At 48.9% G+C, this 230,686-nt stretch carries 208 protein-coding genes and 1 riboswitch (2 of these 209 cut by a window edge); of the genes, 82 read left to right on the top strand and 126 right to left on the bottom strand.

Annotated elements, in window-relative coordinates; translation table 11 throughout:
* The 10 genes from QL234_RS18880 to QL234_RS18835 all read right to left on the bottom strand — a co-directional run.
* Window positions 1-360: the 5' portion of an SRPBCC family protein gene (locus tag QL234_RS18880; RefSeq protein ID WP_281559346.1), read on the bottom strand. The gene continues 138 nt to the left of window position 1, outside the view; the window shows 360 of its 498 coding nt (coding positions 1-360); its start codon is at window positions 358-360; the stop codon falls past the left edge of the window.
* Between the two features lie 158 nt (window positions 361-518).
* Entirely contained in the window at window positions 519-1,364 is an 846-nt protein-coding gene (locus QL234_RS18875) for a MerR family transcriptional regulator (RefSeq protein WP_281559345.1), read from the bottom strand.
* Window positions 1,365-1,769: 405 nt separating this feature from the next.
* Window positions 1,770-3,116, bottom strand: coding sequence for a hypothetical protein (locus QL234_RS18870; RefSeq protein WP_281559344.1), 1,347 nt, complete (start codon window positions 3,114-3,116; stop codon window positions 1,770-1,772).
* A 1-nt stretch (window position 3,117) separates the two neighbouring features.
* The gene (locus tag QL234_RS18865; RefSeq protein WP_281559343.1) at window positions 3,118-4,050 is read right to left on the bottom strand and encodes an EamA family transporter; all 933 of its coding nucleotides are present in this window, start codon (window positions 4,048-4,050) and stop codon (window positions 3,118-3,120) included.
* Window positions 4,051-4,082: 32 nt separating this feature from the next.
* Window positions 4,083-5,897, bottom strand: a complete 1,815-nt coding sequence (locus tag QL234_RS18860; protein WP_281559342.1) for an alpha/beta fold hydrolase — start codon at window positions 5,895-5,897, stop codon at window positions 4,083-4,085.
* The gene (locus tag QL234_RS18855; protein WP_281559341.1) at window positions 5,881-7,179 is read right to left on the bottom strand and encodes a condensation domain-containing protein; all 1,299 of its coding nucleotides are present in this window, start codon (window positions 7,177-7,179) and stop codon (window positions 5,881-5,883) included. Before QL234_RS18855 ends, QL234_RS18860 begins: the two co-directional genes overlap by 17 nt.
* A complete protein-coding gene (locus tag QL234_RS18850) occupies window positions 7,176-8,693 on the bottom strand; it encodes an FAD-dependent monooxygenase (RefSeq protein ID WP_281559340.1) in 1,518 nt (505 codons plus the stop codon). Before QL234_RS18850 ends, QL234_RS18855 begins: the two co-directional genes overlap by 4 nt.
* An 84-nt stretch (window positions 8,694-8,777) precedes the next feature.
* Window positions 8,778-9,776: an aldo/keto reductase gene (locus QL234_RS18845; protein ID WP_281559339.1), complete on the bottom strand. Its 999-nt coding sequence runs from the start codon at window positions 9,774-9,776 to the stop codon at window positions 8,778-8,780.
* A 242-nt stretch (window positions 9,777-10,018) separates the two neighbouring features.
* A complete protein-coding gene (locus QL234_RS18840; protein ID WP_281559338.1) occupies window positions 10,019-10,717 on the bottom strand; it encodes an HAD-IB family hydrolase in 699 nt (232 codons plus the stop codon).
* On the bottom strand, window positions 10,704-11,453 hold the full coding sequence (locus tag QL234_RS18835) for an AfsA-related hotdog domain-containing protein (protein ID WP_281559337.1): 750 nt from the start codon (window positions 11,451-11,453) through the stop codon (window positions 10,704-10,706). The genes QL234_RS18840 and QL234_RS18835 overlap by 14 nt, the downstream gene beginning before the upstream one ends.
* Before the next feature lie 290 nt (window positions 11,454-11,743).
* Between QL234_RS18835 and QL234_RS18830 the strand changes: the two genes are divergently transcribed.
* Window positions 11,744-12,493 (top strand): hypothetical protein, encoded by a 750-nt coding sequence (locus tag QL234_RS18830; RefSeq protein ID WP_281559336.1) that lies wholly within the window; start codon window positions 11,744-11,746, stop codon window positions 12,491-12,493.
* 254 nt (window positions 12,494-12,747) lie between these two features.
* Here QL234_RS18830 and QL234_RS18825 read toward each other — a convergent pair whose 3' ends face one another.
* Entirely contained in the window at window positions 12,748-13,620 is an 873-nt protein-coding gene (locus QL234_RS18825; RefSeq protein WP_281559335.1) for an SDR family oxidoreductase, read from the bottom strand.
* A 481-nt stretch (window positions 13,621-14,101) separates the two neighbouring features.
* Here QL234_RS18825 and QL234_RS18820 point away from each other — a divergent pair, with 481 nt between their 5' ends.
* Both QL234_RS18820 and QL234_RS18815 read left to right on the top strand, forming a co-directional pair.
* Window positions 14,102-14,536 carry a hypothetical protein gene (locus QL234_RS18820; RefSeq protein WP_281559334.1) on the top strand — a complete coding sequence of 145 codons (435 nt, stop codon included), beginning with the start codon at window positions 14,102-14,104 and terminating at the stop codon, window positions 14,534-14,536.
* Window positions 14,537-14,594: 58 nt separating this feature from the next.
* Window positions 14,595-15,107 carry a hypothetical protein gene (locus tag QL234_RS18815; protein WP_281559333.1) on the top strand — a complete coding sequence of 171 codons (513 nt, stop codon included), beginning with the start codon at window positions 14,595-14,597 and terminating at the stop codon, window positions 15,105-15,107.
* 42 nt (window positions 15,108-15,149) lie between these two features.
* On the opposite strand, the gene QL234_RS18810 is transcribed toward QL234_RS18815, so the two are convergent.
* The gene (locus tag QL234_RS18810) at window positions 15,150-15,620 is read right to left on the bottom strand and encodes a hypothetical protein (protein WP_281559332.1); all 471 of its coding nucleotides are present in this window, start codon (window positions 15,618-15,620) and stop codon (window positions 15,150-15,152) included.
* A gap of 164 nt (window positions 15,621-15,784) precedes the next feature.
* Window positions 15,785-16,690: a LysR family transcriptional regulator gene (locus QL234_RS18805; protein WP_281559331.1), complete on the bottom strand. Its 906-nt coding sequence runs from the start codon at window positions 16,688-16,690 to the stop codon at window positions 15,785-15,787.
* 246 nt (window positions 16,691-16,936) lie between these two features.
* Between QL234_RS18805 and hppD the strand changes: the two genes are divergently transcribed.
* The 5 genes from hppD to QL234_RS18780 all read left to right on the top strand — a co-directional run bounded on the left by hppD (window position 16,937) and on the right by QL234_RS18780 (window position 23,292).
* A complete protein-coding gene (gene hppD / locus QL234_RS18800; RefSeq protein WP_281559330.1) occupies window positions 16,937-17,962 on the top strand; it encodes a 4-hydroxyphenylpyruvate dioxygenase in 1,026 nt (341 codons plus the stop codon).
* A gap of 25 nt (window positions 17,963-17,987) precedes the next feature.
* Complete coding sequence (locus QL234_RS18795) at window positions 17,988-19,619, top strand: FAD-dependent oxidoreductase (RefSeq protein ID WP_281559329.1); 1,632 nt, start codon at window positions 17,988-17,990, stop codon at window positions 19,617-19,619.
* A complete protein-coding gene (locus tag QL234_RS18790) occupies window positions 19,616-19,858 on the top strand; it encodes a DUF2783 domain-containing protein (protein WP_281559328.1) in 243 nt (80 codons plus the stop codon). The genes QL234_RS18795 and QL234_RS18790 overlap by 4 nt, the downstream gene beginning before the upstream one ends.
* 103 nt (window positions 19,859-19,961) lie before the next feature.
* On the top strand, window positions 19,962-21,917 hold the full coding sequence (locus tag QL234_RS18785) for a multicopper oxidase family protein (RefSeq protein WP_281559327.1): 1,956 nt from the start codon (window positions 19,962-19,964) through the stop codon (window positions 21,915-21,917).
* Between the two features lie 253 nt (window positions 21,918-22,170).
* Window positions 22,171-23,292 (top strand): alanine--glyoxylate aminotransferase family protein, encoded by a 1,122-nt coding sequence (locus QL234_RS18780; protein WP_281559326.1) that lies wholly within the window; start codon window positions 22,171-22,173, stop codon window positions 23,290-23,292.
* Window positions 23,293-23,349: 57 nt separating this feature from the next.
* On the opposite strand, the gene QL234_RS18775 is transcribed toward QL234_RS18780, so the two are convergent.
* From QL234_RS18775 to QL234_RS18765, 3 genes are all read right to left on the bottom strand, one after another.
* Window positions 23,350-24,348 carry a LysR family transcriptional regulator gene (locus tag QL234_RS18775; protein ID WP_281559325.1) on the bottom strand — a complete coding sequence of 333 codons (999 nt, stop codon included), beginning with the start codon at window positions 24,346-24,348 and terminating at the stop codon, window positions 23,350-23,352.
* Window positions 24,349-24,671: 323 nt separating this feature from the next.
* Entirely contained in the window at window positions 24,672-25,634 is a 963-nt protein-coding gene (locus tag QL234_RS18770) for a glutathione S-transferase family protein (RefSeq protein WP_281559324.1), read from the bottom strand.
* Between the two features lie 574 nt (window positions 25,635-26,208).
* A complete protein-coding gene (locus tag QL234_RS18765) occupies window positions 26,209-26,922 on the bottom strand; it encodes a pirin family protein (protein WP_281559323.1) in 714 nt (237 codons plus the stop codon).
* Window positions 26,923-27,301: 379 nt separating this feature from the next.
* Between QL234_RS18765 and QL234_RS18760 the strand changes: the two genes are divergently transcribed.
* From QL234_RS18760 to QL234_RS18735, 6 genes are all read left to right on the top strand, one after another.
* Window positions 27,302-27,733 (top strand): acetyltransferase, encoded by a 432-nt coding sequence (locus tag QL234_RS18760; protein ID WP_281559322.1) that lies wholly within the window; start codon window positions 27,302-27,304, stop codon window positions 27,731-27,733.
* Between the two features lie 104 nt (window positions 27,734-27,837).
* A complete protein-coding gene (locus tag QL234_RS18755; protein WP_281559321.1) occupies window positions 27,838-28,632 on the top strand; it encodes an alpha/beta hydrolase-fold protein in 795 nt (264 codons plus the stop codon).
* The gene (locus tag QL234_RS18750; RefSeq protein WP_281559320.1) at window positions 28,625-29,146 is read left to right on the top strand and encodes a GrpB family protein; all 522 of its coding nucleotides are present in this window, start codon (window positions 28,625-28,627) and stop codon (window positions 29,144-29,146) included. Before QL234_RS18755 ends, QL234_RS18750 begins: the two co-directional genes overlap by 8 nt.
* Window positions 29,136-29,561 carry an MAPEG family protein gene (locus QL234_RS18745; RefSeq protein ID WP_281559319.1) on the top strand — a complete coding sequence of 142 codons (426 nt, stop codon included), beginning with the start codon at window positions 29,136-29,138 and terminating at the stop codon, window positions 29,559-29,561. The genes QL234_RS18750 and QL234_RS18745 overlap by 11 nt, the downstream gene beginning before the upstream one ends.
* Before the next feature lie 12 nt (window positions 29,562-29,573).
* Window positions 29,574-29,951 (top strand): DUF1801 domain-containing protein, encoded by a 378-nt coding sequence (locus QL234_RS18740; protein WP_281559318.1) that lies wholly within the window; start codon window positions 29,574-29,576, stop codon window positions 29,949-29,951.
* 29 nt (window positions 29,952-29,980) lie between these two features.
* Window positions 29,981-30,943, top strand: a complete 963-nt coding sequence (locus QL234_RS18735; protein ID WP_281559317.1) for a GyrI-like domain-containing protein — start codon at window positions 29,981-29,983, stop codon at window positions 30,941-30,943.
* A gap of 103 nt (window positions 30,944-31,046) precedes the next feature.
* Here the strand turns inward: QL234_RS18735 and QL234_RS18730 are convergent, their stop codons facing one another.
* The 11 genes from QL234_RS18730 to QL234_RS18680 form a co-directional block, all read right to left on the bottom strand.
* Complete coding sequence (locus tag QL234_RS18730; RefSeq protein ID WP_281559316.1) at window positions 31,047-31,247, bottom strand: hypothetical protein; 201 nt, start codon at window positions 31,245-31,247, stop codon at window positions 31,047-31,049.
* A gap of 34 nt (window positions 31,248-31,281) precedes the next feature.
* Window positions 31,282-31,908, bottom strand: a complete 627-nt coding sequence (gene ureG, locus QL234_RS18725) for an urease accessory protein UreG (RefSeq protein WP_281559315.1) — start codon at window positions 31,906-31,908, stop codon at window positions 31,282-31,284.
* 56 nt (window positions 31,909-31,964) lie between these two features.
* Window positions 31,965-32,678, bottom strand: a complete 714-nt coding sequence (locus QL234_RS18720; protein ID WP_281559314.1) for an urease accessory protein UreF — start codon at window positions 32,676-32,678, stop codon at window positions 31,965-31,967.
* Complete coding sequence (gene ureE, locus QL234_RS18715; RefSeq protein ID WP_281559313.1) at window positions 32,665-33,156, bottom strand: urease accessory protein UreE; 492 nt, start codon at window positions 33,154-33,156, stop codon at window positions 32,665-32,667. Before ureE ends, QL234_RS18720 begins: the two co-directional genes overlap by 14 nt.
* Window positions 33,157-33,183: 27 nt before the next feature.
* Window positions 33,184-34,887 (bottom strand): urease subunit alpha, encoded by a 1,704-nt coding sequence (gene ureC / locus QL234_RS18710; RefSeq protein ID WP_281559312.1) that lies wholly within the window; start codon window positions 34,885-34,887, stop codon window positions 33,184-33,186.
* A 3-nt stretch (window positions 34,888-34,890) separates the two neighbouring features.
* Window positions 34,891-35,202 (bottom strand): urease subunit beta, encoded by a 312-nt coding sequence (locus QL234_RS18705; protein WP_044834234.1) that lies wholly within the window; start codon window positions 35,200-35,202, stop codon window positions 34,891-34,893.
* A 10-nt stretch (window positions 35,203-35,212) separates the two neighbouring features.
* Entirely contained in the window at window positions 35,213-35,515 is a 303-nt protein-coding gene (locus tag QL234_RS18700) for an urease subunit gamma (protein ID WP_281559311.1), read from the bottom strand.
* Between the two features lie 49 nt (window positions 35,516-35,564).
* Window positions 35,565-36,506 (bottom strand): urease accessory protein UreD, encoded by a 942-nt coding sequence (locus tag QL234_RS18695; RefSeq protein WP_281559310.1) that lies wholly within the window; start codon window positions 36,504-36,506, stop codon window positions 35,565-35,567.
* A gap of 411 nt (window positions 36,507-36,917) precedes the next feature.
* Window positions 36,918-38,942, bottom strand: coding sequence for a TonB-dependent receptor (locus QL234_RS18690; RefSeq protein ID WP_281559309.1), 2,025 nt, complete (start codon window positions 38,940-38,942; stop codon window positions 36,918-36,920).
* A gap of 165 nt (window positions 38,943-39,107) precedes the next feature.
* Window positions 39,108-40,277 (bottom strand): hypothetical protein, encoded by a 1,170-nt coding sequence (locus QL234_RS18685; protein ID WP_281559308.1) that lies wholly within the window; start codon window positions 40,275-40,277, stop codon window positions 39,108-39,110.
* A gap of 154 nt (window positions 40,278-40,431) precedes the next feature.
* Complete coding sequence (locus QL234_RS18680; RefSeq protein ID WP_281559307.1) at window positions 40,432-41,019, bottom strand: TetR/AcrR family transcriptional regulator; 588 nt, start codon at window positions 41,017-41,019, stop codon at window positions 40,432-40,434.
* Window positions 41,020-41,209: 190 nt separating this feature from the next.
* Between QL234_RS18680 and QL234_RS18675 the strand changes: the two genes are divergently transcribed.
* The 6 genes from QL234_RS18675 to QL234_RS18650 all read left to right on the top strand — a co-directional run bounded on the left by QL234_RS18675 (window position 41,210) and on the right by QL234_RS18650 (window position 48,957).
* Window positions 41,210-41,761 carry a carboxymuconolactone decarboxylase family protein gene (locus QL234_RS18675; RefSeq protein WP_281559306.1) on the top strand — a complete coding sequence of 184 codons (552 nt, stop codon included), beginning with the start codon at window positions 41,210-41,212 and terminating at the stop codon, window positions 41,759-41,761.
* 262 nt (window positions 41,762-42,023) lie between these two features.
* A complete protein-coding gene (locus QL234_RS18670; RefSeq protein WP_281559305.1) occupies window positions 42,024-43,757 on the top strand; it encodes a hypothetical protein in 1,734 nt (577 codons plus the stop codon).
* Window positions 43,758-44,126: 369 nt separating this feature from the next.
* Window positions 44,127-44,735 carry a hypothetical protein gene (locus QL234_RS18665; RefSeq protein ID WP_281559304.1) on the top strand — a complete coding sequence of 203 codons (609 nt, stop codon included), beginning with the start codon at window positions 44,127-44,129 and terminating at the stop codon, window positions 44,733-44,735.
* 23 nt (window positions 44,736-44,758) lie between these two features.
* Window positions 44,759-46,453, top strand: a complete 1,695-nt coding sequence (locus QL234_RS18660; protein WP_281559303.1) for a YHYH protein — start codon at window positions 44,759-44,761, stop codon at window positions 46,451-46,453.
* A gap of 107 nt (window positions 46,454-46,560) precedes the next feature.
* Window positions 46,561-48,255 carry an ATP-binding protein gene (locus QL234_RS18655; RefSeq protein ID WP_281559302.1) on the top strand — a complete coding sequence of 565 codons (1,695 nt, stop codon included), beginning with the start codon at window positions 46,561-46,563 and terminating at the stop codon, window positions 48,253-48,255.
* Window positions 48,256-48,276: 21 nt separating this feature from the next.
* On the top strand, window positions 48,277-48,957 hold the full coding sequence (locus QL234_RS18650) for a response regulator (protein ID WP_281559301.1): 681 nt from the start codon (window positions 48,277-48,279) through the stop codon (window positions 48,955-48,957).
* Here QL234_RS18650 and QL234_RS18645 read toward each other — a convergent pair.
* Both QL234_RS18645 and pepN read right to left on the bottom strand, forming a co-directional pair.
* Window positions 48,954-49,421 carry a nuclear transport factor 2 family protein gene (locus QL234_RS18645; protein ID WP_281559300.1) on the bottom strand — a complete coding sequence of 156 codons (468 nt, stop codon included), beginning with the start codon at window positions 49,419-49,421 and terminating at the stop codon, window positions 48,954-48,956. The genes QL234_RS18650 and QL234_RS18645 overlap by 4 nt on opposite strands.
* A 130-nt stretch (window positions 49,422-49,551) precedes the next feature.
* Window positions 49,552-52,200, bottom strand: a complete 2,649-nt coding sequence (gene pepN / locus QL234_RS18640) for an aminopeptidase N (RefSeq protein WP_281559299.1) — start codon at window positions 52,198-52,200, stop codon at window positions 49,552-49,554.
* A gap of 264 nt (window positions 52,201-52,464) precedes the next feature.
* Here pepN and QL234_RS18635 point away from each other — a divergent pair, with 264 nt between their 5' ends.
* The gene (locus tag QL234_RS18635; protein ID WP_281559298.1) at window positions 52,465-53,382 is read left to right on the top strand and encodes a S1/P1 nuclease; all 918 of its coding nucleotides are present in this window, start codon (window positions 52,465-52,467) and stop codon (window positions 53,380-53,382) included.
* A 10-nt stretch (window positions 53,383-53,392) separates the two neighbouring features.
* Here QL234_RS18635 and QL234_RS18630 read toward each other — a convergent pair whose 3' ends face one another.
* A complete protein-coding gene (locus QL234_RS18630; protein ID WP_281559297.1) occupies window positions 53,393-54,691 on the bottom strand; it encodes a glycosyltransferase in 1,299 nt (432 codons plus the stop codon).
* 351 nt (window positions 54,692-55,042) lie between these two features.
* Entirely contained in the window at window positions 55,043-55,804 is a 762-nt protein-coding gene (fkpA, locus tag QL234_RS18625; protein WP_281559296.1) for an FKBP-type peptidyl-prolyl cis-trans isomerase, read from the bottom strand.
* A gap of 123 nt (window positions 55,805-55,927) precedes the next feature.
* Here fkpA and QL234_RS18620 point away from each other — a divergent pair, with 123 nt between their 5' ends.
* A complete protein-coding gene (locus QL234_RS18620; RefSeq protein ID WP_281559295.1) occupies window positions 55,928-56,923 on the top strand; it encodes a hypothetical protein in 996 nt (331 codons plus the stop codon).
* A complete protein-coding gene (locus QL234_RS18615) occupies window positions 56,905-57,144 on the top strand; it encodes a SlyX family protein (protein ID WP_044834256.1) in 240 nt (79 codons plus the stop codon). The genes QL234_RS18620 and QL234_RS18615 overlap by 19 nt, the downstream gene beginning before the upstream one ends.
* Window positions 57,145-57,196: 52 nt before the next feature.
* Here QL234_RS18615 and QL234_RS18610 read toward each other — a convergent pair whose 3' ends face one another.
* Window positions 57,197-57,391 (bottom strand): YheV family putative zinc ribbon protein, encoded by a 195-nt coding sequence (locus QL234_RS18610; protein WP_281559294.1) that lies wholly within the window; start codon window positions 57,389-57,391, stop codon window positions 57,197-57,199.
* A gap of 168 nt (window positions 57,392-57,559) precedes the next feature.
* Between QL234_RS18610 and QL234_RS18605 the strand changes: the two genes are divergently transcribed.
* From QL234_RS18605 to QL234_RS18580, 6 genes are all read left to right on the top strand, one after another.
* Window positions 57,560-59,464, top strand: coding sequence for an ATP-binding cassette domain-containing protein (locus tag QL234_RS18605; protein ID WP_281559293.1), 1,905 nt, complete (start codon window positions 57,560-57,562; stop codon window positions 59,462-59,464).
* An 85-nt stretch (window positions 59,465-59,549) separates the two neighbouring features.
* A complete protein-coding gene (locus tag QL234_RS18600; protein WP_281559292.1) occupies window positions 59,550-60,284 on the top strand; it encodes a tetratricopeptide repeat protein in 735 nt (244 codons plus the stop codon).
* A gap of 92 nt (window positions 60,285-60,376) precedes the next feature.
* A complete protein-coding gene (locus QL234_RS18595; RefSeq protein WP_084692860.1) occupies window positions 60,377-60,505 on the top strand; it encodes a DUF3149 domain-containing protein in 129 nt (42 codons plus the stop codon).
* A 196-nt stretch (window positions 60,506-60,701) separates the two neighbouring features.
* A complete protein-coding gene (locus tag QL234_RS18590; protein WP_281559291.1) occupies window positions 60,702-61,391 on the top strand; it encodes a flagellin in 690 nt (229 codons plus the stop codon).
* An 86-nt stretch (window positions 61,392-61,477) separates the two neighbouring features.
* Window positions 61,478-62,455 (top strand): hydrolase, encoded by a 978-nt coding sequence (locus QL234_RS18585; RefSeq protein WP_281559290.1) that lies wholly within the window; start codon window positions 61,478-61,480, stop codon window positions 62,453-62,455.
* Window positions 62,452-62,682: a YheU family protein gene (locus QL234_RS18580; RefSeq protein ID WP_281559289.1), complete on the top strand. Its 231-nt coding sequence runs from the start codon at window positions 62,452-62,454 to the stop codon at window positions 62,680-62,682. The genes QL234_RS18585 and QL234_RS18580 overlap by 4 nt, the downstream gene beginning before the upstream one ends.
* A 71-nt stretch (window positions 62,683-62,753) precedes the next feature.
* Here QL234_RS18580 and QL234_RS18575 read toward each other — a convergent pair whose 3' ends face one another.
* The 3 genes from QL234_RS18575 to nudE all read right to left on the bottom strand — a co-directional run bounded on the left by QL234_RS18575 (window position 62,754) and on the right by nudE (window position 64,948).
* Window positions 62,754-63,338: a YceI family protein gene (locus QL234_RS18575; RefSeq protein WP_281559288.1), complete on the bottom strand. Its 585-nt coding sequence runs from the start codon at window positions 63,336-63,338 to the stop codon at window positions 62,754-62,756.
* A gap of 237 nt (window positions 63,339-63,575) precedes the next feature.
* Entirely contained in the window at window positions 63,576-64,394 is an 819-nt protein-coding gene (gene cysQ, locus QL234_RS18570) for a 3'(2'),5'-bisphosphate nucleotidase CysQ (RefSeq protein ID WP_281559287.1), read from the bottom strand.
* A gap of 2 nt (window positions 64,395-64,396) precedes the next feature.
* Complete coding sequence (gene nudE / locus QL234_RS18565; protein WP_281559286.1) at window positions 64,397-64,948, bottom strand: ADP compounds hydrolase NudE; 552 nt, start codon at window positions 64,946-64,948, stop codon at window positions 64,397-64,399.
* Between the two features lie 321 nt (window positions 64,949-65,269).
* On the opposite strand from nudE, the gene yrfG reads away from it, so the two are divergent.
* Entirely contained in the window at window positions 65,270-65,947 is a 678-nt protein-coding gene (gene yrfG, locus QL234_RS18560) for a GMP/IMP nucleotidase (protein WP_281559285.1), read from the top strand.
* Between the two features lie 23 nt (window positions 65,948-65,970).
* Here yrfG and QL234_RS18555 read toward each other — a convergent pair whose 3' ends face one another.
* The 12 genes from QL234_RS18555 to gspC are packed head-to-tail and all read right to left on the bottom strand — an operon-like array spanning window position 65,971 to window position 77,691.
* Complete coding sequence (locus QL234_RS18555; protein ID WP_281559284.1) at window positions 65,971-66,714, bottom strand: type II secretion system protein N; 744 nt, start codon at window positions 66,712-66,714, stop codon at window positions 65,971-65,973.
* A complete protein-coding gene (locus QL234_RS18550; protein WP_281559283.1) occupies window positions 66,714-67,181 on the bottom strand; it encodes a type II secretion system protein M in 468 nt (155 codons plus the stop codon). The genes QL234_RS18555 and QL234_RS18550 overlap by 1 nt, the downstream gene beginning before the upstream one ends.
* 2 nt (window positions 67,182-67,183) lie before the next feature.
* Window positions 67,184-68,473 carry a type II secretion system protein GspL gene (gene gspL / locus QL234_RS18545; RefSeq protein WP_281559282.1) on the bottom strand — a complete coding sequence of 430 codons (1,290 nt, stop codon included), beginning with the start codon at window positions 68,471-68,473 and terminating at the stop codon, window positions 67,184-67,186.
* On the bottom strand, window positions 68,473-69,477 hold the full coding sequence (gene gspK / locus QL234_RS18540; RefSeq protein ID WP_281559281.1) for a type II secretion system minor pseudopilin GspK: 1,005 nt from the start codon (window positions 69,475-69,477) through the stop codon (window positions 68,473-68,475). Before gspK ends, gspL begins: the two co-directional genes overlap by 1 nt.
* Complete coding sequence (gspJ, locus tag QL234_RS18535; RefSeq protein ID WP_281559280.1) at window positions 69,477-70,211, bottom strand: type II secretion system minor pseudopilin GspJ; 735 nt, start codon at window positions 70,209-70,211, stop codon at window positions 69,477-69,479. The genes gspK and gspJ overlap by 1 nt, the downstream gene beginning before the upstream one ends.
* Window positions 70,211-70,591, bottom strand: a complete 381-nt coding sequence (gspI, locus tag QL234_RS18530) for a type II secretion system minor pseudopilin GspI (RefSeq protein WP_281559279.1) — start codon at window positions 70,589-70,591, stop codon at window positions 70,211-70,213. The genes gspJ and gspI overlap by 1 nt, the downstream gene beginning before the upstream one ends.
* Window positions 70,584-71,249, bottom strand: coding sequence for a type II secretion system minor pseudopilin GspH (gene gspH / locus QL234_RS18525; RefSeq protein WP_281559278.1), 666 nt, complete (start codon window positions 71,247-71,249; stop codon window positions 70,584-70,586). The genes gspI and gspH overlap by 8 nt, the downstream gene beginning before the upstream one ends.
* A 2-nt stretch (window positions 71,250-71,251) precedes the next feature.
* A complete protein-coding gene (gene gspG, locus QL234_RS18520) occupies window positions 71,252-71,698 on the bottom strand; it encodes a type II secretion system major pseudopilin GspG (protein WP_281559277.1) in 447 nt (148 codons plus the stop codon).
* An 11-nt stretch (window positions 71,699-71,709) separates the two neighbouring features.
* The gene (gspF, locus tag QL234_RS18515; RefSeq protein ID WP_044834272.1) at window positions 71,710-72,927 is read right to left on the bottom strand and encodes a type II secretion system inner membrane protein GspF; all 1,218 of its coding nucleotides are present in this window, start codon (window positions 72,925-72,927) and stop codon (window positions 71,710-71,712) included.
* Window positions 72,928-72,935: 8 nt separating this feature from the next.
* Window positions 72,936-74,594 (bottom strand): type II secretion system ATPase GspE, encoded by a 1,659-nt coding sequence (gspE, locus tag QL234_RS18510; RefSeq protein ID WP_281559276.1) that lies wholly within the window; start codon window positions 74,592-74,594, stop codon window positions 72,936-72,938.
* A gap of 2 nt (window positions 74,595-74,596) precedes the next feature.
* Window positions 74,597-76,696: a type II secretion system secretin GspD gene (gene gspD, locus QL234_RS18505; RefSeq protein ID WP_281559275.1), complete on the bottom strand. Its 2,100-nt coding sequence runs from the start codon at window positions 76,694-76,696 to the stop codon at window positions 74,597-74,599.
* A 2-nt stretch (window positions 76,697-76,698) separates the two neighbouring features.
* A complete protein-coding gene (gene gspC, locus QL234_RS18500; RefSeq protein ID WP_281559274.1) occupies window positions 76,699-77,691 on the bottom strand; it encodes a type II secretion system protein GspC in 993 nt (330 codons plus the stop codon).
* 188 nt (window positions 77,692-77,879) lie between these two features.
* Here gspC and QL234_RS18495 point away from each other — a divergent pair, with 188 nt between their 5' ends.
* From QL234_RS18495 to pckA, 4 genes are all read left to right on the top strand, one after another.
* Window positions 77,880-78,293, top strand: coding sequence for a S4 domain-containing protein (locus tag QL234_RS18495; protein WP_044834463.1), 414 nt, complete (start codon window positions 77,880-77,882; stop codon window positions 78,291-78,293).
* 6 nt (window positions 78,294-78,299) lie between these two features.
* Window positions 78,300-79,187 (top strand): Hsp33 family molecular chaperone HslO, encoded by an 888-nt coding sequence (gene hslO / locus QL234_RS18490; protein ID WP_281559273.1) that lies wholly within the window; start codon window positions 78,300-78,302, stop codon window positions 79,185-79,187.
* 287 nt (window positions 79,188-79,474) lie between these two features.
* Complete coding sequence (locus QL234_RS18485) at window positions 79,475-82,891, top strand: S8 family serine peptidase (RefSeq protein ID WP_281559272.1); 3,417 nt, start codon at window positions 79,475-79,477, stop codon at window positions 82,889-82,891.
* A gap of 447 nt (window positions 82,892-83,338) precedes the next feature.
* On the top strand, window positions 83,339-84,949 hold the full coding sequence (gene pckA / locus QL234_RS18480) for a phosphoenolpyruvate carboxykinase (ATP) (protein ID WP_281559271.1): 1,611 nt from the start codon (window positions 83,339-83,341) through the stop codon (window positions 84,947-84,949).
* 125 nt (window positions 84,950-85,074) lie between these two features.
* Here the strand turns inward: pckA and envZ are convergent, their stop codons facing one another.
* A complete protein-coding gene (gene envZ / locus QL234_RS18475; RefSeq protein WP_281559270.1) occupies window positions 85,075-86,391 on the bottom strand; it encodes a two-component system sensor histidine kinase EnvZ in 1,317 nt (438 codons plus the stop codon).
* A gap of 17 nt (window positions 86,392-86,408) precedes the next feature.
* Entirely contained in the window at window positions 86,409-87,134 is a 726-nt protein-coding gene (gene ompR, locus QL234_RS18470) for a two-component system response regulator OmpR (RefSeq protein ID WP_044834278.1), read from the bottom strand.
* Window positions 87,135-87,354: 220 nt separating this feature from the next.
* On the opposite strand from ompR, the gene QL234_RS18465 reads away from it, so the two are divergent.
* Window positions 87,355-87,744 carry a hypothetical protein gene (locus QL234_RS18465; RefSeq protein ID WP_281559269.1) on the top strand — a complete coding sequence of 130 codons (390 nt, stop codon included), beginning with the start codon at window positions 87,355-87,357 and terminating at the stop codon, window positions 87,742-87,744.
* A gap of 4 nt (window positions 87,745-87,748) precedes the next feature.
* Here the strand turns inward: QL234_RS18465 and QL234_RS18460 are convergent, their stop codons facing one another.
* Window positions 87,749-88,240 (bottom strand): hypothetical protein, encoded by a 492-nt coding sequence (locus QL234_RS18460; protein WP_281559268.1) that lies wholly within the window; start codon window positions 88,238-88,240, stop codon window positions 87,749-87,751.
* 201 nt (window positions 88,241-88,441) lie between these two features.
* Between QL234_RS18460 and QL234_RS18455 the strand changes: the two genes are divergently transcribed.
* On the top strand, window positions 88,442-88,909 hold the full coding sequence (locus tag QL234_RS18455) for a TlpA disulfide reductase family protein (protein WP_281559267.1): 468 nt from the start codon (window positions 88,442-88,444) through the stop codon (window positions 88,907-88,909).
* Window positions 88,910-89,069: 160 nt separating this feature from the next.
* Here QL234_RS18455 and QL234_RS18450 read toward each other — a convergent pair whose 3' ends face one another.
* The 9 genes from QL234_RS18450 to QL234_RS18410 form a co-directional block, all read right to left on the bottom strand.
* Window positions 89,070-89,945, bottom strand: coding sequence for a PEP-CTERM sorting domain-containing protein (locus tag QL234_RS18450; RefSeq protein WP_281559266.1), 876 nt, complete (start codon window positions 89,943-89,945; stop codon window positions 89,070-89,072).
* Between the two features lie 346 nt (window positions 89,946-90,291).
* Entirely contained in the window at window positions 90,292-90,888 is a 597-nt protein-coding gene (locus tag QL234_RS18445) for a DUF938 domain-containing protein (protein WP_281559265.1), read from the bottom strand.
* Window positions 90,889-91,072: 184 nt separating this feature from the next.
* Window positions 91,073-93,298, bottom strand: a complete 2,226-nt coding sequence (locus tag QL234_RS18440; protein WP_281559264.1) for a TonB-dependent receptor — start codon at window positions 93,296-93,298, stop codon at window positions 91,073-91,075.
* Window positions 93,299-93,531: 233 nt separating this feature from the next.
* The gene (locus tag QL234_RS18435; protein ID WP_281559263.1) at window positions 93,532-94,668 is read right to left on the bottom strand and encodes an MltA domain-containing protein; all 1,137 of its coding nucleotides are present in this window, start codon (window positions 94,666-94,668) and stop codon (window positions 93,532-93,534) included.
* Window positions 94,669-94,724: 56 nt separating this feature from the next.
* Entirely contained in the window at window positions 94,725-95,429 is a 705-nt protein-coding gene (locus QL234_RS18430) for a pseudouridine synthase (protein ID WP_281559262.1), read from the bottom strand.
* A gap of 98 nt (window positions 95,430-95,527) precedes the next feature.
* Entirely contained in the window at window positions 95,528-96,391 is an 864-nt protein-coding gene (locus QL234_RS18425; RefSeq protein ID WP_281559261.1) for a YicC/YloC family endoribonuclease, read from the bottom strand.
* A 162-nt stretch (window positions 96,392-96,553) separates the two neighbouring features.
* Window positions 96,554-98,260 (bottom strand): GMC family oxidoreductase, encoded by a 1,707-nt coding sequence (locus tag QL234_RS18420; protein ID WP_281559260.1) that lies wholly within the window; start codon window positions 98,258-98,260, stop codon window positions 96,554-96,556.
* The gene (locus tag QL234_RS18415; protein WP_281559259.1) at window positions 98,257-98,928 is read right to left on the bottom strand and encodes a gluconate 2-dehydrogenase subunit 3 family protein; all 672 of its coding nucleotides are present in this window, start codon (window positions 98,926-98,928) and stop codon (window positions 98,257-98,259) included. The genes QL234_RS18420 and QL234_RS18415 overlap by 4 nt, the downstream gene beginning before the upstream one ends.
* A gap of 5 nt (window positions 98,929-98,933) precedes the next feature.
* Window positions 98,934-99,443, bottom strand: a complete 510-nt coding sequence (locus QL234_RS18410; protein ID WP_281559258.1) for a thioredoxin family protein — start codon at window positions 99,441-99,443, stop codon at window positions 98,934-98,936.
* Between the two features lie 139 nt (window positions 99,444-99,582).
* On the opposite strand from QL234_RS18410, the gene rph reads away from it, so the two are divergent.
* A complete protein-coding gene (gene rph, locus QL234_RS18405) occupies window positions 99,583-100,296 on the top strand; it encodes a ribonuclease PH (protein WP_044834288.1) in 714 nt (237 codons plus the stop codon).
* A 34-nt stretch (window positions 100,297-100,330) separates the two neighbouring features.
* Window positions 100,331-100,972 carry an orotate phosphoribosyltransferase gene (pyrE, locus tag QL234_RS18400; protein WP_281559257.1) on the top strand — a complete coding sequence of 214 codons (642 nt, stop codon included), beginning with the start codon at window positions 100,331-100,333 and terminating at the stop codon, window positions 100,970-100,972.
* Between the two features lie 69 nt (window positions 100,973-101,041).
* Here the strand turns inward: pyrE and QL234_RS18395 are convergent, their stop codons facing one another.
* The 3 genes from QL234_RS18395 to bioH form a co-directional block, all read right to left on the bottom strand.
* Window positions 101,042-102,070, bottom strand: a complete 1,029-nt coding sequence (locus tag QL234_RS18395; protein ID WP_281559256.1) for a putative metalloprotease CJM1_0395 family protein — start codon at window positions 102,068-102,070, stop codon at window positions 101,042-101,044.
* An 18-nt stretch (window positions 102,071-102,088) separates the two neighbouring features.
* Window positions 102,089-102,421, bottom strand: coding sequence for a hypothetical protein (locus QL234_RS18390; protein WP_281559255.1), 333 nt, complete (start codon window positions 102,419-102,421; stop codon window positions 102,089-102,091).
* Window positions 102,422-102,580: 159 nt separating this feature from the next.
* Entirely contained in the window at window positions 102,581-103,363 is a 783-nt protein-coding gene (gene bioH / locus QL234_RS18385) for a pimeloyl-ACP methyl ester esterase BioH (protein ID WP_281559254.1), read from the bottom strand.
* Between the two features lie 52 nt (window positions 103,364-103,415).
* Here bioH and QL234_RS18380 point away from each other — a divergent pair, with 52 nt between their 5' ends.
* Window positions 103,416-104,186, top strand: coding sequence for a ComF family protein (locus QL234_RS18380; RefSeq protein ID WP_281559253.1), 771 nt, complete (start codon window positions 103,416-103,418; stop codon window positions 104,184-104,186).
* 32 nt (window positions 104,187-104,218) lie between these two features.
* Here QL234_RS18380 and QL234_RS18375 read toward each other — a convergent pair whose 3' ends face one another.
* A complete protein-coding gene (locus tag QL234_RS18375; RefSeq protein WP_281559252.1) occupies window positions 104,219-106,807 on the bottom strand; it encodes a M14 family metallopeptidase in 2,589 nt (862 codons plus the stop codon).
* Window positions 106,808-107,003: 196 nt separating this feature from the next.
* Here QL234_RS18375 and nfuA point away from each other — a divergent pair, with 196 nt between their 5' ends.
* Both nfuA and QL234_RS18365 read left to right on the top strand, forming a co-directional pair.
* Window positions 107,004-107,582, top strand: a complete 579-nt coding sequence (gene nfuA / locus QL234_RS18370) for a Fe-S biogenesis protein NfuA (RefSeq protein ID WP_281559251.1) — start codon at window positions 107,004-107,006, stop codon at window positions 107,580-107,582.
* Window positions 107,583-107,651: 69 nt separating this feature from the next.
* A complete protein-coding gene (locus QL234_RS18365) occupies window positions 107,652-107,909 on the top strand; it encodes a hypothetical protein (RefSeq protein ID WP_281559250.1) in 258 nt (85 codons plus the stop codon).
* An 18-nt stretch (window positions 107,910-107,927) separates the two neighbouring features.
* Here QL234_RS18365 and QL234_RS18360 read toward each other — a convergent pair whose 3' ends face one another.
* Complete coding sequence (locus tag QL234_RS18360; protein WP_281559249.1) at window positions 107,928-109,250, bottom strand: MATE family efflux transporter; 1,323 nt, start codon at window positions 109,248-109,250, stop codon at window positions 107,928-107,930.
* Window positions 109,251-109,379: 129 nt separating this feature from the next.
* On the opposite strand from QL234_RS18360, the gene QL234_RS18355 reads away from it, so the two are divergent.
* Window positions 109,380-110,429 carry a polysaccharide deacetylase family protein gene (locus QL234_RS18355; protein WP_281559248.1) on the top strand — a complete coding sequence of 350 codons (1,050 nt, stop codon included), beginning with the start codon at window positions 109,380-109,382 and terminating at the stop codon, window positions 110,427-110,429.
* Window positions 110,430-110,574: 145 nt separating this feature from the next.
* Here the strand turns inward: QL234_RS18355 and QL234_RS18350 are convergent, their stop codons facing one another.
* Genes QL234_RS18350 through QL234_RS18330 form a run of 5 tightly spaced genes read right to left on the bottom strand, consistent with a single transcriptional unit; the run spans window position 110,575 to window position 114,525 of the window.
* On the bottom strand, window positions 110,575-111,222 hold the full coding sequence (locus QL234_RS18350) for an SCO family protein (protein ID WP_281559247.1): 648 nt from the start codon (window positions 111,220-111,222) through the stop codon (window positions 110,575-110,577).
* A gap of 38 nt (window positions 111,223-111,260) precedes the next feature.
* Window positions 111,261-112,175 carry a heme o synthase gene (gene cyoE / locus QL234_RS18345; protein ID WP_281559246.1) on the bottom strand — a complete coding sequence of 305 codons (915 nt, stop codon included), beginning with the start codon at window positions 112,173-112,175 and terminating at the stop codon, window positions 111,261-111,263.
* Between the two features lie 8 nt (window positions 112,176-112,183).
* Complete coding sequence (locus QL234_RS18340) at window positions 112,184-113,191, bottom strand: COX15/CtaA family protein (RefSeq protein ID WP_281559245.1); 1,008 nt, start codon at window positions 113,189-113,191, stop codon at window positions 112,184-112,186.
* Between the two features lies 1 nt (window position 113,192).
* On the bottom strand, window positions 113,193-113,753 hold the full coding sequence (locus QL234_RS18335) for a hypothetical protein (RefSeq protein ID WP_281559244.1): 561 nt from the start codon (window positions 113,751-113,753) through the stop codon (window positions 113,193-113,195).
* 13 nt (window positions 113,754-113,766) lie between these two features.
* Complete coding sequence (locus QL234_RS18330; RefSeq protein WP_281559243.1) at window positions 113,767-114,525, bottom strand: SURF1 family protein; 759 nt, start codon at window positions 114,523-114,525, stop codon at window positions 113,767-113,769.
* A 68-nt stretch (window positions 114,526-114,593) separates the two neighbouring features.
* On the opposite strand from QL234_RS18330, the gene QL234_RS18325 reads away from it, so the two are divergent.
* Window positions 114,594-114,803, top strand: a complete 210-nt coding sequence (locus tag QL234_RS18325; RefSeq protein WP_281559242.1) for a DUF2909 domain-containing protein — start codon at window positions 114,594-114,596, stop codon at window positions 114,801-114,803.
* A gap of 55 nt (window positions 114,804-114,858) precedes the next feature.
* Here QL234_RS18325 and QL234_RS18320 read toward each other — a convergent pair whose 3' ends face one another.
* From QL234_RS18320 to QL234_RS18295, 6 genes are all read right to left on the bottom strand, one after another.
* The gene (locus QL234_RS18320) at window positions 114,859-115,743 is read right to left on the bottom strand and encodes a cytochrome c oxidase subunit 3 (RefSeq protein ID WP_281559241.1); all 885 of its coding nucleotides are present in this window, start codon (window positions 115,741-115,743) and stop codon (window positions 114,859-114,861) included.
* A 41-nt stretch (window positions 115,744-115,784) separates the two neighbouring features.
* A complete protein-coding gene (locus QL234_RS18315) occupies window positions 115,785-116,342 on the bottom strand; it encodes a cytochrome c oxidase assembly protein (protein WP_281559240.1) in 558 nt (185 codons plus the stop codon).
* Between the two features lie 12 nt (window positions 116,343-116,354).
* Window positions 116,355-117,947: a cytochrome c oxidase subunit I gene (ctaD, locus tag QL234_RS18310; RefSeq protein WP_281559239.1), complete on the bottom strand. Its 1,593-nt coding sequence runs from the start codon at window positions 117,945-117,947 to the stop codon at window positions 116,355-116,357.
* 11 nt (window positions 117,948-117,958) lie between these two features.
* Window positions 117,959-119,521 (bottom strand): cytochrome c oxidase subunit II, encoded by a 1,563-nt coding sequence (gene coxB, locus QL234_RS18305; protein ID WP_281559238.1) that lies wholly within the window; start codon window positions 119,519-119,521, stop codon window positions 117,959-117,961.
* A gap of 690 nt (window positions 119,522-120,211) precedes the next feature.
* Window positions 120,212-120,826 carry a transcriptional repressor LexA gene (gene lexA / locus QL234_RS18300; protein WP_281559237.1) on the bottom strand — a complete coding sequence of 205 codons (615 nt, stop codon included), beginning with the start codon at window positions 120,824-120,826 and terminating at the stop codon, window positions 120,212-120,214.
* 112 nt (window positions 120,827-120,938) lie between these two features.
* Entirely contained in the window at window positions 120,939-121,412 is a 474-nt protein-coding gene (locus QL234_RS18295; protein ID WP_281559236.1) for an NYN domain-containing protein, read from the bottom strand.
* Window positions 121,413-121,578: 166 nt separating this feature from the next.
* On the opposite strand from QL234_RS18295, the gene plsB reads away from it, so the two are divergent.
* A complete protein-coding gene (gene plsB / locus QL234_RS18290) occupies window positions 121,579-124,020 on the top strand; it encodes a glycerol-3-phosphate 1-O-acyltransferase PlsB (RefSeq protein WP_281559235.1) in 2,442 nt (813 codons plus the stop codon).
* A 54-nt stretch (window positions 124,021-124,074) separates the two neighbouring features.
* On the opposite strand, the gene ubiA is transcribed toward plsB, so the two are convergent.
* Both ubiA and QL234_RS18280 read right to left on the bottom strand, forming a co-directional pair.
* Window positions 124,075-124,938, bottom strand: a complete 864-nt coding sequence (ubiA, locus tag QL234_RS18285; RefSeq protein WP_281559234.1) for a 4-hydroxybenzoate octaprenyltransferase — start codon at window positions 124,936-124,938, stop codon at window positions 124,075-124,077.
* A 57-nt stretch (window positions 124,939-124,995) separates the two neighbouring features.
* Entirely contained in the window at window positions 124,996-125,571 is a 576-nt protein-coding gene (locus QL234_RS18280) for a chorismate lyase (protein WP_281559233.1), read from the bottom strand.
* Between the two features lie 243 nt (window positions 125,572-125,814).
* Between QL234_RS18280 and QL234_RS18275 the strand changes: the two genes are divergently transcribed.
* Window positions 125,815-126,195, top strand: coding sequence for a flagellar basal body-associated protein FliL (locus QL234_RS18275; RefSeq protein WP_281559232.1), 381 nt, complete (start codon window positions 125,815-125,817; stop codon window positions 126,193-126,195).
* Window positions 126,196-126,257: 62 nt separating this feature from the next.
* On the opposite strand, the gene glpG is transcribed toward QL234_RS18275, so the two are convergent.
* The 5 genes from glpG to QL234_RS18250 all read right to left on the bottom strand — a co-directional run bounded on the left by glpG (window position 126,258) and on the right by QL234_RS18250 (window position 130,951).
* A complete protein-coding gene (glpG, locus tag QL234_RS18270; RefSeq protein WP_281559231.1) occupies window positions 126,258-127,118 on the bottom strand; it encodes a rhomboid family intramembrane serine protease GlpG in 861 nt (286 codons plus the stop codon).
* Window positions 127,115-127,450, bottom strand: coding sequence for a thiosulfate sulfurtransferase GlpE (gene glpE / locus QL234_RS18265; RefSeq protein ID WP_044834311.1), 336 nt, complete (start codon window positions 127,448-127,450; stop codon window positions 127,115-127,117). The genes glpG and glpE overlap by 4 nt, the downstream gene beginning before the upstream one ends.
* Entirely contained in the window at window positions 127,451-128,482 is a 1,032-nt protein-coding gene (gene tdh, locus QL234_RS18260; protein WP_281559230.1) for an L-threonine 3-dehydrogenase, read from the bottom strand.
* Window positions 128,483-128,653: 171 nt separating this feature from the next.
* Window positions 128,654-129,847 carry a glycine C-acetyltransferase gene (locus QL234_RS18255; protein WP_281559229.1) on the bottom strand — a complete coding sequence of 398 codons (1,194 nt, stop codon included), beginning with the start codon at window positions 129,845-129,847 and terminating at the stop codon, window positions 128,654-128,656.
* A gap of 258 nt (window positions 129,848-130,105) precedes the next feature.
* Complete coding sequence (locus QL234_RS18250) at window positions 130,106-130,951, bottom strand: alpha/beta hydrolase (RefSeq protein WP_281559228.1); 846 nt, start codon at window positions 130,949-130,951, stop codon at window positions 130,106-130,108.
* 137 nt (window positions 130,952-131,088) lie between these two features.
* Here QL234_RS18250 and waaA point away from each other — a divergent pair, with 137 nt between their 5' ends.
* A complete protein-coding gene (gene waaA / locus QL234_RS18245) occupies window positions 131,089-132,390 on the top strand; it encodes a lipid IV(A) 3-deoxy-D-manno-octulosonic acid transferase (RefSeq protein ID WP_281559227.1) in 1,302 nt (433 codons plus the stop codon).
* Between the two features lie 16 nt (window positions 132,391-132,406).
* On the opposite strand, the gene QL234_RS18240 is transcribed toward waaA, so the two are convergent.
* Window positions 132,407-133,474: a glycosyltransferase family 9 protein gene (locus QL234_RS18240; RefSeq protein WP_281559226.1), complete on the bottom strand. Its 1,068-nt coding sequence runs from the start codon at window positions 133,472-133,474 to the stop codon at window positions 132,407-132,409.
* A gap of 50 nt (window positions 133,475-133,524) precedes the next feature.
* Between QL234_RS18240 and QL234_RS18235 the strand changes: the two genes are divergently transcribed.
* A complete protein-coding gene (locus QL234_RS18235) occupies window positions 133,525-134,271 on the top strand; it encodes a 3-deoxy-D-manno-octulosonic acid kinase (protein WP_281559225.1) in 747 nt (248 codons plus the stop codon).
* A gap of 11 nt (window positions 134,272-134,282) precedes the next feature.
* Here QL234_RS18235 and QL234_RS18230 read toward each other — a convergent pair whose 3' ends face one another.
* Window positions 134,283-134,939, bottom strand: a complete 657-nt coding sequence (locus tag QL234_RS18230; RefSeq protein WP_044834316.1) for a TetR/AcrR family transcriptional regulator — start codon at window positions 134,937-134,939, stop codon at window positions 134,283-134,285.
* A gap of 168 nt (window positions 134,940-135,107) precedes the next feature.
* On the opposite strand from QL234_RS18230, the gene coaD reads away from it, so the two are divergent.
* Entirely contained in the window at window positions 135,108-135,590 is a 483-nt protein-coding gene (gene coaD / locus QL234_RS18225; protein ID WP_281559224.1) for a pantetheine-phosphate adenylyltransferase, read from the top strand.
* 48 nt (window positions 135,591-135,638) lie between these two features.
* Here the strand turns inward: coaD and mutM are convergent, their stop codons facing one another.
* The 8 genes from mutM to radC all read right to left on the bottom strand — a co-directional run bounded on the left by mutM (window position 135,639) and on the right by radC (window position 140,003).
* Window positions 135,639-136,454 carry a bifunctional DNA-formamidopyrimidine glycosylase/DNA-(apurinic or apyrimidinic site) lyase gene (gene mutM, locus QL234_RS18220; protein WP_281559223.1) on the bottom strand — a complete coding sequence of 272 codons (816 nt, stop codon included), beginning with the start codon at window positions 136,452-136,454 and terminating at the stop codon, window positions 135,639-135,641.
* Between the two features lie 9 nt (window positions 136,455-136,463).
* Window positions 136,464-136,943: a hypothetical protein gene (locus tag QL234_RS18215; protein ID WP_281559222.1), complete on the bottom strand. Its 480-nt coding sequence runs from the start codon at window positions 136,941-136,943 to the stop codon at window positions 136,464-136,466.
* 96 nt (window positions 136,944-137,039) lie between these two features.
* Window positions 137,040-137,195 carry a 50S ribosomal protein L33 gene (gene rpmG / locus QL234_RS18210; RefSeq protein WP_044834320.1) on the bottom strand — a complete coding sequence of 52 codons (156 nt, stop codon included), beginning with the start codon at window positions 137,193-137,195 and terminating at the stop codon, window positions 137,040-137,042.
* 9 nt (window positions 137,196-137,204) lie between these two features.
* Window positions 137,205-137,441, bottom strand: coding sequence for a 50S ribosomal protein L28 (rpmB, locus tag QL234_RS18205; protein ID WP_084692866.1), 237 nt, complete (start codon window positions 137,439-137,441; stop codon window positions 137,205-137,207).
* A gap of 311 nt (window positions 137,442-137,752) precedes the next feature.
* A complete protein-coding gene (locus tag QL234_RS18200) occupies window positions 137,753-138,145 on the bottom strand; it encodes a hypothetical protein (protein ID WP_281559221.1) in 393 nt (130 codons plus the stop codon).
* Window positions 138,132-138,800: an AAA family ATPase gene (locus QL234_RS18195; protein ID WP_044834322.1), complete on the bottom strand. Its 669-nt coding sequence runs from the start codon at window positions 138,798-138,800 to the stop codon at window positions 138,132-138,134. The genes QL234_RS18200 and QL234_RS18195 overlap by 14 nt, the downstream gene beginning before the upstream one ends.
* A gap of 57 nt (window positions 138,801-138,857) precedes the next feature.
* Window positions 138,858-139,163 (bottom strand): PilZ domain-containing protein, encoded by a 306-nt coding sequence (locus tag QL234_RS18190; RefSeq protein WP_281559220.1) that lies wholly within the window; start codon window positions 139,161-139,163, stop codon window positions 138,858-138,860.
* A gap of 165 nt (window positions 139,164-139,328) precedes the next feature.
* Window positions 139,329-140,003: a DNA repair protein RadC gene (gene radC, locus QL234_RS18185; protein WP_044834324.1), complete on the bottom strand. Its 675-nt coding sequence runs from the start codon at window positions 140,001-140,003 to the stop codon at window positions 139,329-139,331.
* A gap of 101 nt (window positions 140,004-140,104) precedes the next feature.
* Between radC and coaBC the strand changes: the two genes are divergently transcribed.
* From coaBC to QL234_RS18170, 3 genes are all read left to right on the top strand, one after another.
* Complete coding sequence (gene coaBC / locus QL234_RS18180) at window positions 140,105-141,319, top strand: bifunctional phosphopantothenoylcysteine decarboxylase/phosphopantothenate--cysteine ligase CoaBC (RefSeq protein ID WP_281559219.1); 1,215 nt, start codon at window positions 140,105-140,107, stop codon at window positions 141,317-141,319.
* A 125-nt stretch (window positions 141,320-141,444) separates the two neighbouring features.
* Window positions 141,445-142,029 (top strand): nucleoid occlusion factor SlmA, encoded by a 585-nt coding sequence (gene slmA, locus QL234_RS18175; protein WP_044834326.1) that lies wholly within the window; start codon window positions 141,445-141,447, stop codon window positions 142,027-142,029.
* 91 nt (window positions 142,030-142,120) lie between these two features.
* Window positions 142,121-143,578, top strand: a complete 1,458-nt coding sequence (locus tag QL234_RS18170; protein WP_281559218.1) for an aminoacyl-histidine dipeptidase — start codon at window positions 142,121-142,123, stop codon at window positions 143,576-143,578.
* A gap of 79 nt (window positions 143,579-143,657) precedes the next feature.
* Here the strand turns inward: QL234_RS18170 and QL234_RS18165 are convergent, their stop codons facing one another.
* The 3 genes from QL234_RS18165 to greB all read right to left on the bottom strand — a co-directional run bounded on the left by QL234_RS18165 (window position 143,658) and on the right by greB (window position 147,435).
* Complete coding sequence (locus tag QL234_RS18165; protein ID WP_281559217.1) at window positions 143,658-144,020, bottom strand: molecular chaperone DnaJ; 363 nt, start codon at window positions 144,018-144,020, stop codon at window positions 143,658-143,660.
* Between the two features lie 360 nt (window positions 144,021-144,380).
* Entirely contained in the window at window positions 144,381-146,738 is a 2,358-nt protein-coding gene (locus tag QL234_RS18160; protein ID WP_281559216.1) for a Tex family protein, read from the bottom strand.
* Between the two features lie 220 nt (window positions 146,739-146,958).
* Window positions 146,959-147,435: a transcription elongation factor GreB gene (gene greB / locus QL234_RS18155; protein ID WP_044834329.1), complete on the bottom strand. Its 477-nt coding sequence runs from the start codon at window positions 147,433-147,435 to the stop codon at window positions 146,959-146,961.
* Window positions 147,436-147,612: 177 nt separating this feature from the next.
* On the opposite strand from greB, the gene QL234_RS18150 reads away from it, so the two are divergent.
* Both QL234_RS18150 and QL234_RS18145 read left to right on the top strand, forming a co-directional pair.
* Window positions 147,613-148,323, top strand: coding sequence for a DUF445 domain-containing protein (locus QL234_RS18150; protein ID WP_281559215.1), 711 nt, complete (start codon window positions 147,613-147,615; stop codon window positions 148,321-148,323).
* A 293-nt stretch (window positions 148,324-148,616) separates the two neighbouring features.
* Window positions 148,617-149,804, top strand: coding sequence for an amino acid aminotransferase (locus QL234_RS18145; RefSeq protein WP_281559214.1), 1,188 nt, complete (start codon window positions 148,617-148,619; stop codon window positions 149,802-149,804).
* 82 nt (window positions 149,805-149,886) lie between these two features.
* On the opposite strand, the gene QL234_RS18140 is transcribed toward QL234_RS18145, so the two are convergent.
* Window positions 149,887-150,966 carry a hypothetical protein gene (locus QL234_RS18140; RefSeq protein WP_281559213.1) on the bottom strand — a complete coding sequence of 360 codons (1,080 nt, stop codon included), beginning with the start codon at window positions 150,964-150,966 and terminating at the stop codon, window positions 149,887-149,889.
* 742 nt (window positions 150,967-151,708) lie between these two features.
* Between QL234_RS18140 and QL234_RS18135 the strand changes: the two genes are divergently transcribed.
* On the top strand, window positions 151,709-151,972 hold the full coding sequence (locus QL234_RS18135; RefSeq protein WP_281559212.1) for a SymE family type I addiction module toxin: 264 nt from the start codon (window positions 151,709-151,711) through the stop codon (window positions 151,970-151,972).
* An 85-nt stretch (window positions 151,973-152,057) separates the two neighbouring features.
* Here QL234_RS18135 and QL234_RS18130 read toward each other — a convergent pair whose 3' ends face one another.
* The 3 genes from QL234_RS18130 to QL234_RS18120 all read right to left on the bottom strand — a co-directional run bounded on the left by QL234_RS18130 (window position 152,058) and on the right by QL234_RS18120 (window position 156,371).
* Window positions 152,058-153,020 (bottom strand): hypothetical protein, encoded by a 963-nt coding sequence (locus tag QL234_RS18130; protein ID WP_281559211.1) that lies wholly within the window; start codon window positions 153,018-153,020, stop codon window positions 152,058-152,060.
* Between the two features lie 295 nt (window positions 153,021-153,315).
* Window positions 153,316-154,461, bottom strand: coding sequence for a hypothetical protein (locus QL234_RS18125; RefSeq protein ID WP_281559210.1), 1,146 nt, complete (start codon window positions 154,459-154,461; stop codon window positions 153,316-153,318).
* Window positions 154,462-154,673: 212 nt separating this feature from the next.
* A complete protein-coding gene (locus QL234_RS18120; protein ID WP_281559375.1) occupies window positions 154,674-156,371 on the bottom strand; it encodes an alkaline phosphatase in 1,698 nt (565 codons plus the stop codon).
* A 288-nt stretch (window positions 156,372-156,659) separates the two neighbouring features.
* Here QL234_RS18120 and gmk point away from each other — a divergent pair, with 288 nt between their 5' ends.
* The 12 genes from gmk to ubiB all read left to right on the top strand — a co-directional run bounded on the left by gmk (window position 156,660) and on the right by ubiB (window position 175,110).
* A complete protein-coding gene (gene gmk / locus QL234_RS18115) occupies window positions 156,660-157,289 on the top strand; it encodes a guanylate kinase (RefSeq protein WP_044834336.1) in 630 nt (209 codons plus the stop codon).
* Window positions 157,290-157,342: 53 nt separating this feature from the next.
* Complete coding sequence (gene rpoZ, locus QL234_RS18110) at window positions 157,343-157,624, top strand: DNA-directed RNA polymerase subunit omega (protein ID WP_044834337.1); 282 nt, start codon at window positions 157,343-157,345, stop codon at window positions 157,622-157,624.
* A 207-nt stretch (window positions 157,625-157,831) separates the two neighbouring features.
* Window positions 157,832-159,940, top strand: a complete 2,109-nt coding sequence (gene spoT, locus QL234_RS18105; protein WP_281559209.1) for a bifunctional GTP diphosphokinase/guanosine-3',5'-bis pyrophosphate 3'-pyrophosphohydrolase — start codon at window positions 157,832-157,834, stop codon at window positions 159,938-159,940.
* A gap of 11 nt (window positions 159,941-159,951) precedes the next feature.
* Window positions 159,952-160,341 carry a RidA family protein gene (locus QL234_RS18100; RefSeq protein ID WP_281559208.1) on the top strand — a complete coding sequence of 130 codons (390 nt, stop codon included), beginning with the start codon at window positions 159,952-159,954 and terminating at the stop codon, window positions 160,339-160,341.
* A gap of 89 nt (window positions 160,342-160,430) precedes the next feature.
* On the top strand, window positions 160,431-161,138 hold the full coding sequence (gene trmH, locus QL234_RS18095) for a tRNA (guanosine(18)-2'-O)-methyltransferase TrmH (RefSeq protein ID WP_281559207.1): 708 nt from the start codon (window positions 160,431-160,433) through the stop codon (window positions 161,136-161,138).
* Window positions 161,139-161,140: 2 nt separating this feature from the next.
* On the top strand, window positions 161,141-163,249 hold the full coding sequence (gene recG / locus QL234_RS18090) for an ATP-dependent DNA helicase RecG (protein ID WP_281559374.1): 2,109 nt from the start codon (window positions 161,141-161,143) through the stop codon (window positions 163,247-163,249).
* 483 nt (window positions 163,250-163,732) lie between these two features.
* Window positions 163,733-166,021, top strand: a complete 2,289-nt coding sequence (locus QL234_RS18085) for a S8 family serine peptidase (protein WP_348650725.1) — start codon at window positions 163,733-163,735, stop codon at window positions 166,019-166,021.
* Window positions 166,022-166,645: 624 nt separating this feature from the next.
* Window positions 166,646-168,556: a S8 family serine peptidase gene (locus tag QL234_RS18075; RefSeq protein ID WP_281559206.1), complete on the top strand. Its 1,911-nt coding sequence runs from the start codon at window positions 166,646-166,648 to the stop codon at window positions 168,554-168,556.
* An 817-nt stretch (window positions 168,557-169,373) separates the two neighbouring features.
* Window positions 169,374-171,809, top strand: a complete 2,436-nt coding sequence (locus QL234_RS18070) for a S8 family serine peptidase (RefSeq protein WP_281559205.1) — start codon at window positions 169,374-169,376, stop codon at window positions 171,807-171,809.
* 194 nt (window positions 171,810-172,003) lie between these two features.
* Window positions 172,004-172,783 carry a bifunctional demethylmenaquinone methyltransferase/2-methoxy-6-polyprenyl-1,4-benzoquinol methylase UbiE gene (gene ubiE, locus QL234_RS18065; protein ID WP_281559204.1) on the top strand — a complete coding sequence of 260 codons (780 nt, stop codon included), beginning with the start codon at window positions 172,004-172,006 and terminating at the stop codon, window positions 172,781-172,783.
* A gap of 4 nt (window positions 172,784-172,787) precedes the next feature.
* The gene (locus QL234_RS18060) at window positions 172,788-173,432 is read left to right on the top strand and encodes an SCP2 sterol-binding domain-containing protein (protein ID WP_281559203.1); all 645 of its coding nucleotides are present in this window, start codon (window positions 172,788-172,790) and stop codon (window positions 173,430-173,432) included.
* A 16-nt stretch (window positions 173,433-173,448) separates the two neighbouring features.
* Window positions 173,449-175,110, top strand: coding sequence for a ubiquinone biosynthesis regulatory protein kinase UbiB (gene ubiB, locus QL234_RS18055; protein ID WP_281559202.1), 1,662 nt, complete (start codon window positions 173,449-173,451; stop codon window positions 175,108-175,110).
* A gap of 44 nt (window positions 175,111-175,154) precedes the next feature.
* Here ubiB and QL234_RS18050 read toward each other — a convergent pair whose 3' ends face one another.
* Entirely contained in the window at window positions 175,155-175,718 is a 564-nt protein-coding gene (locus QL234_RS18050) for a GNAT family N-acetyltransferase (protein WP_281559201.1), read from the bottom strand.
* Between the two features lie 28 nt (window positions 175,719-175,746).
* A complete protein-coding gene (rep, locus tag QL234_RS18045) occupies window positions 175,747-177,774 on the bottom strand; it encodes a DNA helicase Rep (RefSeq protein WP_281559200.1) in 2,028 nt (675 codons plus the stop codon).
* A 286-nt stretch (window positions 177,775-178,060) separates the two neighbouring features.
* Between rep and QL234_RS18040 the strand changes: the two genes are divergently transcribed.
* The gene (locus tag QL234_RS18040; protein ID WP_281559199.1) at window positions 178,061-178,342 is read left to right on the top strand and encodes an accessory factor UbiK family protein; all 282 of its coding nucleotides are present in this window, start codon (window positions 178,061-178,063) and stop codon (window positions 178,340-178,342) included.
* Window positions 178,343-178,421: 79 nt separating this feature from the next.
* On the opposite strand, the gene QL234_RS18035 is transcribed toward QL234_RS18040, so the two are convergent.
* The 3 genes from QL234_RS18035 to QL234_RS18025 form a co-directional block, all read right to left on the bottom strand.
* Window positions 178,422-179,147, bottom strand: a complete 726-nt coding sequence (locus tag QL234_RS18035; protein ID WP_281559198.1) for a helix-turn-helix transcriptional regulator — start codon at window positions 179,145-179,147, stop codon at window positions 178,422-178,424.
* A gap of 186 nt (window positions 179,148-179,333) precedes the next feature.
* Window positions 179,334-179,975: a LysE family transporter gene (locus QL234_RS18030; protein ID WP_281559197.1), complete on the bottom strand. Its 642-nt coding sequence runs from the start codon at window positions 179,973-179,975 to the stop codon at window positions 179,334-179,336.
* 105 nt (window positions 179,976-180,080) lie between these two features.
* The gene (locus tag QL234_RS18025; protein WP_281559196.1) at window positions 180,081-181,493 is read right to left on the bottom strand and encodes a hypothetical protein; all 1,413 of its coding nucleotides are present in this window, start codon (window positions 181,491-181,493) and stop codon (window positions 180,081-180,083) included.
* A gap of 301 nt (window positions 181,494-181,794) precedes the next feature.
* Here QL234_RS18025 and QL234_RS18020 point away from each other — a divergent pair, with 301 nt between their 5' ends.
* The gene (locus tag QL234_RS18020; RefSeq protein WP_281559195.1) at window positions 181,795-183,039 is read left to right on the top strand and encodes an HlyD family efflux transporter periplasmic adaptor subunit; all 1,245 of its coding nucleotides are present in this window, start codon (window positions 181,795-181,797) and stop codon (window positions 183,037-183,039) included.
* 81 nt (window positions 183,040-183,120) lie between these two features.
* Complete coding sequence (locus QL234_RS18015; RefSeq protein WP_281559194.1) at window positions 183,121-185,253, top strand: peptidase domain-containing ABC transporter; 2,133 nt, start codon at window positions 183,121-183,123, stop codon at window positions 185,251-185,253.
* A gap of 93 nt (window positions 185,254-185,346) precedes the next feature.
* Here QL234_RS18015 and QL234_RS18010 read toward each other — a convergent pair whose 3' ends face one another.
* From QL234_RS18010 to ilvG, 6 genes are all read right to left on the bottom strand, one after another.
* On the bottom strand, window positions 185,347-185,544 hold the full coding sequence (locus QL234_RS18010) for a hypothetical protein (RefSeq protein ID WP_281559193.1): 198 nt from the start codon (window positions 185,542-185,544) through the stop codon (window positions 185,347-185,349).
* A 231-nt stretch (window positions 185,545-185,775) separates the two neighbouring features.
* The gene (gene ilvA, locus QL234_RS18005; protein ID WP_281559192.1) at window positions 185,776-187,317 is read right to left on the bottom strand and encodes a threonine ammonia-lyase, biosynthetic; all 1,542 of its coding nucleotides are present in this window, start codon (window positions 187,315-187,317) and stop codon (window positions 185,776-185,778) included.
* Window positions 187,310-189,172 (bottom strand): dihydroxy-acid dehydratase, encoded by a 1,863-nt coding sequence (gene ilvD / locus QL234_RS18000; RefSeq protein WP_281559191.1) that lies wholly within the window; start codon window positions 189,170-189,172, stop codon window positions 187,310-187,312. Before ilvD ends, ilvA begins: the two co-directional genes overlap by 8 nt.
* Window positions 189,173-189,257: 85 nt before the next feature.
* Window positions 189,258-190,187, bottom strand: coding sequence for a branched-chain amino acid transaminase (locus QL234_RS17995; RefSeq protein ID WP_281559190.1), 930 nt, complete (start codon window positions 190,185-190,187; stop codon window positions 189,258-189,260).
* Between the two features lie 43 nt (window positions 190,188-190,230).
* Entirely contained in the window at window positions 190,231-190,491 is a 261-nt protein-coding gene (gene ilvM / locus QL234_RS17990; RefSeq protein WP_281559189.1) for an acetolactate synthase 2 small subunit, read from the bottom strand.
* An 82-nt stretch (window positions 190,492-190,573) separates the two neighbouring features.
* Window positions 190,574-192,256, bottom strand: coding sequence for an acetolactate synthase 2 catalytic subunit (gene ilvG, locus QL234_RS17985; protein ID WP_281559372.1), 1,683 nt, complete (start codon window positions 192,254-192,256; stop codon window positions 190,574-190,576).
* A gap of 560 nt (window positions 192,257-192,816) precedes the next feature.
* Between ilvG and QL234_RS17980 the strand changes: the two genes are divergently transcribed.
* The gene (locus tag QL234_RS17980) at window positions 192,817-194,340 is read left to right on the top strand and encodes a YifB family Mg chelatase-like AAA ATPase (protein WP_281559188.1); all 1,524 of its coding nucleotides are present in this window, start codon (window positions 192,817-192,819) and stop codon (window positions 194,338-194,340) included.
* Between the two features lie 157 nt (window positions 194,341-194,497).
* Here the strand turns inward: QL234_RS17980 and ilvY are convergent, their stop codons facing one another.
* Entirely contained in the window at window positions 194,498-195,376 is an 879-nt protein-coding gene (gene ilvY, locus QL234_RS17975) for an HTH-type transcriptional activator IlvY (protein ID WP_281559187.1), read from the bottom strand.
* Window positions 195,377-195,571: 195 nt separating this feature from the next.
* Between ilvY and ilvC the strand changes: the two genes are divergently transcribed.
* Window positions 195,572-197,053, top strand: coding sequence for a ketol-acid reductoisomerase (gene ilvC / locus QL234_RS17970; RefSeq protein WP_281559186.1), 1,482 nt, complete (start codon window positions 195,572-195,574; stop codon window positions 197,051-197,053).
* Between the two features lie 865 nt (window positions 197,054-197,918).
* Entirely contained in the window at window positions 197,919-202,838 is a 4,920-nt protein-coding gene (locus tag QL234_RS17965) for a DEAD/DEAH box helicase (protein ID WP_281559185.1), read from the top strand.
* Window positions 202,839-203,182: 344 nt separating this feature from the next.
* On the opposite strand, the gene QL234_RS17960 is transcribed toward QL234_RS17965, so the two are convergent.
* Together QL234_RS17960 and proB are read right to left on the bottom strand one after the other, a co-directional pair.
* On the bottom strand, window positions 203,183-204,445 hold the full coding sequence (locus tag QL234_RS17960) for a glutamate-5-semialdehyde dehydrogenase (RefSeq protein ID WP_281559184.1): 1,263 nt from the start codon (window positions 204,443-204,445) through the stop codon (window positions 203,183-203,185).
* 19 nt (window positions 204,446-204,464) lie between these two features.
* A complete protein-coding gene (gene proB / locus QL234_RS17955) occupies window positions 204,465-205,574 on the bottom strand; it encodes a glutamate 5-kinase (protein ID WP_281559183.1) in 1,110 nt (369 codons plus the stop codon).
* Window positions 205,575-206,116: 542 nt separating this feature from the next.
* On the opposite strand from proB, the gene QL234_RS17950 reads away from it, so the two are divergent.
* Both QL234_RS17950 and QL234_RS17945 read left to right on the top strand, forming a co-directional pair.
* Window positions 206,117-207,061 (top strand): acyltransferase, encoded by a 945-nt coding sequence (locus tag QL234_RS17950; protein ID WP_281559182.1) that lies wholly within the window; start codon window positions 206,117-206,119, stop codon window positions 207,059-207,061.
* Window positions 207,062-207,110: 49 nt separating this feature from the next.
* Window positions 207,111-208,367, top strand: a complete 1,257-nt coding sequence (locus QL234_RS17945) for a mechanosensitive ion channel family protein (RefSeq protein WP_281559181.1) — start codon at window positions 207,111-207,113, stop codon at window positions 208,365-208,367.
* A gap of 42 nt (window positions 208,368-208,409) precedes the next feature.
* On the opposite strand, the gene tesB is transcribed toward QL234_RS17945, so the two are convergent.
* Window positions 208,410-209,267, bottom strand: coding sequence for an acyl-CoA thioesterase II (gene tesB / locus QL234_RS17940; RefSeq protein WP_281559180.1), 858 nt, complete (start codon window positions 209,265-209,267; stop codon window positions 208,410-208,412).
* Between the two features lie 216 nt (window positions 209,268-209,483).
* Here tesB and QL234_RS17935 point away from each other — a divergent pair, with 216 nt between their 5' ends.
* Window positions 209,484-209,735 carry a hypothetical protein gene (locus QL234_RS17935; RefSeq protein ID WP_281559179.1) on the top strand — a complete coding sequence of 84 codons (252 nt, stop codon included), beginning with the start codon at window positions 209,484-209,486 and terminating at the stop codon, window positions 209,733-209,735.
* A 19-nt stretch (window positions 209,736-209,754) separates the two neighbouring features.
* On the opposite strand, the gene QL234_RS17930 is transcribed toward QL234_RS17935, so the two are convergent.
* Together QL234_RS17930 and QL234_RS17925 are read right to left on the bottom strand one after the other, a co-directional pair.
* Window positions 209,755-210,294 carry a hypothetical protein gene (locus tag QL234_RS17930; protein ID WP_281559178.1) on the bottom strand — a complete coding sequence of 180 codons (540 nt, stop codon included), beginning with the start codon at window positions 210,292-210,294 and terminating at the stop codon, window positions 209,755-209,757.
* A gap of 13 nt (window positions 210,295-210,307) precedes the next feature.
* Window positions 210,308-212,155 carry a hypothetical protein gene (locus QL234_RS17925; protein WP_281559177.1) on the bottom strand — a complete coding sequence of 616 codons (1,848 nt, stop codon included), beginning with the start codon at window positions 212,153-212,155 and terminating at the stop codon, window positions 210,308-210,310.
* A gap of 279 nt (window positions 212,156-212,434) precedes the next feature.
* Window positions 212,435-212,517, top strand: a riboswitch (cyclic di-GMP riboswitch).
* Between the two features lie 379 nt (window positions 212,518-212,896).
* On the opposite strand from QL234_RS17925, the gene QL234_RS17920 reads away from it, so the two are divergent.
* A complete protein-coding gene (locus tag QL234_RS17920; RefSeq protein ID WP_281559176.1) occupies window positions 212,897-213,916 on the top strand; it encodes a diguanylate cyclase in 1,020 nt (339 codons plus the stop codon).
* Between the two features lie 15 nt (window positions 213,917-213,931).
* Here QL234_RS17920 and QL234_RS17915 read toward each other — a convergent pair whose 3' ends face one another.
* Window positions 213,932-214,252 (bottom strand): DUF3630 family protein, encoded by a 321-nt coding sequence (locus QL234_RS17915; RefSeq protein WP_281559175.1) that lies wholly within the window; start codon window positions 214,250-214,252, stop codon window positions 213,932-213,934.
* A 145-nt stretch (window positions 214,253-214,397) separates the two neighbouring features.
* On the opposite strand from QL234_RS17915, the gene QL234_RS17910 reads away from it, so the two are divergent.
* Window positions 214,398-215,876, top strand: coding sequence for a protein adenylyltransferase SelO (locus QL234_RS17910; RefSeq protein WP_281559174.1), 1,479 nt, complete (start codon window positions 214,398-214,400; stop codon window positions 215,874-215,876).
* 193 nt (window positions 215,877-216,069) lie between these two features.
* On the top strand, window positions 216,070-216,372 hold the full coding sequence (locus QL234_RS17905) for a cytochrome c (RefSeq protein WP_281559173.1): 303 nt from the start codon (window positions 216,070-216,072) through the stop codon (window positions 216,370-216,372).
* 97 nt (window positions 216,373-216,469) lie between these two features.
* On the opposite strand, the gene recQ is transcribed toward QL234_RS17905, so the two are convergent.
* Window positions 216,470-218,281: a DNA helicase RecQ gene (gene recQ / locus QL234_RS17900; protein ID WP_281559172.1), complete on the bottom strand. Its 1,812-nt coding sequence runs from the start codon at window positions 218,279-218,281 to the stop codon at window positions 216,470-216,472.
* 145 nt (window positions 218,282-218,426) lie between these two features.
* On the opposite strand from recQ, the gene QL234_RS17895 reads away from it, so the two are divergent.
* Together QL234_RS17895 and rarD are read left to right on the top strand one after the other, a co-directional pair.
* Entirely contained in the window at window positions 218,427-218,882 is a 456-nt protein-coding gene (locus QL234_RS17895) for a thioesterase family protein (protein WP_044834369.1), read from the top strand.
* A 103-nt stretch (window positions 218,883-218,985) separates the two neighbouring features.
* The gene (gene rarD / locus QL234_RS17890) at window positions 218,986-219,888 is read left to right on the top strand and encodes an EamA family transporter RarD (protein WP_281559171.1); all 903 of its coding nucleotides are present in this window, start codon (window positions 218,986-218,988) and stop codon (window positions 219,886-219,888) included.
* 27 nt (window positions 219,889-219,915) lie between these two features.
* On the opposite strand, the gene QL234_RS17885 is transcribed toward rarD, so the two are convergent.
* From QL234_RS17885 to QL234_RS17850, 8 genes are all read right to left on the bottom strand, one after another.
* The gene (locus QL234_RS17885; RefSeq protein ID WP_281559170.1) at window positions 219,916-221,826 is read right to left on the bottom strand and encodes a YfiR/HmsC family protein; all 1,911 of its coding nucleotides are present in this window, start codon (window positions 221,824-221,826) and stop codon (window positions 219,916-219,918) included.
* A gap of 215 nt (window positions 221,827-222,041) precedes the next feature.
* Window positions 222,042-223,295: a diguanylate cyclase gene (locus QL234_RS17880; RefSeq protein ID WP_281559169.1), complete on the bottom strand. Its 1,254-nt coding sequence runs from the start codon at window positions 223,293-223,295 to the stop codon at window positions 222,042-222,044.
* 12 nt (window positions 223,296-223,307) lie between these two features.
* The gene (gene uvrD / locus QL234_RS17875; protein WP_281559168.1) at window positions 223,308-225,485 is read right to left on the bottom strand and encodes a DNA helicase II; all 2,178 of its coding nucleotides are present in this window, start codon (window positions 225,483-225,485) and stop codon (window positions 223,308-223,310) included.
* Between the two features lie 159 nt (window positions 225,486-225,644).
* Window positions 225,645-226,364: an HAD-IA family hydrolase gene (locus QL234_RS17870; RefSeq protein ID WP_281559167.1), complete on the bottom strand. Its 720-nt coding sequence runs from the start codon at window positions 226,362-226,364 to the stop codon at window positions 225,645-225,647.
* 7 nt (window positions 226,365-226,371) lie between these two features.
* Complete coding sequence (locus QL234_RS17865; protein ID WP_281559166.1) at window positions 226,372-227,058, bottom strand: DUF484 family protein; 687 nt, start codon at window positions 227,056-227,058, stop codon at window positions 226,372-226,374.
* Window positions 227,055-227,885, bottom strand: coding sequence for a diaminopimelate epimerase (dapF, locus tag QL234_RS17860; RefSeq protein ID WP_281559165.1), 831 nt, complete (start codon window positions 227,883-227,885; stop codon window positions 227,055-227,057). Before dapF ends, QL234_RS17865 begins: the two co-directional genes overlap by 4 nt.
* Before the next feature lie 77 nt (window positions 227,886-227,962).
* Window positions 227,963-229,210: a diaminopimelate decarboxylase gene (gene lysA / locus QL234_RS17855; RefSeq protein WP_281559164.1), complete on the bottom strand. Its 1,248-nt coding sequence runs from the start codon at window positions 229,208-229,210 to the stop codon at window positions 227,963-227,965.
* Window positions 229,211-229,212: 2 nt separating this feature from the next.
* Window positions 229,213-229,383 (bottom strand): lipoprotein, encoded by a 171-nt coding sequence (locus tag QL234_RS17850; protein WP_281559163.1) that lies wholly within the window; start codon window positions 229,381-229,383, stop codon window positions 229,213-229,215.
* Window positions 229,384-229,531: 148 nt separating this feature from the next.
* On the opposite strand from QL234_RS17850, the gene cyaY reads away from it, so the two are divergent.
* Together cyaY and hemC are read left to right on the top strand one after the other, a co-directional pair.
* Window positions 229,532-229,849, top strand: coding sequence for an iron donor protein CyaY (gene cyaY / locus QL234_RS17845; protein WP_281559162.1), 318 nt, complete (start codon window positions 229,532-229,534; stop codon window positions 229,847-229,849).
* 14 nt (window positions 229,850-229,863) lie between these two features.
* Window positions 229,864-230,686: the 5' portion of a hydroxymethylbilane synthase gene (gene hemC / locus QL234_RS17840; RefSeq protein WP_281559161.1), read on the top strand. It continues 110 nt past the right edge of the window; 823 of the gene's 933 nt are visible here — the first part of the coding sequence; its start codon is at window positions 229,864-229,866; its stop codon lies off the right edge, out of view.

Genomic DNA, 230,686 nt, shown 5'->3' with positions numbered 1-230,686 from the left:
CAGCTGAGCAAATACCGGCAATAAAGCCACATGAATTTCAAAGGTAACACGTGATTGATTTTGGCCGTATTTTTCAACACGCCAGGTATTTTCCATGCTTCTTACAAAAAACGGCATGCCGGACAACTCCACCTGATAGCTAAAGGTATGCTGTGCTTTATCCATTCTGGTCAAGGTCTCCTTTGCTACCGCACCGTCGGGTAGTTCACAGGCACGTCCTTCGCCGGGGGAAAGTTCTGGATTTTCAGTAGAGCTATTTACCACACTGGTCCACTGGCATATATCGTTATAATCATCGGCAAGGATTTTCCACAAAGTATCAACCGGGGCATTGATATTGATCTTGTTAATTATCTGCATTTTCTTTCTCCTCAAGTACGGGACATCATTTCACAACAATGTTGTGCATTGGCTTTCTCTGGATACAAGAATCCTTAGGCCTTGAAGATATGAACCTTTAAAGCTAAGACCTTGCGGTAAAATAAATGGGGAATTTTTTCGTTTATACGCTAATAACGTCAAACAAGGGCTGTCGACCGGGTGACCGGAAACTGGATCTCGCAAACACAGTCGTCGGGGTTACCCGGCGATGGCGGCTTGATAAACACCTCTCTTGCAGGGCCGGATATCCGGAAATCACTATTTTCAATCCACCTGCCTATTTGCGCATATTTTTCATAACCATTTTCAAACGAGCCGACTCGCATGGCGGAAATCACTTTTTCTTCCTGTTGAAGCATGCGTGCGCTAACTTCATCTCCACCAGGGAGAAGCAGGGGCGTTTCGGGCATTTTCTCCAGCGGAAAACCCACTTCAACATCCGTATTTTCAATGCTAAAAGCATCGCCATGTATAATGATGGTGAGATGACCAAGCTGCTCTTGTCCGAGCATAGCCGGCACATGCTCTCGCATTTCAGTCACCAGATAGATGGTATCGAACAGCTTGGCCATCACCTTACGGCTTGAATAAAATGGCTGGGCAGAAATACTTTTCAGGATAATGCCTTCACCGATAAGGTTTTCTGGCTGCTCAACTTCTTTCAACCGCGCTTCTATAATTTTTAGCCGGTTTATTTCTTCCTGAACAGTTTGTTCAACCTGGGCTTTTCGAAGCATTAGCATGCCACGGATTTCCTGCGCAGATACCGCTTCCAAAACCATCTTTTTGATCTGTTCCAGTGAAACTCCCAGCTCCTTTAGCGCTATGATACGGTTTAATTCAGGCAACTGTTTAGTGCTGTAATAACGATAGCCTGTCGACTCATCCGTATATGCCGGCTGAAAAAGACCGATTTGATCATAATAACGTAACTGTGAAATAGCCGTTTGAGCTATTTTCGAGAATTCACCGATCCGGAACATAGCGCCGCCTCTTTTGTATAATCTCTGCTTTGTGTTGCCAAGTATGGACTCTAAAGCCACTTGAGAGTCAACAGTCGATTTAAAAAAACATCTGCTTGGCTCACGCGCTCATATGCTGCATTGATAATATCCTCAGCCAATCGCTGAATTTTCCCATCAACGGATATAAGAATAGCGAATGAAGAAGCGTATCTCTGGTGTGAATGATGACCACGCATTTATTGTGGTGTGACGGTTTACAGCATGGTCCCGGGTTGGGGTTGGGGTTGGGGTTGGGATAAACACCCTGAGGGAAAAATAATGAACGAGCCTTCCGTAGCCCGATACAATATTTCAACTATCAACATTTGTGTTTTTCCATAGTAAGGAATAAATGGCTTATGGTTTTCCCTAAATCAGTCCATATTAAGCCTGTTTCAACTGAGGATACTCCTCGGCAAAATGCCAGTTCTCCATTTCAAATTCCACTTTTGATCCTTGTACCACAGTGACATTGCCGCAATTTAAACGCACCGCTCCCTGACGGGTCGATAACGGCTGATAGTCCATCACGCCAAGCGTTTCTGCAGCGGTCACTATATGCTTACGGGCACGGCATAATTTAACGTTAAACTGGGCCTCGTTATCCCCGATCATCTGGTGCAGGGCTTCCCGCTCTACCCAGCCCACCAATAAAGGATCAACCACACCGTCACGCGCCATCATCTGCTGATATTGCTGATAATATTCCCGGGCCAACAACAACATCACATAATGATGCACCCGCTCGCCGAGATCCTGCGCCTGTCCTTTGGCGAGCAGCTGGATACTGACATGCCAGTCATTGGCGCTGACATCAAAACGCAGGGCGATTTTATCCGTCAACTCTGCCGCCGCCAGCTCCTTGGCATTGCCGGAGTTGGCCGCCGTTTGCGTAACTTGCTCGCAGGTGACCGGCGCCAGGCCTGAGGTGATTGCCAAGGGGTTTTCCAGGCCCTGCTGATGGTACACCAGGATATACTGCTGCAGCGCTTCTTTGTTTAGAGCAAAATTATGGCTGCTAAATTCCTGCATCAACTGAATCACCGGCTGCGCCTGATCCGATTGCGCCAGATAGCTGGCGGTCACATGGATATAATTAATACCCGAAGTGATCGCCGTGATCGCATTCTCCTTGGCATGCTCGCCGCCGCCGGCAAAGGCACATTCAAAGGTTAAGGCATTGGCATGGCTGGTGGCGTTTAATGCCGCCAAAAAGCGCTTCACCCCGGCAGGTGAAAACTGCGAATGATCATCGGCGAAACAAATCCTTTGCACCCCGGACAATTCACACATCCTGACAATTTTCAGCAGCTGGCTGTGGCACAGCTCAAAGGTGTTTTTCAGCAGTAAGCGTATGCTGACTTCACCGGTACCGATAAAATGCTCCAATAATTCGGCGCAGCGGTTAATGGCTGCGGAATCCGACATTTCTTCGGGGTTAATCAGCACATATATCTGATGATGGCCAATCGGCTGCCCCTTATTGAAATACTGCCGTAATTGCTGATAGCAGATTTTTCCCCACACATGATCATTATGGCTTAAACCCTGCAATAACCTGGCGTCAATCAGCTTGCCGTCAAATTTTGCCTGCTGGCTTAAATCCGCCAGAGTGGTTACCCGGCTCTCGGTCAACGCATTTAACTCCGCGCCGTTATTTTGATGGCTGCTTGCGTCGATAAAACCAAGAAAAGTTTCCGGATAGATATATTTATTCCAGTCATTTTTCATCTCAACTCCTCCTTGCCGTTATGGTATTAACGACTCCGTATACTGAACAAATAGCGTAAACGAGTATGCCCGACCAGAGAATGAGGAAGCCCCCCAGCACGCTGTCTGACACCTTTTCACCAAAAATCCCGATTGCCACCAACAACATCAGCGTGGGATTTAAATATTGCAGCAAGCCAACCGTGGTTGCCGACAAATGCACTACGCTGCCGATATAAAGCAAAATCGGCAATGTGGTTACCGCCCCCAGCAGCAGCATCAAGCCCCACTGGCCGGCGGTAAAATCATAACTGTGCCCGGTAATGCCTAAACCACTATCACCTAAACCAAGAAGCCCTAAGGCGATAAACAGCAGCGCCGGTATCGCGGCAAAACCCGTTTCCACCGACAGGGTGACCAGCGGCGCTATCGGTCTGGTTTTTTTAAGCACACTGTACCAGGCAAAAGTGGCGGCAATGGTGATACCTATCCAGGGCAGCGAATTCAGATAACGCGCCTGAATCACCACCGCCGCTCCCAGCAAACACAAGCCAATGGCAATAAATTCTACCGCGGTCACCTTTTCTTTTTGCCGCCACTTCAGCAGGGCGACACTGAGGATAGGTGCAAGAAAATAACCTAAACTGGCAGAGCTGAGCTGGTTCAAGCTGATAGCGAAGATCACCAGGTACCAGTTGCTGGCAATCAACAGGCTGCTTAACAGCAATAACCGCCACTCCTGCCCCTTGAGCTGAACCACCGAGCGGCGCACCTGGGGGGTCAAGGCCAGCAAAACACCGCAGAACAACATGGAAAACAGGATGCGTAATGCCAGTACCTGCAAATTATCTATCCCAGACAAGGCATTAAATATCAGGGTCACCGCCGACCAGAGAAAAAATGCACAGATATTGGCAACCAGCGCCTGTGATGAATTTGAAATCGATAACGTCATGATTTGCTTCCTGCTGCTTTGTTATCCTGACCTTAGCCGTTGACTAAGGTCACTTTGCCCACTGCTTCCCCGGAAGCGGCAAATTCATGCGCGAGCCCCGCCTGCTCGAATAAAAAGCTTTGCGAGTCCAGTAAAGGCGTTAACTTGCCCGCTTCAACCAAAGGGGTCAGCTGCTTTAATATCTTGCCGTGCGCCTCGGTTTCCCTGCCGGATAACATAGGCCAGAGCATATTGATAAAATGCAGGTTTAACCGCCGCCCCGAGGCAATTTTTAAATCCACCTTATTGTTGGCCAGGGTCGTTACCACATGACCGCCGACCGTACAGGCCTGCATGGCAACAGGAATATTCTCATTGCCTACGGTATCAAACACCAGGTCAAAACCGCAGCCGCCGGTGATGCGGCTGACATATTCTTCGACATCTTCGGTGTGATAATGAATAATGCCGTCGGCCCCCATTTTCAGGGCCAACTTGCCTTTTTCCACCGAGCCCACGGTGGCATAGACCTCAGCCCCCATATGCTTTGCCAGCTGAACCGCCATATGGCCGACACCGCCGGTACCGCCGTGTACCAGTACCTTCATACCGGCTTGTAAACCGGCAGCTTCCAGGCCTTCCCAGGCGGTGATCGCCCCCATAGGCAAAGCCGCCGCCTGTTTAAAGCTCAGGTTTTTTGGCATCAAACCCAGCAATTGCTGATCCGCCAGCATCACATCCGTCAGGGCGCCCTGACGGCCTTTCACGCCGCCGGCGCAGCCAAAGACTTTGTCTCCCGGTTTAAATTCGCTGACCTGCTCCCCTACCCGGATCACCACACCGGCAACATCAGAATGCAGTACCGCGGGATGCTCAGGAGCCAAATGGGGTAACTCGCCGCGGCTGATCTTATAGTCGAAGGGGTTCACGCTGGTGGCCTTGACTTCTATCATCACCTCGCCAACGCCCGGCTCGGCTAACGGCATATAACGGTCAATAAAAATATCGCCGTCTTTGTGCTCGTTTAAGACCTGGGAGCGGGTGATTTTTTTCGGGAAACACTGTTTGATAAAACCTTCCAGGTAACCATTAAAAACCTCCGGTGCTTCAAGATGAGGACAGTGATGGCAGTCATCAATAAAGAAGGCATTGTCTCCAAAAATGGCTTTTAGCGGCTCACTATTGAAATAGTCATTATTGATAAAACCGTCCTGCTCGCCGACGATACTCATGGCGCAAACTCCGGATTGCTGCAAAATATTCACTTCATCCTGCAACTCGCCTTCGCTAAAGCCCGCCAGTATGCCCGGCCGTGCCGAGCTATGGGTATTGTCCACCGACTTAACCACACGGATCCAATCACTTAACTCCAGCTTATCTTCATTGGCAAACGCCTTTGCCACTTTGGTAAGCTCATCGCCGTCAAGTTCAGCGGCAAAAATTAACCCTTCTGACGGATCCGGTAAAAAGGCATCTCCGGCACTGTCGGCGTTAAAAGGCGGCGCCCCCACCAGCAATACCCCGGCAATGCCCTCAAGGCGGGGCAAAGCGTCTATGATGGCGTGCCCGCCCAGGCTGTGCCCCACTACGATAACGTTTTCCAGCTGCAGCTCATCGATAAATTCAATGATCTGCTCGCTGCAACCGGCAAAGCTGTAGGCACCGGCGTTGTTCGCCGGTGATGACTCGCCGTGGCCAAGAAAGTCCAGGGCAAGACAGCGATAACTGCTGCCTAAATGCTCCAGTTGATGGTGAAAAGCGTCGGCGCATGATGAGTTGCCGTGCACAAATAGTAATGTTGGTCCTGTCCCTGTGGTTTCCAGATAACTGACGTTACCTGAAGGCAATGTTTTAAATAGCCTTTTCATATTTCTCTCCCTGTTCTGATAACAGCATCCGTTGAATATTTTGCTCAAACAAAGCCTGAATTTCTTCGGCGGTGTGAGTACTTAACAACGGAGTACTATAACTAAACGCACAACTCATTTTTTGATCCAGACTGGCAATGTGTAAGGCAATGGCAAAAACGCCGCCATTACGGTTCGCCATATTGCGGTAGCCGACAATATTAAAGCCGTCATATTGCTGCGTTAAATTCAATTGGCCATGATTGGTCATGGCAACATCATGAGAAAACACGCTGATATCATTCAGGCCTTTCGCCCCCTGGCGCATTAACGCCAGGTTTAACTCGCCCAAATCCCTGGCCAGCAGCTTTATTCCTTTACTGAGCTGCTGACGATAGCCGGGGGCGAACTCGGCTAAAGAGGAAGCGACCGATATCTTATGGGGGTAAACCCGGATATAACAGCCAATCTCTTCTTCACTGATCGGCGCCTGCAAGCGACTGCGCATAGACACCGCACTTAAACAGGTAATTTCATTTTTTTGCTGCAAACCGGCCACCGACCGGCAAAAGGCGTAGGTGAGCAAGGTATTCAGGGTTGAATCTTGCTCTTTCGCCAGTTGCTTTAATGGCGCTAATACCTTTTGATCGAAGCAGGTTTCCAGGTAACCGGTTTGCCGGTTTGCTACCGGAGCCATCTCTTCTACCGGCCAACTTGGCGTTAACGACTCAGGTGGCTGTGCTTCTGGCTCAGAAACCTGGGTTAACGGCGATATAAACTGCTCCAGCTCGGGCCCCACCGGACGCTTATTCACTTGCAGCCGCCCCTGTCTGCGGGTCACCTGTACGTAATAGTTCAGTAACGACTCCACCAGGGTGGCAATAGATAAACCGTCAACAATAGAGTGATGAAAGGTCAGTGCCAGGTGGCTTTTTTGCCCGCTGCTGTCTTGCATCAATACCACAGAAAGCACAGTTTTTTCTGCCGCCAGCACGGTATTAAGGCAAAGGGTGGTCGCCTGCTGTAAATCATAATCCCGGGTTAATTCAAGCTGACGGCAAATGTCACCGGCAGCAAGCTGAGTACCATGTAATTCAAAGCCAGATCCGGTAGTCACCACCCGGGTAGACAAGATTTCATAGCTGTGCAACCAGAGTTCAACCGCCACTTTCAAATAATCGAAATCCAGTATGGCGTCGAAATCCACCACAGAAGTGGTTTGCGAGTTTCCCGAAAGCTCGTGCATTAATGCCATGCGGCTTTCAATATCTCCCAGGGGACGGATCAGGCTTGTAGTAGTCATGCGGCAACATCCATTTTTTGATAAAGGGCATTTAAAGCACAGTTAAAAGCGGCGCTGTCTTTGGTGGTGCCGACGTATTCGATAACATTATCGGGACGCACCAGGATAAACTGCCCTGCATCCAGCATATAGGCCTGCGGATCCCAGATAGTGTTGATCCGGAAGAAATCACCAAAAGCAGACTGCATAATGCCTTCTAACTCAGCCAGCTGCTCAGCCGGTATTTCGCTGCTGACGATCAAACTATGTTTGCCGTTGCCCAACGGGAACTCGTTGGCAAAAGGTAAAAACTGCGAACTTAACAGTAAGCCGCCGACATGATATTTTTCCTGCGGGTCCGGGGCCTGTTTGGCGTAATTGAGTTTATAACCGGCAGAAATTTGCGGGAAGGCCTTGATAAAGTCGCGGTTGGCAACCTTAGGCAAAAATTTCGCTTCATCCTGCTCGCCGTGACGGTCTAAACCGGCGATCATCGAAGTATTGAGATCTGTTAATTTCAACAACTGCTCGGCATTCCAGTGGCGTTCTTGTGCATAACTGTCGAGCAAGGCGTCAGAGCCGGCACCGCTCATCACATAACCTAATTTCCAGCCCAAGTTAAAAGCATCACCGATACCGGTATTCATACCAAAACCGCCGATAGGGCTGAACAAGTGTGCGGCATCTCCGGCGACAAAAACATTGCCGCGGCGGAAAGTCGAGGTAGCGCGGTTATAAAACGGCGCAGCCGACATCCAGGTGGGCTCGGAAATTTCTATATCCACATCCAGTGCGGCGATGGCGGCTTGAAAGTCTTCCAGGCCCGGTTGATAATTGTCGGGGATCTTGCCGTCGGCCTTGATCACTATCCTGTGATAACCTTCCATCAGCGGCAGCACGATAATAAAACCCTGCTCTTTGATGTAATAATAACTTTGCGTTAAATCCCGGTCCCACTTGACCTTCACATCCGCCAGGATAAAGTGCAGATCATAGTTATAGCCGTCAAAAGGCAAACCTACCTGTTGCCGGGTTTTACTGTTGGCGCCGTCGCAGCCGACGATATAACGGTATTGCCGGGTGTCTTCCCCGTTTACGCCTTTACAGGTCGCCTGTGCGCCGTGTTCATTTTGCTCTAAACTCACCAGTTCGGTGCCGCGCTCAATTTCATAACCCAGTTCATTTAAGCGATTTTCAATGGCCGCTTCGGTGACCGGCTGGGGTAGCATCAAAAAATAAGGATGCGTGGCGGATATCCGGTTAAAGTCCAGTTTAAACATGCGCTTGTCGTTATACATCAGGTTCACTATCTGGTTTTTTTGCCCCTGCGGCAATAAAGACTCGGTGATCCCTAAGTCCGCCAGCATATCTAATGCCGCCGGGTTAACACTCAGGGCTTTTGAACCCGAGCATTTTTCCGTGCGCACCTCTATGATACGAAACGGAATACCAAATCTGTGTAACTGTAATGCGGTGATCATGCCGGTTGGCCCGCCGCCCACGATAAGAACTTCCTGCTCTATTTCCTGCAACATAATGAATAGACCTTTTATCTGATCCGGCTCTTATGCTCCAAGAGCCGGCATGATTAAAAACGTGTTATCACCTTAAGATAACGATTAGAGGTTAGTGCCGTCTAAAATGGCTTGTGGGTAACGGGCGCCGTGAATATTTTCACTGGCAAAAATACCGCTCAGGTTCATCACGATATCCGGCGTCAGGTCGACATTGAGGGCGCCGAAGTTGTCCGCCAGGTATTTCACCCGTTTGGTACCCGGAATAACATGCAGGTTGTCGTATTGCTCCAGCAACCAGGCCAAGGCTAACTGGGCCGGAGTACAGTTCAGGCCTTTGCTGATTTCCTGTACTTTGGCCACCAGTTCCAGGTTTTTCTCGATGTTTTCGTCCTGGAAACGCGGCAGTTTGGCGCGGAAGTCTTTGTTCACGTCGGCTTTTTGGATATCTGCCTGGGTAATGCCACCGGTTAAGAAACCACGGCCTAACGGGCTGTAAGCAACAAACTTAGTGCCTAACTCTTTACAGGCCGGCAAGATGTTTTGCTCGATATCACGTGACCATAAAGAATATTCACTTTGCAGGGCTTCAACATGGTGAACTTTCTGGGCGCGTTTCAGGGTTTCTACCGAAACTTCCGACAGGCCGATAGCCTTGATTTTGCCTTCTTTAACCAATTCCGCCAAAGCTTCCATCGGCTCTTCGATAGGCGTATCCGCGTTACGTCTGTGCATGTAATAAATATCAATGGCTTCAACATTTAAGCGCTTTAAAGACGCTTCACAGGCAGCACGGACATAATCGCGGCTGTTATCTATGATCAGGTTGTATTTGTCATTAGGGTCGCGGCGGATACCGAACTTGGACGCAATCACTACGTCATCGCGTTTTGAACCCAGCTCTTTGGCGAACTGACCCACGAGTTCTTCGTTATGGCCCTGGCCGTACATGTCGGCAGTATCAAAATGGTTGTAACCCATTTCCAGCGCGGCATGTAACGTTTTCAGCGATTCGGTGTCGTTGCGGTCACCGTAAAATTCACTCATGCCCATACAACCTAAACCAACGGCTGCGACAGATTTATTTGCAATTACTCTACTCATAACAATTTCCTTGTTTAATTTAAAAAGTGATTTTCTCGTTATTTATGTTAAATCTTCCAAACTTACGTTTTCCTGCTCAGCAAGCTGATAACCTGACCTCTCATCTCAGGTCATTAGCTTGCCGAGCCGCCCCTGAACTCCTGCGTTGAGGGGTATATTACTCGGTTAAATTTATCGGCCTACTGACTAGTGGTACAGGGCGGTTAAATTTATGCTTCAAGCTCACTGCTCCAGCCCTTTATTTATGCCGCCTCCTGTTCAATATCCAAAATGATAAAATCTTGCTCCTGGTTCGCCGCCCGGGTTAATTCGCCCGGACTTACCAGGTATCCCCGGCCTACCGTGGCTAACATAGGGAAGTCGCTGATATCGTCGCCATAAGCCACCGAGCTGGCGGCAACATCGGTAAACAACCGCAAATAACGGCGGATATAATGGGCCTTGCCTTCACCGATACAGGGCTGGTCAACCAGCTTGCCGGTATAACGGCCTTCCATTTGCTCCTGGGGAGCGCATAACACGGTATTCACCCCCAAAGCCTCTGCCAACGGCTGCAGCATGGCCAGGCCGGAGCCGGACACAAACACCAGGTTGTATCCCTCCCTCTGGTGCTGCCTTAGCTTCGCCAGGGCATGGGGGTGGAAAAAGTCCGCCTTATCCGCCACCTGCCGGTACCATTTGCGTCCCAGCTCGGCGAGCTCAGTCACAGATACCCCGGCAAACACCCGGTAATAATGGGCATTGATGTTTTCCCGGCGCTCTTTGGCGGCAAACATCTGCTTAAGCTGCACCTGCATCTCGTCCATCACCTGCTGCGGGATCAGCTTGGTTTCCTGCTGCAGGTAATTTAAAAAACTGAACATGCTTTTAATGGAAATCAGGGTATTGTCGACATCAAAAAAAGCGCAGGGTTTGCTGGTATCCAGGTTATGCAGCCACATTCTGCTCGCCCTCATTGTTCAAGACATATTTAATGGCATCGCAGGCCATCGCGGCTTCTTTTTTCTCCAGCCACTCGGCGTTATAGGTACTGAAGCTGGTGGTGACCACAGAGCAGATAACACCGTTTTGCACCACATTCATCACCACATCAAAGGAGTGCGCACCGGCTTTTTTCTCTTTATGTTCAACAATTTCATATTCTATGGTTGCAGGCACCGGGAACATGAAACTGGTGTACTGGCTGTTTAAGGTGTTGATAACGAAATAACTGGAGAAGTCGTTGTCTTTAAGGAAAAACGCCTCGGTAATGGTCAGGAACGCCTGGCGCGCCGCTTCGGTGATCACCATGCCTTGTACGTGGTGTCCGGTAACGTGATCCCCCATCTCATCACAGGCATCGTCAAGCATGACATCCAGTTCAAATTTCTTTTCACAGATGCGGCGCGGCAAGCCCAACATAGAGTTACGCTGCTGATGTTTATGCACATAATTGCGGCCTGATTTAACGGTTTCATTAAACTCTAATAAATTGCTTAAACCGGCATCCTGGGCCGTTTTAACCAGCTGGGAGACCTGGGCTTCACTTAACCCCTGGCCTAATTTAAAACGGATTTTTTTATCGCTTAACAGCTGGTGCTTTAATATATGTAAAGCTTCACTTGCCGTTAATACCCCCTCGTTTTCTGCGAAACACTCGAACTTGTCGCCAACAATAATCATATTTTCTGTAGTCATGGTTTGCTCCTTGCAAATCTTTATAAGTAAAAAGTTAAAAAAGTTTTCGTTGTGAAAATTAGTTTTGAACACGGAGCCCAGATTAAGGCATGAACCGGGACAGGTTAATTACGCAAGCTATCGCAAGATTTCCGGTAAAAGGGCAATGGTGAAAGAAAGAGTGAAGGGTTGTGAAATAGTCTGAAATACCATTTCAGAGAAGGTCTTTTTATAGTTTGCTCATCGAACGACAACTCGAAAAATAAAAGCAAACTTTTTAAAACTTTATTAAAAACTAAGGAAACAAGACGATGAAAACTATAATGAAAAACAAAATCACTAAAGCGCTTACCTTATTAACAGGCTTTGCCTTAACCACTTCTGTTGCCATGGCAAACGATGATTATGATGATGACTATGGCTACCAGGACGAAATTAACGGCGCTTATGGCCTAGAAGAAACCGATGTCAGTAAAAAAATGCTGCGCCGTGCCCTGCGCAACAAAACTTTCCTCGCCAGCCTAAATAAGCAACACGCCTATTTTGAAGGCAGCCAGATTGTCAGACGCTTCTTTTTATGTATCCCGGAAGCCTCCAACCAGAAGTTTAATATGGAAAGAATGGCCGAAGTAAACCAGTGTTTCTACGACATTACCAGCCCGGATATTGAACTGGATTTAAACGGCGCCTTGTCCTACGGGGTTGAGTCTACCATCAGCATCGCCACCGACGGTTTGGCGCAGTTAAGACAGAACGCGATTTTCTCGCCGACTTCCTTCTATGTCAGCCACTACGAGCCAGGCGAAAAGCCAGGTACCGGCCGCATGGAGTTTAACTTTAACGTCTTAGTACACCAGGAAATTATCCAGTCAACAGATGTCGAATTGCCGTTCGAACCAACGCCGGGACCTCAGCTGTTTTTAAGTAACAATACTTTAGGCGTTATCGCCACAGAAACCGGCGAATGGATGATAGACAAGCTGGTCGTTAATTCTATGTTCACCGAGCAAAGACCGGACATTAACTACAACAACCCGTTCCCTAACTACCCGATCAACTAAGTTGGCTCTTGCGGTTAACAGCCAAGTTTAATCAATGAAGCAACAGCTATCCCTTAAGGGGGATAGCTGTTTTTTTATGTACAGAATGTATGGTATGCCGTGCTCGCAGGGATGCGAAGGTACGGCGATATACAATATGTATCTATGCCGTGATCGCAGGGATGCGAAGGAGCAGCGATATACAAGATGTATCTATGCCGTGCTCGCAAGGATGCAAAGAGGCGGCGATATACTTCCCTTATCTAAACCAAGGCTTAGCTAAAGCTGGCTTTATTCGCTTTAACAAAAGCTTTTAACGGTGTTAACGGACGTCCCAATAACTGTTCACCGTCAGGGCTTACCATGGCCGCCTGGTCATCGGCAAAGGCGTTAAATAATTCCACCATACCTTTCGCCTGCCATTCCGGCCAGCCGCTGTCGGTCAATGCGCTTAAGGTCGTGGCATTATCCGGTGAGATGTGGCTTACGGTTTTCCCCAGCTCATTAGCAAAGATTTCGGCAATCTCGCCCCCTGAAATCAGCTCAGGCCCGGTAATATTATAGGCTTTACCGGCATGCCCCTGGCTGGTCAGGATGTTGGCGGCAATTTCACCTATGTCTTGTACCAGTAAAGGAGCAAAACGGCCTTTGCCTGTACCTAAATGTAAGGTGCCGTTTTTCACGTCTTCCGCCCAGCCCAGCAGGTTATCCTGGAAGAAAATGGTTCTCAGGTGCGTCCAGTTCAAACGGCTATCTTCCAGATATTTCTCGCCGTAACGGAATTGACGGGCAAATAAGATCCCTTCATATTCAGCGCCGAATACCGAATAAAAGACAAAATCTTTGACACTTTCATGGGCCAGGGCGGCATCAATCACGGCCTTGGCATGCAGCTCCCGCGGCTCTATGTTGCCGGGAATATAGAAAACCTTATCCACTCCCTGCATTGCTGAATTCAGTTCATCGGCACGCTCAATATCAAATACCCGGGTTTCCAGCTGCGGATAAAGATTTTTCAGCGCCTTGGCTTTTTCTTCGCTGCGCACACCGGCGATAATATGATCGGTTAAATCCGCTTTAGCAAATAAAGCATTAAGTGTCGCCTGACCATTAGCTCCTGCTGCACCGATAATAAGAATATTGCTCATTTCATTTTCCCTGATTTGTGAGTATTTATCCGGGCAAAAAAGTAGCATTTGAAATCGGTGAAATCTATTAGAAAATATCGGATGACATAACCTGAAATATCGGACGGGATATTTCATCAAATGAACTTCCCTTGTTAGCCGATAAAGAATTTTTTCGCCTGCCATAAGCAATCACAGCAGATATCCGAGCCATTAAGCGGATGAAATTTTATATTTTTCCCTAAAGATTCAGCAGATTTTCCCATAGGAAAAGTTGAGCCGGTAACTTTTTATCTCCCCGAGTGAGACATTTCACCCTGTAGTAACACTAGAGTAAGTGAAGTCCTTATGCCGGGGCTAAAGACTTCACAGGTAATTTTTCAATCAGTATAAAGTTGCATATTCCCGTGCCCGGTTACGGCGGATATGGCGGTCAGCCCGGATGGAGTTGTGCGTAACCATTTGGTTTTATACATAATCAGCTCAGCTGAGGAGAGATCAAATGTTTAAGATTAAATTTAATAACAAAGCACTGCTGGCGGCAACCGTCGTCGCTTTAGGGGTAATGGCGTCTATGCCGTCACAGGCGGCTACCGCAACCTATAAGCTGGTAAAGACAAGTAATTTAACCAATGTCAACGACGCCGAAGGACGCTGGCAGTTTGACGGCGGTTATGTCTATATTGGCAATACCCATGTTGGTTATTATACCCGCAAAAAACGGGTCAGCTTTGGCATTCCGTCTTCGGTTAACAAGTCTTCGATGGAGATGACCATTATCTGGAAATGGGGTAATTACAACTTTACCGTGCAAGGCTCCCACTACTTTGGCAACGGCGCGGAAGTGGGCGGCGTCAGCGCCACCTCTGCCGGCTTTACCTATTTAGAAGGTGCCACCTTTGCCGGTAACCACAACGCTATCACCGTCACCTATTAACAAAGACAGCGGCCGGCTTCCGGGCTGGCCCCGCCAATACCGATGAAGGAGTAAGAAAATGACCGTAAACAAATATCTGTTAACCTTCATCTGCCTGCTTATGCTGGCCCACACCGTTATGATATATGACCTGCAATCAAGTGTCAGCCAGGACCACCAGCCATCGGTTGAAAGAGGGCAAATCACCAAAGATCATTCAATGGCACAGCAGGACAGGTTAACTCAGCTTGAATCCCAATTTGATGTTTTATCTGCCGAATTAGCCGGGATCAGCCAGAGCCTTAACAAACTTGCCGAAGCAAGCGCGCAAAACAGTAAAGCGTTGACCGATGCACAGCTTAGCAAACAAAGTAACCAGCTCCTCGCTGATTCAGAACCATTTAATCAACAGCAGGTTTTTGCCGATTCAATAGAAAAAGTAATCGAATTAGGAGTATTGGACGACAACGCCTGGCAGAGCATGGAGCAGGATATCGCCGCCATGAGTAAAGAAGAAAACAGAGCTTTTTGGACGACTATGATGACCAAAATAGCTCAAGATGAGTTTGTTGTCACAGATTATGAAAATTAACTTATCTTGAGTAATTCCGGCCTGGATAAGCCTGGCAGATGACTAATAACGTGCCGACTCTAAATCTTTTATTTTGAATTCCCACGAGCTGGCACCGGGCATAAAGGGCACTTTTGCCGTTAATAATGATTCAGAATGCGGTTGTACCACCCAGCCATAATCAATATCGGTATTGGCAGCAATCAGCTTCCCCTGATGCTTTCCGATAATTTCATAGCTGATATGCTTCCATTTATATTCGGTATTGTTTGCAACCCGATAAGTAATTAACCGGGTTCGGTTATTCGGCATCACCACGATATTCTCTTCACTGATCGAAAAATCGTCCCGGTACATTTGGTAATCTTTTTCGGTGAAAATCCCCGTACTCCAAGAAATAAAGCCTAAAAACGGCAGCAGAAAAATCCAATTGGAATAGTGAGGATTTTTATACCAGGTTTGATAACCCTGGCAATAAGGACACTTGCTTGCCTCTTCTGCGATGTCTTGTCTACAAGATGCGCACTGGATCAAACTGAAAAACTCCTTTTAGCTGATAGCGTTCAACGGACTCATTCCCGCAGCTTATTCCCACAGTAAATGCAAGATACTGCCCTGGTCCGTTTACCAAGTCGCATAGGCTAAACAGCTTTGATAAGATGAGCAATTACAAGCCATTACAGAGAAGCACTATGATTTCAGCCATCACTCCAGTCCGCCTGCTCCAGCAACTGGGTAAGCGCGCGTAATGCCTTGCCTTTATTACTGATTTTCCAGGCGAGGAAGCTTTCCAAATCATTGGCCGGATCCAGCTTTAATTCCAGCAAGGTACCCTTGGCCAGATCATCGACGATACGTTTACGCGGCAGGTGTCCGACCCCTAAGCCGGCGCGTAAGGCGGCCATTTTTTGATCCATATTCTGTACATAAAGCTTCTGGTAACCATTGGTCAGTCCAGCTGAACGAGTTACATTCAATTTTGAAGTGTCGGGGATCACGATACGCCTGATTTTTGATAATACCGCCAACATAGACTTACCGTCTTCGGCAAATTCGGCATATTCATGATGTGCTGCAATCACAGGTACCATTTCCGCTTTTGCCATAGGCACAGAGCGGAAACCTTTCAGCAGGGGAATAGGTCCGGGGGCACCGACCACCAGATCTATCTGGTTATGCTCCAGGGCGTCCCAACCGCCGCTGAGCACACATTCATTGACCTCAACTTCTATGCTCGGATGCTCCTTAAGGAAGTCCTGCAAGACAGTGAAAAAGACCTTATAGTTGCCGGTAGATTCAATGGCGATTTTAAGATGGGTTTCCCAGCCGGTAGAGGTTTCCCGGGCTTTTTCCACCAGCTGGCTGCTGGCCTGGAGGATCTGCCGTCCTTCTTCGAGTACCACTTTACCGGCGGCGGTAAGCACCGAGCGGCGCCCCTGGCGTTCAAACAAGGTAATACCAAGATTTTCTTCAAGTTTTTGCATGATATAGGATAAAGCCGACGTCGCCTTGTTCATTTCTTCCGCGGCTTTGGCAAAACTTTGTCGCCTGTCTATGGCATCTATCACAAGCAATGCTTCAATCGTGATGGGCATTTTGCTCATTTCAATTCCTTTTTTATATTCAATTTTTTAGAACATTTTAAACTAATTTACACTGTTTTTTAGAATCTTGATATTAATTAAAATTTTTATCGTGAATTTATTGGAGTGATGGTCTTTTCCACAGAGCTTGTGAAGTTTGCAGGTCGATTGTTTTTTCTAATGTTAACAACGATGTAACAAAACAGCTTCACTATCATCAATTCTGGCTCACTTCATCGAGAGTTATCATTACACAGGGAGTATTACGTGAAAAATCAAATTAAATTTATTGAGTTTTGTGCCGCAGAAGCAGGCGAATTATTACGTGCTTTTGGTCGCTTGGGGCTTAACTATTCCGGCAAGCATAAAACAAAAAACATCTTCTTATTCGAGCAAGGCGACATTACCTTTATCGCCAACTGTGAAAGAACAGGTTATGCAGCCGAGCATTGTGCCGAACACGGACCGTCAATCGTTTCTCTTGGCTTACAAATGCAAGACGATACCATCATGGACAAAGCGGCAGCCCTGGGTTACCAGACCTTTACCGCACGGGAAGCCAAAACCGGCATCACATTGCCTTCAATCATCGGACCCGGCAATGTCTTAGTGCGCACTTTCTCGGAAAACAGCTGGAATGAATTCAAAACCATTCATTTCGACATGCAGCCGTCTGAATTATTCCGCCCGGATTACTGCCTGCTCAACATTGACCACATCGCGGTAAACGCCCGCAAAGGTAATCTTGAAGCCTGGCGTGAGTTTTATTTCAACGTGTTTGATTTCGTTGAAACCTCTGACTTTATCATTCAGGGCAAGCAAACGTCTTTCCGTTGTAACCCGACCGCTTCTCAATGCGGCAATATCAAAATCGTGCTTAACGAAGACTTTGAAGACGGCTCGCAAATTTCAGAGTTTATCCAAGCCAATAACGGCGACGGTGTTCAGCATATCGCCTTCAAATCTTCCAGCATGCCTTACAGCGTAAGCCGCCTGGTGGATAATGAAATCAACTTTATGAAGACACCTGACAGCTATTATGACCTTATCGACGGCCGCATCCCGGGTCACGGTGAAAATGTTGAAGAATTAAGAAAGCACAACATCTTGATCGATAACGACAGATACGACAAAAACGCTATCTTGTTGCAGGTGTTTACCGAATCCTTAATCGGCCCTATTTTCTTCGAACTTATCCACCGTAAAGGTAATGAAGGATTTGGCGAAGGCAATGTTAAAGCCCTGTTCGAAGCGGTTGAACTCGACCAACGCAAGCGCGGTTTGCTTGCCTAAGTTTCATTAAAATGGAAGTAGTAAAATGAGAGAGTTTACCCAACGCGCTAAGAGTCAGCAAAGCAGCTACCCTGTGGTCGTTGTCGGTGCGGGTCCGATAGGACTCGCCCTGGCCGTCGACCTGGCTCAACGCGATATCAATGTGGTATTAATCGACCAGAAAACCAAGGTCGGCCGGGGCTCCCGGGCGGTGACCTTTTCCAAAAGATCTTTGGAAATCTTCGATAAGTTGGGGGTCGGCGATCAGATCACCGAACATGGCACCCAATGGTCTATCAGCCGCACTTACTTTGGCGGTGAAATGATCGACGCCAAAAACCTGCAACCGGAGCAGGGTCTGAAACGCCCCGCATACGTGAACCTGCAGCAATACCATGTTGAAGATTACCTGGTCAAAAGGGCGCAGCAGTTACCCTGCCTGGATATCCGCTGGGGCACCAAGCTGCTTTCCCACCAGCAGGATGAGCAAGGGGTAACACTTAACCTTGAAGATCCCGAAGGCGAGTACCAGTTAAATGCCCAATACATGGTGGCAGCAGACGGCGCCCACAGCCCGATCCGCAAAGCCATGAACCTGGACTTTGACGGTCGCGAATTTAAAGATCGCTTCCTGATCGTTGATGCGGTGATGGAAGCCGATTATGCCCCGGAAAGGCATTTCTGGTTTTCACCCAGCTTCCACGAAGGCCACTCGGTACTGCTGCACAAGCAACCGGATAATATCTGGCGTATTGATTTCCAGCTCGGCTGGGACAGCGATCCGGAAGTGGAAGTCGAAGAAGAAAGAGTCAAACAGCGTTTATATAAAATGCTCGGCGACGATGCCAAATTCGAACTTAAGTGGGTCAGTGTTTATACCTTTGAATGTCGCCAGATGAGCAAGTTCAAACATGGCCGCACCCTCTTTATCGGTGATGCCGCCCACAGGGTTTCTCCTTTTGGCGCCCGCGGCGCCAACAGCGGTTTCCAGGATACCGACAACCTCAGCTGGAAACTGGCCCGGGTCATTAACGGCCAGGCCACTGATGCCCTGCTGGAGAGCTACAGCGAAGAACGCCATACCGGCGCCATGAAAAACCTGCAGGAATCAAGCCGCAGCACCGACTTTATTACCCCTAAGTCAAAGCAAAGCTTCCGTTTTAGGGATGCGGTACTGACCCTGGCAAAAACCCATCACAGCGCCAAGCAGATGATCAACAGCGGCCGTTTATCTACCGCCACAGATCACCTGAATTCTTCGTTGAACGGCGACAGCGATACCATGACCGGCGGTATCTTACCCGGCCAGGTAGCACTTGATGCCGCCATCACCACAGCCACAGGCCCTGCCTGGCTGTTGGAACAATTGGCAGGCAACTTCGCCCTGATACACTTTGGCGAGCCAAGTGAGCAGCAGCTAAAAGACTTTGATTTATTAACCGAAATCGATCAAAGCCTGCGTTTGCTTATTGTTTCGAAACAAAAACAGCAAAGTGGTGACAAACGTATTCAGCACCTGCTTGACCAGGACGGTTTCATGGCTCAGCGTTACCTTGGCAATGAGAGCAGCGAACAGGGTACAACCTACCTGATCCGCCCCGATGACTTTATCGCCGGCCGCTGGCTCAGCTGGGATAAAGAGAAGATCCAATCAACATTTGCAGGATGCCTGAAATGAAGCACCAGGATGAAAATGTGATGAACAATGAAAACCCCGCCAATGAAGCAACACATGACTGGGACGAGGTTTATGCCCGCTTGATTGCCAGCCATGAAGGCTTAACCGAAGAGCAGTCGGCACGACTGAATTCCAGCCTGATATTGCTGATGCTTAAGCACGTTCCCGAGCTTGAGCAGATACAGGCATATCTGGACGAATCCAGGGCTTTTTCATTGGTAGCTCCACTAAAAGAATAACCCTAATAACAACAAGAGAATAACCGGGCTGGTGCTGATATTTATCATCACCGGCCTGTGTATAACTACGAAAACTACGGACCACCATAATTAAGGAAATAAGATGAGTAAGAAGTTATTTCTGAGTTCGTTGATCGCTACGGCGTTTATCGGCACTTCAGGCAGTACTTTGGCTTTTCATACTGAACACGGGCATAAAACCCAGCATAAAGTAGTAAAAAAAGCATTAACCACAGAACAGCAAAAACTCAATATCGAGTTAAAAGAGAAAGGTAACGGTGCTTACTACTTCCCGTATAACTTTTATAATCCACGCCATATCCGCAACAAAAACTCCCTGCAACAGGTAGGTAATGAAGTTGACGATCAGCTGCTGGATCAGTTAACCGCCGATATTTCAGAAAAAGATATCGCTGAGTTAAAAAACCATATCGACGCTGTCAATAAAAACAGCACCTTCGGTTACCCGACTAACTATGATCACCCGGCTTTTGCTAATCCAAAGGAAGTGACTTCCGATGAGTCAGGCGATTTAAAATATGATCTGAACGTACAATACGGCACTCATAAATTCCAAACCTTACAGCAAGGCAAACAGGTCACTAAAGACCTGCACTTGCGCGGTTACGGCGGAGAATTGGTGGGACCAACCTTTGTGGTTAAACCGGGCGATACCTTAAAAATCCGCTTGAACAATTTATTGCCGCCGGAAACCCACAGAATGGAATGTGATATGAGCGATCCTAACGCCCATTGCGATCACACCACACCACATGCCTTTAATACCACCAACTTGCACACCCACGGCTTACATGTTGACCCGAACGGGAAAAGTGACAATGTTTTCGTGAAACTTGAAGGCGGCGAGTCATTCGACTACGAAATCCATATTCCTGAAGATCATGCCGCCGGTACTTTCTGGTACCACGCCCATGTTCACGGTTCCACTACGGTACAGGTTGCCAGTGGTGTTCACGGCACCATTATCGTACGCGGCGACTACGATGAAGTACCGCAAATCGCTCAGGCAAAAGAGCGCATCATGATGCTGCAAACCATGGCCTTTGATGAAAAAGGTGAAATCGAAGACAACGAAAACTATTTCGTTGAAAAATGGCACCCGGAAGGCTGGGCTAACGGCTGGCATACTTCAATCAACGGCCAGGTGATGCCAGAGATCATCATGCAACCGGGCAGCACGGAATTATGGCGTTTTGTTCACGCCGGTATCCGTGAATATATGAACCTGCAGCTGGTTAATGCCTGTGACAGCCAATACAACGTGCCTTTAGTGCAGTTGGCGGCCGACGGTATTCCGTTCCGTAAAAAACGTTTATCCGACGACAAGGGTGCCTTTATTGCCCCGGGTTACCGCTCAGATGTAATGGTTAAACCCAGACGTCGTGGTGTTTATTACCTGATCGATGCCTCAGTTGAAGGCGCGACCGAATTACCGGCCAGCTACTGTCACAAAAACCGCGAAACCGAAGAGTTCACTTTAGACGAGTCCGCCCAGAATATCCTGGCCCGGGTAACGGTTACCGGCGAACGTCACCGCATGCGTCTGCCGCGCAATAAGCAGCTGAAACAACTGACCCGTCCAAGACAGATTGAAGACAGCGAATTAAGCGATGAAATTGAATACTCAGTATTTAATATCAACCCTAAAGAAGGTGTAGACCCGAGTGATGAAGCCCAGTTTGTCGGCGCCAACTTCGACTTCACCATCAACGGCAAAACCTTTGACCCTGCTGATGTACGCGAGTTGAAATATGGTACCGCACAAACCTGGAAGTTAAGCTCACTGTTTTATTTCCACCCGTACCACATCCATGTAAATCCGTTCGAAGTAATCACCCGGGATGACAGCGGCAATATCATCGACCGTTACTGGCGTGATACTATGCTGGTATGGCCTGCCGATGCCGGTCAGGATCCTGAAGACGCGGTTGTGGAAATCCGTACCCGCTATGAAGACTTCAAAGGTTCCTTCGTGATGCATTGCCACATTCTCGATCACGAAGATCGTGGTATGATGGAAAAAGTTGAAATTAAATAACCTGGTGCCAAGCACGTAAGGTTAACGAAAAAGGAGGGGTTTTCCCCTCCTTTTCTTTGAATTATACCAAACGTAATAAATAATTGATCTGGATTCAATGAGGATAAACATTCAAGTTCAAGGCGCGGGATTGAGCAATAGCCAGCTATTGGGATTGAGCGCAACGAAGAAGTTGAGTGTTTAGACCATTTAAGGTGGTCAATTAATTATTTCGTTTGGTATTAAATGAACCCTTTTATTAAAGAGAGTTGTTATGAATTTTACTTCCTTTCACCCGACACCGCGCACTTTGATGGGCCCGGGTCCAAGCGATGTTTCACCCCGGGTGTTATCTGCCCTGAGCCGCCCGACTATAGGGCATTTAGATCCCGAGTTCGTTGCTATGATGGACGAGCTTAAAGCCCTGTTAAAATACGCTTTCCAGACAGAAAATGAATTAACCATGCCGGTATCGGCCCCGGGCTCTGCCGGCATGGAAACCTGCTTTGTCAACCTGATTGAGCCGGGTGAAAAAGTTATCGTTTGTGTCAACGGCGTGTTCGGCACCCGTATGGTGGAAAATGTCGAGCGCATCGGCGCTACCGCCATTGTTGTCAATGACGACTGGGGCAAGCCGGTTGATATCGAGAAAGTGAAAAAAGCCTTCAGTGAGCACCCGGATGTCGCCTGCCTGGCTTTTGTCCATGCGGAAACCTCTACCGGCGTTTTATCCGATGCCAAAGCCTTATGTCAGATCGCCCGCGATAACGGTGCCTTATCTATTGTGGATGCGGTCACCTCCCTTGGCGGCGTCGAATTAAGAGTGGATGACTGGGGCATAGATGCCGTCTATTCCGGCAGCCAGAAATGTCTTTCCTGCGTTCCCGGTATCTCGCCGGTCAGCTTTAGCCCGAAAGCGGTAGAAAAGCTTAAGTCTCGTAAAACCAAAGTACCGAGCTGGTTCCTGGATCAGTCGCTGGTCATGAATTACTGGGGCGGCGAAGGTAAACGTACCTATCACCATACCGCACCGGTCAATGCCATGTATGCCCTGCACGAGTCTTTATTGTTGTTAAAACAGGAAGGCCTGGAAAATGCCTGGCAGCGCCATAAAGACCAGCATGAACTGCTGAAAAAAGGCTTAACCGAGTTAGGCATAGAGTTTATCGTTGATGAAGCCTACCGGTTGCCGCAGTTAAATACCGTAGTGATCCCGGCCGGTGTCGATGACGCCGAAGTCAGGGGTAAGTTGCTTAACGATTACAACCTGGAAATCGGTGCCGGTTTAGGTATTTTCGCCGGTAAAGCCTGGCGTATCGGCCTGATGGGTTATGCCGCCCGCGAAGAAAATGTTGCCTTGTGCCTGACGGCACTGAAAAGCGCTTTGGCCAAGTAATTTTCTGCCCGGCAAACATACTGATTGAGGCTCAAATGAGCCTCAATTAACCCCCCTTTAAACCAACGCCATTATCTCAGCTTCTTCCAGCAGTTCTACAGCCTTATGCTGCTGCACCAGCTTTTCTTCCCTCTCAGTGCCTGGAATAAACAACTGTCTGCCATTTTGCTGTGCCAGCTGCTTGCTATGATAGCGCACGGCACTGATAAAACTGCGCCCGGCAGGCCCCAGGATAGTGGCCTCATTTAATAATAAATACAGCTGGGCCAGACGGCTGGCACTCTGCCCTAAACGCAGGGGTTTTAGCAGCCCCTGGGTTAACTGTTCGCTGATTTCCGTCATTGGCAACCAGGCAAAACCAAAACCGTTACTGATCATATCGATAGAGGTACGCATATGGCTCACGGTCCAACGCTGCTCCGAGCCGAGCCAGCCGTCATTATAGTCGGCATGCTCCCCAGAATCCCTGACCACTATCTGGTGATGGTCTTTCAGGGTTTCAAAAGTCAACGGCTGCCCGCTTTGGTGCAGCACATGATCTTTATGGGCGACGGCAATAAACTCTATCATGCACAGCTGCTCGCTAAAGCCGTAATTGGGCGAGGTGGAAGAAATACAGATATCCACTTGCCCGCTTTCCAGCAACTCAAGCGAGCCGGTGAGCACGGTTTCCATCAGTTCAATGCGCAGCAGGGGAAATTGCGCCGATAAATCCTGGAGAATGTTATAGAGGACTTTCTGGGGAAAAACCTCATCCACGGCAATTTTAAGCTGCCGCTCGCTGTCCTGGGTTAAACTCTGCCCTATGGCCTCAAGTTTATGGGCTTCATCCAGCACATGGCTGGCCTGGCGCAGCAATAATTCACCGGCATTGGTTAACCGGGTTTTCCGGCCCACCACTTCAATCAGCTTAACATCCAATGACTTTTCCAGTTTCTGTACCGCATAGTGAATGGTGGACTGGCTTTTATTGATGGCATTACCCGCCTGATAAAAACCATGATTTTCCACCACCGCACGGAACATACGCCATTGTTCGAGTGTTGTTTTCAGCATACTAACCTAATTTACAAGGATTTCCCTGGTGCTTAAATTTCAGGGAAATAAAATTTAACCGGTATTTTCACTCGGGCACAAGATGGATAAACAAGAAACGGCAAGGCCTTAGCAGTCAGCTAATAGCAGTGAACTTCCTTGCCGGGAGCCGGGATAACTGATTTCGTTATCCGGCGATCATATCCATATGATTTCCGGGAAGCATAAGCACTGGAGTTTCCAGGCTAAGCCGGATACCGGCTTGATTAATTTTTTAAACTTTTACCGGGCGCGTTGTTACACCCGGTATTCGCCATTAATCCGTGATGATTTAAAGGCGACAGTTAAAAGGCGATTTTGTCGCGGCCGTGGGGCAGATTAAAGTCTTGCTCCGGTCCTAAAGGCACGACGCCGGTCGGGTTGATCATCAGGTGGCTGGCATAATAATGGGTTTTAATATGCTCAAAATTCACCGTCAGCTCGACACCCGGCCATTGGTATAACTCGCGGATATAACCGGTAATGGCAGGATATTCCGACAACTTTTTCTTGTTGCATTTAAAGTGGCCGTGATAAACCGCATCAAAACGGATCAGGGTCGTAAACAAGCGCCAGTCGGCCTCGGTCACTTTGTCACCGGTCAGATAACGCTGGCTGGATAAAATGCTTTCCACCCACTCAAGGGCATCTCCAAGCTGGTAATAAGCCGATTCATAGGCCTGTTGCGTGGTGGCAAAACCGGCACGGTAAACACCGTTATTGATTTCTTCATAAACACGGTCGTTAATCTGGTCGATTTTTTCCTGCAATGCTTGCGGATAATAATCGTCTTCATTGCCGGTCAGGTGGTTAAAGGCGCTGTTAAACATGCGGATGATATCTGACGATTCATTACTGACGATAGTGGCGTTTTTCTTATCCCACAGCACAGGCACAGTTACCCGGCCTTCGTAGTCGCCGGCGGCTTTTAAATATAACTGGTACATATAGCTGGCATCATAAAGGGGATCATTCACTTCCCAACCGTTCTCCAGCATCACCGCATCGACCACAGTAACATCGATATAATCTTCCAAGCCTTTAAGCTTAAGAAAAATCAAGGTCCGGTGCGCCCATGGACAGGCCAGGGAGATATATAAATGATAACGGCCTTTTTCTGCCTGGAATCCGCCGCTGCCGGTGGGGCCGGGAGCGCCATCTGCAGTCAGCCAATTGCGGAACATGCTGGCGCCGCGTTTAAATTCACCTGCATTGCTCTCGGTATCGTACCATTTATCCACCCACTTACCTTTGACCAATAATCCCATCGTATTTTCTCCCCGAATATAGTTTTTATATAAATGTCTTCGCTAATCAATTGTTCAAACAATTGGCTTTGCTTGCCGGAGCAAAACAAATCCGTCTTCAACAAACCTTTTCCACGGCTGTTGATGGACAATAAACCAGCCATAGCCTCACAGCAGCCGACACAAGCCCGGCGAGGCCACATCAAGCAGAATATCGCCAGCAAGGCAGTGAAAATCAGCACCGCCCGGCTATCGCTATTCCTGATTATCTTTTTAGTCAGATCACCATTCTAATGAGCAGGACAAAATGAAAACACCGCAAAAATCTGTTCGAAGTGTTCTGAATATCTGAATAATGCTTAATAACTGACACTTAAGATAAAACCACAATTAATTTATTGATATTAATGGATTTAAATAACAACAAACTATTCACGGCCAGCAGTAAATCAAGCTAACATAAATGTTTGTTAATTAATGTAATTGTTTTAAAACAGTATTGTTGAAAGATAACTCAGGCGGACAGGCAAACAGACAAAGACATAAAACCGGCCGGGCTGAACAACCGGTTCTCTGTTGTTAATACAAGAAGAGATTAATGCTCGGGTGCGTCAATCAGTACAACTTCACAATTACTCAGGGCGGTGATAGTCACGGTTTTACTTTTGCTTACTTCGGCGCCGTCACCCTTGTTCATGATGCTCTTTGAGGTGCTGTCCTGGATTTCAAAACTACCGTCAGAAGCCAGAATATATGCCTGGTGGTTGATGGTATGTTCAAACTTCACCCCTTTGGTCAGCTTGCCGCCAAAAATCCGCGCTTTTTGATGGATAAACAGGGCATCTCCCTTATCTTCCGGGTAGCCGGAAACCAGGAGCTGTAACTCGGTAGACACCGCCTTAGTTGGAAAGACTTTACTGTCCCACCTTGGCTGAACGTTGTAACTGTCGGTTTCTATCCAGATCTGATAGAAAGTCAGCGGCGTCTTGGTCAGGTTATATTCCGAATGCACTATGCCCCGTCCGGCACTCATCACCTGAATTTCACCGGCCTGTACCGTGCCCTTATTGCCTGTGCTGTCCTGGTGGCTGATGGCACCGGTGCGGATATAACTGATGATCTCCATATTTTTATGCGGATGCGAACCAAAGCCGGTTCCCGGTTGTACCCAGTCGTCATTCACTACACGTAAGGTGCCAAAGCCCATGCGTCTGGGATTATAATAATTGGCAAAGCTGAAATGATGGCTGGATTTAAGCCAGCCATGATTGGCTTTACCTAAACGGTTATAAGCATAATGCGTGATCATCTTTATTTCCTTGTGACTGGCGAGCAGTACCTGAATTGGCGCAACTGATTCGCTAAAATGTGTTTTTTGCTATTGCCCTTTGGTGAAATGAGCCCTGCAAAGGCCTGCACTTAACTGTGCTTAAGGGTTCCGCTCCAATAGCATTGTCGGGATCTGGCATTATTGTAGGGATTTGCCTGAGCGGAAAAACAGCGAATAACTGATTGAAGTGTTCTAATAATTTGAACAAATCCAGAGGACAAGGTTATTTACATTTAAAGATCATGAGCTTATCGACATTCAAATAGAGAAGCTGTTAACCTTACCATTGAAAAACAGCCACAACAAAACCTTCCCGTATAAACATCAGCATAAAGCAACAAGCTTTATTGGAGCCCTTATGAAAATACAAGCAGTAGCAAAAGAAGATCATCAGGAACTGGTGGACTTATGGGAGGCCTCGGTAAGAGCCACTCATGACTTTCTAAGCGAAGCCGATATTCAATTTTTAAAGCCGCTAATTTTAAATGACTACCTCGATGCGGTAACTTTGAGATGCATTAAAGACGGCAGCAATACTATCCTGGGTTTTCTCGGGGTTGCCGAGGGCAATATCGAAATGTTATTTGTGCTGCCCGCTAACCGGGGACAAGGGGTAGGCAAAACACTCACCCGTTATGCCATTGAAGAATTGGCTGCCACTAAGGTCGATGTCAACGAGCAGAACCCGCAGGCGCTGGCTTTCTATCAAAAGCTCGGCTTTAAAGTAACCGGCCGCTCCCCGCTGGACGGACAGGGAAAACCTTTCCCTTTATTGCACCTGTCGCTGTAGCGGTGATAATGTCAGTTAAGTGGAACAAGTTTTCCCGCCTGAAAACGGGGACTTGTGCTAAGTTATAGCCAATAAAAATGGCTGATAGATGCAAGAGCAAAGATATGAAAACAGGCGCCTTAACCCGGCAGACATTTTTAAGTGACATTTATGCCGGTACCACCCGGGATTACTGGCTCTATATCCCTGAGCAATATTCGTCTGAGTCTCCCGCCAACCTGATGGTATTCCAGGATGGCGAAAGTTATCTCGACAGCAAGAAGCCCATGCAGGTACCGGCGGTCATGGATGCAATGATCGCCGCCAACGAGATCCCTCCCACGGTTTGTATCTTCGTCAACCCCGGAGAAGTGATCGCACCAACCAAGGCGGAACACCATCCCGACAGCCAGCGCAGCTTCGAATATGATACCGTCAGCGACCAGTACAGCCGCTTCCTGATTAATGAACTACTGCCACAGGCGCTTGCCGGACTGAACATAACCAAAGATCCCGAAAACCGCGTGATTGCCGGTTTCAGCTCGGGCGGCATTTGCGCCTGGTCGGTGGCCTGGTTCCGCAGCGATACTTTTGGCAAGGTACTGAGCCATTGCGGCAGTTTTGTCGATATCCGCGGCGGCGGCAAATACCCCTATCTGATCAGGAATGAGGCACCGAAGCCGATCAAGATGTATTTCCAAAGCGGCAGCCATGATCTCGATACCCGTTACGGCAACTGGGCCCTGGGCAACAAACAAATGGCGGCGGCCCTGCACTTTAAGGATTATCACTATCACTTTGAATTTGGCAACCAGGCACACAACCTGATCCACGGCGCGCAATTATTAAAAGAATCCCTGCTGTGGTTATTTGCCGGGAATAAAGAAACCAGTGCAGTCCCCGGGGAAGACCATGAGTGAAGATGTCATCATCAGCGAATATAATCCCGACTGGCCCGCTATGTTCACGGCAGAAAAAAACTTTTTATCCGGGCTGTTGCCGCAGTTTATCACCGGCAGCATTGAGCATGTCGGCAGTACTTCGGTCCCGGGACTGGCGGCCAAGCCGGTAATAGATATTATGCTCGGAGTAAAAGGCCTGGCAGAGTCCCAAAGGGCAATAGAGATCTTATCCGCCAACGGTTATTGCTATTATCCTTACAAGAGCGACGTAATGCACTGGTTTTGCAAGCCGACACCGGAGATCCGCACCCACCATCTGCACCTGGTGCCTTTTAACAGCCCATTATGGCTTGAGCGCCTGGCATTTCGCGACCATTTACGTAATCGCCCGCAAGATGCAGAAGCATATTGCGAATTAAAAAGGAAACTCGCCCGGGAGCACAAGCAGGACCGCGAGCTATATACCCAAAACAAATGGCCTTTTATCCAGGCGTTGTTAACCAAGATTAAAGAGGGATCACATGCAAAATAATCTGATATTTTTACCTGTATTAGTCAATATCGCCATCGTGTTTGTCTTATATATCCGCCTTGCCAAAACCAAGGCGAAAGCGATACAGCAGGGTCAGGTCGACAAGGCAAGACGAGCCTTACATGACGATGCCTGGCCCGACAATGTCCGCCAGATCAATAACTGCATCCGCAACCAGTTCGAACTGCCGGTACTCTTCTATGTGCTGACATTTATCCTCTGGGCCATGGAATTCACTAACCTTTATGTCCAGCTGATTGCCTGGGCGTTTGTCTTTAGCCGCATCGCCCACGCCGTGATCCATACCGGCTCCAACTATGTGCCCCACAGGAAAAAGGTATTTACTTTTGGTTGCATCTTATTGATTTTGTTAACCTCCTTTATCGCCGGCAGCATTTTATTTCAAGCCTTTTAAACTGGAGCAGGTATGCAATACGATGTCACGACCCCCGAACAATATATCGCGGCCTTAGCCGACGACTGGCGCCGCGATACCCTGGAGCAGCTCAGGAAGCTGATTAAAACCTCGGCTCCTTTTTTAAACGAAGGCATAGCGTATAAAATGCTCAGTTACAGCGACCACAGCGGCAGCTTGTTTCACCTGAATGCACAAAAACATTATGTCAGCCTTTACGTCGGCAACATCAGCGCCATCGATGAGCAGGGAGAGTTATTGGCCGGTTTAGATCTCGGCAAAGGCTGTATCCGGTTCAAAAAGTCTGTACCTGTTGCAAGTACCCAGATTCAGGCTTTTATCAGTAAAGCAATAGCATTACACCAGGCAGGCAAAAATATCGGCTGTTAACCCCTGCCTGTACGTCAATAGATCAGATCATGGAAAGCAAAAACATCAAGCAAACTAATGAATATAAGCGCAGGATCAATACGGTATTGGATCATCTGGAGCGGCATTACGCCAGCGAACAAAACCTGGAAATCTTAGCCGGTATTGCCAATTTTTCTCCCTTTCATTTTCACCGTATTTTTAAAGCTATCGTCGGCGAGTCCCTGTATAAATATATCCAGCGCATCCGCATAGAAAAAGCTGCCCATCAGCTGAAATACCAAAAACAAAAATCCGTAACCGCCATCGCCCTGGACTGCGGTTTCAGCAACTCGGCTTCTTTCGCCCGCACCTTTAAAGAATATTTTGCCATCAGTGCCACCGCCTGGCGTAAAACACCGGAGCAGCGATTTAGCAAGAATTGCAAAGTACAAAGCAAACACTGGCAAAAGAACAGCATATCTTCCCTGTATATTGACCCTGAAACCAATCAAAAACAGTGGAATTTAGATATGTTAACAAGAAAAAATGTCACCATAGAAGTCAGTGACTTGCCTGAGGTTCAGCTGGCTTATCTGCGCCATATCGGGCCTTTTAAAGGCCAGCAGAAAAAATGGGCGCAGCTGTTTGAAAAATTAATGACCTGGGGGGCCGCCCGTGATCTGGTCAGCTGCCCCGGCACCCGGTTTTTTACCGTGTTTCGCGACGCCTTAAAGATCACGGATTTCGAAAAGTTTAAATCCGATGTCTGTATTTCTGTGCCTCCCGGCAGCAAATCCGACGGCGATATCGGCACCTCTGTCTTGCCCAGCGGTAAGTACGCCAGCGCCCACTTTGAAATTGACGCCGACGAATATCAGCAGGCCTGGGATATACTCTACAGTGACTGGCTGCCGGGCAGCGGTTATATGCCGGATGACAGGTGCGCCTTTGAGGAGTACCTGAACGACCCCAACCAGCACCCGCAAAACAAGCATGTTATCAAAATATATATTCCGGTAACTCCGATATAATTTAGGGTTTATAGATAAAAACCGCCATATCAAACAGAGAAACTTATGCCTGATATGGCACAAAATATCTGGGGAGTCTTGCAATCCCGTTAAGCCATATCCGTTATTTTTGTTTAAGGTATTTTTCCCGCCACCAGCCAATGACATTGGCCAACACCAACAAAACAATAACAGCTGAAACACCATGATAGAGATAGTGAGCCAAACCTTCTCCCAGCGCATGATCGGTATGGGCCAGCGCCTGGCCAGAGATCAGGCTGGCAATAAAAATGAAGGTTATTTTAATAACAGTGAATAGTCGCATCTTGCCCTCTTCTTTTTAAGGTGAATATTTATGATTAAGTTACAGCTAACGGCTGCAACATGCCTTCGCATTCGATAAAACCGATAATGTCACTCAGTCCCTGCTCGGTTTTCATATTGGCAAAAACAAAAGGCTTATCGCCGCGCATTTTTTTCGCATCCCGATCCATCACCTCCAGCGAGGCCCCCACCATATCCGCCAGGTCAATTTTATTGATGATCAATAAGTCCGACTTAGTGATCCCCGGACCGCCCTTGCGGGGAATTTTATCGCCGGCGGAAACATCGATCACATACAGGGTCAGATCCGAGAGTTCCGGGCTGAAAGTCGCGCTTAAGTTATCACCGCCGCTTTCCACCAGGACAAAGTCCAGATCGGGAAAGCTTTGCTGCAAATCATCGATAGCAGCAAGGTTCATGGAAGCATCCTCGCGGATCGCGGTATGGGGGCAACCGCCGGTTTCCACCCCGACAATACGCTCCGTCTCCAGGGCATCATGGCGGGTAAGAAATTCGGCATCTTCCCGGGTATAAATATCATTGGTCACCACCGCTATATCGTACTTATCCCGCAATGCCAGACACAGGCACCTTAACAGCGCGGTTTTTCCCGAGCCGACAGGTCCGCCGACCCCTATCCTTAATACTTGTTTTTTTCTCATCTCTTCTCCTAACCTTCTCCTAAAAACATGCAAAGTAAACTCCCTGCCAAACTCTTTTATGAACGAAAGAGGCGGCTGTACTGGCTTTCATGCCAGGCGCTAGCCATGGCTAATCCCGGCAGGCTGGCGCCGATATCTTCATCAACAAGCTGATCGGCCTTACTCACCGCCTGTGCCACTTCCCGGCTTAAACTAAACAGCAGGTTTTGTCCCTGGGTTTGTCCGAGCGGGATTAACTTAGTCGCCGCCGCCACCTGGTTATCGATAAAGGTCCAGCAATAACCGCTTAAGGTGCTGATAATATCTATGTCCCACAAATAAGCCGCCAGCGCAAAAGTGCAGACAAAGCTGATTTCAGCCCGATCTGTTAACGCCTGATACCGGCCAAGCGCTATATCATCCAACCCCGCCAGCAAACGCATCAGGGCCTTGCCCATGACCACATCCGCCAGCCGCAATTCCTTGCTTTCCCTGCAGGCTATCAAGTGTTGATTCCAATAAATGGCCTGCGCCATATCTTGCTGCTCAATCGCAAGATATAACCGCTTTAACAGCGCCAGGTCGGTATAAGTAATCCCCTGGGACAGGTTCAGGACAATCCAGCTGTGGGCACTGGCCTGGTCGTTTACCCAGTTTTTTTCTGTGGCGTATTCCAGTCCCTGGGAGAAGGAAAAACCGCCCACGGGTAAATTGGCGCTGCACAGTTGCAATAAACGGTTAAGTTGCAGCGGCGCCATAGCTTCCCGTCCTCCGGCACTATCCATGTTCATGGGCATGCTCATGAGTATGGTGATGACCCTGGCTGTGCCCCGCACCATAGGCACCACTTTCCGGTTCAAATATTTCAGGTTGATGATTTAAGGTTAAGCCAAACCTTAATACCAGCTCTTCCAGCACATGATCCGGTTGAAACCTCAGCCATAACTCCCCTACCTGAAGCCGGGTATGACGGTTGCCCAGGTGATAACACACCTTACTGAAAGTTAACCAGTCAGTAGCAAGGGCCGTGGTCACAGGCTCGGGAGAGCCCATAACTTCAATGAATTGCCCGCATTCGCTTTTTAGCAACTCGCCGATTTTTAACGGATGCCCACGTTCGACAAAAATGGCAACCGCCAGCCCTTTGTCTGTGGTGCCTTTAATACGCGCCTTTTGCCGGGTATCAAAGTCCAGGGTAATACTGTCATCAATAACCCGGTGCTTATGCGCCTGAGACTTCAGCCCCAGGCGCTCAAATACTTGTAACATCTATGTTTCCTTCTGTTTCCCATGGAACTAAAACAGGCAGTAACGCTGCGCAAGCGGTAGCTCTGTTGCCGGCTCGCAGGTTAACAACTCGCCGTTGGCCCGCACCTCATAAGTTTGCGCATCCACTTCTATTTTTGGCTGCCAGTCATTGTGCACCATGTCATTTTTACTGATATTGCGGGTATTGCGGCATTGCCCCACCATGCGGGTCATGCCGGCTTTTTCCGGTACCTGCGCCTCGATTGCCGCCCCGGATAAAAAAGTCATCGAGCTGGCAGCACTGGCCTGGCCAAACGAGGCAAACATAGGCCGGTAATAAACGGGCTGCGGCGTGGGAATAGAAGCATTGGCATCTCCCATGGGCGCAGCGGCAATAAAGCCGGATTTGATGATCAACGCAGGTTTAATGGCAAAAAATGCCGGTTTCCATAACACCAGATCCGCCAGTTTGCCCACTTCCACCGAGCCGACTTCATGACTGATACCATGGCTGATGGCGGGGTTGATGGTATATTTCGCCACATAACGCTTGGCGCGAAAATTATCATTAGCTTCCTTATCCGGCGACAGCGGCCCGCGCTGCTCCTTCATTTTATGGGCGGTTTGCCAGGTGCGGGTGATCATCTCCCCCACACGGCCCATGGCCTGTGAATCGGAAGAAATCATGCTGATGGCCCCGAGATCATGGAGGATATCTTCGGCGGCGATACTTTCTTTACGGATACGGGAGTCGGCAAAAGCGACATCTTCCGGTATCGCCGGATCCAGGTGATGGCACACCATCAACATATCCAGGTGTTCGTCTATGGTATTGACGGTAAACGGCCGGGTCGGGTTGGTGGAAGAAGGTAAAACATTTTCCTCGCCGCAGGCCTTGATGATATCCGGCGAATGGCCGCCGCCGGCCCCTTCGGTATGATAGGTATGGATAGTACGCCCCTTAAAGGCGGCAATGGTACTTTCCACAAAACCTGACTCATTTAAGGTATCGGTATGGATCGCCACCTGGACATCATAAATTTCCGCCACCGACAAGCAATTATCGATAGCCGCCGGGGTAGTGCCCCAGTCTTCATGGAGTTTCAAGCCGCACGCCCCCGCCTTGATCTGCTCCTCCAGCGCCTGTGGCAGGCTGGCATTGCCCTTACCGAGAAAACCAAAGTTCATCGGCATATCATTGGTGGCCTGCAACATCTTGGTGATATTCCACGGCCCCGGGGTACAGGTGGTGGCATTGGTGCCGGTCGCAGGTCCGGTGCCGCCGCCTATCATAGTGGTCACCCCCGACATCAGGGCTTCATCCACCTGCTGCGGGCAGATAAAGTGAATATGGGCGTCTATGCCCCCCGCCGTCACTATCTGGCCTTCACCGGCGATCACTTCCGTACCCGGACCGATTTCAATATCGACATTATCCTGAATATCCGGATTACCCGCCTTGCCTATCGCGGCAATACGCCCAGCTTTGATGCCGATATCTGCTTTGACTATGCCCCAGTGATCTAATATCAGGGCATTGGTGATCACCAGATCCGGACTTTCGACACTGGACACCTGGCTCTGTCCCATGCCGTCGCGGATCACCTTGCCGCCGCCGAACTTCACTTCTTCACCGTATTCGGTGTAGTCGTATTCCACTTCAATCCACAAATTCGTGTCCGCCAGCCTTACCTTATCGCCTGTGGTTGGCCCGAACATATGGGCATAGGCATCTTTATCTATATTTGCCATCTGTTAATCCTCCAGTTCGCCCATAACATCACCGCGAAAGCCATAGATATGCCGCCGTCCGCGGTAGGCCACTAAAGTAACCTCCCTTTCCTGCCCCGGCTCAAAGCGCACCGCCGTCCCCGAAGTGATATCCAGGCGGAAACCTTTGCTGGCCTCGCGGTCAAATTTAAGCGCCGGATTCACTTCGTAAAAATGATAATGGGAACCCACCTGGATCGGACGATCGCCGCTGTTGGCGACTTTGAGGGTAAGTTTCTCCTGACCGACATTAAGTTCGTGTACGCCGCCATCGGTCTTGATTTCACCTGGGATCATATTTCCTCCGTTAAACTATGGGTTCATGTACCGTCACCAGCTTAGTGCCGTCGGGAAAAGTGGCTTCAACCTGCACTTCCGCCACCATTTCCGGCACCCCTTCCATCACCTGCTCCCGCGTCAGTAAGCTACGGCCAAAATCCATCAGCTCGGCCACGGTTTTCCCGTCCCGCGCCCCTTCGATGACTTCCATCGAAATATAAGCCACCACTTCCGGGTAGTTGAGCTTTAATCCCCGGCCTAAACGCCGCTCTGCCAGTAGTGCCGCAGTAAACAGCAGCAACTTGTCTTTTTCTCTGGGTAATAGTTCCATAGGTTTCCACTCGTTTTATTTATTCGTTGTTCACACTTGCCCGGCAACATCAGGTAAACCAGATGCGCGGCTCGCTGATCTCCCGGTTCAGGCATAAAGGCCGCACCAGCTGCCAAATACCGGTAAAGAGCAAGCGGCACTGCTGTGCGCTATTGCCAAGATAACGGGCCACTAAAATGCCATTGATATCGCTGATGCTGATATGTTGCTGTGCCTGACCTTGCTCCAGATATGCCCGGATATTGTCAATCAGCGCCTGTCTTTGTTTGCCGTCACCAAATAAGGCACCGGCAGCAATGATGAAAGTGCCAAAGACACTGTTGCCGCCAAGCCCGGCGGGATGTGTTAATAAGCCATTTTCGGCGTTAATATGAATACGGTCGTGATAAGTTAATGCTTGTTCCAGGTAAATGCGGTTTACCTGGGTAAAACCACCGCTGTTAAAGGGCTGCTCCGATTTCGGCAGCCCCAGGCAAACGATATCCCAACCGAGATAACTGCTTTGACGGCTCAGATGAATATCCAGCGTACTGACGGCATCGGCGCCGTTATATACCAGGATTTCCAGGGGAAAGTTTTCCAAAACCGCCTGCTTGGCCAGCTTCAGGGTAACTTGCTGGCGCTGCTTGCTCTCCCCCAAGCGGGTATCGCAACGCGCCCGGTAAAAACGATTGGCCCCCGGGGTGGTCAGCAGGGCATGGGCTTTTTCATTAACCGAGGCAGAAATCGCCAGGCAGTCGCCGGAGACTATGCCGGCGGGAGGATGTAATAAATACAGATGGGCGCAATCGGCCCCCTCGGGATAAAAGGCTTTTTGCACCGACAGGGGCCCATGACGTTTAACCGAGCTTAGTTTAGTACCGTAAGCACCAAAGCTAAATTCCAATGCCAGCCTGGCAAACCAGGCTCTTTTACCCAAAGTTGCAGCGCTTATCTTAGGGATAACTTCTTTTTCCGGCGTGCTTGCTGCAATGCGCTCTTCGGTCAACATATGCAGCCCGCCAGTTTACTCCCCGGCAAATTGTTCTGACCCGCTTGTTTTTGTTGTAACCGGGTTATCATCATTTCTTCCTTTTCCTTCAGGCAAAGCTTTATTACTTTTATGGCTAAAGAGTAATCGCTCCTTTATTTTGCACCTTTTTAGTGCCTGGTGATCACCGGCGCACCAAATTAGAGCATAGACTATTTTCAAACATCCGCCCCTGTGTACAAATGAGCAAAGTAGCCGCGCTTGCTGCCTGCGGCCTTTAGCAGCCAGCCAACCGATGCTTAGCTAAATAAAGCATTAAAAACATGAGATTAACTCACGAATATTCATCTTCATCTGAGCAATTACTATGCCTGTAGCAGCTAAATAGCCGTGGCAGGCTGTTTGTACGGACTTGGCAGAAGGAAATAACGGCTAGAAGGTAAAGTTTGCCTGCAGGCTGAAACTGCGTCCCTGATCGAGAAACTTTATCGGGTCCGGTCCCCTGGGATTGGAATAAAAGTTTTTATGGTTAAAGGCATTTTTTATCGTTGCTGTCAGAGAAGCCAAGCCGGCATTACCGAAAGTGAATTCTTTACTTTTCAGAATAATATCTAAGGTGTGATAACTATCCACTTCGACAATTTCCCGATCGGCATTTTCATTAAAAGCCTCGGTATCGACTTCGCTGGTATATTTTGTTATCGCGCTGACTTGCCAGTGACTATCCAATATCCGGGTGATACCGGCTGCCATTTTTATCTCGGCAACATCCAGCTCTTCGGAAACATCAACACCGTTGAGCCAGAAGAACCCCTGATAGCGGCTTAATTGCCACTGCATGGATAATTCAAGCCCATCGGCTTCTTTTTTGCCGATATTGCGATCTATGCCATCGGTAGACTGGCGATCTTCGGCAATAATATTTTTAGCTTCACTGTGATAGAGACTGAGCTTATAGCTGACAGCATTATTCGGCCGATGATCATAAACAAATTCCGTAGTGGTGATATCCGAAGGGTTGAGATCTTTATTGGTACTTAATTCAAACAGGGTCGGCTCCCGAAAAGCTTCACCATAAAGCAGCTTCACCGACTGGTTTGCACTGATATTATATTGCACTGCCCCCCTGACAGTATTAACGCTGCCGTATAAATCACTGTCATCATGGCGGGCCCCCAATGTCAGCAAGAACTTACCCTGCCAGAAGCTTTGCTGATCCTGAACATACAGGGATTTTACCTTGTGTTCGAGAAACGGCTCGGTGGCATCAAAACTGCTGAGTTCGAATTGCGGTTTCGCCTGATCCAAATGTTTGTAATTCAACCCCAAAATCAGATAGTTATCCAATTCCTGATTGTTGATATCGTATTGCAGGGTATAGTTTTTCAGATGGGTCCATTCCTGGGCAAAGCTCAGCAGCGGCGGCGGGTTGCCGAGATCGAGATTACGCAGGTTAAAGTCATAAATGGTTCTTTCCCGCACAAATTGATAATCGAAGGATAACTTATCCCCGTTTTCCCGGGTTTGCTGATAACTCAGATAAGTACGCAGCTGATCTTTAGTTTCCTTGAAATTGCTATAAATCAGCTCGGGATTCTCTATGCCGCCGCCATCCCGGCTGTTGCGCACATCCACGCCGAGCTCCAACTGACTTGAGTCGCTTAACTCCCTTTGGTAATTAAGCAGCAGGTTCAGCCCTTCATTATCGTCTTTATAGGGGAAACCGGTGCGCATAAAACCGGCTCTGAGCTCCTGGTTCAAATAACTGTATTCATCTGTTAATACATAGTCAGAATAATCCGGGTCTTTAAGATCTAGGTAGCTGGCATGCAGGCTTAAGCCCCAAGGTTTTTCCCGGTGTATCCATGAGTAGTTGATTTGCGCACTTTCCAGCTCATCTTCCCCCCTGGCATAGACCATGGACATGTATTGTCCCGGTGCGGAATTGTCGCTGGTTTTGGTGACAATATTAATCAAGCCAACAAAAACATCGGCGCCATAAAGAGAGGAGGCTGGCCCCTGGATCACTTCCACCCGCTTAACATTATAAAGGGGATATTGATGGACGATATGCGCCTTGTTGCGACTGATTTCATCGGCATCCCGGCCATCAACCAGTATCCGGGTCTGCGCCCAGGTACCGGTAAAACCTCTCTGTCCTCCCTGCAGCCAGGAATGGGGATCACCATATTCCACCCCGCAGGTATATTTGAGTACATCTTTAAGGTCCCGAAAGCCATAACGGCTAAAGTCCTGTTCGGTAAAAATATAAACGGTTGCCGGGATTTGGTTTAACGGCTGCTTATGCTTAGTGGCAGAGGTCACTTTAAGCTCAGACAGCTGCGCCAGGGAGAGGCTAAAAAGCTTGTTGGCATCTTCTTCTGCACTGACAGCAAAACAGTTCAGGGCCAGGAGATAGCAAGCAGCAGATATGCCCGGGTGAGATAAGCATCGCATAAGGTATTGTCCAGACAGAAGCTGACAATAACTATTTTAGCTTACCCTTTATTTTATGCCTTGAAGTTGACGGCAGATAACAGCGGGAATTAAAAAGAGAACCGAGTGGAGCAGAACAGCGCTGCCGCATTAGCAGCGCTGAAAACAACAAGTTAAGAAAAAGGCTTAACCAAAAATCATGCGCATTAAATTCAGCACATCTTCCACTTTTTTACCCTTTTCCACTTCGGCAACAATAGAGTCGCGTTTTGCCAGGATATGCTCGGGAATATCTTCAGCGGCCAGGGCACGGTCTACCAGCATGGCGGCAGTATCTTTGCTGCGGCGGCCGCTTGTTCCTGCAGCCCGCTCAGCCTTCACTTTCACCGGCTTATTCAATAATTTCAGATAATTGGAGTTTTCAGCCGTTTGCTTGTCGGCATAAAACAACATATCGAGTAAGATCGCCCTGTGCTGCCACAGGAACAGTTCCTGTTCATCTTCCGGCGCATCTTGACGCCACCAGGCCATATTGCGTACGCTGCCGATCAGGGCAGTGAAATAATCGTCAAAACTCTGGTTGCCTAAACGCGGAATGCCCACCCCCTGGCAAATGCTGTCGATTTTGCCGCTGGTCAAGACCACAAACTGGTCCGGGCGGCGCATCGCCAATAAGCGGGTGGCGGGGGCCAAGGTGGCTTTTTCACCGATTTTATCGAAGGCAAGTTTAAAATCGCGGACAAACGCCTGATAATCGCTCTTGGTCACTTCCCCGGTTAACGGGATATGCGCCAGGGCAGTATCAAGCAGCTCAGGGTACTGGGCCAGGACATTGTGAAACGCTTTCGCGCCCTTAGTGCCGCCAAACCATTCGACATCAAAGTTATACACGGCGGTATCATGGCCGCTGGTGTGCTTGCCGGCAAAAGCCAGGCGGTCTTCATTGATCATTTCCGCCAGCGGCGTGGCTTTTATTTTCTCAATAAAAGTCAGCAAGCGGCTGCGTTCTTCCAGGGCATGGATCTCGGCCTGCTCCTGCAAAAAGCCGACATAAAACGGCCAAGGCGCAATACAGGACATACGTAGCTGGCTGACGCTGGCGCCAAGCTTCATCAGGTCGATCAGTTTATTTAACGGCTTAAACTGCGCTTCGTCCAGTAAGTCACGATTAACTTTGAATAAACAAATTTCCGCCAGCTCACGGCACCATAAATTAAATTCAGCGGGGTGATTTTCAACTTTCACCGCCATCAGGTTTAAACTGATGTCAGATACCTGTTTCAGGGCATTTTGATAAATAATGACTTCATTGTCGGATAAAGGCATTTTAGACGGGGAAGTTAATAGCTTTCTCACTGTGTACAAGCGCTCCGGAAATAAAAACCACTGGCTGAGTGGCAGAATTATTAAATTGGGTCGTGCATCATACGGATTTTTAGTTTGAAGACAATATTGACAAACAACTAATTTCTTATCAAATGAAGGGAATTTATCGATTTTTAATTAAATTTCAGCGACTTTTTAAACTGGTAAAAATATCGTCAATCATCATTTCCAGCTCGGCTTTACCTGCCTGGCTCTTGGCATATGCCCTGAGCCCCATAAGCTGCATTTGCAGCCATTTCGCCAGCCGCTGACAGTCGGCGCCGGACGACAACTCCTGCAGCTCCCTGGCCCGCAGCAATATCTGCTCAAACTTACCTTCCACCAGCAATAACGCCTGCTGGGCGGCGGCGATCAGCTCTTGTTGTTCTGCCGGCAGCTCACTTAAGGTTTTTGCCAGCAGGCATAAACGGCACTGGGCAGGCTCCTCCTCCCCTAAAGTGACATGATGAATAAAGTTTTTTAATCCCACCAGCGGGCCCGAAGCATCAAGCTGAAAGCGATCCAGAGCTTGCAGGCATTGCTCGCCGTAGCACTTGATCACTTCCTTAAATAAATTGTCTTTACTGCCGAAGCTGGCGTAAATGCTGCCCGGGCGCATATCCAGGTGCTGCTGTAAATCACGCATGCTGGTGCCGCCAAAACCCTGCTGCCAAAAGAGCAAGGTGGCTTTATCTATCACTTCATCCCGATCAAATTTTACTTTATTGGCCATAACAGCTTCACTTTCCTACTTTTCTACTTTCCTTTAGTTAAGGGTTAAATAACATCCAAAAAACAAAATTGAACACTTGTTCAAATATAACTTGAACGATCGTTCAATATCAACTAATGTTTATTAAAGCATGAATATAAACTTGAACATTTTCTTTATCCAAACACTGAAAAAATCGAGGTAAACAGCCATGAGCAGCTTTGAACTACATACATCAGCAACAGCGCCGCAAGCAGCAAAACCCCTGCTGGAACAGTCGGTGAAATCCTTTGGTATGATCCCCAACCTGCATGCGGTCATGGCAGAGTCTCCCCAGGCGCTCGAGGCATACCAGCAACTGCATGCCTTATTTATGCAATCGTCCTTTGATAAAGAGGAATTAACCGTAGTATGGCAAACCATCAATGTTGAGCATCAATGCCATTACTGTGTGCCCGCCCACACCGCCATCGCCCACAGCATGAAAATTGATGAGGGCATTATCACGGCATTGCGGGATGAAAGCCCTTTGCCCAGCGATAAACTGGAAACCTTACGGCAAACCACCTTACTGATGGTAAGAAACCGCGGCGTGATAGATGCCGCCGATATAGAAAAGTTTTATGCCGCCGGCTACCAGAAAAAACACCTGCTGGATATAGTGCTGGGCTTGTCCCAGAAAGTGATGAGCAATTATGTTAATCACCTGGCACAAACCCCGGTTGATGAACCGTTTCAAGCTTTTAGCTGGCAAAAGCAATAACCCCGCACTTTACGTACAACAGCACATATGCAAAAAACACCGGGGGACTCTCCCCCGGTGCAACCCCAAAGCCCAGACTTATATTTCTCCCTGCCCGTCTAAGGAAAATCCCGGACAATTTTCCGCCTAAAGTTCATTTTTACGCCATTTTTTATCCCTGCCTCTTGTTTACCTCAACAGATATGGCAGTTTTCCTGTCAAATTTTGTCATCGGACCTGTAAGGGGAAGGTATGCCCCATCAGAATAAATTAATGAAAATACATGAAATATCCGTTGTTAAAAGCTTCTCCCCTCAGCAATAGAGTAAGTGTTTTTATCTTGCTATTGCTGAGTTTTTTTATCACCGCCGCCAAGGCACAAACAACCGAGCAGGCCTTTAAGGAGCGCCAGCAGGCACATAACCAGATTGCCGCCGCCAGCCCCTCCACCAGCGCCATGCCGATACTGGCGGCCCTGGATATCAGCAACCCTTCAGTGGTGGATGATTTGCTCGACGACTACCGCAGCTCAGACAAGGCAGATTTCACCCTGATCAAGCTGATCCGTGTCCTCAACCTCAGTGACGAATACGACCAGCAAATCACCGACGGCATCCAAGACTCCGGTGTGCCCCTGTGGCTGGAGTCCGGCGAGAAAAGTTATATTTACTGGTCGGAAAACCATATGATCATGTGGCTCTCTTCCGCCTGGCTGCTGGATGAACATCACAACAAGGCTGCGGACAGCTTAATGCGCCAGCGTTTAGTGCATTTTCTAGAGCTGAAAAACAACTACGGTTTTTATGAGTTCCTGTCCCCCAACTACTTTCCCTATACCATGTCGGCGCTGCTGAATTTGGCCGACTTTTCCCGGGATCAAACCATTAAAACCCTGGCCACAGGGGCGGTGAAACGCCTGTTAACGGAAGTATTATGGGCCACCAATGATCGCGGGGTCTTTTTCCCGGCAGCTGGACGTTCCAATACCGGCAAATACCTCAACGCCTATACCGCCAACCACAGCAAGGTTATCTATGTGCTGACCGGCCTGGGCCAAGAGCCAACGAGTGCCAGCGCCGGCAGTGCGTTTATCAGCACCACAAACGTGGACATGACCTCAGTGATCGAAAGCTGGTCGGCGGTTGAGAATAAAACTGTTGCCAATGGCCACAGCACTACGGCCTCCGTCAACAGCAGTCTCTCCCGCCAGGACAGGGTATTGTTCCAGTGGAGCTTCGGCGGGTATTTCCATCCCGATACCTGGTCCGATACGTTCTGGGGCATAGACGATTATTACTCGCTGGAAGAGCACCAGTCGTTTAAAGATGTCGTCACGCCGCTGCGCCTGCTGGGCAAAAACCTGACACCGACTTTTACCCGCGGCTCCAACCTCTCAGGGCTGAATGTCGATATCTATAAAAACAACTCCGTGGTACTGAGCTCGCTTGGCAACCACTACGGCGGTTATATGGGTTATCAGACCTGGCCCTGGGTTGCCACGGTGGAAGATATTGCCGTCTGGAGCCAGTCCGGCGAAGTGAAAAGCTTTAACAGCCGGGGTAGCCAAACCAACAACACCCACCTGCCGAAAGTGATCCAACAGGATAACCTGCTGATGGCCATCTACTGGCCCAATTCTGAAATCAATGCCGGCGATCTCTTTGGCCCGCTCGATACCGATGTCAGTCTGCACTGGCCAAGCGAAGAGTTTGATGAAAGCCAGGAAAACGGCCGCTGGATTATCGGTCGCAAAAACGACTCTTATATTGCCGTCTTTCGGGGCTGCAGCAGCAAGATCAACGGCGAATATGGCTGCGAAGGTAACCGCGGGCGACAGCTTTGGGGAGCTTATGTCGGCAATAGCAGCACCCATGGCAATTACCAGAACTTCCTCAACAGCATAGATAATGCCTCTTATTACAACTCCCTGGATTTCCATTTCTCCTGTTTTTGCAACCGCTACCATGTGCGCATCACGGTAGACGGCAACAAGATTGACCATTACTGGAATGATTAATCCTTTATTGATGCATCAAATAAAAAATTAGCATCACTGCCCTTGCAAATTATTGCCCGGGCTTATCCCGGGCTGATAGCTAAGGCCCGGAGTTTTATCATACGCTCCAGCCAAGCCGGTACACATTTTCCACACATTTAACAAAAAATTTCACAGCAAATAAAAACAACTTTAAATATCAATAAATTAACATCACACCCATTTCCATTTTTACCCCATATTACCTCGATATACTGATCATTATTAACTCCTCATCCAGCAGAAACAGATGATCTTTATGCATAACAAACTGAAGTCATTTTACGCTTTCCTGATAATTTCCATCCTAAATGCCGGTAGCGACAGCAACTGCCGCCGGGGGAAGTCATCATGCTGAGCTTTATTAAAAAAGCCTATACCGGCTACCGCTATTACCTGGCTTATCTGTTACTGAGCACTATCTTTATTTGTTGCCTGATATTGTCCAGCAGCGCCCTGCTGAGCAATAAGGCCTATGGCCACGCCTTAAAGGAGAATACCGCCAAAATCACCCTCAGGGACGGCCAGGTGGAAATCTTGCTGCAACTGGATCTGGCACACTGGCAAGCCAGGTTGCAGGACAACCAGGCCTGGCTGACGGGACAGATATCGGAACTCATGCCCGTCACATTAACGCCGGAGCAGCAAAGCCAATTCCTGAAAAGCCTGCTGATCAAAAAAACCCGCTTAGCTATCAATGACGAAAAGCTGATATTGGAGCGGATAGCTTTTTTACCGCAGAACCATCATGGCTTTACCCCGGTCAAACTCGCCGGCAGCCACGGACAAACACAAGTTACCCACCTGGAGATGCACTTTCCGCCATCGCTGGGGGCGATTTATACCAGCATAGTCAAACCCCGATACCAGATGATCCCGGCAGGACAAAGCGCCCGGGTTGCCTTTGGTGCACAAACTCTTGCCAAAACACACCAACACCAGAATACGGATAAACACTAAGTCACATATTAAGGAGATATCTCATGAAGCTTAATTTAATCACCCCGGCCTGCCTGCTGGCATTAACCTCTATGGCCCAGGCCTTTATGCCTGAACCACCGCCAAGACCGCCAAGTCCCGGTGGCCAGCCCCCACCCCAGGCAATCACAAGTTGTCAGGATCAGGCTGAATTCAGCCAGTGCCAGGTAAGCCGGGGCAACCGGGTTGAAAACGGCTATTGTGAGTTTACCCCGGATCGGCAATATTTTGCCTGCAACCCGAGAAGCCCGGGACCCGGCTCAGAACCAGGGCAAGAGCAAGGGCAAGGACAGGAAGAAACCACCCCGGAGCCGGACCCGGCAGCGGCAAATTTCAGCTTAACCAGCCCGGTGATGACGGACGGCGGTAACATGCCAAAAGCTTATACCTGTGACGGCAACAGTATTTCTCCGCCGGTAAGCTGGCAGGGCACACCGGCACAAACCACAAATTTCGCCTTGTTAATGGACCACCAGGCCCCCGACGGGGGGAACCACTGGTACTGGATAGACTATGACATTCCCGCCGAAATCAATGCCATCGCCAGCGGAGAACTGATCGGCACCTTAGGCACCAACAGTGTCAACGGCCTTAATGAATATACGCCCCCCTGTTCCCAGGGCCCGGGAGATAAAACCTATACCTTCACCCTGTATGCCTTATCCGATAATGCCAACCTGGGCGATCCGGCCGCAGCGGACCGGGAAACCTTGCTGACGGCCATTGAAGATATCACCCTGGCCTCGGCAAGTTTAACCGTCAGCTATGCACGTGATCTTAATTCGGGTACAGAAAGCGGCGTCGAAGGCAACATCAGCCCGGGCGCCTGCCAGCGGATCTCAGATTCCGTCACCGCCGGCGGTTTTGATGATGTGGTGGTGAGCTGTGATGAAAATTATGCCTATATCACCTCAGATACCTATCCGGCTCACGATCTGATGAATGGCATTACCGGCACCAACGAGCAAATTCCGGTACCTGCCATCAACTATGCCGCCCCGATCAAACTGCTACCGCAACTGGCCAACAGCCCGACCACAATCGATGCCGCCGTCGGCGTCGCGGTGAACGGCGTACCGATTTACGATTATTCCGCCCAGGGAGAATTAGATATTTATAACTATGACCCCAACAGCGATACCCTGGTTTTGGGCCAGCTGGATAACTGCGGCGGCCATGCCGGTCGCGGCGATGATTATCATTACCACGCTTCTCCCAACTGTATGATTGATGCCATACCGGATAAAGCCGACGATACCATCATAGGTTGGGGTTACGACGGCTATCCCCTGTACGGCAATAACAACCCGGACGGCTCGGTGATTCAGGACGGTGCTTTAGATGTTTGTAACGGCCAGCCCGATACCAGTTATGGCTACCGCTACCATACCTCAGAGGCGCCCCCTTATATCATCCAGTGTCTGGTGGGTGAAGTGAATACCGCTATCCTGCCGCGTGTCAGCCCGTTAAGCGGCGACAGCACAGGCGCCCGCGCCAACCTGACTCCGCCGCAAGGAGATGTTGACAACCTCAGCCATGTCATTGCCCAGGACGGCAGCCGCACCATGAGCTATGACTACCGCGGCCAAAATTACTACGTGACCTACCGGCCATCGCCAAGCTCAGCCAACTGCTATGATTTCGAACAGAAAACCGTCAGCAGCGGCGGGAGAATGGAAACCGGCACTTATTGCCGCTAAGCCCAAAAAGCCGCTTAAGTGCACCTTTGCCCATGCGTTTAAGCGGCAGAAAAATCAGCTAAAAAACCAAAAAGAACGGTATTTTCTTTGCCAATGGGGTTATGCTAGTGAACAAATCCGATATCAACCCCAGTACCGCCAACACCGGATCTTATCCTTTGAAACTGCTACATAAATTTTCACTCGCCTTTTTAGTCAGCAATTTTATTGCCGTGTTGCTATTGCTGGGCCTGGTGATCTGGAGTTTAACCTCAGGTTTTAACGAGTTTGTCGATAGCAGCGACCAGCAATATTTTACCCGGGTGAAGCAGTCACTGACCCAAGTTTATCAGCAACACCAAAGCTGGCAGCCCCTGACGGAAAACCGGGAGTTATGGCGTGATGTTTTTAAACCCGACGCCGACAACACTGAGGCCAGTGAAGCTCCCCGCGCCTCTCCCCATGCTGAAAACCGATCCAGCCCCAGACCACCACCAAGAGAAGGGCGCGATGACTGGAACAACAGACCCCCGCCAAGAGAAAGGCGCGGAGACTGGAATAACAGGCCACCGCCAAGAGAAGAGCGCGGTGACAGGAATAACAGGCCACCGCCGAGAGAAGAGCGCGGAGACAAGAATAACAGGCCACCGCCAAGAGACGATCGCAGAGACGGGCATAACAGACCGCCAAAAAACCAACCAGCTAAAAACAGCAGCGACGACTTTATGAAAACCGAGCGCCGCATCAGTTTTTATGACGCCAACAAAGTACCTTTTGTCGGCCGGCAAGATATTGATGAAAATGAGTGGATCGAGGCCATCACCTTTAACGGCGATACCGTAGGCTACCTGGCGCTGGTGCCGGCCCATGCCCAGGAAAACAGCCCCGCCAGCATTTTCCTGAAACAGCAATACCAAATGTTTGCCCTGATCGCCCTGGCGGTAATTTTTCTCGCCGTGGTTATGGCACTGGGTTTATCCCGCCATCTGGTGGCGCCGATAAAAAGCCTGATAGCAGCCACCAACCGGTTGCGTAGCGGTGCCTACGACACCCGGGTGCCTTTGCTGACCCGGGATGAACTGGGGCTATTATCAGAAAACGTCAACGACCTCGCCCGGACCCTGGAGAAAAACCAGAGCAACCGCTACCAGTGGATGTCGGACACCTCCCATGAATTAAGAACCCCGCTCACAGTGATCAAGTCCCAGCTGATTGCCATACAGGACGGCATATTCCAGGCGGATGAAAAAAAAATCGCCCTGTTTATCGATGAAATCGAGAAATTAAACCGCCTGGTGGACGACCTCTACCAGCTTTCCAGCTCAGATATCGGCGGCCTGACCTATAAAAAAACCGAACAACAGCCTTTGGTGCTACTGTCGCAGGTAGTTGAGAACTACCGGGGGAAGTTTGAGCAGTGTAACCTCAGCGTCAGCCATAACCTGCATGCCGCCAACGCCGGAGCATTTAAAGCCGTTGTCGATAAGGACAGAATTCAGCAGCAGTTTTCCAATCTGCTGGAAAACTGCTGCCGCTATACCCACCCGGGGGGCAAGATTAACATCATCAGCTATAACACGGGACAAACGCTGGAAATTCAAATTCAGGACTCAGCCCCCGGCGTTGCCGCAGACAAGCAGCCCAAGCTGTTCGAGCACTTTTACCGGGTAGAAGCTTCACGCAGCCGAAAATATGGCGGCTCAGGCTTAGGGCTGGCACTGTGTAAACAGATTATCGAAGCGCACCAGGGCACCATCACCGCCATGTCTTCCCCGCTGGGGGGATTATGCATTAAACTGACCCTGCCCCTGTCAAAGTACTGATCATTTAAGGTGAATAACAAGATGCGCAAACAGCAAATCCTGATTGTTGAAGATGAAATGAATATCGCCGAAGTGCAAATCGCCTATTGTAAAAATGCCGGCTTTGCCGTGACCCACATGGACAGCGGTAAAGACGTGGTCAGTCATGTGAAAAACAATCAGGTAGACTTGATCTTGCTGGATTTAATGCTGCCGGACAGCGACGGTATTACCTTATGCAAAGAAATCAGAATGTTTTCCCAGGTGGCCATTATTATGGTGACCGCCAAAAATGAAGAGATAGATCGCTTGCTGGGACTGGAGCTGGGGGCGGATGATTATATCTGCAAACCGTTCAGCCCGAGGGAGATGATTGCCCGGGTCAAAGGGGTATTAAGGCGGGTGGGTGTTTCAGCGGAAAACCTGATCAAGCAATCGGGTTTTGCCCTTGAACCGGACAAATACCAGGTCAGTTTATTTGACCAGGCGCTGGAGTTGACCCCAATAGAATTCCGACTGCTGGAAAAACTGCTCACCAACAGTCACAGGGTCTACAGCCGCCAGGCACTGATCGACAGTGTTTATACTGCATCGGAAGAGGTCAGCGACCGCAATATCGATACCCATATCAAAAACATCCGCCGCAAAATCAGCAATATTAAAAGCGACTATAATCCTATTGTTTCGGTATACGGCGTCGGTTACCGCTTTGACGACGGCTAGCTTGCCTTAGCCTTATCACCGGTAACGGTTTTAACCTTGGTATTTTGATCATGGATCAGAAACCAGCTGTCACCCTGCTTTTTAAACACCAGATATAAATAGTGCTCCAGGTCATAAGGTTTACCGTTACGGTCATCTTCATGGTAAAGCACCTTCAACAATACTGTGCCCATTTCACTGGTTTCCTCCACCTGAAGCACCTCGGGGGTAAAGCTCCAGCCCCCTTCGGCGAACCAGCCCTTGAGTAACTTGCGGTAGCTGGCGCTGTCCTCAAAAAAGGTACCGTCGGGTAAGATAAAGGTGAGTTTGTCTCCGGGAGTAATGGTAGATTCGAACGAGGCTAGGTCTTTTTTCTCAATCGCGCTGATATGTTTTTTATAGGTGCATCTGAAATCACAGGCCGTTACCGAAGTGACATTAAGGCCGGCAATAACCAGCAAAAACATTATTAATTTAACAGGCATTTTATTTCCCTTTCGTGTCGCTTTCTGAATAAAAAAGTCTGAATTAAAAAAGCCCGGACAAAAGTCCAGGCTTTATTTAATAGCGAAAAACGCTCTTGAGTCAATGATTAACTTTTAACCAAAAAAAAAGTTACAACATCTTATTTTTAATGGTCAAACAGCGCTGATCTTCCTGATGGGCTTCCAATAACCGCCGCTGGGTACCGGCAGATAAAGCCGCTGAATTTTCAATGGCAGCATCAAGGCGCTTAACACTGGCTTCACTGCAGGTCGCCGGAATCAAGCGTCTGGCATAACTGCGCATAAACACAGGATTATTGTCTTTATCCATCTGCGCCAAAGTCGCCAGCCTTTGCTGCGCCGTCTGCTCTGCCAGGCGGTTCTGCTCCGCCGGATACAGGGCATTCATCGCCGTGCGTACTTTCGAAAACGGCAAGTCGCTGTTGCCGGATTGAATTGTTTCCAGCCAGGAGGCTTTGACCTTGGCATCCGGCACGATTACCCGGGCATAAAGCGCCGACTTCTGCCCGCTATCCGAATTATCCCGGGCCAGTTCCTGTTCGATCAACTCACCCGCTTGCGGATGTTGGAAGCGGCTTAACTGGCCGATGATCTGCCAGCGCTTATCCTGATCTATTTCCAGGTTGTCTACGGCGGTTTTCCCCTGCAACAGCTGTAACAGCTTATCCAGCGCCTGAGGCGAACTGGCAAAGGTGCGGTAATAGCTAAACCAGCGTCTGAGTTTATTGCGGTCTGCTTTATTGGCTAAAGTCGCACGCCAGCTCAGCTGTTCCAGTTGCTCACTGACGGCTTGCACCCGGCTGTGCTCAGGGCCGTAAATACGGTTGAGATAATTTTTCCCCTGGCTGATTTGCGACAATACCTGGCCTAAAATGGTGTAATCCTGCTCCTGCTCGATATTTAACAGGGCAATTTCCAGGTATTCGTTTAACGCTAACTGACCGTCACGCACGCTGTCCCACAGGCTTTGCCACAACATCGAGCGCAGCAGGGGATCGGCTACCCGGCTTAGCTGCTGTTTGGCGGTATTAAAAGATCGCTGATCCAGGTTCACCTTTACAAAACCCCAGTCCTGATAGTTCGGATATACCAACTCAGGGCACTGGCGGCCAATCAGTTCATCAACCTGGGTGACTGCTCCTTTATAGGTCACCGCCAGCTTGCCGGTAAGTTTTAACTGTTTGTTGTCGCTGTTAAACAAGCCCAACTGTACTTTTTGCTCTCTCAGGGTCGGTATACCTTCCTGGGTCGATTGCTTTAAGGCAAAGCGGCTGATTTTTCCCTGCTGACACTGATAATCGGCACGTATGGTATTGACCCCGGCATGATAGAGCCAGTCCTGCTTCCACTGATCAAGGTTCCTGTCCGCCGCCTTGGCTAAAGCATTGATAAAATCATCCAGTTCGGCATTTTGATAGGCATTTTTCGATAAATAGTTATGAATGCCGCGTCTGAAGGTTTCTTCGCCGAGCAAATGCCCCAGTTGCTTTAACGCTGAGGCCCCTTTCGAATAGGTAATGGCATCGATATTGTCAAAAGCGTTGTGACTGGTGGCTATCGGTACTTCTATCGGGTGTGTGGTTACCCTTTGGTCCTGGCGGTAGGCCGCCTGCTTGCCCCTGGCATAAAAGGTACGCCAGACATCGGTAAATTCTGTCGCTTCCGCCGTGGCCAGCGTGGCCATAAAGGCGGCAAAACTTTCATTTAACCACAGGCCGTTCCACCACTTCATGGTTACCAAGTTGCCAAACCACTGGTGCGCCATTTCATGCATGATTACCCGGGCCAGGTTTTCCCGCTGGCTGTGGCTCATCTCGCCATTGGTTAAAAAGCTGCCTTCGGAAAAGGTAATGGCGGCGGCATTTTCCATGGCGCCATAAAGGAAGTCAGGTACTAATACCTGATCATATTTGCGAAACGGATAATCGATACCGTAATAGTCTTCGAAGAAACCAATCCCCTGGTGGGTAAAAGTAAACCAGTCACTGGGGTTTACCTGCTTGGCCACCGACTGGCGGGCAAACAATCTGAGCGGATATTTGCCGCTGTTGTCCTGCCACTCCCGGTAAGGTCCGGCATGCAGGGAAAAGTTATACGGACTCAGGCGCAGGGAAGAGTCGAAATACCAGCGCTTTTTATCACCGACTTGCTCAATACGGCTTTCTCTCATGGCGGTGAAAACGTGCCAGTCGTTGGGTGCCAGCACCCGCATTTCAAAATTGGCTTTTAGGTCCGGCTGGTCAAACAGGGCAAACATTTGGTGGGCCGCCGCCGGTTCAAAATGGGAATAAAGATAGACCTTGCCGTCCACCGGGTCTTTAAACCTGTGCAGCCCTTCGCCATTGGTGCTGTGCTTGCGCTCGAAGCTGACACTCACGCTATTGCGGCCGAGCTTAAGGTTTTGCTCGCTCAAGGTGATAAACCACTGGTTATAATCGACACTGACTGCTTCGCCATTAACCACCACTTTCGTGACTTTGGCCTGATCCAAATCCAGGGTTAGCGGCGATGACACATCGCTTAAATCAAAGTCAACCCGGGAAATTGCAGAGAAGGTTTCCTCAGTGCCCAGGGTAAAGTCCAGCACATAATCAACATTCGAGACCCGCTCGGATCTCAACATTGCCTGCTGCTGCGTTAAATAACTTGCTTGCTCCCTTGGGGTGTAGGACAAATTTTTCCCGGCTGCATCATCCTTTGATGCACACGCCGTTAAGCCCAGGCTTAATGCTAATAATGTGGAAATGCCAAGTTTCAAAATATTTTCCTTATCTGACAGGTATTAACGACCTTAAAGTCGTACTCTCGGGCGAAATTATAAAGGCATATGACTTTTTGATATAGAGTAAGCCCCGGCTAAATCCCCCTTGGCGGCGAATTAATGGCATTACCCGAGTAAACTTTCTTTAACAAAACAACAGGCGCCAGCCCGGACCTTGCCCGGTGTTATCAGCTGGCGCCTTGTGGCCGTATCATTGGCACTTTATACTGTTTGCTAACTATCTCAAAGACATAGGCCTTTATGTTGACAAAAAAATCACTGAAAAAAATACTGATGTTACTGCTGCCGGCAATACTTTTAACCGGCACATTCAAGGCTTTTGCCCTGGGAAAAATGGGCCATCAACTGGTGTGCCAGCTCAGTTACGATCACCTTACCCCGGCCAGCCGCCAGAAAATAACCAAGTTATTAGCCGAGCTACCCAAGGAGCACAGGAAAAAAATCGCCGCTTATGCCGGAGGCACAGCAGGCAGTGACAATATCAGCTTCGCCGATAGCTGTTTATGGGCAGATGCCATTAAAAAAGATGAAGCTTTTGATGCCTTTAAACCCTGGCATTATCTGAATATCGAGCGGGATATTGAAGTGATCACCCCGGATACCTGCCAGGAGAATTGTGTAACCCGGGGGATCTTGTTCCACCAGCAGCAATTAGCCAGCGCAAATGATAACTGGCAAAAGCTGCAGGCACTGATGTTTTTGGGGCACTGGCTCGGCGACATCCACCAGCCGCTGCATATCAGCTATGCCAGCGATCTCGGTGGTAACCGCAGTGAAATAAAATCAAGCCTTGGAAAATGCAGCAGCATGCACTGGTTGTGGGATGACTGTTTACTCACTTATCCGGCAGAAAGCAAGGAGGCACTGGCGGCGCATCAACAAGCCTTGTTGGCGCAATTAAGCTCCCAATGGCAAAGCGCCCCGGTCGGCAACTGGCAAAAAACCGATGTCTGGCAATGGGCCACCGAGTCCCTGCAGATAACACGGCAGGAGGATGTTGGTTATTGCCGTTTAACCGAAGATAAGGAATGCAAAGCTTATGGCAGCTGCAAAGTCACTATCGGACAAGATTATCAAATGAAATTCGCCCCTGTGCTGCAACAACGTATATTGCAGGCTGCAGTGCGCCTGAACGCTTTGCTGGAGCAGGCTTTATAAGCCTGCCCGCTTAATCCTGCTCCTTTTCTTGTGAAAGGCCTTGTGAAGGAGTGAGTGACTGCTGTTGCTGCTCCTGCAAGTGCGCCAGCTTATTCTTCGATTCAATCCACTGGGACATGTATTGGGTGCTTCTGTGATGATGGAAATTAAGCATGGCGCCGATAAAGTTTTGCTGGCGGTGAGCAGCTAAATCCTCGGCCACTTGCGCTAACTTATCTGCCAGCGCACTAAAGTGCTGCTGTTGATGAAATAACTGCCGGGCATTTTCCTGGCCCCTGATACTGCTTTGCTGCCACAAGGCTTGTTGCTGGTATAACTCCACCGCAGCTTCGGCTATCGCCTCGGCGTCATTGGCAATGGCCCCGCCCCACGCCTGATCGGTTTGCATGCCTTCGGCGCCGATATCTGTAGTCACCGACGGGGTATTGCAAATCATGGCTTCCGCCAGCTTGCCTTTAAGGCCTGCGCCGAATCTCAGCGGCGCCAGACAAACCCTGGCGGACTGCATCGCCTCTATGGCATCGTCGACCCAACCTTTAACCAGGAAACCCGATTTCGTATCGTGCAATGCCGTCGCTTTCGGCGGCGGGTAAGCGCCATAAATATACAATTGCGCACCCGGCAAGGCTTTACGAATTAACGGCCATACCTGCTGCTTTAACCATAATACCGCATCCCAGTTGGGGGCATGGCGAAAATTACCGATAGAAATAAAACCCTGGCGCTGTTCATAATCCGGATTCTCCTGCGATAAGACTTGCTCTTCCAACATAAAAGGAGAGTAATGCAATAACTGTCGGTCTACCTTATGTAACCGGGTCAATAAGTTTATTTCTTCCTGGGAAATTATCAGGCTGAGATCACAGCGAAAAATTGCCGCCACTTCCCGTTTCGCAAGATCCGAGTGGTAATCTTGCGGCAAAACTTCACGCTGCCCCTTATGGGCCTGATGCCGGGCATGACGTAAAAATTGCAGATCTTCGGTATCAAGTATTGTCATCGCCTGCGGGCATTGCTGACGCACCCGCCAGCCAAACTGCTCTTCCATCATAAAGCGATCAAAAACCACCATATCCGGCTGTAGCTGTTCAATATAAGCATCAAAACTCTGACAATTTAAACTGATATCCTGGCTGTCGACACCAAAGGCGGCCAGATCCACCATGTGCTCGGTACGCTGCGCCGGGCTGGTAAAGGTCACCGACCAGGACTGAGCCTTGAAAAACTCGATTAATTGCATCATACGGCTGCCGGCGGCGGAAGAATTTGGCTCGGGCCAGACATAACCTATGATCAAAACATGCTTCATGAAAACTAACTTTATAACAGAAGGAAAAACAGGGAGGATTATACGGAAATAAGGCGCGGGGCACGAGATGTAATAACGCGGTTAAGTGAAATATTGCCGGATGCCACTCCTTCATGTCCCTATGATCGTGCCATTGCCTGCATGGATGCAGGTACTTAGTTTATGTCGGGAACAAATAAACTGACCATACATCCTGTATATAGCCACTCCTTCATGCCCCTATGATCGTGTCATACATCCTGTATATAAAAAAAGCCAAAGCGGATCGTCACCCGCTTTGGCTCTCATATTCTTCGCTTTATCAGCAAATAAACGGCCCGGTAATTATTCCGGTCCGTTATTCATCAGGCATTACTCTGATTTATCGCCAACTTCAGCCGGTTGCTCAGGCTTTTGAATTTTCAATAATTCAATTTCAAATTCCAATACCGAGTTGCCCGGGATGCGCGGCGGATTACCGACAGGACCATAGGCTAAATCAGATGGGATAGTGAATTTATATTTAGAACCGACAGACATCAGCTGAACACCTTCGGTCCAACCGCGGATCACGCGGTTTAACGGGAATACAGCCGGTTGACCACGGTCATAAGAGCTGTCGAAAGTCTCGCCGTTTAAGAAAGTACCTTTATAGTGAACTTCTACGGTATCGGTAGCACTTGGCTTCTCGCCGCTACCTTCGGTGATCACTGAATACTGGATACCAGATTCTGTGGTAGTAACACCTTCTTTCTTACCATTCTCTTCCAGGAATTTCTGCCCTTCGGCTAAACTGGCTTCGGCTTCTTGCTTGGCCATTTCCTGCTGTTTGGTTTTCATGGTTTGCTCAAGATTAGTTAGCAACGCCTGGATCTCTTCTTTTTCGATCTGGGACTTACCTTCAAGGCTGTCGACAAAACCTTTAACAATTAGCTCTTTATCAAGCGAAAGACCCATTTTGGTGTGCTCTTCCAGGTTACGCTCCATATACATACCGATAGACGCACCCAGGCCGTAAGCCTGCTTTTGAATTTCAGTGTCTAATACCGCGGCTTTTTCTTCTTGTTTTGCTTCCTGACATCCAAGTACAGAAACAAGTGCTATAGCCACCATAGTGGGTTTGAACAATTTCATTTATTTCTCCATTTTTTTCACAGTTGGAGAATCGCCCCCAAGCCGCAGTTGAAATATTGTAAACAATACGATAAAAACGCTTTATACTAACGAGAAATGCCGAGAGAAAAAAGTATTAATATCTTGTACAAATGTAATAAGACTTTAAAAGCAACGATTTTCTTAATTTTTTCGCTGTTACTCACTGCCTGCCAGCCTTCCGGCAGCCCCCCCAGCGAGCGCTGGCAACATGCGGTAGAAGGCGCCTATGCCGCCGATATTTCCAATGACGCCAGCTTAAGCGTGGTCTCTTCCATTCACCACGGCATCAGCTTATGGGACCTGGAAAAAAACGCCCTGAAATATACCTGGTTCCAGCAGCAGGACAGCGCAGACAACCTGGTGCTGGCAGCGGATATCAGTGATAACAACAGCCATGTGCTCACCGCCAGCAGCAGCAATTTTGCCTTATGGAACATTACTACCGGCGAGGCGCAGGGTTACTGGCAAGTCAGGGAATCCCGCATCCGAGATATCGCCCTGTCCAACAACGCCGGCCATATCCTGCTGGGTAAAGGTAATGGTACTGTGGTGCATGTCAGCTTAGCTTCCGGGCGAAGGCTGGAATTTCTCGGCCACCAGGAAAGGATCAACTCGGTGGATATGCTGCCCAACGGCCGCGTCGCCATTTCCGGCTCCAATGACTTTGTCGCCTATGTCTGGGATACCCGCTCGGGCCAGGTGATCTACCGCTTTAACCACCCCAGCCGGGTCACTAAGGTGGCGCTGGACCCCAAAGGGCGTTACGCCTTTAGCGCCGACAGCAAAAAAGCCGCCTATATCTGGGATTTAAAAACCGGCGAACGTATCGGCAATTTAAAATATACCAACCGCCAGGAAGTATTCAGCTCGGTACAGTTTTCCGAAGACGGCAAGCATTTGCTCACCGGCGCGCCGTCGAGAAAGGTCAGTTTGTGGGATATCAGCACGGGCAAACGCCTGAAAAGCTGGCGGGTCAGCCCCAGGGAAGATATCCGGCCGGCGGGTGCGGTTGTGTATAGCGTGGCTTTTCGCGATAATAACCACATATTAACCGAAAGCTCTTCCGGATATGCCGAATTATGGCCGATAACAAACTAGAAAATCCCCTGACCGCCCTGATAGAACGTATTGATGCCCTCGAAGCCCGCAATGTTTTTCAGGACGACGTCATCGAACAGCTCAGCCAGGAGCTGGCAGTACACCAGGCACAAATTGCCGATCTGAAATACCAGCTACAAGTCCTTGCCAGCCGCATCAAAGACAGTACTGCCGCACAGGGCATGAAAAATGAAGTCGAACCGCCCCCGCCCCATTACTAACAATAAAGGTGAAAGGGTAAAAACTGATCTGATAAGATAAAACCGGGCACTTTTATTCCGGCTTAAAAACCCCTATCACTTGCTCATTGGAGCGTACTTGTGTGGTCACATGCTCCTCGGGCTGGCTCATCTGTTCACCGCAACTGACACAGGTAACGGTTTCTACGCCCTGCTCTTTGGTCAGGGCCATGGTATCCATGGCCTTGCATTTAGGGCATATCGCCCCGGCAATAAATCGTTTTTTCACGTTTTAATTCACACTTCTGCTCGCCCCTATCTACTTTAAAAGCGCTTTATAGCGTTAAAGCAGCAAGGCTGATCACAACTAAAGTGTATATTTTACCTTGAATAAGCCCCTCAGGAAAAGCGACAATAGCCGCTGATAATATCCGCGACGTAAAAAGAGGAACAAAGATTGATCGTAGCCAACGAATTAAGCTTAGACAGGGGGGTTAAAAACCTGATTAAATCGTCTAGCTTCACCATACACCCCAATCATAAGGTCGGCCTGGTCGGTGCAAATGGCTGTGGTAAATCCTCTTTATTCGCCGCGCTGTTAGGACAACTACAGCCAGACAGCGGCAGCATCAGTATGCCCGGCAGCTGGAAAATTGCCACGGTAAAACAGGAGACCCCGGCGCTGGAAATGTCGGCATTGGATTATGTCATGGACGGCGATAAAGAATTTCGCCAGCTGGAACAGCACCTGGAAAAGGCCAGGGCCAACAACGACGGCAATGAAGAAGCGATATTAATCAATAAAATCGATGCGGTTAATGGTTACAGCCTGCCCGCCCGGGCCGGGGAATTGCTGCACGGCCTTGGATTTTTGCAACACGAGCTCAGTGCCCCGGTAAAAGATTTCTCCGGTGGCTGGCGCATGCGCCTAAACCTGGCCCAGGCGCTGATCAGCCGCGCCGACCTGCTGCTGCTGGATGAACCCACCAACCACCTGGATTTAGATGCGGTGATCTGGCTGCAACGCTGGCTGAAACGTTTTACCGGCACCCTGGTACTGATTTCCCATGACAGAGATTTTCTCGATGATGTTATCGGGCAAATTTTACATATCGAACAACAGCGGGCCAAATTATACTCGGGCAACTACACCGCCTTTGAACGCCAGCGCGCCGAACACCTGGCCCAGCAAGATGCGCAATATCAAAAACAACAGAAAGAAGTCGCCCACCTGACCTCTTTTGTTGACCGTTTCCGCGCCAAAGCCAGCAAGGCGAAACAGGCACAAAGCCGGTTAAAGCGCCTGCAAAAGCTGCCGGATTTAGCCCCCGCCCATGTCGATACCCAGTTTACCTTTACTTTCGAACAACCGGACAGTTTGCCTTATCCGCTGCTGTCATTAACCGACAGCCAGTGCGGTTACCATGAGAATGCCATTATTTTAAACCAGGTCAACCTCACCCTGGTGCCCGGCAGCCGTATCGGTTTACTGGGACGCAACGGCGCCGGTAAGTCCACCTTGATCAAATCCCTGGCGGGAGAGCTGGCACTGCAGGGCGGTGAACGCTATTGTGCCCAGGAATTAAAAATCGGTTATTTTTCCCAGCACCAGCTGGAGCAGTTACATGCCGATGCCAGCCCCATCAACCATATTTTAAAAGCCAAACCGGCCTTAACCGAGTTGCAGGCCCGCTCCTTTTTAGGCCGTTTCGGCTTTAGCGGCGATCAGGCCCTGGGCCAGGTCGGCACTATGTCCGGTGGCGAAAAAGCCCGCCTGGTACTGGCGCTGATCGTGCTTGAAAAACCCCAGCTGCTGCTGCTTGATGAACCCACCAACCACCTGGATCTGGAAATGCGTCAGGCACTGGTACTGGCACTGCAGGAATTTGCCGGGGCCATTATCCTGATCGCCCATGACAGGTTCTTACTGGAATCCTGTGTTGATGAGTTTTACCTGGTGGCCAACAACCAGGTCAGCGACTTCAGCGGTGATATTGATGACTACCAGCAATGGCTCAACGACGACAAAAAGCTCACCGGTCAGGGCAATAAAGTCACTAAAGAAAATGTTGTCGATAAAAAACAACAACGTAAAGAACAGGCAGAGTTACGCAAAAAAGCCGCGCCTTTGAAAAAACAGGCGGATAAATTCGAGAAAAATATTCACCAGTGGCAGCAAAGCCTGCAAGAAGTTGAAGCCGAACTTGCCGACAGTGAAATTTATCAAAGCGAACATAAAAAACGCCTGACGGAATTATTAAAGCAACAAGCCAGCCTGGTACAGGATATCGAAGCGGCAGAGATGGAGTGGATGGAGGTTGAAGAGCAGATAGAAGAGATCATGTCACAGGCTTCAGAATAACTGCGTATTGTTTTAACTCTATTTTTACGATAACTTGCTACAATAAAGGGTAGCAATTTCACCGGATTGACAGCAGAGAGTTCTTATGAAAAAAAGCGTATTAGCGTTACTGTTACTTTCACTGGGCACAGCCAGTTCGGCTTATGCCAATGATCTCGAACTAGGTATCTATCAGCTTAACCGGGGGGAATTTAAAGCGGCTATTCAGGAGTTCAAACCGTTAGTGGTTGAAGGTTATGCTCCGGCGCAATACCAGATGGGGCTGATTTACCTTAACGGCAACGGCGTCAGAAAAGATCCCGGCCAGGCCTTTGAGTTATTTTCCCTGGCGGCGGATCAAAACTACCCGGATGCCCAGTTTCAGCTGGCGGTAATGTACAGTGACGGCATAGGCGTCAAGAAAAATGCCAAAATGGCGTTTGAGCTTACGGAAAAAGCCGCGAAAAAAGGCCTGCCCAGCGCCCAGTTCAATTTAGGGGTGATGTTTTATAACGGCGAAGGAACTGTGAAGAATTATTTAACCGCTTCCCGCTGGTACGAAAAAGCCGCCAACCAAAACTATGCCCTGGCGCAGTTTAACCTCGCCTTGATGTACTACGAAGGAAAAGGGGTAGAGAAAGATATTGAAAAGTCTTATATCTGGAACATCATTTCCGCGAAAAACGGTTATGTCCAGGCACAAAAAAGCCGGGATATGGATGAACGGGATTTAAGCGTCGAGCAGATCGAAGAATCCCGCGCCAAAGCCGAAGACATGTACCGCAAAATCATGATGCAAGTCGACCTGAAAACCAAAGAAGCCTATAAGGGCTTGATCTGATCCCTTGAAACAGATCATTCGTTGATCTAAATCATAAGCCCATACCGGCTCTTTAATTACACTAAAACAGTAGATTAATTAAGGAGCCTGTAATGGATATTTTCGCAACATTATTAAAAGACCCGGTAATTTGGTTCTCATTTGGCGGACTGGCTATCGTACTTGGCATTTGTGCCTTTTATGTCTATTTCTTTATGAAAAACATCAAAGAAAATAACTAACAGCCAGGGAAAACCAGCACCTGTTATACTGCGGATTATCTTGCTTTGCTGTCTGCTGTGCTTTTCGCTATTTAACATCTGACATTTTTCCCATTGAACCTGAGTTAACCCTGTTCAAAAAACAAGCAGACTCTGGCTTGCCTGTGGTATAATTTCCAATAAGGACTCCCGCATATAGTCAATAGAGGGCCTTATTATGGATTTTTCCATCAAGCAAAGCTCAGCCAACCTCAGCTTTATTGAACGTATCAATAAAGAGCGTGAACAGGCTCAGGAACAACTCGCTTCCGGCAAACGTATCAACAGCGCCGCCGACGACGCCGCAGGCCTGCAGATCAGCAACCGTCTTACTTCCGGCATAAATGCCTTTGAACAGCTGGCAACCAATGCCAGGGATCAGGTCAATATCAACCAGGTACAGGATTCGCAACTCAGCGCCATTAATGACGGCCTGCAACGGGCCAATGTGCTGGCAATTCAATCCGGAAACCCCCTCTATCAGGGAGATGCCATTCAGGGTGAGTTAGATCAGATCACGCAAGAAATTAATGTCATAGCCGGAGAAGCCCTGGGGGAAGATGATTTTATCCAGCGCCTCGACGCCAGCGATCCCGCCACCACCCAGGCGGCATTAGAAACGGCCCGGGCCGATATCAACGACAGGGCATCGAGCCTGGGAGCTGAAAGTAATGCGTTAGCGAGCCAGGTGGCCACGTATGAGATTAGCAGGGTCAGCCTGAGTGACAGCCGCTCGCGAATAGAAGACACCGACTTTGCCCGGGTGACGGGAGAGAGAGACCAGGCGGAGACCCGCTTTCAAATCGCATTATTAAATAAACGCGACGAGGAAAGCCGTAAGGGGCTGCTGATTGACCAGCTGCTATAAAGCTTTTCTGGCATTAATTTAGGCTTTTTACCGTCTTTGCCTTACAATATCAGTCCAGTAAACAATTACAGGCCGTACCCGGTTTTATGTTTTATCAAAGTCAGTTTAAAGCCGCCTGGTGGTTAGCAAACCCTCACTTACAAACCATAGTCGCCAAGTATTTACGCCGAAAAGAAACGCTGGCGACGATCACGGAAACACTGGAACTGCCTGACGGCGACTTCATCGATCTTGCCTGGACCGAAATTCCACCGCCGGATAATACCCGGCCCTTGGTGGTGTTGCTGCACGGTTTGGAGGGTTCGGTCGAGAGCCATTATGCCCAAGGCATGCTCAAAGCCGTCAAACAAAGGGGCTGGATTGGAGTGTTAATGCATTTTCGCGGCTGTAGCGGTAAACCCAACCGCCAGGCCCGCTCTTATCATTCCGGCGATACCCGGGATATCAGCTATTTATCCGATTTACTCAGGCAACGCTATCCCGATTGTCCGCTTTCGGCGATAGGTTTTTCACTGGGGGGCAATGTCTTAGCCCGCTATCTGGCCCTGACCCCGGACAATCCGTATCAGGCGGCGGTGATCATCTGCGCCCCGCTGCACCTCTCCAGTTGCAGCGACCGTATCAACAGGGGCTTTTCTAAAATTTACCAGCAATATCTGGTGAAAATGCTCAAAGCCAGCACCCGTGAAAAAATCACCCGGCGGCAACTCACCCGGTTAGATACCAAAAGCCTGACCGACATTGCCACCATACGTGACTTTGACAACCAGGTAACTGCCCCCATCAATGGCTTTGCTGATGCCGAAGACTATTATCAGCAAATGAGCAGCCGGGACCTGTTGGCAGATATTCGCCAGCCCTGTTTAGTGATCCATGCCATGGACGATCCCTTTCTAAGCCACCGGCATATCACCTCCCAACTCAAGCTGTCGGCAAGCACAGTTTTTGAACTTTGCCGCCGCGGCGGCCATGTCGGCTTTATTGCCGGCAATAACCCGTTTAAACCGAAATTTTGGCTAGAGCACAGAGTGCCTGCCTACCTTAAGGAGCAGTTAAAAACATGATCATTCCGCCAGATAAACTTTCCCCCGAGGTACTTGCCGCGGTAATCGAAGAATTTGTATTAAGGGAAGGCACAGAATACGGCGCCGCCGATATCGATTTATCGACTAAAATAGCACAAGTTAAACGGCAGCTTGCCGACGGCAGCGCGTTACTGGTTTATTCTGAACTCTATGAAAGCGTCAACATCATGCCCGCAGATCAATTTAATGCCGACACGCACGAGTAACTGAAACGGAATTGAAACAAGAAAGACAGGGAGCAGATAAACTGCTCCCTGGTTTTTTCCTAACGGAAAAACTAACCGGTATGGGCCTGGTTAAAAGATAAAACAAAACTTACCGGCACGGCATTACTGATACTGGGCAAACCCGCCAGCTCACGTAACTTGGCAACACCGGCAACCAGATCATAATTTTTGGCATTGATCAGTACCGGCTGCATACTGGAGACAACAAACTTATCCTTAGTGAGTTTGGCCACCAATACCTGGGTGCTGACTTCCTGCTTTTGCCCGTGCAAACTGATGCTGCCAGTTAGCGGCATCAGCAGGGTTTTGCCGCTGGCAAGCTTGTCGATTTTCTGCATATCCAATTTGGCTTTAAAATTGGCTTTAGGGAATTTATCGGTATTAAACAAAAACTGTTTCATGCGGTCATCACGAATGGCAATCTTAGTATCGACACTGGTCAGATCTACGGTAAAGTCCACCTTACCTTCTTTATTGACTTTCCCCGCCAGACGGGCGAAATGATGATTTTCGGCAATATCGCCTTTTTTTATGGTCACAAAACTCAGTTTTGAAAACTGGTTATCCAGTAACCAGGCGCTAAATGCCGGGAAGGTCGTTAAACTCACCAATAATGATAATAATAATATACGCACGTATTTCTCCTTTTAAACCCGTCACCGTTTGTACGCCGCCGGTTCGGGTCAATTTATTTTTCTTTGGACACAAAAAGTTATCATAACAATTATAACCAAGCGCAAAAGATTAACTAGCGAAAACTCATCGCTAAATCACCAGATTGCAAGAAATAATCTTTATCTATAATAGCGTTAGCCAGTGATCGGCGAGAAACAGTACCCGGGCACCAGGCCCGGGATAGGGCGGAATAAGCTTTAACGTGCAGTTTTATGGGGATGTATGATTTGTTTCCAGGGAAAGTCACCGTTACCCATACTGATAAAGTCCGGGTTAATGAGCGTGTCCCTACGGTTATAGCTGAGGGGGTTAAACTCGCTGTCTAAAATGGCCCCCCCCGCCTGCTCTAAAATACACTGACTGGCGCCGGTATCCCACTCGCCGGTAGGGCCAATACGCAAATAACAATCGGCGCCGCCTTCGGCAATCAGGCAATTTTTTAACGAACAGCTGCCCAAGGCAACATACTCAAAGTCATAATCCTTGTTAAGGTATTGCGCCATCAAAGAGAGCTCTTGCCGGCGGCTGATGGCCACCTTGACTGCTTGCCCGGGTTTATAGGCTGCAACCCGGATCTGGTGGCTACCCTGGTCATTATCTTTAAAGGCACCGAGGTTCTTTTGTCCGTAATAGGTCAGGCAATGATCCGGTGCATGGATCACCCCGATACTGGGCCAACCGTCTTCAATTAAGGCAATGTTCACGGCAAAATCACCACTGCCGATAATAAATTCACCGGTGCCGTCTATCGGGTCGAGTAACCAGTATTTCGACCAGTGCTTACGCTGTTCAAGCCCCTCGATATCAAGTTCTTCCGAGATAACGGGAATATCCGGAGTCAGGGTTTTTAACCTGTCCATCAACACCCGGTTAGCGGCGAGATCGGCACTGGTTACCGGGCTTTCATCGCCTTTTATTTCGGTATCGAAATTACCCTGGCGATAATAACTCATCACCTCATCACCGGCTAACCTGGCGCTTTGCAGCGCGATATCCAACAGTCGGTCTTCGCCCATATCTAGCCTCTCAAGTGATTTACCACCAACAACAATGCAGCTATGCTGCGCGCTTCCGTAAAATTTGGATCCGTCAATAGTGCCTGAAAATCATCCAGCTGCCAGCTGACAACTTCTAACGGTTCAGGTTCATCCCCTTCAAGTGACTGGGGGTACAAGCCCCGGGCAAGAAAAATATCCATCCGGGCGTTAAAAAACGCCGGCGCCATGGCTACCTGATGGATAGGCTGTAAAATCTCGGCGCCAAAGCCGATTTCTTCCTGCAGTTCCCGGTTGGCCGCCACTTGTGCCGTTTCCCCGGGATCAATCAAGCCTTTAGGAAAGCCCAGCTCATAACTATGGGTGCCGGCGCAATATTCCCTGACCAGCAAAATAGAGCCGTCCTCTTGCAGCGGCACTATCATGACCGCTCCACGGCCCGAGCCCTGCATGCGTTCATATTCCCGTTGCACCCCGTTGCTAAAGGTCAGGTCGATTTGTTCAATGGCAAAAAATCGACTTTTGGCGACTTGCTTCCTTCGGGTGATTTTAGGTAACTGGGTCTTAGCTGTCATGTTTATCGGCGGCCTGATCTCTTGTTATAAATAGCGGCTAACGGGACGATAAACTTAAATAGATACCCGCGCTTTGATTACACAAGGCAGGCATTAGTCAGTGATTTATCGCTTTAATATAATTAAACACATTCATAAGCCAGGATGCAACCTACCAGGCCGGGATAATTACGCCCCTCAAGCAAAAGCGATAATATTTTCACGACCCCTTATCCGGCAAGCAAGCTGCACATCTCTTACCAGGCAGGTAATCTACTTAACTAAAAGCCGCGAATTGGCTATCATGACTCCACATCTAAGAGAAACAAAAAGCGATACCTTATGCTCAACTGGTCTGAAATCTCCACCGTTTTACTCGATATGGACGGCACTATCCTGGACTTACATTTTGATAATCAGTTCTGGCTGGTACATCTGCCCAAGCGTTACAGCGAATATGCCAACATCAGTTTCGAGCAGGCACAGGAAAAACTGCATAGCCATTATGAGCGGGTTGCCGGTACCATCGCCTGGTACTGCCTGGATTACTGGCAGGAACAAACCCAGTTGCCGATCACCACATTGAAACGGGAAATACAGCACTTAATTCGCCTGAGGGAAGATGCTGTAGACTTTCTTAACGCCTTACGTGAAACTGGCCGTGAAGTGGTGCTGGTGACCAATGCCCACCCGGACAGTTTGTCACTGAAAGTCGAGCGTACCCAGTTGGATCAATACTTTGACAGCCTATATTCCACCCATGAATTCGGCGCCACCAAAGAATCGCAGCTGTTATGGCAAAGGCTGCAACAAAAACACCCGTTTACACTGGAAAATACCCTGTTTGTTGATGACAGCCTGCCGGTGCTCAACTCGGCAAAAAAATACGGTATCAAACATCTGCTGGCCATTGCCAATCCGGACAGCCAGCAGGCAGAGCGTAACATCACGGAATATCAGTCAATTACCGACTACAGGGTATTATTGGAGGAGATCAGAAACACCCCGGTCAGCAAATAAACCGGCCGGGATGAAAAGAGGGATCAGAAACCCAGGCGGTATCGCCCCTGGGCGTCCTTTTTTCCTAAGAAAGGTAATGCCCCTTTAAGGGATTCGGGAAACTTGTCGCCGGGTTGCAAATAGCCCTGCCCGGAGAACTTGCCTCCCTGGCGCAAATAAGCGGAAAAGGTCAGCCCTAAATCATTTTTCGGCTGGATATTAAAAGCCAGTGCCCCTTGTTCACAACTGATATCGGCACTGAGCGGCCCCAAGGTCACACTTTGCTCCAATGCCGTCACTTTCGCCTTTTGCCAGGAAACCAGTCCCGCCGCCTGTGCGCAAAACGGCTTATCGAACACTAAAGTATCCAGTTTCACCGAGACATCGCCGGAAGCATTGACAGGTACAGGTAAATCCAGCTGCCGGGAAATGTCGTTGGCCGACAACAGGATATCGGCATCCGACAGGGTCAGATTGCCCAGTAAACCACTCACTTGAACTTCCCCCTGGGGGCCGGGCAATAAGTCATCGCCAAAGCTTAAGCTGACGGCAGGATCGAATACCAGCAAGGACCAGGGACTCAAACTGGCCGTGACCCGGTTGAGCTCAACATCTTGTGTCGCCAGGCGCTTTATTTCCGCCTGCCATACTGTACCAGAGAGGTTTTCAACAACAACCCCCTTAGGCAAAGAAACAAAGTTAAAAATTAATTTGGCCGGTATGGTGGCAATAACGAAAATCAAATAAACGCCAACAAATACGCCAGCGTAAACAGTACCCTGCTTCATTAACCTCTTCCTAACTGCAAGCGTCTCACACCGACAACCCCGGGTTGCTTGGCATTATTGAGATCTATGGATTTGACATTTAAACCTTCGTTATTGGACAGTTGCTCCAACCACTGCAGCAGCTGGCTGAAAGAAACTTCATCGATCCATATCTGAATATCATTGCCCTGGGGTTGCATCCGGGTAATGCCGATACCGTTACGTTTGGCGGTACGGTTAACTATGCTGGATAAGCTGCCGCCCCTGGATGATTGCTTGTTTTTACTGGCCTGCTGATAGCGGGCGGTATTATCGCTGACCCAGGCCAGCAGCTCTTGCTGACGTTTGAGCTTGGACTGGGTTTTCGCCAGGTTTTCATTAAGCGGCTGCCACACCAGGCTATATAAAAGAAACACCAGTACCACAGCGCTTAACGCCATAATCGACTTTTGCTCGCGAGCATTGAGTTGTTGCCATTTAGCCTTCATGATTATCCCTTAATACTAAATGAGCCGGAAATCTGCTCACCCTGGTTGCTCTGCGCCCCGAGGTTCACCGTTAACCTGGCTTTTTCCAACGCATTCTTAAATTTATCAAACTGCTGATAATCACTGGCAAGCGCCTGCAGGCGTAATTCCTGGCGTTTGCTGTCAAATTTAATTGATGCCGGTTTCAGTCCGGGCACAGTGGCAAAAGCAGGTTGTACTTTAGCCAGCATTTCCAGGAAACCACCGCTGCTACTGCCCGGCCCCAATTCATTAAGCTTTTGCTTTAACTGCGATTTGATCGTGGTTACCCGCACCCTTTTAGTGGCAGGAAATGCTTTTTTATAAGTGTCGATTATCTGCTGTTCAACCGCTGCCTGCTGATTAGATACCTGCATCAGTGACGCACCTTTAATGCCGACATTCATCACCAGGGCAAATACGGCAATACCTGCCGCCCACAGCCAGCTGGTGGTGGCTTTAGATCTCGGCTGCACCTGCTGGAATTCTCCCTGTAACAGGTTTACCAGAGAAGGGTCTACATGTTGTGCCAACAGAGCTAGCGGCAGCTCTTCCGGCTGTGCCCGGATAATAAGCTGATCGTCCCCCTCAAGCGCCGAATAGGCATCAATAACCAGCTCAGCCGAACTGTTTTCACTATCGGGGGCTTCATGATCTTCATCTGAAACTTCACCATCATCGCTTTCACTTGGTGTCTGCGTTGCCTGCTGCCATTTTTCACACATCAGCGGCCAAATACCGTTATCCAGGCATAGCCCTTGCCACTGGCCCTGGCGCACTAGCGTTTGTTGCCCTAAACCAACGGCTGACCAGCTATCATCATTTTCGGATAAAGGCATTGCCAGTACATCCGGGATGATATGCTTGGTACTAATGCCGGCATCCGCCAGCCAGCTTTGCCATAAGTGCATTTGCTCGCGATCAACTACCGCGGTAAAACAGTTATGCCCCTGCTCATCTTCTTTAATATTGCCGTAGGCAAAGAATAGCTGCTCGACATCCTGAGCCAGGTCATCTTCGAGCATATAGGGAACCGCAAGCCGGACAGCACGGCCGGATTTACCCGGCACTTTCAAGCGCCGCAATGAGACGTCACAACCGGGTACAAAAACCGTCACCTGGCGGTTTTCCGCCTTGTCACTCAGTTCGCCCAGTTGCCCGGTATGGTCCAATTCGCCGCTGGCAATAATTTCACGGTTAGCCCCGGACCAGATCAACCAATGAATACATTCCTGGCTCTGGCTGGGCAGTCTAATAAATAAAGTTTCAGCCATCAATCACGTCCTATAGTGCGGCTAATTACCTGTACCTGATTATTATTATCTACTTTCATAATCGAATTCAGTGCAAAATAACTATTGTTAAACTTGGTTGTTGTTCTTAGCTTAAAATATTCGCTGTCGACAACAAACTGCTTCTTCTTATCATCATCTAATTTCGCCTTGCTTATTTCAGGCAAATTAAAAAAATCGTCTACCGATTGAAAGCCTTCCTCATCGCGGGAAGACAATGCCTGCTGAACATCCGATAACGGGATATCCAATAACGCCTGCAACACCACCGCCTTCTCGGCATCCACGGTATTAATATTCAGCGCCAGGGTAGGCTCACCCGGGATCACACACACATGCTCCTTAAGGGCATTGATCACCGGCACGGTAAAGTGCTCGACAATACGCAACTCATTGACACTGCCAAGTAAGTTATTCGCCGGCAGATAGGGAAACTCTTTGGCGGCATAATCATTATCTTCGGCGCCGCCGGCACTGACAATGGAGCTGTTGTCATCAAGCCAGTCCGCTAAGGCATCCGCCATATATTCTGCTTCAAATTGCCCGACCCCTTCAACATTCAGGTCGGTGATCAATTTTTCAAAGGCTTGATGGGCAGGCGATTTATTATTGCCGCCATTGCCGCTGTTATTGGCATTTTGCGAACTCGCCGGAGCCCTTAAGGCATTTAAATTAAAACACGCCTGTAAATCAACCACCTCGGCTGTGATCTGGCCAAAATCCACCGGATAGCTGACTTCTCCCTGCGCCCAGGCCTGGCCCAGATGGGTGACATCCGGCTCATCCTCATTGATCAGCAAGATTGCCCTTTTACCATAGGCTTCGGCTGCCATGGCATACCAATAGGCCTGCTGGTTAAAGTTAACATTGGTGGTGCGCTGCATCTGCAATTGCAAACGGGCGGTCATCTGGGTTGCCAGTATCGATGCCAGGGCAACAACCAGCATCACAGTGATCAGCGCGACCCCTTTTTGCTGCCTGGCCATTATTTGCTCCCCTTAGAGGCACCGCCGGAGTTATTTCCGCCGCCTGCCGAGTTACCGCCATTATTATTCGAACCTTTGCCTTGTGAGGAGTTGCCGCGCGACGAAGCGCCGGGACCGCTGTCTTCAGGCATATCACCCGCCACTAAATACTGGCGGCGCACCAGGCCATAATCTTCCAGTTCAATTTCAATGGCAATGGCCAGCGGCAAAGTGCCCTTGGCCAGTTCTTCCTGCCACTCTTTACCGTCAAAAAAGTCAAATTTCAGCGAAGTTACCCCGGAGATCAAAGGCCGTACTTTAGGCTCTTCTCCCGGCACCGCATCGACAAAATTAAAATGCAAACGCTCCAGGGTTTCTTCGTTTAGCTGGTAAGCCACCGACTGCATGTCGCTGCGGGGCAATAACAAACCCGGGTTAGTCCAGCCATTGCGGACAAAACCTATGGCCTGGGTTTCAGAAAAAAAACTGCTCTCGTCGGTATGAATATAGCCGTCCAGGGGCTGTTCACCGTTCACCCGGATACTGCGACGGGCAATTTGCGTCAGATCCCTTTCAATCAATAAAAACGCCCGCTGCAACTCGTTCATGCGCTCGGTGCGGGTTTTAGAGGCTTCCTCACTGGAAAGCACGGTATCGAAAATAGTAAAACTTGACAGGCTGACCACGGAAAAAATGGCAATAGCAATCAGCACTTCCAGCAGGGTAAAACCCCGGTAATTAGCAAAGGGCTTCATTAGAGGCTGCCCTTGGCCAGGTAGGTGGTCAAACTGGTGAGCGGTTTTTCGGCTTTTTCTTCTAAACGGATTTCCATTACCACCTGTCTCATATTGGTATCGGCGGTTTTTACCACTTTTTGTTGCCAGAACCATTCGCGGCCAGCCATTTCTACCTTGCCTTTTTTATTATTTTTCGGCGGCCAGGTGGTCACCAGACTTGTCGCTACTAACTGATTGGCCGCCACCCAGTCGGCAAAGGTTTTCTGCTCCAGGTAACCCAGGTTGCGCGAGTTGGTATCGGCTGCCCCGAGTAAGGCAACACCGGCAATAGCAAACACCGCCATAGCTAACATGACTTCAATCAAAGTAAAACCGGCGGTTTTAACAAACTTATTCATCGGCTTCCGGTCCTGCGATAACTTTGCCGTCAATTAAAAACTCCATGGTCAAAGGCGTCGTAAACAAGCCTGTCACCCGGTAGGCAAATTCCTCATCCAGCACTAACTCCTCGATAAAACTAAAGGTCAGGCTAAAAGGCGTGATATCACCGCCTGAGAGGATATAGACCTGGGGAATAATTTTTTCTTCTTCCTCTTCGCTAAAACTATCTTCCTCTTCCACTTCAAAGATACTGCGGTCATATAAGGCAGGCTCTTCTATCGGCAGGTCATCAAGTTCCAGTGCTATAACCAGATCTTCCGGCACACTGTAGGAGGCAAATAAATCTTCATCCGGCAACGGACTCCAGCGGACTCCGTCATAACCGACAAACTGGTAGCTATTTTTATCTACCAGCAGGCCCAACTCGACATTGTTGAGCATGGAATATTCGGCGGCAATATCGAACACACCGGCAAACCTTTGGCTGGCTTGCCTGAGTTTTTCTTCCGGGCGGCTACCCGACGTTGAAAACTGTACCAGGGAGACCATGATGCCGATGACCACAATCACCACCATCACCTCGATCAGAGTAAAACCTTTGCTCCCACGTCCTGTCCGTAAACCTTTGCCCGATGCGTTAACAGCGGCAAAGGCCCCTTGCCTGCCCAAAGTCATGATTACTGATAATCACCCAGGTTCCAGTTACCGATATCGTCTTCGGTACCCACTTCACCGTCCGGTCCCATGGAGAAAACGTCCATCTTGCCCTGCTCGCCAGGATTTAATAACTGGTAGTCGTTGCCCCAAGGATCTTGAGGTAAACGTTTTACATAACCGTCCTCAGGGAAGCGGCGCGGCAGCGGCTCAATATCGGTTTCCGTCACTAAGGCTTCCAGCCCCTGATCTGTGCTCGGGTAGTTATAGTTATCCATCTTGTACATACTTAACGAGGTTTCCAGGGCATTGATATCAGAAACCGCTTTTTGGACATTGGCGCGCTCCTGGCTGCCCATCAGGTTAGGTACCACCATACTGGCGAGAATACCTAAAATCACGATCACTACCATTACTTCCAGTAGCGTAAAACCACGCGCTTTTTTCGCTTTGTGTAAATTTTTCATCATTAACTTCCTGCTTAAGTTCCCATTAAATTATTTAGTTGCATAATAGGTTGTAAAATTGCCATGACAATAAACAACACTACCCCGGCCATAGACACCATCAGTGCCGGCTCAAATGCCTTTAACGATATATTCATCAAGGCTTCAAATTCTCTGTCCTGGTTATCCGCCGCCCGCTCCAGCATGCCTTCGAGCTTACCGCTTTTTTCACCACTGGCGATCATATGCAGCATCATAGGCGGAAACAGTTTGGTTTGTTCCAGCGACACCCGCAAACTCGAGCCTTCGCGTACCTTGTCCGCCGATTCTTTGATCTTTTGCTTGATATAAAGGTTATCCAGTACCTCGCCGGAAATACGCATGCTTTCCAGTAGAGGCACGGCACTGGCAGTTAAGATACTTAAGGTACGGGCAAAACGGGCGGTATTAAGGCCGCGGGCGACTTTACCGATACCGGGCATGGCAATAAGCCGCTCGTGGTAAGCCAGGCGGAAGGCGGGCTTTTGCAATAACCGGGAAAAGCCCATCATCACCAGCATGATAAACAAGAGGATAAATAAACCATAGGCCTGTAAAAAGTCACTGGAGGAAATCAAAAACTGGGTGGTACCCGGCAGGTTTGCCCCCATATGCTCAAACTGACCGACAATTTTCGGCACAACCGCCACCAATAAGATTGCAATCACCCCGACCGCGACCAGGGTCATGATCACCGGGTAAACCAGCGCCTGGATCAAATCGGAGCGCATTTTTTGTCTTTGTTCGGTATAGTCCGCCAGACGGTTCAATACCTTGTCCAAATGACCGGATTTTTCCCCCGCAGCGACCATGGCCCGGTATAAATGACTGAATATTTGCGGAAACTCCGCCATACTCTCTGCCAGACCATAACCTTCGGTAACCTTGGTACGCACCGCCATCACCATACTTTTGATGCGGTTTTTTTCACATTGCTCCGCCACCGCCATCAGGGATTCTTCCAGCGGCAAACCTGATTCCACCAGGGTTGCCAGCTGACGGGTCATCAGTGCCAGCTCAGCGGCAGAGACCTTGCCCCTGCCGCCGGTTTTTTTGGTATTTTGCTTGGTTTTTTGCAGGCTGGGCACCACCTCGATCGGCATCAGTCCCTGCTCTTTGAGCTGGGTGCGCACCTGGCGCGGGGTATCTCCCTCGATCACCCCTTTTTTCGTTCTGCCGCGGTTGTCTACCGCCTGATAATCAAATGCTGCCATTTCACCCCCTAATCTTCACGCGTGACACGTAAAACTTCTTCCAGGGTGGTTAAACCGGCCATCACCTTATCGAAACCGTCGCGGCGGATACTCGGGGTGCTGCGGCGGACAAATTTCTCAATCGCCTGTTCGCCCTTGCCGTTATGGATCATTTCCCTGACCTTGTCATCCACGACTAACAATTCGTGGATACCCATACGTCCCTTATAACCTTTATGGTTACATTCGCTGCAACCCACGGCGCGGTATATCTGCTGGGTATTATCATCCCCCAGGCCTAACATATGAATTTCTTCTTCATCCGGATAATGGGCTTCGCGGCAATTCGGACATAAGGTCCTCACCAGTCGCTGTGCCAGCACCCCTAACAGGGATGAAGATAACAGGAAAGGTTCAACCCCCATGTCTTCCATCCGGGTAATGGCGCCGGCGGCGGTATTGGTATGCAAAGTCGATAATACCAGGTGACCGGTTAAACTCGCCTGCACACCGATTTGTGCGGTCTCCAGGTCACGTATTTCCCCCACCATCACCACATCGGGATCCTGACGCAAAATAGCGCGCAAGCCGCGGGCAAAGGTCATATCGACCTTGTTGTTTACCTGGGTCTGGCCTATGCCTTCGATGGCATATTCGATCGGATCTTCTACCGTCAGAATATTTCTTTCCCGGCTGTCTATCTGGGTTAAACCGGCATAAAGGGTGGTACTCTTACCGGAACCGGTAGGGCCGGTTACCAGGATAATACCATGGGGTTTATCGATTAAATCGCTGAAACGCTTACGGTTAGAATCTGTCATCCCCAGATCTTGTAAATCAAGGCGGGCCGCGTTTTTATCTAATAAACGCAATACCACCCGCTCGCCATGGCCGGTAGGCATAGTCGAGACCCGCACGTCCACCGCACGGCCGGCGATACGCAGGGAAATACGGCCATCCTGGGGAATACGCTTTTCCGCGATATCCAGCTTGGCCATAACCTTGATACGCGACACCAGCAAAGAGGCCAGTTTACGGTTGGGTTTTAACACTTCCCTGAGCACGCCGTCGATACGGAAACGTATCTGCAGCGCCTTTTCAAAAGTTTCGATATGGATATCCGAGGCATTTTCCTTGATCGCCTCACTTAACATGGCATTGATCAGCTTAATAATCGGCGCATCATCTTCATTTTCCAGCAGATCTTCCGATTCCACCATTTCATCCGCCAGCGAATACAGGTCGACTTCGTTACCTATGTCTTCCATCATTTGCTTGGCTTCGGAGGAATCCCGCTGGTATGCCAGGGTCAGCAACTGTTCAAATTCATTTTCACTATGAAATTCGACGCTAAAAGGCGCCCGCACCCGGCGACGCACTTCCATCAGGATGTCGGCATCAACGCTTTTCAGGCAGGCCAGTACCAGGCCGCTTTCTTCTTGGCTGATCAGCACACTGTGGCGCTTGGCAAAACCAAACGACAGGCTTAAGTCGGCCGCAGGACCTTGCTGCTCAAGCCCGTCGTCGAACCCGGCAGTGTCATCCTGCTCTGTCCCTGAAAATTGCTCAGTGGCGATTTGCTCAGCCGCCACCTGCGCAGCTTCTGCCTGCTCAGCCTTTACTTGTTCAGGCGCGGCTGAAAATGTTTCCGGCTCTGTCACCTCAGCCTCCCTATCCATAACTTTCATCACTAATGTTCTTGCTTATCGGATGAAGTATCATCCGATTCTTTCTGCTCAATATATTCATCAAACGTCGGCGGCAGCGCCAGCTCGTCACTCCACTCGGGGATCAACGGCAGTTCGGCATCGCCTAATAAAGATAACCCGCGTTGTTGTTTTTCTAATTCACCGGCGCGGATAAAGTTATATCTTTCTTTACTTATGGTGCGCATGGTTTCGCCGTCCCGGATAATGGTGGGACGCAGGAACACCATCAGGTTACGCTTACGCACGCTATTGCTGGTGGATTTAAACAGGTGCCCCAGCACCGGGATATCCCCAAGCAAAGGTACTTTCTGCAAACTTTCCTGGACATCGTCATCAATCAGGCCACCCAGCACTATGACCGCGCCGCTATCAGCCATCACAGTGGTTTTGATTTCACGTTTGTTGATGGAAATATCCACCCCGGTAGCACCGCTCACCGAAGAAACTTCCTGCTCTATGGTCAGCTGCACCCCAGAACCTTCATTGACCTGAGGCGTAACCTTAAGCTTAATCCCCACTTCCTGACGATCTACCGTCTGGAACGGGTTGGAGTTATTGTTGCCGGTGGCAGAGCCGGTAATGATCGGCACTTCCTGACCGACAATAAAGTAGGCTTCTTCGTTGTCTAATGTGGTAATACTCGGACGGGATAACAGGTTAGAGTTAGTATCGGTACTGACCGCCTGTAAAATCGCGCCCCAATCGTTATCGACAAAACCTAACATACCGCCGCTAACCGAACCTAAGGCGCTGGCCAGGACAGTAAAGTCACCGTCGGTATCCGGGTTCTTGGTTTCAACCCTATTATTATTTTCATCATAGGTAGTAATGGTAGTCCCTTCTTCACCTTCAGCCGCGGCAACCCCGGCCGCTACCGAACTGATAGTCGCAGGACCATTGGTAAACTGGGTAAAGCCGCCTTTCTCGTGGAACCACTGCACGCCGAGGTTGGCGCCGTCACCGTCGAATACTTCCACGATAATTGCTTCCACCAGTACCTGGGCACGGCGGATATCGAGCTGGCGAATAACCGCTTCAAGGGAACGTAACATATCCGGCTGTGCAGTAATTACCAAGGTATTGGTGTCTTCGTGAGCTTCGATACTGATATTGCGTTTTTTCGCACTCCGGGTTTTGGTTTTATTGGTTTGCCCTTCAGCTTCAATAGACTCGCTGACGCCGGTCAACACCTTCACCATATCTTCCGCTTTGGAATATTTCAGGTAATACACCCGGGTATTGCCGCTGGTTTGCAGCTCGCTGTCCAGGCGCTCAATCAAGTGGGTCACCCGCTCACGCGCCTGGCGCTCGCCGCTGACAATAACGCTGTTGGTTCTGTCGTCGGCAACAATTTTCGGGATCAGGAAAGTCGGGGTACCCGCTTTACCCTGGGTGGATTTATTCATGGCTTCGACGATACGCACCATTTCACCGGCTGAAGCATGCTTCAAACGGATGATCTGTACGTCTTTATCGCCGGCTTTATCCACCCGCTGGATGATTTTCACTAAACGGTTAACCACGGCCGCAGTACCGGTGAGCATGATAACGTTGGCGGGGTCATAGTTGACCACGTTACCGCCACCGGCCTGATCCGATAACTGGCGCAGTAAAGGCACCAACTCACGTACGGTCACATTTTTGACTTCGATTACCCGGGTGACCATTTCATCTCCCATGCCCGGGTCTTCATTGCTGACTACCGGGATAGAAGAGGTTTTCGCATCCTTGGAGCGGATGATTTTAATGACATTATTATCCATTTCCACGGCGGAGAAACCGTAAACTTCAAGCACATTGAGGAAAAACTGGTAATACTGCTCTTCCGTTAATAAGTCATAACTGCGAACATTAACCTTACCGCGCACGTTGGGGTCGGCGATCATGGTTTTCTTTAAATTTTTACCGACAATATTTACAAATTCGGTGATTTCCGTCCCTTTAAAATTAGGAGAATATTGCGCGGCATAAACCGGCTCCGGCACTGTTAAAGTACTAAAAGCAATGGCGGCTGATACGCCCAGTACCAGTTTTTTCAACTTAGGAGCACTTACTGTCTGGCTCATTAAAAAATTTCTCATAACTAATTATCTATCCTGAACAATATTTCTGTCATTTCGCCATTACGGTCTATCAGTAAAGCCACTTCTCGTTCTTGTTTTAAGGCTCTTAATGCCTGGGCCGCATCCGATGGCACGGTTAAATCGAAACCATTCATTTGCACCGCCACATCACCCGATTTTAACCCTGAGTTCTGGAAAAACTCGGGATTTTTACCCGGCATCAGGCGATAACCGGTGACACTACCATTTTCTCGCTTGGGGGAAATCTTCAGATAGTCTGTAATCTTCCCCGGATCCTTGGTGATATCATTACGCAAGCTGGTCACACTTTTACTTAACTGACGGTTATCACGCTGATCTACGCGCTTTGCCGACGTTTTGGCTCCCTTGCTTCTTTCCCTTGATTTTGTCCGCGATGACTTAGCCTTACTCTTGTTCTTATTAGTCACCGGCTTGGCACGGAAGGTTTGCGTTTTGCCTCCTTTACCCTGCTCATAGTCAAAACCATCGAGCATTAAGGTTTCCAAACGACCCGACTGTTTTATTAAGACCCTGTCATTGTGTACTTGTTCCAAGGTTGCCCGGGTACCTGTGATTAAATCGCCGATACCATAGGTTTCCTGGCTCGACTGATGCTCAATAATAGCAGCGGCATTGTCACTGTTACTACTGGCCACCACACCGGTCAGGGTAAGATTTAACCGGGTCTCCGGCGCATCTTCGATTTCAATCACTTCTTCCTCTACCGCCTGGCTATTATACTCTCCGAAAAGGTTTAATGCCTGTATCTTGGAGACACTGACGGTTTGTTTTTCCGCAGAAACCTTTTGGTTTCCGGGTAAGCTGGTTGCGGTATTGTTAGCGGCGGGGTCGGGCACTAACATCCATGTAATCTGTGCTCCCAGATATGCGATATAAGCCACCAATAAAAAAATGACAACTTGCGCAATTCTCTGTTGCGGGAGTTTGGCTATCGTTTCATTTAACGAGGCCATATTATTTGGCAATTCCATATAGTTCTATGTTTTTCTTTATTATTTACGTTAAGTGACGATATTAAGCTCAACCGATGATACTTGACCATTAGATAAGCAACAAGCACAGCGGCGACATTGTCACTAAAATTTACAATTTAAATCCTTATGGCGAAATGCGCAGGGTTATGTTAACTTTCGCCCAATTTTTAATCGGGGGAGCAGCTATGGCAACAAAACCAGTGGCATCGAGCACGGAAACTAACACGACTCGATTAGACAAATGGCTCTGGGCGGCACGTTTTTATAAAACCCGGGCCATTGCCAAGCAAATGATCGACGGCGGTAAAGTCTTTTACAACGGACAACGTACTAAATCAGGTAGAGCCGTGTCAATCGGTGATACAATAAAAGTTAGGCAAGGTTACGAAGAAAAAGAGGTCACTGTCATCGCACTTGCGGATAAACGCAGGGACGCCACCTTCGCACAAACCCTGTACCGGGAGCTGGAAAGCAGCCTGGAAACACGCGAAAAAAATGCCCTGGCCCGCAAACAGGGAATTTTATTAAGTCCCGCCGGTGACGCTAAACCGGACAAGAAACAACGCCGTAAAATCCGACAACTTAAAGAAAGGATATAACTGAATATGTCTCGTTCTGACGTTTTAAACCGCTACTTATTTGATGATCTGCATGCGCGTGGAGAATTAGTACAATTAAAACAAAGCTACCAAGAAATTTTAGGTGAGCACGACTACCCCGCCGGGGTACGCACCTTGCTGGGTGAATTACTCGCCGCCACCTGTTTACTGACCGCCACGATAAAGTTTGAAGGCGAAATCACGGTACAGCTCCAGGGAGACGGCCCCGTGGGTTATATCGCCGTCAACGGCAACCATAACCAGCAAATGCGCGGCATTGCCCGGTTAAAAGAAGCCACAGACGCACAAGGCCTGAAAGCCCTTATCGGCAAAGGCAATATGATCATCACCATACGTCCGAACCAGGGAGAAGCCTATCAGGGCGTGGTGGCCCTGGACCGGGACACCCTGGCGGATTGTCTCGCCCACTACTTTGAAGTATCGGAGCAAATCCCCACCCAAATATGGCTGTTTTGCGATGAGCAGGCACAGCAAACCGGCGGCGCCCTGGTGCAATTAATGCCCGATGGTGAAGATAAGGAAAAGCAGCAACAGGACTTTGACCACCTGTGCCAGCTGACCCAGACGATCAAGAGTGAAGAACTCTTTACCCTGGATGCCGAAACCTTGTTATACCGCTTATATCACCAGGAAGAAGTACGCCTGTTTGAGCCTCAAAATGTCAGTTACCAGTGCAGCTGCTCGACAGAAAAATGCCTGGCCGCCATTGCCCAGATTGAACCGACAGAGCTGAAATCGATTCTTGCTGAACAAGGCAACCTCAGCATGACCTGTGATTATTGCATGACCACCTATGCTTTTAACGAACAGGACTTAAGCGCTTACCTTGACGAAGGTAAAGACGCAGCAGGCGGTGCTGTCACTAAGCATTAGCCAATTCAAGCCAGGCGCCATTTCTGCAACAGCAATGGCGCTTGTCCCTGCCTTGCCTCACGACCCACCACCATTACATTCTGGTTACATTTTCAGAGACTTTTATTTACATCACTAGCTAAGCCGTGCTAAAACCTCTGGCCTTATTATTAAATTTAAGCTTAAATGCAGCTGTTCAATAATTAACCTAGCGTTGGAAGTTAACGTCTGCTCGGCCCCCTCACAAGCCAGACAGACGCGAAGTAAAACAATTATAAAATTTCACCTCTGTGAAACCTGGAGTATCCATGAGTAGTAAAGTAGCCATTGCCGTCTCCGCGGCTTTGATGTCAATGTCCCTGAATGCGGCCGCCGAAAGCCAGTTAACCCGGTTAGGGAAAAGCCAGCTGTCAGCAGACACACCAACCAAAACGTTAGCCAAAACTAATGCACCGGCAGTTTTTACCCCGGAAGCAAATCTGGGTCAGGGCACCTACCGTTATTTGATCCGCCTTAGCGAAGCTCCCGTAGCCTTATACCAGGGCAATATCGCCGGTTTTAAAGCTACCAGCCCGGCAGTCGCCACAAGTGCGGCAAAAACAGCGGACGGAAAACTCAATATCAAATCCGATGAAGTCAAGGCTTACCGCGGCTTACTGAACAAACGCCAGGATCAGGTAATTGCCAAGGCGGAAAAAGTCCTCAGCAAACTGGATATTAAACAACGCACCACATTGGCCTTTAACGGCATAGTGGTTGAAATGACCCAGGCGGAAGCTGAAAAGCTGGCCAAGGTAGAAGGTATCGCGCAAATCCAGCGCGAACAGCTACGCCACCTGACGACAGATGCCGGTCCTGCTTTTATCAAGGCACCAAGTATTTGGAACGGCAGCGCCAGCGGCACCGCCTATCAGGGTGAAGGTTTAATCGTCGGCGTACTTGATACCGGTATCAACAGCGATCACCCGTCTTTTGCCGATGTCGGCGCCGACGGCTACGACCACACTAACCCGGACGGCAGCGGCGTCTACAGCGGCGACTGCGCCACCGAAGAATGGGCCGGCCTGTGTAACGATAAACTGATCGGTGTCCACAGTTATCCCCTGATCACAGACGACTACCCTTTATTTGACGATACTGTACCCGCCAACGGCGTCGACCATAATGGCCACGGCTCCCACACCGCCAGTACCGCCGCAGGTAACGTCCTGAAAAACGTCACCCTGGATAATGGCCTTGAGATCGAAGAAATGTCGGGTGTCGCCCCGCATGCCAATATCATTTCCTACCAGGTATGTTTACCCGGGGATCCCGGCGATAATATTGAATTTGACGGTTGTTACCCTTCCCTGACCATTTTAGCGGTAGAGCATGCCATAGAAGCCGGGGTTGATGTCATCAACTATTCCGTTGGCGGCGGCAGCTCAGATCCCTGGCAGGACGGTGATTCTTTAGCCTTTTTATCTGCCCGTAAGGCAGGCATCCATGTGGCCACTTCCGCCGGCAACGATGGTCCGAATCCGTACACTTTAGGCTCTCCCAGTGAAGCCCCCTGGATCACCACCGTGGCCGCCGGTACCCATGATCGCCAGCTCATCGAAAACCAAATGACGGTCAATGGCCTTGACTATGATTATGCCGACAGCACAGGCCCGGAAGTTGATGCAGAGTTTACCGGCACCCTGTTATATGCCGGCAGCGTAGACGAAGCCAATATTGAGGGCTGTGAAGCTTATGCGGCAGACGCCTTTAAAGATAAAATCGCCCTGATCAGCCGCGGCAGCTGTAACTTCTCCGATAAAATTATCAATGCCGCTGACGCCGGCGCCAGTGCCGTGGTTGTCTACAACAACCAGGGTGGTGACGACTCCGCCCTGAGCATGAGCGGCCTGGCCGGCACTAGCATCCCTTCGCTCTTTATCTCGGAAAATTCAGGCAAAGCCATTATCGGCGCACTGGCTGAAGACCCGGCATTAAGCGCCTCCTTTGCGCCGTTCCAGATTGCAGAAGCCGACGGCGGTGAAATGGCAGATTTCAGCTCCCGCGGTCCTAACCTGTCGGTGGCAGATGTTTTATCTCCGTCGATTACCGCCCCGGGTGTCGGTATTTTAGCTGCTTATGCCGATGAAATGTCTGCCGGCATGATACAGTTCCCGGCTCCCAGCGATTACGGCTTCTCAAGCGGTACTTCCATGGCCAGCCCGCATATTGCCGGCTCCCTGGCCCTGCTGGCGGGATTACAACCCAACTGGACCCCGGCACAGGCACAATCGGCATTAATGCTGACCGCCAACCAGGAGGTATTAAAAGAAGACGGTGAAACTCCGGCAGATTTCTTCGATATGGGCTCAGGTTATGCCAACGTTGCTCTGGCTGCGGCCAGTGGTCTGGTGATGGATGAAAGCTATGACAATTATGTGGCTGCCAACCCGGCCACCGGCGGCAAACCGTCAGCCCTGAATTTACCCAGCATGGCAAATGCGACCTGTATCGACAGCTGCACCTGGATCCGCACAGTAACGGCAACTTCAGATGCCAGCTGGAGCGCCAGTGCCGAGTTACTTGATACCAACAGCGATTTTACCGTCACAGTCTCACCGGAAAGTTTTGAACTGGCTGCCGGTGAATCTCAGGAACTGACCATTACCGCAGACGTCAGCGCCAGTAAAAATGACTGGAATTTTGCCAATATCAAGCTAACAGCAGCAGGCTTTCCCGATGCCCGGTTGCCGCTTGCCGTGAAACCCGGCGAGAGCAACCTGCCGGAAACTTTGACCCTGCTTGCCGACAGCGCTCAAGGCTCAAAAACCTACAGCGGTTATCAGGATAAAAAACTATCGATTATCAGTGCCAGTCTTTACACCAAAAAAGACGTGATCAGCGAAGAAACAGATGAACTTCAGGAAAACTTTGCCCAGGAATGGCAGTTAGATCTGACAGAAGATGCCGCTTTGGTGTCTTTCTCCCTGGGTGAAACCACGGCACCGGATCTGGATTTATATGTTTATGATAGCGATCGCAATCAGTTGGGCTCATCAGCAACATCTTCTTCGGATGAAAGCATCACACTGACAGATGTCGCCGCCGGCATGTATATAGTGGAAGTGGTCAATTACCAGGCCTCAGTTGCCGGAGGCTCGGATGCCTATGAGTTAAATATTTCAGCCATCTATCAGGATGAGGCTTCACAAGACGACAATGTCGCGGTTGCTGTTGTTCAGGATGAGGGCAGTGACGAGTTTTCTCTGAAATTTGACTGGGACCTGAGCAACAGCTTAGATGAAAGCACCAACGGCTTGCTCTACCTGACCGCCGAAGACGGCAGCAACTACCCTATTAATTTCACCTTCGATATCACAGAAGTCACACCGACAGCGACGATTTCATCCTCTGCCGTCAATGTGATCGAAGAACAAAGGGTCACCCTAACCGGTTCCACGGCGTTTAATAAGAACGGCGCAGAAGTGAGCTATCGCTGGGAGCAGTTGTCAGGCCCTCAGGTATCCTTTGACGCCGACGCCCAGAGCATCAGCTTCTTGGCACCTAAAGTCAGCCAGGATGAAACATTATCATTCAGCCTGACGGTAACCGAAGCCAACGGCAACACCAGCACAGAAACCACCAGCGTTAACGTCATCAACAGACGCAACGGTGGCGGCGGGTCTTTTGGCTGGCTCACATTACTGGCAGCACCTTTATTGTTCCTTCGTCGCATGAAGAAATAATCACCAGGTGATATCAAAGGGCGCCCGGCGCCCTTTTTTTATGCCTGCAATATACCTGGTACCCTCTCCGCAGATTTAAAATTGCCAATTAAACATCTCTTTTTCAACTGACGAACCGACCTTTTTACCTGCCTGACAGTAAGGCTAACTGCCTAAAATACCCTGCCTGAAAGTCAATCACAGTCCAAGTTGGCAATAACGACAATAATCACTGTTAAAAATGGAAGAAATTCCCGGATCAAAATGCTAATAAAATTCCATAAAAACCGGGGTTTTCTTGAGTGAAAAAGCTATTTCTGATCAAAAGTGAAAACTATTATGAAAACTTTCAGACAAAACAAATTTAGTGCTTTTGTTTTAACCGCTATTGCCCTAGAATGAGCGCCCGGAACAAGTGCCCTATAGCTTAATTTTAAAACCTGTCATACCGTTAGGAGAGTGTTTACCATGACCGCAGTACACAGCTCAATTGATTTGTCTTTATACGGAATTAAAGACGTTGCTGAAATTGTATATAATCCATCTTATGAGTTGCTATTTGCCGAAGAAACCAAAGAAGGTCTCTCTGGCTATGACAAGGGTGTTGTCACTGAACTGGGCGCGGTTTCCGTTGACACCGGCATTTTTACCGGCCGTTCGCCAAAAGATAAATACATCGTCCGCGATGATGTGACCCGGGATACCGTGTGGTGGTCTGATCAAGGTAAAAACGACAACAAACCTATGACGCCTGAAACCTGGTCTGAATTAAAAGGCCTGGTTACCGAGCAGTTATCTGCCAAACGTTTATTTGTGGTTGATACCTTTTGCGGCGCCGACGAAGCGACCCGTTTAAAAGTTCGTTTTGTTACCGAAGTTGCCTGGCAGGCGCACTTTGTCAAAAACATGTTTATCCGTCCGACGGATGAAGAGCTGAAAAACTATGAACCGGATTTCGTGGTATTAAACGGTGCCAAAACCACTAACCCGAACTGGCAACAGCAGGGACTGAACTCCGAAAATTTCGTAGCCTTTAACCTGACAGAAAAAATGCAGCTGATCGGCGGCACCTGGTATGGCGGCGAAATGAAAAAAGGTATGTTCTCCATGATGAACTACCTGCTACCGTTAAAAGGCATCGCTTCCATGCATTGTAGCGCCAACGTCGGTAAAGACGACGACGTTGCCATTTTCTTTGGCTTATCCGGAACCGGTAAAACCACCTTGTCTACAGATCCTAAGCGTAAGCTGATCGGGGATGACGAGCATGGTTGGGATGATAACGGCGTATTCAACTTTGAAGGCGGCTGTTACGCGAAAACCATTAACCTGAGCAAAGAAAACGAACCGGACATTTACCAGGCCATCCGCCGCGATGCCCTGCTGGAAAATGTCACGGTAAATGAAGGTGGGTTAATTGATTTTGACGATAACTCAAAAACCGAAAATACCCGGGTTTCTTACCCTATCCATCACATTGACAATATCGTAAAACCGGTTTCACGTGCCGGCCATGCGAAAAAAGTCATTTTCTTAACCGCGGACGCCTTTGGTGTATTACCGCCGGTAGCCAAGTTAACCCCGGAACAGACGGAATATTACTTCTTGTCCGGCTTTACCGCCAAACTGGCCGGTACCGAGCGTGGCATTACCGAGCCGACCCCCACTTTCTCCAGCTGTTTCGGCGCGGCTTTCCTAAGCCTGCACCCGACACAATATGCTGAAGTATTGAATAAACGCATGCAAGCGGTTGGCGCAGAAGCCTACCTGGTTAATACCGGCTGGAACGGCACCGGCAAGCGTATCTCGATCAAGGCCACCCGGGCGATTATCGATGCCATTCTTGACGGTTCTATCGACAATGCAGAAACTCAGGTATTACCTTTGTTTAACCTGGAAATTCCAACTCAGGTTGCCGGTGTTGAAGGGAATATCCTGGATCCGCGTGATACTTATCAGGATAAAGCCGAGTGGCAAGGCAAAGCTGCCGATTTGGCCAAGCGTTTTGTCAATAACTTCGAGAAGTTTACCGATACCGAAAACGGCGCTTCCTTAGTGTCTGCCGGTCCTCAGTTATAATAACTGATCCTGTCCTGTTCATGTGAACTCGTGATATAGGACATAAAAAAAGCCGCAAATGCGGCTTTTTTTATGTCTGTTTTCCCCTTAGCTTCAACAAAAACATTTTTGAGCAAAGCAAAAACTTAATATGACAGAGGCAAATAAACCTTGGCCTGCAAGCCTCCCTGCTCACGGTTGGATAAGATCACCTTGCCGCCATGGGTATCGACGATACGTTTGATAATCGCCAGTCCCAGGCCGCTTCCTTCGGTACCGCGCGCCTTATCTCCCTGGGTAAAGGGCTGGAATAAACGGTCAATCTCGGCTTCAGGGATCCCTTCCCCTTCATCACAAACGCTGAAGTAGGCATATTTCACCGCCGGTCCGCTAGCCGCTACCCTGGCTTCAATACCAGTTTCAATAAAGATCCCGCCCTCGGTATAGCGCAGGGCATTTTGGATCAGGTTGGCCACCACCCGCTTAACCGCCACATAACGCAGTGGAATTTCCGGCAGGTCGCCGGCGCTAAACTGGATAACCCGGTCCGCCGGCGTTTCGGTATGCACCACTTCTTCAATCAGGTAATTAAGGTCGCCGGGCTCGGCTTTGTCTTTGGTATCATGGCGAATATAATCGATAAACTGATCGATGATGCTGTTCATATCATTGATATCGCTTTCGATACCTTCTTTAAAAAAGTCATCTTCCCCGGACATCATTTCCGTGGCCAGGCGGATCCGGGTCAGCGGAGTGCGTAAATCATGGGAAATACCCGCCATCAGCAAATTCCGGTCGTCTTCGAGCTGTTTGATGCCTTTGGACATATGGTTAAACGCCTGGGTGACCGCGGAAATCTCCGTGGTGCCCCGCTCTTTTAACGGCTCAGGAAAATCTCCCCGGCCCACTTCTTCCGCCGCCCGCTGCAGGGACTTCAGCGGCCGGTTGAGTTGCCGGACAAACAGCCAGCCGCCGGCGACACTGAGTACACCGATCAGGCTGAGGAAAAACAATAAGGGTAAGAAATTGGCTTCTTCCAGCCCGGTCAGGGGAATCTTGACCCATAAGCGCGGTGCCTGTGGCGGCCGGATCCAGAATAAATATTCGTCTCCCTGGGTGATACGCACTTCCGCCGGGCCGCCGAGCAACTTGCTCATTTCATCGGAGCGGTACGGATAATAAACCGCCTGCGCCAGCCCCAGCTGCAGGGCATCTTTCTCCCGGTAGAGACCGATACCGGTTTCGTGCTGGAACGCCTCTGCCATTGCCGGGCTAAGCTCGGAATGTTTGACGTCGATAAACACCACCCGGATTTGTTTGGCCAGCAGCTGATGGATTTGCTGAGAATTGGGCTGGATATAAAATATCGCCATGGACACCCAGGACACTACCTGGTTGATTAACAGCAAGATCCCGATCAATAAAACCGTCTGGCCAAACGCACTGCGTGGTAACAACTTCATATTAACTGGATTTCGCCCTATACCGCTTCTTTACCGTCGGGCACAAAAACATACCCTAAGCCCCAAACGGTCTGGATATATCTGGGTTTGGCGGGATCTTCTTCCAGCATACGGCGCAAGCGGGAAACCTGCACGTCTATGCTGCGCTCCAGCGCCGAGTAATCCCGTCCCCTGGCCAGGTTCATCAGCTTATCCCGGGATAAAGGCTCCCTCGGGTGGGTGATCAGGGCTTTAAGCACGGCAAATTCACCACTGGTCAGCGGCATGTTGACATCGCCTTTTTTCATTTCCCGGGTGGCAAGATTTAATTCATATTCGCCGAAACTGATAACGTTTTCTTCCAGCGAAGGCGCCCCCGGGGCTTCCTGAACCCGGCGTCTGAGTACCGCCTTAATACGCGCTAGTAATTCGCGCGGATTAAAAGGTTTCGGCATATAATCGTCGGCCCCCAGTTCCAGGCCGATAATGCGGTCAACTTCATCCCCTTTCGCCGTCAGCATAACAATAGGAATATTATTGGAATTTTGCCTCAGGCGGCGGCAAATAGATAAACCATCTTCACCCGGCAACATTAAATCCAGCACCAGCAGGTGAAAGTTTTCCCGCTCCAGCAAACGATCCATTTGATCGGCGCTGGCGGCGCTACGCACAGTAAATCCCTGCTCTACCAGATAACGCTCCAGTAAAGCCCGTAATCTCATATCATCATCAACAACTAAAATTTTCGGTGTTTCATGTCCCATAGCGCACTATTTTCATACCAGATTAACTTGCTGCCACTATAAGACATCTTCCCTTAGATTTGAAAGGGCTGAGGGGATAATTATTCAGGCATTTGTTACAAATTATGAAATGCTATTTCATTGCCTCCCGGCAAAGGAATAAAATCTCCCTTTAGAGATGGCGATAAAAAACAAACATTAAGCTAGATACAAATGCCGTTAAATATGGGACACTGAGCGGATGAAAGTATGGGTCCATTTTGTCAGAGCACCAATTCGCGTTGTGCAGATCAGCCGTAAAAGAAGTACGATTCGCCTCAAGCGCCAGATGGTCAGGGTTAAAATCGCCCTTGCCCAGGAAAAAACCGAAACCAAAGAAATGCTGGTGATATACCGCAAGTATACCCAGGGAAATGCCAGCGAGGCAGAAATGAAAATGGCCAACAAGCAATTTTTGGATGTGCTTAAAGGCCTGGGACTCGGGGTGTTTGTGGTGTTACCTTTTGCCCCTATTACCATTCCCGTGATGATCAAAGTCGGAAGATGGGTGGGAGTGGACATTATTCCCAGTTCATTTTCATCAGCCAAGCTGCCACGGCAACAACAGCAAAAGACGCAAGAAAAATCTTAGCCGATTATTTCAGGTAACGGATGGCTTGTTCGGTGACACACTTAGTAAGGCTTTTTTGCCTTTCTTCCCGGGATAAGGACGCAATGGCCTGGCGTACCAGCTTCATCTTCTGCTGCTTCTCCAGCTGAGACATCTCAGAAAATTGCTCGTTAAAACAGCCGATTAAACCGAAATTAAGGGCAACATCCGATTTTAAAGAATCGTCGGCAAGGCAAGTAGTGAGTTTGTCCGCCAACTGATCCCGATCCATCTTCAACACCAGTTCACTGATATGATAATTGATGGGATCGATTTTTCTTTCTTTATTACAACCGTAAAACATATCCGCTACCGTCACCACGGGAATGAGTTGTTGGTGTTGCTGGGAAAATTGTTTCTTCAGCCATAAATTATGGGCTTCTTGCTGTTTTGCCGCTTCATCAGCCAGAACAGGGTCAGCCGCTAAAAAATTAAAGCTGGTTAAGGCGATCAAAACAGCATTTTTAATAACCTTCATTTTCGCTTCCGGGTATTTTTATTCAAAGACATCGACAACAAGTTTACCCCGTTCGAGAAGACGAATACAAGTTACCGACAAGTGCTTAATTAAAACTTAATATCCTTATCCGGACAGTAAACTTTACCGCCGAAAAATCTGTTTGCACTCACGGAGCAAAAGCATTAGTGTTTAAAAGTCAACAACATCCATGGAAAGCTTATGTCTAAACTTTTTGCTGTCTGCTGTTATCTTTACCTGGCCATCTGGGCTGCTTCTGCTTACGCCGAAAAGGTAACCCCCGCTGACGAACTGGCCCGGCAACTGGAGCAACACAGGGGTAAAGTGGTTTACCTGGATTTTTGGGCATCCTGGTGCGGCCCGTGCCGCAAATCCTTTCCCTGGCTGTCAAAAATGCAGACACAATATCAGCAACAAGGCTTTGTCGTACTCAGCGTTAATCTCGATCATAACCAGCAGTTCGCCGACGAGTTTTTGCAGCAGGTACCCGCCGATTTTCCGGTGATTTACGATCCCCGGGGCGAACTAATGAAACAATATAAGATAAAAGGCATGCCCAGCAGTTTTTTGTTTGACCGCAGCGGCGGCATCATCAGCCATCACGCCGGCTTCAGCGAGAAAAAAATCCCTTTATATGAACAGGAAATAGCAAACGCCCTGGCCCGGTAAACGGATCGTAAAAAACACAAAAGAAACAAAGGGAGTATCGGCAAAGCGCCTTTCCGGGAAAAGGAACGGGGAAACTAATAAGTACTACTACGCTACCACTACCACCGCACTTATTAGCTAATCAAACAATGGTGTCGCGCTATATCAGCTTAGCGCAACTTTATTGGTTCAGCCACTGCCTTTGCCTGAGGGCGATCAACAAGATAAATAAACTAAACAAGGCTAAGGTCGAAGGCTCAGGAATATCCGTGGTTTCAATAGTAGGATCCCTGGCCCATAAGGTATAGTTTGACAGACCATGTTTCCCTAAGGTGTTACTCATGTCCCAGGTGCCGGTAAAGGCAAAATTAAAATCGCCGGCTAAGACAGGATCTAACCCCAGGTCGCCAATATCAAAATCATACATGGCAAATTGTTTGCCGCTTTTGAAAATAATGGCCACCTGATCAAAAAACAAACCACCGAGTAAATCCAGCAGCGCCTGCGGGTTAGTCGCCGGCGGCGTCCAGGCCCAATCGCCTTTAACGGCATCTCCGCCGACACAATTGGTACTGTTATCGTCTTTATCCAGGCAATTGCTCATGGTCAGCAAGTCATCGATAAAGGTATAGGAATCGACACCATCGGTACTGGTTTCGCCTTTAAAGCCAGCCCCTTCATCTTTTCCCAGATAAATCCAACCGGGATCATCGACATCCCCTTCGCCGTCTAAGTCGAGTAAATCAGCGTTTTCAATAAAAGCCCCGGGGCCCGACCAGAAAGGTGATTCGCTGTTTAACCAGCCATCATCATCATAGCCCAGGTTACCATTGCTGGGTTTAGTGAAAAGACTGTTATTGCCTCTGAAGGCGCCATAGCATTCACTGGAGTCGATCGGCGGAACATTTACCACCGGACTGCCATCGAGCAATTGGATACTATTCAGTTGGACATCTGCAACATTACAAGGAGCCGGGGGTAAATGCCCGGCAAAAGCAAAAGAAAGGTTTAACAAAAAAACAATAGCGGTTAGAAATATTGTTTTAAATATTTTCATTATTATCAGCCCTCAATGCACGATTAGCATCCTGACTGCTTACAACTCCAGCGTCCTCTTTGCGCTTTTACTGCTGTTCAGGTTTTAAGCATAAATCAGACCTTAATAAATATTGTTGAATATTCATAAAGTTAAATTAAAGGAGCTGTTATCACTGTAAAAAATACTGACATGAAATAACAAAATACAACCAAACTCACCACAAAAAGCATATAAGCAACTGTTTTATTAGTACCTTATTGATCATCGAAAGCTAATCCCAAAACTTTAGCCCAGCTGTGACAAGCAGTTGTAATTAATACTGACAACCGCCACCGAAAGGGCAGTATCAAATAAAAGCGCAATACTAGCCCTGCTTTCGCCAACTGATCAGCTGGTTATTGGCTGGCATCTGAATATCTGAAACCAGTTCAAAACCCTGCTGCCGGGCCAGCCGATCTACCTGTTCAAAGTCACGGATACCGCTTTGGGGATCCCTGTCTTGCAGCCACCGTTGGAAATTGGCGTTGCTGTCGCTGGTATATGCCCCTTGATACTTAAAGGGTCCGTAAATTGTGAGCAAGGTGCCTGGCCGGCAAACTTTTGGTAAATAGTCAAACATCTGCACCACAGATGGCCAGGACATGATATGTAAAGTATTGGCGGTAAAAATACCGTCGTATTGCTGCTTAGGCCAATCTCCGGCAAGCGTTACATCTAAAGCTATCGGCACCAGGCAATTGTCGATGGCACCGTGTCGGATATTTTCCGTTAATGCCGGCACATTTTCAGCCAAGTCTGAGGGTTGCCAGCTCAAATGCGGCAAACCTGAAGCGAAGTGCAAGGCGTGCTGCCCCGATAAGCTGCCCAGCTCAAGCACCCGGGTAACAGGCGCAAACAGCTGTTCCAACTCAGTTAAGATATAACCCTGATTACGCTCACATGAAGGTGAAAAATTTAACATGCCCATTTCATTCCGATAAATAAAATCCGATTATCACTATCATACCCTGCTACCCGGCTGAACTAAACATCAGGCTGACAACCGGACGCTATCAGACAATACACAAAACAGCAGGCATAAAAAAAGACGAACCAGGTTCGTCTTTTTTAGCCAATCAATAGATGATTAATTCATTTTTGCCCGGTTAGAAGCTGTATTTATAACCTATGGTCATGGTACGAGGTTTACCTGCCATTAAAGAGCCGTGGGTACGGGTTGTTGCATACTCTTTATCAAACAGGTTGTCGATATTCAGGGTCAGTTCCTGATTCTCGGCCAGGTTATAATGAGCCGCTAAGTCGACTACGGTACGGCTTTTAATCATTTCATCATTCGGAATATCGCCGCTGCCGGCAATAGTACGCATCTCATCCATATAGCGCACTAAGACATCGCCACGCCAGTTATCTCCCACCAGACCGGCAGCAAATTGCAGCTGATTATCCGGTACATATGGCAACTCTTCACCTTTAGTGACATCTCCCCAGGTATCGAGCTTAGATTCAAAACTGTTTAAGAACTCAGTGTCGGTAAAGGTATAGGTCAAATCTACCGGCACCAACAAGGTAGCCAGTTTAAATTCATAACCTGCTTTCACTTCCAGGCCTTTCACTTCTACTTCACCGGCATTGTATTGCTCACCGACATTTTCATCGGCGCAATTCTGGCTGACGGTACAATTACCGTGCATATTGTCATAGTCAGAGAAGAAGGCAATGGCTTCGGCATGTAAGCTTTCGTTGTTATAACGTAAACCTAACTCGTAGTTGATACTTTCTTCATCGTCTGCTTCTTCATTACCCGGTGCCGGTGGCGCGAAACCTTTTTGGATACCACCAAGCAGTACTAACTCTTCGTTGACTCTATAAGTTAGCGCCAGTGACGGCAACCAGACATCTACGGTATTCTTGGTGTGTTTTACCGGATCCTGGGTGCGGGCAAGATCATCTTTCCAGTCATGACGTTCTAAGGTGATGTCTTCATAACGTAACCCGGCATTGATGATAAAATTCCCCAGGGTATATTCATCATGAACAAATAACGCCAAAGCTTCTGCGCTGTCGATACGGTTAGAATCGGCACCGTGAACACCGGCAACATCCAGGGTCATCTGGTAATCCTGATCCAGGGTGTATTCATCAACCCACTGGAAACGGTCCATTTCATCTTCATGATAACGAACACCAAATTTCAGCTGATGATCGTCAAGGTCGATATCCAATACAGTTTGCAGACCCTTAGACAGGTAATCGCGACTGTTGGCTTTCACCTGGGCATAAATTTCACTCTCTGCGCCCCGATCATAATCTGAAGCGATTTCAGTACCGCCAGAACCCAGGCTGGAGAATTTCTTCACTTCAATAACGCTGCCGTCTTCCTGTACTTCCTCAACCATCTTGCCGACCTTGCTGGTTTTGTACCAGTTACGGCTAAAGTCATTGTAGTAGGCGGTAGTCATCAGGTTGAAACGGCCGTTGATTTTGATCAGGTGGTTAATCTGTACCTGCTTATGGGTAGTGTCCATATTATCCAGCTGAGAAGCTGAATAACGGGCATAAGGATCGGCGGCAAAGTCTGCGTCCGTCAAGCCCATATAAGTTTCATCGGAGTCTTCATCCGAGTATTTTAATTTCAACTCCAGCTCTTGATCGTAAGCGGCGTTTTTGTCGCTGTTAAAACGAACTTTCGCTAAAATATCATTTTTTACAAAACCGGTATCACGATCACTGTTGTTAATGTCTTTAAAACCATCCGCCTGATAACGGAACACCTCAAATACCGAAGAAACCTGCTCACCGGAACCGCCGGCGTAGGCATGCACTTTCGCGTAACCGTCTTCACCTGTGGTCAGGTTAAGCTGACCGGCAAGGGCTTCATCAGGGATCTGGCGGGATAACATGTTGATCACACCACCTGTGGTACGCGGACCATACATGGCGCTGGAAGTCCCCTTAAGCACTTCTACCTGCTGCATACGACCCGCGGTCGGGAAATAGTAAGCTGAAGGTGAAGCATAGGGCGCCGGAGCCGCTAAAACATTGTCTTCCATGATAGTAACTTTTTCACTGCGGTTCTGACCTGTACCGCGCATACCGATATTAGGACGTAAACCATAACCGTCTTCTTCCAGTACATAAACGCCGGGCACTGAGGTTAAGGTACGCATGATATCGGTAAAATCAAACTTGTTCAGCTCTTCTTCCGTGATCATATGGGCGCTTCCGGGCACATCATTTACTGCCTGAGCACTGCCAAAAATGGCCAGATGTTCGATATTATCATCTGTGTCTTTGGCAACAGCAGTGTGACTAATCGCAGCTAAAATTGCCGAGGCAATTAAAGCCGGTTGAAAAAACGATGAACTACGCATGGGAAACCTTATTGAGGTAATAACTTTGTAAGTATATATATTTAAGCATTATTACTAATACGAATCAATGTCATTTGTGTTTTATTGACACTAATCCGACTTCGTTTGATCGATATCAAACTCTCACAATTTCACCAGAATTCAACCTGTAAGTACGGCGGAAATTGCCCAAAAAAAAGGATAAAGACATCGCTGACTTTTATCCTCTTCTGGTTAAGCGCCTTAACTGACATTTACTTCAGTAAAAGTATCCAGGCCCTGGCGTAATCGGGTAAATGGCCGTTGTAACTGTGATAATCAGACCAGCCACGATAACTGTCCACCAACAGATCCAGTTGGAAAAGATTATTATCAAAAGCGCCTCCCTGATCTGCCAGGATCCCCAGCCGACTGACTTGCCCCTTGTTGTCCCGGTAACTGACCATGATCAACTTCCCCACGCCGAGCTCGGCAATATTGCCGGCAAAAGTCACTTGGGGCTTAATAGCAATTTTACTGGGCTGATCGTGGCCATAACCCATGATTTCCGGTGTTTCTACAAAGTACCAATACCTTGGTTGTTCTCGCTTTCCGATACTGTAGTCATAGGCAATACCGTTATTACGGTGGACATTAAAATAGCGGATCTTGCCATCGACCTTTAACACGCCGGTGCCCTGCAGCAACACATCATGTAGCGCCTCTTCTGTCAGCCACACCAAAGGTTTTGCCCGCTTGTCTTTCTCCAGGGCGCCGGCAATAATCTGCTGACGGGTAAAACGAAAGCGGGTTAACTGCGCTTTTTGCAGCTCAGCCTGCGCTAAACTAAGGCCTTGTTCATCTTCCGGCAGGGCGTAAAGCGCCTGATCATAGTGCTGGGTTTTTACCGGACTGCCATCCAATAGCTTGGTATAATATTTGGTGAGAAAAATTTCTTCATCAGGGATATTATTCAACATCCTTGCTTTGGTTTCATTGGTGCTTTTCCCGGCAATTTTAGTCGCCGTTTCTTTATCCGGCCGCCAGCGGACAAACTCAAAGTGCTGTTTTAAGAATGCTGTATCATGTAAACGGCTATGCCGTTTCGCCCGCACATCTTCCCGATAGGTTTGACAAATAAAAGCCAGGGTATCCTCTACCCTTTTCAGCGTGATCTTGTCATCGATTTGTTTACCCGGGTGTACGGCAAAAGTGTCTTGCCTTTGGCTCTGCAGGTAATGCTTGCTATTCTCTGCCACCTGGCAAAGTTCACTGCCCTTAAAGTCTCTCAACTGGCCTAGCTCCGGTTGAGGCTCAAGCGAAAAACTTAGCCCCAGGGCAGCCGGAATAAAAACATTAAGGCCCAATAACACCAAAATAACAGCATTAATTTTCACACCTGAAATCACCATAAACAAAGACCTTATTAAAAATATCTGACGCTCAAAAGTTGCCAGCTTAACTTTCCTCATAACGAAGGAGATGAAAAACACGATACTTCATCCGGGGTTAAATAACGCCATTGCCCGGGCTGCAATCCCGGCTCTAAAGCAATATCACCTATCTGCTGGCGGTGTAAACTCACGACTTTATTTCCTATCGCTGCAAACATACGTTTTACCTGGTGATATTTACCTTCCATGATGGACAGTAACACCTGCTGCGGCGTGATGATCTGCAATCTAGCCGGCAAGGTTAACTCTTTTTCTCCCTGCAGTTGAAGACCTGATGCAAACTGTTGCACAACACCGTCAGCAACCGGATTTCTCAGTCCGACAAGATAGGTTTTATAACATTGATTTTTGGGTGAAATAATCTGCTGTGACCAGCGCCCGTCATCGGTAATAAAGACCAACCCCGTGGTATCGACATCCAGCCGGCCCGCAAGATGTAAATCATCGACCCGGTCAAAACTCAATAAACTAAAAACCGACGGATAGTTTTCATCAACATTCGAGCAAATCGAACCTGCCGGTTTATGCAGCATAATATAACGGGAATCACGCGCTTTTAACCTGCTGCCTTTAAAGAGAATTTCATTATTTTCATGCACCTGTTTCGCCGGATCGGTCAGTATTTCACCATTGACCCGGATATTGCCGCCAAGGATTAATTCCCTGGCCTGTTCGCGGGAAAACTCGGTACTTTTACAAATAAATTTATCAAGGCGCATAGAAAATCAGTCATGGCTTTTACAGCAGAAAAACTGCAAAAAAGCCACTTTAATCAGTGGCTTTAAAAAGACGTTTTACCAGGAAAAAACAAACAAGATTATTCAATATTTTGGATCTGCTCGCGCATCTGCTCGATTAACACCTTCAATTCCACTGCACTGTTGGTGATATCGGCATTAATGGATTTAGAGCCTAAGGTATTGGCTTCGCGGTTGAACTCCTGCATCATAAAATCTAGGCGCCGTCCCTGCGGGCCGCCCTTTTTCAGGATGTTGCGGGTTTCTTTAACATGACTGAACAAACGGTCGATCTCTTCATCGACGTCCATTTTTTGCGCCAGCAACACCAGCTCCTGCTCCACCCGGGTAGAATCTAGCTCAAGGCTGGCTTCGGCAAATTTTTCGGTAATACGGTTACGCTGCCATAAAATCACTTCCGGCATCATGGCTTTGACTTTTTCCGCCTCTACCACTATCGCTTCAAGCCGTTGTTCAATCAGGGCTTTAAGATTGTCGCCTTCGTTGCCGCGGGCGGTAATAAATTCCTTGAGGGCCGCATCAAACCCCTCCAGGATATCCGCCTGAATGGCATTGATATCCGATTCTTCCGCTTCCATCACTCCGGGCCAGCGCATGATTTCCAGCGGATTAATCTGGCTGTTAAGGGTTTGTTCATTGACCCAATTAGCGTGTTGCAGCAGCTGCTCGGCTAAATTTTTATTGAGGGTTAAATTGCTTTTTGCGGCAGGGTTAGCAGTAAAGCGTAAATGGCATTCCACCTTACCACGGTTCAAGCGCTTGCGAAAACGCTCACGTAATACCGGCTCTATGCCTCGAAACTGTTCGGGTAAGCGGAAGTAGGTTTCCAGAAAACGCTGGTTTACCGAGCGAATTTCCCATACCGCGTTACCCCACTCACCTTTGACTTCATAACGGGCGAAGCCGGTCATGCTATGGATCATAATAAATACCTGCAACAAAAAGTATGCTAATTATGCCCCAGCAACAATAAAGGATCTACCTTAAGCAAATCCTTAAATCATTTTTCCCCGGCTATTTCACGGTTATTATTGCTGAACAGGCGCAAATACCTGCGTATAAGAAATTCCCGAACCAGGAAATACTTAACCCGGTTTTTCCTGCTGCTTTAACTGCCAACGCTGTTTAATATGATCCGCCACCCGAAAGGCATTGGCGTATATGGTAAAGGTGTAGGGCACACTGCCCCCGGTGGGCATAAAAGAGCCGTCGGTCACAAACAAACTATCCACTTCATGTGCCTGACAATATTTATTCAATACCGAAGTTTTTGGATCATTACCGAAACGGCAACCCCCTGCCATTAAATTGGTCGGCGGCGCGCCGCTGACAGACGAGCTGATATTCGTCGCTCCCATGGCCCTGAGCAGATTTTCACCTTTTTCCGCCAGGTATTCGCCGACCTTAAGATCATGCTCATGGAAACCTATCCTGACCTTGGCCACCGCATCTCCCCATTTGTCGGTGACATCGGGATCTAAAGTCACAAAACAGTCATCATTGGGTAGCCAGTCGTTAAAAACTTCAAAACGCAGGGTTTTATAAGTGGTAAATTCCTGCTTTAAATTCTGCTTTAATTGCTCCCCCCACACCAGGTTGTCGTTTTCATCCCACTGACTGCCCCGGGCACGGGCAATAGGGTTTTGATGGAAAAGAAAATCTATGGTACCGCCTTTAGCCGCCTTGCCAAAGGCTTTGTCCTCAATACGGTACCAGTCCTGCAAGGCCCGGTTAACAAAGGGCCCCACCTGCTTCATGGTATTCACCTGATCTTTGGTCAGATCCTGATAGAAAAAATCTCCGCGCCCGGTACCGCCGGCACTGAAGATTAAGTTTTTACCTACCTGCCCCTGGTTATTGGCCAAACCGTTGGGAAATTTTTCCCCTTTAGAAGCAAGCAATAACCGGGAGCTTTCGATCGCCTGGCAGGCCACTACATAAAAATCGGCGACCGCCTTATGTTTGCGCCCGGCTTTATCATAATAAAGCACACCGGTGATCTTGCCCTCGCTGTCGGTTTCAATTTTATAAACCTTAGACTCCGGCTTGATGGTACAGTTGCCGCTGGCGACCGCATGATTTAACAGCGCCGCCCGGCCACTGCCCTTGGCGCCGGAAGAGCAGCCATAACTGCTGCAATAACCGGAATATTCACACGAATTACGCCCCATATCCGGCCGGGATAAAATCGCCCTGGGCACCGGCATGGTATGGTAACCAATACTTTGTGCCGCCTCGTCTATCCAGGCAGACACCCCGTGCTCCGCCACCGGCGGATAGGGGAACGGCGTCGACCTCGGCTCCTGGTGGGGATGATCCACAACCCTGCCCGACACCCCGACTTCCTGTTCTACCCTGGCATAATAGGGCTCAAGGTCCTGATAACTGATCGGCCAGTCGGCGATATTAGCACCTTCAATATCGCCAAATTCAGACTTTAACCTGAAGTCATCGGGTTTAAGGCGGTGAAAATAACCACTCATAAAATTAGATGAGCCGCCGACAACCGTGCCGCTCCAGAAACTCCAGCCGGATTCGCTGGTGGGCTCTCCCTGCCAAAAGGTTTCACCGCTTTCTCTTTCGTACAGCTCTTCAATCACATGCTGCTCATCGGTGAGCTCAGGATTGTAGGCATCCCGTAAACTGATGGCCAGTTCGTCTTTATAAAATTCCTTTTCCGTCAGCCAGGGGCCTTTTTCCAATACCAGCACCTTGGCACCGGCCTTGGCCAGGGTATAAGCCACGGGTGAAGCCCCGGCGCCGCTGCCGATCACACAGATATCAAAACTCATGCTTTTTTACTTCCTTTAGCTGCTACAACCTTCACCGCAATACCTTTTTGACCCGGTAATTCATAATAACGTTTCCCCTTGTTAGGCAAAGGGAAGCCCGGTTTATGTTCCAGCCATTTCCAGCCGATACCGTCGGGATTACCGCCGTACACAGGAGGTGACAGCATGGCCTCAAAAATATAATTCAACAGGGTATTAAGCCAGTTTTCCCCCGCCCGGGAGTTGCTGATGGCCCGCAGCAGCTTTTCTTTTTCTGCTTGCTCCAACGTAACAAAAGGCTTACCGCTCTGGCTGTTACTAAAATCATTGAGCCAGCCAACTCCTTTAAAAATAAACTCTATTTCGTCCTGCTCCGTCGGCTGTTTAGTGACGACATTATATAAATAGTCCAGCGCCTGGATATCCCGGGCGCCGGGTCCGGAATCCGAGGCAGGTAGCAGATGATCCAACACCGCATTCAAGGTAAGCCAGGGATCGGTTTTAAGCGCCTGTATAAGTTCAGCTTCCGGTGCCGGGATCCAGCTTTTAGCAGGTAAAGCGGCAATCGCCGAGGCTCCCGCCGCCGACTTCAACAAAGCCCGACGGGAAATTTTTATCTGAGCGTGCTTTTCTTTAAACCAAAGAGGCGTTTGATAGTTAACATCAAAAAATGAGCGAATATTTACCACTTACGTTACCCCTGCTTACCGTTAGCCTGCCAGGTATTAATAAACTCCAGCCAGTGTTTTACCGAATACTTCCCGTTTTGCAGTAATTCCGCGGTGTCCTTGGATAAAATCATTTTGCCCGAAGCCGTCGAAACATACATATGGGGATAACCTAGCACCGGCGGTAGGGCACTCATAAAAGCTTCATTTTCATTGCTGTCGCTGACATTGATTTTTAACAGCACAAACTTATCGTGCAGCTGGCGATAAACTTCGGGATTCTGTTCTAAAAAGGCGTCCATCTTTTTACACCAGGTACACCAGTTACCGCCAATCTCGAGCAAAACATTACGCTGCGTACTCTTTGCCAGCTTGATCGCGGCTCTGGCATCTGCAAACGGATCTCTTTGATCGTCGTAACTGGTGCTGTAAACCGGTAAATTAAGGCCGGGCTCGGCAAAAGCCTGTGCTCCTGGCGGCAGCAAGACCAGGAATGAAAAAAATGCCGGCACAAACCGGGAAAAAAACTTTTGCATGAAACCCCCTTATAACTCGATATTCAAAGAGACCCAGGTTTAAATAACTATATTTCAAAATACTTGCATTCTCATTGTGTCAAATTATGAGCCGAAAGATTATAATGCGCAGCAATTAATTAACGACAGGAATTTCATCATGCGTCCAAGCGGAAGAACCCCGGGGCAAATTCGCCCTATTACTTTTACTCGTCAATTCACTACCCATGCCGAAGGCTCAGTGCTGATTGAATTTGGTGATACCAAAGTAATTTGCACCGCTTCGGTAGAAGAAGGGGTACCGCGTTTTCTTAAGGGCCAGGGCAAAGGCTGGGTAACCGCCGAATACGGCATGTTGCCACGCTCTACCCATACCCGTATGCGCCGTGAAGCCGCCAGCGGCAAACAAAGTGGACGCACCCTGGAAATCTCTCGTCTGATCGCCCGTTCATTACGTGCCGCGGTTGATTTAAGCGCTTTAGGCGAAAACACCATCAATGTTGACTGTGATGTCATTCAGGCCGACGGCGGCACCCGCACAGCTTCAATCACAGGTGCCTGCGTTGCCCTGGTCGACGCCTTAAATTACATGAGAAACAAAGGCATTATCAGCACCAACCCGTTAAAACACATGATAGCGGCGGTTTCTGTCGGTATTTATAAAGGCCAGCCGATTTCAGATTTGGAATACCTGGAAGACTCTGCTGCCGACACCGACATGAATGTGGTCATGACGGAAACCGGCAAACTGATCGAAGTTCAGGGCACCGCGGAAGAAGAGCCTTTCAGCTTCGAAGAAATGCAGGAAATGCTGCAACTGGCCAAGCAAGGCATCAATGAATTATTTGACGAGCAAAAAGCGGCCCTAAGCTAAACTTATCCGGCCCACTAACAGCGAGAACTATTTGATGAAAGACTATCAACGTGAATTTATTGAATTTGCTTTAGCTAAACAGGTATTACGCTTTGGCGAGTTCACTTTAAAATCAGGCCGTACCAGCCCCTACTTCTTCAATGCCGGTTTGTTCAATACCGGCGGCGATTTGGCCAAGCTGGGACGTTTTTATGCCTCGGCCCTGGTGGATTCAGGCATCGATTTTGAATTGCTGTTCGGTCCTGCCTACAAGGGCATTCCGATTGCCACCACGACCGCCGTCGCCCTTGCCGACCACCATGATATCGACATGCCTTATTGCTTTAACCGTAAAGAAGCCAAAAGCCATGGTGAAGGCGGCAACCTGGTAGGTTCAGCCCTTACCGGCAAGGTCATGCTGGTCGATGATGTCATCACCGCAGGCACGGCCATCCGCGAATCCATGGAAATCATCAAGGCCAATGGCGCCGAGCTTTCCGGAGTTTTAATTGCCCTGGATCGCCAGGAAAAAGGTCAGGGTGAACTTTCTGCCATCCAGGAAGTCGAGCGCGACTTTAATACCCGGGTTATTTCTATTGTTTCCCTGGGCGATTTGATCACTTATCTGGAAGATAAACCGGAGATGGAACAAAATCTGAAAAATATCAAACAATACCGCGAAGACTTTGGTATCTGATTGTTTTAATCCATCAAAAAATAAGCCCGCGGATGCGGGCTTATTTATATCTTAACTTTAATAGCCATATCAGGCTGTTAACTGAAAATTATGGCTGGGTGGTTTTTCATAGGCCTGATTAATGTTCAGATAAAAATTCTCAACCCGGTTCGCCCGGGCATCCACTTCTGCCGGCCGGGTCGGCACAACCTCTTCCTGAGCTTCCAGCGTCCTGTTGATCAGGGTATCAAAATCAGACTCTTCACCGCCGGATGACAAGCCGCTATTGGCTGTACCGGCAAAGTTTGCCCCCTGTTCCGCTGCCGGGCTATCCTCAGCTCTTCCTGCTCCCTCATTATCCGCACTCGCCGGAGTAGAAAAGCCGTTGTCCTCTGTTGGCTCGGCGCTGGCCAGTTCCGACTGGGCCTGAAGAATAATCCTGCCAGCAGTTGCAGCTACCTGCCTGTCCTGGCCGGAAGGCTCTACCGGCGCAAGCGCTGCTGCCTGCACTTTTTGCATTTTGGCAATCGTTGCCTGGGGATCGCCGCTCACAGGCGCCAAATCAACGGAAACTTCACCACCGATGGCATATCTTCTGCCGTCAGGGCCGACTTGAAAGGTATATGAAGGGCTGCCGGTTGCTGCCCCGCCAACATTGGCATGAGCAAGCTCATGGGTGCGGACTTCCTGATCCCTGGATTGTAATGCCTGAATTTCCTTCTCTTCGGCAAGTTGTTCGGCTTCGGCTAATTGCTCCTGACGCGAATCCTGGGCAGCTTCCTCGCCAGATTCCCGCCCCTGATCCTGACTGCCGCCCTGCGCCCCTTGATCCGGCGCCTGATCTGATGACTGGTTACGGTTTTGGGTGGAATCCCCTACCGTAGTTTCTTCCTGCTCCTGCTGGTCCTGTAAGCTAACGAAATCAATAAACTCGTTGTCCTGGACCGGGGTACGGGCCTTGTCTTTTTCGGAAGCAACCCCTTTTTCTGCTGCCGACTGGCTAAGTGCCGCCGGCTGGCTGATCACATCCCGCATGTGATTTTCCCGGCGCAGATGATCTGTCGGCGGGTTCACCGCCGTAGCCAGAGGAAGATAATTAAATTGCGGGGTAATGTTCATTGTCTTTAACTTTGTGCGTTACACGCGGACATCAATTAAGGTGCCTAAGGTTTCATCCGCGGTTTGTATCACTTCTGCAGATGATCTGGCCTGTACTTCCGCCACTTTTAAATTCACTATCGACTCTGTCAGCCCTGCTGGCGCCTGATTAGCGCTTACCGCATTAACGTTATTGGTTGCGGTATTTTCTGTTGTATTGGCGCTTTCAAGCCCTTGCTGACTTTGCAGCTCTTGCTCTGCATTCCGGTTTACCGCTGTATTTTGAGCGATATCCGACGCAGCTCTGTTTACATCTTCAGTAGCTCGCTGAAATCCCTGTACTCCGGCATTAAATGCTGATTGAATTTCCATGTGATCTGCTCCTATACCTTTGGTGAAACATAAGCATTACTCGTAAGCTAAATAGAGTAACCACATTACGCTTAAGTATACCTTGCTTAATTATTAACCAAATCGAGACAAATGTAAATAGGCAGGCTACAGCTCAACCGCGCATGCCGGGGAAACCTATCAACAAAAATGCTTTACCAGCCAGGTTTTCAACTGACGGCAAAATTCATCCTGGTGGGAAATAAACGGCGCATGTGAGGCTCCTTCAAAAACCATCACTTCACTTTGCGGGGCAAGTACTTCCATCAGCGGATAAATGCTTTTAGGCACCAAGACATCATTGCGGCCATACAAACGTATAAAAGGACAACGAATATCCGCCAATTGGTTACGCCTGTCGCTGCTTTCCAGTAATGACAGTGAATCATCCAGGGTTTTCCTGCCGGGCAGCGGATATTGCATCACCAGGCGATGGATCTCTTTTAAATCCTGACGCAGATGCGGGCTGCCCATTGCCTGGATTTTCAAAAAGCTCTCTATGGTATTTTCAATATTCTCGGATAACTGCTGATGAAATCCCGACAATAATTTTGGCTTGATACCCGGCCAGTCGTCTTTTTCAATAAAACAGGGGGAACTGGCTATGGTGACCAGGCCCAGCACCTGTTGTGGAAAATTCAGGGCAATATCCGTCGCCACCAGGCCGCCTAACGACCAGCCGGCATAGATAGCCGGCCGGCCAACCCCGGCTTGTACCAAGCGGGCAATTTCCTCCAGGTTGTAGTCATCCGGAATATTATCGGCATTATTGCCAAATCCGGGGAGATCGACTGTGATCACGGTAAAAACATCCGCCAACTGCTCCACCAGGGGTTGCCAGATACCGGAATTAAATCCCCAACCATGAATAAATACCAGGGGAATACCTGTTCCCCGGGAGGTGATAGCTAATCTTTCTGCCATGCTTACTACTTACGGTAAAAATTTGCGCTAGTTTACAAAAAGGAGGGGAGAAATGGAATTAAAGCCGCAGTTGTTAAAAAATGCCCGCCAGCTACTGGAGACCGGTCAAAGCAGCTACCTTAAAGGCCTTAGCCATCTTAAAAGCTTTTTAACCTCCCGGTTAAGCTGCTGCGACCTCTGTGGCAGCCCCTGTCAGCAATATGCCTTGCTTTGCCATACTTGTACCGGGGATCTACCGGTTTTTAAAACCGCAGATATCAGGGGAGATTTACTTAACTGGCCTGCGGTTCACCGGGCATTGCCTAAGGTCTGCTTTGATCACCTGGTGTCTTTGTCCCCTTACCAATGGCCGTTAAGCGTATGGCTGAAACAGTTAAAGTATCAGGGCAGGTTCGAACTGGCGACATTGCTCGGCCAGCTACTCGCCGATCACTGGCAAAAGCAGATAAAGCCCTACCTGGAGCAGGAGCCCGGATTAGTACTGTCAGTACCGCTGCATTTCAGCAAATGGCAGTTCAGAGGTTATAACCAGGCCCATTTAATAGCAAAAACCTTTGCCAAAAAAACAGGTTACAGCTATCAGGCAACGGCTTTAACTCGGGAAAGAAAAACCAGTGCCCAGGTCGGGCAAGGTGGCATTGCCCGCCGTAAAAATTTACGCCAGGCCTTTACCGTCAATGCAAAATTACTGCCTCAGCATATACTGTTAATGGATGATGTCATCACCACAGGCAGTACCGTCAATGAAATCAGCCGATTGCTAAAAAAACAGGGCGTAGTTAAAGTAACTGTGGTCAGTGCTTGCCTGACCCTGCCCGGCTGACAGATGAAGCCGGGCGAAGAAAAACAGAGCCGTTATTTTCTCACCGGCGCATGGAAGGCTTTGGCAAAAAACAAACTGTTGGCCAACAGCTTGGCACTGCCGTACCAGTAACCGCGAAAAACAAAGTTATCTGAGGTAGCGATAATCCTGCCCTTACCTAAATTATGCGCCACCAGGGCGCTGTTATTGGCAATGCGGTTGACTAGGTTACGGTCGGTATAACCGCTTAACAACGGCTCTTCGGTATAGCTGGCAACACTGATGAAAGGTTGTGTCGGGCGATCCATGATCAGGGTGCTGTTTCTGAACATGGGTAATTCGGCCTTATCATAACCATAGGCAAGGGGATGACTGGTATCCAAGCGGGTATTAAAAATCGCGCCGGCAATACGCTTACGCCCGGCAAGGGCTTCTTTATCGCCATAAATTAAGTTCTCGGTATCAAACAACTGATCTAACTGTTTATTGCTGACAAAGTCGGCTTTTAACAATTCTTTGTCCGCCAGCCATTTCGCCCCCCGCTTTTGTGCGAACAAGGTGCCCCCCTGTTTCACCCAGGCAGTCAGCTTAGTCACGGTAGCCTCCGGGAGCGAACTATAGTTGCCGTCAACAAAGATCACATGGCTATAGTCGGATAAGTTGATTTTAGCCAACCTTTGCTGCTCGACTACAGAAACCGGAACATTGAGCAGCTCATCGAGATAATAGCGGATCTCGCCGGCTTCATATTGGGAAACACCGACACCGCCCACCAGCAAGGTTTTCACCTGAGACAAAGGCCTTAACGAATTACTGCCGAAATCTATACCTTTCGGGGTAAAACCTGTGCTAAAGCTGATCATTTCGATGTTATTGCTTTGACTGGCCCGCGCGACCAGTTCACGCCAGTTCGCTTGCTTTTGCAGGCCGGCGGGGATCACTATAGTGCCGGGTTTAAAGCTGCGGTTACCCTTTGCCATCGCGGCGGTAAAAGCCTTAGTGGCGACCTTGGCTTTTATTCTCTGGGCCAGCAACTGATTGAGCATTTTAGGCGCCAGGAAATGGTGCCACTCAAAACCATAGGCATAGGCATTTTCATCTATCTCCTGTGGCTGGGACTCGCTGCGCTGCCAGGTATTTTTGGCTAATTCCAGTCCCCAGGTACGTTCGACTTTCTGAAATTCAATATTCATCGCCAGCGCCATGGTCCAGCCGGAAACATCATAGAAGGTATTGTCGCGGAAATTGGTTTCCTGATTGAACAGCGCCTGGATCACCCGGTATTGGGGCTGCTCCAGCGGCACAAAATAACTGTTTTCTTTACGGTATTGCTTACCGTTATGGCTGTAGTCTTCCGTTAACGGATAAACCTGGATTTGATGTTGTTTCAGCTTATCTAAAAAGGCAAATAGTCTGTGACTGTCCTTGCCCTCGTGCAGCAAATAACCGCTGAATTTTTCCTTACCCGCCAGTTTGAGTCCTTGCTGATAAAACTTTTTACGGTAGGCTGTTAGTTTGTCTTTATTTTTCCAGGCGCCTTCCACCGTCGACAGGGACGTTAACAAGTGGTTTTTAATACCAAAATCAAAGGTCAATAGCCCGTTGAGAGTATCCTGCTGCATACCCCGGCTACTGGCCTGTTCAAACAAGATACCGATACTGCCGTTGATATCCGGATAGGTAGAACCTTTGCCGTAATAAAAATCATCATAGTTTTCTTCACTGAAATATAAGCGCTGCTCCTGATCCAGTGCCCTGGCATGAAAACCTGCGATGGTTTGGGTGAGACGGGTATTTTCCTTGGGCGTCAGTGGATGGGTCCGGGTCGGTATGCCCGGCTGGAAAAAGTAACTGGAATTGGCCCCCATCTCATGATAATCACCCAGGACATTGGGTTGATAATAGTGAAAATATTTCAACCGGTTACGACTCTCTTTTTGCGAAAGCAATAACCAGTCACGGTTAAGATCAAACCAGAAATGGTTAGTGCGCCCACTCGGCCAGCCCTGATGGTGTTCGATATGGTTGGCATCGGCATTGGCAACGGTGCCGCGGAAGGTGGTAACCCAGTTGACAAACCTGTCCATGCCGTCGGGATTAATGCTCGGCTCCATCACAATAATGGTTTGCGCCAGCATTTCGGTCACTTCTTTATCCTGACTGGCGGCATAATGGTAGGCTGCCAGCATAGAGGCATTGGCGCCGCTGATCTCATCGCCATGGACACTATAACCGAGCCAAACCACCAAAGGTCCGTCACTTCCGCTGTCTTTTTTACCGGATTTCATCAGCGTACTGACACTTCTTTTTTCCAGCAGGCTATCCAGGTTGGCGAGGTTTTCTTCGCTGGAGATGGTCACCAGCAGTTGCTGCCGGTATTGACTGGTTTGCCCTATCGGGGTCAGTTTTACCCTGGGACTGGCTTGCCCCAGGGTTTGAAAATAATTCAGCAGTTGATCATGTCTTATCTGGCGGTCACCAACATCAAAGCCCAGCACAGCAGCGGGCTCCGGCACCCCCGGCATATAATTATTTTCTTTTGACAGGTACTCGGACAGGGGAGCGGCATAGGCCCCCTTTAAAACGAGGGAAAAAAAGAACCCGGCAAGCAGGGAACGAGAAAATAAACGCTGAAAAAACATGATGATTTCCTTTTGTAAGCAAGCATAAAAATAACAAACAAAAGCCATTGAAACCAGTAACAAAGCGATTATTTATTTATTATTATCCACAACTAGTGCTGGCACAGCTCATCAATGCAGAGTAAAATGGCCATACTTGAGTAAAATAGTCAGGTATAAATCCTTATTATACCTGTGTTGACAGTGAGTAGACACAATGATCAGTATTTCAGAATCAGCCCAAGCGCACTTTGTGAAGTTATTATCACAACAGGCGGAAGGTACAAGTATCCGGGTATTTGTTGTTAATCCCGGCACGGCAAACGCCGAATGTGGTGTCTCTTATTGCCCGCCGGAAGCGATAGAGCAGGACGATATCGAAATTCCTTTCAAGGATTTTTCCGCTTATATCGATCAGGACAGCAAACCATTTTTGGAAGAGGCCGAAATTGATTTCACCACAGATCAAATGGGCTCACAGCTGACGTTAAAAGCGCCTAATGCCAAATTACGCAAAGTGGCCGACGATGCCCCCTTATTTGACCGGGTAAATTACTTCCTGCAAACCGAAGTCAACCCGCAACTGGCCGGACACGGCGGCGAATGTACCCTGATGGAGATCACCGAAGACGGTTATGTTGTGCTGCAATTTGGCGGCGGCTGTAACGGCTGCAGCCAGATAGATGTCACCGTAAAAGACGGTATCGAAAAACAGTTGCTGGCCACTATGGGCAATGAGATCGTCGGTGTCCGTGATATGACCGAACACCAGCGCGGTGAGCACTCTTATTACTAAAACCTTGTTTACCACCAAGAGCACAGGTCCGGGGCAAAACCTCGACCTGCTCTTGAGATAAAAACGTAAATGAAAGCTGTTTTAGAAAGATTAGGCCAAAATCCCCAACAGAGTTTAAAGCTGTTTCTTCGGGGTTTTGGTCTTTTTATTGTCGGCGCCTTAGCCATTATGCTGGGTTATTTCACCGATCCCCTGTGGCAAATTCCCGGCTTGCTGTTACTGGTGCCGGGGGTTGTCATGGCCGCCATCGGCTACCTGGGTATTTTTGCCAATCGCCTGCTCAACATCTTTAACCGCACCCGGGTCAGGAAAGATCTGTTTAAATAAGCCGGTATAGTTTATCCGTTATTTTGCCGACACCACTTTGCCTGCAGCGCTAATATGAAAATGCCAGGCCAGGGTCAGGCCGCGCATCAGCATAAACACGGAAAACGCTGCCCATAAGCCGTGGTTGCCATAACCCTGCAATAGCCACCACATGGGAAAGAAACAAGCAAAGGTGGCAATCAGCATACTGTTACGCATCGCCCTGGCCTGCATTAAACCGATATAAACGCCGTCATATAGATAACACCAGCAACTGATCAGGGGCAGAAAAATAATCCAGCTAAAGTACAAGTTAGCTTCTGCCACCACGGAAGGAATATCCGAGATCAGGGTAATAAAATATTGTCCGCCAATAATAAATGCCAGGCTATAAGCCAAAGCGAATAAGGCACTCCACACCAAAGAAATATTGACCACCTGTTTAAGCTTTTTATTGTCACCGGCCCCCTTGGCTTTGCCCACCATAACTTCGGCGGCGTTGGCGATGCCGTCTAAGCCAAAAGAGATCAGCAACAAAAAGTTCATTAAAATGGCGTTGGCGGCGACAATATTATCCCCCAGGCGTGCTCCCTGGAAGGTGATAAAAATAAAGCAAATCTCCAGACACAGGGTACGGATCAAGATATCCCGGTTAAGCTTAAAATACTCCAGCAAAGCAGCACGGTTGGTTAACAGGCGAAACCAGTTTTTATCCTGCCACATCAGCTTTAATTCGCTGAACTTACTGCGTATGATCACCACCAGCCCTAAGGTTAACCCCGAATACTCCGCCACCAGTGTCGCCAGGGCAACCCCCCGCACCTGCCAGCCCAGCCCCAGGACAAAAACCAAATCCAGCACCAGGTTAATCAGGTTGGTGACAATCAAGAGTACCATCACGGTTTTCGCCTGATGGTTACCCAGGAGCCAGCCTAAAATCACCAGGTTAGCCAATGCCGCCGGCAGCCCCCAGATACGGATTTCACTATATTGCCGGGCATAAAACTGTACCTGCTCCGAGCCCCCCGCCAGGGAAAGGGCAATATCCAGATAAAATCCCTGACAAATAAGCACCACAGCAGCAATAAGCAAAGCCACCAGCACGCCGCGCATCAAGATGATCAAACCTTGCTGTTTATCAAAGGCCCCGTAGGCCTGGGCCGACAAACCTGTGGTCGACATACGCAAAAAGCCGCACAGCCAGGTAATGGCAGTGATCAGCATAGCGCCGACTGTGCTACCGCCGAGAAAATAAGCCTGCTCTAAATGGCCGATCACCGCAGTATCCACCAGCCCGAGCAGGGGTACGGTAATATTCGACAAGATCATAGGGATCGCCAGGGTAAACAGATGTTTATGCATATGTCTGTTTTTTATCGACAACAAAAATTTTTTCCTTAGACTTAGATCAAGAGATATCTCGGATAAACTGGGTATTTTTACTAAAAAGCGTTATTTTTAATACTTATCCCGAAGAAAAAGAACATGGCTATGAAATTTCTCCTGCTGGTATTACTTTGTGCCTTTAACCTGAAAAGCGCACAAAGCGCGGTGATCTTACAATATCATCATGTCGATGATAACACCCCCGCCAGCACCAGTATTTCCCCGGACCAGTTCGAAAAGCACCTGGCATTCCTGAAAGCGAACGACTTTAAGGTGGCGCCCTTATCCGATGTAATGAATTCCATCAAAAAACAACAACCTATCCCGGATAAAACCGTGGTTATCACCTTTGATGACGCTTATCTCGATATTTTCACCCGGGCAAGGCCGTTATTGCAGCAATATAACTATCCATACACCATATTTATCAACCCGCACCTGGTGGAAAAAGGTTACGCGGGCTTCTTAAACTGGCAGCAAATAAAGACCATGGCAGACACAGGGGCCATTATTGCCAACCACGGCTTAAAACATGACTCCGCCACCCGCAAAGCCGATAATATCACAGATAAAGAATGGCTGTTGCAATACAGTTACAACATTATTGAAGCCGAGCAGATCATCAAAGAAAAAACCGGCCAGAACTGGCAATACTTTTCTTATCCCTATGGCGAGTATTCCCCGGCCATTCAAAACTGGCTCAGGAAAAATGACTATATCGGTTTTTCCCAGCAATCCGGCGCCGTAGGTTTAGCCACGGATTTAACCAGCGTGCCCCGCTTTCCGGCTTCCCGTCCTTATGACAAACTGGTGAGTTTACGCGATAAGCTCTATGCCCTGCCCTTTAGCATCAGCCTGCCGGGCAAACAGGCCAGTACTATAGTTAATTTTCAGCAGGCGCCGGCATTGGGCTTTAAAGTGATAGTGAATGACTTTGTGCCGGAAAAACTCAGCTGTTATGTTTCCGGCTTGGGCCGCCAGCAGGTGATCTGGCAAGATGAAAGCTTTTTTACCATCAAACTGGATAAGCCCTTAACCCCGGGGCGTCAGCGCAGCAACTGCACTGCGCCGAGTATCAGTCAGCCCGGCAGGTTTTACTGGTATTCCAGGCCCTGGTTTATCCTGGATAAAAATAACCAGTGGTACCCGCTGTAAAGACTCTCCCGGGATGCCAGCGCAGTAACTGCTCTGTGGTGAGTATCAGTCAGGCCGGCAGGTTTTACCGCTATTCCAGGCCCAGCCCTTTCTCAAGTAAAGTGCTGGATAAACATAACCAGTGGTACCCGTTATAAACAAACAGCTAAAATAACTTCACTATCCTGGCAAAGTCTTCCACCAGCACCTCACCGTTAACACCAGGAGGCTGGCCAATTTCATGTTCGGGCTTAAAGATGGCGCTGATATTGCCTTCGGGATTAATCAACACCATAGAGGCGCTGTGATCCACCAGGTAATTTTCATTTTCCTCGTCTCCTTCATCTTCTTCTCCCATACCGCTGATGGCATACATCAGGCCTAAATTGCGGGCAAAAGGAAACAACATCGAATGACCGGCCCTTAACGCCTTAAACTCCGGATTAAAATACCCTATATATTGCGCCAGCTTTTCCTGACTGTCGCGGCCGGGATCCACAGACACCAACAGGATTTGGGTATTGTCTCTGATCCCTTTAAGGTCTTCATAAATAAAATTCAGCTCCTGCAAAGTCGTCGGACAAACATCCGGGCAGGAGGTATAGCCAAAAAAGACCCAGGACCACTTGCCGACCAGATCCTGATTATCAAATGTCTCCCCGGTATGGTCAGTAAGCTCAAAGGCATTAATCGTCCTCGGTTGCTGGTAATACAAGGCATGCTTGGGCGGCGCCGAATGCGCCACCTGATAGAAGAACAACACCCCGCCGACAAGGGCAAGCAAAGCAACCAGGCCATAAAGCACTTTATTCATAATAAAAAACTTTCCTCAGTTAAACCGTTTGTCAGTACTTACGCCACGGGTAATAAATAGTGATCGAGCAATAAGATCACAAACAACAACATCAAATGGATAATGGAAAATTTAAAGGTATCCATGGCGGTATTGGCATCGGCGTGAAACTTTAATTTCCAGGCGTAAATAAAGAAGATAAAGTTTAACACGATTGCCCCGATCAGATATAGCCAGTTGCTCATGCCCACCAGGTAGGGCAACAGGCCGACGACAAACAAGAGCACGGTATAGAGCAATATCTGCGTCTTGGTAAAACTGACCCCGTGGGTGACCGGCAGCATGGGAATATTAACTTTGGCATAGTCATTTTTCCTGTGGATAGCCAGCGCCCAGAAATGCGGCGGCGTCCAGGTAAAGATCAGCAGCACCAGCAATAAGGCATTGGGATGGATCTCATTGGTCATGGCGGTCCAGCCCAATAACGGCGGAATAGCCCCCGCCAGGCCACCGATGGTGATGTTTTGCGGCGTTGCCCGCTTTAAATACATGGTATAGACAAAGCCATAACCCACCAGACCGGCGGCGGTCAGATAAGCGGTTAACGGATTCACCAAAAAGTACAAGATCACAAAACCCGACACCGCCAGTACGGTAGCAAAAATAACGGCATTGCGCTGGCTGATACGGCCGTTGGGCATGGGCCGGTTATGGGTGCGCCCCATAATACTGTCAATTTTTTCATCGACAATATGGTTAATTGCCGCCGCTGCAGAAGAGAGCAAAGCGATGCCTGCCATCGCCGGCAGCAATAATTGCCAGGGGATGGCGCCGGGCACGGACAAACTCATGCCCACCAGGGCGGTAAGTACCAGCAGCGCCACCACCTTAGGTTTGGTTATTTCATAATAATCATGCCAGAGGGCTTTTTCAGCGATCGGCGCCTTGAGATCAATACTGGTGGTTTTAGCCATAAGGACCCTCATATTTTGCGTTTTAAACTGTAAGTTAAGGTGATCAGGATCAGCATCAGGCAGGCGGCCACCACGTTGTGGCTGACGGCAACGCTTAAAGGTAAAGAGAACCAGATATTACTCACCCCGAGTGCCAGCTGGCACAGCAGGATAGCTGCCAGGCCAAGGGCGGTTTTCTTAAAAAATTGCGACTGGGCTTTACGGTAAATCACCAGCGCCAGCCAGGCCAGGTAAAGGGCAGTGACAATAGCACCGAAACGGTGCATCACATGTATGGTCAGCCTCTCGTTATGGCCCAGATGGCCGAATTCATAACTTTCCCGCTTCGGCGGGATCAAGTCGAAAGACTCGCTAAACGTCAGTCGCTCCACCCAGCCGTCCTGGCAGATGGGCAATTCGGTACACACCAGGGCGGCATAGTTAGAGGAGGTCCAGCCGCCAAGACCTATCTGCGCCGTTAAGATCACCACCCCGAGCAGGCCATAAGACCAGTATTTCTTGATCGGCCAGTCGCCGCTGGGGATACGGTAAGGTTTAAGCCTCAAATATAACAAGAATAACAGACATAAGGTGCAGAACCCGCCAAGCAGATGCCCCATAACCACCACAGGCATCAGCTTCATGGTAACCGTCCACATGCCCAGCGCGGCCTGAAAGATCACTAACGCCAGCAGCGCCAGCGGCAGATAGACAGGAATACCCAATCGCCTGTGTTTAAAGGATAAAATACTGATCAGCAAAATAAGTAAACCTAAGCTGCCGGCAAAATAGCGGTGAATCATCTCATTCCAGGCTTTTTCCGGCTCCACCGGTCGCTCGGGGAAGGCCAGCTCTGCCTGGCGGATCTGCTCGCTGGTTTGTGGCACATCAATAAAGCCATAACAACCGGGCCAGTCGGGACACCCCAGTCCGGCATGGGTTAACCGGGTATAGGCCCCGAGGCTGACCACAACCAGCGCCAGTAGGATGCTGATCAGCACCAGGTTTCTGATATTCTTCACATCTTGATTGCCCATCTTATCCAATCCTCGAGTATTTCAGTAATTTTTGCAGATCGGCAAGAATACCTTTGCCAAACGCCGGCAAGTCTTTGCTTTCTTGCGGCGGCACATGGGATAACACCAGGTTACCTAAAGGATCGACGATATAAACCTGGGGCTCTTTGATAAGGTTGCGGGCTAAACTGGGAATAGGCTGAATATGCCAGCGTTTGGTCTGAATAGCCGCCAGCTGCTCTGCGGTTAACGCCTCGAAGATCAGCGCCACCGGCTTGACCCGGGGCATTTCCTTACCCAGGGCAATATAGGTGTTATTGACACTGGCCAGGGTCCGTTGGCACTGCAGGCGGCACTCTTGTGGCAAACGATATAAAATCAGCCAGCTTTGATCAAAATCCTGCTCCGACAATCCCAGCTGCTCCAGGGTTAAGCCGCTTTCCAGCAGCTGCCCCTGATTGGTCACCCCGTAGTTAAACCATTGTTGTTCCAGCGCCAATTTGGCCAGCACAATCGGGATGATGAAGGCGCAGCAAACATAGATAAAACTGCGGCGTGATTTCTTTTGCGCTATAGCACCCATACTAATATCCCTGTCATTTATTATTTTTGCTCTGTTTGTTATGGTGCAGACTTGCCCACACCATTAACACCAGAAAAGCGAAAGCCAGGCTGAACCACTGAAAAGCATAACCCCTGTGCTTTTGTGGCGACATAACAACCGCTTGCCAATTTTTTTTATATCCTATTGCTTCATTTTTATCTAAGTAAACAGCAAAGGGCAATAGCTGGTGAGCAATTAACGGTGAAAATTTCTCCGGCTCTATCTGCTGGACCCTGAGGGGCCATTCATCTGCTGCCAGCAATCTCGGCGGCAATTGCTGCTCCATCAGCATCACCCCACTTTCGAGCTTACGGACATTGCCCTTTAAGGTGAAAAGCCCGGATACAGGCTGGATCTGAGGCAGTAATTGACGGTCTAGCGAGCCCGGTACCCAACCCAGATTAACCAGCACAGCCGCTTGTCCCGACAAGAACACCTGATACACCCGATAACCCAAACGGCCATTGTCCATCTGGTTATCAAGAAAAAACAGCGCATTTGGCGCAAACTGCCCCTCAAGCAATACCGGCATATCATTGATGTCCAGCCCCTGCTGCTCAAGCGACAGCACTTGTGTTAATGGCCGGGCATCCTGCATCTGGTACTGGGAAATACGTGTTAATCTCTGCTCTTTTTCCTCTGCCCGCTGAGATTGCCATACGCCGAGCTTGATTAATGATGAAAATACCAGCAAGGTAAACAACAACCACAGCAAATGACCCGGTGATATTTTATGCAGAGCCTTATGCATACAAACTCAACAAAAAACACCGGCCAGCAAAGCTGTTTTTAGCACAGTACAGGGAAAAGGAGGTTTTTATGTATATCAAAATCATAGCGATAGCGTTACTTGCCTTTATGGTTTACAACTTATTCAGGGCCTTGTTTATCATGAATAAAAACGATCCTGAAAAACCTTCGATGACGAAATTTATCGGCCGGCGGCTGATGGCTTCCGTGGTACTGGTGATCTTGTTACTGCTGGGCATATTAACCGGTATTATTACCCCGAACCCGCGCCCCTTTTAGGCCGGGTTCGGTAAGCTTGCGACGCGCAGGGAAAAATCCCCTGCACGGGCGAACCTTATAAGATGTAAACAAAAACGAACAACATCACCCAGACAACATCAACAAAGTGCCAGTACCAGCTTGCCGCCTGGAAGGCAAAGAAGTTATCCGGGGTAAAGTGCCCTTTAAATACCCTTAGCAAGACCACAAACAACATTATGGTCCCAAGGGTAACGTGCATGCCGTGGAAACCGGTCAGCATATAAAAGGTGCTGCCATAGATGCCGCTGTCGAGATATAACTTCATTTCATCGGAATAACCATGGGCATATTCCATCACCTGGAAGAATAAAAAAACCACCCCAAGCAGCACGGTTAATCCGAGCCAGAATTTCACCATAGGGCGCTTGCCTTCTTCGAGAGCGACGTGGGCCAGGTGGGCGGTGATGGATGAAGTCAGCAGCAAAATGGTATTAAGCAAAGGCAAACCGTACCAGCCCATGGCGGTGGTTTCTGTGCCGTCCGGTGTTTTGATCAGCGGCCAGGTGGCGGTAAATTCCGGCCACAAGACTTCACCGGTCATAAAGTTATTGCCGGCGCCGTCAAGCCAGGGCACGGAAAATACCCGGGCATATAACAGGGCACCAAAGAAAGCGGCAAAAAACATCACCTCGGAAAAAATAAACCAGCTCATGCCCTGGCGGAAAGAACCGTCCATCTGGTGGCTGTACTTGCCGGACATGGACTCGGTGATCACATTGTTAAACCAGCCGAACATCATATAGATAACCAGGGCAATGCCCGCCAGCAGCACATAACCGCCAAAGCCCGCCTCTTCGCTTTTCAGGTTGGAGACATATTCCCCCGCCCCGACAGCAATTAAAAATAACGCTATCGCCCCGACAATCGGCCAGTGACTCTGGGCCGGGACATAATAAGTTTCATACTCTTTCGTTGTCATCACTATTCCCCTGTTTCACGCCTGTTTCGCGTTAAATAACGTTATGAATCAGATTTTTCCGTAACATCATATAAGGTATAGGAAAGGGTTAATGTTGATACGTCTTCCGGTAATTCTTCATCAACATAAAACTGCAACGCCATTTCCACCTCTTCGTTGGCCTTAAGCGGCTGGTGGTTAAAACAAAAACATTCTATTTTTTGAAAATAGTTGGCCGCCCTACCCGGCGACACCGAAGGCACCGCCTGACCGACGATGTCACGCATCGACTGGTTTTTTGCGTAAAACTTAACAAATTTCATTTCACCGGGATGTACTTTCACTTCATTTATCATAGGTTCGAACTGCCAGGGAATGCCCTGTGCGGTACGGCTGATAAATTGTACGGTCACGGTACGTTCACTATCGACACCCGCATCCTTAACACTGGCCGCCTCGGTCGAGGTCTTGCCGTTAAGGCCGGTAATATCACAAAACACATCGTATAAAGGCACCAGGGCAAAACCGAAACCGAACATGGCAAACACCAGCACCACCAACTTCTTAATGGTGTTATTGATCGCCTGCTTTTGCTTGTTTTTCCCAGGTGCGTTATCCATAGTGTTTACCCTTTATTTAATTTTCGGTGGTACTTCAAAGGTATGATAAGGCGCAGGACTGGCAACCGTCCATTCCAGACCATCAGCACCGTCCCAGGGCTTAGCCTCGGCTTTTTTGCCGCCTTTAATGCATTTCAGCAGCAAGGCCAGGAAGATCAGTTGCGACAAACCAAAGGCAAAACCGCCGATACTGACCCATTTATTGAAATCGGCAAACTGCAGGGCATAATCCGGGATCCGGCGCGGCATACCCGCCAGTCCCAAAAAGTGCATCGGGAAGAACAAAATATTTACCGAGATCAGCGAACACCAGAAGTGCCATTTACTCAAGGCGTCGCTGTACATATAACCCGTCCATTTCGGCAACCAGTAATAGACCCCTGCATAAATAGAGAACAGGGCGCCGGTCACCAGCACATAATGGAAATGGGCAACAACAAAGTAGGTATCATGATACTGGAAATCCACCGGCGTTAACGCCAGCATCAAACCGGAGAAACCACCGATGGTAAATAACACCACAAACGCCACGGAAAACAGCATAGGGGTTTCAAAGCTGATGGCGCCGCGCCACATGGTCGCGGCCCAATTAAAGACCTTAACCCCGGTAGGCACAGAAATCAGCATGGTACAATACATAAAGAACAGCTCGCCGAACAGCGGCATGCCTGTGGTAAACATATGGTGCGCCCAGACGATAAAGGACAAAAAGGCAATAGACGCGGTCGCGTATACCATAGAGCTGTAACCGAACAGTTGCTTGCGGGAAAAGGTCGGAATCGTAGTCGAGATAATACCGAACGCCGGCAAGATCATGATATACACTTCCGGATGCCCGAAGAACCAGAAAATATGCTGGAACATCACGGGATCGCCGCCGCCGGCAGCGTCAAAGAAGGTAGTGCCGAAATAGGTATCCGTCAACACCATAGTCACGGTGCCCGCCAGCACCGGCATCACCGCGATCAGCAGATAACCGGTAATAAAGAAGGTCCAGACAAACAGCGGCATCTTCATATAGGTCATACCCGGGGCACGCATATTCATGATGGTCACCACGATATTGATCGCCCCCATGATGGAAGAGATCCCCATGATATGCACGGCGAATACAAAAAATGCCGTACTGCCGTTGCTATAGGTGGTCGACAGCGGGGCATAAAAAGTCCAGCCAAAATTCGGCGCACCGCTTTCCATGAAAAACGATGCCAGCAAAATGCTAAAGGCAAAAGGCAAGATCCAGAAACTCCAGTTATTGAGTCTCGGCAGCGCCATATCCGGCGCCCCTATCATCATAGGCAGCATCCAGTTGGCCAGCCCGGTAAAGGCGGGCATGATGGCGCCAAAGACCATGATCAGGCCATGGACCGTGGTCATCTGGTTGAAAAAGTCCGGTTCTATGATCTGCAGTCCCGGCTGGAACAATTCCGCCCGGATCACCATGGCCATGGCACCGCCGATGAGCAACATGATAAACGAGAACCATAAATACATAGAGCCGATGTCTTTATGGTTGGTGGTATATAACCAGCGTTTAAACCCGGTCATTTTATGATCATGATGTTCATCACCTTGGTGCGAATCATGTATAACTTCTGTAGTCATTTCCTTTCCCCCTACTTCGCACTTGCAGCGTTTATGTCTGCCGGTTGAACCAGATCGCCGGTATTGTTGCCCCAGGCATTTCTTTCATAGGTCACCACGGCGGCAATTTGTGTTTTTGTTAACTGAGCTTTAAAGGCCTGCATCGCAGGGTTTTTGGCACTGCCGTTAAGCACCATGTCGATATGGCCCGCTTTATCTCCTGTGGTGATGGCGCCGCCTTTAAGGGCGGGAAATGCCGGCGGCAAACCTAATCCGGTGGGCTGGTGACAGGCGACACAGCTGGTGTTATAAACCTGCTCTCCCATAGTCATCAGCTCATCCATGCTATAAACCTTACTCAGGTCTTCTTCCGGTGCCGGTTCTGCAGCAGGTGTATCTGCCGCTGCTGCCGGCGCAGTTTCTGCTGCGGCCTTGGCCGGCTCGCTGTCGGCGCTGACATCGCCCGCGACCGCATTCACCTGTGACGCCTGCACCGCATCCCCGGTATTGTTGCCCCAGGCATTACGCTCATAAGTCACGACCGCGGCAATTTCTTTTAAGCTGAATTGTTTGCCATAGCCCTGCATGCCGGTGCCGGCCTTGCCGTTATAAACAATATCGATATGGGCATTAACATCCCCTAAAGCGATTGGACTATCTTTCAAGGCCGGGAAGGCCGGTGGTAAGCCTGCGCCGTTGATCTGGTGACAGGCGGCACAATTGGCAATGTAGAGCTGCTCACCAAGCTGCATCAGCTCATCCATAGACGCTTCGGCGCTCAAAGACGCCTTTTCCGCTGCCGCCGCCTGGGCGATCAGCATTTTCTGCTCATCCAGCCACAGGGCATAATCCGCTTCGGATCTGACATCGACCACAATCGGCATAAAACCGTGATCTTTACCGCATAACTCGGCGCACTGGCCGCGGTAGATCCCCGGCTCATCCACCTTAGTCCAGGCTTCGTTAATAAAACCCGGGTTGGCATCCTGTTTTACCGCAAAGGCAGGGATCCACCAGGAGTGGATAACATCATCGGAAGTAATTAAAAAACGGACTTTTTTATTGATGGGAATAACCAGCGGCTTATCCACTTCCAACAGATAGTGCTCCCCTTTGACGGCCGAGCTGCCGTCGAGATTTTCGTATTGCTCCCTGGGTGTGGATAATACCGAATAGAACTCTATATCCTGATCGAAATATTTATAATGCCATTTCCACTGAGATCCGGTGATCTGCACTGTGATATCGGCATCATCATTGTTTTCCATATCAATCAAAGTGCTGGTGGCGGGCACCGCCATGGAGATTAAGATAAGAATGGGAATTGCGGTCCAAAGCATCTCAACTTTGGTGCTTTCATGGAAAGTCGCCGGTTTGACCCCCTTGGAATGACGATGGAACGCCATGGACCAAAACATTGCCGCAAAGACTACAATGCCGATGGCAGTGCAGATGTAGAGCACCAGCATATGGAGATCATATACCTGCCTACTGATTTCTGTTACGCCTTGGGTCAGATTTAACTGCGAATCTGCCCATGCCGATCCGGAAAGTATACTTCCCGTGACCAGCGCCCCCAGGTTACGTCTGTTCACTCGACATCTCCTCTGTCCTGATAAAAATGCAAAAAACAGAAAACAAAAACACAGAGTACTACGCGGCTCGCCATTTCGAATTCTGTTATTTATTCTTGTTGTTATCCAAAGGGAATTTTGGCTAAACCAAACCCCTTTGCCTTTACTATTTTCTCGAATCATTCCCTGATTGAATTCTGTTCTAGAATTACTCAAAAATCGGTCAGCGTCTAGCCTTTTGTGATTTAGATCAAAAAAAAACCGAATAAATACAGTAGAGTTAGCACTCTAAGTCAGCGACATAGCAGAGAATAAAAATAACGCAAAAGCCGTTCAAAAAGCAGGCAAGACAAGCCTTGGAGAGCAGTTCAGAAAATTAGAAAAAGTCAAAAAATTTTTCTAAAAATTCCATCAAAAACAGGAAAATAAAAATAACGCAGGTCTCAGTTAAAAAATAATAAAAGTAAACATCTGTTTAAAAAACAGACTGACCGGAATGATTCCTATTTAGTAATAAGCAAGTGAAAAACCGTGGAACAGGCTAATAAAAGGTTAGGGTTAACGAAAATTTAGGTTAACAGGGAGTTTTCACCGGATAGCTTTAGCTGAGGCGCTCAAAATAGAGAGTCCAGCCCGGGGAACCAGGCTAAAAACCGCACCAGGAAGTGATCACAAAAGGTTGCGCCACTAGCTGGCGCAACCCGATATCATTTACATCCAGTCGGCTGAGCGGATCACCCCTACCGCTATGCCTTCGACATTAAAATGTCCGGCGCTCAAATCCACCTTAATCGGCGAAAATGCCTCATTTTCTGCGTGTAAATAGACAACATTGCCTTCACGCTTAAAGCGTTTCACCGTCACTTCATCTTCCACACGGGCCACCACCACCTGACCGTTATGGACATCCTGGGTCTGATGCACCGCCAATAAATCACCGTCCATAATACCGATATCTTTCATGCTTTCGCCGTTGACCCGCAGCAGATAATCCGCCGCCGGCTTAAACAAATTGGCATCGACCTGATATCTGTCTTCAATATGCTCCTGGGCCAGAATCGGCTCACCGGCGGCCACGCGTCCCACCAGGGGCAAACCGGTTTCTTCGACATATTCTTCCGCCAGGCGTATGCCGCGGGAGGTGCCCGGCAACATTTCAATAAAGCCTTTTTTCGCCAGCGCCTTTAAATGCTCTTCGGCGGCATTGGCGGATTTAAAACCAAAGAAATCGGCGATTTCGGCACGCGTCGGCGGCATACCGGTTTCAGAAATTTTTTCCTTAATCAAATCAAATATCTGTGATTGTCTTGGCGTTAACGGGCGCATAAGTATCCTGTTATTCTGTACAGTAATGTATACTGTCAGTATATACAGCCTTGGGATAAACGCAACTATTGTCTTAATATGATTGGTTTTTACTGCCAATAAAGCGCTTTAGCTACTGAAGCAGCGCCGGGGTAATGGCAACAAAGTCATCGGCGGCATTCACCAGGGAAGCAGCGGTCAACTGGGGCACGCCGTATACCTGGCAGCTGACCTGGTGATCCTGCCTGACTTTGGTTAACAGCAGATCAAAATCGCCGTCTCCCGACAGCAAGACTACCGTATCGACGCTTTTGGCAACATCCATCACATCCAAGGTGATGCCGACATCCCAGTCCCCTTTGGCGGAGCCGTCGCTGCGCTGAATATACGGTTTAAGCTTGACGTTAAAACCTATATGTTTCAACGCACTCTGAAATTTTTGTTGCTGCTCATCACCGCGGTTGATGGCATAGGCATTGGCAACCACTATCTCTCCCTGCTCACTTAACTGCTGCCAGAAGCGGCGGTAATTAAACTGCCGCCGGTACGCCTGGCGACAGGTATAATAAATATTTTGCACATCGACAAACACGGCGATTTTTTTCACTGAGAACATCCTGATATCAACCCGATCCGCCGCTAAGCTAACAGGAATGAAAACGAAACTAAAGCAAGTTCACCGATAAACGCCCAAGAATTAATCTATTTGCTTTAAGGACAAGTGAATTTAAGGGTGTTAAAATGTCGCCCTTGATAAAGCTGGTCGAAACAATATGTTAGCACTACGTTCATTATTTTATTTATTATTAAAACTGCCGGTACGCTTATTAGTCCGCTGTAAAATAGTTCCTGACAACCAGGATAAATCCGCCGCTGTAACGCCCGAAAAGCCGATTTTCTATATCGTGCGTTACCAGAGCGCCAGCGATCTGCTGGCGCTGCAAAGCGCCTGTAAGCAGCAAAAACTGCCGGATCCCCTGGGCCAGGTCAAGCTCGGGGACAAGTTATTCCCCCGCACCTTATGTCTGGAAAAACCTTCTTCGGTACTGCCCTGGGGTAAAGCCGGTAAAACCACCGCCACCAGCCAGGGGCTGGCGATACTGAACCAGCATCACCTGGACGAGACACTCGATGCCCGGCTGATCCCCGCCAACCTGATCTGGGGACGTACCCCGGCCAAGGAAAAAAACGATGCCAATGTCGGCACCTTGCTCGCGGATCAGGAATCTCCGAACTGGCTGCGCAAGTTTTTTATTGTCCTCTTCCTCGGACGCCATACTTTAGTGCGTTTTAGCGAAGCCCTGTCGTTCCGTTATATGGTGGACAAGCACGGTCATGACGAACGCACCGCCCATAAATTTATGCGTGTGGCCCGTTTCCATTTTTACCGCCAGACCATAGCCGCCACCGGCCCGCGCCTGATGCACAGGCAGCAGATGTTTACCGCCCTGTTTGCCAACCCGTCCATCAAGCGGCTGATCGCCGACGAGGTGAAAAATAAAGGGCTTGATGAAGCGAAAGTGAAAAAACAGGCACTGGCGATCATGGATGAAATTGCCGGTGATTACCGCGATTCCATGATACGTTTCGGCGAACGCATGCTCAGCTGGTTATGGAACCGCCTCTATGACGGCATCGAAGTCAAAAATGCCAAAGTCTTGCGCGAACTTGCCCAGGACGGCCATGAGATCATTTATGTGCCCTGCCACCGCAGCCATATGGATTACCTGTTGCTTACCTATGTTATCTACCATGAAGGCCTGGTCACGCCGCGTATCGCCGCCGGCATTAACCTGAATTTCTGGCCCGCCGGACCGATTTTCCGCAAAGCCGGGGCATTTTTCATTCGCCGCAGCTTCCGCGGCAACCGCCTTTATTCGACCATCTTCCGCGAATACCTGGGTTTATTGTTTGAACGCGGTTATTCGGTCAAATATTACTCCGAAGGCGGCCGCAGCCGCACCGGCCGTTTGCTGGCGCCGAAAACCGGCATGCTGGCCATGACCATCCAAAGCCTGCTCAGGGGCATAGACAGGCCGTTAACCCTGGTGCCTGTCTACATAGGTTATGAGCATGTGATGGAAGTGGGTACTTATCACAAGGAATTAAGCGGCAGCCAGAAGAAAAAAGAGTCCATCTTCGGCGTACTGAAGGCGATCAAAAACCTGCGCAATTACGGTAAAGGTTATGTCAATTTCGGCCAGCCGATGAATATCAACCAGTTCCTGAACCAGCAGGTGCCCGACTGGAAAGCCGCCATCGACCCTATCGACCCGCAAAAACCCAGCTGGTTAACCCCCAGTGTCAATGTGCTGGCCAACCAGGTGATGACCTCGGTCAACCGCTCTGCCGCCTTAAACGGTGTTGCCCTGACGGCGCTGATTTTACAGTCATCGGAAAACAAAGCCCTGTCCAAGGCACAACTGGAAGCCCAGCTCGACTTCTTCCTGGATATGCAGCGCCAGGCGCCCTACAGCGACTTGCTGACGGTGCCGGAAGAAAACGGCCGCGAGTTACTGGCCCATGTGATCAAGTTGGGCAAGGTCACCGTCAGCGAAGACAGCTTCGGCGCCATTGTTTCCCTGACCGGCTCTTCCGTATTGGAGATGCGTTATTACCGCAATAACATCTTGCATACCTATGCCTTGCCTTCCCTGGTATGTCGCATCCTGGAATTTACCCCGAAAATCAATCACAATGAGCTGGTTGAACAAATCCAGAAAATCATTGCCCTGAGCAAAAGCGATCTGTTTTTATGGCAGGATGAGCAAACGGTGGCTCAGCAGGTTGAGCAGGTGTTAGCTTTCCTTGGCCGGCAAGACATTGCCAAACAGAGCAAGGCCGGTTTCTGGTCCCTCACCGATGACACCCAGTTGCGTACCAAGGTGCGGTTAATGGGCGAATGTGTCGATGAAACCCTGCAAAGGTTTGCCATCATCACTTCCCTGGTGTGCCGTTTGGCGCCGGTAGGCAAAGGTGAACTGGAAGAAAAAGTCGTCGCCATTGCCAAACGCCTGTCGGTGCTCAGCAATATCAATGCCCCGGAATTTATCGATAAAAAAGCCCAGGGCACCCTGATCAACGCCATGAAAGAGCAAGGTTATATCGGTGTCGATGAACAGGGACGCTTAATCGAGAGTACAGGCTTGGCGGAGCTGAAAGCTATCGTCACCAACCTGGTGGATATTGAAGTGTTGCAAAGCATCGCCCGCTAACGGCTGATACCCGCCGGGCAGTTCACTGCCCGGCCATTTTAATCAACGCGAAAATTAAAGATATTCGATAAAGAAGCCGGTGAAAATCACTAACCCCACCAGGTGATTATTTAAAAAAGCCTGAAAACACAGCTCACGCTTACGGCCGCTGATCAGCATTTGCTGATAACAAAACAGGCCGCCGCAAATCACCAGGCTCAAATGATAAGGCCAACCCATGGCCAGCATCTCACCCACTTGTACCAGCAGTGCTAAGGTGCATACCTGCAGCAAGCCGATAATACGCTTGTCGAAGCGGCCAAATAATATCGCGGTAGATTTCACCCCGATCTTGATATCATCGTCCCGGTCCACCATGGCATACATAGTATCGTAGGCCACTGTCCATAACAAATTGGCGGCGAACAACAACCAGGCCACCGTCGGTACCCTGCCCTCAAGTTCGCCAAAGGCCATGATCATACCCCAGCTAAAGGCCGCCCCCAACACCACCTGGGGCAAATGGGTATAACGCTTCATAAAGGGATAGGCCGTTGCCAGGGCAAGGGCAATAAAAGAGAGTTGTATCGTGAACCAGCTCAGGGATAACACCAGTGCCAGGGCAATCCCCAGCAAAAAGCCGAATAACGCCAGGGCATCTTTTTCGCTGATCAAGCCGGTGATCAAAGGCCGCTCACTGGTACGCGCCACCTGACCGTCCACCTTGCGATCGGCAAAATCATTGATGACGCAACCGGCGCTGCGCATCACAAAAACCCCCAGGGTAAAGATCACCAGCAATTCCAGCCCGGGGAAACCGCCGGCCGCCACCCATAAGGCCCAGTAAGTCGGCCACAGCAAGAGATAACTGCCGATGGGTTTATTCAAGCGGGTGATCTCAACCACACCCCGCCACTTAGTGGCTATATCATTTACCAAAACAAAAACTCCTGCAGGCCATAGGCGCTAACCCGCCAATAGCCTAAATCTGATACATTAAACAACCACAGCTTCCTGATAGGCAAAGGCGCCGGGCAAAAAGACTTCCGCCACCATAATCGGCTTTTGCTGCAGGTAAAATAACGAACGGCGGCCCCAAAGCTCAGTGGCATCTTCAAGCGCCATCATCCGGGCCAACCCCGCCACCGGGCTTTGCCGGTCCAGGCAGGCAACTTCAATATCTTTACGCTCTAAATCGGGACTGTTGAACAGTACCTGTCCCAGGGGCTGCTCCCCCAGGTGGGCCAATTGCCGCTCGCTGCCGGTTAAGCTGGTTAACGGCAATAAACTTCTGGCAAAAACCTGCGGCACATCATCGCAATAGAGGATCACTTCCCGCACCAGCACCTGATCACCCGCTTTGATGTCGCCATGGGCTTCAGCCGCGCTGCACGGCAACATTTGCTGTCCCAGCACTTCAACCCGAAAGTGTGAGCATAACTGCTTTAATCTTGCGGTTAGGGAGCCCGGGGCAAGCAACCAGTCAGACAAACCGGCATTTAAAGCATAAGCCGCCGGCCTTTGCCAGCGCACGTCCAGGGTTACCGGAAATAAAATATGTTGTTCACTCATCGCCATTGATATTAGTAGACTGTTATCTTTAAACGCGCACATGATATCAGGGTTTTGAGCTTTCCCATAATGAATCCCTTAAGCGGTAAAGAATTTGCTGCCTGGCCCCTGTTAAGGGGTTATCTTGTTATCAGCACTAAATAAAAAACAGTTTTTTATGAAAATGCTAGACTATTTAACCAAAAATCAGGTTATTATAGCGCCAAGAACTTTTCTCTTATCACGAAACACATGTTGACCATTATGAAAAAATCTCTTTTGTTTTTTGTCTGTCTGTTAGCCTTACCGACAACCAAAGCAGCCGATTACGTTTATTATGGTTTTGAACCGGCGATCGTGACCAACTATGTCGCGGTCAAGAAAAAAATGGGTTATGTGCGCCTGACGGTAGAGTTGATGATCGAAGGCCCCAATAATTTTGAAGTGGTTGAGCACCACTCACCGCTGTTGCGCGATGCCATTATTACCATTATCGGCCAGCAGCCGGAAGAAAAAATAAAATCCATCCGCGGCCGCTCGGAAATCCAGCGCTTATGTGAGCTTAAAGTACAAAATTTACTGACCCAGGAAACCGGCAAACCTTTAGTGAAGAAGTTGCTCTTTACCCAGTGGCTGGATAACTAAAAGCTTAGAAAAGTGGAAAAACAAGCAGACACAGTTGCCTGCTTGTTTTTAGCAGGTGAAAATCAGGTATCTTTTTTCCACACCGCCTGCGCTACCGCCAGTAAACAGCCGCTGATAAGGCCAAGCAAGTGTGCGGTGTTGGCCATATTGATCGGTAAGACATCGGTATAACCGAGCAGTAACCAGAACAACAAAAAGCCCACCAAAGGCTTAGATAAAAACAGCCCTTTTTCCGGCGCCAGCCAGCCCATCCACCAGACAAAACCCACCAGACCATAAACTACGCCGGACAAGCCGCCGAAATTAGCCCCGGACACCAGGTATTGTCCGACATTAGAAGCAATCGCCGACAAGAGCAGCAAATGGACTAAAACCCCTTTACCCAGGATTTTTTCCACACTGCCCCCTAGCTGCCACCACCACATGGTATTAAAGACAATATGCAACCAGGAAAAGTGGAAAAACGCCGGTCCCAGTAACCTAAGCGGCTGATCGACAAACGCCTGCCAGGAAAATTGCGGATAAAACTGCAGATAGCTGAAAATAGTACGGGCGCCGCCGAATAAACTGGCAAAAAACACCAGCCAGCATAAGGCAAAAACCGTTAAGGTCACCACACCGGCATGGGCAAGAAAGTGCTCTTTGAAACTTGCCAGCAGCGACGGACCATTGGCCTGCACCTGCCCGGCATTGCCGTGCTGCCACGCCGCCTGCTGATATTTGGGGTGATAGGGCTGCTGGCTGAACTGCTCAAATTCCGCTTTCGCCTGGGAGATTTTATCCGGCGGGCAATAAACCACATAAACATCCTGCTCGCTCACCGCCTCAGCCCGGATCCCCAAACTGGTGAGGTGATTAACGAATAATAAGGCGATGGCCTGCTGGTTAATCTCAACCAGTGCCTGCAGCGGCTGCTCAGTCATGAGTGTTCAACATCATCGGGATAAACCTGCTGCCATTCGGTAAAACCGCCATCTAACGAATAGACATCGGTAAAATCCTGGCTGATCAGGTATTGCGCCGCCTGCTGGCTGGAAATGCCGTGGTAGCAACACACCACCACAGGGGCATCGGGATCGGCGCTGCGCAAAAAATCCGCCAGGGATTCATTGCTCAGGTGCACCGCCTTGGGAATATGACCGGCCTGGAACGAGGCCGGATCGCGGATATCAACCACGGTAAACTCACCACCGGCCAAAACCTGATGCAAGTCACTGGTTTTAAAATGCTTAAACCGGGTGTCATCCTGCGACATTTATTCATCCTCCCAGTTGAGAATGACCTTGCCCGACTGACCCGAACGCATCACATCAAAGCCTTGCTGAAAGTCATCAATATTAAAATGATGGGTAATAATCGGCGATAAATCCAATCCTGACTGGACTAAACTGGCCATCTTATACCAGGTTTCAAACATTTCCCGGCCGTAGATACCTTTGATGGTCAGGCCCTTAAAGATGACCTTGCTCCAGTCAATAGCCATATCCTTGCCGGGAATACCCAACATGGCAATCTTGCCGCCGTTATTCATGTTTTCCAGCATATCGGTAAAGGCCGCCGGTACGCCGGACATTTCCATGCCGACATCAAAACCTTCACTCATGCCCAGTTCAGACATAACCTCGGTTAAGTTTTGCTTGGCAACATTCACCGCCCGGGTCGCCCCCATTTTCATCGCCAGTTCCAGGCGATAGTCGTTCACATCCGTGATCACCACATGGCGCGCGCCGACGTGTTTGGCCACGGCTGCCGCCATGATGCCAATAGGACCGGCGCCGGTGATCAAGACGTCTTCACCGACCAAATCGAAAGATAAGGCGGTATGTACGGCATTGCCGAAGGGATCAAAAATCGCCGCCAGGTCATCGGAAATTTCATCCGGCAGTTTAAAGGCGTTATAGGCGGGGATCACCAGGTATTCGGCGAAAGCCCCGGCGCGATCCACGCCGACCCCTATGGTATTACGGCATAAATGAGTGCGGCCGCCGCGGCAGTTGCGGCAATGGCCACAGGTAATGTGCCCTTCGCCGGAGACCCGGTCACCAATTTCAAAACCTTTGACCTCCAGGCCGATACCGACCACTTCACCGGCATATTCATGCCCCACCACCATAGGCACGGGAATGGTTTTTTGCGACCATTCGTCCCAGTTGTAGATATGGATATCGGTACCGCAAATGGCGGTTTTCTTAATTTTGATCAGCAGATCATTATGGCCGAGCTTAGGTTTGACGCTTTTGGTCATCCAGATCCCGGGTTCTGCTTTGAGTTTTGCCAGTGATTTCATTACTTTTACCTGTGATAAGACCTTAACAGTCGGCCTTAAAATAATAGCCTGAATTATGCTCCAACATTCAGGCTATCCGTTAACCGGTGAGAATATTCCTTAGGGCCTGCCGCCACCGGGCAGCCCTGCTCACACTTTATTTTGCTTAATCAGCCCTTAACAGACTCGTTATCAGATAAGACCCATGTCTTTACCGATACGGGTAAAGGCTGCTATCGCCTGATCCAGCTGTGCTTTGCTGTGGGCGGCAGAGATCTGGGTACGGATACGTGCCTGGCCTTTTGGCACCACAGGGAAAGAGAAACCGATCACATAAATGCCTTCGTTTAATAAACGGTTGGCCATTTCACCGGCAACCTTGGCATCGCCGAGCATCACAGGGATAATGGCGTGATCGGCACCGGCACAGGTAAAGCCCGCCGCTTCCATCTGCTCACGGAAGTAGCTGGCATTGGTTTTTAATTGTTGTCTTAAATCATCGCCGTTGGCCAATAATTCCAGGGTTTTAATGGAGGCATTAACAATCGCCGGCGCCAGCGAGTTAGAGAATAAATACGGACGAGAGCGCTGGCGTAACCAGTCGATCACCTCTTTTTTACCGGAAGTATAACCGCCGGAGGCGCCGCCCATGGCCTTGCCTAAAGTACCGGTGATAATGTCCACCCGGCCCATGACTTCGCAATATTCATGGCTGCCCCGGCCCTGTTCGCCGACAAAACCTACCGCGTGGGAGTCATCCACCATCACCAGGGCGTTGTATTTATCCGCCAAGTCGCAGATGCCTTTTAAGTTGGCAATCACGCCGTCCATGGAAAAGACGCCGTCGGTGGCGATCAGTTTAAAACGCGCCCCGGCTTCATCCGCCTGCTGCAGGCATTTTTCTAGCTCAGCCAGATCGTTGTTGGCATAGCGGAAACGTTTGGCTTTACATAAACGGACGCCGTCGATAATTGAAGCATGGTTAAGGGCGTCGCTGATAATGGCATCTTCCGGCCCGAGCAAGGTTTCAAATAAACCGGCGTTGGCGTCAAAACAGGAAGAATATAAAATAGTATCTTCCATGCCGAGGAAATCACTGAGTTTCTGCTCCAGGGTTTTGTGAATATCCTGGGTACCGCAGATAAAACGCACCGAGGCCATACCAAAGCCGTGCTCATCCAGTCCCTGCTTGGCCGCGGCGATCAGATCCGGGTGGTTAGCCAGGCCCAAATAGTTATTGGCGCAAAAATTAATAACCTTTTCGCCGGTATTTACGGCAATTTGCGCTTGCTGAGCACTGGTGATCACCCGCTCATCCTTGTATAAACCGTCTTCTTTGACTTGTTGCAACTCTGTTTGCAGGTGACTATAAAAATTCGATGACATAAACGCCTCGGCAGTTAACTAATGATGATTCACCGTCCGTTAGCAAGACTTTCATAGCTAAACATGCTGTTACAGCACAGGCATGAAAAAAGAGACGCTAAACAAACGGTATCGACTAATAAATTGCCCGTATTGTACGATAATTTTTGCTCAGGTATAGTCCGATCTGTGTTACAAATCGATATTTTTGAAAACCGGCCATGAAAATATTCATGGCGGACAACAAAGACAGGGCTTGCCGGGGATAACCAACGCAGGTCACTGGTTCATTTTCAACCATAAAGTAATGTCTTCCACCAGGTAATGGTTGGCATTTAACAGCGCCTGCTCCACCCGGTTGCCTTTAAAAACCTGGCTTTTCGACTTGCGTGAGCCATTCCATTCAAACAACTCTTTGGCGGTTTTAAAGCTCTCCAGATGCTGGGCAGAATTAATAAAATAGCTGGGAATATCCATCAGCTCCTTATAACGCTCTTTATCGGCATAATCCATCATCGGGGTGATCAATACCATAGCATTGATATGCATTTTATCCGCCAGGCTCACCGCCTGAACCGAGGAACAGCCGCTGGCCACCACGGAAATTCCCTGGCTGCGCTCAATTTTTTTACGTAAATACAGATAAGCGGCCACCACATCGTCATGCCAGTAAGCCCTTAAGGCGGCAAGTTGTCCCTGGTAACTGGTAATATCCCGGGCGCGCAGATGAATTTTACGCTCGGAAAATTCCTCGGAAATACTGCGGCCAAAACCGCGCAAATCTATGGTTAAAGCATGTAAGCCGTTTGCCGACAGGGTTCTGCCCAGCTCGGCATAACGGCTGCTGTCCCGGTTACAATCGTGCAGGATCAGGGCCCCGGAGGCATCCTCTTCGCCGGAAAAATACCGGCCGTGGATCACAAACTTATCCTGAGTTTGGAAGCTGACGCTTTGCCCGGCGTTTTTATCGGGGGCAGCCGGTGAAAGCTGGCTCAACCTGTAGGTATCTTTTGCCTGGGAAACTGGGGTCATCAGCAGCACAGCAAAGAGCACAAGGTACAATAAAACGTGAAAACCACGTGGCATAACACAGGACACAACTACTTTCGATTTATCCGTTACCATAACTACTCCACCCCTATTGCTTAGCTGATACCCCTAAAACACGATAACAGCATATTTTTACTTTGGATATTACCTGATCTCAGCGATAATCCTGCCATCTCCCAGTTTATAAAGCTAAATTGCTTTGATAAGGCTAAATGTTGAAATATCACCTGGCATTGTTACTTTACCGCTTATTTTTCCTAATAAACCTGCCTGTTATCATTATAGTGCTGCTTATTCGTTCAACCAAGCATAAGGCATACCGGCAACGACTGGGCGAAAGGTTGGGCTTGCTGCCAAGAGGCATAAAACCCGGCGGTATAGTGATCCATGCCGCCAGTGTCGGCGAGGTCATGGCGTTAAAAGCCTTTGTTGAACAGGTGTTAGCGGCTTATCCCAACCTGCCGGTTACCCTCACCACCTTTACCCCTACCGGCTCAACGCAAGCAAAAAAACTTTTTACCGACCGGGTTCAGCATTGTTATTTACCTTTAGACATCTGGCCGTGCAGCGTACTGTTTCTCCACAAACTCGCCCCTAAAGCCATAGTGTTTATGGAAACCGAATTATGGCCTAATTTAATCAGCCAAAGCGCCGGCCAAAATATCCCCTTACTGCTTGTTAACGGCCGCTTGTCTGAAAACTCCATAAAAAGTTACCGGAAACTAAGCTGGTTAATCACCCCGGCATTACAACGTTTTGCCGCCATCTTGCCGCAAAGCCAAGCCCACAAAGATAATTTTCTCGCTTTAGGGGCCCAGCCGGACACCTGTATAGTCTCGGGAAATTTAAAATTTGATATCTCACAAACGGCTGAAATCAGTAATAAGCAACAAGAGTTATCCCGACTGCTGGCAAACAGGGGACCTGTTTGGATCGCCGCCAGCACCCATGAAGGAGACGAGCAGCTGATTGTTGAGGCTTATAAGAAAGTCAGTATTAACACACCGGAATTATTACTGGTGTTGGTGCCGCGCCATCCGGAGCGCTTCGAAAAAGTCCATCAGTTATGCCAGGATGCCGGGCTATCGGTCATCAAGCGCTCAGCCAACCAGCTTCTGGAAAACGATACCCAGGTATGGCTGTTAGATACCCTGGGAGAGTTGATGGCGGCTTACGCCCTGTCGGATATCGTTACTATCGGCGGCACCTTCAGTCATATCGGCGGCCATAACCCGCTGGAACCGGCCTTGTTTAAAAAACCTGTTATAGTCGGCGGCGATATGAGTAATTTTGCCGAAATCCATCAGCAGTTTACCCGGCAGCAGGCAGTGATACAGCTGGCTGCGACAGCAAATGTCAGCAACGAACTGGCACAGCAGGTGCAAAACCTGCTCGAATCGCCGCAGCAGGCACAAACCTTAGGGGAGAATGGCTATCACATTGTCCGGCAAAACCAGGGAGCAAGTGCTTTTAGCCTCAAGCAGTTAAGCCAGTTATTAGCGGGTAACGACTAAAGACCTTCATTGACGTTTACAACTGGCTCAATTGTGGATAATGATCGGCGATCAGCTGGCGAATTTTATCTTTCACCTGCTCTATGGTGATGTCATTCATCAAATCGCTGCCTTTGGCCCTGACACCCCAGGGAAGTTTGCTCAGGGGTTTACCATATTGTTTTTGCACCGCCTGCTGGTAACAGCTGACCACATATTGCTGAAACAAATAGGGACCGGTGCGGTGCGGGTTGCTGTGGGCGTATAAACCTATTACCGGGGTACCGACAGTGACTGCCATATGCGCCGGCCCGGTATCCGGGGCTATCACCAGGTGCGCCAGCTTAAGCACCGCCAGCAGCTGTTTTAAACTGGTTTTGCCCACCAGGTTTTCTACCCGGGTCTTGCTCAACTTACTGATTTCTGTGGCCAGTTGCTGCTCAAGTTCAGTAGGACCGCCGCAGATCACAGGTAAAAAACCCAGCTGCGCCAAATGATCCGCCGCCTGTGCATAACCCTTGGCATGCCAGTTACGCTCAGCCTTGCTGGCGGCAGGACATATCACCGCCAGCGGCCGCTCACCGCTAAATTGCTCACTGGCCCAGAGCATATCCTGATCTGTGATCGGCATCTGCCATTGCGGACGGGCCGGTTCCAAGCCAAGGGCCCGGGCAAAACCCATAAAGCCGTCCAGCACATGGGGATGCTCCTGGGCAGCAATGCGCTTGTTGGTAAACAGCCATTGTCCTTCGATGGCGCGCTTGCGGTCAAAACCGATTTTAACCTTGGCGGGGATACATAAACTGGCCAGACTGGCCCTTAAGGCGACCTGCATATGCAGTAACAAATCAAACTTGCGTTGTTTAAGCTGGGCACGCAGATCCCGGTAACCTTGCAGACCCGCTTTTTTATCAAAAATAACAAACTCTACGTTGTCCAGTCCCTGCAGCAAACTGGCTTCTATCTTACCTATTACCCAGGTAATTTTCGTCTCGGGCCAATGGCGCTGAATATGCTGCACCATAGCCACGGCATGACAAACATCACCAATAGCAGATAAACGTAATAAACATAAATTTTTTGGAGCAGTTATTTGACCCGGCATTAAGGAATCACCACAATAGGCAGCTGAATTGAAAAATTAGGGCTATTATCTTGAACCAGCCAGCAATTGTAAAACCTTGCCGGGAAAAAGTTTTACAGCAGGAAAATATCTACTGTGTCTTTGACGAAGCAAAAATCGCCGATTTTTCCCCGGAAATGCTCAGCGAAAATTACTGGCAACAACTTAATGCCGTCAGCGGCAGCGCCCAGGGCAGAGGCACCACCTGGTTCATCTCACACCAGGGACAACAATGGGTGCTCAGGCATTATTACCGCGGCGGCTTGATCGGCAAATTTAACAAAGACAGCTACTGGTTTAGCGGACAAAAAAATACCCGGGCGGCCCGGGAGTTTTCCTTACTGTTAATCTTAGAGCAACTGGGCTTACCGGCGCCCCAGCCCGTAGCCTACAGGGTGAAACGTCAGGGACTGTTTTACCGCGCCGATCTGCTGTCCACCCGCATTCAAGATGCCCGGGATTTGGTGGGTATATTAAGCGAGCAAAGTCTTGATGAAAGCATTTGGGCTGATATCGGCGCTACCATACGGCGCTTTCATGATCACGGCATCTACCACCACGATTTAAATAGCCACAATATTTTATTGGACCAGAGAAATAAGGTGTTCCTGATCGATTTTGACCGCGGCGAACAACGCACCGTCAAGCCAAGCTGGCAGCAGGCGAATATGGAGAGGTTACTGAGATCTTTTCGCAAAGAACAACATAAAATACCCGGTTTTCACTGGCAGGAACAACACTGGCACATGCTGATGCAGGGTTACCAACAAGGTCAATAGTGTTTTATGCCCTAAGCCGCATGCAGGGCATTCATATAACGTTGCTGATACATTTCTCTGGCTTTGAGAAATTCAGGCATGGCAGATTCTGTAATATAGGGACGGATGATCACCAGGATTTTTAGCACTCCCTGATAGAAGACCGCATCGTTGATCTCAACATCGATATTCTGGGTCTGGTAGAAGCTGATCCAAAAGGTATTCACCAGACGTAAGATACTGACAATGTCCGGCAGCTCTTCGACATCAAAGTCCATCATATCGGCATCGCGCAGGGACACCAGCAACTGACTGACCCGCTCGGCGATGGATTGCTGTACGCTGACATACTTATCGCGCAAACTCGGATTTTTCGCCAGCAGCACAGGTAAGTTACTGTAGAAAAATCGGAATTTCATCATCGCCTGGAACACGGCATCCATATAAAGAATGATGGCATCCAGGGGTTTTACGTCAGGAGAGACCTGAGGGAAAGTCTCTAATACCAGGTTGCGGGCATATTCTTCATAAATAGATAAGATGATGTCTTCTTTATTGCGAAAATGATAATAAAGGTTACCCGGACTGATACCGAGATGGGCAGCAATATGATTGGTCGTTACATTACGCTCCCCTTGCTCGTTAAATAATGCAATACTTGCTTGTATTATTTTATCACGCGTCTTCATATTATTATCTTCTTATAATGCCCACAGTAATTTTTCTATCATACTATCAAAAAATGCTTCACGGAAAGGCTTTCGAGTAAATACTTTAACAAAAGTCGCCGATCCCGGTTGTTATTAAGCCAGCCAGCCCTTTACAATATTAGCATCACCAAGCAATTAACCGCAGCTATGACAATAAAAGCAATTTACCCGGGTACCTTTGATCCGGTGACCAACGGCCACACCGATCTGATTGAGCGGGCCAGCCATTTATTCAGTGAAGTTATCGTCGGTGTGGCAGCCAGCCCGAGCAAAAAGCCCAGATTTGAGCTGGCGCAGCGGGTCGATATGATCCAGCAAGTCACCCAGCACCTGAGCAATGTCACTGTGGTCGGCTTCAGCGGCCTGTTGGTGGATTTTGCCAAAACTCACCAGGCTAAAGTATTGATCCGGGGTTTGCGGGCGGTATCGGATTTCGAATATGAATTCCAGCTGGCCAATATGAACCGGCGTTTATCCCCCGAGCTGGAAAGTGTGTTCCTGACACCGGCAGAAGAAAATTCCTTTATCTCTTCCACCCTGGTAAAAGAAGTCGCTTTGCACCAGGGGGACGTCAGTCAATTCGTTCACCCGGTCGTTAAAGCAGCCCTGACCCAGAGCGTTAAAGCTTAAAGAGACTTACCGTAAAGCAGTTAAACCGGTTGCCAAAAGTATTGGCCCTTAATCCTTTTGGCAGCTGGGACAATACACAGAACTGCGGTTACCCTGCCTTACTTCCAGCAACTCACTGCTGCACTGCAGGCAAGGCTCTCCGGCCCGGCCATAAACAAAAAGTGACTGGGCAAAATACCCCGGGCGCCCGTCCGCCTGGGTAAAGTCTTTTAAGGTGGTGCCCCCCTGCTTGATCGCCGCTTTCAGCACTTCCTTGATAATATCCGTTAATTTATCCAGGCGCTGCTCGCTCAGGGTATTGGCCGGTGTAGTCGGTAAAATGCCCGCCTGGAACAGGGCTTCATTGGCGTAGATATTACCGACCCCGACCACGATTTGGTTGTTCATCAGCAGGGTTTTAATGGCTACTTTGCGGTTTTTGGCCTTGCTGTAAAGATAACCATGAGCAAAATCGTCACTGAGCGGCTCCGGTCCCAACTTGCTTAACAGCCCCAAATCATCCTGATGCTGATCCAGCCATAATACCGCGCCGAATCGCCGGGGATCATTAAGGCGCAACGCACTGTTGTGGCCAAACACCAGGTCAAAATGATCATGTTTAGCCACCGGCGTATCTGCCCTGATCACCCGGATAGTACCCGACATGCCTAAATGTAACACTAAGGTGCCGGTTTCAAAGCGGATCAACAGATATTTGGAGCGGCGATCCACCGCCTGCACTTTATGGCCCACCAACAACTTGACCTCATCGGGGATCGGCCAGCGCAGCCTGGCATTGCGCACAATCACATCGGTGACTTGCTGATCGAGAATATGGGGACTGATCCCCAAACGGCACACTTCAACTTCGGGTAATTCGGGCATAAATACTCACTACAACAGGGACGGCGGTAATAACTGCCGGTAGATAGGTAAGGGTAAAGACAACCAGCTCTTATGGCTGTGATGATAAAGAAACAGCTGTTCAGACACGGGATAAAGGCTAAACACCTGAGGTTGCTCCTGTCCCGCCAGATGGACGGTTACCACCACGGCAGAGCTCTGTTCCAGCCCTGCCGGCGCCTCCACCACAGTGCCGCTGTTGTCCTGCCAGGCCAGCATCATCTGATCCAGTGCCTGGCCGGTTATTATCGCGGGGGTTGCACGCCAGGTACGGCCGATACGTTCAATCAGGAGCTGCTGGTTGACTTCCAGGGTTAAGATCGCACTGTGGCGGTCAATCATATAAACTTCCTGACCGCTGTCAGCTTCTCCCGGCTCCATCAGACCTTTGTTCATCTGGTTGATCAGTAAAATCATCCCCATAACAGAAAAAATAATGACATTATTCCAGCCGGCCCGTGATAACTTCATCCCTACACCTGTCTCGTTTACCAATAGCTTAATGATACTGAATTTCAGGCAATAAAAAACCCGGTAAAAACCGGGTTTTTGTCAAGAAAGCCAAAATTACTTGATTTTAGCTTCTTTGTACATCACGTGCTTACGTGCTTTTGGATCAAACTTTTTGATTTCCATTTTTTCAGGCATAGTCTTTTTATTCTTATCAGTAGTATAAAAATGACCTGTACCGGCGCTGGAAACTAAACGAATTTTATCACGCATAATAATTCCTTAAACTTTTTCGCCGCGAGCACGGATGTCTGCTAATACAGCATCGATGCCTTTTTTATCGATAATACGCATACCTTTAGGGGTTAAACGTAATTTAACGAAACGATTTTCACTTTCAACCCAAAAACGGTGAGATTGAAGGTTCGGTAAGAAACGACGACGAGTTGCGTTTCTTGCGTGAGAACGGTTGTTCCCTACGACTGGTTTTTTGCCTGTTACTTGGCAAACTTTAGACATGTGAGTCACTCCAAAATTAATTTCAGCTCGAGCTATCTTGCCCCACGGCCGTCGCCTTGGGATCCTGAAAAAGGTGGCATATTATAGAGAAACTAAATGATGAATGCCAGCTTTTCTCTGCCCACAAGTGAAAACTATATATTTAACTAATTATTTCAATAAATTACAAAAATAAAAGCCAAAGAAATCGCGAGTTTTTGCAACAAATATTGCTGTTTAATACGTCTATATGGACAAATTTACACCGGGATTTCTTGCCGGCTAGCATCAAAAAACTGAGGGTGACAGCAATGAAAACCGCCCCGGCGGCTTCAATTAGTATCAGATGACAGCAGCTTTTTCAATTGCTCATGCTGCTCCTGGCTGCATAACTCGGCAATCAGGATGCGGATAATATGGGATTTGGCCAGCTTACTTTCATTGGCCAACAGCTGTAACTGCGCTATCGCTTCTTCGCTTAAAGTAAAAGTCGCATGGCGAAAAGGTTTGGCGGGCTTTTGCTGCTCTTCTTTTTGGGCGAGATGTTTTTCGGCCACGGCAATGGCCTGGGACAGACTTAACGGCTCTTTCAGCTCGGCATCACTGCTTACTATCTCCGGCTGACCTTTGGCGTAATTTTCCGCATCAGAAATAAATTCATCCACGGTGAAGTTTTTCTTTTTCCCGGTCGGTTTTTTCGACTTTTTAAGATCAGTTAAACTCATGCGAGTTGTCCGGTTTCATCGCCAGTATCTCTTCGGCAATAGCAATGATTTCGCCGGCCGCTTTTCCCTCGGCATCGATTTCCAGTACCGAAGAACCTTTTTCTTCGCTGTCATCATAGACATTGCGGCTAAAGGTCACGGCATCGAGTACATTAATACCATAAGAGCTGCACACTTCTTTTGCTTCCAAAATACGGCTGGCCTGATTGGGTAAAGAAGGACACTGAGTAATGACAAAAGAGGCGAGCATTTTCGGGTTAACCATCTTACAGGTACTGAGCATATCTTCCATATGGGCCACGGTTTTCAAATCCCGGCGCTTGGGCCTTAAGGGAATGATCACATGATCTGCAACCGACATCGCGGCGCGCAATGCCAGGTTGTCCTGGCCGCCGCAATCGACAATCACATGATCGTAATGCTGATTCAGGCTCAGTAAATCATTGCGAATTTTACCGTAGAGTTGAATGCAGTTAATGGCGGGCAGGGTCGGATCGGTATTGCGCGCCTGGATCCAGTCTGAAGTGGTTCTTTGCGGATCACAGTCTACCATAAGCACAATGGCATCCTTTTCCCGGGCAAAGAATACCGCCAGATTTTGCGCCAGGCAGCTCTTGCCGCTACCACCTTTTTCACCACCCACTAATATCATCATATCGCCAGTCCTTTATGGTCACCTGCCGGGGATTTATTCGTTTAGTATAGCCAAAGACTAATCATCTAACTGTAATGCAATTTCAAACCAGCCATTGTCTTGCTTTTTACAGCGGACAACTTTCCCTGTCATAGATTTGCTCCCGGGACTCGCCGCTTTAAACAGGATATGGGTTTTTGTCTCCAGCGGAATAGGTTGATCACTATCGAGCCTGACGCCGGTACGGGAAAAGTCAACACAAGTGACTTTTTTCTGGTATTGCTGACCACCGCCATCGGTCCAGCCAACATCCACCATTTCTTTTTCCATATCCAGTCGAAAAGCCCCCCGGCGTTCGATATCTAAACTGCTACCATCTCTCATCAGGTTACCCTCTCGTCATTAACTCAATGCATTTAATTCATCTAACGCGCACAAAAATCAATCACATGTTAATTAGCCCTAACTATAAAGCTAATAGCCATATTCCCAGCTTGCAAATTTTCAGGCTTTTTAGTGGCTTTTTCGCTTATTTTCCCTTCAAAAGGGCTAACCCAGCTCACCGTGTTCGGCGAAGGAGTAGCAATGACCTCCGGCCACTATCATGTGATCCAGCACCCGGATATCCACTAAATTTAACGCCTGAATCAGTCTTTGAGTGATTTGTTTATCGGCAATACTGGCTTCGGCCAGGCCGGAGGGATGGTTATGGCTGAGGATCACCGCCGCGGCATGATGTTTTATCGCCTGCTCAACGACGATACGCGGATAAACCGCCGCCGCATCGACAGTGCCAAAAAACAAGCGTTCGAATTTCAATACCTGATGCTGATTGTTGAGATATAACACGGCAAAAATCTCCCGGGTTTCATGGCGTAATTCAGCAATTAAATAATCCCGGGTCGCCTGGGAGGAAAGCAGCTCCTGCCCGTTGTTCATTTGCTCCGCCAGATAACGCTTCGACATTTCCAGGCAAGCCTGCAACTGCACAAATTTGGCACTGCCCAAACCGTGTTGTTGGCAAAACTCATCGTGCTCCGCCCGGTATATCCCGGAAATACTGCCAAAATTCTTCAGCAGCTGCTGCGCCAGCTCCACCACATGGCAGCCTTTGACCCCGGTTCTTAAAAAAATCGCCAGCAGCTCGGCATCGGTTAAACTTTCCGCCCCTAAATGCAGTAACTTTTCTCTGGGGCGTTCGAGATCAGGCAAGTCCTTTAACATAAGTTATTCCGTAATCTTGCAGTGATAGAAAGCGATAGGTAAGAGATTTTTACCGTCAATAATGTTATCTTGTCAGCAAACATTTTTAAGATTAGCAGGTTATGCAAATTCTTCAGGACAAAAAAATTGTTCTTGGGATCACCGGCGGTATCGCAGCCTATAAAACCCCGGAACTCGTCAGGCGGCTCAAAGAGCAGGGGGCCGATGTCAGGGTGGTAATGACCCAGGGAGCGAAAGCCTTTATCACCCCGATGACCTTACAGGCAGTGTCAGCCAACCCGGTTGCCGACAGTTTATTGGATCCGCAGGCGGAACTGGCCATGGGCCATATTGAACTGGCCAAATGGGCGGATCTGATTTTAATCGCCCCGGCAAGTGCCAATACCCTGGCCCGGCTGGCAGCGGGCATGGCAGACGACCTGCTCAGCACCATCTGTTTAGCCAGCGCCGCACCTGTAGTACTGGCCCCGGCCATGAACCAGCAAATGTGGCATGCCGATGCCACCCAGGCCAATGTCGAGACATTGAAACAACGCCAGATAACCTTCTGGGGGCCGGGTGCAGGCGAACAGGCCTGTGGCGATGTCGGCCTGGGGCGTATGTTGGAACCGGAAGAATTAACCCGGCTTTGCTGCCAGCTGTATCAGGAAAAAACCCTGGCGGGCCAGCATTGGCTGCTCACAGCCGGTCCCACCCGGGAAGCCATAGATCCGGTGCGTTATATCTCCAACCACAGCTCAGGCAAAATGGGCTATGCCATTGCCCGCGCCGCGGCAAATGCCGGCGCCCGGGTAACCCTGATCTCAGGCCCGGTAAACTTAGCCCCCCCTCAGGGATGTGAAGTCATCCGGGTAAACAGCGCCCAGGAGATGCATCAACGGGCCATGGCTCTTGCCCCCGAAGCCAGCATTTTTGTCGCCTGCGCCGCGGTAGCCGATTATCGCCTGGCGGATGTTGCCACGCAAAAAATTAAAAAAACCGCCGATGACATGGTGCTCAAACTGGTTAAAAACCCGGATATTGTCGCCGATGTTGCCGCCCTGAACCAGCGTCCCTTTACCGTAGGTTTTGCCGCGGAAACCCAGGATGTTGAGCAATATGCCCGCGGCAAACTCAGCCGTAAGAAACTGGACCTGATCGCCGCCAACGACGTCGCCAGGGAAGGGCAGGGCTTTAACAGTGAAGACAACGCCCTGACGGTATTTAGCGCCGACTCTGCCACCGAGATTACTTTGGCGAATAAACAGCAAGTGGCCAGCCAGCTGGTAACGATAATCAATCAAGCCTACCAGGCAAAAAATTCATCCACAGAATAAAGATTAAAGTAAAATAACCCTAGTTTGACGTTGGATTGCTGCTAAAGAACATTATACAATCACGTCAAAAAATAAGGCGGGCTTGGCAAAGTCCGCCATAACAATAAATCAGAGAAATAAGTTGTATGTCGGCTAATCAGAAACCAAATCGTAAGCAACAAATTTTAGAATGCCTGGCGTTGATGTTACAAACCAGCCCGGGACAGCGTATTACTACGGCAAAACTCGCGGCCGAAGTAGGCGTATCTGAAGCGGCTTTATATCGCCACTTTCCTTCCAAGGCACGGATGTTCGAAGGTTTAATCGAATTTATTGAAGAGTCTATTTTTTCCCGTATCAATTTGATCTTGGGGGACCATAAAGAAGCCCTGATCCGCTGCCACCATATCCTGCATGTGATGCTGATTTTTGCCGAGCGCAACCCGGGCATGTGCCGCATTTTATCCGGCGATGCCATCATGGGAGAAAATGAACGTTTAGGCATCCGGGTAAACCAGTTTTTTGAAAAACTCGAATCCCAGTTCAAACAGGTATTGCGTGAACGCAAGTTACGCGAAGGCAAAGGTTTTGATATCCCGGAGCAGGCGCTGGCCAATATGCTGGTGTCTTACACCGAGGGTAAAATCAGCCAGTACGTGCGTTCGAGTTTCAGCAAAAAGCCCAGTGATGACTTTAATGAGCAATGGCAATTTTTAATGGCCAGTAAATAAGCTCTTATCACTTTACAAACGCTGGCTCCGCCGGCGTTTTATTTAAACAAAATCATAAAATTAAACACTATAAGCTTATTAGGGAATTCTTATGAGCGATATCGCAAAATTACAACCTCAGGGCCTGTGGCAAATCTTCGACAGCATTTGCGCCATTCCACGTCCGTCTAAACACGAAGAAAAAGTCTCCGCCTGGATCCAGAACTGGGCCAAAGAACTGGATCTAACGGTAAAAGAAGATAAAGTCGGCAACCTGATCATCAGCAAAGGTGCCACAGCCGGCATGGAAGACCGCAAAGGCGTGATCTTGCAAGCCCACATGGATATGGTGCCGCAAAAAAATGCCGACACCCAGCATGACTTCCTGACCGATCCCATCCGCCCTTATATTGACGGCGACTGGGTGACTGCAGAAGGCACCACCTTAGGCGCCGATAACGGTATCGGCCTGGCTTCCGCCCTGGCGGTTTTGGCCAGCAATGATATCCCCCACGGGCCGCTGGAAGTATTAGTCACTATCGATGAAGAAGCGGGCATGACCGGCGCCTTTGGCCTGGAAACGGGCTGGCTCGAAGGTGATATATTGATCAATACCGACTCCGAACAGGAAGGGGAAGTCTATATGGGTTGTGCCGGCGGCATCGACGGCTCAGTCACCTTTGATCTTGACTTTGATACTGTCCCTGCCGACAGCCAGGCCTTTAACTTATCCATTTCCGGCCTCAAAGGCGGCCATTCCGGTGTCGATATCCATACCGGCCGCGCCAATGCCAACAAACTGCTGGTACGCTTCTTATTGACAGCCAGCGACAGCTTCGGCATCCGTTTAACCGAATTAAACGGCGGCAGCCTGCGCAACGCCATCCCGCGTGAAGCCAATGCCAGTTTTATCGTGCCCAATGCACAAATCGAACCGTTAAAAGCGGCACTGGACGACTACCTGCAGACCATACGCCACAACCTGGCCGGGGTAGAAACCGATATCGACATGCTGTTGATTTCGCCGGAAACCTTCGAGACCTGCTGGAGCCAGGATAAGCAAAATACCATCTTAAGAGCCCTTAATGCCTGTCCTAACGGCGTCATCCGCATGAGTGACGATATCGAAGGCATAGTAGAAACTTCGTTAAACCTGGGGGTAATGCGTTGCAAAGGGCCTAAGTTTGTTGCCTTAACCCTGATCCGCAGCTTACATGACGACGGCAGACTGGAAGCCCAGCAAATGGTGCAATCAGTATTTGAACTGGCACAGGCAAAAATCGAATTTTCCGGCGCCTACCCGGGTTGGAAACCGGATACCAGCTCAGCCATCATGCAGGTGGTGCGGGATACCTATCAGGGATTATTTAACAAAATTCCTGAAATCATGGTGATCCATGCCGGCCTGGAATGCGGCCTGTTTAAAACCGCCTACCCGCATTGGGATATGGTGTCTTTCGGACCCACCATCAAGTTCCCGCATTCGCCGGATGAAAAGGTGGAAATCGCCACTGTCGGTCAATACTGGCAATTACTGGTAGCGGTACTGGCGGCTATCCCGGCGAAATAAGCCGGCAAGCACCATATTCCGACAAAAAGGCGCTGTCGAATAAATCGATAGCGCTTTTTTAATAGTTATCAATTAGCAGTCAAAAACGATTGTTTGCCGAAAAATAAAAACCAATCACAGTACCTATGATGGCGCTGGCAAATGCAAGCAGTTCACTGAAAAAGTCACTTTTCACCACCATTGCCCAGCACACCATAGCCAGCAAAGGTAAAACGATAACTATCGACAGTATCGGGGTAATACGTTTATTCATACGTTCGGTAACAGGCTCTGCCCGCCCCAGGCCTCCACATATGCCAAAAGCCAGACCGATATGCTCTTTACCCCTGAGCTCGTTATGTTTAATACAAAAATTACAGGAGTGTTCATTCTCGCCGTTACGGCAGGTACCGCTTTCCCGGCAATGGGCGCAGGGGTAGAGATTACTTTTGACATCAGTCATGCTTCATTATCCTTTGAAGAGCTAGCCACACTGCCTAAGTATATGCAGAAAAAGAAAACAGACTGCTGGTCTTCACCGGGTAACTCAAGCGCTTTCGGCACAAATTCAGGCAAAAAAAAACCGGCTGCATAACGCAACCGGTTTCCCGTCAAACTACAAATTTTAATGTGCGAGCAATTTACCGCCTTGCCATTGTGCGTCCTGGGTCACAAGGACTTGGCAGTAAACTATCTGGAGAGTCGCTATGAGGCATAAATCTTAACTCCTCACCAGTTAACGCAAATGATAATAGTTATCGTTTGCACTGTCAAACATTTATTTGGTTATTTTTTAACAAAAGTTTTTAACTGATTTTGTTTTTTACTTTTTCAGCTTGGCAAAAGCATCAGCAAAGGCATTGCCCATAGCGGCATTGGCCGGCTCTTTCGGCTTATGACTTTTACCTTTGCCCTGCTTAGCTCCGCCCTTGCCGCCAGCTTTCGCTCCCTTGCTTTGCTGATTACCGGCATCGACAGATTTGCCTTTCTTATGGGCAGGCTTTTCGCTGACTTTATCATCCAGGCGCATGGTTAAGCTGATACGTTTACGCTCAACATCTACTTCAACCACTTTCACTTTCACGATATCGCCGGCTTTAACCACTTCCCGGGGATCGCTGACAAACTTGTCGGTTAACGAGGAAATATGCACCAGGCCGTCCTGATGAACACCAACATCAACAAAAGCGCCAAAGTTAGCGACATTGGAAATCACCCCTTCGAGGATCATGCCCACTTTTAAATCGGCAATGGTATTTACCCCTTCCTGGAAGGTCGCAGTTTTAAATTCGGGACGGGGATCGCGGCCGGGTTTTTCCAGCTCTTTGATCACATCCTGCACCGTTAACTCACCGAATTTATCCGTAACCAGCTCTTGCGCCTTAAGTTGTTTCAACAGCTCGCCATTGCCTAACACGGCATCCAGCTCGCTGTTTAATACCCGGGTAATTTGCTCTACTACAGGATAGGTTTCCGGATGCACGCCGGATTTATCCAGCGGATTGTCGCCATTGGCAATACGCAGGAAACCCGCCGCCTGCTCAAAAGCCTTTGGCCCAAGGCGTGGCACCTTGATCAGTTCTTTACGGTTATTAAAGCGGCCGTTGGCATCACGAAACGCAACCACATTTTGCGCCATGGTTTTAGTCAAGCCGGAAACCCGGGTCAATAAAGGCACGGAAGCACTGTTAAGATCGACACCGACGGCGTTTACACAATCTTCAATAACATCATCCAAAGTTTTACTCAGCAGGCTCTGACTGACATCATGCTGGTATTGGCCAACCCCAATTGCTTTAGGATCAATTTTTACCAGCTCCGCCAGCGGATCCTGCAAGCGACGGGCAATAGATACCGCACCACGCAGGGAAACATCCAGCTCGGGGAATTCATTAGCGGCAAACTCGGAGGCGGAATACACCGAGGCCCCGGCTTCGCTGACCATAATTTTTCTCGGTTTAAGCGACTCCAGTGTCTGGATCGCTTCAGCCACCAATTTATCGCTTTCCCGTGAAGCAGTGCCGTTGCCAATGGCAATCAGTTCAATCTTATATTGCTGGCACAGATTCACTAACGTGCGTACCGATTTATCCCAATGATTTTGCGGCGCATGCGGGAAAATGGTGGTGGTATATAACAGCTTACCGGTACCGTCCACCACGGCAATCTTACAACCGGTACGCAGCCCGGGATCCAGTCCCAGGGTGGTTTTAGCCCCTGCCGGTGAAGCCATTAACAGATCATTTAAATTGCTGGAGAAAACTTTGATAGATTCCGCTTCCGCCTGTTCCCGCAACTGGCCTAACAGTTCATTTTCCAGGCTCAGGCTGAGTTTCACTTTCCAGCTCCAGCGCACCACTTTCGTTAAAAACTCCGCCGCGGCCTGCCCGGAAAGGCGCAGGTTAAAGTGTTCCATGATCAGCTGCTCGGCGCTGGAATAACTGCTGTCTTCCTGCCCCGGGTCAACATCGATATTAAGCTGAAGATAACCTTCGTTGCGGCCACGGAACATGGCCAGGGCACGGTGGGACGGCACATTTCTCAGCAATTCGCTATGTTCAAAATAATCCCGGTATTTCGCCGCCTCTTTTTCTTTACCCTTAACCAGGGTGCTGGTCAGGTGTGCCTGCTTTAATAAGTGGCGACGCATTTTTTGTAGTAAGTCAGCATCTTCGGCAAAACGTTCGATCAAGATATAACAAGCGCCGTCAAGTACCGCTTTTTCGTCTTTAAAACCGGCATCGGCATTGATAAAGTCTTTCGCCGCCTGCTCGGGGTTCACTTGCCAGTCTTGGTATAACTTGTCTGCCAAAGGTTCAATGCCCGCTTCAATGGCGATTTGCCCTTTGGTACGGCGCTTGGGGCGGTAAGGCAAATACAGATCTTCAAGACGGGTTTTATTGTCTGCCGCCAGGATTTCGCTTTTAAGCTCGGCTGATAAATTGCCCTGCTGCTCAATGTTAGTCAGGATCACCTGGCGGCGATCTTCCAGGTCGCGCAAATAATTCAGACGCTGATCAAGGTGGCGCAGGTGGTTGTCATCCAGGCCTTCGGTGGCTTCTTTACGGTAACGGGCAATAAAAGGTACCGTAGAACCTTCATCCAGCAAGGCGATTGCTGCACTAACTTGTGAAACTTTAACGGTTAATTCTTTGGCGATTTGCTCGGCAATTTGCGTCATGAATAATACATTCCGGCTGATTTTCGGCTAACGAAAATTAAGATAAAAAAAATTGCTTTTTATATACTCTTGATAGCGCCGATTTACCAGCATATTTTTCAATATTGCCGCTTATGGCGTAAAAAATATCGATAAAATTGATTTTCATCAGCCTGACACCGTCATTAACGGCTGAAATTTAGCGGCTGGCCGAAAATAATCAGCCAGGCGGGAAGTGCGGCTAATCCTTATTGTAGATGATCTTATTGATATACCAGGTTTTCTCCCCGCTCGGGGTATTGACCACGGCTTCATCATCCACCTGCTTTTTTAATAACGCCCGGGCCATGGGAGAGTCTATCGAGGTATAGTCAGTGCGGCCGTAAATTTCATCCGGACCGACGATGCGGAAACTTAAGGTTTCTCCCTGGTCGTTTTCAATTTCCACCCAGGCGCCAAAAAAGACCTTGCCTTCCTGCTGCGGGGAATAATCAACAATCTTAATGCTTTCCAGGCGCTTGGTCAGGTAACGCACCCGGCGGTCTATTTCCCTGAGGCGTTTTTTATTGTATTGGTAGTCGGCATTTTCCGATCTGTCTCCCAGGCTCGCCGCCCAGGACACTTTCTGGGTGGTTTCCGGCCGCTCCACTTTCCAGAGGTGGGTTAATTCCTGCTGCAGCTGTTCATAGCCGCCCCGGGTGATTAAATTCGTTTTCATTTACCAGTATTCTCAACAAGCCGGTGATTGCAATGGCTAATTATCATATCAGCAACCTGGCCAAGGCCAAGCTTTTTTGCCCCCCGGCCATGCAAAGCCATTGGATCTGCAAATCAAGATTGTTACTATGTGCGGCAAAAAGTATCGCCAAAAAACCACTAACTTTCGGAGTTTTAAGTGAATAAAAGTGTCATCACCAACCTGCTCGCTTTACTGTGTGCCCTGGGCGGGTATTTTCTTAGTCAGCCCATTTTATTTACCGTCGGCTTATTTGCCCTGTCGGGCGCTATTACCAACTGGCTGGCAGTGCATATGTTATTTGAAAAGGTGCCTGGCCTGTATGGCTCAGGGGTGATCCCCGCCCGGTTCGAAGATTTCAAAAAAGGCATACGCGACCTGATGATGGAGCAGTTTTTTACCGAAGATAATATCGACCGCTTTTTATCCGACAGTTCAGGCAAGGCCAATACCTTAGATTTAGCCCCGGTGATTGAAAAAGTCGATTTAACCCCGGCTTTTGACAACCTGGTGGCGGTGATCGAAAACTCCTCATTCGGCGGCATGCTGGCCATGGTAGGCGGCAGCGAAGCGATACAGCCGCTGAAGGAGCCCTTTATCGAAAAAATGAAAACCAGCATCGGCGAAATTTCCCAAAGCGATGAGTTCAACAGCCTGTTAAGGGATGAGTTGGAACAGCCGAGTGTTATCGCCGGTATGCGCGACAAGGTCAGCGATATTATCGAAAAGCGCCTTAACGAACTCACCCCGCAGCTGGTGAAAGAAATCATTCAAACCATGATCCGCAAACATTTGGGCTGGCTGGTGGTCTGGGGCGGTGTCTTCGGCGGTATTATCGGTTCGATCGCCGCCGTCACTAACACCTTTTAGGGCAGATTTACCACCGTTTATTAACGCATAAGTACACCCCGGGTAACTTGCCGAAATGACAAAGCTGTCACCCTGTAAGTTACCCGAAAATCTTTCCTGTAAAGTTACAGAAACTAACACGTTATTTTATCGTGCCAGCCAATGGCTTTTAGCTGCTATTTTTTTCCATATAAGGCTTTAATTTCGCCCCCAAACTAGGCTATGCTTGGCCCTCAAACTCTGGGGGTTGATATCCTGGCTGGCGATGGCGCCAACACAGAAAAAACCTCCGTTAATAAAAGGTAAATGGAGTCATGTTTGGTAGTTTAAAGGCTTTGCCGGCCGATCCGATTTTAGGCTTGTTGGCGAAATATAGAACAGATGAGAACCCGCAGAAAATTGACCTGGGTGTGGGCGTATACAAGGATGAATCTGGACATACCGCAATTTTAGATTGCGTCAAGGCTGCTGAACAGCATCGTTTTAACACCGAAGACACCAAAGTATACATAGGCCCTACCGGCTCACCTTTGTTTAATGACGAAATGAGCAAGCTGATTTTCGGCGACCATAAAGTATTATCCGAAAACCGTGCCCGCACCGTGTCTACCCCGGGCGGTACCGGCGCATTACGTGTTGCTGCCGAATTTATCAGTAGTTGTAAAACCGGCGCCACCATCTGGGTCAGCAACCCGACCTGGGCCAACCACACAGGTTTATTCCAGGCATCGGGCCTGAATGTTAAAACCTACCCTTATTACGACTACGAAAACAAAAACCTGGACTTTGACGGCATGTTAACGGCGTTAAAACAGGTAGGCAAAGACGATGCGGTATTATTGCACGCCTGTTGCCACAACCCGAGCGGCATGGATTTAAACCGCGAGCAATGGCAGCAAGTGGTTGAAGTAGCCAAAGAAAGAGGTTTCACGCCGTTAATCGACATGGCTTACCAGGGCTTTGGCGATGGTTTGGACGAAGATGCCTACGGCCTGCGCTTAATGGCGGATAACGTCAAACAGATGCTGGTCGCCAGCTCATGTTCGAAAAACTTCGGTTTATACCGCGAGCGTATCGGCGCCTGTACCATTATCGGTGAAAGTGCCGCCAGCACAGATATTGCCAACTCGGTCCTGCTGAGCGTGGTACGTTGTATTTACTCCATGCCACCGGCTCACGGCGCGGCTATCGTAGAAACCATTTTAAGCTCTGACGAATTACGTCAGCAATGGTACGGCGAATTAAAAGAAATGCGCGACCGCATCAACGGCAACCGCCAGCTGCTGGTAGATAAACTGGTAGAGCAGGGCATTACCCGCGACTTCAGCTTTATTACCCGTCAAAAAGGCATGTTCTCCTTCCTGGGTATTACTCCTGAGCAGGTACAACGCCTGCAGGATGAGTTCAGCATCTATATGGTGGATTCAAGCCGTGTGAGCATTGCCGGTATTGCCAACAAAAATGTCGATTACCTGGCACAGTCGATTGCCAAAGTACTGTAAAATTACCCCATAAAAAAAGCAGAATTTCCGTATGGGAAATTCTGCTTTTTTATATCCGGCAACTATCGCCGTGATGAAATAACTACTTGGTGAAGCTAAACTTCACCGATTTAATATCTACCCACATAGACTCCCCCTGGATGAGATCAGCCGCTGCATCATCAATTAACATGTCCGAATAAAAGTTTGGCTGGGTAAAACCAGAATCCGGAAGGGCATCTTGATGCAACTTGCTGCTCCAGTTCCAGGGGCCATCCGACCATTCACTGATCACTTCAGCCTCTGGTTCTGGATAATTCATAAAAGTACGAATTTGTACGGGTGTTTCCTCATTAATATGGGCCAATAGAGCATGCTGTCCCGGATCAACAGTAAAAGTTAACCTGTTGCCAGATTGCTCAACCTGAACACTATTCAGCTCGGTATTGGTATGCTCACTGGCGATAACATCCTGCTGATGTCTCGGCATATAAGACCAAATATCGCCTTCCAGCTCGGTAATGGCAAGGGAATGATTATTAGGATACTCGGCATCGGATTTAAAGTGCCTGATAATGAGGGCAACATCGCCGGCATCTAATGTACCGCTCTTATTGACATCAAATCTAATGGCATAGTCGTACTCAACCTTGCCTGTATCCTGTGCATCCCGGTTAATTACCACATAAGGAGGCAAAAACGACAAATCCAGCGCAACCTCAACCTCAGTAACGTCATGATAACTACCACAACTGGGGGTTGGGTCAAATAAACCTGCTTGCTGAAAATATAAGACTTCCCCTTCTTCCTCGATACTCAGATAGTCATCAACAAAAGCAAACTTGGATGTGGCCTGCTCCCCGGTTTCCACATCTGTTGACGTTAAAGATGTCTCGGTACTGGCATCAACAGTAAATAATCCGGAGTCATAACAATCCTTCTCCAGATCATGGGTAAATACCGTTACCGTATCCTTAGCCACAGCAACATAAGCTGCATCAGCATATGTCCATAAACCATAAAACTGGCTATCTAAAGGAATGGATACAGATTCTTGTCCACCTGAAGAGGAGGAATCCTGACCACCCGAAGATGTTTCATCCGACGAATTACCAGAGCTTGAACCGCCACATGCGGCCAGCAAAGTACAACATATCACCGATAAAAAAGTATGTCTGAACACCAAAAGTATCCTTATAGTTAATTTAAAATGCTTTACACCTAAAATTGAGAGAGAGTTTTTGAAGTGATTAAAGCTAGGTCTCCTAAAGCGGAGAAACTCACGAACAAACAGGTATGATGAAAAACTTGTGGCCGGTATTATACCTATTTTCAATAAATATTGTTAACCCCACATACCCAGATAATAAGAAAGCTTGAGCCTGTTTAAACACTGAATACATTGAAAAATACAGCTATGCCAGACAGATCAATATCCGCATAGTAAATTAAAACCCTATATAACGCCTGGACTCCTGATATTCGTCTTCCAGCGCTTCTTACTCCTGTACCGTTAACCTGAGCTGCTCGGGAATTTGAGCATTACAAAACTCACAATGCTCTAACCTGCGGTTAAAAATCGTTCTCTGACATTGGTTACATATAAACTTCACTGTCTAGGTTTTTTCCCGGTAAAAATACGTTTTAAAAATGCGCCGATAATACCGCTATTATCACTGCAAATTTTTCAAAAAGCTCAATACAGCGGCAAAAAAGCAGAGCTAATTCAACATGCTATTGCACTTTAAATACCAAGTAGCAATATAGCCTGATTACCTATCCAGTATTGTTGATTTATCCAGCTTTATAGGCTATGAATTAAGGGGATGTTTATCATCCAAGGAGGCAGTAAAACCAAGCGCTATCCCCGAGTGCACCAAACACACGGAGACAGCTAACCAAAACGAACTAAACTGGAGTCCGTCATGGCTGAATATCATCATACGCCAGAGCTCAGCTCGGCAAAAGTAAAATATCCCAGCTACCGCCAGCTTACCGTGCTGGAAACCACCTGCGAGTCGGCAACGAAAACCCGCGGCATCGGCATTAACTATGTACCGGTCAACCTTGAACCTTGTCTTGTACTCAGGGGAAAATGGCTGCACCGGGCCGGTTTTTCTATCGGACAAAAAGTCCGTGTTGTTATAAAGCCGGATGAAATTGTGCTCACCCGCGAGCAGGAGGCGTAACCCCGTCAATCGATAAATAAAGGATTAAGCCACTGCGCCAGTTTGCAGGTGCGGTGGCTTTATCAGCAAGTTAAGCATTATCCCTTTATTCGCAAGAGCCTGCGATCGTGGCAAACAGCGATCCCATACGATAATAACGATGATCACAGCTTTGGCCATCAGCTCCGCGGTCCCTGCTGGCAATGGGTATATTGCCAAACCTTGGCTGAGGCTCCCCGGGGGCAGTGCCTGAAGGGATTAGCATTTTAGGAAAAGTTTTATCAAAGGTCTTCCCTAAACAAACCGAGACCTTTGCCGCATCCGCTACACTTTTCTTCAGCTGTGAAAGATTATATCCGGCAAAATAGGTTAGCCCTTCAGATAAATCTAAAACCAACGCGCTATTGGACATGCTTAACCGGTAAACCACTTGATTGCGATTACTAAACGAATCATCAATTGGCACATCGCTTTCAAACTTGTCATAGATAAACAGACGTTTTGGCTCCACCAGCCAACTACCACCGATAGCGATTGTGCCAATACCGGCGTCAAAATCCCTCCAGTTTAGTGTCCGACTAGTAATCCCGCTTTTTACAGCGGGATGATTGGCAAATTTCTGCTGTGCTCGATATTGGACATTGCTTCGGCTTTTCAAAGAGAAGGCGGTATCAACCGCTTTTGCCACCCGGCTATTTTCACAGTCACTGCTGCTGCCGTCAGCCAAAGCTCTGCCTTGCCTTGATTGCAACAAATGACTATAGCTTTGCGGCACGGCATTGATTTCAGCCGTAAGTTCATTTGCCACCTGGTGTATGGCTTCATAGCTATTTAACACCCCATTTGCCAACGCTTTAATTGCTTCGGGTATAGCGCGGATATCCTGGACATAATTGACTAAATCACTATCCGACAACCCCTGATTGTCATGACCGTTCTCAAAGGCATACATAGCCCGGGTAACAGAGTTCACCACCAAGATTTTATTGCTAGTTGAATAACAACTTGGCAGGCCATTGTCGTCGTGAGAACAGTTCTTTTGCGGCTCCAGCGTTTTTGCTATTTCCAACGCCTGGCTATAATTGCAGTCACCGCAGATACGGGTTTCATAATAGATGTCATCGGCAGCAAAAGAGGGAGTGGCCCATATGGCCGAAGATAATAAGCCGACAAACGGCAAGATAATATTTCTGCACTTCATAAATTGCATTATGCCTAATATTGTTCAATTAATTGGAGGGGTTCAAAGATCTTATGAAAGCAAAAAACCGCCGGCCCGTGCACTCTTCCAGCTCAAATGAAAAAGAACAAGGACGGCGATTTCCTTTGCTAAGTCAGCTAATAATAACCAACCTTATACAGCTTTATGGGCAAGGACCCGCAATGGTCGCAATCAATTGCCCCTTATGGTAATAATGATGATCACAGGTGCCGCCACCTCCGCCGCCACCGAAACTACCACTGCCGCTAGTTACGGGAATATTACCGAACCTGGGATTAAGGCCACCGCCTGTTGATCCTGAACCAGAGCCGCCTCCGGAGCCACTGCTCGAAGGAGAGACTGTTTTCTTAAAAGCTTTATCTAAGGCTTCCCCTAAACAGAATGATATTTCAGAAGCTTTAGCGGGGACGTTTTTCATATCTTTGATATTAATGCCAGCAAAAAATGTCTGCACTTCGTTTAGTTCTATATCTAACCCATGTTTGTCCAAACTTAACGTGTACACTACTTGGGTAAATTCACTTTGTGAACCACCGTTTGGAACATCAGTTTCAAATCGGTTATAAATATACTGACTTTTGGGTTGAATAATCCAGGAGCCACCAAGAGTAAGTCCTCCACCACCAAAACCAAAATTTATCCCAGTTACGTCGCTGGATTTAAAATGCGTTGCTAAATTTGGGTTATTAGCCAGTTTCTGTTGAGCTCGCATCCTTAGATTAGATCTAGTAGAAAGGGAAAATGCAGCTTCCACTGCTTTTGCTTCTTTGCTGTCAGCACATTGATTGGTATTACTATCCGCCAAGATCCCTAGACGGTTTTTAGCTGGCTTAAATGAATTGCTATAGTTTCCGGGGACAGCGTTAATTTCTTCAGTAAGTTCAGCAGCCACCTGGTGCAAGGCTTCATATGTATCTAAAATACCGTTTGCTAAATAACGGGCTTGTTCAGGTATGGTGCCGATATCCCGAACAAAATTGACTAAATCCATATCCGACATACCCTGGTTGTCATGGCCGTTATAAAAACCATACATAGCCCGGGTAACCGAGTTCACCACCAAGACTTTATTGGTGATAGAATAACAACTTTGCTGCTCAGGACCGCCATTGCCGTCAAGGAAACAGTTTTTTTGTGGCTCCAGTGTTTTTGCTATGGCCAAGGCCTGGCTATAACTGCAGTCACCGCAAATACGGGTTTCATAATAAACGTCATCTGCAGCAGAAGAGGGAGAGGCCCACATGGCCGAGGATAATAAGCCGACAACCGGCAAGAGAATTTTCTTCATTGAAATGATACTTCCTTATAAATATATCTAATCGCTTTCCATAGCCCGCCATATTTGCATCGCGAATATGGATAAGCGGGTATATATTACCTCTCTTCGACTAAATAAAACAACGACTTAAACATTACATGCCATTACAGTAGAAAAAACCGAAATAAATTATTTCATTTCGGCTTTTTAATCGACTCTGATTACTACCTATAAAGGTAGCCTTACTCCTGAATCAGCGCCGCCATCATCTTATTGGCAATATCCACATGATGCTGCATGGTGGAAAATTGCTTGGTAATAGCCTCCGGGCCAAACACATATACCGGCACAGGCGCTGCGGTATGGGTACCTGTTCCCCAGACAATGTTTTGCTCTTTCGCCAGGGCGCGGCCGATTAAATCACCATGAATTTCATCGCCATAAACATAGAATTCTTTAAAGTCATTCACTTTCGGGAACTCTTCGGCGCTTAAGTAGCTGTGATCATGCACCAGGTATTCATTTACCTCGCGCTCACCAATAAACTCGGCTTCTTCGGCGGTCACTTTAAATTCACTATGGGTATTAATGGCATTCGCCCATTGCTCACCGGTGGTATTGGTGAAATCCCAGTCGGCACTAACAATATCCATCATGTCATAGAAGGTACCTGTTTGGGCATAAAGCATATCCAGTTTCGATAATGCGCCAAAGTTAAAGTTAGGCTTATATTCACGACCATTCATGCCGTCACCGTCAAGGATCTGTGCTTCGGGTAAATCGTTACGGGAATAGCTGAAACCGAAACTGCCGGTTTCATGGTCGGCGGTTACCACCACCAGAGTATCATTCCTGTCTTTGACCCATTCATATACCGCGGCTACAGCTTCATCAAACTTCAACAATTCGTGTAACATCCAACCGGCATCGTTAAGGTGACCGGCCCAGTCGATTTGGCCCCCTTCGATCATCAGGAAAAAGCCATCGGGATCTTTAGACAAGATATCCAAGGCTTTTAACGTCATTTCCCTTAATGAAGGCTGGGTACAGCTGTCATCTTTTTTACATTCGCTGTAGGCAATGCCGTCCGCCATACCTGAATTGGCAAACAAACCTAATATTTTCGTGCCTTCGTCGCTGGCTGTGCTGCTCAGCTGATCGCGGTCAAAAGCCAGGTTATATCCGTATTCATTTTTTGCTTCCAGCAGCAAGTTACGGTCATCGCTACGTTTCGACTTTTTGTAGACACTTTCCGGTGCGCCTAAATCCGCCATCAACTGACGATCTTCTTCATCGGTTTGAATATCCGACGGCAGGAACACCCGGGCGCCACCAGATAACATCAAATCAACACTGCCAGAGGAAATCAGCTCTTCGGCGATTTCAGCTTCCAGCGAACGATGCGGCTGGTGGGCGGCAAAAGATGCCGGCGTGGCATGAGTAATACGGGTATCGGAAACCAACCCGGTGGCTTTCCCCTGGGCCTTGGCTTTCTCTAAAATGGTTTTAACAACATTACCTTCGCTGTCCAAACCTATCATTTCCGAACCGGCGGCAATGCCTGTGGCCAACTGGGTAGCTGAACAGGCGGAGTCCACCACTAAGCTGCCGTTGGCACCAAAGGGAGCATTTAACGACAAGCCGAGCTGACCCGCCTGACCTAGCTTGGTCAATGCGGTTTCATTGCCCGACTCATTGTAGGTAGAGTTGGGGGCGCGGCGGGCATATTCTTCCAGCAGGCCAACCTGTTGCGGTCCCATGCCGTCACCTATCATCAAAATCACATTTTTAACTGTCGTGACTTCCTCTGAGGCTTCCCTGGGTACTTCAACTTCTTTAACAACTTCCACTGTTTTGACCACTTCATGCGTGTCATCGTCATTACAACCCGTTAAAAATACCCCGGAGACCACCATGGCCAGCATAGTTTTCTTGAACATCATTCAACCCTTATAAACGGTGCGATAAAATAGTTGCCGCTAAACTAGTGGTAAAAGATGACAAAAGAAAGACAGTTTCAAGACAGAATTATGACAACTCTGACCAGATGATGATAAATTAATCAACTGAATTTACAGATAAAAAAGTACAATAGTTCACCAAGACTTACTGATATATAGCTAAACTTATGGCCTGGAGGTAAAAATAAAAAACGTGGCAAAGGGGGTAAAATTAGGTATAGTGCGCGCCCCTGAATTTTCGAAATAAGCTTTTTAAAAGGAACGACAGTGGCAGCCAGTGGTAACTTATTCATTTTGTCGGCCCCCAGCGGAGCCGGTAAATCAAGCCTGATCACCGCATTACTGAAGCAGGCATCACCAAGACCTATGCAGGTTTCTGTTTCCCATACTACGCGCGCCCCCCGTCCGGGTGAAAACAATGGCGAGCATTATCACTTTGTCAGCGTGGATGAATTTAAAAAGCAAATCGACGAAAAAGCCTTTTACGAATATGCCGAAGTTTTCGGTAATTATTACGGCACCTCGGAAGCTGCTATCGATGCCCAGCTGGCACAAGGCATAGATGTTTTCCTGGATATCGACTGGCAGGGCGCCCAGCAGGTACGGATGAAAAAGCCGGAAGTGACCACTATCTTCATCAGCCCGCCGTCGAAGCAGGAGCTGGAAAACCGCCTGCGCAGCCGCGGCCAGGACAGCGACGAAGTGATCCGCGATCGCATGGCCCAGGCACAGGCAGAATGCTCCCATTATCAGGAATTTGATTACATTATCGTGAACGATGATTTCGACCAGGCACTGCTTGATCTGACCACCATCGTTAACAACCAGCGCTTAAAGCGTAGCCAACAGATAGAAAAACATCAGGATTTGTTTAATGATCTATTGGCTAACGATTAAGCATGAAGTAAACTACGCTACTATTTTATAAATTTTATTGTTGGAGTGACCTAATGGCTCGCGTAACTGTTGAAGATGCCGTAGAAAAAATCGGTAATCGTTTTGACCTGGTGCTGGTAGCATCTCGTCGTGCCCGCCAAATTGCAACCGGCGGAAAAGATCCTTTGGTTGAGCTTGAAAATGACAAACCAACAGTATTGGCGTTACGTGAAATCGAAGAAGGTTTAATCACCACAGATGTCATGAACAGCGCTGAGCGTCACGCACAAGTACAGCAGGAATCGGCCGAACTTGCTGCCGTTGCTGCTATTGTTGGTGGACAAAACGCAGAGTAATTTTTCTCTGGGTGAGTGTCTGAAAACGCGCAATAACTGACATCAGTTTTGCGCGTTTTTTATTTTTACGGCTTTTTTCTGAAAATCGAAACATTTCATCAATAGAAAAGGCTTATAGCCATTGGCTTTATTGGCAAATACACGTATCCTGTGATTTGTCCCCTAGATTAATATTCACTAAGCAGCAAAACATTAAGGGAGTTTTTGGTGTACCTTTTTGAACCATTAAAAGAACACGTTTCCAGTTACCTGTCCAAAGACCAGATAGAGCTGCTAAAACAAGCTTATATAGTGGCCAGAGATGCCCATGAAGGTCAGATGCGCTCAAGCGGTGAGCCTTATATTACCCACCCGGTAGCCGTGTCCCTTAACCTGGCAAAAATGCACCTGGATCATGAAACCTTAATGGCGGCGCTGCTCCATGACGTGATTGAAGATACCAGCACCACCAAAGACGAACTGGCGGAGCTGTTCGGCCATACCGTCGCCGAGCTGGTGGAAGGGGTCAGTAAACTCGACAAACTCAAGTTCGACAATAAAGAAGAAATGCAGGCGGAAAACTTCCGTAAAATGGTGCTGGCCATGGTGCAGGATATCAGGGTGATCCTGATCAAACTCGCCGACCGTACCCATAACATGCGCACCCTGGAGTCCCTCAGACCCGACAAACGCCGCCGCATCGCCCGCGAAACCCTGGATATTTACGCTCCCATCGCCAACCGTCTCGGCATCCATGATATTAAGAACGAATTGGAAATCCTCGGCTTTGAGGCCCTGTATCCAATGCGCAGCCGGGCATTAAAGTCAGCAGTCAAACAGGCCCGAGGCAACCGTAAAGAAATCATCAATAATATCCAGGAAGAAATTACCGCCCGTTTAGAAGAAAGCGGAATTCCGGCGACCATAGTCGGCCGTGAAAAACACCTTTATTCCATCTACCGCAAAATGTTGAACAAAGAACTGATGTTTAACGAGGTGATGGATATTTATGCCTTTAGGGTCATAGTCGACAATAAATTTGACGACTGTTACCGTGCCCTGGGGGCGGTACACAACCTGTTTAAACCGATCGAAACCCGGTTTAAAGATTATATTGCCATTCCCAAAACCAACGGCTACCAATCGCTGCATACCTCATTGATCGGCCCGCACGGTATTCCGGTAGAAATTCAGATCCGTACCAAAGACATGGATCAAATGGCGGATAAAGGGGTCGCGGCCCACTGGTTATATAAACAAGACGGCGACGACAGCGGCACCACGGCGCAAATGAAAGCCCGCCGCTGGATGCAGAGCCTGCTGGAGTTACAGCAAAGCGCCGGTAGCTCGTTTGAATTTATCGAAAACGTTAAATCGGATCTGTTCCCGGAAGAAATTTATGTCTTTACCCCGGACGGCCGTATTATCGAACTGCCGATGGGCGCCACCGCGGTAGACTTTGCCTACGCGGTACACACGGATGTCGGCAACTCCTGCGTCGGCGCCAAGGTCGACCGCAAGCCTTATCCGTTAAGCCAGCCAATCGACTCGGGACAAACCATAGAAGTGATCACTTCCTCGGCGGCGCGTCCCAATGCCACCTGGCTTAACTTCGTGGTGACCGCCAAGGCCAGATTGCAGATCCGTACCTATTTGCGCTCCCAGGAAAAAACCGAGTCCCAGGCACTCGGCTTACGTCTGCTCAGCCATGCCTTAGGCAAAACCGCACTGGAAGATATCCCCCAGGAAAAAATCGACTCTGTGGTTAAAGAAACCGGCAATGCTACCTTTGACAACCTGCTGATCAACATAGGCTTAGGTAATGCCCTCAGTATCGGTATTGCCCGCCGTTTAACCGATGAATTTACCGAAGACAGCGAGCTGGAACCGACCACCAGCAAAACCAAGATGCCGATCAAAGGCACCGAAGGCATGCTGGTCAACTACGGTAAATGCTGCCGTCCGATTCCCGGCGACAGTATTCTGGCCTACCTCAGTCCGGGTAAGGGCTTGATGGTGCACCAGCAGGGTTGCCGTAATATCAAAGGCCATGAGCAGGGCAGCTTGTTCCCGGTAAAATGGGACAGCGATATCGACCGCGACTTTATCGCCCGCCTGCGCATTGAAATAATCAACCACCAGGGGGCGCTTGCCGCCCTCACCAATGTCATCGCCAAGTGTGAGTCCAACGTACACTCCCTCAATACCGATGAAAAAGACTCCGGCTTATACACCATAGATCTGGAGATCACCTGTCACAACCGCGTACATTTAGCCGATATTATTCGAAAAATTAAGGTTATGGTGGATGTACAGCGGGTGATCCGTAACAAATAAAAGAGAGCTTTATGAAAACCATTATTAAAACAGAAAGTGCCCCAGGCGCTATCGGCACTTACAGCCAGGCAGTAAAAGTAAAAAATACCGTTTACCTTTCCGGCCAGATCCCTTTAGATCCAAACACCATGGAAGTGGTAGGCGGCAGCTTCGAAGAACAGGCCGAGCAGGTATTTAAAAACCTGGTAGCCGTATGTGAAGCCGCCGACGGCAGCATCAACGATATGGTAAAAGTGAATATTTTCATGACCGACCTGGCCAATTTCGGCACGGTAAATGAAGTAATGAGCCGCTACTTCAAAGAACCTTACCCGGCCCGTGCCGCCATAGGTGTTGCCCAGTTGCCTAAAAATGTCGATATCGAAATAGACGGCATCATGGAATTGCCCAGCGTCGACTAGCATTGCCCTGACAGCATAGCTGCGACACCTAAATCCCCCGATCGCCGGTAAGCGGTCGGGCAGAGCTAAAACCTTAAGTAGTTACCTTTATGACACCAGAAAGACATGAACGCATCAAACAGATGCTGGATAAACGCCAACCCGATCTCACCGTTTGCATGGAAGGGGTACACAAAAACCACAACCTGGCCGCCGTGGTACGTACCTGTGACGCCATAGGTGTCAGCGACGTGCACGCGGTATGGAAAAGCGAGCAGATGCGGGTTTCCGGGGGCAGTGCCGCCGGCAGTCAAAACTGGATTGACGTACATAACTACACTACTACAGAAGATGCTATCGCCGAGCTGAAAAAGCAAAATATGCAGGTACTGGTGACAAACCTGTCACCGACTGCGGTAGATTTTCGCGAAGTCGATTATACCAAACCGACCGCAATCATCCTCGGCCAGGAAAAATTCGGCGCATCTCAAACCGCGTTGGATTTGGCGGATCAGGATATCATTATTCCTATGGTGGGCATGGTGCAGTCACTTAATGTTTCCGTCGCCTGCTCGGTTGTCTTATACGAAGCCCAACGCCAGCGCCAACTTGCCGGACTTTATGACAACCCTCGTTTGAGTGAAGAGCGCCGCCAGCGCATCCTGTTCGAAGGAGGTCACCCGATTTTTGCCAAGGCCTGCAACCGCAAAGGTTTGCCTTATCCGCAAATCGACGATGAAGGGCAGATAGTTGCCAGCGATGACTGGTGGCAAAAAATGCAGATGACCAAAGAAACCTGGCAGGACATCGACGACTAGCCATGGCAACACAGGCAGCAGCCGGGCAGGGCTTAGACAACCTGGCGATCACCCCGGTGACCGTACTCAAAGGTGTCGGCCCCGGCATGGCAAAAAAACTGGAAAAGGTCGGCTTGCTGACCATCCAGGATCTGCTGTTTCACCTGCCGCTGCGTTACGAAGACCGCACCCGCATCCTCTCCATCGGCGAGCTGGTGCCGGGCATACACACCAATGTCATCGGCGAAGTGGTCAACAACCAGATAGTGCAGGGCAAGCGCCGTATGCTGCTGGTCACCTTAAGCGACGATACCGGCACCATCAATTTACGATTTTTCCATTTCTCCGCCAGTTTGATCAAAACCCTGGCGGTAGGCACCAGCATCCGCTGCTACGGCGAAATCAGCCGCGGCGGACGCGGTTTTGAAATCGTACATCCGGAATACAAACCCCTGGATCAGGATAAACCACTTGCTGCCGGTGAAGAAACCCTGACCCCTGTCTATCCCACCACCGACGGCCTGAGACAAATTTCCCTGCGCAACCTGACCGAACAGGCACTGGTGCGCCTGAAACGGGGCCAGGTACAAGAACTGGTACCGCCGGAGTTTCTGCAACACCCTTTGTCTCTGGCCCAGGCACTGGCGATCATCCACCGGCCGCCACCGGATACCAATATCAGCGCCATGGAGAACGGTAAACACCCGGCGCAAATCAGATTGATCAAGGAAGAGCTGCTGGCCCATAATCTCAGCATGCTCAAACTCAGGGCATCGAGCGATAAACACAAAGCTATTTCCCTGGATATCGATGACAAACTCAACAAGCAGTTTCTCGATTCCCTGCCTTTTTCCCCTACCGGCGCCCAGGCACGAGTGGTAGATGAGATCCGCACCGATCTAGCCAAACCTGTGCCTATGATGCGCCTGGTGCAGGGAGATGTTGGCTCGGGCAAAACCCTGGTGGCGGCACTGGCAGCCATTACCGCCATAGGGCGGGGCTATCAGGTGGCGCTGATGGCACCAACCGAAATCCTGGCAGAGCAGCACGCCATTAATTTTCAAAAATGGTTTGAGCCGCTGGGTATCAATGTCGGCTGGCTCGCCGGCAAAACCAAGTCCAAGGCCAGAAATCTAGCTTTGGCGGCAATAGCAGACGGCAGCATGCAGCTGGTGATCGGTACCCATGCCCTGTTCCAGGAGCAGGTGGTCTTTCAAAAAATGGTGTTAGTGATCATCGATGAGCAGCATAAATTCGGGGTACACCAGAGATTATCCCTGCGGGAAAAGGGCGCTTTCGACGGCACTTATCCCCACCAGCTGATCATGACCGCGACCCCGATCCCCAGAACCCTGTCCATGACCGCCTATGCCGATCTTGATACCTCAGTGATCGATGAGTTGCCGCCGGGACGCACCCCCATTACCACAGTGGCCCTGCCCGACAGCCGTCGCGACGATGTCGTTGAACGCATCCGCCAGGCATGCGAACAGGATAACCGCCAGGCCTACTGGGTCTGCACCCTGATTGATGAGTCGGAAGTGTTGCAATGCCAGGCGGCAGAAGATACCGCCAACTATTTACAGCAGCAATTACCCAGCTTGAAAATCGGCCTGGTACACGGCCGGATGAAAGCGGCTGAAAAACAGGAAGTCATGGACCAGTTCAAGGAAGGCAATTTACACTTGCTGGTGGCGACCACAGTAATCGAAGTAGGCGTCGACGTGCCTAACTCCAGTTTGATGGTGATCGAAAACCCGGAACGTTTAGGGCTGGCCCAGTTACACCAGCTGCGCGGCCGGGTAGGGCGTGGCGCCATCGCTTCACATTGCGTACTCATGTACAAGAGTCCGCTGTCAAAAACCGCCGTTAAACGCCTGGGCGTATTACGGGAAAGCAACGACGGTTTTGTCATCGCCCAGCGGGATCTGGAAATACGCGGCCCGGGGGAATTGCTCGGTACCCGGCAAACCGGTTTGGCGGAATTGAAAATTGCCGATTTATTGCGGGATGCCGAATTAATCCCGGAAGTAAAACGCGATGCCTACCTGTTATGGAAAAAACATCCGGAGAAAGGCCTGGCATTGATCAATCGCTGGATGGCGAATAAAGAACAATATTCCAACGCCTGATAACACCCTTTACTAATTCCGCAACAGCGTTTAGCCATTTTTAACCGCAGTAAAAATCGAGAATCAGCCTCTTGCCGATTATATCTCACCGCTTACCCTCTAGCTTTTTATTAACAAACACCTTACCAGCCCTCTTTTTCCGGTGGTTATTTATCCGAAAAACAACAAATCGTACCAGATGCAGTTAACAGCTCTATTATTTTTAATTAACATCGAAAATAAGCACCTGAATATAAAGCATTAATTTTTCGATGTCGGAAATTCGCGAAAACCCGTCGTAAATTTACTAGAGGCAAGCCGTGCAGTTGTTAGTATCGAATAACGCTCAGGGCAGGATAGCTTTGACACATTTAGCCTGAACCAAACGGATGTCTTCCGTTCATCTAAATCACATAATTAAAAAATCAAATCGTGCATCAATAATAAAAATAACCGCACTTAAACCATAAAAACATTTCGATAGAATTCCCCGATGGAGTAAACATGAAAGTGTCAAAATTTACCGCATCCGTTATTGCTTTAGCGGTATCAAGTGCTTTTGCCGTACAGGCAGCAGACGAAAGATATATCATCAATGTAGATAACAACAATAAAGCTGCGGTTAAAGCATTAGCGAAAAAACTTGGTGGTGAAATCAAAGTAGATGCCGACGGCTTTATCTCGGCCACCTTTAAAGGCAAGAGCTTAAACTCTGTTAAAAAAATGATGAGCAACCCGGTTGAGGCGTTAGCAGCTAAAGGCTTAAAAGCTACTGCGGACATCAACAATGCCGTTTTTAATGCCATAGAAATCGATCACCCTCGCTACCTGATGGCCACTTACGATGATGATGCCGGCGATCCGCGCACCCAGCAAATCACGCCTTATTCTATCAAGCAGTCACAAGCCGACCAGGTGACTTTTAATGCCAATGCCGGCATGAAGGTTTGTGTGGTCGATTCAGGTCTTGACCAGCATCACCAGGATTTCGACTGGAACAATATCACCGGCGACAACGACTCAGGCACAGGCAACTGGAATGACGGCGGCTCACACGGTACTCACGTAGCCGGTACTATCGGTGCATTAGACAATGACATCGGCGTTGTTGGTATGGCGCCGGGCGTAGATATGCATATTATCAAGGTGTTCCGTGATACCGACGGTAAATGGGGTTATTCTTCCGATCTGGCCCATGCCGCGCAAAAATGTACCGATGCCGGTGCCAACATTATCAGCATGAGTTTAGGCGGCGGCGGAGCCAATGCCACTGAAGAAAATGCCTTTGACGCCTTTACCGCCGCCGGTGGTTTAGTGGTCGCGGCAGCAGGTAACGACGGCGACAATACCCGTTCATACCCTGCCGGTTATGAGTCGGTAATGATGATCGGCGGTAACAGCAAGGACAATGGCCGCTATGAATCTTCCCAGTTCCCTAGCTGTCAAGCTACCCGTGACGACTGTGTTGAAGTCACGGCCGGTGGTTTAGATGTATTGTCTACCTACCCTATGGATACGCCGACCCTGGCAGAAATCAACATCGGCGGACAAACTTACGCTGCGTCTATTGCCTCTGACTCAAACACACCACCAGGGACTTTCTCCGGCAACACTTATTATATGGGTACAGCCGAATCAACTGATGCCGGCGCCAACGGCAATATCTGTGTGATTGACCGCGGTAATATTTCTTTCCATGATAAAGTGCAAAACTGTGAAAACTCAGGCGGTACCGGCGCTATCATCATCAATAACGAAGCCGGTACTTTAGGCGCTACTTTAGGCGAAAACAACAGTTTAACTATCCCAACGGTAACAGCTTTACTTGCCGACAAAGCAGCCCTGACGGCTGGCGGTTTCATGAGCGTAGATGTTACGGCCACCGGTTACAACATCATCAGCGGTACTTCCATGGCGACGCCTGGCGTTTCCGGTGTTGCTGCCCTGGTTTGGTCAAACCATACTCAATGTACCGGTACCCAGATCCGTGAAGTATTAAAAGCAACGGCTGAAGATTTAGGCGAGGCCGGTCACGATGTTTACTACGGTTACGGTGTGGTTAAGGCCAAAGCTGCCAGCGATTACATCACAGAGCACGGTTGTAGCGGCCCGGTTAGCAGCAATGAATTAACCAACGGCGTAGCAAAAACCGGTCTTGCAGCCAGTAGAGGACAAGACCTGACCTATACCTTCCAGGTACCGGCAGGCGCTACCAACCTGAGCTTTAACACCAGCGGCGGCAACGGCGGCGATGCAGATTTATACGTTAAATTCGGCTCAGCAGCCAGCTCCAGCAGCAATGACTGTAAATCTGAATCCGGCAGCAGCACCGAAAGCTGTGCCATCGCTTCCGCACAGGAAGGTACTTACCACGTTACGGTTTCTGCTTACAGCACCTTCAGCGATGTCAGCCTGGTAGCAAGCTACACCGAAGGCGGATCTACTCCGGTGACCAATACTTACAGCAATACCACAAGCGCCAGCATCACTGACAATAACACCACCAGCAGCAGCATCACGGTTAACGACAGCGGCTCAAGTGCTATCGCCACGGTTGATGTAGACATCACCCACACTTATAGCGGTGACTTACTGTTGACCTTAGTATCGCCTAGCGGTGCCGAGCAGGTACTGCGCAGCTACACCGGCAGAAGCACCGACGATATTAAAGAAAGCTATAATGTTGAAGGTTTTGCCAGCAGCGAGCGCAACGGTAACTGGACACTGAAAGTTCATGACAATGCCGGTGGCGACACAGGTACCTTGAATTCATGGACCATCAACTTCAAATAAAAAGCCGATAACTCTCAAGTGATTTGAGATTTATCCAGCAAAAGCCATTATCGGGACTTGCTCCTGATAATGGCTTTTTTACTTTGGGAGTAAAAATAGCCATCACACCATCATCACCGGCAAAAAATATTCGTTAACAAACCCGCCCGATGAGAAGAAAACCTTACGGTTAATCACAACTTTCCCTTCCCGCACTGCTTATCGTAACCCCAAGCGGGTGAGAAAGCCGCACTTTATGCTTATTCCGCCAACACCCTTATTCCCCATTTTGGTGAATCTGCGCCAAATCATCGACAAAAAACGCACAGTCACTTTTATTGAACTAGCAAGCATATGTTTTTAAAGGCTTATTTTCACCCTGTCGGAATTAAGCGAAAAGCTGTCGCGAATTTACTAGATGAGAACTAACCAGTTGTTAGTATCGAATAGTGCTCGGAGCAAGGAAGCTCAGGCACCTTTTAGGTTGAGAAGTATTGCCGTTCATCTAAAAAATAAATGCCGCCGTAACAATAATAACAAAACGGCCGCGCTAATAACCGAACATAAGCAAGTAAAAGCAACTGCAGCAAATAACAATAACACCGGCAGTTGAAACAATAATAAATATCTTCCAGAGAGAATAATATGAAAATGTCAAAGTTCACTACATCAGTTATCGCATTAGCCATCTCCAGTGCTTTTGCAGCCCAGGCAGAAGACAACAGGTATATCATCCATGTAGAAGACAGCAACAAGCAAGCGGTTAAAGCCATGGCGAAAAAGCTTGGCGCAAATATCCATGTTGATGCCAACGGTTTTATCTCGGCGACTTTTGAAGGCAAAAGCTTAAACAGCGTTAAGAAGATGATGAGCAACCCGGTTAAAGCCCTGCAGGACAGAGGTTTGAACACGGCTTCTGACCAGATCAATCAGGCGGCATTTGCTTCTCTTGAAATCCAGGAAGATGCACGTCGTTACCCTATGGCTGCCTTCAATGATGATATCGGCGATCCCCGTACCGAGCAATTAACACCTTATTCTGTTTATCAGTCAGAAGCCAACCAGGTAACCTTTAATGCCAACGCCGGTATGAAAGTCTGTGTTATCGACTCGGGTCTGGACAGAACTAACCCTGACTTTAACTGGGCCGGCATCACAGGCGATAACGACTCAGGCACAGGCAACTGGGATGAACACGGCGGACCACACGGTACCCACGTAGCCGGTACTATCGGTGCAGCAGATAACAATATCGGTGTTATCGGTATGGCACCGGGTGTTGATATGCACATCATCAAGGTATTTAATGCCAGTGGTTGGGGTTACTCTTCTGATTTGGCCTATGCTGCACAAAAATGTACCGATGCCGGTGCTAACATCATTAACATGAGTTTAGGTGGTGGTGCTTCTAACCGTGCCGAAGAAAATGCCTTTGACGCCTTTACCGCAGCCGGAGGCCTGGTAGTTGCAGCAGCCGGTAACGACGGTAACAGTGTTCGTTCTTACCCTGCCGGATATGAGTCGGTCATGATGATCGGCGGTAACGATGCCGACAACGGCCGTTATGACTCTTCTCAATACCCTAGCTGTTCATCAACCAAAGATGACTGTGTTGAAGTCACTGCCGGTGGTGTAAACGTATTATCCACTTACCCGCAAGATATGGCGAGCTTATCGGTAACTACTGCAGGCGGTCAAAGCTATGCATCAACAGCAATGGAAAATACCGGTTCTGTTTCCGGCAGCACTTACTACATGGGTACGGCTGAAGCAACAGACAGCGCGGCTAACGGTAAAGTTTGTGTGATTGACCGTGGTAATATCTCTTTCCATGATAAAGTACAAAACTGTGAAAACTCTGGCGGTATCGGCGCTATCATCATCAATAATGTTTCCGGCGTTTTATCCGGTACTTTAGGTGAAACCAACGCAACAACAATCCCAGCGGTAGGTACTGCACTGGAAGACAAAGCAGCCTTAGTTGCCGCTTCAACTGCCAGCATCGACATTTCTGCCAGCAGCTACGGCTACATGACAGGCACTTCTATGGCGACTCCTGCAGTAGCAGGTATTGCCGCCCTGGTATGGTCTAACCATACTGAGTGTACCGGTACAGACATCCGTAACGTGTTAAAAGCCACGGCAGCTGATTTAGGCGATGCCGGTCACGATGTTTACTTCGGTCACGGTGTAGTTAAAGCCAAAGCAGCTCACGATTACTTAACTGCCAACGGTTGTGGCGGTACAACTGAGCCACCGGCAAACGGCAACAGCATGGAAGAGACAGGCATTTCTATCAGCAGAAGAAACTCTGAGTACTTCAACGTTGATATCCCTGCCGGTACAACCAGCTTCACTATCAACACTTCTGGTGGCAGCGGCGATGCAGATCTTTATATCTACCAGCCGGGTTCTTCAACAGCAGTATGTGAGTCAACTTCAAACAACAATGTAGAAAGCTGTACTATCAGCAACCCTACAGCCGGTAGCTGGCAAATCGAAGTTTACGCCTACCGCAGAGTAAGCAACCTGACATTAACTGCCCAGTGGAATTAATCCAGGCAGTAACTAGCTAAGCTCAACAAGCATTATGTTCCCACAGTAAAATCTCCGCCTTATGGCGGAGATTTTTTTTATACGTCATTTGTGCGGCCATGCAAATGCCGCCTTATACCATTAACCAGCAGCAGCCAGGAAACACATCCAATCAATGTCGGCAACATCTAAAGACAAAGCCATACATTGCTTCCCCTCACTGTTTCAACCCACAAGCAAGCCCCGCTCGGGTAACAACAAACAGGGAAGGCCTCTGGCTGCCGCAGACCTTATCGCTCAGTTGGCACTGAACCGGCACATGTTCGTTAAACCCGACAGATGCCAGGCATCGGCAATCAGGCTAAAGCAAATCGAAATAAGTTAGTTATTCATCGGGAATAAATAATTATTAAACCCTGCTGATAATGTCCCGGCCTGACCTATCGCAGTATTTTCTATTTTCCTTTGCTTAAATCTGCGCAGCAGGAAAACAAACTGACGGTTTTTCAATCCGGCCCAGGTGTTTTTTCAACCACACAGATGAACACAAAAATAAAACACTTGTTTTAATTCAAAGTTAAGCCAATAACAACTTGATTTTAAACAATAAAAAAATCGAGGTCGTGAATATGCGAAAAGCTGGCGGGAATTTGCTAGATGGCTGGATATCACTTGCTACTATCAATTTTCCCCTCAACGAAGGGGTGGTTGAGCAGGCATTTAATAACGCATAAATACTTACTGGCTGCTTAAACCGAAAATGATAAAAAAAGAATAAGTAAGACTAATAACAATAATAACAGTCGCCATAAAAAATATAATTAGAGATGGAAGTAGCATGAAAAAGATCCAGACAAATAAAAGAGCTTTATCTAAGCTCGTTATCGGTGTTTGTGCCGCGTTAGGCGCACAACAAACCATCGCAGCAAACGGTACCCTGCAAAGCTTTGAAGCCGCCAACAATAACGGTAAAGCTTTTGCCTCCTGGTTAGCCAGCGAAAAACAAGCCAAAAGAGATGCGATGAATGAACGCATCATAGTGAAATACAAAGATTCCGCTAACCTGCGCCAAATCATGTTCGCCGGTAAGTCGGTTGCCGAACTGAACAACATCAGTGCAGACAGCCTGCACCAGGCAATGGCGACGAAATTAAGCAAAACCACAGGCGCCGGCCTTACCCACGTTAAGGCGATGAAAAACAATGTCCATGTTTTCGCTGTCGATAAAGCGGCTAAAAAACAAAATATCAAGGCAATGCTTAACAGCATTAACAGCGACAAGAATGTTGAATATTCAGAGAAAGATGAATTGCGCTACCTTGCCTCACAAATGCAGCCTTGGGGTATAGGCAATGTCCAGGCGGATCAACTAAGCGACAGCGCCGCCGGTAACATGACGGTTTGTATTATCGATTCAGGTTACGAGCGTTCTAACCCTGATTTAAATGCCAACAACCACTCAGGCACCAATGACTCAGGTACAGGTAACTGGTACCAAAACGGCGGTTCTCACGGTACCCATGTTGCCGGTACTATTGCCGCAGTAAACAATAGCGAAGGTGTGGTCGGGGTATTGCCTAACACTAACGTTAACCTGCACATAGTGAAAGTATTTAACGAAAGCGGCTGGGGTTACAGCTCAGAATTGGTTGACGCGGTTGATACCTGTGTTAACAACGGCGCCAAAGTGGTTAACATGAGTTTAGGTGGCCCAAGTGCTACGACCACAGAAAGAAATGGCTTAGAAGCCGCAACAAATGCCGGTGTTTTACTGATTGCCGCTTCAGGTAACGACGGCGACTCCAGCCTGTCATACCCGGCCTCTTACGATACCGTAATGGCGGTAGGTGCAGTCGATGCCAGCGGCCGTCACGCAGAGTTTTCTCAATATACCGCCCAGGTTGAAGTTGCCGGTCCGGGTGAAGCGATTTTATCTACCGTTGCCGGTGATGGCCGTTTAGGTTCAATCACTATCGGCGGCACAACTTATGCCAACGACATGGTGGTACCACAAACCCGTTTCACGCCAAGCGGCAGCAGCTACGCGGTTGATAACTTCAACGGCTCAGCCAGCGGTATTCTAGGTCAATGTACCGTATCAGGCTCAAGCTACAGCTGTAGCAATGTTTCCGGCAACATTTGTCTTGCCGAACGTAACGACAACCAGATTGGCAGCAACTACCCTGAAATCAATCCGGCTAAAGCCTGTACCGATGCAGGTGCCACAGGTGTGATTGTTTTCAGTGACAGCGACCGCACGGCACTGCAAAGCCCGTTCCTGGTTGATGCCGGCAGCGATATCACAGTACCTACCGTATCGGTAGACCGCGCTTTAGGCCAAACATTACAAGGCATGGTCGGTCAGTCGGTTAGCTTAAGCGTTGTTGGCAACCAGGATTATGCCTATTACAACGGTACTTCCATGGCAACACCGCATGTAGCAGCCGTTGCAGCATTGGCCTGGAGTAACAACATCTCCTGTACAGCCGATGAAGTACGTACTGCCCTTAAAAATACTGCCCTTGACCTGGAAACTGCCGGTCGCGACGACAAAACCGGTTACGGTTTAGTACAGGCAAAAGACGCTTCCGACTACATGGCGGCTAACTGTGGCAGCGTAGTTGTTGAACCGCCGGTAACCGGCACTGAGCTGACTAACGGTGTTGCCAAAACATCATTGTCCGGCGCCAAAGACGAAACTCAGGTATTCACCCTGGAAGTTCCGGCCGGCGCAACTGGCTTAAGCTTTAACACGACCGGCGGCTCAGGCGATGCCGATATGTATGTGAAGTTTGGCTCGGCACCGACAACCAGCACAGGCGGTTTTGACTGTCGTTCATGGAACAGCAACAGCACTGAATCTTGTGATATTGCCACTGCTCAGGCAGGTACTTACTACGTAATGCTGAACGGTTACAGCGCCTATAGCGGTGTCAGCCTGACCGGTAGCTTTACCGAAAGTAGCAGCAACCCGGGTGGCAGCATGCAGGAAACCGGCGTTTCAGCTTCTTCAGGTTACGCCAAGTTCTTCACCATTGAAGTTCCTGCGGGCATGACCAGCCTGGACATCACCACCACAGGTGGTACCGGTGATGCAGATCTGTATGTACGTTTCGGCAGCCAGCCAACATCTTCAACTTACGACTGCTTATCTGAAAGCGCCAGTAATGAAGAAACCTGTAGCTTCACTTCACCAAGTGCAGGTATCTGGCATATTGCGGTAAATGCCTACAGCACTTTCTCCGGCGTAACCCTAGACGCCGTATGGAAGTAAACATTTAACTGTCCTTAGTTTCTCCCAAGTTAAAATCCCCGCTCCCGCGGGGATTTTTTTTATGCAAATGCCCATTTCCCCGACCTGCTGCTATTGATTTATCTCAGTAAATGCCATTATTCCCGTTAAGCCAATTGTTGATTGCCCGGGCATGCAGTAAACTATCGGCAATTTTAGTGATAAGTGAATTGCCCATGTCATCATCAAACCCAGATCATCAGGAAAATAAGCAGGACAGCACCACACATTTTGGTTATAAAACCGTCGAGAAAAACGACAAGGCCTCCATGGTGGCCGGGGTTTTTCATTCGGTCGCCAAACAATACGATGTGATGAATGATCTTATGTCATTTGGCGTTCACCGCTTATGGAAACGTTTTACCATAGATGCCAGCGGCGTACGCCCGGGGAACAAAGTGCTGGATTTGGCCGGCGGCACCGGCGACTTAACCGCCAAGTTCTCACAACTGGTGGGCAAGGAAGGTAAAGTGATCTTAGCCGACATCAACAGCTCTATGCTTAATGTCGGCCGCGACAAATTACGCGACCGCGGTTTGGTACAAAATATCGAATACGTCCAGGCCAATGCAGAAGCCCTGCCGTTTGAAGAAAATACCTTTGATGTCGTCACTATCGCCTTTGGCCTGCGCAATGTCACCGATAAAGACAAGGCGCTGCGCTCTATCTATTCGGTATTAAAACCCGGCGGCCGTTTGCTGGTGCTGGAGTTCTCCAAGCCTGAGCACGAACTGCTGAACAAGGCTTATGATTTCTATTCTTTTAATATCCTGCCGAAAATGGGCGAGCTGGTGGCCAAAGACGGCGACAGTTACCAGTACCTGGCGGAATCCATCCGTATGCACCCGGATCAGGACACCCTTAAAGGCATGATGGAAAATGCAGGTTTTGAACAAGCCGGCTATAAAAACCTCACCGGCGGCATAGTGGCCCTGCATAAAGGTTATAAGTTCTGATCTTATGAGTATGTTGATGCCGGCACAAACCTTAAGCGCCACACTTGAACTTGTGATCAATAAAGCACTGGCGCTTAATATTCATGGCAACAGCCAGCTGGATAAGTTAGCCGGTTTGACCTTAACGGTTAACTTAAGCGAGCTGGCCTTCCCGCTCAGCTTTACCGTCACCGGCGGACAAATCATGGTTACCGGTATCGAAGAACGGGCAGATTGCGAAATCAATACCGGTATCAAAACCTTGTTGCGGCTGAAGAAAGAGCAGGCTGTAACCCAACTCATTAAAGAAGATTTACTCGATATTCAGGGAGATTTAAAGGTCGCCCAGGGCTTTGCTGCTGTCGCGGATAACCTGGAAATAGACTGGCAAAGTGAACTGGCCCGCTATATCGGCGATATCGCCACCCATAAGCTGGTCCAAACTGGCCAGGCCCTTAAGAAAAAGTTCGCCTTTGCCGCCCGGCAAATCCAGTCGGATGCCGGTGAATACCTGGTACATGAGCAGAAGTTGGCGGTAACCAACAGCCAGCTTAGTTATTTCAATGAGCAGGTAAGCACCTTAGCCGCACAAACCCAGGCCCTGGCCACGCGCCTGCAGCGCATGGATGAGCAGCTGAAAACCAGCCCAGCCACCGACACCAACAAATAATATTACAAGGGTACATGTGAACAGCCATCGTCTTTATCAGATACTGAAAACCTTTTTACAATACGGCTTAGACGAACTGTTGCCGAAACAGGCTCTGCCCTGGTATGTGCGCCTGTTCCGCCACTCCCTGTTCTGGTTAAGGAACAAGCATAAAGACAAACCGCTGGCGCTGAGATTCCGCCTGGCCATCGAATCCTTAGGTCCGGTATTTATCAAGTTCGGCCAGATGTTATCCACCCGCCGCGATTTATTGCCACCGGACTTTGCCGATGAACTGGCGGCGCTGCAAGACCAGGTCTTGCCTTTTGACGGCGAGCAGGCCAGGCAAATCATTATCAAGGCCATGGGGGAAGAGGCTTTTAACCTGCATTTTGGCGACTTTGACATGACGCCGCTGGCATCCGCCTCTATCGCCCAGGTACATACCGCCAGCTTTTATCCCGACGGCAAAGCCGGCCAGGGGCGGGATGTGGTGCTTAAGGTGTTGCGTCCGGGGATCAGTAAGATCATTCTCGCCGATATCAAGGTAATGGCCATGTTTGCCGCCATTGTCGCCCGCTGGTTGCCGGACGGCAAACGCCTGCGCCCGAAAGAGGTGGTGGCGGAATATCGTAAAACCATATTGGATGAACTGGATTTAATGCGCGAAGCCGCCAATGCCATCCAGCTCAAGCGTAATTTCGAACAGGGCAGATCAAGCGATAAAGTCTTGTATGTGCCTGATATTTACAGCGAATACTGCCATAAAAACGTCCTGGTGATGGAGCGTATCTATGGCATAGGGGTTGGCGAAATAGAAACCCTGCATCAGCAACAGGTCAATATGAAGCTGCTGGCGGAGCGCGGTGTCGAAGTATTCTTTACCCAGGTGTTTCGCGACAGCTTTTTTCATGCGGATATGCATCCGGGTAATGTCTTTGTCGATGCCAGCAACCCGGAAGATCCCACCTGGATCGCCATCGACTGCGGTATCGTCGGCACCCTGAACCGCGAAGATAAACGTTATCTGGCGGAAAACTTCGTCGCCTTTTTTAACCGGGATTACCGTAAGGTCGCCCAGTTGCACGTGGACTCCGGCTGGGTGCCCTATGAAACCAGCGTCGACGAATTTGAATTTGCCATCCGCACTGTCTGTGAGCCGATCTTCAACAAACCGCTGGCGGAGATCTCCTTCGGCCAGGTATTGGTCAACCTGTTTAATACCGCCCGGCGCTTTAATATGGAAGTACAACCCCAGCTGGTGCTATTGCAAAAAACCTTGCTTTATATCGAAGGTTTGGGCCGCCAGCTCTATCCGCAACTAGATTTATGGCAAACCGCTAAACCTTTCCTGGAAAGCTGGGTGAAACAGCAAATGGGGCCGAAGGCCATCCTGACCAAGGTCAGGGAAAACCTGCCGTTCTGGAATGAGAAGCTGCCGGAAATGCCGGATCTGGTCTATGACTATTTAAAAGCCGGTAAAGATAACCAAATCCAACAGGCCCAGCTGATCAGCCAACTTAACCGGCAACAAGAACAAAACAGCCAAAAGCTGCTGTACGCGGTTTTTTCCGGCGCTCTGCTCATCAGTGCCACCTTATTATTTATTGAGCACAATAACCTGGCGGCGCTGATACTTGGCGGTGCCGGTGCGGTGATGGCCTTATTGGCGTTAAAAAAGAAACCAGCCAATGATTAATGGCTAAAAGCACCAACAACCCGGATGCTGAAGTGATTTGATGCTTAATCGATTTCCGCCGGGTTGATTTTCGCCGTTAAAATATGATCCCGCCACTGACCGGCAATCTTGAGATAAGACTTGGCCAGCCCTTCTTTTTCAAAGCCCAGGCGTTGTAGTAAGCGTTCACTGCGGATATTTTCCGGCATATAATTGGCCATGATCCTGTGCATGCCCAGCTGCTCAAAAACAAAAGCATTGGTGGCGATCAGCATTTCCGCCATCAGCCCCCGTCCCTGATATTTTCCGGCAATAGAGTAGCCGAGATAGCAGGCCTGAAACGGCCCGTGGATGAGATTGCTATAGGTGGCCAGGGCGACAATTTCATTTTCCCCCGGAAAATACGCGGCAAAATGCAGCTCCCGGCCCTTGTTAAAGCCGGTAAGCGCCCGGGTCAGCCTTTTCTGTACTTCCGCCTCCTGATGATAATCCGTTTCCCTGAGCGGCTCCCAGGGCGCCAGATGCTGCTCGTTTTCCCGGTAATAGTGTTGCAGCAGGGCATAATCTCCCGGCTGCAGTACAGAAATCTCCAAATGCTCTGTGGTCAGGCTGGGCAAGACCTGCATCATAAAGCTGTGCCTCCTTTCTGGCAGTAAACTATTTTTTCTCGCTTTTAGCTTTAAGCATAGCCCGTAAATTGGCGACCCCGGCTTTACCTTTTTCCTGTTTTTGCTCTGCGGTGGGCTGGGCCCTGCCGCTTTCCCAGATAAGATCATTCTGCGGCAACTCATATAAGAAACGGCTCGGCTCGGTACGGGCCACTTCACCGAATTGCCGGCGCTCCCGGGCATAGGTAAAAATCAGCTCACGCTGCGCCCGGGTGATACCTACATAGGCCAGGCGGCGCTCTTCTTCAACATTGCCTTCATCAACACTGGTTTGGTGGGGCAGCAGGCCTTCTTCCATGCCGATCAAAAAGACATAGGGGAATTCCAGCCCTTTGGAGGCATGCAGGGTCATCAGCTGTACCTGATCCGCCATATCTTCCTCTTCATTGCGCTCCATCATGTCGCGCAAGGTCAAACGGGTAACAATTTGCGGCAAGGTCATGGGCTCGTCCAGCTCACCCCCTTCCAGCATTTCCGTGACCCAGCTGAATAACTGGGTGACGTTTTTCATGCGCATTTCCGCCGCCTTGGCACTGGGGGAGGTATCGTATAGCCAGTCTTCGTAATTGATTTCCCGGATCATCGAGCGCAATACCGCGGCGGTATCACCACGTTCGGCATTGTCGGCGGTTTCCACGATCCAGCGGGTAAAGCGCTGCACGCTGGCCAGACCACGCCCGGTCAGGTGTTGCTCTAACCCCAACTCAAAACTGGCGGCAAACATACTGATCTGACGCATATTGGCGTAGCTGCCCAGTTTTTCCAGGGTAGTCGGGCCTATTTCACGGCGCGGCACGTTAACGATACGTAAAAAAGCATTATCATCATCGGGGTTCACCAGCACCCTTAAATAGGCCATGATATCTTTGATTTCGCTGCGGGAGAAAAAGGAGGTGCCGCCGCTGATCTTATAGGGAATACGGTTGGTCATCATCGCCTTTTCCAGCAAACGCGACTGGTGATTACCCCGGTACAAGACCGCATAATCCTTAAACTGGCTTTTATTCTGGAACCTGTGACCAATCAGCTCACCCACCAGGCGCTCTACTTCATTTTCTTCATTTTTTGTCTGTACCACCCGCAATTCCAGCCCGTAAGCAAGCTCACTGAACAGCGCCTTGTCATAAACATGGGGGTTATTGGCAATGAGTATATTGGCACATTTAAGGATACGGCCGCTGGAGCGGTAGTTTTGCTCGAGCTTGATCAGCTTCAGGGTAGGGAAGTCTTTGCCGAGCAACACCAGGTTTTCCGGTTTGGCCCCGCGCCAGGAATAAATCGACTGGTCATCGTCTCCTACCACAGTTAAACGGCCGCGTTCGCCGGTGATCAGTTTAACAAATTCATACTGGCTGGCATTGGTATCCTGGTATTCGTCCACCAGCATATAACGGATTTTATTTTGCCAGCGCTGGCGTACTTCCGGATAGTTACGCAGCAATAAAGTCGGGATAAGGATCAGATCATCAAAGTCCAGGGCATTGTAGGCCTTCATATGTTTCTGGTAGCGGGCGTAAAACTCGGCATATAAGGCGGCATCGGCATCACCGGCGGTTTTCAGCGCCCCGTCCGGCAGCAGCAGGTCGTTTTTCCAGTTGGAAATCATACCCTGTAATTTATTCAGCAGATCCTTATCGCCGTCGAGCTCCTGTTCGGTCAGCTCCTTTAACAGCGCCAGGGTATCCTGATCGTCAAACAGGGTAAAACCCGGCTTATAACCTAAGGTTTTGATTTCCCGGCGCACGATATCCAGCCCCAGGGAGTGGAAAGTCGATACCGTCAAGCCCCGGGTCAGCTCGCGGCCAAGCATTTTACTGACCCGCTCTTTCATTTCCCGGGCGGCTTTATTGGTAAAGGTTACCGCGGCAATGTTTCTCGCCTTGTAGTCACACTTTTGGATCAGGTAGGCTATTTTCTGACAAATAACCCCGGTTTTACCACTGCCGGCACCCGCCAGTACCAGGCAGGGGCCGCTTACATATTTTACCGCTTCATTTTGTCCGGGATTAAGTTTCATATTGGATCAGTTTTCTAAAAAATTTACAGGTTATCAAATACTTTTCAGGGAAAAGGCTCTCCGCCGCATTTTATGCCTAAACTTTTTACCTAAAGTAAGGCGGCTCAAGCAGAATAGCCGGGTTCAAGATCCCGGCGATTATGAAAGCGCAGATTTTACCCTTTTTTTTCCCGGACAACATCTGTCTTTTAACTTTGGCGCAAGAAATTTAGCCAATAACTTTATACTCGCGCCTTAAAAGTGTTTACAATAGGCGCAAGTACAGTAGATAAAGCAGCTTAGCCCTATGTTAAACGCTAAAAAAATTGAAGAAATTGCCCGTCAGGTCACGGATTCCATCCCGCCGGGATTAAAAACCATAGCGACCGATCTTGAAGATAAGACCAAAACGGTATTACAACGTAAATTGTCTCAGTTAGATGTGGTCACCCGCGAAGAATTTGATGTGCAAACCCAGGTATTGATCAAAACCCGCGCCCAGTTAAGCATGCTGGAAAACAAAATTACCGAGCTTGAAGGACGTTTGCAGGAAAAACAGCTGACAGTAAAAGAGACAAGCGAAGACTAACACTTTGCCCTTTTCCCGCTGTTAACCGGCCGCCTCAAAGGTAATTAAAGGCGGCCGGAAAGTAAGCGGAACAGGTCCATTACCGGTTAAAGAGTTTCCTTTCCAAAACAAAACCCATAATACCGGCAGAAAACAACAGTACCCCTAAAATTTGCAGCAAGGCATTGATAAGTCTCGGCTCCTGCTCCTGCTCATGCTTATCTAGCTTATAAAGGCGTAATCCCCCGCTGACCTGCTCAGTGAAATACGGACCTAAGTTCTGCCAAAGCAACTGGTATTTGGCGTCTTTGCGTTTCTCCATCTCCATTTTTTTCTTGATATGCAGCTGGCGATGCTCTTCACCGTTCCCCGTTATCAGCCTTGACCAGCTGCTAAAGATATCTTTAGGCTCACCGGGCAGTACCACCCCCAGAGATTCATACTGATAACGGGTTTCGCCAAACAAAAGCGTACTGAAACCGCTATAAAACAAAGTGACCGCTATCACGATCAGGGCGCTGCAGCCGTATAAATAACGTCTTTGTGTTGTGCTTTGCTGTTGCTGTTGTTGTTTCAGCCAGTGCTCGATATCCGGGATCTGGCTTAATTGCCCCCGGCTGGCGTTTACATCAAAACGTGTCAGGAACTGATTCAGCTCCAGGTTAAAGGCCTTAAGTAAACTTCTGAAAATTTCATTGGACGGTACCGACTTATCATTTTCCAGCTTGGATAAATAAGACTGCTCTATCCCCGCCAGCTGTGCTAATTCCGGTTGGCTTAATCCCAGCTCATGCCTGAGTTGCTTAAATTGTTCACCAAGTGTCATAGTGATCCCTTATATAAAATATTTGCCTGTAAATTAGATGAATAGCGCCGGCTGCTGAAGGGTATTCTTAGGTATTCCTGCCGGGATAAAAAGCAGAATATTGAGGAATAACCGGGAATTAGGGTAAAAAAGGCAAAAATACCCGCCAGGAGACAAGTACAAGCGGGCAAGATCTTACTTTACGAATTAATTAATTTTTGAGGTCAGGAGTTTTACCCCCAGGACGATCATGGCGCCGCCTAAAATCCTGTCTATCCAGTGGCCAAAACGCTGAAAGCCGGCATTGACCTTAGGTCTTGAAAGCAACATCACCACACTGGAGAACCAGGCAAGCTGGATCACCATCATCCAGACGCCATATACCGCAATTTGATATAAGGGCATATCCGGCGATAACACTAAAGTAAAAAGAGAAACAAAATACACCGGCGCCTTGGGATTAAGGGCATTGCATAAAAAACCTAAACCTATGCTTTTTGCCGATCCCGGACGAGTGATTGGCGCCGCATCAGCTTGGGTATCCAGAGTAGTTTGTACTTGGGCTTTCGACCTCAACCCCTGGTAACCCAGATATAACAAATAGCCGCCGCCAAAAAGCTTAATTGCCCACAGGGCCATGGAGGAGTTGGCAATTACCGCCGCCAGGCCAAAGGCGGAATAAAGGATATGGATAGACAAACCTAAGGTGATGCCGAGACTGATCAACAGGCCGGTTTTTTTGCCGTTACGCAGGGTTTGCTGGGAAACCAACACAAAATCGGGCCCGGGAGAGGCCGCCGCCAACAGGTGTATTGAAGTGATCAGTAATAATCCGGTAAATAAATCCATAAGACCTCCCGACGCTAATAAGCTGTAGTTATTTCAAAAACTGTGTCCCGGTTACCGGCTGCCCGGCATTCTCAGAGCAGCCAAGAGGGACACAGTTTTATACCATTAATACTGGTAAAAAGCACTCATGGCCCGGTACAGGGAGTAGATATCCACTTTTGAACTCAGGGCATAAGGAGAGTGAATAGATAGTACCGGCACGCCGAAATCGATCACTTCCATATTATCTTTAGACAAGCTGCTGCCGATAGTACCGCCGGAAGCCTTACCTTTATAAGTGCTGGTTTGCCATAAGATATCCGCTTTGTCTAAATAGCTGCGGGTCCAGGCAATATATTCGGAATTGGCATTAAAGCCGCCGCCATAAAGCTTAAGGTTAACCCCTTGGCCTAAGCGTGGCGCATTGCCCAGATCCCAGACACCCGGCCAGTTGGGGTTAACCCCAGGATTGACATCGGTAGAGATCACCTTAGTATTTTTCAGCGCCAGGCGTAAGAAGTGATCGTTATAATCGCCGCCTTTATTGAGGTAAAGCATTTGAGAAATCAAGTCCACCAGATAGGTAGACTTGGCACCGGTATTATTAATATTGCCGACTTCTTCGTTATCCACCAGGAACGCCATCGCGGTATATTCCGGGGTTTTCTGCTCCAATATGGCTTTAACCGAGGCATAGGCCGCCAGCTTATCATCCTGGCCATAGGCAGCAATCAAAGCACGGTCGATGCCGACATCCCGCGGTTTCATCGCCGGCACCAGTGCCAGCTCGGCAGAAACCAGATCGGCAAGGGAAACCCCATATTCACTCTTCAGATAGGCAATCACTTGCTGTTTGACTTTCGATTTTTTGCCCGGTTTAGAGGCAATAATGGCATCGAGCTCTTCTTTTTTGATCACCTCGCGGTTTGCTCGCTTACGGTACTCCTGATCCACATGCGGAGCCAGGTCCGGCACCATAAACACAGGGTCGTCGGCGTCGAGACCGATGGAAATCTTCACCCGGCTGCCGTCTTTTTTATCGACATGCCCCACCAGCGCCAGCGGTATATTCACCCACTGGTAATTTTTGATGCCGCCGTGAATATAGGTTTGCACCAGGGCAAAACCTTCTTTTTCATATAAAGGACGGCCTTTTAATTCAATTCTCGGCGAGTCGATATGGGAGCCGACAATACGTACCCCTTCGGTTAACGGCTTTTCACCGATCACAATCAAGTTCATCGCCCGACCGCGGTTTACATCATAAAAACGCGCGCCCGGCGTTAATACGCTGTCGCTTTTCAGCGGTTTAAAACCTTGGGCTTCCACCAGCTTCACGGTTTCATCAACAAAAGTGATTTCCGTTCTGGCCTTGTGGATAAAATCCTTATACCCGGTGGCATAACTTTCCACCTGTCTAAGTTCTTTCTTGGACAATGCCAACCAGGAGGAATTTTCTTCCGCCGCCTGTGAAAATTGTGCGGTTAACGTCAAACCGGTCGCCAGCATAAGGCCGGCCGCTTTAAATACCTTGTTCATATACATACTACCTGAAGAAATATCTGCTTATAGTAAGCTAAGTGAAGGGGGAATCAAATGCCAACAAATCATTTTGTTAGCAAAAATTCCGCGATAAATAACGGCTTTTTGCCGGTAAAAACAGCCGGACACAGGGATAATTTCCAGCCAAAAACACATAAAAAAAGCTTAAGGAAATTGAACAACTTATCAACACCTTTTTGTGTAACCAGCTATTTTATATAGAAAAAACAATTTATTAACATAGTTTATCAGCTATGCTATCATGATTTTGATTTAGTAAGAGCCCGTAGTAACTGTTATGGATAACCTTTTCCGTCCCGAAGTATTAGAAAAAAAACGCCACAGATTGGACGGAGCCGTCAGCTTAGTTCAGCCGCCGCTATTTAAATCCTTTGCCCTGCTCATGGTGATTATCGTGCTCATTAGCCTGGTTTACCTCTCCATCGGCAGCTATACCCGTAAAGAAAGGGTCAGCGGCATGCTGCAACCGGACAGCGGCCTGGTAAAATTAACCGCGCCGCAATCGGGCATTATCACCCAGTTACTGGTACAGGAAGGCCAGGCGGTGCAAAAAGATCAGCCGCTGCTGCGCATCACCTCGGAAAAACATGGCGCCGAGGGTTTTGAGCTCAACCAGTCGCTGATCAACCAGTACCAGTTCCAAATCACCACGTTAGAGCAGCAAAAAAGCAAACAGCAAACCCAACACCAGCTGCAGATCACTGAACTGGAAAATAAACTCAGCAATTTCAAAAAACGCCTGCAACAGCTGGATCTGCAAAAGGATATTTTTGACAAACGTATCGCCATCAACAAAGAAATCGTGCTGCAGGTCTCTACTTTGGCGGGTACCGGCTATATTTCCGATCTTGAACTGAAAAAGCAGAAGGATTCGCTGTTATCCCTGGATCAGCAGGCTTCCGGCATCCGCTCGGAGCGGTTGAGCATTAACGATCAAATTGAACAGATAGAAAACCAGCTGGCACAATTACCGATAGAGCAGGCCAAGCTCAACAACCAAATCAATACCCAGCTGGCGGAAACCAGGGTGCAGCTGGCCACCATCAAACAACAGCGCCTCGGTGAATTAAGGGCGCCGTCAGACGGCATAGTCTCGGGTTTGCTGGCCAAAACGGGAAAATCGGTACTGACCAACCAAAGCCTGCTTAATATCTTACCCGACGGCAGCGCCATGCAGGCGGTGATTTATGTACCCACCTCGGCCTTTGGTTTTATCAACAGCGGCCAGAAAACCCGGCTAAGATATCATGCCTTTCCCTATGAGAAGTTCGGCATTTATGACGGCACCATTTCAGAAATCAGCACCAGTGTGATTTTACCGGATGAGCTTGATACCCCGGGATTGATCAACCAGCCCTCCTACCGGGTGGTGGTGGACCTGGCGCAACAGAATATCAATGCCTACGGTAAAGAAATTTCCCTGCGCTCCGGCATGATGCTCGACGCCGACATTATTATCGAAGAGCGCTCATTATTACACTGGTTGTTTGACCCTGTTCTCAGTATTAAAGGCCAGTTATAAATGTTCTCACTATCAATAGGCTTGTTCACAAGCCCGTTAACACCTATGTATAAATTTTCAGCCAAGGACTGTAACTAGATTATGGATACTTCTTCTCCCGGCGCAAAATTACAGTTTTGGCATCGTAAAACCCTGCCGTTATTGCTGCAATCGGAAGCAACCGAATGCGGCCTGGCTTCGCTGGCGATGGTAGCGGCCTACCACGGCCATAAATCAGATCTGCTGACAATGCGGCAAAAGTTCAGCCTCTCCCTTGAAGGGGCGACCTTGCTCGATATCATGCATTTTGCCGAAAAGCTGGAGCTCACCTCCCGGCCGCTGCGCATCGAACTCGATGATATGCAGCATCTGCAAACCCCCTGTATTCTGCACTGGGATCTCAACCATTTTGTGGTATTAAAATCAGCCAACGCCAAAGGCATCGTCATTCATGATCCGGCCTCCGGCGTCAGAAAATTAAAATATGAAGAAGTCTCAGGTCATTTTACCGGCATAGCACTGGAGCTGAGCCCGACCCAGGCTTTTGAACAAAAAGAGCCGCCGCCGTCGCTGAAATTCAGTGATTTTTGGAGCAAGATCACAGGATTAACTAAGTCACTGACCCTGATTTTTACCCTGTCGCTGCTGATCCAGGTATTCGCCCTGGCCAGCCCCTATTATATCCAGCTGGTGGTGGATGACGTCATCCTCACCGGAGATACCTCTTTGCTGACTGTGCTGGCAATAGGTTTTTTCCTGTTGCTGCTGTTTGAAACCGTCACCAATGCTATCCGGCGCTTATCCCTGATGCATTTTGCCAACTTAATGAGTATCCAGCTCGGGGCCAATTTATTCCATCACCTGATCCGCTTGCCGCTGCAGTATTTTGAAAAGCGTCATATGGGGGACGTGGTCTCCCGCTTTGGCTCTTTGCAGGAAGTCAAACGCCTGCTGACCACAGGGGTAATAGAAACCATCATCGACGGCCTGATGGCATTGATCACCCTGGGCATGATCTTCTTTTACAGTCCGGCGCTATCGGCAGTGGTATTAGCTGCGGTCTGCCTCTATGCCCTGGTGCGTTTTCTCAGTTATAAACCGTACCGGGCCATCAGCGAGCAGGAAATCATTGCCCGCGCCGAAGAAAACAGTAACTTTATGGAAACCGTACGCGGCATCCAGACCATCAAGCTGTTCGGCTCGGAAGTGAAAAGGGAAGGCCAGTGGCAAAACCGTTTTGCCGCCGCCATCAACCAGAATATCCGTTTCGGCAATTTTGTCATTTCCTACGATGCCATCAACCGCTTCCTGTTTGGCGTCGAAAATATCGCGGTAATTTATCTTGCCGCCCACCTGGTGATCGACGGCGGTTTCAGTACCGGTATGCTGTTTGCCTTTATGGCCTATAAACGGCAATTTATCGACAAGATGGCGGCGCTGATCGAAAAAGTCATCGAATTTAAAATGCTGGGCTTACATTTCGAGCGTTTGGCGGATATCGCCCTGACGGAAAAAGAAGTACTGCAGGAAGAGGATGCCAAACCCCATACGCTCCAGGGAAAAATTACCCTGGAAAATGTTTCCTTCAGCTACAGCGATGCCGGGCAAGATGTTGTTCACGGCGTCAATATGAATATCAATGCCGGTGAATCCGTGGCCATTACCGGACCTTCCGGCAGCGGCAAGTCGACTTTGCTGAAAATCATGCTCGGCTTAAACCTGCCGCAGCAGGGTCAGGTACTGATAGACGATATCCCGCTGCAACAGCTAGGACATAAACAATACCGCCAGCAAATTGCCGCAGTGATGCAGGATGATGAACTGTTATCCGGCTCGGTGGCGGACAATATCGCCTTCTTTGATACCCCGATAGATATGGAACACCTGGTGTACTGCGCCGAACTGGCGGCGATCCATGACGATATCAGCAATATGCCCATGGGGTATAACAGCCTCATCGGCGATATGGGCTCAAGTTTATCCGGCGGACAAAAACAACGTATTATCCTGGCACGGGCCTTATATAAGAAACCTAAGATCCTGTTTATGGATGAAGCCACCAGCCATCTCGATACCCAACTGGAATCGGATATTAATGACGCGGTTAAACGCCTGGATATCACCCGGGTGATCATCGCACACCGCAAGGAAACCATAGCCTCGGCAGACCGGGAAATAAAGATCAGCGAACAAGAAAGTAATGAAGCCCAGGCCAGTGAAAAGGCGGAGAGTTAATCAGGTTAAACGGGAAAAATGAAAAACGGTCTTTACCACACTTAACAAGACCGTTGCCTTAATTGCAAATTCAAGCGACTGACAACCATAACATTAAAATATGATTTGGTATTCAGTGGGTTTTTTCTTGGTCAATAACCTGACATGCCTTCCCTGCATTTCAGGTACTTCAGGGGTTTCAGAGATTTCCGGCAAGGTGCCGCCGGCAATTTTTGCGGTAAGCGCCATTGGCATGGTGTTCAAATCCCTTGATAAATTCGCTAATTTCTTCTTATTAACTTTCAGTTCCATAACTCAATCCTTTTGATTTATTTTCATTCCTGTGCACCCGAAAGCGCCCCCATAAAATAGCAATTAATCCCCCTGAGTCAAGTCAGGGGCATAACATTTTGTTTACTATTTATACAAGTTTCTGGCAGCTTTACTTGCCAGAACAGAAAACGGAAAGGGGTAAAAGAAATCACCGGCAGGTAAAATTTCCTGCCGGATTAATAAGTTAATAAAACTGGTCAGGCAAATAACTTAACGGGTTAAAAACGCCTGATAGGCAGGATTATTGGTTTCTTCCTGCCAGTTGTAACCCAGGGCCTTAAGGTGTTCAAAAAAGTCCTGCTCTTCTTCTGCTTTGACTTCAAAACCCGCCAACACCTGGCCAAAGGCGGCGCCATGGTTACGGTAGTGGAACAGGGTAATATTCCACAGCTCTCCCAGGGTATCGAGAAACTGCTCCAACGCTCCCGGATATTCAGGAAACTGGAAACGGAAAATACGTTCATTCACCGGCATCGGGTTTTGTCCGCCGATCATGTAACGTACATGCAACTTGGCCAATTCGTTGTCGCTGAAATCGCGCACCTTGTATCCGGCCTGCTCCAGGATATTCGCCAGCTGTTGCCGCTCCTGCGAGCCGCTTAAGCGAATACCGACAAAGATATGGGCTTTATCGCTGCCGACATAGCGGTAATTAAATTCGGTGATCACCCGCCCTGCCAGCGCCTGACAGAAACGGCGGAAGCTGCCTTTTTGCTCCGGAATCGTCACCGCAAAAACCGCTTCTTTTTGCTCCCCCAATTCACAACGCTCAGACACATAACGTAAACTGTGAAAATTCATATTGGCGCCGGATAACACCGCCACCAGCAACTCATCGCCGGGGCTTGTCTGACAATACTTGTTTACCGCCGCCAGCGACAGCGCACCTGCCGGCTCGGCAATCACCCGGGTTTGTTCAAAAATATCTTTTATCGCCGCACAGATCTCATCGCTGTTGACTGTGATCACCTGATCGCAATAACGCCGGATCAGATCAAAGGTATGCTTGCCGATGCGCTTCACCGCAACTCCGTCGGCAAACAAGCCCACATGATCGAGATCCACCGGGCTGCCCGCAGCCAATGCCGCCTGTAAACAGGCTGAGTCTTCCGCTTCAACACCGATAATTTTGATGTCCGGGCGCAACTGTTTAAGGTAAACCGCCATACCCGCCAGCAAACCGCCGCCGCCCACCGGCACAAACACCACATCGGCGTTGGGCTGCTGCTGCAATAACTCTTTGGCCACGGTCCCCTGACCGGCAATAACATCGATATCATCAAAAGGATGGATCAGGGTTTTCTGCTCTTCCCGGGCAAACTTCTGTGATGCCGCCTGGGCTTCATTAAAACTGCGGCCGATCAAACGCACCTCGGCGCCGAAACGCCGGACATTGTCGACCTTGATTTCCGGGGTAGTGATCGGCATCACAATTGTCGCCTTGATACCCAGCTTGCTCGCAGACAATGCCAGTCCCTGGGCATGGTTACCGGCAGAAGCCGCCACCACGCCGTGGATACACTCCTGCTCCGACAGGTTGCTTAACTTGTTATAAGCACCGCGTAATTTAAAAGAATGTACCGGCTGCTGATCTTCCCGTTTGAGAAATATCTGGTTATTCAACCGTGACGATAACTTGGTTAATGGCGTCAGCTCGGTTTCAACGGCAATATCATAAACCGGCGCCAGCAAAATACGGCGCAGGTAATCCATATCCCCATTGTGATCAGAGACATGCTCGACTTTAGTCATCTGTATCTCCGTCGAGCAGTTTGCGGTTACGCACCGCCCCTTTATCGGCACTGGTGGCCAGCATGGCATAATTTTTCAGGGCATAACTGATGGGACGCACCCGCGCTTTCGGCTGCCAGGCTTTTTTGCCTTTCGCCTGCATCTGGGCTCTGCGCTGCGCCAGCTCTTCATCAGAAAGCTGCAATTTAATCAACCGCTTGGGAATATCGATGTGAATAATATCTCCCTGCTCAACCAAACCGATGGCACCACCATCCGCCGCTTCAGGTGAAATATGGCCGATGGACAAGCCGGAAGTGCCGCCGGAAAAACGGCCGTCGGTGATCAGGGCACAGGCCTTGCCCAGGCCCATGGATTTCAGATAAGTGGTCGGATACAGCATTTCCTGCATGCCCGGGCCGCCTTTAGGCCCTTCATAGCGGATCACCACTACTTCACCGGCAACAACTTTACCGGCCAGGATACCTTCCACAGCATCTTCCTGGCTCTCAAATACATGGGCGGGGCCGGTAAAGGTTAAATTATCCTCCGCCACCCCGGCGGTTTTCACGATACAACCGTCCAGGGCAATATTGCCCGACAATACCGCCAATCCGCCTTCCTGAGAAAACGCATGCTCCCGGGTACGGATACACCCTTGCACACGGTCGACATCCAGGCTGTCATAACGGCAGTCCTGGCTAAAGGCCTGAGTGGTACGGATACCGGCGGGACCGGCACGGTAGAAGTCTTTGATTTGCTCGTCTTGAGTTACGGCAACATCATATTTTTCCAACAACTCCGCCAGGCTGATACCCAGGACATTTTTTACCCCGGTATCGAGTAAACCGGCCCGCGCCAGCTCGCCTAAGATGGCAACCACGCCGCCTGCACGGTGTACGTCTTCCATATGGTATTCCTGGGTGGAAGGAGCCACCTTACATAAATGCGGCACCTGGCGCGATAAACGGTCGATATCCGCCATGGTAAAGTCAATTTCCGCCTCATTGGCCGCCGCCAGTAAATGCAATACGGTATTACTGGAGCCGCCCATGGCGATATCCAGGCACATGGCATTTTCAAAAGCGATTTTATTGGCGATATTGCGGGGCAGGGCAGACTCGTCATCCTGCTGGTAATAACGTTTGGTTAAATTAACGATTTCTCGTCCCGCCTGTAAAAACAACTGTTTCCGGTCGGCATGGGTTGCCAGCATAGAGCCGTTGCCTGGCAGTGCCAGCCCGAGGGCTTCCGCCAGACAATTCATGGAGTTGGCGGTAAACATACCTGAGCAGGAGCCGCAGGTAGGACAGGCGGATCTTTCCACCTGCTCGCTTTGTTCATCGGACACCGAGGGATCTGCCCCCTGGATCATGGCATCCACCAGATCTAACTTGATGATCTGATCCGATAACTTGGTTTTTCCCGCTTCCATCGGACCACCGGAAACAAAGATCACCGGGATATTCAGACGCATTGCCGCCATCATCATGCCCGGGGTGATCTTATCGCAGTTGGAGATACACACCATGGCATCGGCGCAATGGGCATTAACCATATACTCCACCGAGTCGGCGATAAGGTCCCTTGAAGGCAAACTATAAAGCATACCGCTGTGACCCATGGCGATACCGTCATCCACGGCGATGGTATTAAATTCTTTGGCGACACCGCCTGCCTCACTAATGGCACCCGCCACCAGTTGTCCCATATCTTTTAAATGCACATGCCCGGGCACAAACTGGGTGAAAGAGTTCACCACGGCAATAATAGGTTTGCCAAAGTCGTTGTCCGTCATACCGGTTGCACGCCAGAGAGCTCGGGCACCCGCCATATTGCGGCCCTGGGTAGAAGTTGCAGATCTTAATTTTGGCATAGCTTTACATGTCCATTTAAAAAATATTGGTTACATTAATGGGAAACTTCACCGGTATTTAACCGGAAAAGTTTCCCGCTTTTCTTTATTCGCTGACCGGCTCTAACCAGCCCCATTTGTCTTCTGTAGTGCCGTCGAAGATGCCGAAGAAGGCTTCTTGTAAGGCTTTGGTCACAGGACCGCGGCTGCCGTTACCCACAGGTAAGCCGTCTACGGTTTTCACCGGGACGATTTCCGTGGCGGTACCTGTCATAAAGAACTCATCTGCCAGGTAAAGGGCTTCACGGGAGATAGTTTCTTCACGCACTTCATAACCCAGCTCTTTTGCCAGCACGAATACCGCATCCCGGGTTAAGCCCTGAAGGATAGACGCCGTACCCGGCGGGGTATAAATGATGCCCTTGCGTACCAGGAATAAGTTTTGTCCCGCCCCTTCACTGATCTGGTTATTGACGTCCATGGCGATACCTTCGGTATAACCGTGACGGCCGGCTTCCATAGAAATAAGCTGAGATGACAAGTAGTTACCACCGGCTTTTGCCGCTGTCGGCATAGTATTCGGCGCTAAACGGTTCCAGCTCGATACCCCGACTTCAACACCGTTTTCGATGGCATCGGCGCCTAAATATGCTTCCCAACTAAAGGCAGCGATCATTAAGTCTGCCTTGACATCGGCAGGCGGACGTAAGCCCATGCCGACATCCCCTAAAAAGGCCAGCGGGCGCAGGTAGGCCGCTTCAAGTTTATTTTTGGTGACGGCATCTTTACAGGCCTGCATCACCTCTTCCACGGTATAAGGGATATCCATACGGTAGATTTTTGCAGAATCGAATAAACGTTCGATATGCTCTTTCAAACGAAAAATACAGGTACCCTTATGGGTGTTATAGGCCCGGATCCCTTCAAACACGGATGAACCATAATGTAATGCGTGGCTCATCACATGCACAGTAGCGTTCTGCCATGGAATGAGTTCACCATTAAACCAAATGAGTTCAGCACTTACTTTAGCCATTTTCTTTTCCTAACGTTAAATTACAACACAACTGTTGTTTTTATTATGCGCGACATTGCAGCGATGTGGTATTGTCAACCCTGATATCCCTGATGTCGAATAATTTATCCAATTGATGGTATAAATTGTCGATGGAGTTGTCGCTGCGTACCGATATTTCAATCGCCAGCTCGTCTCCGGCCTCCTGGGGAAACATGGTCATGCCGGTGACGACAAAACCGCGGTAGCGGGTGACCTGCAACAACCTTTCCAGCACTGTGGGCTGATCCGATGCGGTGATCTTCAATGTATGTTGGTTCATCATGTTAGCTCCTGGCCTGGCTTAAAAGGTATTAGCAAAGGTGTTAAGGCCACTGAGGCCGGTTTAGTTAAAAAGTGACTGTTCATCAATGACTCTCCATCATGTCGTCATTGGCGGTCTCCGGCGGCACCAGCGGCCAGACATTGTCGCTGGCGGAAATTTTCACCTGCAGCAAATAAGCACCGTCATGGTTAAGCATTTCTTCGATGGCGCCGGATATTTCGCTTTTTTTGCTGATCGCCCTGGCCTTGATATCAAAGGCGCTTGCCAGGGTGACAAAATCCGGATTATCCGATAAGTCGGTTTCACTGTATCTCTGTTCAAAAAACAGCTGCTGCCACTGGCGCACCATGCCCAGTTTGGCATTGTCGATCAGCACAATTTTCACCGGCAAACCATAACGCTTGATGGTGGAAAGCTCCTGGACATTCATCATAAAAGAGCCGTCGCCGGAAACGGCAATCACAGTATCCTGTGCCCGGCTGACCTGAGCGCCGATTGCCGCCGGTATGCCAAAGCCCATGGCTCCCTGACCGCCGCTGGTTAAAAAGTTACTCGGCCGGGAAAAGGCCATATGCTGCGCACTCCACATCTGGTGCTGGCCGACATCTGTGGTCACCACAGCATTTTCCGGCATAACCCGGGATACCTGGTTTAAAAAGGCCGGGGCAAAGATGCCCTCGCCGGGATGATCATAATTCCAGCCAAAACTGTCCTTCATATGCAGGCATTTAGTGCGCCATAACTCGATTTCCAGCGGCAGGCAACAGGCGGGTAAATTCACCTTTAAATCCCCCAGCACCACGGCATCGGCGACACGACGCTTGCTGATTTCCGCCGGGTCGATATCAAAATGTATCACCTTGGCATCCGGGGCAAATTCCGCCAGCTTACCGGTCACCCGGTCATCAAATCTTGCGCCTACCGCTACCAGCAAATCACATTGCTGTACCGCCAAATTGGCGGCCTTGGTACCATGCATGCCCAGCATACCCAGGTAGGTATCGGTTTTCGGGTCAACCGCGCCCAAGCCCTTTAAAGTAGAGACACTGGGCATGCCGCTAACTTCAATAAATTCACGTAATTGTGCAACCGCATCCGCCATACCGACACCGCCGCCGACATACAGCACCGGCTTTTTCGCCAGGCTCAACAACGCCAGGGCAGCACCGACATTGGCAGGTGCCTGGCTGGTCTTATCCGCCTGTTGGCTACTCATATCCAACGCAGCAAGATTGCCAGCTTTCCGACTCACCGCCGCCAGTTGGATATCCTTGGGAATATCCACCAACACGGGTCCCTGACGACCCGACAGTGCCATGTCAAAGGCCTGGTGCAACACATCTTCCAATTCGTTAACATCTTTCACCTGGAAACAGTGTTTGGTGCAGGCCAGCGACAGACCGATAATATCCACTTCCTGAAAAGCATCCGAACCCATGGCCTTGGTAGACACCTGGCCGGTAATGGCAACCACAGGAATGGAGTCTGACATGGCATCGGCAAGACCTGTGATCAGGTTAGTCGCCCCCGGCCCCGAAGTGGCAAAACATACCCCAACCTTACCGGCAGCGCGGGCATAACCTACGGCAGAAAACGCCGCCCCCTGCTCATGGCGGCAAAGATAGTGTTTCACTTCACTGTCGTACAGGGCATCATAAATCGGCATAATCGCGCCCCCCGGGTAGCCGAAAACGTCTTCGACCCCGTGTTGCTGCAGTACCTGAAATAATAAGGATGCGCCGGTGAGCTGTTGTTCGTTTACCATTTTGCTTGCCATGTCAGTTGCCATAATATGCTTAAACTATTCACTTGTTATTCATCAACTTTTAATGACCAAGTGTCCGTTGTTCACTCCAAAAAATAATCTTCATCTGCGTGTTATTGAATATTCAATTTACGCCGCGAATTTTGCCGTTTAACTTAAAACCTGTTTCACCCTGTCACCTCAATCGGGGTGAACATCCCGTCCCTTGTGATTTTCTCAGGCCCTGAAAGCAAAAAACCCCCGCTTCTCTCGAAACGGGGGTTTGGAATTCTGTATTTTGCTTTTCTTTAGCTCAACGAACACCCCCGCGACGATTTAATAATCACCACGACGAGAATGTTAATAATCACTAAGCTAAGGTTTTGCATGTTTATTTAATTTTTCCGAAAATTTATTTGCATCAATTGCATCTATTTAAATTAGTATCACAGCTTTACGGCACCTAGCAAGCTTTTTTATTGCTCATTTTTAATTCGCTTCAAAATCAAGCACCCGCATTCGCGAAAAAACACACAAGGGCTACACTTGAATTTTAAGCTTGTGGGTAAAAATGGATTTTTATGGCATTAGCATGTGTTTACAGCAGAGCGCGGCTGGGTCTTGAGTCACCCCAGGTGGCGGTTGAAGTCCATCTAGCCAACGGTTTGCCGGCCTTTAATATCGTCGGTTTGCCGGAAACCTCGGTCAAGGAAGCCAAAGACAGGGTACGCAGTGCGCTGATCAATTGCGGTTATGAATTTCCCGCCAAACGCATCACCATCAACCTCGCCCCGGCAGATTTACCCAAGGAAGGCGGCCGTTTTGATTTACCCATAGCTGTCGGTATCCTTGTGGCCTCAGAACAGTTGCCGATACCGGATTTACACCAGTATGAATTTGCCGGAGAGCTGGCACTTTCCGGTGAAATCAGGGAAATCATCGGCGAAATCCCCCTGGCCATCGCGACAAAAAACCAGGACAGGACCCTGTTTCTGCCCCGGGCAAATGCCCCCCAGGCAAGCTGGGTCAGGGACGTAAAAATTCATGCCCTGGATCATCTCACCCAGCTCTATCCCCACTTTCTGCGCCAGAGCCAGTTACCCCTGGTAGAAGCTAAAAAAGAGATCGCGGCAGCAGAAATTATCACGGAAGATATGGCGGATGTGATCGGTCAACCGCTGGCAAAAAGGGCGCTGGAAATTGCTGCCAGCGGCGCTCATAACCTGCTGTTTATCGGTCCGCCGGGCACAGGAAAAACCATGCTCGCCAGCCGTTTACCCGGTATTTTACCGTTAATGAACGAAGAAGAGGCCCTGGCCGCCGCGGCAATCCAGTCCATCAGCCACCAGCGCATAGATGAGACTTCCTGGTTCAGACGGCCGTTTCGCGCTCCCCATCATACGGCTTCATCCGCAGCCCTGGTCGGCGGCGGCAGCCAGCCCAAACCCGGGGAAATTTCCCTGGCCCATAACGGAGTATTATTCCTGGATGAATTGCCCGAATTTGACCGTAAAGTGCTGGACGTCTTGCGCGAACCCATGGAGTCCGGCGAAGTCACCATCTCCCGGGCCCTGACCAAACAAACCTTTCCCGCCCGCTTTCAGCTGGTGGCAGCCATGAATCCCAGCCCGACGGGGTTTTACAATGATAACCGCAGCACCCCGGAGCAGGTATTGCGCTATCTGAACCGCTTATCCGGACCGTTTCTAGACCGTATCGATATTCAGATCGAAGTAGCACGCCTGCCGCGGGGTATCTGGTCTGCAGACAAGCAAAACAATGAAAGCAGCCAGGTAATCCAGCAACGGGTACAGACTTGCCGCCAACAGCAAATTCAACGCCAGGGAGTCGCCAACGCTCACTTAACCAGCCCCCAGGTGCGCCGCTACTGTCCGCTGAGCAAAGAGGATCATGATTTCCTCGAACTGGCGGTGGAGAAATTAGGCCTCTCCACCCGGGCGCATCATAAGATTTTAAAAATTGCCCGCACCCTGGCGGATATGGAAGGATGTGAGAACATCAAACATGAACATCTGATCGAAGCCCTGTCGTACCGGGCCATGGACAGGTTACTGCGCCACCTCACCGATGCCGTTTCCGTGTAAAAATCATTACAAATCGCCCCCTCATGCCTGGCTGGCGGATATGGAAGCAAGTGAGAACATCAAACATGAGCATCTGATCGAAGCCCTGTCATATCGCGCCATGGACAGGTTATTGCGCCACCTCACCGATGCCGTTTCAGTTTAACAACTGAGCAGGTTAACTGATGGCGTCAAAAAATGCCTTAATCAGCGGCTGCTGCCGTCTCTGGGTTAAACAGCAAACGCCCAGCTCAAACGGTTCAATGACACCCGCCTGAGGCAGGTATTGCACCCTGTCTTTCACCGGACTGTTATCCACCACCACTTCCGGGGTTATGCCGACACCACAGCCCAGCGCCACCATACTCACCAGCGCCTCATGCCCGGAAACCGTGGCATAGATATTAGGTTTACCCTGTTGCTTTTTCCGGTACCAGGACTCAAACCGCGACCGTGCCGGGCCGTGCTCGGGCAGAATAATCGGGATCTGCGACCAGTTTAATACTTGCTGCTGCAACATCTGCTGCACACTGCAGGCTATGGTCGGGGCAATGACCACCAGCGGAATTTGCGCCAGGTGGTGGAAATAAAAACGGCCGGCCAATTTATCCGGCCGGGCGGCAATGGCAAAGTCCACCGCCTGCTGCTGTACCTGCTCCAGGGCATCTGAGGCATCCCCTGTGGTCAGCATGATTTCCACCAGCGGATGTTGCTGGCGGAAGCGGTCCAGCAGCGGGGGCAAATGGCTGTAGGCGGCGGTTACCGAGCAGTAAATATGTAGCTTGCCCTTAAGCTCCGCCTGCTTTTGGTTCAGGGTCAGCTTAAGCAATTGCCACTGCTCCAGCTGCTGGTCGACATAGATTTTAAATTGCTCTCCGGCCTCGGTCAGGGCCACGGTCCTGTTATCCCGGTGCAGCAAACTACTCCCCAATGATTCTTCCTGGCGCTGTATCGTCCGGCTCAGGGTTGACGGGCTGACATGAAAAGCCTGGGCCGTTTGCGCAAAGTGCAGACTGTTGGCCAGGTGCTGAAACATTTGTAATGATTTTATATCCATAAGCCCTCACATTTTTGGTAAAAAATAAGGCTGCACTCTTCATTGCAAAAAACGCAACACTAAAGTGCAAATATATCATTTTAAGCAACGAGAAGACTAGGTTATTATTTCTTTATCGTCAGCATACTGACCTATACTTTTTTGATTCAATTTGATGCTTTTCCAGGGAAACAGCATCAAGCAGCGGAGACAAGCATGGCCAATTACTTTAATACTTTAAGTTTACGAGAAAAATTAGCTCAGCTGGGCAAATGTCGTTTTATGAAACGCGAAGAGTTTGCTGACGGCTGTAACTTTATCAAAGACTGGAACATAGTAATTGTCGGTTGCGGCGCCCAGGGCTTAAACCAGGGCCTGAACATGCGCGACTCCGGATTGAATATTTCCTACGCCCTGCGTGAAGCCGCCATCGCCGAGAAACGCCAATCCTGGCAGTGGGCGACAGAAAACGGCTTTACCGTCGGTACCTATGAAGAGCTGATCCCGCAGGCAGACCTGGTATTAAACCTGACCCCGGACAAGCAACATACCTCTGCCGTCAGCGCAGTGATGCCGCTGATGAAGCAGGGTGCCACCTTGTCCTATTCCCACGGTTTTAACATCGTTGAAGAGGGTATGCAGATCCGTAAGGACATCACAGTAGTGATGGTGGCACCTAAGTGTCCGGGTACCGAGGTACGAGAAGAATACAAACGCGGTTTTGGCGTACCGACCCTGATCGCGGTACACCCGGAAAACGACCCGCGCGGTGACGGCCTGGCCATTGCCAAGGCTTATGCCAGCGCTACCGGCGGCGACCGTGCCGGGGTATTGGAGTCTTCCTTTATCGCCGAAGTAAAGTCCGACCTGATGGGCGAACAAACCATTTTATGCGGCATGTTACAAACCGCCGCTATCTTGGGCCACAAGCAATTAGTAGCCAACGGTGTCGATGCCGGTTATGCCCGTAAATTACTGCAATACGGCCTGGAAACCACCACCGAAGGCCTGAAGCACGGCGGTATCACCAATATGATGGACCGCTTGTCCAACCCGGCAAAAATCAAAGCCTTTGATATGTCGGAAGAATTAAAAGTTATTTTACGCCCGTTATTTGAAAAACACATGGACGACATCATCGAAGGCGAGTTTTCCAAAACCATGATGCAAGACTGGGCTAACGATGATGCCAACTTATTGAAATGGCGCGCAGAAACGGCAGAAACCTCTTTTGAGCAGGCGCCTGACTGCGATACCGAGATCAGCGAGCAGGAATACTACGATAAAGGCATTTTCGTGATTGCCATGATCAAGGCGGGTGTTGAACTTGCTTTCGAAGCTATGGTTGCCGCCGGCATCATAGACGAATCGGCTTATTACGAGTCTTTACATGAAACGCCGTTGATCGCCAACTGTATTGCCCGTAACAAGTTGTACGAAATGAATGTTGTGATCTCGGATACCGCAGAATATGGTAACTACCTGTTCAGCCATGCGGCGGTACCTTTGCTGGAAGAGTTTGCCGGCAAGCTAACCTTGGAAGACTTAGGACAAGGCATCAGCGGCTCCAACGGCGTTGATAATGTCCGCCTGATCGAAGTCAACGAAGCCATCCGCAGCCACGGCGTAGAAACCATAGGCAAAGAATTGCGCGGTTATATGACGGATATGAAACGTATCGTCGAAAGCGCCCAGTAAATTTAGATGCCTAAAAGATAGATTATCACAATAACATCTATCTTCATCCAAAGTAAAAATTAAAGGTAGGCTGTCATTAATGGCGGCCTATAATTATTCACCTTTTATGAATCTTTCATTTTTATAAATAAACAGAACACCACTAGCCAATTGACATAAAATTGTTATGAGTCCTTAGCTTGAAGCTAAAGAGGTTTTTAGCTTATAGCTACAGTCATTAAAAAATTAGCAATACTATAAAGAGCATCATTTTTCACAAAGCCCCCTCTTTGTGTACTGTACCCGCTTGATAAAAAAGCTTAATTCCAATAATTAAGTCTTCTCTATATTTAACTTACCGCAACAGTCTATTCATCTATACCGGTGTAAAAGCCCAGAATTTCAACAAGCCTGACCAGACTTGACGAGACTAAAAAATATGTATAATTTGATATTATTGCCTACTCTAGCTCTAAAGCTATAGTGAACCACATACATTTATTGTTTACATACTTAATCTTCATAGAACGTCTATTTTTATAGCCGTCACGTCGCTTTGATATTAAGACTTTAGAGCCGTACGTAATTGAATCAAAATAGAAATTAAATAATCACTTTATAGAAAAAATTAAGAAAACTGCGATTAATACGTTCAGGGGAACCGCTGTTCGCACTTTGCAGGAAGCTAAAAAGCCTAATCAACTTAATTTCTATGTCATAACTTAAGAAACAAAATTTGTTTTACGTGTTTTTATACAGCAAAACTGCACTTAAATTTGAATTATCACTACCCGGTGAAATATGAAGTATTAAAGAATTTATTGTAAGTGGTATACATTTTATCCGGGATAATATCGGCAAATAAAATTCTAATAAGGATAATAGAATGAAAATCGCGACATTTGCTTCAGTTTGGGGGTCCATCACAGGCGGTATAGATGTATTCAATAAAGAACTTGTCAAAGGGTTCGCTTCAATAGGTGAGGGAATTGAAATATGCGCCTGTCTACAGGTAAACACCTCTGAGTTACAAAAAGACTGTAAAGACATCGGGTTTAAAGCGATCACACCTGGAAGTAAAGAAATAAAACACCCCTCAGCAAACGATATCTCCTCATGGTCCGAAACGGAATTTAATGCTGTCAACGGACAAATGACAAAACAAAATTTTGAACCTGATATTATTCTACTACACGATATTTTCTGCAAAGAGTTATTATCGCTTGTCCGAGAGAATTACCCCGATGCTAAGGTTGTGACTTTTTTTCACAGTGCTTATGGACGTAGTGAAAAACGCAAAGGGAAAGCCGATACTGAAATAGACAGAAAAGAAAACTACCAACGAGAAATGTTGCAGGAATCTGATTTGGCGATCAGTGTTGGTTCTTTTTCTAAAAACTACCTCCAGTCCCTAGATAGCGACAATGACGCAAATATTGATTATATCCTTCCAGGACTGCCAGTAATCAAATCACAGGCAAAGAAGTCCAAATATTTTAATGCCATGTCTTTTGGCCGCCTTGATCCGATCAGTGACTCTATCAAGCAGATCTCCTTATCGGCAAAAGCCTGGAATGCAGCGCGAGCTTCGGAAAGTATCGACAAACTCATCACAACTGACGTTAAGTTTTTTGCCATCGGATCCAGCGGTGATAAAAACGTCTTGGAAGAAGAACAAGAAAAACTAAGAGACAGTTCTCAAGCTGCAATTAGAGTAATTCCTTTTGAAGATATTCAGAGTTTTGATTCATCAGATCTAAAAGTTAAAATGGAGTCCTGTGCATTTATCCTACTCACCTCCTGGTACGAGAACTTCGGTCTAACTTATTTGGAAGCCTGCAGCTTTGGCACCCCCGCTATCATTTCAGAGAACTCAGGCTTTTTCCACGACCTAAAACAGGTCATCGGTGAAGAAACAACAGAATCACTTCTAATCACTGTGCCAACCAACGGCATCAGTGAAAAAGATCTATTGGAAAAAATAAAAACCAAACTCATCGGAAATGCGCAAAACTATGACGAGGTTTTCAACAACGCACAAAAACTAAGATCGAACATTCTAAAAAAGTGGCCGACTTGGGAAAAAGTCGCCAGCCAGTTGTTTGACAAATTTTCCACCCTAAAACCTGAAACGCATCCAGCCACGGTAGTGGAATCCATAGAAAGCTCCATTCAGGATCAGGTGGAGACTCCGCCTTATGAAGAAACCATCAAAGACCTATCCACTTGGTGCTGGAGTAAGAATATCTCCTACCATAAGCGCATGATTAATGAGTCTGGAATCGACACCACATTTCACTACCCGTTAACCCATTTACAAAAAGCATTTTGGGAGAGACGAGAGGAACTGACAAAGCACCGTTTTAAAGATTTAATCTTATCTGGTGGCACCTCATCAGGGAAGACAACTCTCGCCGAACACCTGTTCGGAATCAGCAGGCCACACGAATTTGCAAGAGCCAGGATACTCTATATAGCACCAACAAAAGCTCTGGCTCAAGAGAGAGCAAAAGCCTGGAAAAAAATTTTTCCTTCTCCAAACCTGAAAAACTCGGAGTACGATCCCGTCATTGTTTCTACCGGAGATAACAATGCCTCTGACGGAGCTTTAATGCGTGGTGACTTCAATATTGCCTCTACCGTGTATGAAAAAGCTAACGTCATCCTCAGCGCCTCTCAGGATCTCTTCAAAAAATTAAATATGGTGGTGATAGACGAATTCCACATGATTGAAGACCTGCACAGAGGTAGTATTCTTGAATGCTTGTTAGCAAAAATAAAATTAGAAAAAGAACGCCGCATAGACAGCACCGACGAAGATGACCAACTACGGATGGTGATCATAACCACAGAAAAGCCAGGAAACGCACTAAAAAACTTCATGACGTTCTATGATTATGACCTTTCTGAAGATATATCCCCATTAGTCCTGGCTGACTCTTCCAGGGCCAAACCTGTCACGCACAGTTGTATTGTCCCTGGCCGGGCAGAAATAAATAACTCCAGCGACCATCTCCCAGCCATATTTGATATCAAAACTTTCAACAACAAAGATCCCTTATTGCTAACAACCGAGGAGTCGCAAAATGTGTGTGACACATTTGAAACTTTTCGCACTTCTCTTACCCAGATTCCTGAAAAACACGGGTTTGATGCTAGGCGAACCCGGCGAGAATACTATAAAGAATTTATTGACCAATGGATGCGCAATAACCTATACGGGCAACGGTTGTTGGTGTTCATGAGCTCTAAATTCGAAGTACTTGAGGTGGCCAAATTCATCAAGAATTTTGTTCGTATCCACTTTGAGTACGATTGCTCAGCAGCAAAACCCATTACACCGAACGAGTCAGGTATCGCCACTGCACTCAAGGCTATTTCTGAAATTGAAACCACGGATTTTGCCTCAGACCTGAAAAACTGCGCAGAAGAAGGTATCTTTATCCACAATGCAGACGTACCACAAAAAGTAAGAGAGAACTTTGAAGATTATCTGGGAAAATCCTTACCCGGTGACTGTCGTTCCGAAATCGTCTTTGCTACAGAAACTCTAAGTTTCGGTGTTAACCTAAAGGTAACTGATGTTGTGCTCTTCAATGTCCTATTTCCAGAGGGAGAACGGGTTCAAACAGCAAAGCCAAAATCAATTCTCCTGTCACGTTGCGATTTTGCCAACATGGCAGGTCGAGCAGGGCGTCTCGGCCAGTCCAACCTGAAACGAAATCCACATGTTTACTGGTATTTGGATCCTGAGGAAGAAAAATCATTTGAAAGAGTATTGGAATCTTTCTACATCAATCCTCCAGAAATACGCAGTCAGCTGTTTTACCGCAGTGATGCCCGAACCCTAGCAGAGCTAGAAAAATATGATCATCAATATCAAGCCCTGAACGAAGGAACACACCAACCCTCCGAAAGACAACAGGACGACGACAACCTCCTTTTGGGAAATAGAGCCATTGAAAAATTCAGCTATCCGTTTTCAAGGAGTGTACTGGACGGCATACGTTTTCTCGGAGGAACAGAAAGAGAAAACGATCACGGCTTCGAGAATCATGGTCAGTGTACCGTTGACGAGGTCATCAGGAAGATCTTCTATAGGACCCTCTACTACAGCCAAAACTGCGATTCCAGTCAAGAGCTAGATGAGCCACACACACAAATCCGTTGTGCCAAAAAGAAAAAAGAACTGATATCTGCGGTCAGTAAAGTCATTGAGAGTGCAGCCACCTATAATTTAATACGCAAGCCAGCAACTGGCGGCTACCAGATTACACCACTCGGTTGCTCAACCATTGATACAGGTACAGAAATAGCTACTGTAACTAAACTACGCAGTTCCCTGTTGGCCTTAAACGGATTCTGGAACACTGCCCGTGATACCCACCTACCTTTCGAACTGGCTATTCTACCGGTATTTTTTCAGCCAGAGGTACACCGACAGTATCTAGCCCGCTTACCCGAGTTTCGCCTTGCTATGGAGTGGAATGCTGCAGAGAACCGTAATGACCTAATTTCTAGGGCAACTCAATTACTGGCAAGTATGCAGGTAATCAAGGAAGAAGATGAAGCACCTGTCCAGCAAATCCTACACAAATTCATGCGATGGATATTAAAAAACCACCCCGTGGTAAACGCACAGGGCCGTTACGAAGAAGCCCCACAAGACAGTTGCTTCCGGTTATTTGTTGCTTTCTTAACTTGGATATCAGGAGCTTCTCTTCGTAATGTCATCGGGGAAATTCAGCGCCTCTACCCAAGTAGCGGACAAACAACTTCATCATCTGTATTCAACTTTGAATCTTTTGCTGAAAACCTAACCTGGAAAGTACTGTTCTTAGTATCCCTTATCCGGGCATCGGAAGACCAAATTCTTCCTGCAAGTTCTACCTTCAATGCGGTTCGGTTCGTGCACCGCTCTCGATTTGGCTGTACTGAAAAAGCCATCCCTTTGCTATTTAAAAACAAACATACCTTTCCTCCGTTTAACCGAGTAAAAGTCCATGCCTTGCTGGGCAGCGGCTATTCCAGTGCAGACATTGCCATGGGTAATTTGAATGAACTTTCTGATATGGATGCACCACACAAAAGAAAAATAGTTAAGCATGTCAGAACATTTATAATCGAGAGCTTTCAGGAGGTCTCTAAACAATTCAGTTATCTGGCATCTGGAGGCAATTCCGTGACCAAAGCAAATGAGGAAGTATCCAAAGAGTACTGGGCTTTTGCCAATGAGCAGGTCCATAATATGTTGCATAACGCCACCCCGAAAAAGGGACTCTGGTCTATGTCTGATTCAGAGGAAAATAATAACCTCTCAGCATTAATACTGTCTGATGAAAAAGAAGGGCAACTCTTGGTTTCACGCTCAGATAACGGCGTTGAGTTGCAGACATACTCTCCTGGATTCGACAGCGACGGTTCTGATCGGATCAGCGTTCGCAAAGCCAACCATTATCGAGCCTACTTTTCATTTGGCGATCAAACCAATTTAACCATTACCGAACATGAGAATATCAAACATATCATAGTTGTAGATTTTCCCTGGACAGCTGGGGCTACAGGCGAATTCGGCAAGCATTGTCGATTATCGCCTGCAGCCTTTGGAATTCTCTTGAGTCTCTGCGCCAGAAACTTCGTGATCGATATTGACCATTATCTGAAATCCATAATTTCCGGCGCATCTGAAGGCTCAATAGGAACAAGGAAACTTTATGCCTTGTCAGAACCACATTTGCAACGAGGAAGTTTTCCTGAATCTTTGTTTGAGGCTTGGGCTAAATACATAGAGGTCGGGGAGTTTTAACCCGACAACAGCATATTACGTCATTAGGATATGCAAAACTTTAACTTAGGTACTAAAAGGGGAGAAGCCAATTAGCATACAAATGAACTAATGGTAAAAAGTTACACTGTAATATGATAGATATTATCGATAACTTTCCGTAAAATTTTAACTTTAAAACTCTTAGCGACTATATAAATAAAAGGCCAATTGACTTAGGTTAACTGGCTTTTATTTATTTGTTTCCAATAAGTCTTCCTTTACTATTAATCTCAGATTTATCCATACCAAAACAACAACCTTTCCTTGAGATAAAGAGCCAGTGGCAGTACTTAAAGACCTTCAAACATCATGTAAACTTTCTTTTATTCTCTGATCTGCCCATCACCAAAAACAACAAATTTTTCAGTAGTTAACGCTTCTAATCCCATAGGACCGTATGCATGCAACTTACTGGTAGAGATGCCGATCTCGGAGCCCAGTCCCAGCTGACCGCCGTCTGAAAAACGTGATGACGCATTGATCATCACCACGGAAGAATTAATACGTTTAATAAACTGCTGTGCCCGGCTATAGTCCTGGCTGACAATGACTTCGGTATGATCTGAAGTAAATTCATTGATATGGCCGATGGCCGTATCAAAGCTGTCCACCACTTTAACCGCAATTTCCTGTGCCAGGTATTCGGCATGATAATCGTCATCTGTCGCCAATTCGGCATCATCAAAATAAGCACGGCTAAGTTCACAGGCATGGATTTTCACCCCGGCAGGGGACAGCGCCCTGGCCGCCTCAGGCAAAAATGTTCCGGCAATATCCCGGTGCACCAACAAGGTTTCCAGGGCATTGCAGGCGCTGGGTTTCTGGGTTTTCCCGTTAACGAGAATAGCTAAGCCTTTATTAATATCGGCATATTTATCAATAAATAAGTGACATATCCCTTTAAAGTGCTGGATCACCGGGATGCGGCTGTTTTCGGTGACATAGCGGATCAGGCCTTCACCGCCGCGGGGGATCACCAGGTCGATACTTTGCGACTGTTTCAGTAAGGTTTCGATCACGCTGCGGCTGGTATCCGGGATCACGGTCACGATATCTTTATGTATGCCCCGTTGCATCAGCACCTTGTGCAGGCACTGAGCCAGGGCCAGATTACTGTGGATGGCTTCCGAGCCGCCGCGTAAAATCACGGCATTACCGGATTTGATACACAAGGCCGCCGCTTCTGCGGTCACATTGGGTCGCGCTTCATAAATCATGGCAATAACCCCAAGCGGGATTGCCATCTTACCCACCTGCATGCCGTTGGGACGCAAGGCCAGGTTGCGGATATCCCCGACGGGATCGGTTAAGGTAACAATTTCCCGGATAGCCTCGGCAATATCCGCCACCCTTTGCTCCGTCAGCAATAACCGGTCAAGCATGGCTGAACTTAAGCCTTTCTCTTTCCCGGCACTGATGTCTTTTTCATTTTCCTTTAGAATAGCAGGAGTATCGGCGACAATAGCCGCGGCAATATCCGTTAACAGGGCATTTTTTTCGGCGGTTGTTAACTGGGCCACCACCCGGCTCGCGGCTTTTGCCTGCCCGGCCGCCACAGCAATATCAAAATTTTTATTTTCAGTCATCTTCTCTACCCGTAATTAATTAGCCGTTTTTTGTCAGCACAACCATATCGTCCCTGTGGATCACCACCTTGCTCGGGCAAAAGCCCAGCAACTGATAAATTTGATCGCTTTTTTGCCCCTTAATCTGTTGCAGATCCCTGTGGCCATACTGACAAATCCCTTTGGCGATCACTTCACCGCTATCGGCATTGACGATTTCCAGCGATGCGCCGGCGACAAACTCTCCGTGCACATCCAGAATGCCGGAAGGCAATAGTGATGCACCTTTCTCAGCGACCGCGTTCACTGCCCCCAAATCCACCAACACCTGGCCGTCACTTTTCAAGGTATGCTTGAGCCAGTGTTTCCTGGCTTTGGTTAGCCCCTGACTGGCAATAAAGTGCGTACCGGGGTTTTCCCCTTTGAGCAGCTGCTCAAAGACGTCACTTTTGGTGCCGTTGATAATATAAGTGTCGATACCATTTTCCACGGCTTTTTCCGCCGCCTGAATTTTAGTTTGCATACCGCCGGTGGCCAGGTGGTTTTTTGTCCCCCCGGCCATGGCATAAATTTGCGCCGTGATTTTCGTGATTTCCGGCAACATTTTCGCATCATCATGGCTGCGGGGATCTTTATCGAACACCCCGTCGACATCGCTTAAAATCAGCAGGCGATCCGCTTCACTGACCAGGGCCACCAGCGCCGCCAGGTTATCGTTATCCCCGACCTTAAGTTCATCCGTGGCCACGGTATCATTTTCATTGACCACGGGAATGACATGGTTTTCCAGTAAAATACGCAGGGTATTTTTGATATTGATATATCTTTGCCTGTCCTTTAAATCACCGTGGGTGATCAGCAGCTGGCTGCAGGGTACATCGAAAAACCTTTGCCAGTTGGCCATCATCTGCATCTGGCCGACGGCCGCCATGGCCTGCTTGGTGGGAATAGAGGGAACGGGGGAGCCGTGCTGGATCAACTTACGCCCGGCGGCAACACTGCCGGACGAGACTAAAATCACTTCTTTACCAGCCTGGTGGCACTGGGTAATAAACCGGGCAATTGCCAGTAAATATTTACCGCTACACCCTTTGGCATCCGGCGCAACCAGGGCACTGCCGACTTTAATCACCACACGGTTAAAATTCATTACTTCCCCCTCAAATCAGTTACCCTAAGAATGACCTGAAAACAGGGTGATTTGCAATCAACTTTTCACGGTTTTTTCAACAAAAAGTCGATTTTTGCACCTTTGAGCGTATTTTGACTAAATCAGCGCTTTTTTAACCGCTTGCCGGTAAAAATAACCCGGTGCAAAACTCAGTTAACCACAAAATAGCTGTTATTTTACCCGGGGCAGACAGCGGGCATTTTCGGGAAAAGTCAAAAAACAACAGTTCATTTCTAGATATTAACAAGATGTTTACCAGGTTTTGTGCCCAAGCGGGCATTATTGACAAAAGCAATAAACACTCAGAGAGAAAACAACTTGATCCGGTTAAAGAAAATCGCTGAGAAAATAATTTATTTGGCGGTAGACACCCGGAATATGATAAATTAGCCTTTTAACAACTACTCAATATTCAGTGACGGCCTTGTTGAAAACCGCTGTCGCCGGATAGACGGTAACTGTCGCACCTTTATGTGCGAACCCTTAACTTTTTAACAGCTGACAACTAAGCCTGAATTGATATGTTAAATTTTCTTCCCGGCCCGCTCAAAGCAACTTTTGCCTTTCTGCTTTATGTAGTAAACACCTTATTCTGGTTATGCCCGATCATTGTTTTTTCATTTCTCAAGGCACTGATCCCGCTGCCGTTATGGCAGAAAATTTTCAGCTATTTACTCGATCAGATGGCCAGTAACTGGGTCGCGGTCAATACCCTTAACCAAAAGCTGTTCAGCAAAACCGAGTTTGTCGTCACCGGCAGTGAAAGCCTGACCATGCAGGACTGGTACCTGGTGCTGAGCAACCACCAAAGCTGGGTAGATATCCTGGTATTACAACGCCTGTTACACGGCAAGATCCCTTTCCTGAAATTTTTCCTGAAAAAAGAACTTATCTATGTCCCCTTTTTAGGCCTGGCCTGGTGGGCACTGGATTTTCCTTTTATGAAGCGCTACAGCCAGAGCTTTTTAAAAAAGCACCCCGAGCTGAAGGGCAAAGACATAGAAACCACCCGCAAGGCCTGTGAAAAATTCAAACACAAACCGGTCAGCGTGATGAACTTTATCGAAGGCACCCGCTACACCCCGGCCAAACACAGCAAGCAGCAATCTAAGTTTCAGCACCTGCTAAGGCCTAAAGCCGGCGGCATCGCTTTTGTGCTCGAAGCCATGGGGCAGCATCTGACCAAAGTCGTCAATGTGACGATTCATTACCCCGAGGGGATCCCCAGCTTTTTGGACTTTATCTCCGGCCGGGTCAATAAAATTGTCGTCGCCATAGACATCATCCCGATAGAAAGCTCAATGATCGGCGATTACTTTAATGACAGACAATTTAAAATCAGTTTCCAGCAATGGGTCAATCAGCTATGGCTGGAAAAAGATGAGACCTTAAAGGGGATGACTGAGCAGCACAGGGAGAAGTGCTCATCACAAGAGACAATTTCCAAGGAAAATCCTGTAAGTTAAACTGGTATCAAGCCACCGGGAAAATGCCCGGACCTGGGGAAGCAAGTACATGCATGAAGTATTAACAATGTGGCTGGCGGACAAAGGCGTCAGCCATGCCTACCTGCCCCTTACCGTCCTGCTTGGCGGCACCGGGCTTATCCTGCTGATCTCCGCCATCGGCTACTACCTGGCCAGACACCAGGTACTGGTACTGGTGCACAAACTGGTGATCGGTACCCGCAACAGCTGGGATGATCTGCTGATCGAACATCAGGTTTTCTCCCGTATCGCTCTATTGGTGCCCTTTTTGTTATTGCTGTTCCTGACCCCGGTTTTCTTACCGCCGGATGAGCTCTACAGCCGATTTTTACAGGTAGCGGCCAAATGTGCCATCAGTTTCCAGGTCGCCTTCTGTATCAGCGCCTTGCTTAATGTCATCAAAACCTTGTACCTGCGCAGCTCGCGGGAACGCTATCTGCCGTTTAATGCCACCATACAGGTGCTTAAACTTATCGTGTACCTGGTGGCCACCATACTGGCCATTTCCTTTATTCTCGAGCGCTCCCCCCTTTACCTGCTCAGCGGCCTGGGGGCGTTAACCGCGGTATTGCTGCTGATTTTCCAGGATACCATTAAAGGCCTGGTGGCAAGCATACAAATATCGGCAAACCGTATGGTGGCTCCCGGCGACTGGATCGAAGTGCCGCAATACGGCGCCGACGGCGATGTGCTGGAGATTGGCCTGATCACGGTCAAGGTTCAAAATTTTGATAAGACCATCACCACCATACCCACCTATGCCTTAACCAGCGGTTCCTTTAAAAACTGGCGCGATATGTACCATTCCGGCGGGCGACGCATCAAGCGCGCCATCTGGATTGATATTTCCAGCATAGATTTTTGCAGGGAGCAGCAAATCGACGGTTTCAGTGATATTGTACTGCTTAAAGATTATTTGGCCGAAAAACGTCAGCAGCTATCCCTTAGCAACCAGGCGGCCGGGGTAACTCAAGAGGATAAGGTCAACAGCCGGCAACTCACCAATATCGGCACCTTTCGCGCCTATATCCAGGCTTATCTGAAACAACATAGCCAGGTACACCCGCAGATGACCTGCATGGTGCGTCAGCTGCCTGCCGAAGGCACGGGATTACCGCTGGAATTATATTTTTTCAGCAAAGAACAGGCCTGGGTCAACTACGAGGGCATCCAGGCCGATATCTTTGATCATCTATACGCTATGGCGCCCCACTTTGGCTTGCGTATCTTCCAGCACCCAACCGGCTTTGACTGGCAGCAAGGCAAAGCACGTTTTCCCGAATAAAAGTCTCCCGGATAAGAAATCTCCGGGAAAACAAAGCAGCCGTTAACGCTGGCGGATCACCCCTTCCTGCATGGTAGACGCCACCAGTTCACCCTGACGGTTAAAGATCTGTCCTTTCACTAAACCCCGGCCGTTGCTGGCGGACGGACTTTGCATGTCATAAAGCAGCCAGTCATCAAACCGGAACGGGCGATGGAACCACATAGCGTGATCTATGGTGGCAATCTGAAAATTAGGCTGCCAATGGCTGACGCCGTGGGGAAACAAGGCAGTAGGTAAAAAATGAAAATCCGACGCATAAGCCAGCATATAGGTATGTATGCGCAAGTCGTCCGGCATCGGACCGCTGGTTTTAATCCATACCGGGGAGCTGCTGTCGGTTTTTTCCGGCTTCAGCCAGTTATAGGGATGTACCGGCCTGATCTCTATCGGTTTCTCTGCCAGGAACAGTCCGCGGATAGGCTCAGGGATCGCCAGCTGATGCTGGTGAATAAAATCACCGTAAGAAGCAAGCCCTTCCGGGCCCGGCACCTGGGGCATCACATCCTGATGGTCAAAACCGTTTTCACTTAACTGGAAGGAAGCCGTCATATAAAAAATGGCTTTACCGTTTTGAATCGCCTTAACCCGGCGGGTGCTGAAACTGGCGCCGTCGCGGATATTTTCAACCTCATACAGCACCGGCTTTTTTGCATCACCCGGACGCAGGAAATACGAATGCAGGGAATGCACAAAACGATCTGCCGCCACCGTTTCCTGTGCCGCCGACAGTGCCTGCCCCATAACCTGGCCGCCAAACAGGGCGCGAAACCCCAGATCCTGGCTTTGACCGCGATACCATCCCTGCTCTATGACTTCCAACTTTAACAATGCCAGTAAATCATCTAATACCTGACTCATATCAGCTCACATAGTTGTTTAAACGATACGTTATTATACGTAGCGACATAACAGATACCAAATAGATTCCTGTGCCCGCTATCGGCGAGCGGCTTGGCTAAGATTGCCGGCTTGTAGAATTATCAGACAGTTTGTTATACTGGGCTTATCTTCGGACTAATTTTACTCATTGTCTGATATAAAATAACTAAGCGTTAAACATCAATGGAGAAGTACGTGCAGGAATTCGCAAGGGATACATTATTAGAAAGAAGACACCACTCCCCCGATAAATCAATGCTGTGGGACAAGCTGACTTTAGCGCAAAAGTTTGCCGCCAGCAGCCTGACCCAGTTCGGCTATGATCTGGCTTTTATCCGCTGCAGCCGTGCCGGTAACCTGGCGGTGCTGATGTGTAACCGGGAGGCTGCCACCATCACCGCCGACGGCGATATCGATACCCAGCCAAAGATCACTATCCGGGCTTAACCAAGCCCCCGAAAAGACCTTACCTTTCCTGCGCCTCTGGCTCTGCCGTTTTCTCGCTGATGCGGTCAAGCAACTGATTGTTTTGTTCATATAACAACGCCTCTACCAGAGAGATAAAGCCATTAAGGTTATTGCCGGACCACATACGTTTGACATGAGACTCACAGCCGGCAATAAAAGTGGTAAATTCCTTATAAGAATGCTTTTTCTGGCTTTCATAACATTTCTGGGTAATGGCTTTCAATTGCGCCTTACCTTTCATAGATTCCCGGAAAATAAGCGAATAATTTTTAATTAACGGACTAATAATCTGCAGTTGCCTGTCTTCCCCCTCCAACTGAGCCACCCGGTCTTTAATGGTTTGCAGCCTGTGCTGGGAAAATTCTTCATACCGGGTCGACACCTGCAATAAAACTTCCACCAGGGATTTATTTTCTTTTTGGGCATTGGTGGCATCTCGCTTGGCCAGCCGCAGTTCCTGTTGCAATTTCTCAGCACGGAAGAAAAAATAAACACTTACCAAAACAAAGATAAGCAATAAAGACAGAACAAAAATCATATTTTACAACCTGTTACGATAAAGACTTATTTCCCATAGAGTCAGTTAATTTCGCCAGAAATACATAGGGATCTATATCCTGAACACTTGGCACATCATAAGAGAAGGTAATGTTAACTGAAAACTCACCTAAATTGGCAAAAAAACGTACTTTAATTGATTCCGTCAGCTTACGTAATTTTTCTTCCACTTCTTGTCCGCTTTGATGGGGACACAAGAGCAGATATTCGCCTTCATCAAGCATACCCGCCCGATCAAACTCCCCGGAATATTCATTGACTAAGGTCGCGACGGTTTTAGTCACTTCCATCAATATCTTTTTATTAAAACGAAAACTCAGCTCTTTCCAGTTATTAATGGATAAATAACCCACCGTCAGCGGGTACTCGTATTTACGCGCCATTTTATAAGCCAGCTGGTAAATCTGTTTGATCTTCACCGGGCTAGCCAGTACATCCGATGCCTGTTCAACTTCGTCATATGCCAGATTCAGCTTTTTCGCCCGATATTTTAGCCAGCCGCCGAGTAAAAACAGCATTAACAAGATCACCAGCACCGCCAAAATCATAATGATTTTTTGCTGTATCTGGTATTTTTCAGAAAAACTGGCATGCAGGGCATTTTTTTCTACCAGCTTAGCCGCCAGCTGTTTGCTTTTCTCGCTGGTCAGTAACGCCGGGCCTTCAAGGGCCGGCAAAGGTTTATTCAGGAGAAATTGCTCATGAAGCTCGGTATAGGTAAGCAAGGCATGCAGGGCCCGGGGAATATCCTGTTTCCCCCGGTACATGGCCGACAATAACGGATATAGGTCGATATGTTCCCGGGCCAGCTCCATAGTTTCCGCCAGCTTTTCCGCCTGCCGCAAATATGGGTAAGCGGACGCCGGCCCCCGGCGTTCCTGACGGGTTTTCGCCAAAGCGATCAGCGTGGTTAGGTAGGGACTTTTCAGGTTTTCCTCTTTAAATAAACTTTCCGCTTTTACCAGCGCCTTGTCCGCCTCGCCATAGGCCCCCTGGGCGAATAAAACCTGTCCTAGCCCCAACTGCGCATAACCGACCAAAATCGCGGCGGACTTTTCTTCAGCAAAGGTTTTCGCCTCCCAGAAGGCATGATAGGCATCATCGAGTTTGCCGTTAAAGCGGTAAGCCTGCGCCAACTGGAGATAGGTTTGTTCTATATTCTTTTTTTTCGATAAATCAAAGCGCATTTTTAAAATGGCTTGCTGCATGCTTAACGCACTTTGATAATCATGCAGATAAAAGCGGGTTTGTGCCAGCAACTGCAATAACTCCAGGGTTTGGGAAAGCTCCTGATGCCTGGCCAGCAACAGTTCCACCTGGTGCAGATCCGACAGTGCCTGTTCGGCATAATTTAACAGGGCATTGCTCATCGCACGGTAGGCCAGCGCCATCAGCCGATATTTTATGGCTTGCGCCCCGTCAGCCAAGACTAACATTTCCCCGGCAATATCAAATACCCGCTGAAAATTGCCCCTGGCAAAATGGCCTTTTGCCACCTTAAGCAAGAGATTTAAGCGCAGGGACGGTTCAATGATATTGATTGTCAGGCCATCCCGGGCAAATTGCATGGCACCGACCAAGTCCCCTTTACTGGCTGCGGCATCCGCAAGCAGGGCAAAAACTTTAGCCAGGGTATGGCTGCTGTAATATTGCCGGTTTTGCACCACCTGACTCGATAAATTAACCACGGCCTCATAAGGTAAGTTTTCATCCTGGCGCAAATAATAATCTTCTACCCGGGTTATATTTTCCTCTATCGCTAAATATTCTTGTGTTTGCTGGTGTGCCGACACTGGCAGGCCGATCAAACTAAAAAGAAGAATCAAAGAGCACAACTTCATCTGTGGTAATCACTCCATTTTTCTGCGCTGAATAAACACCGCAAAAATTAATGCTCGTCGGGCGGGTCATAGTTTATCCCCATAATATACCCTGAAAATATACCGGGTGAACAGGAAAAGCCGGTGTTGATTTGACTTTAAAGAAACAGAAAAGCACCTGCCGGACAATAGGCATTAAAGCACTGTAAAATCAAAGCATTAATAAAGATTTGCTTTGGTATGAATAATTTTGGTTTACATCTGAAATGTCGGCCTTATAATGTTGGGTGAGCTGAAAAAGCTTGATAAAGGCAAACCTGGTGAAAACCAGGGACGCAAAGTTACCGGCCTAAGGGGAAACCTAGGGTAGCGGAACCACCGGGTTTATACGCTTAATAGAGATATAGTGGGGGCTTATTTTTATTGATCGCTTTCGGTTGTTCCCACGGTAACTTTGCTAGCCTTCCCTCTTTTTTATCCGAAATACTTTCCCGTAATTTTTATCTGCTTTTTGTTAGCTTCCGGACTTTCTTCATCTTTACAATTTAACGGTAGACGTTTTTCCTGTTTTACAGGAGAATAACCGCTATTCCCAGATAAGTGATCACAAACGTTATAAATTAGGGACCATTGAAGGCAAATAATTCTTTCGTTTGCAATTAACAAGCAAAAGGCATCAGCAGCGCCCCTGGCTTGTGGTTTAATTCATGTCCGCTGAATAGCAAAGAACAGCCCGGCAGAAGCATAATAAAAAGAGGTAACGTGGTGAAACACCATGATTCCATAAAACAAGCGAATCAAAAAATGAACCGGGCCATAGCACAACTTCAGCAATGGCAGCTGCCCGCCACGCCGGTTAATTATGCTGTCGGTTATGATTATATCGACGGCAAAAACGCCCCGTTGATCACCGCAATAAAACGCCGCCTTAGCCGGCATAAACGCCTCGATGCTTTTTTTATCGAAGAAAGCTACCGCCAATACATTCTCGGGCAGAGTAAATTCCGGGAGGAGATAGTCACAGATCTGGACAATCTCGCGGCAGATCTCGGTCAAAACTGCCAGCGCTCCTGTGCCAGTACCAGTCGTTTTATCGACGATCTTGAAAGCGGGGTAGCAGAAATAACCTCGGGAGATCAAACCAAGTCAGCCCGGGCGCTGAAGCAGCTGCTCAAAAGCGCCACTGTCTTAAAACAGCAACAGCGTCAGCTGCTAAAAAAACTGAAAAGGTCTCAACAGCAAACCGCGGTTTTACTGGATGAACTCGAAGAAGTACGCCAGGAAGTATATCTGGATCCCTTAACCGGACTGTTTAATACCAAAGCCATGGCCCAACACCTGGAATTGTGGTTTAAAGAAGTGCCCGACCGGAAAATTGCGGCCATCGCGATTAATATCGACCACTTTTTCCAGTACAGCGATAATTTCGGCCCGCTGATCAGTGACGTCATCCTGTCGAAAATCGCCACCAAAATCAGCAGTTATGTGGATAAAAGCGGCTTACCCGTGCGCAGTGGCGGCGATGAGTTTGTTATCTTATTGCCGGATATCAACAGTACCGTCGCCAAGGAGATCGCCGAAAAAATCAGGCAGGGCATAGAAAAGTTACGTTTTATCAGCAGCCAGACCGGCACCCGACTGCCGAAAACCACGATTTCACTGGGGATCAGTGAAATGACGGCTCCCGAGCCGGTACAGCAGGTCTTAATGCGTAGCCGCAAAGCGGTCGCCAAAGCACAACAAGACGGCCGCAACCGGGTGGCCACGGCCCCGGAAAATTAACTTTTACCGCTTCATTCAGGACAATTCCTGCACCAGCAGCTGATACATTTCGCTCAATAAGGCGTGATCTTCGGCGCTTTCGGCTTCGAGCCAGCAGGACTGGCTATTGGTTTCAAAATAAAGAATATAACAGACATCGCGCCAGTAAAAATGAATGTCCTCCCGGTCCGCACCAACCACAGTATTTTTTGGTGAAACCCGCCCCAGGGCTGCTAATATCAGCTCAGTTAATACCGCAATATCTTCCTGGTCCCAGTATGGATTGAAAACCAGGGTGATCATCTGCTGATCGACTAATTGTATATTGGCCGGTAAGTACGAACGGGTTTGCGGCATAAGGGCTCCGGGAAAATATTGAGAATCATGACGGCAATATTACTCCCCTTTAGCAAAAGAATAAATCACATCCGGTTATTACGCTTCTCTTATCAGGACATGATAAGATAACCGGAGTGCCCGCTCAGTAACAGCCAAAACCAAGATGAAATTTTCCAATAGCTACAGCCAGCTCGACAATGTGTTTTATCAGCGCACTTCCCCCGCACAGGTATCCAGGCCACAGCTGTTGCTGTGGAATCAGGAACTGGCAGATCAGCTGCTGCTGACTGAAGATTTTTGCCGGGATAAAGCGTTATTGGCCCAGTATTTCTCCGGCAACCGCATCCCGGACGGTGCCGATCCGATAGCCCAGGCTTATGCCGGCCACCAGTTTGGCAGCTTTAATCCCCAGCTGGGAGATGGCCGCGCCCATTTACTCGGTGAAGTGCTCGGCGATAACGGTTTGCGCTATGATATCCAGCTCAAAGGCTCGGGACAGACACGTTTTTCCCGCCAGGGAGACGGCAAATGCGCCATAGGCCCGGCGGTACGCGAATATATTATGAGTGAAGCCATGCATGCCCTCGGCGTCCCCAGCTCCCGCTGCCTGGCGGTGACGGCAACCGGCGATTTGGTTTTTCGGGAGACGGCAAAACCGGGGGCTGTCGTTACCCGGGTCGCCGCCAGCCACATCCGGGTCGGTACCTTTGAATATTTCGCCGCCCGGGGAGATCTCGATTCGCTGGAAACCTTAACCGGGTTTGCCATTAATCGCCATTTTCCCGAAATAGCCCTCAATCCCGACTTAGATCTCAGCCAAAGAGTGCTGCAATTCCTCAATGCGGTGATCGATAAACAAATCACCTTGATCGTCAACTGGCTCAGGGTCGGCTTTATCCACGGGGTGATGAATACCGACAATACCGCGATTTCCGGAGAAACCATAGATTTTGGCCCCTGCGCCATGATGGGCATTTACCACCCGGGCACGGTTTTCAGCTCTATCGATACCCGGGGCCGGTATGCCTTTGGTAATCAGGCGGCTATCGGCCAATGGAATATGGCACGACTGGCAGAAGCCCTGCTGCCCCTGATCGATGAAGTCCCGGAAAAAGCCGTTGCTCTGGCTGAGCCGCTGATCCGCCAATTTGGTCAGGACTTCGAACTGGCCCATAAACTGATGTTAGCCAATAAGCTGGGCATGCCAAGCCTTCCCGCATCAGGCAGCAAATCGGAAAACTCCCTGGGCAACGACTTGTTAGCCCAAATGCAGGACCAGGAATTAGATTATACCCAAACCTTTACCAGACTGACCTTATCGCTGGAAAACCCGGAACAGGCAGAAAAGCTCAGCCATGAGCTGGGTCCCTGGTACGGAACATGGCGTGCTTTGCTGGCTGATGAAAACATAACGGACGACGCGGCAAAGTCCTTAATGGCACAAACCAATCCGCAGGTGATCCCGAGAAATCATCATGTCGAGGCTATTTTAGCGGAATACGAGCAAAACGGGGACAGCGGGGAAATAGAGGACTTTCTCACCGTATTGCGCACTCCTTACAACTTATTGCCGCAAACCCCAAAATTTCAGGATTTACCCGCCGACGGCGATCGTCATTACCGTACTTTTTGCGGCACCTGAGCCGTTAAAAAACACCAACAGCAGGGGAGTAAAAAACAGTAAAGGAAAAAAAGTGCCACTTATGAATTTTTTTCACTTTTATTTGATTTGGAACCAATTTAATTCTAAAAAAATCAAGGACAGCTTAGCGCTTTTTACATATAATCGCCCCAGGCATAAATAAAACTTTACTCCTCAAAGAGAGATGAAAACTATGAAAAAACTTACTCTTGCCGTCACGGCAATGGTTATGATGTCAGCTCCGGCTTTTGCCGGCGGCGATGCAGCTAAAGGTAAAGCCAAAGCGGCTATGTGTGCGGCATGTCACGGTGCAGCCGGTATCTCAGCTATCCCTATGTACCCTAACTTAGCCGGTCAAAAAGAAGCTTACCTGGCCAAACAGCTGAAAGATTTCAAAAGCGGTGCCCGTAAAGACCCGGTAATGGCGCCTATGGCCATGCCGTTAAGTGATGATGACATCGCTAACCTTTCCGCTTACTTTGCCGGCTTAAAATAAGCCGCCGCTTATTTGAAAAACAAAGTATAAGTTACCTAAAAAGCGCTCATTGAGCGTTTTTTTTTGCCTGCCTTTTTATCCGCACAAAACAAAGCCGTTAACCGGCATGCTCCTGGATCAGATCTAAAAAAGGCTTGCCGTAACGGGCCAGCTTAACATCCCCGATACCGCTGATATTGAGCATGGCACGGGTGCTTTTGGGCTGGATGCGGGCCAGCTCAGACAAGGTGGCGTCATTAAAGACAATAAAGGGCGCGATATCTTCGGCATCGGCAATCTCTTTACGTAATGAGCGTAACTTGGCAAACAGCGCACGATCATATTGTTTTTCTTGTTGTTTACTTTGCCAGTAACTGGCCTGCTGCAGTCTCGGGCTGGCCAGCATCAAAGGCTCCTGCGCTTTTAATACCGAGCGCGCCTCTTGTGTCAGACACAGACAAGATTGCCGGGCAATATCCTGCTGCAGGTAACCTAAGTGGATCAGCTGACGAATAATGGAAAACCAGTAACCCGGGGTCTTGGTTCGGCCGATACCAAAAGTGGAGACCTTGTCATGGGTTGCCTTCATGATTTTCGGGGTACTTTGCCCGCGCAGCACCTCGATCACATACTGAATGTCCCCTTGCTCTTTAATGCGGTACACGCAAGACAAGACTTTTTGCGCCGCTTCGGTGGCATCGAACAAACTGGGGGGATCCAGGCAAATATCACAGTTGCCGCAGCCCTGCTCGGTAAATTCGGCAAAATAGTTAAGCACCACCTGGCGGCGGCAGGTTTGCGCCTCAACAAAACCGGTCATCGCCTGGAAACGCTGCAGCTCGACATTAACCCTTTGCTCGTTTTCCCCCTGGGAAATACGTTTTTTAATCCGGCCGATATCCTGATCATCATATAAAAACAACGCTTCCGCCGACAAGCCGTCCCGGCCGGCGCGGCCAATCTCCTGATAGTAGCCTTCCAGGGTTTTCGGCGGCTCAAAATGGATGACAAAACGCACATTCGGTTTATTGATCCCCAAACCAAAAGCTACCGTCGCCACCACCACCTGGATATTGTCTTTGGTAAAACCTTCCTGAACCGAGTTGCGGATCTCCACTTCCATGCCCGCATGGTAAGCGGCACAATTCACCCCCTTGGTGGCAAGAAATTTAGCGAGTTTTTCCACCTGCCAGCGGCTGTTGCAATAAACAATGCCGGACTCTTCGCCTCTTTTGCGAATATAACCTAAAACTTGCTGGTCGCCGTCATATTTTTCCGCCAGGGTATAACGGATATTGGGACGGTCAAAACTGTCCAGATGAATATAGGGATCGAGCAGCGCCAGCTGCTCAAGAATATCTTTACGGGTAGTGACATCGGCGGTCGCGGTTAACGCCATCACAGGCACATGCGGAAACCTTTCTTTTAGGCAGTTCAACCGGGTATAGGCCGGCCTGAAGTCATGCCCCCACTGGGAAATACAATGGGCTTCGTCTATGGCAAATAAGCTGATATTTAAATCTGCCAGCCCCTGCAGGAAATAGCCCTGGGTCAGTCGCTCGGGGGCGACATACAAGAGTTTAATTTCATTATTAGCCAGGCGGCGGAAAATACCGTTAATGGTTTGCTGATCCAAGCTGGAATTAACAAAAGCCGCGGGAATGCCCTGGTGGGTCAGGCTGTCCACCTGATCTTTCATCAAGGCAATCAGGGGGGAAATCACTATGGTCACCCCCGGCAGCATCACCGCAGGCAACTGGTAACACATGGACTTGCCGCCGCCGGTCGGCATCAGCACCAGGCTATCCCGGTGTTGCAACAAATTGCTAATGATCGCTTCCTGCCCGGGGCGGAACGACGAATAACCAAAATGATGTTTTAAAGTCGCAAGCAACTGCTCTTTTACCGTGTCTGGGGATGGGATGTTCAACAATGCAGCCAGTTTATAATGAGAATGGCGGCATTTTACCCCAGAGTGGCATAATCCGTGGAGAATTATTTTATGATCCCGGTAATTAAATGCTAGTCTAATAACACAACACATCAGACCAGCTTGCATAAGACAAGTAAAAACTATGGACAAGCAATTAATATATAAACAAATAACCGAGTTCTGGATGAACAGCATTCCCTTCAATCAGGAACTGGGGATCCGCATCACCCGCTTTGACAGCGAAGAGTCGGAAATTCGTTTTGACTGGCAGGATAAGTTGATCGGCAACCCGCTGCAAAAAATCTTACATGGCGGCGTTACCGCCTCGGCGCTGGACTTTACCGGCGGCATGGTCGCCGCCGCCAATATCATCGACCAGCTTGACGATATGTCACCGCAAATGATCCAAAGCAGCTTGGGCAAACTCGGCACCATAGATTTACGCACCGATTTTCTGCGCCCGGGCAGGGGAGAAGAGTTTATTGTTACCGCCAAAGTGATCCGCAGCGGCAGTAAAGTGGCGGTCACCCGGATGGAAATGCATAACGAACAGGGCCAGCATTTAGCCTTCGGCACAGGCACTTATATGGTGGGTTAACCCCTCAAGCGTTTACATAAACTCGGGCTTAGGTGGTGGGCGAGGTTAGCCGGCTGTGCTATCATGCCGCCCTGTCGCAGTATCACCAAAGTCCCGAGTTATTATGTCCACATCCCCGTCGCTATCCACAGAAAAAAGAAACGGCATTTTTAATGCGGTAAGTGCTTATTTAATGTGGGGCATAGCCCCGCTGTATTTTAAGTTACTGACGGATGTCGGGGCGGATGAGATCCTGGTGCACAGGGTGATCTGGTCCAGCCTGCTGTTATTGCTTGTGGTGATCGCCATGAAGAAGTGGCCGCAGGTCAAAGCCTTGATGCAAGAGCCCAAACTGCTACTCCGCCTGACCCTAACCGCGCTGATACTGGCAAGCAACTGGTTTTTGTTTATCTGGGCCATCAATAACGATCATCTGCTCGATGCCAGCCTGGGTTATTATATCAATCCCCTGCTCAGCGTTGCCCTGGGCATGATTTTCCTCGGCGAACGCCTGAGAAAATGGCAGAAATTTGCCGTAATACTGGCGATTATCGGGGTCTTGATCCAGCTGGTGATGCTGGGCTCGTTACCGGTTATTTCCCTGGCGCTGGCGGGCACCTTTGGCATCTACGGCTTATTGCGTAAAAAAATGCAGGTAGACTCCTTTGTCGGCCTGCTGGTGGAGTCCAGTTTGATGGTGCCGATTGCGCTGCTTTATTGGGGTTTTTTTATCTCCAGCCCGACCACAGACATGTTCAACAACAGCCTGAGCTTAAATGTCACCTTGATTTTGGCGGGTGTAGTGACCACGGCGCCGCTGTTATGCTTTACCGCCGCCGCCAAACGCCTGACGCTTTCCGCGCTGGGCTTTTTCCAATATATAGGGCCGAGTATCATGTTTGTTCTGGCCACAGTCATTTACAATGAGCCGCTGCAGACCGCCAAACTCACCACCTTTATTTTTATCTGGCTGGCGTTGGTGATCTTCAGTTATGAGTCTTTCCGGGGAAGAAAAGCGGCGGCTTAATTGCCGTTACCCCTCCGACGTGCCCGGTTATGCCGGCTCGGGCACGCTTTGCGGCAAGACAATGGTAAAAGTGACCCCCTGATCCGGCGCGCTGTTGATAGCGATCTCTCCCGCCAGGTTCTTGCTGATAATGTTATAGACTATATTCATGCCCAGTCCGGTGCCCCCCATATTCCTTTTGGTGGTAAAAAACGGCTCATAAATATTGTTTTGCACTTCCTGGCTCATGCCGTGACCGTCGTCCTGATAAATCAGCTTGACCCCGCCCGCCGCCAATTTTTCCAGCCGGATTAAAATGGCTCCCGCACTTTTATGCTCGAAACCATGTTTGATGGAGTTAGTCACCAGGTTAGTCAACACCTGGGCAAACGCCCCGGGAATCGTGGTGATAGTCACATCCATATCACCGGAAAAGTGGTACTGCACCTGGTGCTTTTTCATTTCCGCAAACAAGGTGCTCATGACTTCCTCAATATAATCGTGCAGATTGACTTCCCTGGCTTCCCCCACCACCTGATCGGCGGCAACCTGTTTAAAGTTATTGAGCAGATCAATCACCCGCTCAAGTGCCTGGGTATTCATTTTCGAAGACTGCTCTATGCTGCAGAAATATTTTTCCATCTTGGCTTTGGTGAGCTTACCGGCGCTGTACTGCTGACGGATGGCCTGGGTACTTTCCATGCCCATACTGGTGGAGGTTACGGCAATGCCCAAAGGGGTATTGATTTCATGGGCAATACCCGCCGTCAGCGTGCCTAAAGAAGCCAGTTTCTCCGACTGGATCAATTGCTCCTGGGTATCTTTAAGATTATTCAGGGTAGCACTGAGTGTCGCCGTGGTTTTTTTGTTTTTGATAAACAGCAGCACCACCAAAGCGGATACACTCAGGGCTACCAGGACCAATACCGAAGTGATCGCCAGATAAGTTTGCTGCTCGTCAATAATTTCATTACGGTTAAGCAATTCCTTTTTTTGTTGTTGCAGCTGCGCCAGCTGTTGATCGATATGGACTTGCTGCTCCAACAGGATGCCCCGGTTTGCTTCAATTTTTTCCGCCATTTTCTGGTTAGCCAACTCTTGCGCCACCACGGATTCCTGCTGGGACAACAACTCTTTTTCTGCCCCGTCCAGCAACTCCACTATGCTGGTTAACTCTTGCTCCTTATCTTTAAGCCCCTGCAATTTTTCCGCAATATCACGTTTTAGCACAGCTAACTCTTGCTGCTGCTTATCCAGCTTAGCAGTTCTTTGTTTGAGCTTGAGATCCAGCTCGGTCAACTTTTTTTGTGAACCGGCCAGTGCCTGCTGTTGTGCCATGATCTTTTTATTCAGGCTGATCTCCCTTTGCCGGGTTTTCTGCATCGCCAGTTCGGTTTCCCGGTATAAGGTAGCAACATCAAGCTCAGTACCGCCAAATAACAGCAGCTCAGCCGACATGCTCAGCCCCTCGTAGAGAATATTGGACTTATTGACTTCAAAAGAGATGGCCGATGTTTGCGCATTACTGCGTAAATTAATCATCACATCATGCTTGAACTGGCTTTCATCGGTAATCACCAGGGTATGGGTTTGTCGAAACAGCGTGGTTAATCTAGGCACATCGGCATTTTGATGGGCGGGAATGTAGAGCAGATCTTGGCTTGTGCCCCGCAGCGGCTGCTCCAGCGCAATCACGGAAATGCTTTTGCCCTTGACCTTGCGCTGTGACAGAGAGGTCTTTAAAATCCGGTAGAATTTGGCATCATCATAAACGGCAATAATATAACCGCTTTTGTCGTTTTCATCCGGCCAGGTAATATGTTTAATGAAATTGAATAGATAAGCGGCTTTCACCTGGTCGCTGTCAAGCTCTTGTGCCCGGACTGGCAGGCCGGGACAGCTCAGCAGGTAAAGCAACAATAAAACCGTGATATGACGAAGTAACGGCCTCCACACCATAGATATTGCTCTCTTTCATCAGCAGTATAGCCACTTAGTTCAGAGCATTTTTGCCTCTTAGCGCTGTGATAAGAGGCAATAATGAGACATAAACTTAAACCGGGGGCTGCCCGGCAATAAATTCCCTGATTTAGCAAGTATGACTGACTTCCCGCGTTTCACACAAGTTTCCCCTAAAGCAGGGGGGATCCCTGTTATCAGTATACGGCTTCGTCTTATTCGTCAACCTCACTGGTCGCAATTTGGTTACGGCCGTTTTCCTTGGCCAGGTATAGGGCGTTATCCGCCAGATGCAGTTGTCGCGCCAGGGACTGGCGACTGTTGAAAATTGCTCCCAGGCTCACGGTCACGCTGATATGCTGCTGATCATAGGCAATTTGGGCAACCGCAATTTCCCGGCGAAAATCATCTAATTTTTCAAACAGCTGATCTTCGTCTTCACCGGTTAACAGCACGGCAAATTCTTCCCCGCCGAGACGGGCAAGGCTGCCTTTGCCCAGATGTTTGCGCATATACAAGGCAACCACTTTAAGCACATGATCCCCGGCATCATGGCCATATTTATCGTTAATGCCCTTAAACAGGTCGATATCCAGCATTGCCAGGCAATAGGGAGTTTTATGCTTGATATATTCATTTAACTTGATGTCGGCATCGTGGAAAAATGCCCTGCGGTTGGCCAGGCCGGTAAGAAAATCGGTACTGGCGGCTTTTTTAATTTGTTCGATATTACTGAGATTTTCAATATTCTGGGTAATGCGGCAATAAAATTCTTCCGGACAGAAAGGTTTGCGCAAAAAGTCATCGGCGCCGTTTTTAATAAAACGCGCCGAATGCAGACCGTTCTCCGCCCCGGAAATGCCCACCACCGCCAGCTGATCCCTGGGGTATAACTTGCGCAGTTCATTGGTGAGCTCAATGCCATCCATTTCCGGCATTTCCAGATCGGTGATCACCATTTTAATACCCGGTTGCTGCTTCAGCACTTCCAGGGCTTTCACGCCGTTACCGGCAACAAAAACGGAGAAATTGCGCCGTTTTAGTAACTCGACAATATGGTTACGGGCCGAGCTGGAGTCGTCCACCACTAAAACACCGTGCTGGTGGTTGGTTTGCTGGCTGTGCAAGATACGTTTAAGGTACAAAAACGCCTGGCTGTTTTCTTTGGGGATATAGTCAATCACCGGACGGGCCAGGATGTCCTGCCGGGTATCATCATCCATTTTCCCTGTCATGACCACACCGGGAATGCCATGGGAAAGCACACAATCTATGGCTTCGCCATAATTGGCATCCGGCAGGGAATAATCTATGGTGGCGGCAAAAAACTCGGTATCCCCCTGCAGGATTTCTTCCACTTGTGCCAGGGTGGTGGCAACAGTTACCTGAAAGTTTAACGCCTTGCCTATCTGTCCGATCACCCGGGCAATAGGTTTACTGTCTTCTATCACTAATAGCCGTTGTTCCATCCTGAGTTCCTGTTATGTTATTGGTTGTAAATTCGCATAGGCCACGACCAGCCATTTACTGCCCAAACCGTCAAAATTCACCTGGATACGACTTTGCGCGCCGCTGCCTTCGTAATTGAGCACCACACCCTCACCAAATTTACTGTGCTCTACCCGCTGTCCCAGGGTAAAGCCCGTATTTTCAAAAGACTCTGTGGTAAAGGTAGATGAAAAACGCCCCGTCGTCGCCGGACGGGAAACCTGGCTTTGCAAACGAATTTCTTCGATACAAGACTCGGGTAATTCCCGGATAAAACGACTGGGCTTATGATATTTTTCTTGCCCGTATAATCGACGACTTTCGGCATGACATAAGTATAGTTTGTTCATGGCCCTTGTCATACCAACGTAACACAGGCGGCGCTCTTCTTCCAGCCGGCTGATATCTTCCACCGATTGCTGGGACGGGAACATGCCTTCTTCAATACCGGCGATAAAGACCAGCGGGAACTCCAGCCCTTTGGCGGAGTGCATGGTCATCAGCTGCACGGCGGCTTCATAATCGTCTGCCTGGGACTCGCCTGACTCCAGCGCCGCATGGGTTAAAAATGCCGTTAACTGGCTTTGTTCGTCTTCCAGCTCGGGATCCATTTCAAAAGTCTGACAGGCGGTGACCAGCTCGTTAAGGTTTTCTATCCGGGCTTCGGCGCGCTCGCCTTTTTCCGCCTGGTACATGGCTTTTAAACCACTGTTGCTAATGACAAAATTGGCCTGCTGATCGAGATCCAGGTTGCAGGAGTCGTCTTCCAGGCTGTCGATCAACTCAATAAACAAACCTATGGTTTTCGCACTGCGCCCCTTGAGCTGGCCGCTGCTCAGCATTTGCTGACAGGCCTGCCACAAGGTGGTCTCCAGGCTCTTGGCGGCATCGCGGACAATGGCCAGGGTCTGATTGCCTATGCCCCGGGTCGGGGTATTGATAATGCGTTCAAAGGCGGCATCGTCGTCACGGTTGTTGATCAATCGCATATACGCCAGCGCATCTTTAATTTCCTGGCGTTCGAAGAACCTTAAACCGCCGTAGATACGGTAGGGCAGCTGCGCCTGCAACAAAGCTTCTTCCAGTAAACGGGACTGGGCATTGCTACGGTATAAAATGGCAACCTGATCCAAAGAGCCGTTATCCTGGCGCCATGCCTCGATACGCCCGGCAATAAAGCGTGCTTCATCGATTTCATTAAAAGCGGTATAGATAGAAATCTTTTCACCGGCATCGTCCTGGGTCCATAATTCTTTGCCTAAACGGTTATTGTTATTGGCAATCAGCTTATTGGCGGCATTAAGAATATTGGCGGTCGAGCGGTAGTTCTGCTCCAGGCGTATGGTTTTCGCCTGCTCGAAATCTTTTAAGAACCGCTGGATATTTTCGATTTTCGCCCCGCGCCAGCCGTAAATGGACTGGTCGTCATCGCCGACTATCATCACATTGCTGCGCCCTTTACCCAACAGGGTTAACCAGGCGTATTGGATGGCATTGGTATCCTGGAATTCGTCCACCAGGATATGGGCAAACCTTTGCTGGTAATGACTCAGCAGCACAGGGTTATTAAGCCAGAGTTCATGGGCCCGCAACAGCAGTTCGGCAAAGTCCACTAAACCGGCGCGATCACAGGCCTGCTGATAAGTACTGTAAATCTGGACAAAGGTTTGCTCTGTGGGATCAAACTGGGCATCGATATGCTGGGGCCTGATACCGTCATCTTTTTTCCCATTGATATACCACTGTGCCTGTTTGGCGGGCCAGCGCTTTTCGTCCAGGTTCAATGAGCGTATGATGCGTTTCACCAGGCGCAACTGATCGTCGGAGTCGAGTACCTGGAATGCCTGAGGCAGGTTGGCTTCCTGAAAGTGCATCCTTAACAAACGGTGTGCCAGGCCATGGAAAGTTCCCACCCACATGCCGTGGACATTGCCGTCCACCACCTGCTCGACCCGGGCGCGCATTTCTGCCGCCGCCTTATTAGTAAAGGTTACCGCCAGCACGCTGTGGGATGAAGCCTGTTCCACCTTCATCAGCCAGGCAATACGCTGCACCAGTACCCGGGTTTTACCGCTACCGGCACCGGCAAGCACCAACATGTTTTGCAAAGGGGCAGCAACAATTTCCCGTTGCTGGTCATTTAAGCCATCAAGTAACTCGGAAACATCCATAAAAAACTAACGATCAAGAAAAAATGATGGATATTGTAGCAAACAACTGTAAAAAAAAGCAGTAATAAAGCGCAAGAGTCACGCCTTATCTTAAGATGAAGCGCAAAAACCCCGCTTAAGGGGGCTGGCAGACTAAGATGGGGGATAAGTAAAAAGCCCTTAACTCAGTAAAAAACTCAACTCACCGACATCCGTTAACTCGATGTCCGGCAAGACCGTCAAGGGTTTGCCTATGCCGTAGGCGGGGAACCAGGCACTCTGGCAACCGGCAGCAGCGGCGCCGAAAATATCTGCACGGCCGCAATCGCCGACATGCAGCAATTCCCTGGGATTGATTGCCAGCTGCTCACAGGCCAGGGCAAACATATCCAGGGCGGGTTTTTGCCTGATGCCTTTGCCGGCATGATAGATGACCTGAAAATAACCGTCGAGGCCAATCGCCCGGGTATCAACATTGCCGTTGCTGATCGCCGCCAGCGGATATTTTTTTGCCAGCGCCGCCAGCATCTTATGGATGGCCTGCGGCACATCAATCTGGCTGCGCAACAGCACAAACTCAGCCATGGCCGCCATTGCCTGGGACCTGGCTTCATCCGGCGCAAAGTTGAGTGCCAAAAAGCCGGTATAATAACTTTCTATGCGCAGCGCGGTAACATCATGCTTTAACTGTGGCTGCGCCTCCAGTACCCGGGCGCGGTGATAAAACCAGAAATTGACATCCTGGCATTGGCTTAATACCCCTTTGAGCGCCGGCACCCCGGCAAAATAAGCCGCCATACCGGCATTGGCCGCCATCATCACCGGATAATTGCTATACAGGGTATCATCAAGATCAAAACTGATGGCTTTTACCGGTTGCAGGCGGCGATAAATTTTCATCCGGGATTTAATCCTGTTTCAGCTGCTGCAGCAATAATTTCGCCACCAGCTTCCGAAATTGCCCTAATAGCAGGGTATCCATGCGGGGATCAAAGTGCTCTGCATCATCGCTGCTGATGGCTAAAAAACCTAAGGTTTGCTGCTCATGGCTCAGCTTGATTAATACCACAGAGCCCTGGGTCGGACCGGAAAAAATCAGCTGCTGCTCGCTTTGTTGCAAGCGGCCAAAATAATAATCTTCATCCGCCAAACGGTTTTGCAGGATACCGCCGCAATCGTTTTGGCTCAGGCTGGCATGATCCAGGCTAAACTCCCCGGTTAACCATAACTTCAGCTGCGACAGCGACAGCAGCTCTGTGGTGGCCCGGTGCAAACAATCCAGCAACTCTGCCGCCGAATCGCAATCAATTAACCTCAGGTAGAGGTCGCTGTAGAGCATAAACAGGCGTTCGTTATGATTGGCCACCGACATCAATTGGGTGATCTCTTCTTCCAGCGACTGTACTTTCTGCCTGAGCTGCTGCTGCTGGCGTTCCACCAGGGAAATAGTGCCCCTGTGGGGATCCGCCAGGCGCACGGCCGTTAACACATGCGGCGCCCGGTTAAAAAACTCGGGATTATCCAGCAAATAATCTGCGATTAACTCATCCGTCAATGCCAGCGCTTGCTCCGGCACTATTTTTTTTTCACTCATAAATTTAATTGTCCATCAAAAACATGTACCGCAGGGCCGGACATTTTCACCGGACTGCCCGGGCCTTTCCAGTAAATTCGTAATTTGCCGCCGGGTAATTCCACGGTTACCTGTTTTGCTAATTTCTTTTGCATTTGTCCGATCACCACGGCAGCACAGGCGCCGCTGCCGCAAGCCAAGGTTTCACCGGCACCGCGTTCGTAAACCCGCAGCTTAATATATTCCGGGGAAACCACTTCCATAAAACCGACATTGGCCTGTTTCGGAAACCTTTCATGGTGGGATAATTCATAACCTAAGGTATCAACCGGGGCCTCTTTTACCGAGTCCACCGTCAACACGCAATGGGGGTTGCCCATAGAGACCACACCGCATAACACGGTTTCCTGCTCACTGCGCAGAATATAGGTGCCTTCGACTTTTTGCGCCTTAAAAGGGATCTGCGCCGGTTCAAACTGAGGCACCGGCATATTGACGGAAATCTTGCCGTCGCGCTCAACAAACAAAGTCATTTTTCCCACCTGGGTGGAAACGCGGATCTTGGTTTTATTGATCAGGCCTTTCATGCGCACAAAACGGGCAAAACAGCGGGCACCGTTACCACATTGCCCCACCTCGCTGCCGTCGGCATTAAATATCCGGTAATGAAAGTCTAAATCCGGATCATAAGGAGGCTCCACCACCAATAACTGATCAAAACCAACGCCAAAATGCCGGTCTGCCAGCTGCCTGATTTGATCATTGGAGAGAAATACATTTTGTGTAACATTATCCAAAACCAGGAAATCATTACCTAAACCATGCATTTTGGAAAAATTGAATAACATTAATATTATCTTCCTGTTAAAGCCCGTTTGTTATTTTAACCTAAACTTGCGTCAAGCTTAATTCCAGGTCACAGCCGTTATGGTAATAAACGTTCACCCTGCCACAGTTGTGCGAGCGTTTCCCGCTCCCGGATCAGGTGACTGGTGTCTTTATCCACCAGCACTTCCGCCGCCCGGGGCCGGCTATTATAGTTTGAACTCATGGTAAAGCCATAAGCACCGGCGGAGCGCACCGCCAGCAAATCACCCGCTTTAATCGCCAATAAGCGATCTTTGCCGAGAAAATCACCGGTTTCACAAACCGGGCCCACTACATCATAGCTTAGTTCATCCACATCCCGGCGCTGTTCAACCGGAATAATCTCCTGCCAGGACTGGTACAGGGACGGGCGCAGCAGATCGTTCATCGCCGCATCCACTATGGCAAAATGCCGGTCCTGGTTGGTTTTTAAAAATTCGACTTCGGTGACTAAAATACCGGCATTGGCCATGATCGCCCGTCCCGGTTCGTACAGCAGGGTCAAGTCATAACCGGCGAGCTTTTCCGCCAGCGCTTTAGCATATTCTTTCGGGTGGGGCGGGGTTTCATCCCGGTAGCACACGCCTAAACCGCCGCCGACATCCAGGTGCGAGAGCTTGATGCCTTTTGCCGCCAGCTTATTGATCAGCACCAGTACCCGATCCAGGGCATCGAGAAACGGGGTTAATTCCGTCAACTGGGAGCCGATATGGCAATCTATGCCTTTCACCTCAAGGTGCGGTAAGTTATCCGCGGTTAAATACAGGGCCTCGGCATCTGCTATGCTGATACCGAATTTATTTTCTTTTAAGCCGGTGGAAATATAAGGATGGGTGCCGGCATCAACATCCGGATTGACCCGTAAAGACACCGGGGCCTTAACCCCTAACTCACCCGCCACCTGGTTAATACGCGCCAGCTCCGGCGCCGATTCGACATTAAAACAATAAATCCCCTGCTCGAGGGCATAACGGATTTCATCGGATTTTTTCGCCACCCCGGAAAACACCACCTTGGCGGCATCGCCGCCGGCAGCCAGTACCCGGGCCAGCTCTCCTTTGGAAACAATATCAAAACCTGAACCCAGGCGGGCCAGCAGATTTAATATTGCCAGGTTGGAGTTAGCCTTGACCGCATAACAAATCAGGTGCGGCTGCTCACCGGCGGCATCATCAAAAGCATGCCAGTGCCTTTCGATGGTAGCACGGGAATAAACATAAAGCGGGGTGCCGTAGCTTTTCGCCAGCTCCGCGACCCGGCATTCTTCGGCAAATAAGGTATTATCTTTCCGGGTAAAGTAATCCACGTTTATTTTTCCTGTTCAGGGCTGGTCGTATCCCGCTTTTCGACCTTGCTCTCAGCCTTTTGTACTTGCTCCGGCGGTGTCTGGTACAAGGGGCCTTTATTACCACAGGCAGTTAATAGCAGGATGGAAAAAAGGCCACCAAGGAGTAAGGTTTTATTTGCTTGTATGCTCATTTATTGATTTATTTACCCTGATAGTGATGTAGGTCAATTGTATTTCACACTTTAGATACGGCGAAAGTGCATTTATCTAAGGTGATTGGTATTATACTCACATGCTTATCAACAATTACAAGCCTTAATACGTGTAAAAGGACAATCAATGAATGACAGCCAGTATAATTTAATCGCAGACGACCTGTTGCTTGCCGTTGAAGAGGCAATTGAAGACTGTGGTTATGATATCGATTACGAAGGCGCCGGGGGATTATTAACCCTGACCTTCAAAAATGGCAGCAAAATAATTCTCAACAAACAAGCGCCGTTACACGAAGTTTGGGTTGCGACAAAATTCAACGGCCATCACTTCGCCTATCAGGACAACCAGTGGCGCGATAAAAGGGCCGGGGATGAGTTCTGGCAATTTTTATCTGCGGCGGTCAGCAAACAGGCAGATACCGACATTACCTTATCCGAATAAGTCAGGAGTATTTAATGAAAACAACCAAGGTTCGCATCGCGACACGTAAAAGTGCGCTGGCATTGTGGCAGGCGGAATATGTAAAGGCACAACTGGAGCACTTTCATCCGCAAGTCACGGTGGAACTTGTGCCTATGACCACCAAGGGCGACATTATCCTGGACACCCCGCTGGCCAAAGTCGGCGGCAAAGGCCTGTTTGTTAAAGAACTGGAAGTGGCCATGCTGGAAAACCGCGCCGATATCGCGGTGCACTCGATGAAAGATGTGCCGGTCGATTTCCCCCCCGGATTAGGACTGGAAATCATCTGCCCGCGGGAAGATCCCCGCGATGCCTTTGTTTCCAACAAATACGATAAATTGGCTGAATTACCGCAAGGGGCCATAGTCGGCACTTCAAGCCTGCGTCGCCAGTGTCAGCTGAAAGAATTACGTCCCGATCTCGATATCCGCGATCTGCGCGGTAACGTCAATACCCGCTTAAGAAAGCTCGATGACGGCGAATACGATGCCATTATTTTAGCTTCCGCCGGTTTGATCCGCCTGGAAATGAGTGAACGTATCAGCGACTACATCGAACCTGAAGTCATGTTACCCGCCAACGGCCAGGGTGCGGTCGGCATAGAATGCCGCACCGACGACGACACCATCAAGGCATTATTGGCGCCGCTGGAAGATTTAGCCACCCGCCAGCGGGTACTGGCAGAGCGCGCCATGAATAAGGCCCTGGAAGGGGGCTGTCAGGTGCCTATCGGCAGTTATGCGGTGATCCGGGAAGATCAGCTGTACCTCAGGGGCCTGGTAGGCGCCGTCGACGGCAGCAAGATCATCCGCAGTG

The organism is Thalassomonas sp. RHCl1 (assembly GCF_947387555.1).
GTDB lineage: Bacteria > Pseudomonadota > Gammaproteobacteria > Enterobacterales > Alteromonadaceae > Thalassomonas.
Note: the sequence above shows the minus strand (reverse complement) of the source record. Positions and strands in the feature narration are given on the sequence as shown.

Coding starts and splice junctions, on each gene's coding strand:
- QL234_RS18875 (WP_281559345.1), bottom strand. CDS start 1,364: ATGTTCCGGATCGGTGAATTCTCGAAAATAGCTCAAACGGCTATTTCA.
- QL234_RS18870 (WP_281559344.1), bottom strand. CDS start 3,116: ATGAAAAATGACTGGAATAAATATATCTATCCGGAAACTTTTCTTGGT.
- QL234_RS18865 (WP_281559343.1), bottom strand. CDS start 4,050: ATGACGTTATCGATTTCAAATTCATCACAGGCGCTGGTTGCCAATATC.
- QL234_RS18860 (WP_281559342.1), bottom strand. CDS start 5,897: ATGAAAAGGCTATTTAAAACATTGCCTTCAGGTAACGTCAGTTATCTG.
- QL234_RS18855 (WP_281559341.1), bottom strand. CDS start 7,179: ATGACTACTACAAGCCTGATCCGTCCCCTGGGAGATATTGAAAGCCGC.
- QL234_RS18850 (WP_281559340.1), bottom strand. CDS start 8,693: ATGTTGCAGGAAATAGAGCAGGAAGTTCTTATCGTGGGCGGCGGGCCA.
- QL234_RS18845 (WP_281559339.1), bottom strand. CDS start 9,776: ATGAGTAGAGTAATTGCAAATAAATCTGTCGCAGCCGTTGGTTTAGGT.
- QL234_RS18840 (WP_281559338.1), bottom strand. CDS start 10,717: ATGTGGCTGCATAACCTGGATACCAGCAAACCCTGCGCTTTTTTTGAT.
- QL234_RS18835 (WP_281559337.1), bottom strand. CDS start 11,453: ATGACTACAGAAAATATGATTATTGTTGGCGACAAGTTCGAGTGTTTC.
- QL234_RS18830 (WP_281559336.1), top strand. CDS start 11,744: ATGAAAACTATAATGAAAAACAAAATCACTAAAGCGCTTACCTTATTA.
- QL234_RS18825 (WP_281559335.1), bottom strand. CDS start 13,620: ATGAGCAATATTCTTATTATCGGTGCAGCAGGAGCTAATGGTCAGGCG.
- QL234_RS18820 (WP_281559334.1), top strand. CDS start 14,102: ATGTTTAAGATTAAATTTAATAACAAAGCACTGCTGGCGGCAACCGTC.
- QL234_RS18815 (WP_281559333.1), top strand. CDS start 14,595: ATGACCGTAAACAAATATCTGTTAACCTTCATCTGCCTGCTTATGCTG.
- QL234_RS18805 (WP_281559331.1), bottom strand. CDS start 16,690: ATGAGCAAAATGCCCATCACGATTGAAGCATTGCTTGTGATAGATGCC.
- QL234_RS18795 (WP_281559329.1), top strand. CDS start 17,988: ATGAGAGAGTTTACCCAACGCGCTAAGAGTCAGCAAAGCAGCTACCCT.
- QL234_RS18790 (WP_281559328.1), top strand. CDS start 19,616: ATGAAGCACCAGGATGAAAATGTGATGAACAATGAAAACCCCGCCAAT.
- QL234_RS18785 (WP_281559327.1), top strand. CDS start 19,962: ATGAGTAAGAAGTTATTTCTGAGTTCGTTGATCGCTACGGCGTTTATC.
- QL234_RS18780 (WP_281559326.1), top strand. CDS start 22,171: ATGAATTTTACTTCCTTTCACCCGACACCGCGCACTTTGATGGGCCCG.
- QL234_RS18775 (WP_281559325.1), bottom strand. CDS start 24,348: ATGCTGAAAACAACACTCGAACAATGGCGTATGTTCCGTGCGGTGGTG.
- QL234_RS18770 (WP_281559324.1), bottom strand. CDS start 25,634: ATGGGATTATTGGTCAAAGGTAAGTGGGTGGATAAATGGTACGATACC.
- QL234_RS18765 (WP_281559323.1), bottom strand. CDS start 26,922: ATGATCACGCATTATGCTTATAACCGTTTAGGTAAAGCCAATCATGGC.
- QL234_RS18760 (WP_281559322.1), top strand. CDS start 27,302: ATGAAAATACAAGCAGTAGCAAAAGAAGATCATCAGGAACTGGTGGAC.
- QL234_RS18755 (WP_281559321.1), top strand. CDS start 27,838: ATGAAAACAGGCGCCTTAACCCGGCAGACATTTTTAAGTGACATTTAT.
- QL234_RS18750 (WP_281559320.1), top strand. CDS start 28,625: ATGAGTGAAGATGTCATCATCAGCGAATATAATCCCGACTGGCCCGCT.
- QL234_RS18745 (WP_281559319.1), top strand. CDS start 29,136: ATGCAAAATAATCTGATATTTTTACCTGTATTAGTCAATATCGCCATC.
- QL234_RS18740 (WP_281559318.1), top strand. CDS start 29,574: ATGCAATACGATGTCACGACCCCCGAACAATATATCGCGGCCTTAGCC.
- QL234_RS18735 (WP_281559317.1), top strand. CDS start 29,981: ATGGAAAGCAAAAACATCAAGCAAACTAATGAATATAAGCGCAGGATC.
- QL234_RS18730 (WP_281559316.1), bottom strand. CDS start 31,247: ATGCGACTATTCACTGTTATTAAAATAACCTTCATTTTTATTGCCAGC.
- ureG (WP_281559315.1), bottom strand. CDS start 31,908: ATGAGAAAAAAACAAGTATTAAGGATAGGGGTCGGCGGACCTGTCGGC.
- QL234_RS18720 (WP_281559314.1), bottom strand. CDS start 32,678: ATGAACATGGATAGTGCCGGAGGACGGGAAGCTATGGCGCCGCTGCAA.
- ureE (WP_281559313.1), bottom strand. CDS start 33,156: ATGTTACAAGTATTTGAGCGCCTGGGGCTGAAGTCTCAGGCGCATAAG.
- ureC (WP_281559312.1), bottom strand. CDS start 34,887: ATGGCAAATATAGATAAAGATGCCTATGCCCATATGTTCGGGCCAACC.
- QL234_RS18705 (WP_044834234.1), bottom strand. CDS start 35,202: ATGATCCCAGGTGAAATCAAGACCGATGGCGGCGTACACGAACTTAAT.
- QL234_RS18700 (WP_281559311.1), bottom strand. CDS start 35,515: ATGGAACTATTACCCAGAGAAAAAGACAAGTTGCTGCTGTTTACTGCG.
- QL234_RS18695 (WP_281559310.1), bottom strand. CDS start 36,506: ATGTTGACCGAAGAGCGCATTGCAGCAAGCACGCCGGAAAAAGAAGTT.
- QL234_RS18690 (WP_281559309.1), bottom strand. CDS start 38,942: ATGCGATGCTTATCTCACCCGGGCATATCTGCTGCTTGCTATCTCCTG.
- QL234_RS18680 (WP_281559307.1), bottom strand. CDS start 41,019: ATGGCCAATAAAGTAAAATTTGATCGGGATGAAGTGATAGATAAAGCC.
- QL234_RS18675 (WP_281559306.1), top strand. CDS start 41,210: ATGAGCAGCTTTGAACTACATACATCAGCAACAGCGCCGCAAGCAGCA.
- QL234_RS18670 (WP_281559305.1), top strand. CDS start 42,024: ATGAAATATCCGTTGTTAAAAGCTTCTCCCCTCAGCAATAGAGTAAGT.
- QL234_RS18665 (WP_281559304.1), top strand. CDS start 44,127: ATGCTGAGCTTTATTAAAAAAGCCTATACCGGCTACCGCTATTACCTG.
- QL234_RS18660 (WP_281559303.1), top strand. CDS start 44,759: ATGAAGCTTAATTTAATCACCCCGGCCTGCCTGCTGGCATTAACCTCT.
- QL234_RS18650 (WP_281559301.1), top strand. CDS start 48,277: ATGCGCAAACAGCAAATCCTGATTGTTGAAGATGAAATGAATATCGCC.
- QL234_RS18645 (WP_281559300.1), bottom strand. CDS start 49,421: ATGCCTGTTAAATTAATAATGTTTTTGCTGGTTATTGCCGGCCTTAAT.
- QL234_RS18635 (WP_281559298.1), top strand. CDS start 52,465: ATGTTGACAAAAAAATCACTGAAAAAAATACTGATGTTACTGCTGCCG.
- QL234_RS18630 (WP_281559297.1), bottom strand. CDS start 54,691: ATGAAGCATGTTTTGATCATAGGTTATGTCTGGCCCGAGCCAAATTCT.
- fkpA (WP_281559296.1), bottom strand. CDS start 55,804: ATGAAATTGTTCAAACCCACTATGGTGGCTATAGCACTTGTTTCTGTA.
- QL234_RS18615 (WP_044834256.1), top strand. CDS start 56,905: ATGGCCGATAACAAACTAGAAAATCCCCTGACCGCCCTGATAGAACGT.
- QL234_RS18600 (WP_281559292.1), top strand. CDS start 59,550: ATGAAAAAAAGCGTATTAGCGTTACTGTTACTTTCACTGGGCACAGCC.
- QL234_RS18595 (WP_084692860.1), top strand. CDS start 60,377: ATGGATATTTTCGCAACATTATTAAAAGACCCGGTAATTTGGTTCTCA.
- QL234_RS18590 (WP_281559291.1), top strand. CDS start 60,702: ATGGATTTTTCCATCAAGCAAAGCTCAGCCAACCTCAGCTTTATTGAA.
- QL234_RS18585 (WP_281559290.1), top strand. CDS start 61,478: ATGTTTTATCAAAGTCAGTTTAAAGCCGCCTGGTGGTTAGCAAACCCT.
- QL234_RS18580 (WP_281559289.1), top strand. CDS start 62,452: ATGATCATTCCGCCAGATAAACTTTCCCCCGAGGTACTTGCCGCGGTA.
- cysQ (WP_281559287.1), bottom strand. CDS start 64,394: ATGGGCGAAGACCGACTGTTGGATATCGCGCTGCAAAGCGCCAGGTTA.
- nudE (WP_281559286.1), bottom strand. CDS start 64,948: ATGACAGCTAAGACCCAGTTACCTAAAATCACCCGAAGGAAGCAAGTC.
- yrfG (WP_281559285.1), top strand. CDS start 65,270: ATGCTCAACTGGTCTGAAATCTCCACCGTTTTACTCGATATGGACGGC.
- QL234_RS18555 (WP_281559284.1), bottom strand. CDS start 66,714: ATGAAGCAGGGTACTGTTTACGCTGGCGTATTTGTTGGCGTTTATTTG.
- QL234_RS18550 (WP_281559283.1), bottom strand. CDS start 67,181: ATGAAGGCTAAATGGCAACAACTCAATGCTCGCGAGCAAAAGTCGATT.
- gspL (WP_281559282.1), bottom strand. CDS start 68,473: ATGGCTGAAACTTTATTTATTAGACTGCCCAGCCAGAGCCAGGAATGT.
- gspK (WP_281559281.1), bottom strand. CDS start 69,477: ATGGCCAGGCAGCAAAAAGGGGTCGCGCTGATCACTGTGATGCTGGTT.
- gspJ (WP_281559280.1), bottom strand. CDS start 70,211: ATGAAGCCCTTTGCTAATTACCGGGGTTTTACCCTGCTGGAAGTGCTG.
- gspI (WP_281559279.1), bottom strand. CDS start 70,591: ATGAATAAGTTTGTTAAAACCGCCGGTTTTACTTTGATTGAAGTCATG.
- gspH (WP_281559278.1), bottom strand. CDS start 71,249: ATGACTTTGGGCAGGCAAGGGGCCTTTGCCGCTGTTAACGCATCGGGC.
- gspG (WP_281559277.1), bottom strand. CDS start 71,698: ATGATGAAAAATTTACACAAAGCGAAAAAAGCGCGTGGTTTTACGCTA.
- gspF (WP_044834272.1), bottom strand. CDS start 72,927: ATGGCAGCATTTGATTATCAGGCGGTAGACAACCGCGGCAGAACGAAA.
- gspE (WP_281559276.1), bottom strand. CDS start 74,594: ATGAAAGTTATGGATAGGGAGGCTGAGGTGACAGAGCCGGAAACATTT.
- gspD (WP_281559275.1), bottom strand. CDS start 76,696: ATGAGAAATTTTTTAATGAGCCAGACAGTAAGTGCTCCTAAGTTGAAA.
- gspC (WP_281559274.1), bottom strand. CDS start 77,691: ATGGAATTGCCAAATAATATGGCCTCGTTAAATGAAACGATAGCCAAA.
- QL234_RS18495 (WP_044834463.1), top strand. CDS start 77,880: ATGGCAACAAAACCAGTGGCATCGAGCACGGAAACTAACACGACTCGA.
- hslO (WP_281559273.1), top strand. CDS start 78,300: ATGTCTCGTTCTGACGTTTTAAACCGCTACTTATTTGATGATCTGCAT.
- QL234_RS18485 (WP_281559272.1), top strand. CDS start 79,475: ATGAGTAGTAAAGTAGCCATTGCCGTCTCCGCGGCTTTGATGTCAATG.
- pckA (WP_281559271.1), top strand. CDS start 83,339: ATGACCGCAGTACACAGCTCAATTGATTTGTCTTTATACGGAATTAAA.
- envZ (WP_281559270.1), bottom strand. CDS start 86,391: ATGAAGTTGTTACCACGCAGTGCGTTTGGCCAGACGGTTTTATTGATC.
- ompR (WP_044834278.1), bottom strand. CDS start 87,134: ATGGGACATGAAACACCGAAAATTTTAGTTGTTGATGATGATATGAGA.
- QL234_RS18465 (WP_281559269.1), top strand. CDS start 87,355: ATGAAAGTATGGGTCCATTTTGTCAGAGCACCAATTCGCGTTGTGCAG.
- QL234_RS18460 (WP_281559268.1), bottom strand. CDS start 88,240: ATGAAGGTTATTAAAAATGCTGTTTTGATCGCCTTAACCAGCTTTAAT.
- QL234_RS18455 (WP_281559267.1), top strand. CDS start 88,442: ATGTCTAAACTTTTTGCTGTCTGCTGTTATCTTTACCTGGCCATCTGG.
- QL234_RS18450 (WP_281559266.1), bottom strand. CDS start 89,945: ATGAAAATATTTAAAACAATATTTCTAACCGCTATTGTTTTTTTGTTA.
- QL234_RS18445 (WP_281559265.1), bottom strand. CDS start 90,888: ATGTTAAATTTTTCACCTTCATGTGAGCGTAATCAGGGTTATATCTTA.
- QL234_RS18440 (WP_281559264.1), bottom strand. CDS start 93,298: ATGCGTAGTTCATCGTTTTTTCAACCGGCTTTAATTGCCTCGGCAATT.
- QL234_RS18435 (WP_281559263.1), bottom strand. CDS start 94,668: ATGGTGATTTCAGGTGTGAAAATTAATGCTGTTATTTTGGTGTTATTG.
- QL234_RS18430 (WP_281559262.1), bottom strand. CDS start 95,429: ATGCGCCTTGATAAATTTATTTGTAAAAGTACCGAGTTTTCCCGCGAA.
- QL234_RS18425 (WP_281559261.1), bottom strand. CDS start 96,391: ATGATCCATAGCATGACCGGCTTCGCCCGTTATGAAGTCAAAGGTGAG.
- QL234_RS18420 (WP_281559260.1), bottom strand. CDS start 98,260: ATGAGTTTTGATATCTGTGTGATCGGCAGCGGCGCCGGGGCTTCACCC.
- QL234_RS18410 (WP_281559258.1), bottom strand. CDS start 99,443: ATGCAAAAGTTTTTTTCCCGGTTTGTGCCGGCATTTTTTTCATTCCTG.
- rph (WP_044834288.1), top strand. CDS start 99,583: ATGCGTCCAAGCGGAAGAACCCCGGGGCAAATTCGCCCTATTACTTTT.
- pyrE (WP_281559257.1), top strand. CDS start 100,331: ATGAAAGACTATCAACGTGAATTTATTGAATTTGCTTTAGCTAAACAG.
- QL234_RS18395 (WP_281559256.1), bottom strand. CDS start 102,070: ATGAACATTACCCCGCAATTTAATTATCTTCCTCTGGCTACGGCGGTG.
- QL234_RS18390 (WP_281559255.1), bottom strand. CDS start 102,421: ATGGAAATTCAATCAGCATTTAATGCCGGAGTACAGGGATTTCAGCGA.
- bioH (WP_281559254.1), bottom strand. CDS start 103,363: ATGGCAGAAAGATTAGCTATCACCTCCCGGGGAACAGGTATTCCCCTG.
- QL234_RS18380 (WP_281559253.1), top strand. CDS start 103,416: ATGGAATTAAAGCCGCAGTTGTTAAAAAATGCCCGCCAGCTACTGGAG.
- QL234_RS18375 (WP_281559252.1), bottom strand. CDS start 106,807: ATGTTTTTTCAGCGTTTATTTTCTCGTTCCCTGCTTGCCGGGTTCTTT.
- nfuA (WP_281559251.1), top strand. CDS start 107,004: ATGATCAGTATTTCAGAATCAGCCCAAGCGCACTTTGTGAAGTTATTA.
- QL234_RS18365 (WP_281559250.1), top strand. CDS start 107,652: ATGAAAGCTGTTTTAGAAAGATTAGGCCAAAATCCCCAACAGAGTTTA.
- QL234_RS18360 (WP_281559249.1), bottom strand. CDS start 109,250: ATGCATAAACATCTGTTTACCCTGGCGATCCCTATGATCTTGTCGAAT.
- QL234_RS18355 (WP_281559248.1), top strand. CDS start 109,380: ATGAAATTTCTCCTGCTGGTATTACTTTGTGCCTTTAACCTGAAAAGC.
- QL234_RS18350 (WP_281559247.1), bottom strand. CDS start 111,222: ATGAATAAAGTGCTTTATGGCCTGGTTGCTTTGCTTGCCCTTGTCGGC.
- cyoE (WP_281559246.1), bottom strand. CDS start 112,175: ATGGCTAAAACCACCAGTATTGATCTCAAGGCGCCGATCGCTGAAAAA.
- QL234_RS18340 (WP_281559245.1), bottom strand. CDS start 113,191: ATGGGCAATCAAGATGTGAAGAATATCAGAAACCTGGTGCTGATCAGC.
- QL234_RS18335 (WP_281559244.1), bottom strand. CDS start 113,753: ATGGGTGCTATAGCGCAAAAGAAATCACGCCGCAGTTTTATCTATGTT.
- QL234_RS18330 (WP_281559243.1), bottom strand. CDS start 114,525: ATGCATAAGGCTCTGCATAAAATATCACCGGGTCATTTGCTGTGGTTG.
- QL234_RS18325 (WP_281559242.1), top strand. CDS start 114,594: ATGTATATCAAAATCATAGCGATAGCGTTACTTGCCTTTATGGTTTAC.
- QL234_RS18320 (WP_281559241.1), bottom strand. CDS start 115,743: ATGACAACGAAAGAGTATGAAACTTATTATGTCCCGGCCCAGAGTCAC.
- QL234_RS18315 (WP_281559240.1), bottom strand. CDS start 116,342: ATGGATAACGCACCTGGGAAAAACAAGCAAAAGCAGGCGATCAATAAC.
- ctaD (WP_281559239.1), bottom strand. CDS start 117,947: ATGACTACAGAAGTTATACATGATTCGCACCAAGGTGATGAACATCAT.
- lexA (WP_281559237.1), bottom strand. CDS start 120,826: ATGCGCCCGTTAACGCCAAGACAATCACAGATATTTGATTTGATTAAG.
- plsB (WP_281559235.1), top strand. CDS start 121,579: ATGTTAGCACTACGTTCATTATTTTATTTATTATTAAAACTGCCGGTA.
- QL234_RS18280 (WP_281559233.1), bottom strand. CDS start 125,571: ATGAGTGAACAACATATTTTATTTCCGGTAACCCTGGACGTGCGCTGG.
- QL234_RS18275 (WP_281559232.1), top strand. CDS start 125,815: ATGAAAAAATCTCTTTTGTTTTTTGTCTGTCTGTTAGCCTTACCGACA.
- glpG (WP_281559231.1), bottom strand. CDS start 127,118: ATGACTGAGCAGCCGCTGCAGGCACTGGTTGAGATTAACCAGCAGGCC.
- glpE (WP_044834311.1), bottom strand. CDS start 127,450: ATGTCGCAGGATGACACCCGGTTTAAGCATTTTAAAACCAGTGACTTG.
- tdh (WP_281559230.1), bottom strand. CDS start 128,482: ATGAAATCACTGGCAAAACTCAAAGCAGAACCCGGGATCTGGATGACC.
- QL234_RS18255 (WP_281559229.1), bottom strand. CDS start 129,847: ATGTCATCGAATTTTTATAGTCACCTGCAAACAGAGTTGCAACAAGTC.
- QL234_RS18250 (WP_281559228.1), bottom strand. CDS start 130,951: ATGGTAACGGATAAATCGAAAGTAGTTGTGTCCTGTGTTATGCCACGT.
- waaA (WP_281559227.1), top strand. CDS start 131,089: ATGTTGAAATATCACCTGGCATTGTTACTTTACCGCTTATTTTTCCTA.
- QL234_RS18240 (WP_281559226.1), bottom strand. CDS start 133,474: ATGCCGGGTCAAATAACTGCTCCAAAAAATTTATGTTTATTACGTTTA.
- QL234_RS18230 (WP_044834316.1), bottom strand. CDS start 134,939: ATGAAGACGCGTGATAAAATAATACAAGCAAGTATTGCATTATTTAAC.
- coaD (WP_281559224.1), top strand. CDS start 135,108: ATGACAATAAAAGCAATTTACCCGGGTACCTTTGATCCGGTGACCAAC.
- mutM (WP_281559223.1), bottom strand. CDS start 136,454: ATGCCCGAATTACCCGAAGTTGAAGTGTGCCGTTTGGGGATCAGTCCC.
- QL234_RS18215 (WP_281559222.1), bottom strand. CDS start 136,943: ATGAAGTTATCACGGGCCGGCTGGAATAATGTCATTATTTTTTCTGTT.
- rpmG (WP_044834320.1), bottom strand. CDS start 137,195: ATGCGTGATAAAATTCGTTTAGTTTCCAGCGCCGGTACAGGTCATTTT.
- rpmB (WP_084692866.1), bottom strand. CDS start 137,441: ATGTCTAAAGTTTGCCAAGTAACAGGCAAAAAACCAGTCGTAGGGAAC.
- QL234_RS18200 (WP_281559221.1), bottom strand. CDS start 138,145: ATGAGTTTAACTGATCTTAAAAAGTCGAAAAAACCGACCGGGAAAAAG.
- QL234_RS18195 (WP_044834322.1), bottom strand. CDS start 138,800: ATGATGATATTAGTGGGTGGTGAAAAAGGTGGTAGCGGCAAGAGCTGC.
- QL234_RS18190 (WP_281559220.1), bottom strand. CDS start 139,163: ATGAGAGATGGTAGCAGTTTAGATATCGAACGCCGGGGGGCTTTTCGA.
- radC (WP_044834324.1), bottom strand. CDS start 140,003: ATGTTAAAGGACTTGCCTGATCTCGAACGCCCCAGAGAAAAGTTACTG.
- coaBC (WP_281559219.1), top strand. CDS start 140,105: ATGCAAATTCTTCAGGACAAAAAAATTGTTCTTGGGATCACCGGCGGT.
- slmA (WP_044834326.1), top strand. CDS start 141,445: ATGTCGGCTAATCAGAAACCAAATCGTAAGCAACAAATTTTAGAATGC.
- QL234_RS18170 (WP_281559218.1), top strand. CDS start 142,121: ATGAGCGATATCGCAAAATTACAACCTCAGGGCCTGTGGCAAATCTTC.
- QL234_RS18165 (WP_281559217.1), bottom strand. CDS start 144,020: ATGACTGATGTCAAAAGTAATCTCTACCCCTGCGCCCATTGCCGGGAA.
- QL234_RS18160 (WP_281559216.1), bottom strand. CDS start 146,738: ATGACGCAAATTGCCGAGCAAATCGCCAAAGAATTAACCGTTAAAGTT.
- greB (WP_044834329.1), bottom strand. CDS start 147,435: ATGAAAACGAATTTAATCACCCGGGGCGGCTATGAACAGCTGCAGCAG.
- QL234_RS18145 (WP_281559214.1), top strand. CDS start 148,617: ATGTTTGGTAGTTTAAAGGCTTTGCCGGCCGATCCGATTTTAGGCTTG.
- QL234_RS18135 (WP_281559212.1), top strand. CDS start 151,709: ATGGCTGAATATCATCATACGCCAGAGCTCAGCTCGGCAAAAGTAAAA.
- QL234_RS18125 (WP_281559210.1), bottom strand. CDS start 154,461: ATGAAGAAAATTCTCTTGCCGGTTGTCGGCTTATTATCCTCGGCCATG.
- QL234_RS18120 (WP_281559375.1), bottom strand. CDS start 156,371: ATGTTCAAGAAAACTATGCTGGCCATGGTGGTCTCCGGGGTATTTTTA.
- rpoZ (WP_044834337.1), top strand. CDS start 157,343: ATGGCTCGCGTAACTGTTGAAGATGCCGTAGAAAAAATCGGTAATCGT.
- QL234_RS18100 (WP_281559208.1), top strand. CDS start 159,952: ATGAAAACCATTATTAAAACAGAAAGTGCCCCAGGCGCTATCGGCACT.
- trmH (WP_281559207.1), top strand. CDS start 160,431: ATGACACCAGAAAGACATGAACGCATCAAACAGATGCTGGATAAACGC.
- recG (WP_281559374.1), top strand. CDS start 161,141: ATGGCAACACAGGCAGCAGCCGGGCAGGGCTTAGACAACCTGGCGATC.
- QL234_RS18085 (WP_348650725.1), top strand. CDS start 163,733: ATGAAAGTGTCAAAATTTACCGCATCCGTTATTGCTTTAGCGGTATCA.
- QL234_RS18075 (WP_281559206.1), top strand. CDS start 166,646: ATGAAAATGTCAAAGTTCACTACATCAGTTATCGCATTAGCCATCTCC.
- QL234_RS18070 (WP_281559205.1), top strand. CDS start 169,374: ATGAAAAAGATCCAGACAAATAAAAGAGCTTTATCTAAGCTCGTTATC.
- ubiE (WP_281559204.1), top strand. CDS start 172,004: ATGTCATCATCAAACCCAGATCATCAGGAAAATAAGCAGGACAGCACC.
- QL234_RS18060 (WP_281559203.1), top strand. CDS start 172,788: ATGAGTATGTTGATGCCGGCACAAACCTTAAGCGCCACACTTGAACTT.
- QL234_RS18050 (WP_281559201.1), bottom strand. CDS start 175,718: ATGATGCAGGTCTTGCCCAGCCTGACCACAGAGCATTTGGAGATTTCT.
- rep (WP_281559200.1), bottom strand. CDS start 177,774: ATGAAACTTAATCCCGGACAAAATGAAGCGGTAAAATATGTAAGCGGC.
- QL234_RS18040 (WP_281559199.1), top strand. CDS start 178,061: ATGTTAAACGCTAAAAAAATTGAAGAAATTGCCCGTCAGGTCACGGAT.
- QL234_RS18035 (WP_281559198.1), bottom strand. CDS start 179,147: ATGACACTTGGTGAACAATTTAAGCAACTCAGGCATGAGCTGGGATTA.
- QL234_RS18030 (WP_281559197.1), bottom strand. CDS start 179,975: ATGGATTTATTTACCGGATTATTACTGATCACTTCAATACACCTGTTG.
- QL234_RS18025 (WP_281559196.1), bottom strand. CDS start 181,493: ATGAACAAGGTATTTAAAGCGGCCGGCCTTATGCTGGCGACCGGTTTG.
- QL234_RS18020 (WP_281559195.1), top strand. CDS start 181,795: ATGGATAACCTTTTCCGTCCCGAAGTATTAGAAAAAAAACGCCACAGA.
- QL234_RS18015 (WP_281559194.1), top strand. CDS start 183,121: ATGGATACTTCTTCTCCCGGCGCAAAATTACAGTTTTGGCATCGTAAA.
- QL234_RS18010 (WP_281559193.1), bottom strand. CDS start 185,544: ATGGAACTGAAAGTTAATAAGAAGAAATTAGCGAATTTATCAAGGGAT.
- ilvA (WP_281559192.1), bottom strand. CDS start 187,317: ATGACTAAAGTCGAGCATGTCTCTGATCACAATGGGGATATGGATTAC.
- ilvD (WP_281559191.1), bottom strand. CDS start 189,172: ATGCCAAAATTAAGATCTGCAACTTCTACCCAGGGCCGCAATATGGCG.
- QL234_RS17995 (WP_281559190.1), bottom strand. CDS start 190,187: ATGGCTAAAGTAAGTGCTGAACTCATTTGGTTTAATGGTGAACTCATT.
- ilvM (WP_281559189.1), bottom strand. CDS start 190,491: ATGATGAACCAACATACATTGAAGATCACCGCATCGGATCAGCCCACA.
- ilvG (WP_281559372.1), bottom strand. CDS start 192,256: ATGGTAAACGAACAACAGCTCACCGGCGCATCCTTATTATTTCAGGTA.
- QL234_RS17980 (WP_281559188.1), top strand. CDS start 192,817: ATGGCATTAGCATGTGTTTACAGCAGAGCGCGGCTGGGTCTTGAGTCA.
- ilvY (WP_281559187.1), bottom strand. CDS start 195,376: ATGGATATAAAATCATTACAAATGTTTCAGCACCTGGCCAACAGTCTG.
- ilvC (WP_281559186.1), top strand. CDS start 195,572: ATGGCCAATTACTTTAATACTTTAAGTTTACGAGAAAAATTAGCTCAG.
- QL234_RS17965 (WP_281559185.1), top strand. CDS start 197,919: ATGAAAATCGCGACATTTGCTTCAGTTTGGGGGTCCATCACAGGCGGT.
- QL234_RS17960 (WP_281559184.1), bottom strand. CDS start 204,445: ATGACTGAAAATAAAAATTTTGATATTGCTGTGGCGGCCGGGCAGGCA.
- proB (WP_281559183.1), bottom strand. CDS start 205,574: ATGAATTTTAACCGTGTGGTGATTAAAGTCGGCAGTGCCCTGGTTGCG.
- QL234_RS17950 (WP_281559182.1), top strand. CDS start 206,117: ATGTTAAATTTTCTTCCCGGCCCGCTCAAAGCAACTTTTGCCTTTCTG.
- QL234_RS17945 (WP_281559181.1), top strand. CDS start 207,111: ATGCATGAAGTATTAACAATGTGGCTGGCGGACAAAGGCGTCAGCCAT.
- tesB (WP_281559180.1), bottom strand. CDS start 209,267: ATGAGTCAGGTATTAGATGATTTACTGGCATTGTTAAAGTTGGAAGTC.
- QL234_RS17930 (WP_281559178.1), bottom strand. CDS start 210,294: ATGATTTTTGTTCTGTCTTTATTGCTTATCTTTGTTTTGGTAAGTGTT.
- QL234_RS17925 (WP_281559177.1), bottom strand. CDS start 212,155: ATGAAGTTGTGCTCTTTGATTCTTCTTTTTAGTTTGATCGGCCTGCCA.
- QL234_RS17915 (WP_281559175.1), bottom strand. CDS start 214,252: ATGCCGCAAACCCGTTCGTACTTACCGGCCAATATACAATTAGTCGAT.
- QL234_RS17910 (WP_281559174.1), top strand. CDS start 214,398: ATGAAATTTTCCAATAGCTACAGCCAGCTCGACAATGTGTTTTATCAG.
- QL234_RS17905 (WP_281559173.1), top strand. CDS start 216,070: ATGAAAAAACTTACTCTTGCCGTCACGGCAATGGTTATGATGTCAGCT.
- QL234_RS17895 (WP_044834369.1), top strand. CDS start 218,427: ATGGACAAGCAATTAATATATAAACAAATAACCGAGTTCTGGATGAAC.
- rarD (WP_281559171.1), top strand. CDS start 218,986: ATGTCCACATCCCCGTCGCTATCCACAGAAAAAAGAAACGGCATTTTT.
- QL234_RS17885 (WP_281559170.1), bottom strand. CDS start 221,826: ATGGTGTGGAGGCCGTTACTTCGTCATATCACGGTTTTATTGTTGCTT.
- QL234_RS17880 (WP_281559169.1), bottom strand. CDS start 223,295: ATGGAACAACGGCTATTAGTGATAGAAGACAGTAAACCTATTGCCCGG.
- uvrD (WP_281559168.1), bottom strand. CDS start 225,485: ATGGATGTTTCCGAGTTACTTGATGGCTTAAATGACCAGCAACGGGAA.
- QL234_RS17870 (WP_281559167.1), bottom strand. CDS start 226,364: ATGAAAATTTATCGCCGCCTGCAACCGGTAAAAGCCATCAGTTTTGAT.
- QL234_RS17865 (WP_281559166.1), bottom strand. CDS start 227,058: ATGAGTGAAAAAAAAATAGTGCCGGAGCAAGCGCTGGCATTGACGGAT.
- dapF (WP_281559165.1), bottom strand. CDS start 227,885: ATGTTATTCAATTTTTCCAAAATGCATGGTTTAGGTAATGATTTCCTG.
- QL234_RS17850 (WP_281559163.1), bottom strand. CDS start 229,383: ATGAGCATACAAGCAAATAAAACCTTACTCCTTGGTGGCCTTTTTTCC.
- cyaY (WP_281559162.1), top strand. CDS start 229,532: ATGAATGACAGCCAGTATAATTTAATCGCAGACGACCTGTTGCTTGCC.